The 224,367-nt window shown below is 69.4% G+C and carries 218 protein-coding genes, 1 tRNA gene and 4 pseudogenes (1 of these 223 only partly in view); 111 read left to right on the top strand and 112 right to left on the bottom strand.

All coding sequences use genetic code 11. The features are described 5' to 3' along the window. The 6 genes from WYO_RS15355 to WYO_RS15330 form a co-directional block, all read left to right on the top strand. Positions 1-3,079: the 3' portion of an efflux RND transporter permease subunit gene (locus WYO_RS15355; RefSeq protein ID WP_007564026.1), read on the top strand. 116 nt of this gene lie to the left of the window's left edge; only the last 3,079 of its 3,195 coding nucleotides appear in the window; the start codon falls outside the window, past its left edge; the stop codon is at positions 3,077-3,079. 147 nt (positions 3,080-3,226) lie between these two features. After that, a complete protein-coding gene (locus WYO_RS15350) occupies positions 3,227-4,222 on the top strand; it encodes an NAD(P)/FAD-dependent oxidoreductase (RefSeq protein WP_007564025.1) in 996 nt (331 codons plus the stop codon). Between the two features lie 1,008 nt (positions 4,223-5,230). After that, positions 5,231-5,575: a copper-binding protein gene (locus tag WYO_RS15340; protein WP_244424180.1), complete on the top strand. Its 345-nt coding sequence runs from the start codon at positions 5,231-5,233 to the stop codon at positions 5,573-5,575. A 24-nt stretch (positions 5,576-5,599) separates the two neighbouring features. Then, complete coding sequence (locus tag WYO_RS15335; protein ID WP_007564021.1) at positions 5,600-6,037, top strand: DUF411 domain-containing protein; 438 nt, start codon at positions 5,600-5,602, stop codon at positions 6,035-6,037. 47 nt (positions 6,038-6,084) lie between these two features. Next, a complete protein-coding gene (locus WYO_RS30935; protein ID WP_007564020.1) occupies positions 6,085-6,354 on the top strand; it encodes a hypothetical protein in 270 nt (89 codons plus the stop codon). A 417-nt stretch (positions 6,355-6,771) separates the two neighbouring features. Continuing rightward, positions 6,772-6,954: a hypothetical protein gene (locus WYO_RS15330; protein WP_128755009.1), complete on the top strand. Its 183-nt coding sequence runs from the start codon at positions 6,772-6,774 to the stop codon at positions 6,952-6,954. Between the two features lie 647 nt (positions 6,955-7,601). On the opposite strand, the gene tnpA is transcribed toward WYO_RS15330, so the two are convergent. After that, complete coding sequence (gene tnpA / locus WYO_RS15320; protein ID WP_007564017.1) at positions 7,602-8,033, bottom strand: IS200/IS605 family transposase; 432 nt, start codon at positions 8,031-8,033, stop codon at positions 7,602-7,604. A 438-nt stretch (positions 8,034-8,471) separates the two neighbouring features. Further along, a complete protein-coding gene (gene flgC, locus WYO_RS29935) occupies positions 8,472-8,882 on the bottom strand; it encodes a flagellar basal body rod protein FlgC (RefSeq protein WP_081496985.1) in 411 nt (136 codons plus the stop codon). Positions 8,883-9,566: 684 nt separating this feature from the next. Here flgC and WYO_RS15315 point away from each other — a divergent pair. After that, a complete protein-coding gene (locus WYO_RS15315; protein WP_007564015.1) occupies positions 9,567-9,788 on the top strand; it encodes a hypothetical protein in 222 nt (73 codons plus the stop codon). A gap of 161 nt (positions 9,789-9,949) precedes the next feature. Here the strand turns inward: WYO_RS15315 and WYO_RS15310 are convergent, their stop codons facing one another. After that, positions 9,950-12,019, bottom strand: a complete 2,070-nt coding sequence (locus tag WYO_RS15310) for a carbohydrate porin (protein ID WP_047170833.1) — start codon at positions 12,017-12,019, stop codon at positions 9,950-9,952. Between the two features lie 252 nt (positions 12,020-12,271). Here WYO_RS15310 and WYO_RS32185 point away from each other — a divergent pair. The 3 genes and pseudogenes from WYO_RS32185 to WYO_RS30930 form a co-directional block, all read left to right on the top strand. After that, positions 12,272-12,664, top strand: a pseudogene (locus WYO_RS32185) (IS701 family transposase); the annotation flags it as partial. A 204-nt stretch (positions 12,665-12,868) separates the two neighbouring features. Beyond that, positions 12,869-14,110 (top strand): hypothetical protein, encoded by a 1,242-nt coding sequence (locus WYO_RS15305; RefSeq protein ID WP_007564013.1) that lies wholly within the window; start codon positions 12,869-12,871, stop codon positions 14,108-14,110. Positions 14,111-14,314: 204 nt separating this feature from the next. Further along, positions 14,315-14,845 (top strand): hypothetical protein, encoded by a 531-nt coding sequence (locus WYO_RS30930; protein WP_128755008.1) that lies wholly within the window; start codon positions 14,315-14,317, stop codon positions 14,843-14,845. A gap of 289 nt (positions 14,846-15,134) precedes the next feature. Here the strand turns inward: WYO_RS30930 and WYO_RS15300 are convergent, their stop codons facing one another. Next, positions 15,135-16,610 carry an efflux transporter outer membrane subunit gene (locus tag WYO_RS15300; protein ID WP_039903043.1) on the bottom strand — a complete coding sequence of 492 codons (1,476 nt, stop codon included), beginning with the start codon at positions 16,608-16,610 and terminating at the stop codon, positions 15,135-15,137. A gap of 157 nt (positions 16,611-16,767) precedes the next feature. Next, complete coding sequence (locus WYO_RS15295; RefSeq protein ID WP_007564009.1) at positions 16,768-16,995, bottom strand: hypothetical protein; 228 nt, start codon at positions 16,993-16,995, stop codon at positions 16,768-16,770. 211 nt (positions 16,996-17,206) lie between these two features. On the opposite strand from WYO_RS15295, the gene WYO_RS29930 reads away from it, so the two are divergent. Further along, the gene (locus tag WYO_RS29930) at positions 17,207-17,494 is read left to right on the top strand and encodes a hypothetical protein (RefSeq protein ID WP_007564007.1); all 288 of its coding nucleotides are present in this window, start codon (positions 17,207-17,209) and stop codon (positions 17,492-17,494) included. Between the two features lie 346 nt (positions 17,495-17,840). Here the strand turns inward: WYO_RS29930 and WYO_RS32180 are convergent, their stop codons facing one another. After that, a complete protein-coding gene (locus WYO_RS32180) occupies positions 17,841-18,125 on the bottom strand; it encodes a hypothetical protein (protein WP_007564005.1) in 285 nt (94 codons plus the stop codon). A gap of 552 nt (positions 18,126-18,677) precedes the next feature. Here WYO_RS32180 and WYO_RS15285 point away from each other — a divergent pair. The 11 genes from WYO_RS15285 to WYO_RS30925 all read left to right on the top strand — a co-directional run bounded on the left by WYO_RS15285 (position 18,678) and on the right by WYO_RS30925 (position 31,422). Then, positions 18,678-20,156, top strand: a complete 1,479-nt coding sequence (locus WYO_RS15285) for a calcium-binding protein (RefSeq protein ID WP_007564003.1) — start codon at positions 18,678-18,680, stop codon at positions 20,154-20,156. 134 nt (positions 20,157-20,290) lie between these two features. Continuing rightward, positions 20,291-22,138: a type I secretion system permease/ATPase gene (locus tag WYO_RS15280; RefSeq protein WP_007564001.1), complete on the top strand. Its 1,848-nt coding sequence runs from the start codon at positions 20,291-20,293 to the stop codon at positions 22,136-22,138. After that, positions 22,135-23,448, top strand: a complete 1,314-nt coding sequence (locus tag WYO_RS15275) for an HlyD family type I secretion periplasmic adaptor subunit (protein ID WP_007563999.1) — start codon at positions 22,135-22,137, stop codon at positions 23,446-23,448. Before WYO_RS15280 ends, WYO_RS15275 begins: the two co-directional genes overlap by 4 nt. A gap of 190 nt (positions 23,449-23,638) precedes the next feature. After that, positions 23,639-23,983 (top strand): NADH-quinone oxidoreductase subunit A, encoded by a 345-nt coding sequence (locus WYO_RS15270; RefSeq protein ID WP_007563997.1) that lies wholly within the window; start codon positions 23,639-23,641, stop codon positions 23,981-23,983. 17 nt (positions 23,984-24,000) lie between these two features. Further along, positions 24,001-24,879, top strand: a complete 879-nt coding sequence (locus tag WYO_RS15265; RefSeq protein ID WP_007563994.1) for a complex I subunit 1 family protein — start codon at positions 24,001-24,003, stop codon at positions 24,877-24,879. Beyond that, entirely contained in the window at positions 24,876-25,871 is a 996-nt protein-coding gene (locus WYO_RS15260; protein WP_007563992.1) for an NADH-quinone oxidoreductase subunit J, read from the top strand. The genes WYO_RS15265 and WYO_RS15260 overlap by 4 nt, the downstream gene beginning before the upstream one ends. Then, on the top strand, positions 25,868-26,179 hold the full coding sequence (gene nuoK, locus WYO_RS15255) for an NADH-quinone oxidoreductase subunit NuoK (protein WP_007563990.1): 312 nt from the start codon (positions 25,868-25,870) through the stop codon (positions 26,177-26,179). Before WYO_RS15260 ends, nuoK begins: the two co-directional genes overlap by 4 nt. Further along, positions 26,176-28,023: a proton-conducting transporter membrane subunit gene (locus WYO_RS15250; RefSeq protein WP_007563988.1), complete on the top strand. Its 1,848-nt coding sequence runs from the start codon at positions 26,176-26,178 to the stop codon at positions 28,021-28,023. Before nuoK ends, WYO_RS15250 begins: the two co-directional genes overlap by 4 nt. Positions 28,024-28,036: 13 nt before the next feature. Continuing rightward, positions 28,037-29,515, top strand: a complete 1,479-nt coding sequence (locus WYO_RS15245; protein ID WP_007563986.1) for an NADH-quinone oxidoreductase subunit M — start codon at positions 28,037-28,039, stop codon at positions 29,513-29,515. A 53-nt stretch (positions 29,516-29,568) separates the two neighbouring features. Continuing rightward, the gene (locus tag WYO_RS15240; protein ID WP_244424179.1) at positions 29,569-30,966 is read left to right on the top strand and encodes an NADH-quinone oxidoreductase subunit N; all 1,398 of its coding nucleotides are present in this window, start codon (positions 29,569-29,571) and stop codon (positions 30,964-30,966) included. 114 nt (positions 30,967-31,080) lie between these two features. Next, complete coding sequence (locus tag WYO_RS30925; RefSeq protein WP_007563982.1) at positions 31,081-31,422, top strand: hypothetical protein; 342 nt, start codon at positions 31,081-31,083, stop codon at positions 31,420-31,422. A 178-nt stretch (positions 31,423-31,600) separates the two neighbouring features. Here WYO_RS30925 and WYO_RS32175 read toward each other — a convergent pair. Next, positions 31,601-31,752: pseudogene (locus WYO_RS32175) on the bottom strand (IS3 family transposase); the annotation flags it as partial. 190 nt (positions 31,753-31,942) lie between these two features. Between WYO_RS32175 and WYO_RS15235 the strand changes: the two are divergent. The 10 genes from WYO_RS15235 (at position 31,943) to WYO_RS15190 (ending at position 40,840) form a co-directional block, all read left to right on the top strand. Next, complete coding sequence (locus tag WYO_RS15235) at positions 31,943-32,320, top strand: hypothetical protein (protein WP_128755007.1); 378 nt, start codon at positions 31,943-31,945, stop codon at positions 32,318-32,320. A 176-nt stretch (positions 32,321-32,496) separates the two neighbouring features. Then, positions 32,497-32,928 carry a hypothetical protein gene (locus WYO_RS29920; protein ID WP_007563981.1) on the top strand — a complete coding sequence of 144 codons (432 nt, stop codon included), beginning with the start codon at positions 32,497-32,499 and terminating at the stop codon, positions 32,926-32,928. Beyond that, entirely contained in the window at positions 32,928-34,529 is a 1,602-nt protein-coding gene (locus WYO_RS15225; protein WP_047170831.1) for a TolC family protein, read from the top strand. The genes WYO_RS29920 and WYO_RS15225 overlap by 1 nt, the downstream gene beginning before the upstream one ends. 49 nt (positions 34,530-34,578) lie before the next feature. Next, on the top strand, positions 34,579-35,997 hold the full coding sequence (locus tag WYO_RS15220) for a copper oxidase (RefSeq protein WP_007563977.1): 1,419 nt from the start codon (positions 34,579-34,581) through the stop codon (positions 35,995-35,997). Between the two features lie 163 nt (positions 35,998-36,160). Beyond that, positions 36,161-36,451, top strand: a complete 291-nt coding sequence (locus WYO_RS15215) for a copper-binding protein (protein WP_007563975.1) — start codon at positions 36,161-36,163, stop codon at positions 36,449-36,451. Between the two features lie 75 nt (positions 36,452-36,526). After that, complete coding sequence (locus WYO_RS15210; RefSeq protein ID WP_007563973.1) at positions 36,527-37,237, top strand: copper-binding protein; 711 nt, start codon at positions 36,527-36,529, stop codon at positions 37,235-37,237. Further along, positions 37,237-37,947, top strand: a complete 711-nt coding sequence (locus tag WYO_RS15205; protein ID WP_007563971.1) for a transglycosylase SLT domain-containing protein — start codon at positions 37,237-37,239, stop codon at positions 37,945-37,947. The genes WYO_RS15210 and WYO_RS15205 overlap by 1 nt, the downstream gene beginning before the upstream one ends. Positions 37,948-38,068: 121 nt before the next feature. Then, a complete protein-coding gene (locus tag WYO_RS15200) occupies positions 38,069-38,866 on the top strand; it encodes a GNAT family protein (RefSeq protein ID WP_007563967.1) in 798 nt (265 codons plus the stop codon). A gap of 66 nt (positions 38,867-38,932) precedes the next feature. Next, positions 38,933-40,237 (top strand): hypothetical protein, encoded by a 1,305-nt coding sequence (locus WYO_RS15195; RefSeq protein ID WP_007563965.1) that lies wholly within the window; start codon positions 38,933-38,935, stop codon positions 40,235-40,237. A 201-nt stretch (positions 40,238-40,438) separates the two neighbouring features. Further along, entirely contained in the window at positions 40,439-40,840 is a 402-nt protein-coding gene (locus WYO_RS15190) for a MerR family DNA-binding transcriptional regulator (protein ID WP_328505086.1), read from the top strand. Between the two features lie 129 nt (positions 40,841-40,969). Here the strand turns inward: WYO_RS15190 and WYO_RS29915 are convergent, their stop codons facing one another. Together WYO_RS29915 and WYO_RS15185 are read right to left on the bottom strand one after the other, a co-directional pair. After that, positions 40,970-41,194: a GDCCVxC domain-containing (seleno)protein gene (locus WYO_RS29915; protein WP_007563961.1), complete on the bottom strand. Its 225-nt coding sequence runs from the start codon at positions 41,192-41,194 to the stop codon at positions 40,970-40,972. Continuing rightward, positions 41,194-41,616, bottom strand: a complete 423-nt coding sequence (locus WYO_RS15185; protein WP_007563959.1) for a hypothetical protein — start codon at positions 41,614-41,616, stop codon at positions 41,194-41,196. Before WYO_RS15185 ends, WYO_RS29915 begins: the two co-directional genes overlap by 1 nt. A gap of 117 nt (positions 41,617-41,733) precedes the next feature. Here WYO_RS15185 and WYO_RS15180 point away from each other — a divergent pair, with 117 nt between their 5' ends. Continuing rightward, positions 41,734-42,111, top strand: a complete 378-nt coding sequence (locus WYO_RS15180; RefSeq protein WP_306423998.1) for a helix-turn-helix domain-containing protein — start codon at positions 41,734-41,736, stop codon at positions 42,109-42,111. A 145-nt stretch (positions 42,112-42,256) separates the two neighbouring features. Here the strand turns inward: WYO_RS15180 and WYO_RS15175 are convergent, their stop codons facing one another. After that, a complete protein-coding gene (locus WYO_RS15175; protein WP_007563954.1) occupies positions 42,257-42,802 on the bottom strand; it encodes a helix-turn-helix domain-containing protein in 546 nt (181 codons plus the stop codon). Positions 42,803-42,980: 178 nt separating this feature from the next. On the opposite strand from WYO_RS15175, the pseudogene WYO_RS15170 reads away from it, so the two are divergent. From WYO_RS15170 to WYO_RS15145, 6 genes and pseudogenes are all read left to right on the top strand, one after another. Beyond that, positions 42,981-43,625, top strand: a pseudogene (locus WYO_RS15170) (cation transporter); the annotation flags it as partial. A 47-nt stretch (positions 43,626-43,672) separates the two neighbouring features. Beyond that, the gene (locus tag WYO_RS15165; RefSeq protein ID WP_007563951.1) at positions 43,673-44,659 is read left to right on the top strand and encodes a cation diffusion facilitator family transporter; all 987 of its coding nucleotides are present in this window, start codon (positions 43,673-43,675) and stop codon (positions 44,657-44,659) included. 7 nt (positions 44,660-44,666) lie between these two features. Further along, complete coding sequence (locus tag WYO_RS15160; RefSeq protein ID WP_007563950.1) at positions 44,667-45,353, top strand: hypothetical protein; 687 nt, start codon at positions 44,667-44,669, stop codon at positions 45,351-45,353. 12 nt (positions 45,354-45,365) lie between these two features. Continuing rightward, on the top strand, positions 45,366-46,112 hold the full coding sequence (locus WYO_RS15155) for a response regulator transcription factor (RefSeq protein ID WP_007563949.1): 747 nt from the start codon (positions 45,366-45,368) through the stop codon (positions 46,110-46,112). After that, positions 46,109-47,443, top strand: coding sequence for an ATP-binding protein (locus WYO_RS15150; protein ID WP_007563947.1), 1,335 nt, complete (start codon positions 46,109-46,111; stop codon positions 47,441-47,443). The genes WYO_RS15155 and WYO_RS15150 overlap by 4 nt, the downstream gene beginning before the upstream one ends. 99 nt (positions 47,444-47,542) lie before the next feature. Next, positions 47,543-47,806 carry a hypothetical protein gene (locus WYO_RS15145; RefSeq protein WP_007563945.1) on the top strand — a complete coding sequence of 88 codons (264 nt, stop codon included), beginning with the start codon at positions 47,543-47,545 and terminating at the stop codon, positions 47,804-47,806. Between the two features lie 213 nt (positions 47,807-48,019). On the opposite strand, the gene WYO_RS15140 is transcribed toward WYO_RS15145, so the two are convergent. Beyond that, positions 48,020-48,259 (bottom strand): hypothetical protein, encoded by a 240-nt coding sequence (locus WYO_RS15140; protein ID WP_007563942.1) that lies wholly within the window; start codon positions 48,257-48,259, stop codon positions 48,020-48,022. A gap of 172 nt (positions 48,260-48,431) precedes the next feature. Beyond that, entirely contained in the window at positions 48,432-48,668 is a 237-nt protein-coding gene (locus WYO_RS15135) for a hypothetical protein (protein ID WP_007563940.1), read from the bottom strand. A 230-nt stretch (positions 48,669-48,898) separates the two neighbouring features. Between WYO_RS15135 and WYO_RS15130 the strand changes: the two genes are divergently transcribed. The 14 genes from WYO_RS15130 to WYO_RS15070 all read left to right on the top strand — a co-directional run bounded on the left by WYO_RS15130 (position 48,899) and on the right by WYO_RS15070 (position 62,399). Then, positions 48,899-49,270: a hypothetical protein gene (locus WYO_RS15130; protein ID WP_039902985.1), complete on the top strand. Its 372-nt coding sequence runs from the start codon at positions 48,899-48,901 to the stop codon at positions 49,268-49,270. Positions 49,271-49,390: 120 nt separating this feature from the next. Then, positions 49,391-50,743, top strand: coding sequence for an efflux RND transporter periplasmic adaptor subunit (locus WYO_RS15125; protein WP_007563937.1), 1,353 nt, complete (start codon positions 49,391-49,393; stop codon positions 50,741-50,743). A gap of 11 nt (positions 50,744-50,754) precedes the next feature. Further along, the gene (locus WYO_RS15120; RefSeq protein ID WP_007563935.1) at positions 50,755-54,003 is read left to right on the top strand and encodes a CusA/CzcA family heavy metal efflux RND transporter; all 3,249 of its coding nucleotides are present in this window, start codon (positions 50,755-50,757) and stop codon (positions 54,001-54,003) included. A gap of 5 nt (positions 54,004-54,008) precedes the next feature. After that, complete coding sequence (locus WYO_RS15115) at positions 54,009-54,566, top strand: hypothetical protein (protein ID WP_007563933.1); 558 nt, start codon at positions 54,009-54,011, stop codon at positions 54,564-54,566. Positions 54,567-54,606: 40 nt separating this feature from the next. Beyond that, positions 54,607-55,548: a cation diffusion facilitator family transporter gene (locus WYO_RS15110; RefSeq protein ID WP_007563931.1), complete on the top strand. Its 942-nt coding sequence runs from the start codon at positions 54,607-54,609 to the stop codon at positions 55,546-55,548. 225 nt (positions 55,549-55,773) lie between these two features. Continuing rightward, positions 55,774-56,052, top strand: a complete 279-nt coding sequence (locus tag WYO_RS30920; protein WP_007563929.1) for a hypothetical protein — start codon at positions 55,774-55,776, stop codon at positions 56,050-56,052. 184 nt (positions 56,053-56,236) lie between these two features. Continuing rightward, positions 56,237-56,845 carry a permease of the major facilitator superfamily gene (locus WYO_RS15105; RefSeq protein ID WP_007563927.1) on the top strand — a complete coding sequence of 203 codons (609 nt, stop codon included), beginning with the start codon at positions 56,237-56,239 and terminating at the stop codon, positions 56,843-56,845. 131 nt (positions 56,846-56,976) lie between these two features. Beyond that, the gene (locus tag WYO_RS15100; RefSeq protein WP_007563925.1) at positions 56,977-57,414 is read left to right on the top strand and encodes an EamA family transporter; all 438 of its coding nucleotides are present in this window, start codon (positions 56,977-56,979) and stop codon (positions 57,412-57,414) included. A 67-nt stretch (positions 57,415-57,481) separates the two neighbouring features. Then, complete coding sequence (locus WYO_RS15095; RefSeq protein WP_007563923.1) at positions 57,482-58,141, top strand: response regulator transcription factor; 660 nt, start codon at positions 57,482-57,484, stop codon at positions 58,139-58,141. 35 nt (positions 58,142-58,176) lie between these two features. Continuing rightward, a complete protein-coding gene (locus tag WYO_RS15090) occupies positions 58,177-59,433 on the top strand; it encodes an ATP-binding protein (RefSeq protein ID WP_244424176.1) in 1,257 nt (418 codons plus the stop codon). Between the two features lie 92 nt (positions 59,434-59,525). Beyond that, the gene (locus WYO_RS15085) at positions 59,526-60,302 is read left to right on the top strand and encodes a membrane protein (protein ID WP_007563919.1); all 777 of its coding nucleotides are present in this window, start codon (positions 59,526-59,528) and stop codon (positions 60,300-60,302) included. A 68-nt stretch (positions 60,303-60,370) separates the two neighbouring features. Continuing rightward, positions 60,371-60,778 carry a hypothetical protein gene (locus WYO_RS15080; RefSeq protein WP_007563917.1) on the top strand — a complete coding sequence of 136 codons (408 nt, stop codon included), beginning with the start codon at positions 60,371-60,373 and terminating at the stop codon, positions 60,776-60,778. Between the two features lie 29 nt (positions 60,779-60,807). Next, the gene (locus WYO_RS15075) at positions 60,808-61,647 is read left to right on the top strand and encodes a hypothetical protein (protein WP_007563915.1); all 840 of its coding nucleotides are present in this window, start codon (positions 60,808-60,810) and stop codon (positions 61,645-61,647) included. Then, the gene (locus tag WYO_RS15070) at positions 61,620-62,399 is read left to right on the top strand and encodes a hypothetical protein (RefSeq protein WP_007563913.1); all 780 of its coding nucleotides are present in this window, start codon (positions 61,620-61,622) and stop codon (positions 62,397-62,399) included. Before WYO_RS15075 ends, WYO_RS15070 begins: the two co-directional genes overlap by 28 nt. 117 nt (positions 62,400-62,516) lie before the next feature. Here WYO_RS15070 and WYO_RS15065 read toward each other — a convergent pair whose 3' ends face one another. Next, positions 62,517-62,726, bottom strand: a complete 210-nt coding sequence (locus tag WYO_RS15065; RefSeq protein ID WP_007563911.1) for a hypothetical protein — start codon at positions 62,724-62,726, stop codon at positions 62,517-62,519. A 126-nt stretch (positions 62,727-62,852) separates the two neighbouring features. Here WYO_RS15065 and WYO_RS15060 point away from each other — a divergent pair, with 126 nt between their 5' ends. Beyond that, positions 62,853-63,083: a hypothetical protein gene (locus WYO_RS15060; protein WP_128755006.1), complete on the top strand. Its 231-nt coding sequence runs from the start codon at positions 62,853-62,855 to the stop codon at positions 63,081-63,083. A gap of 492 nt (positions 63,084-63,575) precedes the next feature. On the opposite strand, the gene gyrB is transcribed toward WYO_RS15060, so the two are convergent. The 5 genes from gyrB to WYO_RS15035 all read right to left on the bottom strand — a co-directional run bounded on the left by gyrB (position 63,576) and on the right by WYO_RS15035 (position 70,018). Continuing rightward, positions 63,576-66,020, bottom strand: coding sequence for a DNA topoisomerase (ATP-hydrolyzing) subunit B (gene gyrB / locus WYO_RS15055; protein WP_007563907.1), 2,445 nt, complete (start codon positions 66,018-66,020; stop codon positions 63,576-63,578). Positions 66,021-66,199: 179 nt separating this feature from the next. Next, positions 66,200-67,162 carry an aldo/keto reductase gene (locus tag WYO_RS15050; RefSeq protein WP_007563905.1) on the bottom strand — a complete coding sequence of 321 codons (963 nt, stop codon included), beginning with the start codon at positions 67,160-67,162 and terminating at the stop codon, positions 66,200-66,202. 4 nt (positions 67,163-67,166) lie between these two features. Continuing rightward, positions 67,167-67,811 (bottom strand): MBL fold metallo-hydrolase, encoded by a 645-nt coding sequence (locus WYO_RS15045; RefSeq protein ID WP_007563903.1) that lies wholly within the window; start codon positions 67,809-67,811, stop codon positions 67,167-67,169. Positions 67,812-67,898: 87 nt separating this feature from the next. Continuing rightward, complete coding sequence (locus tag WYO_RS15040; protein ID WP_007563901.1) at positions 67,899-68,288, bottom strand: hypothetical protein; 390 nt, start codon at positions 68,286-68,288, stop codon at positions 67,899-67,901. 62 nt (positions 68,289-68,350) lie between these two features. Next, entirely contained in the window at positions 68,351-70,018 is a 1,668-nt protein-coding gene (locus WYO_RS15035) for an alpha-amylase family protein (protein WP_007563899.1), read from the bottom strand. A gap of 158 nt (positions 70,019-70,176) precedes the next feature. Between WYO_RS15035 and WYO_RS15030 the strand changes: the two genes are divergently transcribed. After that, the gene (locus WYO_RS15030; protein ID WP_007563896.1) at positions 70,177-73,206 is read left to right on the top strand and encodes a transglycosylase domain-containing protein; all 3,030 of its coding nucleotides are present in this window, start codon (positions 70,177-70,179) and stop codon (positions 73,204-73,206) included. A gap of 26 nt (positions 73,207-73,232) precedes the next feature. Then, positions 73,233-74,279 (top strand): hypothetical protein, encoded by a 1,047-nt coding sequence (locus WYO_RS15025; protein WP_039902981.1) that lies wholly within the window; start codon positions 73,233-73,235, stop codon positions 74,277-74,279. A gap of 52 nt (positions 74,280-74,331) precedes the next feature. On the opposite strand, the gene WYO_RS15020 is transcribed toward WYO_RS15025, so the two are convergent. After that, entirely contained in the window at positions 74,332-74,547 is a 216-nt protein-coding gene (locus WYO_RS15020; RefSeq protein ID WP_007563892.1) for a hypothetical protein, read from the bottom strand. Positions 74,548-74,816: 269 nt separating this feature from the next. On the opposite strand from WYO_RS15020, the gene WYO_RS15015 reads away from it, so the two are divergent. Further along, a complete protein-coding gene (locus WYO_RS15015; protein WP_007563890.1) occupies positions 74,817-75,065 on the top strand; it encodes a hypothetical protein in 249 nt (82 codons plus the stop codon). A 323-nt stretch (positions 75,066-75,388) separates the two neighbouring features. Further along, positions 75,389-76,039: a hypothetical protein gene (locus WYO_RS15010; RefSeq protein WP_007563888.1), complete on the top strand. Its 651-nt coding sequence runs from the start codon at positions 75,389-75,391 to the stop codon at positions 76,037-76,039. A gap of 18 nt (positions 76,040-76,057) precedes the next feature. Here the strand turns inward: WYO_RS15010 and WYO_RS15005 are convergent, their stop codons facing one another. Further along, positions 76,058-76,636 carry a polysaccharide biosynthesis/export family protein gene (locus WYO_RS15005; RefSeq protein ID WP_039903030.1) on the bottom strand — a complete coding sequence of 193 codons (579 nt, stop codon included), beginning with the start codon at positions 76,634-76,636 and terminating at the stop codon, positions 76,058-76,060. 187 nt (positions 76,637-76,823) lie between these two features. Here WYO_RS15005 and WYO_RS15000 point away from each other — a divergent pair, with 187 nt between their 5' ends. Then, complete coding sequence (locus WYO_RS15000) at positions 76,824-79,055, top strand: GumC family protein (protein WP_007563884.1); 2,232 nt, start codon at positions 76,824-76,826, stop codon at positions 79,053-79,055. Positions 79,056-79,057: 2 nt separating this feature from the next. On the opposite strand, the gene WYO_RS14995 is transcribed toward WYO_RS15000, so the two are convergent. After that, complete coding sequence (locus WYO_RS14995; RefSeq protein ID WP_244424175.1) at positions 79,058-80,212, bottom strand: GNAT family N-acetyltransferase; 1,155 nt, start codon at positions 80,210-80,212, stop codon at positions 79,058-79,060. A gap of 272 nt (positions 80,213-80,484) precedes the next feature. On the opposite strand from WYO_RS14995, the gene WYO_RS14990 reads away from it, so the two are divergent. Further along, positions 80,485-81,546 carry a polysaccharide deacetylase family protein gene (locus WYO_RS14990; RefSeq protein ID WP_007563880.1) on the top strand — a complete coding sequence of 354 codons (1,062 nt, stop codon included), beginning with the start codon at positions 80,485-80,487 and terminating at the stop codon, positions 81,544-81,546. 46 nt (positions 81,547-81,592) lie between these two features. Here WYO_RS14990 and WYO_RS14985 read toward each other — a convergent pair whose 3' ends face one another. Then, positions 81,593-81,928, bottom strand: coding sequence for a hypothetical protein (locus tag WYO_RS14985; protein ID WP_007563878.1), 336 nt, complete (start codon positions 81,926-81,928; stop codon positions 81,593-81,595). A gap of 82 nt (positions 81,929-82,010) precedes the next feature. After that, positions 82,011-82,217, bottom strand: a complete 207-nt coding sequence (locus WYO_RS14980; RefSeq protein ID WP_007563876.1) for a DUF2842 domain-containing protein — start codon at positions 82,215-82,217, stop codon at positions 82,011-82,013. 177 nt (positions 82,218-82,394) lie between these two features. On the opposite strand from WYO_RS14980, the gene WYO_RS14975 reads away from it, so the two are divergent. The 4 genes from WYO_RS14975 to WYO_RS14960 all read left to right on the top strand — a co-directional run bounded on the left by WYO_RS14975 (position 82,395) and on the right by WYO_RS14960 (position 87,365). After that, positions 82,395-83,492, top strand: a complete 1,098-nt coding sequence (locus WYO_RS14975) for a COX15/CtaA family protein (RefSeq protein ID WP_007563874.1) — start codon at positions 82,395-82,397, stop codon at positions 83,490-83,492. Between the two features lie 147 nt (positions 83,493-83,639). After that, positions 83,640-84,323, top strand: a complete 684-nt coding sequence (locus WYO_RS14970; RefSeq protein WP_039903029.1) for a hemolysin III family protein — start codon at positions 83,640-83,642, stop codon at positions 84,321-84,323. Positions 84,324-84,452: 129 nt separating this feature from the next. Continuing rightward, on the top strand, positions 84,453-85,670 hold the full coding sequence (locus WYO_RS14965; protein WP_007563870.1) for a glycosyltransferase family 4 protein: 1,218 nt from the start codon (positions 84,453-84,455) through the stop codon (positions 85,668-85,670). Positions 85,671-85,841: 171 nt separating this feature from the next. After that, positions 85,842-87,365: an undecaprenyl-phosphate glucose phosphotransferase gene (locus WYO_RS14960; RefSeq protein ID WP_007563868.1), complete on the top strand. Its 1,524-nt coding sequence runs from the start codon at positions 85,842-85,844 to the stop codon at positions 87,363-87,365. Between the two features lie 120 nt (positions 87,366-87,485). Here WYO_RS14960 and WYO_RS14955 read toward each other — a convergent pair whose 3' ends face one another. From WYO_RS14955 to WYO_RS14915, 9 genes are all read right to left on the bottom strand, one after another. Further along, positions 87,486-87,839, bottom strand: a complete 354-nt coding sequence (locus tag WYO_RS14955) for a hypothetical protein (protein WP_007563866.1) — start codon at positions 87,837-87,839, stop codon at positions 87,486-87,488. Between the two features lie 225 nt (positions 87,840-88,064). Then, positions 88,065-90,638 carry a TonB-dependent receptor gene (locus tag WYO_RS14950; RefSeq protein ID WP_007563864.1) on the bottom strand — a complete coding sequence of 858 codons (2,574 nt, stop codon included), beginning with the start codon at positions 90,636-90,638 and terminating at the stop codon, positions 88,065-88,067. Between the two features lie 256 nt (positions 90,639-90,894). Next, positions 90,895-91,533 carry a hypothetical protein gene (locus tag WYO_RS14945; RefSeq protein WP_007563862.1) on the bottom strand — a complete coding sequence of 213 codons (639 nt, stop codon included), beginning with the start codon at positions 91,531-91,533 and terminating at the stop codon, positions 90,895-90,897. 37 nt (positions 91,534-91,570) lie between these two features. Next, the gene (locus WYO_RS14940; RefSeq protein WP_007563860.1) at positions 91,571-92,455 is read right to left on the bottom strand and encodes an ABC transporter permease; all 885 of its coding nucleotides are present in this window, start codon (positions 92,453-92,455) and stop codon (positions 91,571-91,573) included. 151 nt (positions 92,456-92,606) lie between these two features. Then, positions 92,607-93,347: an ABC transporter ATP-binding protein gene (locus WYO_RS14935; RefSeq protein ID WP_007563858.1), complete on the bottom strand. Its 741-nt coding sequence runs from the start codon at positions 93,345-93,347 to the stop codon at positions 92,607-92,609. After that, entirely contained in the window at positions 93,344-93,652 is a 309-nt protein-coding gene (locus tag WYO_RS14930; RefSeq protein ID WP_007563856.1) for a hypothetical protein, read from the bottom strand. Before WYO_RS14930 ends, WYO_RS14935 begins: the two co-directional genes overlap by 4 nt. Next, positions 93,652-94,086 (bottom strand): hypothetical protein, encoded by a 435-nt coding sequence (locus tag WYO_RS14925; protein WP_007563854.1) that lies wholly within the window; start codon positions 94,084-94,086, stop codon positions 93,652-93,654. Before WYO_RS14925 ends, WYO_RS14930 begins: the two co-directional genes overlap by 1 nt. 104 nt (positions 94,087-94,190) lie before the next feature. Then, positions 94,191-95,174 (bottom strand): YVTN family beta-propeller repeat protein, encoded by a 984-nt coding sequence (locus WYO_RS14920; protein WP_007563852.1) that lies wholly within the window; start codon positions 95,172-95,174, stop codon positions 94,191-94,193. 125 nt (positions 95,175-95,299) lie between these two features. After that, positions 95,300-96,547 carry an ABC transporter substrate-binding protein gene (locus WYO_RS14915; RefSeq protein ID WP_047170837.1) on the bottom strand — a complete coding sequence of 416 codons (1,248 nt, stop codon included), beginning with the start codon at positions 96,545-96,547 and terminating at the stop codon, positions 95,300-95,302. A gap of 183 nt (positions 96,548-96,730) precedes the next feature. Between WYO_RS14915 and WYO_RS14910 the strand changes: the two genes are divergently transcribed. The 7 genes from WYO_RS14910 (at position 96,731) to WYO_RS14880 (ending at position 102,286) form a co-directional block, all read left to right on the top strand. Further along, positions 96,731-97,237 (top strand): DUF3280 domain-containing protein, encoded by a 507-nt coding sequence (locus WYO_RS14910; protein WP_007563847.1) that lies wholly within the window; start codon positions 96,731-96,733, stop codon positions 97,235-97,237. Positions 97,238-97,265: 28 nt separating this feature from the next. Beyond that, entirely contained in the window at positions 97,266-97,967 is a 702-nt protein-coding gene (locus WYO_RS14905; RefSeq protein ID WP_007563845.1) for a (5-formylfuran-3-yl)methyl phosphate synthase, read from the top strand. After that, positions 97,964-98,533, top strand: a complete 570-nt coding sequence (locus WYO_RS14900) for a uridylate kinase (RefSeq protein WP_007563843.1) — start codon at positions 97,964-97,966, stop codon at positions 98,531-98,533. The genes WYO_RS14905 and WYO_RS14900 overlap by 4 nt, the downstream gene beginning before the upstream one ends. Further along, entirely contained in the window at positions 98,530-100,089 is a 1,560-nt protein-coding gene (locus WYO_RS14895; protein ID WP_007563841.1) for a DUF6513 domain-containing protein, read from the top strand. Before WYO_RS14900 ends, WYO_RS14895 begins: the two co-directional genes overlap by 4 nt. 3 nt (positions 100,090-100,092) lie before the next feature. Further along, the gene (locus WYO_RS14890) at positions 100,093-100,683 is read left to right on the top strand and encodes a DUF447 domain-containing protein (RefSeq protein ID WP_007563839.1); all 591 of its coding nucleotides are present in this window, start codon (positions 100,093-100,095) and stop codon (positions 100,681-100,683) included. A 116-nt stretch (positions 100,684-100,799) separates the two neighbouring features. Further along, positions 100,800-101,333 (top strand): SRPBCC family protein, encoded by a 534-nt coding sequence (locus tag WYO_RS14885; protein ID WP_007563837.1) that lies wholly within the window; start codon positions 100,800-100,802, stop codon positions 101,331-101,333. A 53-nt stretch (positions 101,334-101,386) separates the two neighbouring features. Beyond that, the gene (locus WYO_RS14880; RefSeq protein ID WP_193375350.1) at positions 101,387-102,286 is read left to right on the top strand and encodes a YncE family protein; all 900 of its coding nucleotides are present in this window, start codon (positions 101,387-101,389) and stop codon (positions 102,284-102,286) included. A 26-nt stretch (positions 102,287-102,312) separates the two neighbouring features. On the opposite strand, the gene WYO_RS14875 is transcribed toward WYO_RS14880, so the two are convergent. Continuing rightward, positions 102,313-103,509 (bottom strand): hypothetical protein, encoded by a 1,197-nt coding sequence (locus WYO_RS14875; protein ID WP_007563833.1) that lies wholly within the window; start codon positions 103,507-103,509, stop codon positions 102,313-102,315. A gap of 462 nt (positions 103,510-103,971) precedes the next feature. Here WYO_RS14875 and WYO_RS14870 point away from each other — a divergent pair, with 462 nt between their 5' ends. Next, positions 103,972-104,226 carry a hypothetical protein gene (locus WYO_RS14870; RefSeq protein ID WP_007563831.1) on the top strand — a complete coding sequence of 85 codons (255 nt, stop codon included), beginning with the start codon at positions 103,972-103,974 and terminating at the stop codon, positions 104,224-104,226. 44 nt (positions 104,227-104,270) lie between these two features. Here WYO_RS14870 and WYO_RS14865 read toward each other — a convergent pair whose 3' ends face one another. The 8 genes from WYO_RS14865 to WYO_RS14830 all read right to left on the bottom strand — a co-directional run bounded on the left by WYO_RS14865 (position 104,271) and on the right by WYO_RS14830 (position 109,443). Continuing rightward, entirely contained in the window at positions 104,271-104,471 is a 201-nt protein-coding gene (locus WYO_RS14865) for a hypothetical protein (RefSeq protein ID WP_007563829.1), read from the bottom strand. 74 nt (positions 104,472-104,545) lie between these two features. Then, positions 104,546-105,718, bottom strand: coding sequence for a hypothetical protein (locus WYO_RS14860; RefSeq protein WP_007563827.1), 1,173 nt, complete (start codon positions 105,716-105,718; stop codon positions 104,546-104,548). A gap of 89 nt (positions 105,719-105,807) precedes the next feature. Next, positions 105,808-106,008: a hypothetical protein gene (locus WYO_RS14855; protein WP_007563825.1), complete on the bottom strand. Its 201-nt coding sequence runs from the start codon at positions 106,006-106,008 to the stop codon at positions 105,808-105,810. 79 nt (positions 106,009-106,087) lie between these two features. After that, entirely contained in the window at positions 106,088-106,543 is a 456-nt protein-coding gene (locus tag WYO_RS14850) for a response regulator (RefSeq protein WP_007563823.1), read from the bottom strand. Between the two features lie 191 nt (positions 106,544-106,734). Further along, on the bottom strand, positions 106,735-107,607 hold the full coding sequence (locus tag WYO_RS14845) for a dienelactone hydrolase family protein (protein ID WP_007563821.1): 873 nt from the start codon (positions 107,605-107,607) through the stop codon (positions 106,735-106,737). A gap of 71 nt (positions 107,608-107,678) precedes the next feature. Continuing rightward, on the bottom strand, positions 107,679-108,083 hold the full coding sequence (locus tag WYO_RS14840; protein WP_007563818.1) for a hypothetical protein: 405 nt from the start codon (positions 108,081-108,083) through the stop codon (positions 107,679-107,681). A gap of 119 nt (positions 108,084-108,202) precedes the next feature. Then, positions 108,203-108,697: a DUF192 domain-containing protein gene (locus WYO_RS31575; RefSeq protein ID WP_007563817.1), complete on the bottom strand. Its 495-nt coding sequence runs from the start codon at positions 108,695-108,697 to the stop codon at positions 108,203-108,205. 140 nt (positions 108,698-108,837) lie between these two features. Then, the gene (locus WYO_RS14830) at positions 108,838-109,443 is read right to left on the bottom strand and encodes a cold-shock protein (protein ID WP_007563815.1); all 606 of its coding nucleotides are present in this window, start codon (positions 109,441-109,443) and stop codon (positions 108,838-108,840) included. A 351-nt stretch (positions 109,444-109,794) separates the two neighbouring features. Here WYO_RS14830 and WYO_RS14825 point away from each other — a divergent pair, with 351 nt between their 5' ends. Then, a complete protein-coding gene (locus WYO_RS14825) occupies positions 109,795-110,805 on the top strand; it encodes a heparan-alpha-glucosaminide N-acetyltransferase (protein ID WP_007563814.1) in 1,011 nt (336 codons plus the stop codon). 342 nt (positions 110,806-111,147) lie between these two features. Here the strand turns inward: WYO_RS14825 and efp are convergent, their stop codons facing one another. Further along, positions 111,148-111,714 (bottom strand): elongation factor P, encoded by a 567-nt coding sequence (gene efp, locus WYO_RS14820; protein WP_007563812.1) that lies wholly within the window; start codon positions 111,712-111,714, stop codon positions 111,148-111,150. A 279-nt stretch (positions 111,715-111,993) separates the two neighbouring features. Here efp and epmA point away from each other — a divergent pair, with 279 nt between their 5' ends. The 5 genes from epmA to WYO_RS14795 all read left to right on the top strand — a co-directional run bounded on the left by epmA (position 111,994) and on the right by WYO_RS14795 (position 116,342). Continuing rightward, positions 111,994-113,049 (top strand): EF-P lysine aminoacylase EpmA, encoded by a 1,056-nt coding sequence (epmA, locus tag WYO_RS14815; RefSeq protein WP_007563810.1) that lies wholly within the window; start codon positions 111,994-111,996, stop codon positions 113,047-113,049. Further along, on the top strand, positions 113,046-114,089 hold the full coding sequence (locus tag WYO_RS14810) for a lysine-2,3-aminomutase-like protein (protein ID WP_007563809.1): 1,044 nt from the start codon (positions 113,046-113,048) through the stop codon (positions 114,087-114,089). Before epmA ends, WYO_RS14810 begins: the two co-directional genes overlap by 4 nt. 18 nt (positions 114,090-114,107) lie before the next feature. Then, positions 114,108-114,719, top strand: a complete 612-nt coding sequence (locus tag WYO_RS14805) for a glutathione S-transferase family protein (protein WP_039902976.1) — start codon at positions 114,108-114,110, stop codon at positions 114,717-114,719. Between the two features lie 138 nt (positions 114,720-114,857). Beyond that, positions 114,858-115,505 (top strand): dimethylmenaquinone methyltransferase, encoded by a 648-nt coding sequence (locus WYO_RS14800; RefSeq protein ID WP_007563804.1) that lies wholly within the window; start codon positions 114,858-114,860, stop codon positions 115,503-115,505. 9 nt (positions 115,506-115,514) lie between these two features. Further along, positions 115,515-116,342: a YdcF family protein gene (locus tag WYO_RS14795; protein WP_007563802.1), complete on the top strand. Its 828-nt coding sequence runs from the start codon at positions 115,515-115,517 to the stop codon at positions 116,340-116,342. On the opposite strand, the gene WYO_RS14790 is transcribed toward WYO_RS14795, so the two are convergent. From WYO_RS14790 to WYO_RS14750, 10 genes are all read right to left on the bottom strand, one after another. After that, the gene (locus WYO_RS14790; RefSeq protein WP_007563800.1) at positions 116,279-116,587 is read right to left on the bottom strand and encodes a DUF3253 domain-containing protein; all 309 of its coding nucleotides are present in this window, start codon (positions 116,585-116,587) and stop codon (positions 116,279-116,281) included. The two genes, WYO_RS14795 and WYO_RS14790, sit on opposite strands and share 64 nt — an antisense overlap. Then, a complete protein-coding gene (locus WYO_RS14785) occupies positions 116,584-117,345 on the bottom strand; it encodes a DUF599 family protein (protein ID WP_007563798.1) in 762 nt (253 codons plus the stop codon). Before WYO_RS14785 ends, WYO_RS14790 begins: the two co-directional genes overlap by 4 nt. 94 nt (positions 117,346-117,439) lie before the next feature. Further along, on the bottom strand, positions 117,440-117,724 hold the full coding sequence (locus tag WYO_RS14780) for an acylphosphatase (protein ID WP_007563796.1): 285 nt from the start codon (positions 117,722-117,724) through the stop codon (positions 117,440-117,442). 51 nt (positions 117,725-117,775) lie between these two features. After that, a complete protein-coding gene (locus WYO_RS14775; protein WP_007563794.1) occupies positions 117,776-118,624 on the bottom strand; it encodes a formate/nitrite transporter family protein in 849 nt (282 codons plus the stop codon). A gap of 144 nt (positions 118,625-118,768) precedes the next feature. Next, positions 118,769-119,200 (bottom strand): gamma-glutamylcyclotransferase family protein, encoded by a 432-nt coding sequence (locus WYO_RS14770; protein WP_007563792.1) that lies wholly within the window; start codon positions 119,198-119,200, stop codon positions 118,769-118,771. A 30-nt stretch (positions 119,201-119,230) separates the two neighbouring features. After that, on the bottom strand, positions 119,231-119,353 hold the full coding sequence (locus WYO_RS32390; RefSeq protein WP_007563790.1) for a hypothetical protein: 123 nt from the start codon (positions 119,351-119,353) through the stop codon (positions 119,231-119,233). Continuing rightward, positions 119,350-119,580 carry a hypothetical protein gene (locus WYO_RS14765; RefSeq protein ID WP_007563788.1) on the bottom strand — a complete coding sequence of 77 codons (231 nt, stop codon included), beginning with the start codon at positions 119,578-119,580 and terminating at the stop codon, positions 119,350-119,352. Before WYO_RS14765 ends, WYO_RS32390 begins: the two co-directional genes overlap by 4 nt. Before the next feature lie 18 nt (positions 119,581-119,598). Continuing rightward, complete coding sequence (locus WYO_RS14760; protein WP_007563786.1) at positions 119,599-121,602, bottom strand: acetyl/propionyl/methylcrotonyl-CoA carboxylase subunit alpha; 2,004 nt, start codon at positions 121,600-121,602, stop codon at positions 119,599-119,601. Positions 121,603-121,702: 100 nt separating this feature from the next. Then, the gene (locus tag WYO_RS14755; RefSeq protein WP_007563785.1) at positions 121,703-122,143 is read right to left on the bottom strand and encodes a hypothetical protein; all 441 of its coding nucleotides are present in this window, start codon (positions 122,141-122,143) and stop codon (positions 121,703-121,705) included. Positions 122,144-122,305: 162 nt separating this feature from the next. Then, positions 122,306-122,884 carry a L,D-transpeptidase gene (locus WYO_RS14750; RefSeq protein ID WP_007563783.1) on the bottom strand — a complete coding sequence of 193 codons (579 nt, stop codon included), beginning with the start codon at positions 122,882-122,884 and terminating at the stop codon, positions 122,306-122,308. 183 nt (positions 122,885-123,067) lie between these two features. Here WYO_RS14750 and WYO_RS14745 point away from each other — a divergent pair, with 183 nt between their 5' ends. Both WYO_RS14745 and WYO_RS14740 read left to right on the top strand, forming a co-directional pair. Beyond that, positions 123,068-123,997 (top strand): histone deacetylase family protein, encoded by a 930-nt coding sequence (locus tag WYO_RS14745; RefSeq protein ID WP_007563781.1) that lies wholly within the window; start codon positions 123,068-123,070, stop codon positions 123,995-123,997. A gap of 160 nt (positions 123,998-124,157) precedes the next feature. Continuing rightward, the gene (locus tag WYO_RS14740; RefSeq protein ID WP_007563779.1) at positions 124,158-124,775 is read left to right on the top strand and encodes a LysE family translocator; all 618 of its coding nucleotides are present in this window, start codon (positions 124,158-124,160) and stop codon (positions 124,773-124,775) included. A gap of 4 nt (positions 124,776-124,779) precedes the next feature. On the opposite strand, the gene ribB is transcribed toward WYO_RS14740, so the two are convergent. From ribB to WYO_RS14710, 7 genes are all read right to left on the bottom strand, one after another. Further along, complete coding sequence (gene ribB / locus WYO_RS14735; RefSeq protein ID WP_007563776.1) at positions 124,780-125,856, bottom strand: 3,4-dihydroxy-2-butanone-4-phosphate synthase; 1,077 nt, start codon at positions 125,854-125,856, stop codon at positions 124,780-124,782. A 153-nt stretch (positions 125,857-126,009) separates the two neighbouring features. After that, positions 126,010-127,107, bottom strand: coding sequence for a chorismate synthase (gene aroC / locus WYO_RS14730; protein ID WP_007563774.1), 1,098 nt, complete (start codon positions 127,105-127,107; stop codon positions 126,010-126,012). Between the two features lie 59 nt (positions 127,108-127,166). Then, positions 127,167-127,469 (bottom strand): addiction module antidote protein, encoded by a 303-nt coding sequence (locus WYO_RS14725; protein ID WP_007563772.1) that lies wholly within the window; start codon positions 127,467-127,469, stop codon positions 127,167-127,169. Further along, positions 127,466-127,756, bottom strand: coding sequence for a type II toxin-antitoxin system RelE/ParE family toxin (locus WYO_RS29910; protein ID WP_081496983.1), 291 nt, complete (start codon positions 127,754-127,756; stop codon positions 127,466-127,468). Before WYO_RS29910 ends, WYO_RS14725 begins: the two co-directional genes overlap by 4 nt. Before the next feature lie 30 nt (positions 127,757-127,786). Next, on the bottom strand, positions 127,787-128,407 hold the full coding sequence (locus tag WYO_RS14720) for a DUF3578 domain-containing protein (protein WP_007563770.1): 621 nt from the start codon (positions 128,405-128,407) through the stop codon (positions 127,787-127,789). A gap of 2 nt (positions 128,408-128,409) precedes the next feature. After that, positions 128,410-129,501 (bottom strand): catalase family protein, encoded by a 1,092-nt coding sequence (locus WYO_RS14715; protein ID WP_007563768.1) that lies wholly within the window; start codon positions 129,499-129,501, stop codon positions 128,410-128,412. Between the two features lie 68 nt (positions 129,502-129,569). Next, positions 129,570-130,709, bottom strand: coding sequence for an anhydro-N-acetylmuramic acid kinase (locus WYO_RS14710; RefSeq protein WP_081496982.1), 1,140 nt, complete (start codon positions 130,707-130,709; stop codon positions 129,570-129,572). A 124-nt stretch (positions 130,710-130,833) separates the two neighbouring features. Here WYO_RS14710 and tyrS point away from each other — a divergent pair, with 124 nt between their 5' ends. Beyond that, entirely contained in the window at positions 130,834-132,105 is a 1,272-nt protein-coding gene (gene tyrS, locus WYO_RS14705; protein ID WP_007563764.1) for a tyrosine--tRNA ligase, read from the top strand. Positions 132,106-132,240: 135 nt separating this feature from the next. Here the strand turns inward: tyrS and tatC are convergent, their stop codons facing one another. The 6 genes from tatC to argS all read right to left on the bottom strand — a co-directional run bounded on the left by tatC (position 132,241) and on the right by argS (position 138,523). Beyond that, on the bottom strand, positions 132,241-133,041 hold the full coding sequence (gene tatC, locus WYO_RS14700) for a twin-arginine translocase subunit TatC (protein ID WP_007563762.1): 801 nt from the start codon (positions 133,039-133,041) through the stop codon (positions 132,241-132,243). Then, positions 133,038-133,631, bottom strand: a complete 594-nt coding sequence (gene tatB / locus WYO_RS14695; RefSeq protein WP_007563760.1) for a Sec-independent protein translocase protein TatB — start codon at positions 133,629-133,631, stop codon at positions 133,038-133,040. Before tatB ends, tatC begins: the two co-directional genes overlap by 4 nt. A gap of 88 nt (positions 133,632-133,719) precedes the next feature. After that, positions 133,720-133,989 (bottom strand): twin-arginine translocase TatA/TatE family subunit, encoded by a 270-nt coding sequence (locus WYO_RS14690; RefSeq protein WP_007563758.1) that lies wholly within the window; start codon positions 133,987-133,989, stop codon positions 133,720-133,722. A 158-nt stretch (positions 133,990-134,147) separates the two neighbouring features. Further along, positions 134,148-135,155 carry a beta-N-acetylhexosaminidase gene (gene nagZ, locus WYO_RS14685; protein ID WP_007563756.1) on the bottom strand — a complete coding sequence of 336 codons (1,008 nt, stop codon included), beginning with the start codon at positions 135,153-135,155 and terminating at the stop codon, positions 134,148-134,150. A gap of 208 nt (positions 135,156-135,363) precedes the next feature. Next, entirely contained in the window at positions 135,364-136,722 is a 1,359-nt protein-coding gene (locus WYO_RS14680; protein WP_007563753.1) for an SPOR domain-containing protein, read from the bottom strand. A 49-nt stretch (positions 136,723-136,771) separates the two neighbouring features. Beyond that, the gene (gene argS, locus WYO_RS14675) at positions 136,772-138,523 is read right to left on the bottom strand and encodes an arginine--tRNA ligase (protein ID WP_007563751.1); all 1,752 of its coding nucleotides are present in this window, start codon (positions 138,521-138,523) and stop codon (positions 136,772-136,774) included. Positions 138,524-138,813: 290 nt separating this feature from the next. Between argS and WYO_RS14670 the strand changes: the two genes are divergently transcribed. Beyond that, positions 138,814-139,230 carry a hypothetical protein gene (locus WYO_RS14670; protein WP_007563749.1) on the top strand — a complete coding sequence of 139 codons (417 nt, stop codon included), beginning with the start codon at positions 138,814-138,816 and terminating at the stop codon, positions 139,228-139,230. Positions 139,231-139,254: 24 nt separating this feature from the next. Here WYO_RS14670 and WYO_RS14665 read toward each other — a convergent pair whose 3' ends face one another. Continuing rightward, positions 139,255-140,502 carry a deoxyguanosinetriphosphate triphosphohydrolase gene (locus WYO_RS14665; protein WP_007563747.1) on the bottom strand — a complete coding sequence of 416 codons (1,248 nt, stop codon included), beginning with the start codon at positions 140,500-140,502 and terminating at the stop codon, positions 139,255-139,257. Positions 140,503-140,657: 155 nt separating this feature from the next. Here WYO_RS14665 and WYO_RS14660 point away from each other — a divergent pair, with 155 nt between their 5' ends. Both WYO_RS14660 and WYO_RS14655 read left to right on the top strand, forming a co-directional pair. Beyond that, positions 140,658-140,984, top strand: a complete 327-nt coding sequence (locus WYO_RS14660) for an iron-sulfur cluster assembly accessory protein (protein ID WP_007563746.1) — start codon at positions 140,658-140,660, stop codon at positions 140,982-140,984. 154 nt (positions 140,985-141,138) lie between these two features. Then, positions 141,139-143,091, top strand: a complete 1,953-nt coding sequence (locus WYO_RS14655; protein WP_007563744.1) for a hypothetical protein — start codon at positions 141,139-141,141, stop codon at positions 143,089-143,091. Between the two features lie 33 nt (positions 143,092-143,124). Here WYO_RS14655 and WYO_RS14650 read toward each other — a convergent pair whose 3' ends face one another. From WYO_RS14650 to WYO_RS14640, 3 genes are read right to left on the bottom strand one after another with little or no spacing between them, the layout of a single operon-like run. Continuing rightward, a complete protein-coding gene (locus WYO_RS14650) occupies positions 143,125-143,859 on the bottom strand; it encodes an ABC transporter ATP-binding protein (protein ID WP_007563742.1) in 735 nt (244 codons plus the stop codon). After that, a complete protein-coding gene (locus tag WYO_RS14645; RefSeq protein WP_007563740.1) occupies positions 143,840-144,577 on the bottom strand; it encodes an ABC transporter permease subunit in 738 nt (245 codons plus the stop codon). Before WYO_RS14645 ends, WYO_RS14650 begins: the two co-directional genes overlap by 20 nt. 51 nt (positions 144,578-144,628) lie before the next feature. After that, positions 144,629-145,612 carry an ABC transporter substrate-binding protein gene (locus tag WYO_RS14640; RefSeq protein ID WP_007563738.1) on the bottom strand — a complete coding sequence of 328 codons (984 nt, stop codon included), beginning with the start codon at positions 145,610-145,612 and terminating at the stop codon, positions 144,629-144,631. A 196-nt stretch (positions 145,613-145,808) separates the two neighbouring features. On the opposite strand from WYO_RS14640, the gene WYO_RS14635 reads away from it, so the two are divergent. Further along, positions 145,809-146,186: a 4a-hydroxytetrahydrobiopterin dehydratase gene (locus tag WYO_RS14635; protein WP_007563735.1), complete on the top strand. Its 378-nt coding sequence runs from the start codon at positions 145,809-145,811 to the stop codon at positions 146,184-146,186. 14 nt (positions 146,187-146,200) lie between these two features. On the opposite strand, the gene WYO_RS14630 is transcribed toward WYO_RS14635, so the two are convergent. The 4 genes from WYO_RS14630 to WYO_RS14615 all read right to left on the bottom strand — a co-directional run bounded on the left by WYO_RS14630 (position 146,201) and on the right by WYO_RS14615 (position 151,864). Then, a complete protein-coding gene (locus tag WYO_RS14630) occupies positions 146,201-146,422 on the bottom strand; it encodes a hypothetical protein (protein ID WP_007563733.1) in 222 nt (73 codons plus the stop codon). Between the two features lie 168 nt (positions 146,423-146,590). Next, positions 146,591-149,656: an efflux RND transporter permease subunit gene (locus tag WYO_RS14625; RefSeq protein ID WP_007563731.1), complete on the bottom strand. Its 3,066-nt coding sequence runs from the start codon at positions 149,654-149,656 to the stop codon at positions 146,591-146,593. Between the two features lie 22 nt (positions 149,657-149,678). Continuing rightward, positions 149,679-150,776: an efflux RND transporter periplasmic adaptor subunit gene (locus WYO_RS14620; RefSeq protein WP_007563729.1), complete on the bottom strand. Its 1,098-nt coding sequence runs from the start codon at positions 150,774-150,776 to the stop codon at positions 149,679-149,681. Further along, positions 150,773-151,864, bottom strand: a complete 1,092-nt coding sequence (locus WYO_RS14615) for an efflux RND transporter periplasmic adaptor subunit (protein WP_007563727.1) — start codon at positions 151,862-151,864, stop codon at positions 150,773-150,775. The genes WYO_RS14620 and WYO_RS14615 overlap by 4 nt, the downstream gene beginning before the upstream one ends. Before the next feature lie 104 nt (positions 151,865-151,968). Here WYO_RS14615 and WYO_RS14610 point away from each other — a divergent pair, with 104 nt between their 5' ends. Further along, on the top strand, positions 151,969-152,532 hold the full coding sequence (locus WYO_RS14610; RefSeq protein ID WP_007563725.1) for a TetR/AcrR family transcriptional regulator: 564 nt from the start codon (positions 151,969-151,971) through the stop codon (positions 152,530-152,532). Between the two features lie 310 nt (positions 152,533-152,842). Next, entirely contained in the window at positions 152,843-153,544 is a 702-nt protein-coding gene (locus WYO_RS14605; protein WP_039902973.1) for a hypothetical protein, read from the top strand. 103 nt (positions 153,545-153,647) lie between these two features. Here the strand turns inward: WYO_RS14605 and WYO_RS14600 are convergent, their stop codons facing one another. Then, on the bottom strand, positions 153,648-153,932 hold the full coding sequence (locus WYO_RS14600; protein ID WP_007563721.1) for a hypothetical protein: 285 nt from the start codon (positions 153,930-153,932) through the stop codon (positions 153,648-153,650). A gap of 452 nt (positions 153,933-154,384) precedes the next feature. Between WYO_RS14600 and frc the strand changes: the two genes are divergently transcribed. The 3 genes from frc (at position 154,385) to WYO_RS14585 (ending at position 157,945) form a co-directional block, all read left to right on the top strand. Then, positions 154,385-155,662, top strand: a complete 1,278-nt coding sequence (gene frc, locus WYO_RS14595) for a formyl-CoA transferase (RefSeq protein WP_007563720.1) — start codon at positions 154,385-154,387, stop codon at positions 155,660-155,662. A gap of 120 nt (positions 155,663-155,782) precedes the next feature. Beyond that, complete coding sequence (locus tag WYO_RS14590) at positions 155,783-156,715, top strand: methionyl-tRNA formyltransferase (RefSeq protein WP_007563717.1); 933 nt, start codon at positions 155,783-155,785, stop codon at positions 156,713-156,715. Positions 156,716-157,006: 291 nt separating this feature from the next. Next, on the top strand, positions 157,007-157,945 hold the full coding sequence (locus WYO_RS14585) for an IS110 family transposase (RefSeq protein WP_007563715.1): 939 nt from the start codon (positions 157,007-157,009) through the stop codon (positions 157,943-157,945). A 245-nt stretch (positions 157,946-158,190) separates the two neighbouring features. Here WYO_RS14585 and WYO_RS14580 read toward each other — a convergent pair whose 3' ends face one another. After that, positions 158,191-158,847 (bottom strand): class II aldolase/adducin family protein, encoded by a 657-nt coding sequence (locus WYO_RS14580; RefSeq protein ID WP_007563713.1) that lies wholly within the window; start codon positions 158,845-158,847, stop codon positions 158,191-158,193. Positions 158,848-158,941: 94 nt separating this feature from the next. Further along, positions 158,942-160,219 (bottom strand): oxalate/formate MFS antiporter, encoded by a 1,278-nt coding sequence (gene oxlT / locus WYO_RS14575; protein WP_007563711.1) that lies wholly within the window; start codon positions 160,217-160,219, stop codon positions 158,942-158,944. Between the two features lie 485 nt (positions 160,220-160,704). Between oxlT and WYO_RS14570 the strand changes: the two genes are divergently transcribed. The 4 genes from WYO_RS14570 (at position 160,705) to WYO_RS14560 (ending at position 163,656) form a co-directional block, all read left to right on the top strand. Beyond that, positions 160,705-161,397, top strand: a complete 693-nt coding sequence (locus WYO_RS14570; RefSeq protein ID WP_007563709.1) for a GntR family transcriptional regulator — start codon at positions 160,705-160,707, stop codon at positions 161,395-161,397. Between the two features lie 307 nt (positions 161,398-161,704). Then, positions 161,705-161,857, top strand: coding sequence for a hypothetical protein (locus tag WYO_RS31570; protein ID WP_007563707.1), 153 nt, complete (start codon positions 161,705-161,707; stop codon positions 161,855-161,857). Positions 161,858-161,971: 114 nt separating this feature from the next. Further along, positions 161,972-163,045: an HD domain-containing protein gene (locus WYO_RS14565; RefSeq protein WP_007563705.1), complete on the top strand. Its 1,074-nt coding sequence runs from the start codon at positions 161,972-161,974 to the stop codon at positions 163,043-163,045. A gap of 116 nt (positions 163,046-163,161) precedes the next feature. Next, the gene (locus tag WYO_RS14560; RefSeq protein ID WP_007563703.1) at positions 163,162-163,656 is read left to right on the top strand and encodes a CAP domain-containing protein; all 495 of its coding nucleotides are present in this window, start codon (positions 163,162-163,164) and stop codon (positions 163,654-163,656) included. A gap of 6 nt (positions 163,657-163,662) precedes the next feature. Here the strand turns inward: WYO_RS14560 and recJ are convergent, their stop codons facing one another. From recJ to WYO_RS14515, 9 genes are all read right to left on the bottom strand, one after another. Then, positions 163,663-165,387, bottom strand: coding sequence for a single-stranded-DNA-specific exonuclease RecJ (gene recJ / locus WYO_RS14555; protein WP_244424184.1), 1,725 nt, complete (start codon positions 165,385-165,387; stop codon positions 163,663-163,665). A 235-nt stretch (positions 165,388-165,622) separates the two neighbouring features. After that, positions 165,623-167,020 (bottom strand): NAD(P)(+) transhydrogenase (Re/Si-specific) subunit beta, encoded by a 1,398-nt coding sequence (locus WYO_RS14550; RefSeq protein WP_007563699.1) that lies wholly within the window; start codon positions 167,018-167,020, stop codon positions 165,623-165,625. A 4-nt stretch (positions 167,021-167,024) separates the two neighbouring features. Further along, entirely contained in the window at positions 167,025-167,480 is a 456-nt protein-coding gene (locus tag WYO_RS14545) for an NAD(P) transhydrogenase subunit alpha (RefSeq protein WP_007563697.1), read from the bottom strand. Between the two features lie 24 nt (positions 167,481-167,504). Next, a complete protein-coding gene (locus tag WYO_RS14540; RefSeq protein ID WP_007563695.1) occupies positions 167,505-168,734 on the bottom strand; it encodes a Re/Si-specific NAD(P)(+) transhydrogenase subunit alpha in 1,230 nt (409 codons plus the stop codon). Between the two features lie 240 nt (positions 168,735-168,974). After that, positions 168,975-169,268, bottom strand: a complete 294-nt coding sequence (locus WYO_RS14535) for an aa3-type cytochrome c oxidase subunit IV (RefSeq protein WP_007563693.1) — start codon at positions 169,266-169,268, stop codon at positions 168,975-168,977. A gap of 123 nt (positions 169,269-169,391) precedes the next feature. Continuing rightward, entirely contained in the window at positions 169,392-170,753 is a 1,362-nt protein-coding gene (locus WYO_RS14530) for an AarF/ABC1/UbiB kinase family protein (RefSeq protein WP_007563691.1), read from the bottom strand. 85 nt (positions 170,754-170,838) lie between these two features. Continuing rightward, positions 170,839-171,246 carry a type II toxin-antitoxin system death-on-curing family toxin gene (locus WYO_RS14525; RefSeq protein WP_007563689.1) on the bottom strand — a complete coding sequence of 136 codons (408 nt, stop codon included), beginning with the start codon at positions 171,244-171,246 and terminating at the stop codon, positions 170,839-170,841. Beyond that, positions 171,243-171,467, bottom strand: a complete 225-nt coding sequence (locus WYO_RS14520) for an AbrB/MazE/SpoVT family DNA-binding domain-containing protein (protein ID WP_039902970.1) — start codon at positions 171,465-171,467, stop codon at positions 171,243-171,245. Before WYO_RS14520 ends, WYO_RS14525 begins: the two co-directional genes overlap by 4 nt. A gap of 60 nt (positions 171,468-171,527) precedes the next feature. Continuing rightward, complete coding sequence (locus WYO_RS14515; RefSeq protein WP_007563683.1) at positions 171,528-173,399, bottom strand: M3 family oligoendopeptidase; 1,872 nt, start codon at positions 173,397-173,399, stop codon at positions 171,528-171,530. 247 nt (positions 173,400-173,646) lie between these two features. On the opposite strand from WYO_RS14515, the gene WYO_RS14510 reads away from it, so the two are divergent. The 3 genes from WYO_RS14510 to WYO_RS14500 all read left to right on the top strand — a co-directional run bounded on the left by WYO_RS14510 (position 173,647) and on the right by WYO_RS14500 (position 179,094). Then, entirely contained in the window at positions 173,647-175,131 is a 1,485-nt protein-coding gene (locus WYO_RS14510) for a sigma-54 dependent transcriptional regulator (RefSeq protein ID WP_007563681.1), read from the top strand. 241 nt (positions 175,132-175,372) lie between these two features. Further along, the gene (locus tag WYO_RS14505) at positions 175,373-177,406 is read left to right on the top strand and encodes a L,D-transpeptidase family protein (protein ID WP_007563678.1); all 2,034 of its coding nucleotides are present in this window, start codon (positions 175,373-175,375) and stop codon (positions 177,404-177,406) included. 194 nt (positions 177,407-177,600) lie between these two features. Continuing rightward, entirely contained in the window at positions 177,601-179,094 is a 1,494-nt protein-coding gene (locus tag WYO_RS14500; protein WP_007563676.1) for a DUF882 domain-containing protein, read from the top strand. 27 nt (positions 179,095-179,121) lie between these two features. On the opposite strand, the gene WYO_RS14495 is transcribed toward WYO_RS14500, so the two are convergent. From WYO_RS14495 to WYO_RS14430, 15 genes are all read right to left on the bottom strand, one after another. Beyond that, positions 179,122-179,373 (bottom strand): hypothetical protein, encoded by a 252-nt coding sequence (locus tag WYO_RS14495; protein WP_007563674.1) that lies wholly within the window; start codon positions 179,371-179,373, stop codon positions 179,122-179,124. A 203-nt stretch (positions 179,374-179,576) separates the two neighbouring features. Further along, positions 179,577-182,267: a pyruvate, phosphate dikinase gene (gene ppdK, locus WYO_RS14490; protein WP_007563672.1), complete on the bottom strand. Its 2,691-nt coding sequence runs from the start codon at positions 182,265-182,267 to the stop codon at positions 179,577-179,579. 157 nt (positions 182,268-182,424) lie between these two features. Continuing rightward, on the bottom strand, positions 182,425-182,577 hold the full coding sequence (locus WYO_RS29905; RefSeq protein ID WP_007563670.1) for a DUF3096 domain-containing protein: 153 nt from the start codon (positions 182,575-182,577) through the stop codon (positions 182,425-182,427). A gap of 116 nt (positions 182,578-182,693) precedes the next feature. Further along, positions 182,694-183,815: a photosynthetic reaction center cytochrome PufC gene (gene pufC / locus WYO_RS14485; RefSeq protein ID WP_007563668.1), complete on the bottom strand. Its 1,122-nt coding sequence runs from the start codon at positions 183,813-183,815 to the stop codon at positions 182,694-182,696. 10 nt (positions 183,816-183,825) lie between these two features. After that, positions 183,826-184,806: a photosynthetic reaction center subunit M gene (pufM, locus tag WYO_RS14480; RefSeq protein WP_007563666.1), complete on the bottom strand. Its 981-nt coding sequence runs from the start codon at positions 184,804-184,806 to the stop codon at positions 183,826-183,828. A gap of 95 nt (positions 184,807-184,901) precedes the next feature. Then, on the bottom strand, positions 184,902-185,726 hold the full coding sequence (gene pufL, locus WYO_RS14475) for a photosynthetic reaction center subunit L (RefSeq protein WP_007563664.1): 825 nt from the start codon (positions 185,724-185,726) through the stop codon (positions 184,902-184,904). A gap of 83 nt (positions 185,727-185,809) precedes the next feature. Then, positions 185,810-185,998, bottom strand: a complete 189-nt coding sequence (pufA, locus tag WYO_RS14470) for a light-harvesting antenna LH1, alpha subunit (RefSeq protein ID WP_007563662.1) — start codon at positions 185,996-185,998, stop codon at positions 185,810-185,812. Positions 185,999-186,008: 10 nt separating this feature from the next. Then, positions 186,009-186,245 carry a light-harvesting antenna LH1, beta subunit gene (gene pufB, locus WYO_RS14465; protein ID WP_007563660.1) on the bottom strand — a complete coding sequence of 79 codons (237 nt, stop codon included), beginning with the start codon at positions 186,243-186,245 and terminating at the stop codon, positions 186,009-186,011. Between the two features lie 125 nt (positions 186,246-186,370). Further along, a complete protein-coding gene (locus WYO_RS14460) occupies positions 186,371-186,592 on the bottom strand; it encodes a hypothetical protein (protein ID WP_007563658.1) in 222 nt (73 codons plus the stop codon). Positions 186,593-186,627: 35 nt separating this feature from the next. Beyond that, positions 186,628-188,094, bottom strand: a complete 1,467-nt coding sequence (gene bchZ / locus WYO_RS14455) for a chlorophyllide a reductase subunit Z (protein WP_007563656.1) — start codon at positions 188,092-188,094, stop codon at positions 186,628-186,630. After that, positions 188,094-189,623 (bottom strand): chlorophyllide a reductase subunit Y, encoded by a 1,530-nt coding sequence (bchY, locus tag WYO_RS14450; RefSeq protein WP_007563654.1) that lies wholly within the window; start codon positions 189,621-189,623, stop codon positions 188,094-188,096. Before bchY ends, bchZ begins: the two co-directional genes overlap by 1 nt. Positions 189,624-189,626: 3 nt before the next feature. Next, positions 189,627-190,631 (bottom strand): chlorophyllide a reductase iron protein subunit X, encoded by a 1,005-nt coding sequence (locus WYO_RS14445; RefSeq protein ID WP_007563652.1) that lies wholly within the window; start codon positions 190,629-190,631, stop codon positions 189,627-189,629. Then, positions 190,628-191,566, bottom strand: coding sequence for a chlorophyll synthesis pathway protein BchC (bchC, locus tag WYO_RS14440; RefSeq protein WP_007563649.1), 939 nt, complete (start codon positions 191,564-191,566; stop codon positions 190,628-190,630). The genes WYO_RS14445 and bchC overlap by 4 nt, the downstream gene beginning before the upstream one ends. A gap of 99 nt (positions 191,567-191,665) precedes the next feature. Next, positions 191,666-192,784, bottom strand: coding sequence for a methyltransferase (locus tag WYO_RS14435; RefSeq protein WP_007563648.1), 1,119 nt, complete (start codon positions 192,782-192,784; stop codon positions 191,666-191,668). Between the two features lie 32 nt (positions 192,785-192,816). Then, positions 192,817-193,686, bottom strand: a complete 870-nt coding sequence (locus WYO_RS14430) for a polyprenyl synthetase family protein (RefSeq protein ID WP_007563646.1) — start codon at positions 193,684-193,686, stop codon at positions 192,817-192,819. 82 nt (positions 193,687-193,768) lie between these two features. On the opposite strand from WYO_RS14430, the gene crtD reads away from it, so the two are divergent. Further along, positions 193,769-195,331, top strand: coding sequence for a 1-hydroxycarotenoid 3,4-desaturase CrtD (crtD, locus tag WYO_RS14425; protein ID WP_007563644.1), 1,563 nt, complete (start codon positions 193,769-193,771; stop codon positions 195,329-195,331). Beyond that, positions 195,328-196,188, top strand: coding sequence for a carotenoid 1,2-hydratase (locus WYO_RS14420; RefSeq protein ID WP_007563641.1), 861 nt, complete (start codon positions 195,328-195,330; stop codon positions 196,186-196,188). Before crtD ends, WYO_RS14420 begins: the two co-directional genes overlap by 4 nt. A gap of 194 nt (positions 196,189-196,382) precedes the next feature. Here the strand turns inward: WYO_RS14420 and WYO_RS14415 are convergent, their stop codons facing one another. From WYO_RS14415 to WYO_RS14400, 4 genes are all read right to left on the bottom strand, one after another. Next, positions 196,383-196,895, bottom strand: coding sequence for a GNAT family N-acetyltransferase (locus WYO_RS14415; RefSeq protein ID WP_007563639.1), 513 nt, complete (start codon positions 196,893-196,895; stop codon positions 196,383-196,385). Then, a complete protein-coding gene (locus tag WYO_RS14410; protein WP_007563636.1) occupies positions 196,892-197,539 on the bottom strand; it encodes a DUF2268 domain-containing putative Zn-dependent protease in 648 nt (215 codons plus the stop codon). Before WYO_RS14410 ends, WYO_RS14415 begins: the two co-directional genes overlap by 4 nt. 41 nt (positions 197,540-197,580) lie before the next feature. Next, the gene (locus tag WYO_RS14405) at positions 197,581-198,321 is read right to left on the bottom strand and encodes a hypothetical protein (RefSeq protein WP_007563634.1); all 741 of its coding nucleotides are present in this window, start codon (positions 198,319-198,321) and stop codon (positions 197,581-197,583) included. Positions 198,322-198,780: 459 nt separating this feature from the next. Beyond that, complete coding sequence (locus WYO_RS14400) at positions 198,781-200,046, bottom strand: glycosyltransferase family 87 protein (RefSeq protein ID WP_007563632.1); 1,266 nt, start codon at positions 200,044-200,046, stop codon at positions 198,781-198,783. A gap of 137 nt (positions 200,047-200,183) precedes the next feature. On the opposite strand from WYO_RS14400, the gene WYO_RS14395 reads away from it, so the two are divergent. The 8 genes from WYO_RS14395 to WYO_RS14360 all read left to right on the top strand — a co-directional run bounded on the left by WYO_RS14395 (position 200,184) and on the right by WYO_RS14360 (position 211,681). Further along, a complete protein-coding gene (locus WYO_RS14395; RefSeq protein WP_007563630.1) occupies positions 200,184-201,428 on the top strand; it encodes a glycosyltransferase in 1,245 nt (414 codons plus the stop codon). An 11-nt stretch (positions 201,429-201,439) separates the two neighbouring features. Next, positions 201,440-202,720 carry a glycosyltransferase gene (locus tag WYO_RS14390; RefSeq protein WP_039903016.1) on the top strand — a complete coding sequence of 427 codons (1,281 nt, stop codon included), beginning with the start codon at positions 201,440-201,442 and terminating at the stop codon, positions 202,718-202,720. Next, the gene (locus WYO_RS14385; protein ID WP_007563627.1) at positions 202,708-204,681 is read left to right on the top strand and encodes a glycosyltransferase; all 1,974 of its coding nucleotides are present in this window, start codon (positions 202,708-202,710) and stop codon (positions 204,679-204,681) included. The genes WYO_RS14390 and WYO_RS14385 overlap by 13 nt, the downstream gene beginning before the upstream one ends. Then, complete coding sequence (locus WYO_RS14380) at positions 204,678-206,519, top strand: ABC transporter ATP-binding protein (RefSeq protein ID WP_007563625.1); 1,842 nt, start codon at positions 204,678-204,680, stop codon at positions 206,517-206,519. Before WYO_RS14385 ends, WYO_RS14380 begins: the two co-directional genes overlap by 4 nt. Continuing rightward, positions 206,519-207,397, top strand: coding sequence for a hypothetical protein (locus WYO_RS14375; protein ID WP_007563623.1), 879 nt, complete (start codon positions 206,519-206,521; stop codon positions 207,395-207,397). The genes WYO_RS14380 and WYO_RS14375 overlap by 1 nt, the downstream gene beginning before the upstream one ends. 215 nt (positions 207,398-207,612) lie before the next feature. Then, the gene (locus tag WYO_RS14370) at positions 207,613-209,514 is read left to right on the top strand and encodes an ABC transporter substrate-binding protein (protein ID WP_047170828.1); all 1,902 of its coding nucleotides are present in this window, start codon (positions 207,613-207,615) and stop codon (positions 209,512-209,514) included. After that, positions 209,511-210,527 (top strand): ABC transporter permease, encoded by a 1,017-nt coding sequence (locus WYO_RS14365; protein WP_007563620.1) that lies wholly within the window; start codon positions 209,511-209,513, stop codon positions 210,525-210,527. Before WYO_RS14370 ends, WYO_RS14365 begins: the two co-directional genes overlap by 4 nt. Before the next feature lie 11 nt (positions 210,528-210,538). Then, positions 210,539-211,681 (top strand): ABC transporter permease, encoded by a 1,143-nt coding sequence (locus WYO_RS14360; protein ID WP_007563618.1) that lies wholly within the window; start codon positions 210,539-210,541, stop codon positions 211,679-211,681. Positions 211,682-212,399: 718 nt separating this feature from the next. Here WYO_RS14360 and WYO_RS14355 read toward each other — a convergent pair. Next, complete coding sequence (locus WYO_RS14355; RefSeq protein WP_081496980.1) at positions 212,400-214,616, bottom strand: HWE histidine kinase domain-containing protein; 2,217 nt, start codon at positions 214,614-214,616, stop codon at positions 212,400-212,402. 55 nt (positions 214,617-214,671) lie between these two features. Beyond that, positions 214,672-214,992, bottom strand: coding sequence for a SelT/SelW/SelH family protein (locus WYO_RS14350; RefSeq protein ID WP_230364874.1), 321 nt, complete (start codon positions 214,990-214,992; stop codon positions 214,672-214,674). 181 nt (positions 214,993-215,173) lie between these two features. Between WYO_RS14350 and WYO_RS14345 the strand changes: the two genes are divergently transcribed. Continuing rightward, a tRNA-Val gene (locus tag WYO_RS14345) sits at positions 215,174-215,248 on the top strand. Positions 215,249-215,407: 159 nt separating this feature from the next. Continuing rightward, the gene (locus WYO_RS14340; protein WP_007563612.1) at positions 215,408-216,940 is read left to right on the top strand and encodes an acyl-CoA carboxylase subunit beta; all 1,533 of its coding nucleotides are present in this window, start codon (positions 215,408-215,410) and stop codon (positions 216,938-216,940) included. A gap of 120 nt (positions 216,941-217,060) precedes the next feature. On the opposite strand, the gene WYO_RS14335 is transcribed toward WYO_RS14340, so the two are convergent. Together WYO_RS14335 and WYO_RS14330 are read right to left on the bottom strand one after the other, a co-directional pair. After that, positions 217,061-217,522: a hypothetical protein gene (locus tag WYO_RS14335; protein WP_007563609.1), complete on the bottom strand. Its 462-nt coding sequence runs from the start codon at positions 217,520-217,522 to the stop codon at positions 217,061-217,063. Positions 217,523-217,568: 46 nt separating this feature from the next. Beyond that, positions 217,569-218,483, bottom strand: coding sequence for a metallophosphoesterase (locus WYO_RS14330; RefSeq protein WP_007563607.1), 915 nt, complete (start codon positions 218,481-218,483; stop codon positions 217,569-217,571). A gap of 183 nt (positions 218,484-218,666) precedes the next feature. On the opposite strand from WYO_RS14330, the gene hemC reads away from it, so the two are divergent. Continuing rightward, complete coding sequence (gene hemC / locus WYO_RS14325) at positions 218,667-219,590, top strand: hydroxymethylbilane synthase (protein ID WP_007563605.1); 924 nt, start codon at positions 218,667-218,669, stop codon at positions 219,588-219,590. Between the two features lie 10 nt (positions 219,591-219,600). After that, on the top strand, positions 219,601-220,482 hold the full coding sequence (locus tag WYO_RS14320) for a PhzF family phenazine biosynthesis isomerase (RefSeq protein ID WP_007563603.1): 882 nt from the start codon (positions 219,601-219,603) through the stop codon (positions 220,480-220,482). A 41-nt stretch (positions 220,483-220,523) separates the two neighbouring features. On the opposite strand, the gene WYO_RS32385 is transcribed toward WYO_RS14320, so the two are convergent. The 4 genes and pseudogenes from WYO_RS32385 to WYO_RS29035 all read right to left on the bottom strand — a co-directional run. Next, on the bottom strand, positions 220,524-220,658 hold the full coding sequence (locus WYO_RS32385; RefSeq protein ID WP_007563601.1) for a hypothetical protein: 135 nt from the start codon (positions 220,656-220,658) through the stop codon (positions 220,524-220,526). A gap of 9 nt (positions 220,659-220,667) precedes the next feature. Then, positions 220,668-221,738 carry a phytoene/squalene synthase family protein gene (locus tag WYO_RS14315; protein ID WP_007563599.1) on the bottom strand — a complete coding sequence of 357 codons (1,071 nt, stop codon included), beginning with the start codon at positions 221,736-221,738 and terminating at the stop codon, positions 220,668-220,670. Beyond that, a complete protein-coding gene (locus WYO_RS14310) occupies positions 221,719-223,242 on the bottom strand; it encodes a phytoene desaturase (RefSeq protein ID WP_007563596.1) in 1,524 nt (507 codons plus the stop codon). Before WYO_RS14310 ends, WYO_RS14315 begins: the two co-directional genes overlap by 20 nt. Before the next feature lie 74 nt (positions 223,243-223,316). Then, positions 223,317-224,367, bottom strand: a pseudogene (locus WYO_RS29035) (hypothetical protein); the annotation flags it as partial.

Genomic DNA, 224,367 nt, shown 5'->3' with positions numbered 1-224,367 from the left:
CCCCGATCTCTCGGACGTGCAGACCATCGTCTACACCGAGTACCCGGGTCAGGCACCGCAGGTAGTCGAGGACCAAGTCACCTACCCGCTGACTACTGCGATGCTGACGGTGCCGAAGTCGAAGGTGGTGCGCGGCTTCTCGTTCTTCGGGGTCTCGTTCGTCTACGTCATCTTCGAGGACGGGACCGACCCGTACTGGGCCCGCTCGCGCGTGCTCGAATACCTCAACGCGGCCGGAAGCAAGTTGCCCTCCGGTGTGACCCCGACGCTCGGACCCGATGCGACCGGCGTGGGCTGGGTCTACCAGTACGCCATCGTGGCCAAGCAGCGGACACTCGCCGAATTGCGCTCGCTCCAGGACTGGATCGTGCGCTTCGGGGCCTCGCGCGCCGAGGGTGTGTCCGAGATCGCGAGCGTCGGCGGCTTCGTCAAGCAGTACAACGTGGTCGTCGACCCGAACCGGCTGCGCGCGCAGGGCATCTCGCTCGGTAAGCTTCGAGAGGCGATCCGGTCGAGCAACGCCGACGTCGGCGGCCGCACCGTCGAGCTCTCGGAGTTCGAGTTTATGGTTCGTGGCCGCGGCTACCTGAAGAGCGTCGCCGACATCGAGAACATCGTCCTGAAGACCGACGCCGGCACTCCCTTGCGGATCCGCGACGTCGCCCGGGTCGAACTCGGGCCTGACGAGCGGCGCGGCATCACCGAGATGAACGGCGAGGGCGAGGTCGCGGGCGGCATCGTCCTCCAGCGCTTCGGCGCGAATGCCCTGAACGTCATCGAGGGCGTGAAGGCGAAGCTCGCGGAGGTCGCGAAAAGCCTGCCTGCGGGTACCGAGATCGTGCCGGTCTACGACCGCTCGCAGCTCATCGACGCGGCCATCGATACCTTGAAGCACACGCTGGTCGAGGAGAGCATCATCGTGGCGCTCGTCTGCGTGGTGTTCCTGCTGCACCTGCGCAGCGCGCTGGTGGCCATCCTGATGCTGCCGGTCGGGATCCTGATGGCGCTCGGCGCCATGCGGCTGCTCGGCATCGGCGCCAACATCATGTCGCTCGGCGGCATCGCCATCGCGGTCGGCGCCATGATCGACGCCGCCATCGTGATGATCGAGAATGCGCACAAGCACCTGGAGCGGGCGCCCCCGGGTAAGCCCAGGGTCGAGATCCTGGTCGAAGCCGCAGCGGAGGTCGGCCCGTCGCTGTTCTTCAGCTTGCTCGTGATCACGGTCTCGTTCCTGCCGATCTTCACCCTGGAGAACCAGGAGGGCCGGCTGTTCGGGCCACTCGCCTTCACCAAGACCTTCTCCATGGCAGCCGCGGCACTGCTGTCGGTGACGCTGGTGCCCGCCTTGATGGCGCTGTTCGTGCGCGGGCGCATCGTCCCCGAGCATCGCAATCCGCTCAACCGCCTCCTGATCTGGGTCTATCGCCCGGTGATCAAGGGTGTGCTCCGGGCCAAGGTCCTGACCATCGTGTTGGCCGTGGTGGTCCTCGGCCTGACGATCTGGCCAGCACGCCAGCTCGGATCGGAATTCATGCCGGACCTGAACGAGGGCACGCTGATGTACATGCCCACGACCCTGCCGGGCATCTCGGTGACCCAGGCCGGCGAGCTCCTCGCCACTCAGGACCGGATCATCAAGTCCTTCCCGGAGGTCGCGTCGGTCTACGGCAAGGCCGGACGCGCAAGTACCGCGACCGACCCGGCGCCGATGGAGATGTTCGAGACGATCATCCGGTTGAAGCCGCAGAATGAATGGCGTCCCGGCATGACGCTCGCGAGCCTCAAGGCCGAGATGGACAAGGCGCTGCAGTTCCCAGGTGTGTCGAATGCCTGGACGCAGCCGATCCGCGCCCGCATCGACATGCTGTCGACCGGCATCCGCACACCGGTCGGCATCAAGGTCTACGGCACCGACCTCACCGAGATGGAGAAGATTGCCCGCCAGGTGGAGGCGGTGGTGCGCAACGTGCCGGGCACATCGAGCGCCTACGCGGAGCGGGTCATCGGCGGCTACTTCCTCGACATCACGCCGGACCGCGAGGCACTCGGGCGCTACGGCCTTATGGTCGGGGACGTGCAGGACGTCATCGCGACCGCGCTCGGCGGCCAGAGCGTGACCAACACGGTCGAGGGCCGCGAGCGCTACACCGTCAACGTGCGCTACCCGCGCGCCTTCCGGTCGGATCCGCAATCCATCGCACGGGAGGTGCAAGTGCCGCTGCCAGGCGGTGGAACCGTGCCGCTCGGCGAGGTGGCCAAAGTGCAGCTCACCCGCGGCCCGACCTCGATCCGGACCGAGAACGGCCAGCTCGCGGTCTACATCTTCGTCGACCTGACCGGCCGCGATCTCGGTGGCTACGTGGCCGAGGCGCGTGCGGCGGTCGACAAGGAGGTCCAGCTGCCGCAGGGCATGAGCATCCAGTGGAGCGGGCAGTTCGAGTACCTGGAGCGGGCCGAGGCGCGGCTGAAGATCGTGGTGCCGGTCACCCTGCTGATCATCTTCCTGCTGCTCTACCTGAACTTCCGCCGGCTCACCGAGACGTTCATCGTCATGCTCTCGCTGCCGTTCTCGCTGGTCGGCGGGGTCTGGCTGATGTGGTGGATGGGCTTCAACATGTCGGTGGCGGTGGCCGTCGGCTTCATCGCGCTTGCGGGCGTTGCGGCCGAGACCGGGGTGATCATGCTGATCTACCTCGACCACGCCTGGGACGAGGTGCGGGCGGAGGTCGCCGCCGCGGGCCGGGTGCCGACACGCGCGGACCTGTACCGGGCGATCATGGTCGGCGCGGTCGAGCGCGTGCGCCCGAAGATGATGACCGTGGTCGCGATCATGGCCGGCCTGGTGCCGATCCTCTGGAGCACCGGCGCGGGCTCGGAGGTCATGCAGCGCATCGCCGTCCCGATGATCGGCGGGATGGTCTCCTCGACCGTGCTGACCCTCGTGGTGATCCCGGCCATCTACGGCCTGGTCAAGGCGCGGGGGCTTCCGCACCGAAGCCCACCGCGCACCGGCGCTCCGACGCCCGGCAAGGCTCTGGTTCGCGTGCAGCCGCGCCTGGTCAATCCCGCCGAGTGAGTGCCCGCCGAGTGAGTGCCCGCCGAGTGAGTGCCCGCCGAGTGAGTGCCCGCCAGGTGAGTGCCCGCCAGGTGAGTGCGGGGCGGCGTCGCCGCCCCGGCCAGCGGGACAAGTCGTCATCGCACGCGACGAGAGGAAGCCGGAACCATGCCGGACAACGTCTTGGATTGCCTTGTCATCGGCGGCGGACCGGCTGGACTGACCGCCGCGATCTACCTGGCCCGCTTCCGCCGGCGCTTCCAGGTGGTCGATGCCGGGGCAAGCCGTGCGGCCCTGATACCGACCTCGCACAACCACGCGGGCTTTCCCGAAGGCATTCACGGCAGGACGCTTCTGAGCCGGATGACGGAGCAGGCGCGCAAGTACGGAGCCCACATCGTCCACGACCGCGTCACCGACCTGGAGCGCCGGGCGGACGGTGTCTTCATCGCGCGTATCGGCCCGGATCGGATCGCCGCGCACACGGTCCTGCTGGCGACCGGGGTCGTCGACCGCGAGCCGGACCTGCCCGACGTGCCGGACGCGATCCAACGCGGGTTGGTGCGCCATTGCGGGATCTGCGACGGCTACGAGGTCCTGGGTAAGCGGGTCGCGGTGATCGGGCACGGCAGTAGCGGGCTGCACGAGGCGCAGTTCCTGCGGACCTACACCGCCGACATCACGTTGCTGTCTCTCGGTTGTCCGCTGACCCTCTCGCAGGATGAGCGCCGCGCGGCGGCAGAGGCCGGCATCGCGGTCGTGGAGGAGGCGGTGGAGCGCGTGGTGGTGGAGGGCGACCAGGTCCGCGCGCTGGCGATGCGGGATGGGGAGTGCCGCTCGTTCGAGGCGCTGTACTCGGCCCTGGGCAGTGATGCGCGCTCGATGCTCGTGCACGACCTGGGCACCCGGCTCGACGACAAGGGCTGCGTGGTGACGGACGAGCACCAGCGGAGCTCGACCGAGGGCCTGTTCGCGGCCGGCGACGTGGTGCGCAGCCTCGACCAGATCAGCGTCGCGATGGGGCAGGCCGCCATCGCCGCGACGGCAATCCACAATCTGCTGCGCGGGGTGCCCTCGCCGAAGGAGGCTCCGGACGACACGCTGTCGTTCTCACCCCAGAACCTGTGCACCTGCTGTTCGTCGCCCGACGCGGGACGGCGCTGAGCCGCTACACCGGCGACGTCGCGATGCGAGTAGTCGGGCGCGAAGTCTCTCGGCGTCCGCGACCCCGCCGCGGTCCCTCGGTTAGCGCTCGCTCTCGACCCCGGAGCTTGTTCTCGCATGCTGAACGCTTTCCAGGTGGCGGGCCTTGCCACCCATGCGCTGGTCCTCCTGATCGGGCTCGGTGCCATTCTCGGCCTCGTGCCCTTGGCTCGCGGCCGTCGCGCCGGGTTCGGGCTGGTGCTCATGGCCACGGCCATGACCATCGTGGTCCTGGAACCGCACCTCCGGTTGGGGGGCGGTCGGGGTCGGCGCCTACGTGGTTGGCTTCCTGGGCGGGCTGTGGCTGCTACTCGGCCCTGGATCACCGGGTCCCGGCGGGCCGGCAGCACCCCGCGGATGAGCGGTCGAAGGCGTTCGGCGCGGCGGGCCCTGCCGCTCTCTCCGAAAGGCATTCTCACTGTAACCGTTTGCCGGCCACCCCGAACTTATACAAGACGCACCAAGCGCCAAGCACATCCAGGGAAGATCTTGTTATGAAACGCAGCTTTTCTGCGCTGCTCCTCGGAGTTCTCCTGACTTCGACTGGGGCGAGCTACGCCTCTGCGGGTTGGATGGACAACGTCCCGGCCCGCTTCCTCCCGGGCCATGCCCGTTCGGGCGCGACCCAGAACCTGTCCCGGACATCGGAACCGACCGACGGCGTCCTGGTGACCGGCTCGGTCGACAGGGCACCCGCCCGCTCCGGGTACTCCCCTCGGTCAGGTTGGCCCGGCAAGCCGTAAGGCGACGTCGGCGCCACGCCGAGACTTGTATGCTGTGGTAGCCAGCAGCGAATTGTAACCATTTCCGCGCCGGGCCCGAAGTTTGATGTGAAGGCGCTGCAGCGCGCGCCCTTCGCCTGCAAGGAGCATCCGGGCTCTCGCCACGACGGCGCCAAGGCGCCCCGGCCAGCCGAATTAGAAAGAAGGACCACCGATGTCTGATCTTGGCCAGTCGAGCCGAAAAGGCATGCTCGCTGCAACCATCGTCGCGCTGCTGCTCGCGGGTGGCGTGCAGGCGCAGGCCGCGCCGATGGGCGACATGCCCGGTATGAGCGATAAGGCTGGCCCGGAGAGCGGAAAGCAGCAGACGGCCAGCGCCACCGGGACCGTCGCGGCCGTGAACGCGGGCCAGCACAAGGTGACCTTCGACCACGAGCCGATCCCGGCGATCAACTGGCCCGCCATGCACATGGAGTTCCCGGCGGCTGCCTCGGTCGATCTCTCGAAGGTCAAGCCGGGCGAGAAGGTCAAGTTCACGCTGAGCGGGAGCAAAGGTTCCTACACCGTTCAGTCGATCACCCCGGCCCAGTAGGGCAGACGGGCCGGAGGGCACGCCATGATGCATCGCCGTACGCTCCTCGGCGTTCTCCTTACGGTGACCGCGCCGTCCATAGCCGCGGCGCAAGGCGTCCAGACCGCCATTCTCTACAAGAACCCCCAGTGCCAGTGCTGCGACGCCTACGCGAAGGTGCTCCAGCGCAACGGGATTGCGGTCACCGTCAAAGAGACGCCCGCGCTTGCGGCACTCAAGCGCGAGCACGGCGTGCCCGAGCCGCTCCAGGGCTGCCATACGCTGCTCATCGACGGCTACGTCGTCGAGGGGCACGTACCAGTCACAGCGGTCAAGCGGCTGCTGGCCGAGCGGCCCGCCATCAAGGGCATATCGCTGCCGGGCATGCCGGCGGGCTCGCCGGGCATGGACGGGGAGAAGACGGGGCCGTTCACAATCTACGAAATCGGCGACGGCGCCCCGAAGGTCTTCGCGCGCGAGTAGCGCGAAGGCAGGACTATTCTGAAACCTACGTTTGACAGGAGAACCTCATGTCCAAAATCTCGCAGCTCGCACCCGCCGCTCTCGGCCTTGCTCTGTTTGCCGGCATCGCCGCTGCCTCAGCTGAACCTGCCACGAACCCCGCACCGTCGGACAAGGGGACGATGGGCGGCATGATGCAGGGTCAGGGTGATGGCATGATGCCGATGATGCAGGAGATGTCGAAGATGATGGGGAACTGCAACAAGATGATGCAGACCATGATGGACCGGCAGAACCAGGGCGGGTCCGGCCAGCAGAACCCGGACAAGCGCGGCTGAGTCGGGGACGCGCGCTGGCCCTCTGGCCACGAGGGCTGCGCGCGAGCCGGACTTCCCGCGCCCGTGGCCGGGCCGTCGGTGGGCAAGTTTAGGCCGCAGATGAGGTTTCCACCGGGCTTGTGAGGTCGGGCCGCGCTAACCGTATTGGGTTCTGCCAAGTGATCCCCACTCTCTTGCCCCGGCCGGTTTCATCCCCGCCGGTCGGGGACTTTTTCCACGAACAGGAGGCAAGCGCCTGGCTCTCGCGGGTCCGACGGATCCGGGAGGACCGGGTTTGCAAACGAGGAACTCACAATGCCTGAACAGGATTGGAGCAAGCCCCCGGACGTCACGACCGGGCCGACCACCGCTCCCGAGCCTCCGGCTGCCCAAACCCGCGCTCGCGGTGGAATGGGTTACGGCATGGGTCGCGGCTCCATGGCACTGATCGTGGCGGTGCTGATCGGTGTGGCGCTCGGGGCCGTTGTCTTCGGCGGAGAAGTAGGAGGTGTCGCCCAGGTCGGCGGCTGGACGTTCCTGCTGTTCCTGCTGCCGTGCCTACTGATGTTCGGGGCTATGATGATGATGGGCAACAGCTCCGGCGCGGACCGCAAGCGCTAGGCTGCACTGCGGGATGGACGTCCTTGAACGCCCGGGGTGGTGTTGGCCGGCTCTGCCGTGTCTGGGAGGATCGGACGGTGAGCGATCGGGAGCGAAGGAGTATCGGCCTGCGTCGGATCGCCGGCCTGAGCGTTTTGGGTTTGGGCATCCTCGCCGGCGGCCCTGTGCGGGCGCTCGAATGCCCGCTCCCGCACCCCACCGGGACCCCAACTGCGATCGACCAGACGGCTGGAGACATTCGGACTTACGCAGAGCTGCTGGCGGCGCAGGGCACCGGGGCGGTCCCGGAGATCGTCACGTAGCTGAGACAGGCTCATCCCGGTGCAAGCGCCGCCGAGATCGTGAATTTCCTCGTGACCGCCTACTGTCCCGTCGTGAATGGGAACCCATCCCTCGGGGAAGGACAGAAGAGGGCACGCCTCACAGCTTTCTCCTCGCGCCTCATGCAAGAGTTTGGTTGCGGGTGATCAGCGGTAGCCGCGGTCGGGCGGAACTGGGACCGAGGAGGTCATCGCTTATGTTGAAGGACCCCGGCGCGAGCACGCGACCCGACGCCGACGTCCATGAGCGGGTCAAGGATCCTGTTTGCGGGATGATGGTCGACCCGAGCACGACACCGCATCGGCGCGATCTCGGCGAGGCGACATTCAGCGCCAGAGGTTCAACTGCTCCAAGCGCTGATCCTCCTGTTCCTGCTGTTTGATGTAGGCACGGATCACGGCCTCGTCGCGGCCGACCGTCGAGACGAAGTAGCCCCTGGCCCAGAAGTGCTGGCCGACGAAGGTCCGCCTGCGCTCGCCATACACCCGTGCAAGATGGATGGCGCTCTTGCCTTTGATGTATCCGATCACTTGGGAGACGGCGTACTTGGGAGGGATGGCGATCATCATGTGCACGTGATCGGCGAGGAGATGCCCCTCCTCGATCCGGCTCTCCTTCTGCTGCGCCAGGGTGCGAAACACCTCGCCGAGATGTGGACGCAGCGTCCCGTAGAGTGCCTTTCTACGCCCCTTCGGGATGAAAACGACGTGGTATTTGCATGCCCCCTTGGTGTGGCTTAAGCTCTCGAACTTGTCCATCGTTGAAGATCTTCCCGTGTGCTTGGCGGCTCACGGAGAGATTTTCTTCGATGGACACTGCCGAAAACGTCAAACGCCTACTGCCTCCCCGGCAAAGCCGGGGGAACTCCCGATGGGATCAGCTAAGGCTGTGGGTCTCATGGCGAGATCCCCACGACGGTCAAAGCTTATGCTCATTCTCGTAAGTTCGGGAACGCACCATAAGTGGTTACAAGGGCACCGTCCGGGAGTTGTCGCAAAGTCGGTGTCCAGGTTGCGTCCGCTGGGAGAGGGCGTGCCTGCGCCGTCGCCGGTCAGCGATGCTGGGCCGAGGCTGAGCGCTCCGTCGCGTACCCCCTGTCCGCAAGGGGACGCCCTTGCAGACATGAAAATGTTGTGACCACGGCCTGCCTGTAATTTCGACGCTGAACGCTTAACGGCACAGCCGTTGCATTGAGATTATTTGAGTAAATCGGCTGTGGCCTTTTGAACGGCATCTAGAGAGGACATGGCACTCAAATTTGACTGGTATGCGCGAATGGCCGTTTGGAGATCAGCGATTTCCGTCGCCATATTAACGTTCGGCAGCTTGATGTTGCCACGCGCATCCGCTGCCACGTTGCTGGGATCGTACTGGATGCGGAACTCGCTGGTGTCGCGCACGATACGCACGACCGGCATCTCAGGACCTGTCGAACTGATCGGTTCGAACACGGCGATTTTTCGGCGATAGGGATCTGCTCCGCTTACGCTTGCGGTTGAATTGGCATTGGCAATGTTTTCGCTGATGGCACGGATACGTGCTTGTTGAAGACGACGTCCTGCAGCTAAAATCTCGGACCCAGATAGGGGCACTTCTACCTTAGTCATGGGAGCCTGACAGACGCGCTTCAGAAATCCTTTAAAGAAACCGTTAACGCGAGATGGTTAACAGAAAATTAATATTCCAGAAGCCATTTACGGATTAGAACCGATCAATCGTTTGTAAAAATTATACGAAAAATAGCCAGACATAAACGTAAGAATGCCATTCATCCGCTCCAGACCAATAAATCTGAGATGACGACACCCCAGAGTGTGAACTGACGTAAGATCTCGAATGCCAATTTGAGCGCGGCAGGGAAGCCAGGCTGGTGTTCGAAGGAGAGGCACGCGCTTCAAGATTGTGGTGCGGTTACCGGCAGCGTGCCCAGCGACGTGGAAGATCTCGAGAACCTGCCAGTGCCGCTGCCAGAAATTCAGGCTGTCCCGGCGAAGGCGAGCATGGCTGGCAGCGCGACGACCATCAGGCCCTTTGTGGCCGTCCCCAGCAACGAACGACTTGTGGTGGTGATGTGGATATGCTCATGACGTTATAGGTCCTCCATGTCCGGTTCGGCTGCGCCGCGCGCCTGCATAGGCCGATATGCGCTAGACATCTCGATTGGCGATCAAGCAACGCCGATGTTCAAACGGATCTTACGATCTGGGATTGCATTCACGGGCGCGGTATGCCTGCTGATAGCGGGATATGGTGGATCTTCTGCAGCAGTGGATTGTGCAGGGGTACTTCGAATGCACGGCCTACTGCGCTGGAGCGCCAGGCAGTGCGCATTCACGCAATACAACCCGGAAATCGTTGAAGATGCCAAGCGCTGCTTCGAGCAGCTCGGCTCGTCCATCGCCGTCCCGCTGATGTATGCGGGACGCGAACAGTTCGAGCGCATGGCCGTCTCACAGGGACGAGAGGCGACCTGTACAGAGATCGCTCGGAAGTTCCCAACGGTCGTGCGGTAGTATGCTGACCGGTGCGGCACAGTCGCGCGCTACGGAAAAGCGTCCTCGCGACTTCTCTCCTAATAGATCTTTACCGATCTATCATTCAGATGGAGTGCTCAATCAGCGGGCTGGGCATGCCATGCACTGACGAGGCGTAAAGATCGCGATTGCACCTTTACTTAAAAGTCCGCGTGAAGCCGTGATGCGAAGAAGTGAGCTGGGCCGCGGTCGCGGTTATAGCCCGGGTTGTTCACGAACTGGTAGTCGAAGGTCAGGGTCACAAACTTGGTGAGGTTCAGGGCGTAGTAGCTCTCGATGGCTCGCTCCCTGCCGTAGCGCAGCGTCCCATCACCGATCAGCAGTCCGTAATAGCCGGCCGCGAAGGCGGCCCGGTGCGAGGGCGAGAGGCCGTTCATCGCAGCCCCAATCCCGATCGTGTCGTCCGGCCGGTCCCAGGCCTTGCCCTTCAGCGACAGGCCGCCAGAGAAACTCTGGTCGATGTCGGTGAAGGAGATGTTCTCCGTCCGCCCGTCGTTCAGGCTGGCGCGGGCGAACAGCCCAAGCTCCGGGGTGAGCGCCTGCTCCAGGTTGATGTAGCCGCCGGTCTTGCGGCGGGGGCGCCGCGTCGCCGCGACCGCGTCGTTGATGTCGTCGAACACGCCGAGCTGCGTCAGCGTCACCACCTCCCGGTTGTTGGCTGAGTTGGCAACGTTTGAGAACAGCCCAATGCGCAGCTTGCCCGGCTGGTCCAGCCACGGGAGCACGTAGCGCTGCTCGAACTCCGCGTTCAGTCCGGCGCGCCGGAACACCCGCGGGTCGAGGACGTCGCTCGACGGCTCCTTGGGGACCTGCGTGTAGGCGGCGCGGATCGCGAATTCCGGCCGGTTGTACTCGGCGTAGACGCCCTGGGTGAAGCCGGGCAGGTTCGCCGGGAAGTCCCAGGCCGAGGCGCCCCAGAGCGACCAGTTGAAGAAGTCGACCCGCGGATCGTGCGCGTAGACGTTGCCGTCGAAGAAGTCGCCGAGCGCGAACTTGCCGGCGACCACCGTGATCCGCTCGGCATCGTAACGCGTCGCCACCTGGTTGGGCCCGTCCGGCACCTCCACGGTCTCGCCGCCCAGCCCGAACGTCTGCTTCACGTAGTAGCGGTTGGAGCGCAGTCTCGGGAACGGGGCACCGGCCTTCTGCGCCTCGCCGTTGACGAAGCCAGCCACCCCGTGTGTGCCCGACAAGCCGAAGCCCTGGCTGAACTCGGGATTGTAGTACAGCTCAGTCCCTTCCGTGACCTGGAGGCCGAGGAAGGCCGTGGCTGTGGTGGTCTGCCGGGCTTGGTGCGGAACGAGGCTGTTGTCGCCGACATAAGGCGAGCGGAAGCTCGGCACGCCCTGGGCGATCAGCGTCGTCTGGCCGTGCAGCGAGAACCGGCCGGTGTCGCCGTTGCCGGGATCGTGCGGGGCCGTCGCGTCCGGATCGGGCGGCACCTTCAGCCCATCTGGAAACCACATCAGCCGGGCAAACATCTGGTTCGACGTGAAGCTCGCCCGGGTCGTGATCGGGCCGAGACCGGGCACGTTGCCCAGCGTGAGGGCGCGACTGCCGCCGAGGTCGACGTAGCGGTAGTCGATGCCGAGCGCGAGGGTGTCGGTGATGGCGTACTGCACGCCCGCGCCGAGGGTGAAGCCGACATAGCCGAGCTCTCGCCGCGCCGTGGTCTGGCCGCCCGTGTCGAGATCCGGATAGGAAGCGAGAAAGCGCGCGTTCGCCCCCGTGAGCCCGACGGCGCCATAGATCAGGTAGCGGTCGAAGCTGTAGCCGATCCGCGCGCGCAGCGTCCCGTACAGGTCCGCCTTGGCGCGCACGATGTTGAAGACCGGGTCCACATCCCCGTAGCCGAAACCCGCGATCGTCGAAGGGACAGGTCGCTTCAGGTTCGCCGCGTCGAGGCTGGCCTCGACGCCGTAGACCCACGGGCCGGTCTGCCAGTTCCAGCCGCCGAACAGACCGCCCACCGCCGTGGTGGCGTTCCGCCCCTGGTCGCTCCGGCCGGTGGCATCGCCGCTCTTGAAAGCCGGGACGGAGCGGCCGCCGATTGTCGTTGGGCCGAAGTTATACGCCCCGTAGGATCCGCCCGCGCTGCCCTCCAGGCCGATGTAGCCGCCCGACCAATCGGTGTAGGCAGGAATGTCCGCCGCAGGATGCGGCGCGGTCAGGTCGGCCGCTGCGACAGGAATGCATGGGCTGACGAGCATCGCAAAGCCGCAAAACATTGTCTTGGAACGCAGCCTGCTTGTGAAGGCGGATTTGGCTGTCATCAGTACGCTGTTCGAGGCGCGGCTCACACAGGACCTGACACCGCTTACGGAGCGATCACGGCGCCAACAATGTTTTAGCTCAATTTGTGGACGAGAAAATCTGAGGTGTGCTCAAAGCGACACGATGGCGGAGCAGATTATAAGTGTTATATTTATATTGCTCAAATATTTGATAGCGCTGTGTTTTTCCTGGCTGATCCGAGCGAGCAGACCTTCTACTTCAGCCATGCTCCCGAGGGGACATCGCCGCCCGACTTCGTGCGGATCGCCGGCACGCGCTGGGCGATCGAGAGCTACTTTGAGCAGGCAAGGACGAGGTCGGGCTCGACCAGTACGAAGTGCGCTCCTACGTCGGCTGGCACCGACACGTCACTCTGGCGATGGTCGCTCACGCCTATCTCGCCAACCTGCGCAAGGCGGCTCTTCGGGGGGAGATGTCACGACGGATCTAACCGCCGACCTGCCGCCGCTAACCGTACCCGATATCCGCCACCTGCTCGCCGCCTTCGTTGGCCTGCCGCCGCTCGAAAACGCAGGAAAAGTAAAATATACAACATTATAATCGTACCTTCTAAAAATTAGCCTTTTATTACCCGAAACAATGTCGATATCCCATTATAAGCTTTAGCAGAGCTCATGCTATTTTGACGCCGCGTAGGCTCGGCGAGCGCATCAAAAATCATGTCAAATCGGACCGCTCATACTGCTCCCAAAACCCGGGCAACTCTGAGGATAGGCGGACCTTTCGCCCGTGCATCGCTGAGGCTTGTCGGCTCGCGGTTCGCGGTGATCCTGTCGGGTGAGCTCGTCCAGAGCTTGTTCCACTTCGTGCTGAACATTCTGCTCGCACGAGAACTCAGTGCGCGTGACTACGGGCTGTTCGCGATCGTGTTTACGGTAGGCGCCGTGGGCATCACCTACATCCGCGCCCTCGTGGCGGTCCCGGCCACACTCCATCTCACCCGCAGCCGCGGCCGCCCGGCCGCCCGGGGCTACGACGTGATGTTCGGCTCGGGTGCCGCCCTGGTCTCGGCGCTGATGGCGCTGGTCGTCGGCCTCGCCCTCGTGCCGGTGATCGGCCTCGGCGCTCTGGCCGGGGGTGCCTTCGTCGGCCTCTACGCCTTCCGCAGCTACCTGCGGGTCATCCTGGTCGCGCGTGGGCAGCCGCGGATCGCAGGCTTGAGCGACCTCGTCTACGCCAGCTGTGGTATGGTTTTCCTTGGGTTAGGCATGTGGGGAGAAGGGGCGGCGCTCCTCGATCAAGCCTTCTTCGTCATCGCCCTCGCTCACGCGGTTGCCATCGCGGCGTCTTATGGCGCCCTGCGCGAGCGTCTGCGGTTCTCGCTGCACGCCCGGGCGCGGGCACGCTATCTCGTGATCTGGCGCGCGCTCGCGTGGTCGCTCGCGGGCATCACCAGCCTCACCGTGCAAGGGCAGGGCCTTACTCTGCTCCTGGCCTTCGTGATCGGCCCTGGTGCCTATGCGCCGATCGCGGCGACGCTGGTGCTCTACGCACCCTTGCGCATCGCGACGGTCGCGCTGACCAACATGCTTCTCCCCGACATCAGCAGCCTTCTGGCAAAGGGGCAGGTCAGGGAGGCGCACCGCATCGTGGTGCGTTCGGCCGCGGCCATCGGTGGCGCCTGTCTCGTCTATGGAGCGATGATGCTGGTGGCACTACCGGAGATCGAGGCCCTGCTGTTCAAGGACCGGTTCGACGGTGAGCCGATGAATTGGATCGGCATCGGTGTCTGGAGCATCGTCACGCTCGCGCTGCTGTATACGATCCCACGCGCGTTCCTTGAAGCCTCCGCCGCCTTCCGCACGATCACCGAGATCGCGGTAGCAAGCGCCGTGCTCGGCTTCGTCATCATGATCCCCACGCTGACGTTCCTGCCTGCATCCTTTGCGCTCGTGGGCCTCGGAGCTTCCGAGGCTATGACCCTGCTGTTCTCGGTCCGGGCGTTTCTCATTCCTGCATCTGCGTCAGGCAAAACCATCGCCAGGGCATCGAATCTCCTGGAATAGACTGATCGGGAGCAGCCATAGCTGGTCATGAACGAGCCGGTGGCTAGCGAACAGATTTGGCGCCCTGGCATCCCCCCGAAGCTATCAGCGAAGCCGAACGGCGGTATGCCGGGTTACCGCTCTGCCTCCCCGCGCCGCAACGACTTCTAGCGGATGGCGTAGAAATACGGGTCTCCAGCCATTGGGGCGGCATATGGTGCAGCGATGCGCGCGGTGATCCGAACCTTCAGGATGAGAGGGGTCCTGCTCGCCCTGGCTGCCGTTCCCATGCCGGCATGGGCTGAGCCAGCCAACACACTGCCGGAGCTGTGGCGGGCACTTGGGGCCTGCACGCGCGTGAAGAACGTGCCGGCCGCAGCATTGGGCTCGGAAGTGACGGTACTGTTCAGCTTGAAGCGGGACGGCAGCCTTCAGGGGCAACCGCGGATCACGCATTCACACTTGATTGGCGGGCCGGACGAGCAGCAAGCGTTCGTCTCCGCGGCCCTATCGGGGATCGCGACCTGTTTTCCAGTGCCGGTCACATCGGGGCTGGGCGGCGCTATCGCTGGCCGACTGTTCCGGCTGCGTATCCTCAGTTGGCGGCCAGAGCGCGCGATCCAAACGACCGCGCCTTACAAGAACCCGCTCCCGTTATACGTCTTGAAGGCATCGTCCGCCGTGCTGCTGCTACAACTTATACCAACGGCGGTCGGATCTGACTCCTTTTTAAATGCCGGGCTGGTTTTGGAGTGACTCTCTGCGTCCTACTGAGTGGCGGGAGCGGTGCGATGACACTTGCGATCACACGGCTAGACCTTACGGCCGAGGATCTTCGGCGTGCGGCGGGATCGAGCCGGAATGTTGCCCAAGCCCGTCGCTGTCTGGCGATTGCCTCCGTTCTAGATGGCTGCACGCGCACGGCAGCCGTCGAGAGCGCCGGGATGCAGCGACAAACCCTGCAGGACTGGGGGCACCGCTACAAGGTAGTATCGTGCTCGTGGTGGAGGCTTGGCGCAGGCGCTCGGATACAATACAACACAGGTCACTCGTCCGGGTGCAAGACCGGTCCGTTGTCGACCGGCAGGCGAGCCGCCACGAGCTCGCCTTGTGCGGGCAGGCTGCGCCCATCCCAGCCGCCTCCCAGTGCCCGGATCAGCGCAACGGCCGTGGTGAAGCGGCTCGCCTGGATCTGCAGCGCGGCCACCCGATTGCTGAGCTCGATTGCCTGTGCTGTGACTACGGTGGTGTAGTTCTGCGTGCCCGCTCGATACTCGTTGAGCGCGATCTCCACCGCACGTATGGCAGACGCCACCGCCGCCTGCTGCGCCACCTGCTGCAGCGCCAGGATGCGCACACCCGACAGAGCGTCCTCGACCTCGCGGAACGCTGTCAGCACCGTCTGCCGGTACGTCGCGACGGCCGCCTCGTAGGCCGCCCGCGCCGCCTGCAGGGCTGCCGAGCGGGCGCCCCCATCGAACAGCACCTCCGTGGCGGCCCCGGTCACCGACCAGAACTGGTTCTCGGCTGCAAATAGCGCAGCGGTCGGATCGCCCGAGAGACCGCCGGACGCCGACAGGCGCACGCTCGGGTAGAAGGCTGCTACGGCCACGCCGATCTGTGCGCTCTGTGCCTGGACCAGCCGCTCGGCTTGCGCGATGTCCGGGCGCCGCTCCAGCAGGGCTGAGGGCACGCTCGCGGGCACGGCGGGCGGGCGGGCGGCGAGCTGCCCGCGCAGGAGCGTGATCTCCGACGGCGGCCGGCCGCTCAGGATCGCGATGGCATGCGCGAAGGTCGCTCGCCGTAGCTCGACCGCGATCGCGGAGGCTTGGGTCGTCTGGAGCTGGGTCTGCGCCGTGATCACGTCCGAGCGCGCGGCCACACCGGCGGCGTACTGGTTCTGGGCAATGGCGAGGCTACGCTTGTAACCCGCGACGGTGTCGTCCAGAAGCCGCCGGAGTGAATCCTGGTAGCGCAGCTGGACATAGTTCGTGGCCAGCTCCGCCTGGATCGTGAGGCGCACAAGTGCCAGGCTGGCGGCACTGGCCTGAGCGGAGGCCGTGCTACTCTCGATCTGGCGCCGGATGCGGCCGAACAGGTCGAGCTCCCAGCTGGCCGAGCCCTGCAGGGTGAGGGTCGTGCGTGCCTCGCTCCCGCTGCCCGACTGCCGAATGCTGGGTGCGGCCAGCACGGTCGGGAACAACTGGGCATGCGCCTGCTGGACCACGGCTCGGGCCTGCTCGTAGCGGGAGAGGGCCTGGCGCAGGGTCTGATTGTCGACATCGATGGCGCGGATCAGGCCGTCGAGCACGGGATCGCGGAAGACCGACCACCAATCTTCACGTGGGGCAGCCTCGCTCGGCGTGGCTTCCCGCCAGCCTGGCACCGGGGAACTGGCAGCCGCCTTGAAGGCCAACGGGGTCTCGGCTGAGGGGCGCGCGTAGTCTGGTCCGACGAGGCAGGCCGAGGTCAGGCCAGCCAGCGTCAGCACGCCGACGAGCCGCAAACCCAGTGCGCACATCATCGGCGTGGCTGCCAGGTGGCGGCTGGCGGATCTTGGAGGGTTCCGGTGCCCCGTGTGGACCAACCGAACAACCGGACAATCTCGGCTACGACGTCCGGCGCCTGCCCCCACATCAGCCTCGCGGTCCTTGAGCACGAACCACGCGCTGTTCCCCTCAATGGCGGTGCGCCACACCACGGTTGGCGCGGATCCAATGAGGCGAGAGGATGTCGCCCTCCTCCGTCACGATCCAGGGCCGCGCCTCCGGATCGTGCAGTGCGTCCACAGCCGCGCTGAGCGCCTCGCGCAGAGTTGCGAACTCGCGACCCTGTCTCGTCTGCACCGCCTCCGCGCCCGGCCAGATCGTCAGCTCGGCGCGTTTGTCGAGATCCTCAGAGGTCATGCAGGGTTTCCTGTCTTCTGCCGCGCAGGGTTAACGCGGGGCGATGGCGTTCGTGGGGCGGGCGTGTTGTGGCCCTGTATCCAGCTTGCACCCGTCCTCGGAGGCGCCCGGCCGATCACGCTTTCCGTTCAGGTACGGTTCAACGGCCTGCGCCAAGGCTGAGGTCACGGCGGCACGCGGCTCGTGCCTCTGCACTCAGAAGAGAATGCACATGAGGCACGCGCCCCGCTTCAAGACGGCCCTGACCGCCGGTCTGCTCGCGCTCGGCACCGGCTTCGTGGTGATGTCGGATCCGGCAGCGGCTCAAGAGCACGGCTACGGTCATGCCCGCAGTCATAGCGGGTTCTACGGACGCCACGGCGGCTACGGCCGGCACGGCTATGCTGGCCGCCACGGCGGGTCATATGGCCGCTATGGCTATGGACGCGGACATGGGTACGGTCGAGGCCACGGGCGCTCCTTCGGCGGCCATGGCGGATATGGAAGCCACGGCTACTGACACTGGCCCTGGACTGCCTGCTGCCGCGAGCGTGCTACTTGCCCAGGCCGAGGTCAAAGCCTTCCGCTTGATCCAAACCAAACGGTCTCCGGAAAACCCGAAGCGGTTCAAGACGATGACTCTTTCACCCCAGGCCGCCTGACCGATGGCCATTTCAATTCCACCTAGAAAGTCCACCTCATTGATGGGTACGATCTCGTCCACGGCTGGACGGGGAACCCAGTTCAGGTCCAGCGCCTCAGGCGCGTACCGCATAAGCCCCACCGGCCTGCCCTTACCCTGCGGACCCGTAGGTCATCGAAGATGAGAGCGCCCCGCCGACCGTGAGGCTGCGGAGCGCATCGGGCTACTTGCCGCTGGGTGCTGCACCGCTGCCGGTCGCTCCGTTGCCCATGCTGCTGCCGGCCGGAGCGCCGGGCGTGCTCACGCGGGGACCGCCGCTGGTACCAGGAGCCATACCTGTGCCCATCGAGCCAGTTTGCTCCATGGACTTCTCGGAATTGCTCTTCACACTGCCGGGATTATTCATGTTCCCCTCAGCACTGCCGCCGCCGGCCGGGGTCTGGGCGAGAGCCGATCCCGAGAGTGCGAGCGCGCACAGAGTGGCGAGGGTGAGTGGCCGAATTGGCATGGGAGTGTTCCTCCGGGTTGCTCGTTCTGATCTAGCCTGGGCCAACGCCAGAGCGATGGAAATCGTTCAGCTTCTATGTTGATTTGCGCTATCTCGGATAAGTCACCTGATCAGCACCAATCCCGATCAAAAGGCGATGTTGGAGCTGCCGTCGCCAAAGAGGGGTCCCGCCGCCTTCAGCTGGTTCGCCTCGCATGAGGCATTTTGGTCAGGAACGCCGTGTTCTGCCGGATACGAGCGGATCCGCGAGCCCGGCGCTCGAACGACATCCCAGCTGCCCAAAGCGTCGAGCACCGCCCCCTGCGGAAACGCCTCATATGAGTCGAGCTCAGGGCCCAGTCCAAATCTTTGGACGGATCCCGTCGAACTGGATCCCACGTCAAAACAGCAATAGTCGCTCGAAGTCGTCTCCAGGAACATTCCAAAAAGCGTCCGGTTACTCGGGCGTGTACCCGCGAAGGGTATGTACCCGGTTGGGGTATGCGCTGGGCTGACCCTTGCCGGAACCGAACCTCAGTCGCCGAGAGCCCCGGCAGCGCAAAGGAGACGCTGATGACACATCAATCGACCACTCAGAGCGCCGCGCAGGATCAGGCCAGCCAGCTGAGCCTGGGAGACGACCAGCTTTTCATAGGCAGCCACGGCCAGGATGCCTTCCCGGGTACAGGGCAGATGGACATCGCCTTCGGTCGCGATGGGAACGATTATCTCGCCGGCCAGGGACAGAACGACGACCTGCTCGGCGGGAATGGCCGCGACGTTCTGACCGGCGGCGCCGGTATGGACCACCTCGACGGCGGCAACGGAGCCGATGTCCTGATCGGCAACGGCGGTGACGATGAACTCCGAGGGGCGCAAGGCAACGACTACCTCAACGAGGGTGTCGGGCACGGTGATCTGGAGGGCGGCCCCGGCAACGATATCCTGACCGGTGGACCGGGCGGCGACGCCTTCGACATCTCGCCTGGCAGCGGCAACGACGTCATCACCGACTTCTCCGCCGGACCGGGCATCCTGGACCATATTGCGGTCCAGGGGCTCACCCCCGAAGATCTGACGTTCCAGGATACGAAGTTGGGCGCGTTGATCAGCTGGGACGTGGCCGCCGGTGCCGGCTCGGTCCTGCTGGAGGGTGTCCAGAAAGCGGATCTCGCTCAGGACGACTTCATGTTCACGGACGACCGCCAGGTCATCCAGCCGACCGATCCCAACGCCACGCATGTGTCGACGGAGATCAGCAACATCACCACCGAACCGGGTGACGTGACGCCCCCGACCTCGGGTGCTGACACCGGTTCGGGCGAGGCGATCCGCTTCGACGAGTTCAACGTGCGTGCCGGTACCGAGCAAGCCGACACGTTCCAGGGGACGGACGCGCGCGACTACTACGTGGGAGGAGGCGGCAACGACAAACTGTTCGGGGCGGCCGGCGACGACGACCTGCGCGGCGGCAACGGCAACGACGTGCTCGTCGGCGGAGCCGGTCAGGACCACCTCATGGGCGAGGCCGGGAACGACAAGCTCTATGGCGGGCCTGACAACGACAATCTCATGGGCGGGGCTGGCCAGGACCAGCTCTATGCCGGGGCCGGGCACGACATGCTCGACGGCGGACAAGGCAACGACATCCTCAACGGCGGGGATGGTGCCGATGCCTACATCGTGAGGCCCGGCAGCGGAAATGACATCGTCACGGCCGGCTTCGACGCGGGCCCCGGGGCGTTCGACCATATCGCCTTCGAAGGCGGGATCACGCCCAACGACGTCACGATCGCCGATCAGACCTCGACGCACGGCGACGACCACTCTGGTACGCTGGTCAGCTGGGAGACGTCCCAGGGTGACGGCTCGCTCTTCCTGGAAGGCGTGACGAAGAGCCAGATGGCCCAGGACGATTTCATGTTCGGGGCCGATACCGCACGGGAAGCGCAGTTCACGAACGACCCGACGATCACGTCTGAGGGCTCCGAGTACATCTTCCGAGGGGCCGAAACCTCTGCGGCCGGCGACCCGAACCACACCTACGCCTGAGCGGGCCCGGAACCCGCGGCCAGGCCGCGGATCCCTGCGGGCGGCCTCCGGACCGCCCGCCAGCCGTCGATCCTCCGTCTCTGGGCCTCGCCTTCCAGCGCAGGCCCAGGACCTTTCGCCGTGGGCCCGATATTATGAGCGCTGTCGAGAACTCGTTCGGCCGGACTACCGGAGCCGGGATCGGTGACGGGCGGGTGTCCCTGTTCCGGGGCGCCGGAGCCGCGTTCCTCGGTGTCGGGCTGCTGAGCGCGCTGGTGAACGTTCTCTATCTCACCGGCTCGTTGTTCATGCTGGAAGTCTACGACAGGGTGTTGCCGAGCCACAGCGTCCCCACGCTCTTCGGGCTCGGCGCCATCGTCGTGCTTCTCTATGCGTTCCAAGGCCTGTTCGACGTGCTGCGCAACCGCCTCCTCGTCCGGATCGGCGCGTCCGTGGACCGCGCTCTCGGCCGACGCACCTACGACGGCGTGGTGCAGGCTCCGCTCGTGGCCCCGCGCCAGAACGATGGTCTGCAGCCGCTGCGCGACCTCGATCAGGTTCGCGCATTCCTGTCGAGCCCGGGACCGGCCGCCCTGTTCGATCTGCCCTGGATCCCGCTGTATCTCCTGCTCTGCTTCGCCTTCCATCTCTGGATCGGTACCGCCGTCTTGGCCGGTGCACTGCTCCTCGTCGCCGTCACGCTCGCCACCGACCTGCTGACGCGCGCCCCGTCGCGCGCCGCGGCCGCGGCCGCGAGTCAACGAAACGCCCTCGCGGAGGCCGGCCGGAGAAACGCCGAGGTTCTGCGGGCCATGGGCATGGCGCCGCGCACCGCGGAGACCTGGGCGCAGGCAAGCGAGGACCAACTCGTCGCTCAGCGCCGCGTCTCCGATATCGCGGGTGGTCTCGGCGCCGTGACAAAGGTCGTGCGCCTGACCCTCCAGTCCCTGGTGCTCGGGATCGGCGCCTACCTCGTCATACAAGGCGAGGCCACCGGCGGCATCATGATCGCGAGTTCGGTTCTCGTCGGCCGGGCGCTCGCTCCCGTGGAGCTGGCAGTCGCGCATTGGAAGGGCTTGGTGGCCGCGCGCCAAGGCTGGGGGCGGCTCAAGAGGTTTCTCGCGCCCTTCCAGCGGCGAGCCGTCGGGGTCGCCCTGCCGCCGCCGCGTTCGGACATCCGCGCGATGGCTGTGACGGCCGCCGCCCCTGGCATGGACCGGGCGCTGGTGCGGGACGTCACGTTCTCGCTGCGCGCGGGCGATGGTCTGGGCGTCGTCGGCGCGAGCGGCTCAGGCAAATCCTCGCTGGTGCGTGTGTTGGTCGGGATCTGGCCCTCTCGACACGGCTGCATCCGCCTCGACGGCGCGACGCTCGATCAGTGGACCCCGGAGATCCTGGGACGCCACATCGGCTACCTGCCCCAGGACGTCGAACTCTTCGCCGGCACGGTGGCACAGAACATCGCGCGCTTCGACCCGGAGGCAGCCTCCGAGGCCATCGTCGCCGCGGCGCGCGCCGCCGGCGTGCACGAGCTCGTGTGCTCGCTGCCCGAGGGCTACGATACACCGATCGGGGAGGGTGGGACCTTCCTGTCCGGCGGGCAGCGCCAGCGGGTCGCGCTCGCGCGCGCGCTTTACGGTGATCCGTTTCTCGTCGTTCTCGACGAGCCCAACTCGAACCTCGACGCCGAAGGCGAGGAGGCGCTGACCCGCGCAATCAGGGGCGTTCGCGCCCGCGGCGGCATCGTGGTCATCGTCGCCCACCGACCGAGCGCCCTGGCGGGCATCGACCACGTGCTGCTCATGGCCGAGGGACAGGCTCGCGCCTTCGGCCCGAAGGACGAGGTCCTGTCCGCACTGAAGCGGCCGCCCGCCCGCGGGCCGTCCAAGCAGCCCAGGCTGCCGCGGGTCGGCGCCAACGAGCTCGCAGTCGGCGAACGCCCCGTGGCGCTGCGCGTGGTGGCGGATGCGGATCCGATGCGGGAAGAGGAGGCGACCGCGTGAGCGCGCATCCACCTTGGGACATCCGCCGTTCGGTCCGGCGTCATCTGGTTCTGAGCCTCGCAGCCGCCGCACTGCTGACCGTGGGGCTCGGAGGCTGGGCGGCAACCACCGAGCTCGCCGGTGCGGTCGTGGCGCCCGGCGCGCTCATGGTCGACTCCTTCGTCAAGAAGGTGCAGCATCCGACGGGGGGCGTGGTCGGCGAGCTGCGCGTTCGCGACGGCGATCTCGTTCATGCGGGTCAAGTCGTCATGCGGATGGACGAGACCGTGACCCGCGCCAATCTTGCCGCCGTCGACAAGAACCTGGTCGAGCTGACCGCCCGCCAGGGCCGCCTGGAGGCGGAGCGCGACGGAGCGCAACGCATCGCATTCAGCGCCTCTCTGCGCAGTCGTGTCCAGGTCGATCCGGAGGCCGGGAAGGTCATGGCCGGCGAGACGCGTCTGTTCGAGCTGCGCCTCGACGCGCGGGCCGGCCAGAAGGCCCAGCTGAAGGAGCGGACCGGGCAGCTCCGGGAGGAGATCCAGGGCCTGACCGGCCAGATGACCGGCAAAAGACGCGAGATCGAGCTGATCAACCGCGAGCTCGAAGGCGTGCGCGATCTCTGGCGAAAGAACCTGATCCCGATCCAGCGCGTGACGTCCCTGGAACGCGACGCCGCCCGCCTGGAGGGCGAGTATGGGCAACTCGTCGCCTCCGTCGCGCAGACCAAAGGCAAGATTTCCGAGACCGAGCTGCAGGTGATCCAGGTCGACCAGGATCTGCGCAGCGAAGTCGCCAAGGAGTTGAGCGAGGTTCAGGGCAAGATCGCCGAGCTCGTCGAGAAGCGTGTGGCCGCCGAGGACCAGCTCAAGCGCGTCGACGTTCGCGCCCCGCAGGACGGCATGGTCCACCAGCTCGCCGTCCATACCATCGGCGGCGTGGTCGGCCCGGGCGAACCGATCATGCTGATCGTTCCGCGGGGCGACACCCTCGTGATCGAGGCGAAGGTCGCGCCGAAGGACATCGATCAGGTGCAGCTCGGTCAGCGGGCGATGCTGCGCCTGACTGCGTTCAACCAGCGGACCACCCCGGAGGTCGGAGGTGAGGTCAGCCTCGTTGCGGCGGACCAAATCACGGACGAGAAGACGGGCACGAGCTACTTCAAGGTCCACGTCACCCCGAAGCCGGAGGAGCTCGCGCGGCTCAAAGGCATCAAACTCGTGCCTGGGATGCCGGCGGAAATCTTCATCCACACTGGAGAGCGATCCGTTCTGTCCTACTTGGTGAAGCCCCTGAACGATCAGATCATGCACGCCTTCCGGGAAGATTGACGCGTATGCCCAGAGCCGAGTTGTTCAATGCCGCGAAGTCGGCCTCTCCCGGGCCGCCCCTATCCAGCACAATATCGAATTCTCGGATAGAAGCTGTGCATCTGTCAGTCGGTGGTGTCGTTCCGTCCATGCGAGCGCGCCTGTGGCAAGGGATGAGCAGACCTGCCATCGCCGGCGCAGAGAGCGTGTGATGGAGCGGAGCTCGGCACCGAGTCTGGTCCTGGGCGATTACGGCTTCGTGGCGCTCGTGCTGCTTATGGTCACGGGTCTCGCCTTGCTGACCCTTGCCGCCTATGCGCGGGCGCCCCGGCGAGCCATCGGTGCCCCCGCGGCCTGGGCGCAGTTCCGCTTCGGCTACGCGGTCTACGCGCTGATCTTCCTCGCCTTCGATATGGAGATGATCTTCATGTACCCGTGGGCGGTCGTGTTCGCTGACATCGGCGTGAGCGCTTTTCTCGACATGCTGGTCTTCATCGCTCTCCTGTCGGCGGGTATCGCCTACGCCTGGGGCATGGGCGGCCTGCGGTGGGAGTGATCGGGAGTGCCGCTGCGGTGGTCGCCGCCTTGCTCGTGGGCGCCGGCCTGACCTGGGCAGTCGAGCGCCTTTTCTCCCGCCCGGACTGGGAGGCCGGCCCGGCGCGCGGCGCCGAGCTCCGCGGCGGCCTCGACCTGCCCAACGCCGACCGCTGGCTGCTGCCGGCCGGGCCTGTGGTGGCGCTCGCCGGGGTTGCCCTCGCCATGGTTGTCGTGCCGCTCGGGCCCGGGCTGATCGGGCAAGACCTCGGCATCGGCCTGTTCTACGTCATCGTGGTTGTCGACTTCGTCGTGCTCGGCGTGGCGCTCGCCGGCTGGGGTGCGAACACGCCAGACGCGGTCGAGGCCTGCTATCGCATCATCGCTCAGCTCGTCGCCTATGTCGTGCCGCTCGGGCTGGCCTATGTCGGGGTCGTCATGATGGCCCGCTCACTCTCGACCGTCGCCGTCGTCGAGGCCCAGCGGGGCATCTGGTTTGTCGTTCTGCAGCCCGTAGGCTTTCTGCTCTACATCGTTACGGGGCTGATGCAGTCCTACCGCGCGCCGTTCTTGGAGCCGTTCGCTGACGCCATCGACGGCGGCGTTCTCGGTGCAGCCGGCGGATGGACTGCGCTTCTGTGGCGTATCGCGCTCGCCGGCGTGCTCCTCGTCATCGCGGCGGTCGGGGCGGTGCTCTATCTCGGTGGGCCGTCCGGACCGTGGTTTCCTGCTTGGGTGTGGATGCTGGCTAAGACTTACGCCCTGATGGCGCTGATGCTTGGCCTCGGGCGCTGTTTTCGCCCGCTCTCGACGGCGGAGATGCTGGCGCTCTCGTGGAAGGTCCTGATCCCAGTGGGCCTGGTCAACGTGCTTCTCGTCGGCGGGCTGATCCTCCTCGGCGTGGGACCGCGGGCATGAGCGCAATCTTTGAGGCCACTGCCTTCGCGGTCTGTGCCTTCATCGCTGTCGCGGGCGCGCTCGGCATGACGACGACCATGAGCATGTTCCGCTCGGGCATCTTCCTGATGGCCTCGTTCATCGGCGTCGCCGGCCTGTTCATCCTCCTGTCGGCCGACCTGATTGGGCTGCTCCAGGTGATGATGTATATCGGCGGCTTTCTCGTCATGATCCTATTCATGGTGCTGGTCATGCACGACCCCGGCGGGGCGATGATGGCCGGCATGGACATGGCCCCGCTGGAGCGCTGGTCCAGCTTGGGGCTCGTCCCGCGCCAGCCCCCGGATGCCGGTCAGGACGGTCACGGGCACGGCGACGCCGGCAGCCAAGCCAACGCCCCGGGACACGAGGGCCCATCCATGCCGCACGGGCCCCAGCAAGGCGGCGAGGCGCACGGTGAGCAGACCCACACGTACGTCGGAGCGGCCAACGCCATGCCGCATGAGGCCCATGGCGGGCACGGCGGGCACGCGGCCCGTCAGAACGGGCAGGCAGCCCACGACCACGAGCAGGGGGGCGGTCACGGCGATATGGACATGGGTGGAATGGACATGTCGATGGTGACGCCGGTTCGCCCGCTCGCGGCCTGGCTCGCCCTCGCGGTCGGGGTCGTGCTCGTCGGCATGCTCATCCTGCGGCCGGCCTGGCCGGTGTCCGACGCCGTGCCGGACCCGGACTCGGCACGCCGGGTCGGACACCTCCTCATGGAAAAGTACATGGTCGCCTTCGAGGGCGCCGGGTTCCTGATCCTGATCGGCATCTTCGGCGCGGTGCTGCTCGCCCGACCCTCGGTCTACCCGGACGACGCCTCGCGCGCCGCCAGGGTCGCGGTCGACGTCAAGCCGGAACCGATCCGGGACGACCACCTCGCGCCCCTCGCAGGGCCGGACCGGTCGGCCGAGCACGCGAGCCGGCACGAGGTCCACCGCCACAACAGGGGGGATGCCGCATGACCGTACCGCTGATTGCCTATCTCGTCGTCGGCGCGCTCCTGTTCGCCATCGGCCTCTACACCGTGGTCGCCCAGCGCTCGGCGGTCATGATCCTGATGGGTGTCGAGGTGCTCCTCAACGCCATCGGCCTGAACGTCATCGCGTTCTGGCGGTTTACCGCGCCGGGCGACTACTCCGCGCAGATCCTCGCTATCCTGATCGTCACGGTGGGCGCCGTCGAGATGGCCATCGGACTCGCCCTCGTCATGCTGCTCTACCGGCAGCGCCGGACGGCCGAGGTCGACGCCTACGCCGACCTCAAGCGATGATCCCACTCCTCGCCATTCCCCTCCTTCCACTCGTGGCGGCCGCGGCCGCCCTCAGTCTCGGCCGGCGCCTGCCCTGGGGCGGCGGTGAACTCATCCTCGGCGCCGTCGCCCTATCCCTGGCTGGCCTCGCACTGATGCCGTCCGGTGCCGCGGCATCAACAACCTGGTTCGAGAGTGGCGGGTACCGGCTGACCGTCGGGCTCGCCGCGACGCCGCTCACGTATTTCGTCGCGGTGGTGGTCGCGGGCGTCGCGTTCTGCGTCGGCCTCTACAGCCTCGGCTACATGGCGGGGAGGGACGACCGGCCCCGCTTCTTCGCCGAACTCGGCCTGTTCGTCGGCGCCATGCTGACGCTTGTGCTGTCGAGCTCCCTCGTGCTCCTGTTCGCGGCTTGGGAGATGGTCGGGCTGGCCTCCTTCCTCCTGATCGGTTTCGAGCATACCGAGCCTGCCGCCGGGGCCGCCGCCAAGGCGTTCCTGATGACCCGGATCGGCGACGTTGGCCTTCTGCTCGGCTGGCTTCTGGCACTCGCCGCCGTAGGAACCACCGATATCGACGCCCTTGTCGGCGCCGTCGAGAGCGGCCGGATCGCCTCAGGCGCAGTCACCCTGATGGCGCTCCTCATGCTGGCCGGCGCGGTGGGCAAGAGCGCACAGCTGCCGCTCTCCGCCTGGCTCCCCGACGCGATGGTCGGGCCCACCCCGGTCTCGGCCCTGCTGCATTCCGCTACGATGGTGGCCGCCGGCGTGTTTCTCGTGCTGCGCCTCGACCCGGTCTTCGCGGCGGCGCCGCTCGCGCGCGACGCCCTGTTCTGGGTCGGGGCGGCGACGGCGCTCGTTGCCGGCCTGATCGCCACCGCCGAGGCGGACCTGAAGCGGGTGCTCGCTTGGTCCACCTGCTCGCAGCTCGGCGAGATGATGATCGCCCTCGGCCTCGGTGGCCCGCGCGCGGCCACCTTCCACCTCGCGGCGCACGCGGCCTTCAAGTCGACCCTGTTCCTCGCCGCGGGCGTCGTGCAGGAACGGATGGGCACGCGCGCCTTCGACCGACTCGGCGGTCTCGCCCGCACGCTGCCCGTCGCCGGAGCGGCCTTCCTCGTCGCGGCCCTGGCGCTGGCCGGCATGCCGCCCCTGTCCGGGTTCTGGAGCGAGGAGGCAATCCTCGCGGTCGCGTCGGGGCACGGCCCGGGAACGGGCGCTCTGGTCGTGCTGCTCGTCTTTCTCGGCGGGGCCTACATCGGGCGCGCGGGGGCCGCGACCTTCCTCGGTCGGCGCCGCAGCACGGCCGGTCCCTCTAAGCCCGGGTGGGCGATGGGAACCGGCATGGGGGTGCTCGCGCTCGCCGCTGCCGGCGTCGGCTGGCTGCTGGTCGGCCGGTTCGGTGCCGCTCTGCCCTTCACCGCTGAACCCGGGACGGAGGTCGCGTGGCGCAACCTCGGCATCGCCGCCGGAGTTTTTGGTCTCGGCCTAGGAGTGGCCAAGGGATGGGGCGGGGCGCCCGCACTCGGCACCTTCCCGACAAGGCTCGCCTCCGGGCTGGCAGCCGCCACCGAAGCCCCGGCACGCTGGACCATGCGGCTCGCCCAGACGATCCCGACGGTCGAGGTTGCGCTCGATGCGGGAGCCCGCGCCGTTGCCCAGGGATCCTGGGGAATTGCCGAGCGAGTCGAGCGCATCGAGGCACGCGGCTTCGGGCGCGGCGGCGACCTCCTCGCCGCCGGGCTCGCTGCCGGGGGCGAGCGGCTCCGCACCCTCCAGGCTGGCCGCCTCTACCTCTACACGCTCGGCCTGTTCACCTGGATTGCGGCGGCGCTCGCCGCCGGCGCCCTGATGCTCTGGCCCTGAGGAAAACGGCCCGATGCTGACCCTAACGATCTTCCTGCCGCTGCTCACGGGTCTCGCCGTGCTGGCGCTGCCACGCCACCGGCCGGACCTCGTCCGCTACATCGCGCTCGCGGGCTCCGTGCTGACCCTGGGGGCGGCGCTGATCCTCTGGGCCGGCTTCGATCTGGGCGCTGGCGGTCTGCAATGGCGGATGACACTCCCGTGGATCCCATCGGTCGGAGCGAGCTACGACGTCGGCGTCGGCGGTCTCTCCCTGGCGCTGATCCTGCTCACCGCCATTCTGCTCACGGTGGTGATGGCCTACGTGCTGGGTGAGCACGACCGGGCGCATGGCCACGCCTTCCTCTTCCTCCTGCTCGCGACCGGACTGATCGGCCTGTTCGCGGCGCAGGACCTGCTGCTGTTCTACCTGTTTTTCGAGGTCGGCCTCGTGCCGATGTACTTTATCGTCGGCATCTGGGGCGGGGAAGGGAGGCGCTACGCGGCGCTCAAGTTCTTCCTCTACACACGCGCTGGAAGCCTCACCATGCTGCTCGGCTTCCTCGCCCTCTACCTCGCCATGGAGCCGCACAGCTTCTCACTGCCAGCCATCGTCCAAGCGAGGCCGCTCGACCGGGCGCCACTCGCTGGCGGTCTCGTCTTCCTCGCGCTCCTCGTCGGCTTCGGGGTCAAGCTCCCGATCGTGCCACTGCACAACTGGCTGCCCGATGCCCACGTCGAGGCGCCGACCGAGGGTAGTGTCGTACTGGCCGGCCTTCAGCTCAAGATGGGCGGCTACGGCATGCTCGCCGTGCTGCTGCCGACTCTGCCGGAGACCGTCGCCCGGTTCGGTTGGGGTCTGGTCGCCTTGGCCCTGGCGTCGCTCCTCTACGGTGCGCTGGCGGCGCTGGCACAGTCCGACATGAAGCGGCTCGTCGCGTACACGTCTGTCAACCACATGGGCTTCGTCACGCTCGGCGTCGCAGTGGCGGCGCTGGCCGAGAACGAGGGGGTGCGCCGGCTGGCACTCAACGGTGCCGCCGTGCAGATGGTCAGTCACGGCTTCCTGACCGGCGGCATGTTCCTGATGGTTGGCATGCTCCAGCATCGCACCGGCACGCGTGATCTCGACCGGTTTGGCGGCCTGATCAGCGCAATGCCGGCCTTCAGCGGTCTGTTCGGCCTACTCGCCTTCGGCTCTCTCGGACTTCCGGGTCTGTCCGGCTTCATCGCCGAATTCCAGGCCATCGGCGCCGCCCTGCAGCTCTCCGCCTGGGTCGCCGCCCTCGCCGTGCTCGCTCTCGTCGTGACGACGGCGGTCTACCTCCGGCTGATGACCGGGCTGCTGATGGGGCGGGCGCCACCGAACGCACCGGCGCTTGCACCTTTGACGGCGAGAGAGGCCGGGGTGGTAGGCGCGCTCGCGGCCCTGTCGCTCGGCGTCGGGATCCTGCCCGCCGTCCTCGTCGCGCTGCTCGACGGCACCACCGCCGCGTTGGCGCACTTTCCATGACCGGTGGGCAGACGATGGGTGGCTGCATGGATCTCGGCGCTGTCGCGCCCGAGATGGCCCTGGCCGGGACCGCCCTTGCCCTGGTCCCGGTAGCCGGCTGGGTCCGGGGTCGGTGGCGCCGCCTGCCGGCCGCCATCGCGCTTCTCGCCCTCCTCGTCGCGATGGGCCTGACCGCGCCGATGTTGACGGCCCCGCCGCGAGAGGCCTTTTGCAGCACTTACGCGGTCGACCCTTTCCGGGGCTTCTACCAGCTGGTCATCGAGGTCGGCGCTCTGCTGAGCCTGCTGTCGCTCGCACCCTACTTCCGCGCGCACGAGCAGGAGCCGCAATACCCGGTCGCGCTCCTCATGGCGACCGTCGGCGGCATGGGGCTCACGGCGGCCACGGACCTCGGTCTGATCGTCCTGTTTCTACAGATGGTGAGCTTCCCATCCTACCTGCTCGTCCTGCTCGTGCGGAGCGACAAGCCGGCCCAAGAGGCGACGCTCAAGTATTTCCTCTACGGCGCCGCCGCGCTGGCGGTGATGGCCTACGGCCTCACTTTCCTGTTCGGCCTCACAGGAAGCCTGAACCTACGCGCCATCGGGGTGGCACTGGCCGGCGCTGACCGGGCCTGGGTCGCGCTGGCCTTCGGCTTGGTCATCGTCGGCTACGGCTTCGAGATGACGCTCGTGCCCTTCCACGTCTGGGCTCCCGACGTGTTCCAGGGGGGGACCGCCCCGGTCTCCGGCTTCGTCTCAGTCGTGCCGAAGGTGGCCGCCTTCGCTGGCCTCCTCCGTTTCCTACTGGAGGCGATGCCGAACGGCCTCGCGGCCTGGCCGACCGTGCTCGCGCTGATGTCCGCCGCCACGATGACCTTCGGTAACCTGGTGGCGCTCCGACAAACAAACCTCAAGCGCCTGCTGGCCTATTCGAGCATCGCCCAGGCCGGCTACATGCTGATGGCGGTGGCGGTTGCCGGGCAGGTCCCCGAGGCCCTGCCGGCCATCGGCTACTATCTCGTGGCTTATCTCCTGATGAACCTCGCAGCGTTCGCAGTGGTCGCCCAAGTCGAGCGCATGTTCGGTAGCGACAGCCTCACGGTCGTGCGCGGCTTCGGGCGGCGTGCACCCTGGTCGGCGGCGGCCTTCACGCTTGCGCTTCTCTCGCTGGCCGGCGTTCCGCCGTTGGCGGGCTTTGCCGGTAAGGTCTTTCTTCTCTTGGCCACCATCGATGGTGGCTTGATCTGGCTCGCCGTGCTGGCGGCAGCCAACATGGCGTTAGCGCTCTACTACTATGTCGCTGTCATCGCGGAGATGTATTTCCGTCGGCCCGAGCATTCTGAGCCGGCAGCCTCCGGCGCCGGCTATATTTGGCCGATCGGCTTGTGCACAGCGGGAACATTAGCCTCCGGCATCATACCAGGTTTGGTGGACAAACTAGCGCATTTCGGCTCAATCCTGCTTCGATAGCCGGGTAAGAAATACACCGTGGTTGCGCACTCTGCGTGCGGCGACGGCTTCGTCGATTGGGGAACGACATACGGTTGGAGTACGGATATCCGACAAACAGTTCAGGGAACGCTCATGGCCATCCTGAAGGTCTATTTTGATATCTTGATGGACGACACGGTTCTGTCCCAATCAGTTCAGAGCCGATTTATCGAGGAACTGCGCCGCGGCCGCAGGGGACACCAGATCAAGTTCGAAGACACTTTATGCTATTTGAGTACGCCGGAAGATATCCATGCGCTCGCAAACCGGCTGATCGGCGCAGACATCCTGAGACTTGACAGAGACGGATTGGTGATAATTTCCGAACGTTCCAGGAAAATGTGCGTGTGGGGCGTTTGCGATATGGCAGTAATTCAGTCCTATTCAACATACGAACGCGTAAATATTCTTAATCCTTCTTTCGTTGAAGGCTAAGTTGGCTCGGCCGTTGCCGGCGCTCGGCCGGTCCGGCCGCAGGCTGAGCCAGCACGCTCGGATGGGGGGCGCGTACCCGCCGGTCAGCAGCACGTCTGGATGGTTAAGCAGACCCCTTGGGAGGACGCGCGCGTAGCGCCTCGGTCGGTGAGGCCCCGGCAAGGAGCCTACGCGGCGAGGCCGCGGGAGACCGCGCTGGGCGCACAGCGGCGGGCGACGGGAAGCCGAGCCGCTCGACGGGCGGGGTGGCGTTGTCGATCTCCCGGAAGGCCAGGAGCGCGTGGCGCAAGGCTCCAGCCTGTCGAAACTCTCCACCCAGAGCAGGTTCTTCCAGGATTACAGTTACCGGAAAAGCCCGCATGGTTCGGTCTGACGCCGATGCCGCTGCCTGACAAATGTTTGTGGCAAGAAGCCAACACCGCGGCCGTTTTACCGTGCGGCGCCCGTCAATGGCTTGTTAATGGGTGTGGCACGTGGAACCGTGACGGGCGTCAAAGGGATGCGTCCGATCTTGCGGCCGTTGCACACCATCGTTGTCCTCCTGCTGGCTGCCGCAGCCCTGCTGCTGGCGGTCGAGCCGGGCGCCGTCGCCGGCTCCCGGGCCCTGGCTTCCGGGATCGGACACGCGCGGCCCGTGATGACGCCTCTGGCCATGGCCGAGATCGGCACGGCGCAGACCGATGCCGTGCCCTGCAGCCATGCCCGGGCCGGCCGCGGATCTGATCATAGACCGCACCTGCCCTGCTGCAGTGTGCCTGCCCCGCACACGCTGTCCTCTGAGCAGGAAGCGGTCCTGGTGCGGGACGCCCAGCGGGTCGATCCTGTCCGGTCCGCAGCCGATCCAGAAGTGCCAGCAGCGCACCTGCGCGGGATTGAGCGGCCGCCAAAACAGGGGTGAGCTGGCACTGTCTCTGACGCGACCCTCGGCTCTGTCGAGGACCGAGGCCTCCGGCTTTTCCGCGCTCAGAGCGCCTGCCCCCTATTGCTGCGCGCCCCTCAGGCTTCCGATCGGCCCGCGGCAGACGATCCAGGCTCCCGGACGGGCGATCCACCAGATGGATCGAGGACAAACCCATGCGAACCTTTCATCTCTGTATGCTGATCGGGGCGACCTCGCTCGCGGCCTGCAGCCCGCCCGCCTACCTGCTGCGGCCCGCCGATCCGAACCTGCAGGTGCGAGCGCCGCGCTACACCAATGTCGTGGCGGGCGTGAAGCGCTTCGATGTCGTCGATCCGAAGGACTGGCGCGAACTCAACCGCGCGGTCGCACCGAAGCCGGGTGAAGGCGGCATGGGGGGAATGCCCGGCATGGGGGGAATGCCCGGCATGGACCCGTCCAAGATGCCGGGCATGAACGGCAAGTCGAACGGCAAGTCGGGCCAGGGCGACATGAAGGATATGCCCGGCATGGGCAGATCCCAGGGCGGCGGCGGAAAGGATGACTCCGCCATGCCCGGGATGAACATGCCCGGCATGGGCGGCAAGCGCGACACGGGGGGGCGGTGATGACGGCCTGTTGTAACCTTTTCGCCCGGACCGCCGAACAAGCTCATGTGAGGCCCTCGACGACAGGGCTGCCTCGCCGAGGCTCCGTGGCGCAGGCTCCGGGGCTCAGGCACGACTTACGGATATTGACCACTCTGGCCAGCGTTGGACTCCTGCTCGGCGGTTGCGCCAGCTTCTCGCCGGACGGTGGCCTGTCCGTGGCCCGGAACTACGCCTCGCTCGAACTCAAGAAGGACATCGTCAAGGTCAGCGACGAGGTCGCCGCCCTCTCGGCCGAGGCCCGCGCCGAGCAACTGCTGCGTCGACCCCTGACGCCCGACAGCGCGGTCCAGATCGCCCTCCTGAAGAACCGGGGCCTGCAGGCGGCGTTCAGCGACCTCGGCGTGTCCGAGGCGCAGTTCGTCCAGGCCACGCTGCCGCCCGCCCCGCGGTTCACGCTCACGCAGTACGGGACAGGCTTCAACACCGACATCGAGCGCTCCGTGGTCGTCAGCCTGCTGGAACTGGCGACGCTGCCGGTGCGCGCCGAGATCGCCCGCGAGCGCTTCCGGGCCGACCAGTACCGCGCGGCCGAGCAGGTGCTGCGCCTCGCCGGTGAGGCGCGGCGCCAGTTCTACCGGACCGTGTCGGCCAACCAATCGACAGCCTACCTGGAGCAGGCCTCGGCCAGCGCCGAGTCGGCCTCGACGCTGGCCACGCAGCTGGGCGAGACGGGGGCGCTGAACAAGCTGGAGCAGGCGCGCGAGCACGCCTTCTACAGCGAGCTCGGGGCACAGCTCGCCAAGGCGCGGGTGCTGCAGCGGGTCGAGCGCGAGCGGCTGATCCGTCTGCTCGGGCTCTGGGGGCGCGAGATCGACTTCAAGCTCCCGAACGGCCTGCCGGCGCTGCCCGGCCGCTTGGTCGCCGGTGCGCAGATCGAGGCGGAGGCGATCAAGAAGCGCACCGACGTGCAGGCGGCCCGCTTCGAGCTGCAGTCGCTCATCGGACAGTTCGGTCTGAACCAGGCCAGCGGCTTCGTCAGCCTCTTCGATGTGGGCTTCACCAACCAGTACACACGGTCGCGGACGTCCGCGGGCGGGGGCGGGGGCGAGGGTGGTCTCGGCCCGAAGGTCGATAAGAGCAGCCTGAACGGGTTTTCGGCGGACCTAACGATCCCCATCTACGACTTCGGCACGACGGCGATCCGGGGCGCCAAGGAGGCCTATCTGGGGGCGGCCCACCGCTTGGCCGAGCGCGCCGTCAACGCTCGCTCGGAGGTGCGCGAGGCGTATCAGCGCTACCGCGGGCAGTACGACATCACCAGGCACTACCAGGGCAGCGTCCTGCCCCTGCGCAAGACGATCCAGGACCAGGCGCTGCTCCAGTACAGCGGCATGCTCATCGACGTGACGACGCTGATCGTCGATGCCCGGGCTCGGATCCTGAGCAACATCCAGGCGATCGAGGCGCAGCGCGACTTCTGGATCGCGGCGACCGACCTCAAGGCCGCGGTTGTGGGCGGGGGCTTCTCGGGCGGCAACTTCGGTGGCGAGAGTGCGGGTGTCGATGCGGTCGCGGGCGGGGGCGGTGCGACCTTGGCGGCAGCGACCCCTGGAGGCTGACAGCGCGACCGGCGCGATCCGGTCGGGACATGAGACGAGGACAGCGACGATGACCGATCTATCGCGCAGAGGCATCCTGGGAGCCGGCGGGCTGATCCTCGCCGGCACCTCCATGATCAGCGGACGCGTGCAGGCCGCGGGCCTGCCGGAGGCCCCGATCATGGACAAGGCGACCATGCAGCCGCCGCTCTATCCGACGAGCGGCCCGGACTACCAGCCGGTGGTCACGCTCAACGGCTGGACGCTGCCCTGGCGCATGCGCGGGGACTGGAAGGAGTTCCACCTCGTCGCCGAGCCGGTCGTGCGCGAGATGGCGCCCGGCATGAACGCGCGGCTCTGGGGATACAACGGCCAGTCGCCGGGACCGACCATCGAGGCGGTCGAGGGCGACAAGGTCCGCATCTTCGTCACCAACCGCCTGCCGGAGGCGACCGCCGTGCACTGGCACGGGCAGACGCTGCCCAACGGCATGGACGGGGTCGCCGGCCTGACCCAACCCGGCATCCCGCCGGGCAAGACGTTCGTCTACGAGTTCATCCTCCGGCGCTCCGGCACCTTCATGTACCACCCGCACTCGGACGAGATGGTCCAGATGGCGATGGGCATGATGGGCTTCTTCGTCGTGCATCCGCGCGACCCCGCCGAGCGGCGGGTCGACCGCGACTTCGTCTGGCTGCTGAACGCCTACGACATCGAGGCCGGGTCCTATGTGCCCAAGGTCAACACGATGCTCAACATGAACATGTGGTGCTTCAACAGCCGGGTGTGGCCGGGCATCGATCCGATGGTCGCGCGCCAGGGCGACAAGGTCCGGATGCGCTTCGGCAACCTGACCATGACCAACCACCCGATCCACGTCCACGGCGTCGACTTCAAGGTCACCGGCACGGACGGCGGCTGGATCAACGAAAACTATCAGTTGCCGGAGGTGTCGGTCGACGTCGCGGTCGGGCAGATGCGGGCCATCGAGTTCAACGCCGACAACCCGGGCGACTGGGCGATCCACTGCCACAAGTCGCACCACACCATGAACGCCATGGGCCACAACGTGCGGACCTACATCGGCGTGAACCTGAAGAGCACGGCCAAGCAGATCCAGAAGATCGCCCCAGGTTACATGCCGATGGGTTCGACGGGCGGTGGCATGATGTCCGAGATGGAGATGCCGCTGCCCGAGAACACGCTGCCCATGATGACCGGCGCGGGCCCGTTCGGGTCGGTCGAGATGGGCGGGATGTTCACGGTCCTGAAGGTCCGTCCGGGACTGGCGGCCGGCGATTACCGCGACCCCGGTTGGTACAGGCATCCGGAAGGCACCCTCGCATACGAGTGGACCGGCGAGCCGATGCCGGAGCCGGCCCGCGCCCCGGACACCCCGAAGGCCCGGCGCGCCCGGCAGACCGACCTGCGGGTCGTCGATCCGCGGACGCGCCGCACGGCCTCGAACGCGGGCGGCCACGAGCACTAGGCGGACGCCCACAACGCGCCAGACGGCCTGCCGGAATCGCCACGAGCGAGGCAGGCGAACCCGTTCGGAACGGGAGCGATCCCGTCCGAAGTCCGCCGCGCCGGTCGCCGATCCCCTCAACGGCGCCGGCGTGGCGGTTCAATCGACCTGAGGAGAAGAAACCATGAGAAGCAAGTTCCCGCTCGCCGTCCTTTCGGCGGCCTTCCTGGCGATCGCGGCGCCTGCATGGGCGCAGTCCGTGAAGGGGACGGTGACGAAGGTAGACCCGGCCGCGGGCAAGGTCACGCTCGACCACGCGGCGATCCCGAAGCTCGACATGGATGCGATGACGATGGCGTACCCCGTCAAGGATCCCGCGATGCTCAAGGATCTGAAGGCCGGCGACAAGGTCGATTTCGACGTCGCGGAGGCCGGCGGCGCGTACACCGTCACGAAGATCCAGAAGACGAAGTAGCGCCCTGGAGGGAAGCCCCGTGCGGCTTCCGCCCGGTCCCGCGCGAGGGCTTCGGAGCCCTGAGATGGAGCAACCATGCGACGCCTGATCCTGTCCACCGCGCTCGCGGCCGCGCTCGTCGGCCCGATCCCGCAGCACGCCGGCGCGCAGCCCGCCAAGGGCGCGCCCGCAGCCCTGGAGCGGGCGCGCGAAACGATGTCGAACCGTTTCCGGGACACGAAGCTGACCGGCGACCCGGACCGGGACTTCGCGGAGCTGCTGATCGCCAGCTACGAGGAGACGTTGTTCCTGGCCAAGACGCAGCTCGACTACGGCGGAGACCGGCAGCTGCGCGAGCTCGCGCAGAAGATCCAGGACGAGCAGCAGGCCAAGATCGACGCCCTGAAGCAGTGGCAGGTCCGCAGCCGCGAGGCCGGCTACCGGCCGCAGCCGAACCAGACGCCGTCGGGCGAGGGACCGTTGGACCGTCGAGCGAAGGGCGACCCGGCCCAGGGTCAGCCGGAAACGCCCCCCGCGGAGAAGGCGGCCCCGCAGCCGGCTCCGCAGGCGACGCCGTCGAACGCCCCGCTCGTCGCCGGAACCGTCAAGAAGGTCGACGACGCCGCGGGCAAGGTGACCCTCGACCACGAGACCATCCCGAACATCGGGATGGACGCGATGACGATGGCCTACAAGGTCCAGGACCCGGCCATGCTCAAGGGCCTGAGGCCCGGCGAGCGGGTGCGGTTCTCGGCCGACCGCGTGAACGGTTCGATCGCCGTCACCCGCATCCAGAAAGCCAAGTAGTGGGATACGGCCGGAACGTCCCACGCCCGGCGGCACCTCGCGCCCTGGGCGTCCTCCTCGGCCTCGCCGCCGTTGCCGGCGCCGGGGCGGCCGCGGCGGAGGGCACCACGGGACCATCCGCGACGGCCACGGCCCCCGGGAACGCCAAGGCCCGCGGTCGCACCGCCTATGGCGAACTCCTCATGCGGGAGGCGACGGCACGCGGGGTCCCGCCCGCGCTCGCCGAGGCGGTCGCGTTCGTCGAGAGCGGCTACGACGCCGGGGCGGTCGGAACGGTCGGCGAACTCGGGTTGATGCAGGTCCGGCCGGCCACGGCGGCGATGCTCGGTCATCGCGGGCCGGCCGCGGAACTTCTCGACCCTGCCACGAACATCCGCTTCGGCGTCGCCTACCTCGCACGGGCCTGGAGCCTCGCGGGCGGCGATGTCTGCCGTGCCCTGGCCAAGTATCGTGCCGGCCACGGCGAGGAGCGCATGACGCCGCACTCCGTCGATTACTGCCGGCGCGCCCACGACCGGCTGGCCGCCATGGGGTCGCCGCTCGCGGCGGTCGCGGCGACGGCCGGTCCCGGCATCCCGCGGACATCCGCATCGAAAACCCGCGCGGCGCCGACGGCCGTCATGTTCCTCGCGAACCGGTTCTGGGCCGCGCACGTCGCGCGCGTCCGGGCCGTCGAGATCCGGACCGCCCGGATCATGGAGGGCGGCTGATGCGGCCCGAATGGGCGGCGCTCCCGCCGCTCCCCTGGGTGCGCCGGAAGGCGCCGGTCACCCGTGCGCGTCGACGCATGGCCGCCCTGGTGCGCCGGCGGCGAATGGAGGGAGGCTCGGCATGACGTTCAAGCCTTACCCGCACGCGCGCGGCGACGGCTCCCTCGGCGATGGCTTGGCGATGCTGCGCGCCAGGGTGGCCCGGCGCATCGCCCTGGGCCCCTACTCCAGGCGGGTCTCGATAGGTTTTGGGCGGAACCTGTCGGTCGCCATCGAACCGCCGGTCGCCAAAATCCCGGTGCGATTGCGCGACTTCCGGCCGGACGACCTCGCGGCCCTCTTCCCCTCCGGCGGCGACGAGGCGGCGAAACGCGAACGCGATGACGTCGAGTGGCGATTGCGTGCCGCCGCGCACGGCGTCCTGCCGAGCCGCTGCTACGTGCTCGAAGAGGTCAGGTCGGGCCGCCCGTGCCACGTCCAGTGGCTCACCGACCCGGGTTACGGCGACGCGGTCCGTCGGTCCGGGGCCCTGCCGGTTCTGGCAGCCGACGAGGCCATGCTGGAGAACGCCTTCACGCCGAAGGGCTTCCGCGGCCTGGGCGTCATGGCCGCCGCCGTGTACCTGATCGCCGAACGCGCCCGGTCACTGGGCAAGGGACACTTGGTGGCCTTCGTCGACGCCGACAACGCCGCCTCCCTCAAGGCGGTCGAACGGGCGGGCTTCAGACCCTGTTCGATCCGCACGAGACGCCAGTTCGCCTTCGGGACGTTCCGAACCGTCCGATTCGAACCGCGGGCGGGGGCCGTGGGTCGCGGCGCGCGCGCCACGCCGCGGGACGAGGGCTACGGCGCTCACCCAGGGGACGGCATCCAGTCGGAGGTGGACGCACGAGAGGCGGAGCCGCCGGATGCCGACTGAGCCCATCAATCACGCCGGGCCGCGAAGCGCGCCCTCCCCTCCCGGACATTCGGACCGATCCGCCCCGTGACGGCAATCGAAGCCATCCACGCACTCGCCCACAGGCTCACGGGCCTCGACTACCCACACGGCCACTGGTGGATCGTCGCCGATGCCCTCCTCGTCTTCGTCGTGGCGCCTGTGTGGACCGCGTGGCTCGTCGGCCGCGCCGCGCTGCGCCGCCGTCGGCGGACGGCGGATGCTGTCGCCGCGGCGGGAGCCACCGATGCCCTGCGGGACGCCCCGTCCCGTGGCCGTCGGCATCGCGGCTTCGCGCTCCGGCCGGGACGGCGCCTGGAGGCATACGTCCTGGGTGCCACGGCGGGCATCCAGGTCCGCTTGGTCTTCCTGTCTCTCGCCACGCTGCCGGCCGCATGGCTGACCCTTGAGATACCCAAGCACATCGTCAACCACACGCTCGACGACGCGCGGGGCGACGGGCATCCCGGCATGACGTTCCTGGGACTCCCCCTCGGCCGCACGGAACTCCTGTTCGCCCTGTGCGCCGGCTACCTCGCCGTCCTCACCGTGAACGGCCTCCTGAAGTACGCGGCGAACCGGGTCCGCGGACGCGTCAACGAGCGGGTCGTGCGACGCCTGCGCCTGGCCGTCCTGCGGCGCGTGCGGACGGAGCGCTCGGTCGAACGCCGCACGACGCTCTCCGCCGTGGCGGTCCAGGAAGTCGAGCCCATCGGCTACTTCGGCGGCAGCCTCGTCGCGGTCCCCATCGTGCAGGGGGGCGTGCTGGTCACGAGCGTCGCCTTCCTCCTGCTCCAGGACGTCGCCCTTGCCTTCGCCGCGCTGATCATGCTGCCGGTGCAGCTTACGGTCCTGCCGCGCCTCCAAAGGCGTCTGAACGCGAAGGTCCGGCAGCGCGTCCTCGCCACGCGGACGCTGGGCGCCCTCGTCACCACGCCCGAGGTCGCCGGGCGTCCGGGCCTCGCCCCTTCCGCGGCGGAGCGCGATGCATCCGCCTCGTCGTTGCGGCGCCACATGGCGCACGTCGAGGAGCTTGAGCGGCTCCGCGTCGCCATCAACGACATGAAGGGCGGCATCAAGAGCCTGTACAATTACACGTCCAACCTCACGCCGTTCTTCTTCTTCCTGATCGGCGGCTATCTCGTCGTGCAAGGCCGCCTCACGCTCGGCGCCCTGGTGGCGGCGCTCGCGGCCTACAAGGAGATCGCGCCCGCCCTCAGGGAGCTGTTCGATTTCGCCCAGGATTGGTCGGACGCGGCGGCGCGCTTCGCCGAGGTCACGCGGGCCGTCGACCTTCCGGCTGCCGTTCAGCCAGGCATCACGAGGTCGGTTTCGGCACGGGAGGCGGCCTAGCCGACGGGCGCCCAACCTGTGCCGTTCCCCGACCGCGGCCTCCCCCCGCTCCGCCTCCCGGGGCCCGCACCATACGAGGTCCTGGCGCGGCCGCCCCCGGTAGCGAAGGCGACCGCGGCCCTCGGGGCTCCACCGTCGGTGCTTCCGGCCACGGCGACGTCGCGTGCCCTAAGGCCGTCCGGCGCGGCTCGGCCGGCGGCGATGCGAGCACGCTCCGGATCACGCCGGCGTTCGAGCCGAGCGAAGCGGTCGCGGGGCCGGGTCGGTCGCGGCGTCCAGACTCATCCGGGTGCGCCGACGTGCCTCGACGGAACTAGGAGTGGGGCGATGAGGATCGGGGAGGTGGCACGCGCCTGCGGGATCTCGCCCAAGATGATCCGCTACTACGTGCGGACGGGCCTGATCCCGACACCGACCCGGTCGGTGTCGGGCCTTCGGGTTTACGCCGAGGACGAGGTGCGCAGGCTGCGGTTCGTGCACGCGCGGCATCCGTCGATAGTCGCGCCGCCGCTGGCTGCCATGGGGCGCGCGTGCGCCACGTTCACAATCCTACGATTCTGGGCAGGTTTCTGGCTGCTGCGCCGGCAGTGTTTTTGTCCTTAGCGCGCCAGACTGGGACGCTTTGCATCAGGCGACCCGCACGGCGTTCGGATGGGTTTGCGCAAGCCGACCTCGGTTTTGGCGCAGCGCCGCTCACCGGGTGGGCGTGATGGAGCTAAACAGTATGGCTGCTCAGCCCTTGCAGCAGCTCGCCGGTTCATTTCGTTCCTGAGCTTCCTGGATCGGCGGGCACGGGACATCGCCGTACGAGCAGAATACACAGCAATCGCCCTTCTTCGGGCGGAGCAGAGTGCCGCAGCCAGGGCATTCGTAGAAGAACTGGCAGGCGTCGGTCGGCATCGTTTCCGAAGCCCGGTGCCCACAATGCGGACAGGTCAGGATCGAGATCAGCTTCATCAGGCTGTCCGTAGCATCTTGATCAGGGCGGGCTCAAAGTAGCTCCCGGCCGCAGCGGCGGCGATGAACAGCGTGGCGAGGCTGAGAAGCACCAGGGGGGCGGATGACCGACGCGGAGCTGGGCATGATCCATCCGGCCCGCAAGCAGCCCGTCGCCGCCGCGCGTAGAAGAACCAGCCGGCGATGACCGCCAGGACGCTGACGAGCATCAGCGGCGTGCGAAGAGAGGCGAGCACGCCGAGGACCGTGAAGACCCCAGCACCGATCCCGAGGCCGCCCAAGACTATGGGCAGCACGCAGCACGACGAGGCCGCCAGGGCACCGAGCCCCGTGATGGCGCCGAGCGCAGCGATGCTGCCAACGCTGACCGCGGCCGGTTCGTGGACGGGTCGTTCGGCAGGCGGTGTCTGATCGAGGGTCATGTCTCGTATCCATCGTGATCCTCGGCTACCCTGCATCCTGTAGCCACTACAGGATCAAGGGCGATCTTCATGGGTACGGCTAAGGGGGCGCGAAGCGGGGCCCTGACCATCGGTCAATTGTCGCTGCGGACCGGCGTCAACATCGAGAACATCCGGTACTTCGAGAAGGTCGGCCTACTCCCTTCGCCCCCGCGCACCGAGGGTGGCCATCGGTCCTACGGCGTCGAGCACGAGCGCACCCTGGCCTTCATCCGTCGCGGACGCGAACTTGGCTTCACGCCGAACGAGGTTCGGGCGCTGCTCGAACTGCGTCGGCCTGGTAAGGCAACCTGCCGCGAGGGACAGGGGATCGCGAGGCACCACCTTGACCGGGTGCGTGCGAAGATCGCGGACCTGTCAAGGCTCGAACGTCTCCTGGCCGAAACCATCGAGCAGTGCCCCGGTGGGGCGGCTCCTGGATGCCCGGTGCTCGATATGATCGACCCCGCCGAGTGAGCTTCGGAGCACCCATCCGACGCCTGCATCCTCGGTAGACCCAGAGGCCCCCACCGTCGGTCCGCTCCGGCCGCGAACCAGAGCGGTTACAGGAAGCGGTCCTGGCATTCGGTTGCTTCAAACCTCGAATGTTCGGAAGTCCCAATCACGGCTGAGCCCGGCCCTCCCGAAATATCATGTCGTCTTCCTGATCGAATGTCGACGACGATGCGCTCCGGGGCCGGGCTCCCTGCTTCGCTTCCGGCCTTGTGGGACGCCGGCTCCGGGTAGCGCGGTGGCCCTCATCCTCGCAGCAGGCATGGTCCGAGAGGACCTCGATGACACGGCACTCGCCGACCCGGCCTTGGCCGCACGCGTCGGTCATGCGGGCGAGCTCGCCCTTCAGGGCCATGAGCCGCTCGATGCGGCGCTCGACCTCGGCCATGTGACGCCGGGCGATCTTGTCGACCTCGGCGCAGGAGCGGTCGGGCTGGGCGGCCAGCGCCAGTAACTCACGGATGGCGTCCACCTCGAAGCCGAGCTCGCGCGCGTGGCGGATGAAGGCCAGGCGCTCGATGTCAGCCCGCCCATAGCGGCGGCGGCCGCCTTCCGTCCGCGGCGGCGGCGGCATCAAGTCGGCCGTCTCGTAGTAGCGGATGGTCGTGGCGAGCACGCCGGTACGCCGCGACAGCTCGCCTATCGACAGCTCCATTTTTCCGCTTGCTCCTCTAGTCGCTGGAGGAAGTAGGCAGTCGTCCACGACTTGGAAAGGAGGCGTCATGGCCAAGGAGTGCTGCGGCTCGACCGTTGGCTGTCAGGCATCGAGGGCGGAACGTGCGCATCCGGCGGCGCCGCCGCAGCTCGTCGCGGGGGGCGATTGCGGCACGGGGGATGCCTGCGGCTGCTCTGGGGGCGTGCCCGTCTTCGACGGGGTCGACCCGCGCTACAAGCGCGTGCTGTGGACGGTCATCGCCGTCAACGGCGCCATGTTCCTGACCGAGATGGCCGCCGGGCACCTTGCCGGCTCGCAGGCGCTCCAGGCCGACGCCCTCGACTTCCTGGGCGACACGGTCACCTACGGCCTGAGCCTCGCGGTCATCGGAGCGTCCCTCAGGGCTCGGGCCACGGCGGCGCTCGCCAAGGGGCTGTCCCTCAGCGTGATGGCAGTCTGGGTCTTTGGCTCGACTGCCTACCACGTCCTGGTGCTCGGGGTGCCCAAGGCCGAGGTCATGGGCGTCATCGGGCTGATGGCCCTGGCAGCCAACCTCGGCTCGGTACTGCTGCTGCGCCCCTACAAGGACGGCGACGCCAACGTGCGCTCGGTCTGGCTGTGCTCGCGCAACGACGCCATCGGCAACGTCGTGGTGATGGTGGCTGCGCTCGGTGTCTGGGGTTCCGCGTCGGCCTGGCCCGACCTCGCCGTCGCGGCGGTGATGGCCGGCATCTTCCTGACCTCGTCGGTGCAGATCCTGCGGCAGGCCGGGGCGGAGTATCGCGAAGGCGCCGTCACGACGCGAACCGCGGCGTCCGGATAAGGCGCGCACCGATCCGCGTACAGACCAAGACGGATACAGGGACGACCATGACATCACACGACGCACGCGCAGGACATGATCACGGATCGCATGACCACGACGGCGAGGCGGGTCACGACCATGCCGGGCATTCCCATGGGCCAGGGCACAGCCATGCCCCCGCAAGCTTCGGGACGGCATTCGCCATCGGCATCGCGCTCAACGTCGGCTTCGTGGCCGTCGAGGCGACCTACGGGGTCCTGGCGAACTCGGTGGCCCTGCTCGCCGATGCCGGCCACAACCTCTCGGACGTGCTCGGCCTCATCGTGGCCTGGATCGCGACGGTGCTGGCCAGGCGGGCCCCGAGCGCGCGGTTTACCTATGGGATGAAGGCCTCGTCGATCCTGGCGGCCCTTTTCAACGCCGTGTTCCTGCTGGTCGCCGTCGGCGCCATCGCGTGGGAGGCGATCCAGAGGTTCGGTGAGCCCGTCCCGGTCGCAGGCAAGACCGTGATGGTCGTGGCCGCAATCGGCATCCTGGTGAACGGCATCACCGCGTGGCTGTTCGCCTCCGGGGCCAAGGGCGACATCAACATCCGCGGGGCGTTCCTGCACATGGCGGCCGACGCCGCCGTCTCGGCCGGGGTGGTCATCGCCGGCCTCGTCATCCTCTACACCGGATGGACGTGGCTCGATCCGGTGGTGAGCCTCGCCATCGTGGCCGTCATCGTCTGGAGCACGTGGGGGCTCCTGCGAGACAGTCTTACGCTGTCCCTCGCCGCCGTCCCGCCGGGCATCGACCCGGTCGCCGTACGCCGCCACCTCGAAGGGCTGCCCGGCGTCGCGGCCCTGCACGACCTGCACATCTGGGCGATGAGCACCACGGACACCTGCCTCACGGCGCACCTCCTCATGCCCGGCGGCCGTCCCGACGACGCCTTCCTGATGGCGGCGGCCACCGGCATCAGGGAGCGGTTCGGCATCGGCCACACGACCCTCCAGGTGGAGACGAGCGAGGCCACCGCCTGCGCCCTGGCTCCGGACCACGTGGTCTGAGCGCGGCATGCAAGCCTGGTCCTATACCCTGATCCCCGCCGCGGCCGCCGTCGTCGGCGCGGCGGTGGCGGTCAACCTGCGGCCGGGCCCCGTCCTGGTCAGCGCCATCCAGCACTTCGCCGCGGGCGTCGTCTTCGCGGCGGCCGCGGGCGAGATCCTGCCCGACGTCAAGCATGCCGGATCGCCCTGGGCCATGCTGGTCGGGGGCGCGCTCGGCGTCGCCGCGATGCTCCTCGTCCGTATCCTGGAGAAGCGGGTGAAGGGGCCGGCCGGGCTGATGTCGGTCACCGGCATCGACATCCTGGTGGACGGCCTCGTCCTCGGCATCGCCTTCGCGGCCGGGGCGAAGGCCGGCATCCTGCTCACCGTCGCGCTGACCATCGAGGTGCTGTTCCTGGGACTAACCGTGGCGAACGAACTCGGCGAGGGCGGCGCGTCGAAGGGCAAGGTGGTCGGCCTGACGGCCGCCCTCGTGCTGCTGCTCCCGCTCGGAGCCCTGCTCGGCGGGCCCGTCGGCTCGCTGCCCGCCGCCGTCCAGGCCGGCTTCCTCTCCTTCGGCCTGATCGCCTTGCTGTACCTCGTGACCGAGGAACTCCTCATCGAGGCGCACGAGACCGAGGACCGCCCCTGGGTGACGGCGATGTTCTTCGCGGGCTTCCTGCTGCTGCTCCTGCTCGACGGGATGATCGGCTAGGCTGTATCCGGAATGCTTGCCGCGGGCGAAACCAGGTCCCTCCCGGACGAGGCCCACATCCTGCTCGTCGAGGACGACGACGGCATGCGCGTGCTCGTCGGCCGCATCCTGCGGGAGAGCGGCTTCCGGGTCACGGGCTGCCGCGGCGGCGCCGAGATGTGGTCGCTCCTGCCCGACACGCCGGTTGACCTCGTCCTCCTCGACGTCATGCTGCCGGGCGCGTCCGGGTTCGACCTGCTCAGGGCCCTGCGGGCGAAGGGCACCGTCCCGGTCATCATGCTGAGCGCCCGCAACGAGGAGGCGGACCGGGTGCTCGGCCTGGAACTGGGCGCCGACGACTACGTCGCCAAGCCGTTCGGGCGCCCAGAACTCCTCGCCCGGATCCGGGCGGTGCTCCGCCGGTCGGCGCTCGCGCCGGTGCCGAGCGCGGCGTCGCGGCCGGAATCCCTCGCCTTCGCCGGCTGGCGGCTCGACCTGCGCAGCCGCGCCCTGACCGATCCCGAAGGCGCCGCCGTCGACCTGTCGGGCGCCGAGCACGACCTGCTGCTGGTGTTCCTGGAACACCCGGGCCGGGTGCTCGGCCGCGAGCAGATCCTGGAGATGGGCCGCGGGCGCCTCTCCGCGCCGTCGGACCGCAGCGTCGACACCCTGGTCAGCCGGCTGCGGCGCAAGCTCGAACCGCCCGCGGGGACGGCCGCCGTCATCAAGACGGTGCGGGGCACCGGCTACATGCTGGCCGCCAAGGTCGAGCGGGCATGAGGGGCGTCCTCGGCCTCGCCCGCAGCCTGGAGGGGCGCACCGTCGTCGTCCTGCTCCTGGCCGTGCTCCTCGTCCATGGCGGCGCGCTGGCGATCTACCGCCTCTCGGCGGCGGCCGCCGCCGACGAGGCCTTCGCCACCGAGGTCGCCCGCCAACTCGTCATCGCGCGCGAGGCCGTGTCGCGGCGCCCGCCGGAGGAGCGGGCTGACGAGGCCGAGGCCCTCTCGTCGAACCATTTCGAGATCGGCTGGGACGCCCCAGCGCCGGCTCGCCCCCCGGGGGCGACCGATCCCGCGCTCCGGGACCTGCGCGACCGCCTCCTCGCCCTCGAACCGGTCCTCGGGGCGGGGCTCGCCCTGAACCTGGAGGCGCCGGACGAGCCGCTCCACCGGCAGGACCTGCGCGGGATCATCCCGCTTCCGGACGGGAGCGCGCTGACCTTCCGGTCCGCGCACGCCCCGAGCCTCGTCCCCGTCGCGCCCTGGGCCTCGCTCGCCACCGCCATGGCCATCCTCGTCGGGGTGGCCGCGGTCGTCCTGATGCATCGGATCGCCGGCCCCTTGCGGGAGCTGACCCGGGCCACCGGACGGATCGGCCACGGCGCCCCCGTCCGGGTTCCCGAGATTGGTCCCGACGAGACCCGAGGGATCGGCCGTGCCCTCAACGCGATGCAGGAGCGCATCCACCGGCTGGTCGGCGAGCGGACGCAGGCGCTCGCCGCCGTGTCCCACGACCTGCGAACGCCCATCACCCGGCTCCGCCTGCGCCTCGACCACGTCGAGGACCCGGCCGGGCGCCGCGCCATGGCCTCCGACCTCGACGACATGCAGGCGATGGTCGACGCGACGCTGGCCTACCTGGGGGGCGACGCCGACCCGGAGCCGCGGCAGGTCACCAACGTCGCGAGCATTTTGATGGGGGTCGCCGACGCCTCCGCGGATGCCGGCCGGGCGGTCGCATACGGAGGACCCGGCCGGGCCCTGGCGACGGTGCGCCCAGTCGCCTTCCGGCGGGCGCTGGAGAACCTCGTGGACAACGGCGTGCGCTACGGCGCGCGGGTGCGCATCGCCCTGGCGGCCGAAGAGACAGCGCTGGTCTTGCGCATCGACGACGACGGGCCCGGCATCCCGGCATGCGACGTCGCCTGCGCCTTCGAGCCCTTCACCCGCCTGGAGGGGTCGCGCAACCGAAACACCGGCGGGACCGGACTCGGCCTGACCATCGCGCGGCGGGCCGTGGAAGCGGAGGGAGGCACGCTCATCCTGACCACGAGGCCGGAGGGCGGATTGCGGGCCGAGATCCGCGTGCCCCGGGCTGGGCGCGGCGGCTGACACACTTCGTCACGAACGCGGCGTCCCGGAGACAAACGGCTTGGCTATCTCGGACTTCGAAGCGGCCGACGCGGTCGGCGCCGAACAGGAGACCGACAGATGAAGCGCACGCTCGCCGCCGTCCTCGCCGCCGGGATGCTGGCCGCGGCCACGGGGTCCGCCTTCGCCGTGGACAGCCACGGCAATGCCTCGAACCCCGAGCGCGCCGTCCCGAACACCGGTGGCGTGTCGGGCGGCCCGGCCCATCGCGACGACCCGCGCGTCAGCGAGGCCCGTGAGAAGCGGCCCGACGGCAAGCCGGCGCATTCGGACAACGACGGGCATGCCCACGGGCACAGCCACGACAAGCCCGGCAAGAAGTGAGCTCGCCGGGCAGGCCGCGGGGGCGGGAGGCGCGGACATGCGGATGCTGCCCCTGCTCGTCGTCTTCGCGCTCCTGGCCGCGGTGATCGGCTACGCGCTCGCCGAGCCTGCTCGGCACGTCGTTCACGATGCGCCGACCCCTCGCGCGTCGTGATGCGCCCGCACCGGCGCGAGCCGGTGCGGGCGACCTCTTCTCGACGCCAGGCGGCGACCTCAGTCGTCGAAGTCGTGATGGTGATGGTGCCGCTCGAACCGGCCCGGCCCGTAATCCTCGCGGCGCGGGTGATGGTGCCGGACCACGACGTCGTCATGGTTGCCGTGGCGGTAGACATCGACATGGTCGTGCGGCCGCCGCTCGCCGTAGCCGTAGCCGCGCTCGTAATACTGGGCCGAGGCCGCGGCCGGCGCGAGGAGGATGGCCGCCGCCATCAAGCCTGCTAGGTGCCGTCGCATCGCTGTCTCCTCCGGGGATTCCTATTGCGGCGGTTTGCGCGGCGGCCGTTGAACAGGTTCTGAGACCGTCGTTCAGGAAGCCGTCACCCCAGGTTCGCCGACGTCCTCGAAATGCGAGGGGCCGGGCCGGACGTCGCTGCCCCCGGCCCGGCCCCGTCGCGATGTCAGCCGCTCAGTGGCGGTGCTCTTCCACGACGGTCTTCTCGTGATGGTCGTCATGATGTTCGTGCACGACCGGCCGGTCGCGATGGTTCTCCTCGACGGTGGTGTGCGTATGGTCGACATCGCGGCGGTGGCCGTCGCCGTGAACCCCGACTCCGCCGGGGCCGACGTCCACGTGCTGGGCGAGCGCACCGACCGGCGCGAGGGCCAGGGCGGCCGCGGCGGCGGCGGCGAACATGATCTTCATCCAAGGATCTCCATGTTTCGCGGTCGGCCGGGAATGCGGCCCCCCGCGAAACCGTTCCCGGATTTTCCTCGCCCGGTATTCGTCTCGGCCGAGCGAGAAACGGCTTGGCCGCTTTCGCGTCGTGACCGCGGCTGACCTTGCATGGCGGCCACAAAATCTGTTCAGACCGGGTTCAAGAGGCCAGGACGATGCCTTGTCCGATCCGGGATAAATCGCGCATAAGGCCGGAGATGGGTTCAGGACGCGGGCATAGCCGCAGGTGGGCGGCACGGGGATGGTGGGCGTTCGCCGCACGCCTGCTCGCGCTCGCCCTCGCCCTGTCCCTCGTCGCGCCCGCCGCCGGCCTCGCCGCCGACGTCGCGTACCACGATGGCGGCGGCAGGCACGTCACGGAGATCGCGAGCATTGAGGCCGCGCCCGACACCGGCGCGACCGACCCCGGCATGGCCTGCCACCTCCATTGTGGCTGCCACCAGGCGGCACCCGCCGTGGCGGACTTCTCGGAGCCGGTCTTCGGGGTCGCCCGGCTGGCCTATGCGCATTTGAGCCAGACGGTTTCCTCCGTCTCGCCGGACCGCCTGCCGAGGCCCCCCCGCGCCTGAGGTGACGCCGCAGAGGCGCGTCCCGAACCCGGAGCCCGCGCTCCGGGCCACTCCTCACGCCACAGAAGCGGGACTGCCGCGTCCGTCCGAACGGCGCCCGATCCCGGCCGAGCAGGTCTCATGCGCATCCTCATCACCGCGGTCCTCGTGGCCGCCGGCATCGTCGTCGGCGCCGCCGTCCCCGCCATATCCGCGTTCGTCCGCGGCCTCCTGACATCGGCCGGGCTGCCGCCGGCCATCCTCACCTTCGCCGCCGGCCCGCCCCCTGGCGGGAAGGCGCCGAAGGACGAGGCCGACCATGCCGAAGGCGACGGCCACGACCACGGCAAGGCCGCCGCGCCGAAGGCCGAGGGAGCCCACGCTCACGGCGAGCACGAGCATTCCGAGGCGGAGGGCGAGGAAGGCCACGTCAAGATGACGGCCGAGCAGGTCGAGGGGCAGGACATCGGCGTCGCCAAGGCCGAGGGCGGGACGCTCTCGCGACACGTCCTGGTGCCCGGCACCATCACGCCCGATACCGACCGGATCGCCCGCGTCCCCGCCCGCGTCGTCGGCACGGTGTCCGAGATGCGCAAGCGCCTGGGCGACGACGTCAGGAAGGGCGAGGTGGTCGCCCTCCTCGACAGCCGGGAAGTCGCCGACGCCAAGAGCGAGTACCTCACCGCGATGGTCCAGTCCGACCTCCAGAAGATCAACTTCGAGCGCCAGCAGAAACTCTTGGCGTCGGCGGCGGCATCCCAGGCGGCGTTCGACAACGCCAAGGCCGTGTTCCAGGAGAACCAGCTGCGCGTCGACCTCGCCCGCCAGAAGCTCTCGGCGCTGGGCCTGAACGCCGCCGAGGTCGCCGCCGCGCAGAAACGCGACGAGGCGACGCCGAACGCCTCGACGCTGCGCCAGTACGAGCTGCGGGCGCCCATCGCCGGCCGCATCGTGGAGCGCAAGGTCGATGTCGGCACGGCGGTGGGCAAGGAGGGCGACCCTGCCGACGTCTACACCGTCGCCGACCTCTCGACCGTCTGGATCGAGCTCGCGGTCCCCACCTCCGACCTCGCCGAGGTCCGGGAGGGCGCGCGGGTCACCGTGAACCGCGGCGGCCGCAGCGAGCAGGGCAAGGTGGTGTTCGTCAGCCCGCTGCTGAACGCCGACACCCGGTCCGCCCGGGTCGTGGTCTCGCTGCCCAACAAGGACATGGCCTGGAGGCCCGGCACCTACGTCACCGCCGAGGTCGAGACCGCGACGGACCAAGTGCCGGTGCGGGTCGCCAAGTCGGCGCTCCAGACCGTCGAGGGCAAGCGCGTCGTCTTCGTGCGCACGGACGAGGGCTTCGAAAAGCGCGAGGTCGAGCTCGGGCGCTCCGACGACGACGGCTTCGAGGTCGTCTCGGGCCTCAAGCCCGGCGAGACCATCGCGGTGGCCAACACCTTCCTCCTCAAGGCCGAGCTCGGGAAGAGCGAAGCCGACCACGACCATTGAGGAAGCCCGACATGATCAGCCGCATCCTCGACTTCTCCGTGCACCAGCGCTGGCTGGTTCTGCTCCTGTCGCTGCTGGCCGCCGGCTTCGGCGGCTACTCGGTCACCAAGCTGCCGATAGACGCGGTGCCCGACATCACCAACAACCAGGTGCAGATCAACACGACGGCGCCGTCGCTCTCGCCCGTCGACATCGAGAAGCAGGTCACCTACCCGGTCGAGACCGCGCTCGCGGGCATCAAGGGGCTCGAATACACCCGCTCGCTCTCGCGCAACGGCTTCTCGCAGGTCACCGCGGTCTTCGCGGAGAAGCTCGACATCTACTTCGCCCGCCAGCAGGTCGCCGAGCGCCTCGCGCAGGTGAGGCGGGACCTGCCGCCCGGCACCGAGCCCAGCATGGGGCCGATCTCGACCGGGCTGGGCGAGATCTACATGTGGTCGATCCATTACGCGAAGCCCGGCGAGCGCACGGTCTCGAAGGCGGGCAAGCCCGGCTGGCAGCCCGATGGCAGCTACCTGACCCCCGAGGGCCAGCGCCTGAAGACCGAGCTGGAGCAGACCGCCTACCTGCGCACCGTCCAGGACTGGATCATCCGCCCCCTAGTCAAGACCGTGTCCGGCGTGGCCGGGGTCGACGGCATCGGCGGCTTCGAGAAGCAGTACCACGTCCAGCCCGACCCGACGCGGCTCGCGTCCCTCGACCTGTCCTTCTCGGACGTCGCCCGGGCGCTGGAGGCCAACAACGCCAACCAGGGCGCCCGCTACCTGGAGGACAACGGCGAGGGCTACGTCGTGCGCGCCGCCGGCCGCCTGGAGAGCATGGACGAGATCGGCGACGTGGTCGTCGCCACCCGGGGCGGCGTGCCGGTGCGGATCAAGGACATCGCCGAGGTCCGCATCGGGCGCGACCTGCGCACGGGCTCGGGCAGCGAGGACGGCCAGGAGGTCGTCGTCGGCACCGCCCTGATGCTGATCGGCGAGAACAGCCGCACGGTGGCTGCCGCGGTCGACGCGCGCATGGAACAGATCCGCAAGAGCCTGCCGCCCGGCGTCGAGGTCCAGACCGTCCTCGACCGGACCCGGCTCGTCGAGGCGACCGTGAAGACGGTGGTGAAGAACCTGTCCGAGGGCGCGGCTCTCGTCATCGTCATCCTGTTCCTGCTGCTCGGCAACATCCGGGCCGCCATCATCACGGCCCTGGTCATCCCGGTCGCCATGCTGATGACCATGACCGGCATGGTCGAGGCGAAGATCTCGGCCAACTTGATGAGCCTCGGCGCCCTCGATTTCGGGCTGATCGTCGACGGGGCGGTGATCATCACCGAGAACGCCCTGCGCCACCTCGCAGAGAAGCAGCAGGAGCTGGGCAGGGGGCTCGACACCGAGGAGCGCCTCCAGACGGTCCGCGCCTCAGCCGAGGAGATGATCAAGCCGTCGCTCTACGGGCAGGCGATCATCATCTTGGTCTACGTCCCGCTCCTGACCTTCACGGGGGTCGAGGGCAAGATGTTCGAGCCGATGGCGCTGACCGTGATCATCGCGCTCGTGGCGGCCTTCGTGCTGTCGCTGACCTTCGTGCCGGCGCTCATCGCCATCGTCATCACCGGCAAGGTCACGGAGAAGGACAACCTCATCATCCGGGCGCTCAAGGCCGCTTACCGCCCGGTGCTCGGCGCGGCGGTCCGGGCGCCGTTCGTCTTCGTCGGCGCGGCGCTCCTGCTGCTCGTCGGGGCGGGCATCCTGTTCACCCGCCTCGGGACCGAGTTCATCCCGCAGCTCGACGAGAAGAGCATCGCCCTCAACGCCACCCGAATCCCATCGACCTCCCTCACCCAGTCGCAGGCGATGCAGCTCAAGGTCGAGAAGGTGGTCTCGAAATTCCCGCAGGTGGCCTACGTCTTCTCGAAGACCGGCACCGCCGAGGTCGCCTCCGACCCGATGCCGCCGAACTCCTCAGACACCTTCGTCATCCTGAAACCCCAGGAGGAGTGGCCCGAGCCGAGCCTGTCCAAGGCCGAGTTGCAGGAGCAGATCGAGAAGGCGGTCGGGGCGCTCGCCGGCAACGTCTACGAGTTCTCCCAGCCGATCCAGCTGCGCTTCAACGAGCTGCTCGCCGGCACCCGGGGCGACCTCGCCGTGAAGGTGTTCGGCGACGAGTTCGAGCCGATGCTGAAGGCGGCCAACCAGGTCGCGGCGGTCCTGAAGGGCATCGACGGCGCCGAGGACGTCAAGGTCGAGCAGACGGCGGGCCTGCCGTTCCTGGAGATCAAGATCAACAAGGCCGAGGCGGCGCGCTACGGCCTGAGCACCGGGGCGATCCAGGAGGTCATCGGCGCGGCCATCGGGGGACGGGACGCCGGCGTCGTGTTCGAGGGCGACCGTCGCTTCCCCATCGTCGTGCGCCTGACCGACAAGGTCCGCGAGGACCGGGAGGCCCTGGAGAACATCCCGGTGCCGCTGCCGGCGGGCCCGAACGGCCGGGCGAGCTCGGTCCTGCTCAAGCAGGTGGCGAGCTTTTCGGTCACCGAGGGACCGAACCAGATCTCGCGCGAGAACGGCAAGCGGCGGGTCGTGGTCACGGCCAACGTGCGCGGGCGGGACATCGGCTCGCTCGTCGCGGAGGCGCAGGCGAAGGTTGGAAGCCAGGTGCAGCTGCCGCCAGGTTCCTACCTCACCTGGGGCGGGCAGTTCGAGAACCTCGCCTCGGCCAAGCGGCGGCTGATGGTGGTGGTACCGGTCTGCTTCTTCCTGATCTTCCTGTTGCTGTACTCGGCCCTGGGCTCGCCGCGGGACGCGCTGCTGGTGTTCAGCGCGGTGCCGCTTGCCCTCACCGGGGGCATCTTCGCGCTTTGGCTGCGCGGCATGCCGGTCTCGGTACCGGCGGCGGTCGGGTTCATCGCGCTCTCGGGCGTTGCGGTCCTCAACGGCCTCGTCATGCTGACCTTCATCAAGCAGCTCGTGGCGGAGGGCCGGCCGAAGCGCGAGGCCATCCTGGAGGGCGCCATGACCCGGTTGCGGCCGGTGGCGATGACGGCGCTGGTCGCCTCGCTCGGCTTCGTGCCCATGGCCATCGCCACCGAGACCGGCGCCGAGATCCAGCGGCCGCTCGCCACCGTGGTCATCGGTGGCCTGATCAGCGCCACCCTGCTGACCCTGATCGTGCTGCCGGCCCTGTACGCCCGGTTCGGCAAGGTTGTCGTCCCGAAGGTCGCGGAGCGGCCGCGGGAGCCGGGGCCACGACACCTCAAGGCGGCGGAGTAGACGAGATGCGACGCGTCCCAACCTGGTTGGCGGCTCCTTTCGCCTTCCTCGCGCTGACGGGTGCGGCTCCGGGCGCGGACGGAGGCGTCGGCGAGGCTCCGTTCGGCCTCGCGTGGGGGCCCGTCGCCGACGTGCCGCGCCCGCTCAAGGCCGACCGCGAGGCCAACCTGACCGCGCTGTACTACCCGCGTGGCTGGCGGCCGGCCGTCGGGTCGGCAACGGCCGAGGTCGTGCTGGTGGTCTGCCGCGAGGAGGGTCTGCAGGAGGTCGTCTGGGTGGGGCTCCCCCTGGCGGGCGAGGAACTCGCGCGCGTGCGCCGCGCCATCCACGACGAAGGGGTGCGCCGCTACGGCGAGCCGACACCGGGGCCATCGGCCGATTCCGAGCTCTGGCCCGGCGGTCGGGCTCTCCTGGCCAGCCGCGAGGCTCCGGACGGGCGGCACGAGCTCGTCATGGCGGCGTTCGGTCCCGGCTACGCGGCCTGCTCGGCCGCCCACCTCGCCGCGACCGGACACCCCGCCGGCGCGCACGTGGCCGAGCTCATCGGCTCCTCCGGCCCCTGAGGCGGCCGGTCCGGGACGGCAACGAAAGACTGGGAGCGACATGGGACACGGACACGCGCACGGCGGCGGCCACGGGCATTCGCACGGCGGCGGCATACCCGCGGGCTCGGCGGCGGGCAGGAACAAGGGGCGCCTAGCCTGGGCGCTCGCCCTGACGCTGACCTACATGGCCGCGGAGGTCGTCGGCGGCCTGCTCACCGGCAGCCTCGCGCTGCTGGCCGATGCCGCCCACATGGTCACGGATGCCGGCGGCCTCGCGCTGTCGCTGCTCGCCATCCACTACGCGGCCAAGGCGCCGTCGCCGGGCAAGAGCTTCGGCTACATGCGCTTCGAGATCCTGGCGGCCCTCGCCAACGCCGTCGTGCTGCTCGGGGTGACGGCCTACATCCTGTACGAGGCCTACCGGCGCTTCTTCGAGCCGACCGAGATCCTCGGCTGGCCGATGATGCTGGTCGCGTTCGTCGGCCTCGGGGTGAACCTCGCCAGCATGAGGCTCCTCGCGGGCGGATCGTCGGAAAGCCTCAACGTCAAGGGCGCCTACTTCGAGGTCTTCTCCGACATGCTGGGTTCGGTCGGCGTCATCGCTGCGGCCCTCGTGGTGATGGCGACGGGCTGGCGATGGGTCGATCCGCTGGTCGGCGCCGGCATCGGCCTGTTCATCGTGCCGCGCACCTGGCGCCTGTTGAGCGAGGCGCTTCACATCCTGCTGGAGGGAACGCCTCTGGGTGTCGATCTTGCCGCGCTACGAACGGAGATCGAGGCGATGCCTGGCGTGCGGCGCGCCTACGACCTTCATGCCTGGACGCTGACCTCCGGCTTCGACGCGATGAGCGGCCACGTGGTCATGGACGACGTCGCCGCCGGACCCGACCTCATCCGCGCGGTCCGGCGTCTGGTGAAGGAGCGACACGGCATCGAGCACGTCACCGTCCAGGTCGAGGACGAGGCGCTTTCGGCCGAGGCCGCGCGCCTGCCCGTGTGACGGCGAGCATCCGGCATGAGTAAGAAATCGGCGCGGCTGCAGACCGAGTGGGCGCCAAATCCTCGGCGCAAGCGACGGGTCAGGCCATACGTCCGCAAAGCCGCGGATCGAATGATGATAGCGATCTGTATCGGATTGCCTCTGGCCGTATTGTTTCTCCAATACTTCAAGCACCTCAGGAAGTGATGCCTGAGTAATGATGCTTGACTATGCAAGGTGTTTTCAATGAATGATCTACAAACGCACCATTTTGCCGTGACGACAACGGCGATGCTTGCGGTTGTGAGAACATCGACCATCGCCATGATGACCCTTCTCATGCAAAAACTTTCAGCACCTGAACGGGAAGAGGTTTTCGCAGAGATCGCGGCGACAATCGGTGAGTTGCCCCCGGATTATTCCCAGGCAGGCCCCGTGGGGACCAAGTTCTACGAAGAGGTGGTGGCCGAGGCGCCGGCGCTCGCGAAGGCATTCGTCCAAGATTTGCGTAGATCTCTTGGTTGAAATCCGATGAGACCATTTATCAGTTATCGAGTGTTGGTGACGGAGAGCAGAGGTCCCGCGGACCTGACGCGCCTGTCGCCTTTTCTGTGCTCGGTGCCCGGCCCGTCACTGAGGCTTAGGCGTCTCCGTATCGAGTGCCAACTGGGCATGGCGGATCTTCCTGGCGACACCGCGCCTGCGCGGGTTGCTCGCCCTGAATTTCGCCGTCGCGGCGGCCGGCGCCATGGTCATCGTCAATACCGTGGTAATCGTCCAGGCCCTGCTCGGACGCCCCCAGCACGACGTCGCCCTTGCCCTTGGACCCTTCGGCGCGGGCTCGATGGCCGCCGCCCTGGTCCTACCGCGGGTCCTGGACCGCCTGTCCGACAGGGGTGTGATGCTGCCGTCCGCGGCCTTCCTCGGAGTCGTCCTCGTCGGGGTCGCTGCCCTGACCTGGTGCGGGGCCATCGGCTGGCCCGTACTGCTCGGGACCTGGCTCGTCCTTGGGATCGGCTACTCCGCCGCCCAGTTCGCGCTCTCGCACGCGTCGTGGCTCCTCACTTACCCGCTGGCGGGCTGCCTCGGCGCTGCCGTCGGGATGCCCGCGACCCTGGCGGCACTCGGCGCCCTGACCGTCGCGGGCGTCGCGGCGGCGGCCATGCTTTGGCCTGCATCCGACCCGGACGTCGTCGCACATGCCCACGCGGACCTCGACCCGTCCCACCCCCACGTGCGGGGGATCGGTCAGGGCCGGCACGAGCATGCTTTCGTCATCGACGACCTGCATCGGCAATGGCCGTCCAGGGCGAATTAGGAACCACACGGCGAGCGTTGGAACGGCGACGCTCAGGGGGGGGCGTCGGGTGCCGGACATCCCTCATCCGATGGTCTGTCGGGGGCCGTGAGGATTGCGTCGCGGCAGGTCCGCATCGAGGGGAACACGGCATGAGGACGTTGCTCGGATCCTGGCAGCTGTGGGCGCTGCTTTCTGCCGCCTTCGCGGCGTTGACCGCGATCTTCGCCAAGGTCGGCATCGAGAACGTCAATTCCGACTTCGCCACCTTCATCCGCACGGTCGTCATACTCTGCGCCCTCGGCGCCATCCTGGTCGGCACGGGCCAGTGGGTACCGGTCGGGTCGGTCTCGGCCAGGACCTACGTGTTCCTGGTGCTCTCGGGCCTCGCCACCGGCGGCTCATGGATCTGCTACTTCCGCGCCCTCAAGCTCGGCGAGGCCAGCCGCGTGGCCCCGGTCGACAAGCTCAGCGTCGTGCTGGTGGCCGTCTTCGGGGTCGTCTTCCTCGGCGAACGTCTATCTCCACCGAATTGGCTCGGCGTCGCCCTCATCGCCGCCGGGGCCGTGCTCGTCGCCTATCGAGGATGAAGCCGGCGGGAAGGGATGCGTCGCGGCGCAGTCCAGGGCGAGGGCTCGAAACCGGACGGACCGACCGATGCGCGTGCTGTTGATCGAGGACGACCGGATGATCGGCGAAGGGCTGTCGAACGGCCTCTCGGCCGAGGGCTATTCCGTCGATTGGGTCCGCGACGGCGGCGAGGCCGAGACGGCCCTGCTCAACGGCAGCCACGCGCTCGCGCTGCTCGACCTCGGCCTGCCGGGCGGGGACGGACTTCGGGTGCTTCGATCCGCCCGGGCGGCCGGGATCGACACGTCGGTGCTCATCATCACGGCGCGGGACGGCCTCGAAAGCCGCGTCGCAGGCCTCGACCTCGGGGCGGACGATTACCTGGTCAAGCCGTTCGAGATGCGCGAGCTGCTCGCCAGGATGCGGGCCATCCTGCGCCGTCGGGCCGGGCGGGCGAGCGCGCGGCTCGTGGCCGCCGAGACCGAACTCGACACGGAAAGCCACGTCCTGTCCCACGCCGGGACCGTCGCGGTCCTGTCGGCGCGCGAATACGCCCTCATGCACGCCCTGATGGAGCGACCGGGGCGCATCCTCTCTCGTGCGCAGATCGAGGAACGCATCTACGGGTGGGGCGAGGAGGTCGAGAGCAACGCGGTGGACGCCCTGATCCTCACGGTCCGTCGAAAGGTCGGCAAGGGCGTGATCCTGAATGTCCGCGGCGCGGGCTGGATGGTACCCAAGCCATGAGGGCCGCCTCCCTGCGCCGCACGACGCTCGTCTGGATGACCGCCCTGCTCGCCGGAATCGGCTTGGCCGCGATGGTCGCGGCCTATGCCCTCGCGCGGATCGAGGCGGCCGATTTCCTCGACGGGCAGTTGCGGCAAGTCGCCCTCAACGCCGGTCCCGGGCTAACGGACGCGGACGCGCCGCCCGCCGCCGACCAGGACCCGGAGGACCAACTCGCCGTCACCATCTGGAAGGACGGGCAGGTCCTGCGCGACGACCGCGGCGTCGACGTCCGCCACCCCGGCCGCACGGGATATGCGAACGTCGTCATGGGCGGCGAGCTCTGGCGCACATACACGACCGCCAACGGCACAACGACGGTCCGGGTCGCCCAGCGCGACGTCGTGAGGGCGGAGTTCGCACGCAATGCGGCGCTCGGTGCCGTGGCCCCCCTGCTGCTCCTCGTCCCGCTGTCGTGGATCGTCGTCGGCTGGGCGATGAACCGGGCGCTCGGGCGGCTCGACGGCTTGGTGCATGACCTCGCCGGGCGCGGCGCCGCCGCCCAAGGCCCCTTGCCGACGCGCGGCGTGCCGACGGAGGTGGCGCCCCTCGTCGAGGCCATGAACGGGCTCATCCTTCGCCTGCAGGCCGCTCTGGCCGCCCAGAAGCGGTTCGTCGCCGACGCGGCGCACGAACTGCGTACGCCGCTCGCCGCGATGCAGATCCAACTCGACTCCCTCGGCGGGCCTGCCGGTGGCGGGAGCGACGCGCGGCGTACGGCGCTGGCGGACGGCCTCCGGAGGGCGAACCGGCTGGTGGATCAACTGCTCCGTCTCGCCCGGCTCGACGACGGTGCCGAGGCGCGTCCTGCATCCGTCGACCTCGGCCAGCTCCTGCTCGACTGCGTCGCCGACCACGTCGTGCTCGCCGAGCGCAAGGACATCGACCTGGGCGTGCATATCGAGACACCCGCGACGCTTCACGCGTCGGAGGACGAGGTCCGCGTCCTGTTCGCCAACCTCGTCGACAACGCCCTGCGCTACACGCCGTCCGGAGGCCAGGTCGACGTCCGTCTGCTGAACCGGGACGGTGCGTGCGTCGTCACGGTTCGGGACACCGGCTGCGGGCTGCCGCCGGGAAGCGAGGGCCGCCTGTTCGACCGCTTCTTCCGGGCCGCGCCACCGGAAGTCGAAGGCACAGGGCTCGGGCTCGCCATCGCCCGCCGCATCGCGGAGCGCAACGACCTCGGCCTGACGGTCGAAAACCGACGTGACGGGCAGGGGACCCTCGCAACCGTCAGACTGCCGGCCTGAGGCCGAGCCTGCGGCTCCTTTGGACGAAGCTCATTCTGCCCTCATTCTGGCTCGCTATCACCGTGCCCGACCATGACGGACGGGAGACGGGGATGAGCGAGATCCAGCGCCAGGTCTTGAACAAGGTACCGGAGGTCTCCGCGGCCTTCTGGGTCATCAAGATCCTGTCCACGACCGTCGGCGAGACCGGCGCGGACTACCTCGCGGTGAACGTCGGCCTGGGTGCCGCCGTCACCGCCACCGTCACGGCCGGCCTCCTCGCGGCCGTCCTCGCCCTGCAGGTGCGCGAGCGGCGCTACGTGCCCTGGACCTATTGGTCGACCGTCGTCCTCGTCAGCGTGGTCGGCACGCAGGTCACCGACATCCTGACCGACAAGCTCGGCGTGAGCCTCTTCGTCAGCACCGGCGTGTTCGCGACCGCCCTCGCCGCCGTGTTCGCCCTCTGGTACGCGACCGAGCGGACGCTCTCGATCCACGCCATCGTGACCCGACGCCGCGAGGCGTTCTACTGGCTCGCCATCCTCCTGACCTTCGCGCTCGGCACGGCCGCGGGCGACCTGGCCACGGAGGCGCTGGGGCTCGGCTTCAATCTCGGCGTCGTCATCTTCGGCACGATCCTGGCCGCCCTCGCCCTCGCCTGGCGCCTCGGCGCGAACCCGGTGACGACCTTCTGGCTCGCCTACATCGTCACGCGCCCCCTCGGCGCATCGCTGGGCGATCTGCTGTCGCAGGCACGGGAATACGGCGGCCTCGGCTTCGGCACGGCCTCCACCAGCCTCGCCTTCTTCGCCGTCATCGTCGCCCTGGTGACGTCCCTGAGCCTCGTCTCCGGACGCCCTGGCGAGCCGGCCGGACAGCGGCGGGCCTGACCGTCCGCCGCCTCCCGCATCCCCATCCTCCAGTCCTTCCAACGCCGCACGACACGGAGCGAACGACCATGCGAAACATCCTCCTCGCCGCCATCGCCGCGACGGTCATCGGTGCCACGGCCGCCCCCCTGGGCCTGCTGGCGATGCAGGACGCCGCTGTCGGAGCGACGCCCAAGGCGATGGCGGCCTCGAAGCTTGGCGACCTCTCCAAGTTCCGGTCCATCGTCGTCGACGTGAAGGCGATGACCGACCGGGGCGACCTCGCCGCCGCCAAGACGCACATTAAGGACCTGGAATTGTCCTGGGACGCGTCCGAGGCCGGCCTGAAGCCGCGAGCCGCCGCCGACTGGCACGTCGTGGACAAGGCCATCGACCGCGCCCTCGACGCGCTGCGGGCGTCGAACCCCGATCCGGCCGCCTGCCGTCGCGCGGTCGACGACCTGCTCGCCATCATCGACCAGACCCACACCGCCTGAGCCGGCACTCGCTTTCCCACGGCAGCCCGATGCAACCGACCGAGCGACCCGGACACGTCGAACCCGCCAAGGTGCCTGAAGCCACCGCCGGGTTCTGGGCCATCAAGATCGTGGCCACGACCCTGGGCGAGGTCGGCGGCAACGCCGTCACGTTGACGCTCGGCCTCGGCTATCTCGCCGGCACGGCGATCTTCGGGGCCGCCCTGGCGGTGCTGCTCGCCGCACAGGTCCGGGCGGACCGCTTCCAGCCGCTCCTGTACTGGGCCGTGGTCACCGCGACGACGCTCGCAGGCACGACCCTCGCCGACTTCTGCGACCGGTCCCTCGGCATCGGCTACGCGGGCGGGTCCCTGGTGCTGCTCGGATCGGTCGTCGCGACCCTGATCCTGTGGAAGCGCACGCTCGGCACGGTCGCCGTGGAGACGGTGCGGTCCCCGCGGGCCGAAGGTTTCTATTGGGCCACGGTCATGTTCTCCCAGACGCTCGGCACCGCGTTGGGCGACTGGATGGCCGACAGCAGCGGGCTCGGGTACAACGGGAGCGCGCTCCTCATCCTCGTCGCGCTGGCCGTGGTCACGGCCCTCCATCTGCGTACGCGCGTTTCCAGGCCGATGCTGTTCTGGACGGCGTTCGTCCTGACGCGGCCGCTCGGCGCCACCCTCGCCAACTCGCTCGACAAGCCGGTCGCTTCCGGCGGCCTGGGCATCGACGACATCACGATCTCCGGCGTCCTCGCGATCGTCATGGTCGGGCTCGTCCTCCTCATCCCGCAGCGTGCCGGTCGCCGGGCGGCCTGCGCCGACGCGCCGTCAGGTTTCCCCTCGAAGAAGGAGCAGGTCCGATGGACGACCGTTACGAACGCGCCCTGAGCAAGGTACCCGAGGTCACGCTGGGCTTCTGGATCGTCAAGATCCTGGCCACCACGCTCGGGGAGACCGGCGGCGACACCGTCACCATGACCCTCGATTGGGGCTATCTCGCCGGCACCGCCCTGTTCGCCGTGCTGCTGGTCGGGCTCGTGGTCGCCCAGATCATGTCGAAGCGGTTCCACCCGGTCCTGTACTGGTCCACGATCGTCGCCTCGACCACCTTCGGTACGACGATGGCGGACTTCGCCGACCGCTCGCTCGGCATCGGATACACCGGCGGATCGACCCTGCTCCTCGCCTGCCTCGCGGCCGTGCTCGGGCTCTGGTATGCGACCGAGGGCACCGTGTCGGTGGACACGGTTTCGACCCCGCGGGTCGAGGCGTTCTATTGGGGGGCGATCACCTTCTCGCAGACGTTGGGCACCGCGCTCGGCGACTGGCTCGCGGACACCGGCGGCCTCGGCTACGAGGGTGGCGCCCTCGTCTTCGCGGCGGCGCTCGCGGTCGTCATCGCCCTGTACTACCGGACCTCCGTTTCACGGGTCACGCTCTTCTGGGCGGCGTTCATCCTGACCCGCCCGCTCGGGGCCACGGTGGGCGATTTCCTCGACAAGCCGGTCGCCGACGGCGGGCTGAACCTGAGCCGGCCGCTCGCCTCCGCCGTGATCGGGGCCTTCATCGTCGCGCTCATCGTCCTCCTCCCGCAAAGGGCCGGTCGGCATCCGACAGAGGGAGCGCAGGCGTCGCGGTGACCCGGACGTTCCCGTGCGAGCGCCGAACGGCCACCGTGCCTTGCCCGCAGCTTCCGGATCGCCACGTCCAAGCGTATGAGGAGGGGGAACCTCTAGGGCCATAGCATGCCCGCTGCGTTACGCGACGACTTCATCGGGCTGGATGAGTACGAACGCCTTTGCGAAGCGGCGGAGGAAGGGGAGCGGCTGGAGTACATCGACGGGCAGGTAATCCGCATGCTGGTCGGCGGCTCCATCGCCCACGATGCCTTGACCCGGCCCCTCGATGACCTGACGGTACGACCGCGGCGGGAAATGGCTCGAATACCAGACGCTGCCGGACCTCATGCATTTCGTCCTTGTCGCGCAGGACCAGCGCCGGGTTGATTTCTTTCACCGTCAGGGAGACGGATGGCACTACGAAGTCCAACAAGGACCAACGCCGTCCTCCGGCTAGCGGCCATCGGGGTCGAGTTGAGGCTCGACGATCTCTACTCGTCCATCCCGATGCTCGCCCTGGAGGACGGCGACCTTGCTACCCAAGCCACGTTCGCCCCCGCTCAGGTATCGGGCATCGCGGGGATGAAGGGTCTTCCACGCTCGCCGGACATCTACGCCAAGGTTACGGAGATGGACGCCGGCGAGTGTGAGGCGGCCGTAGCTGCCATCGTCGGCTTGGTCGGTACGCCCGCGATGGTGGACTGAGAGTCCGTACTGCCGGAGCGGTTGCAGGACCGGCTGGATGCTGTTCTGAGCGCCAGCACTTACAATGAGGCAGTCCTTTCAGGAGCCGGGCGGCTTAATCATAACCGAAGGGGGGCGGCCCCATGAGGGCTTGGGCCTCCTCCGACGCCCGGTCGACGTTGCGAGGGTGTTTGCCCGCTCTGGCACCCGCCGCGACGACCAACGCCGGATGGAACCCCGTCTTCCTTACCCACTCCGAACCTAAGCGGTCCGTACCCCGACGGCTTCGGCGGCCATGGCGCTCAGCAGGTAACCATCCCCGAAGCGTTGGATCTCGGTCACCAAAGGGCACTGACGAAAGCTCGATGTTGACAGCGGAGAGCATCTCTGAATCAATGCTCTACCGGCCTGAAAACCGGCCGATATGCCGGCGAGGTCAGGCTTCTCAGTAAATCGGTCCACATAACTCGCTTCCCGGGATATGTTTTACTGAGAAATTACACGTAGCGGGCGCTACACGTCCAGGTTGGCGACGCTCAGCGCGTTGTCCTGGATGAACTCGCGCCGCGGCTCGACCACGTCGCCCATCAGCTTGACGAACAGGTCGTCGGCGTCGGTCGTGTCCTTAACCTTCACCTGCAGCAGCGAGCGCACCTCGCGGTCCAGCGTCGTCTCCCAGAGCTGCTGGGCGGTCATCTCGCCCAGGCCCTTGTAGCGCTGAAGCTGGAGACCCTTGCGGCCGAAGGCCATCACCGCCTCGAACAGGGCGACGGGCCCGTGCAGCACGGTCTCGTCGGTCTTACGCATCAGCGTGGCGGGCTCGCCGTAGATCTCGCGAAACGCATCGGCGCGCTCGGACAAGCGCCGGGCCTCCTGGGACGAGATCAGGCTGGCATCCAGGGTGGCGACCTGCTTCACGCCGCGGAGCGTCCGGGTGAGGCGATAGCCGCCCTCGTGGGATTCGCCCTGCCAGCCCTGCTCGATCTCGTCGGCGATCAGGTCGAGGCGGCGCGCGGTCATGTCGGCCAGCACCTCGGCCTCGCCGGGCCGCGTGGCCGCCTCGGCGTCGAACGCACCGGCCAGCACCGCCTGCTCGACCACGGAGCGGTCGTATCGGGTGTGCAGGCCCTGGAGCACGTTGCGGAAGCCGCGCGCCTCCTCGACCAGGCTCTTCAGCTGCGGGCCGGTGAACTCGGCGCCGGTCGAGAGCCGCAGGATCGCCCCGTCGGTGCCCTGGTCGATCAGGTAATCCTCGAGGGCGCGCTCGTCCTTGAGGTAGATCGCCTTACGCCCGCGCTCGGCTTTGTAGAGCGGCGGCTGGGCGATGTAGAGGTGGCCGCGGTCGATCAGCTCCGGCATCTGGCGGAAGAAGAACGTCAGCAGCAGGGTGCGGATGTGCGAGCCGTCCACGTCGGCATCAGTCATGATGATGATGCGGTGGTAGCGCAGCTTCTCGGGGTTGAAGCCCTCGCGGTCCGTGGACGAGCGGCCGATCCCAGCGCCCAAAGCCGTGATCAGCGTGCCGATCTCCACCGAGGACAGCATCCGGTCGGCGCGCACGCGCTCGACGTTGAGGATCTTGCCGCGCAGCGGCAGCACCGCCTGGAACGCCCGGTCGCGGCCCTGCTTGGCCGAGCCGCCGGCCGAGTCGCCCTCGACCAGCAGGATCTCGCATTTCGACGGGTCGCGCTCCTGGCAGTCGGCGAGCTTGCCGGGCAGCGAGGCGATGTCCAGCGCCCCCTTGCGGGTTACGGTCTCGCGGGCCTTGCGGGCGGCCTCGCGGGCGGAGGCCGCCAGCACGACCTTGCCCATCACCGAGCGGGCCTGCTGCGGATTCTCCTCGAGCCAGGTGGACAGGCCCTCGTTGAGGACGTTCTCCACGGCGGGACGGACCTCGGACGAGACCAGCTTGTCCTTGGTCTGCGAAGAGAATTTCGGATCCGGCACCTGCACCGAGATGACCGCGGTCAGGCCCTCGCGGCAATCCTCGCCGGTGAGCGAGACCTTCTCGCGCTTCGAGACGCCCGACGAATCGGCGTAGCCGGTGATCTGCCGCGTGAGCGCCGCCCGAAAGCCCGCCATATGCGTGCCGCCGTCGCGCTGCGGGATGTTGTTGGTGAACGGCAGGACCGTCTCGTTGAACGAGTCGTTCCACCAGAACGCGACCTCGACCCGGATGCCCTCACGCTCGGCGCGGACCACCACGGGGCTGGACATGCCCTCGATCGGCTTGCGCGAGCGGTCGAGGTAGCGGACGAAGGCCTCGATGCCGCCCTCGTAGTACAGCTCCTCGCGCTTGTGCTCGGCATGGCGCGCGTCGGTCAGCACGATGCGCACGCCGGAATTGAGGAAGGCGAGCTCGCGCAGCCGCTTCTCCAGCGTGCCGTAATCGAACTCGATCATCGTGAAGGTGTCGGTGGAGGGCAGGAAGGTCACCTCCGTGCCGCGCCGTCCGTTGCCGGGGCCCACGACCTTGAGCGGCGACACGGCATCGCCGTGGCGAAACTCCATGGCGTGCTCCATCTCGTTGCGCCAGATCCGGAGCTTCAGCCAGGACGAGAGCGCATTGACCACGGAGACGCCGACGCCGTGCAGGCCGCCGGAGACCTTGTAGGAATTCTGGTCGAACTTACCGCCCGCATGCAGCTGGGTCATGATGACCTCGGCCGCCGAGACGCCCTCCTCCTTGTGGATGTCGGTCGGGATGCCGCGGCCGTTATCGGACACGGTGACCGAGCCGTCGGCGTTGAGCTGGACGGTGACGAGATCGGCATGGCCGGCCAGCGCCTCGTCGATGGCGTTGTCCACCACCTCGTAGACCATGTGGTGGAGGCCCGAGCCGTCGTCGGTGTCGCCGATATACATGCCGGGGCGCTTGCGGACGGCGTCGAGGCCCTTCAGCACGCGGATCGATTCCGCGCCGTACTCGGCGGGCTCGTTCGGGGGGATGTCGGCCATGAAATTCCTCGGGCAGGCGGACCAGTTCGCGACGGAGGGACTCGCGCCGTCGGGCGCCCACGCCTGCGCTCTCGCTTGGTCCGCCTGATATAGGGGTTCCGCGTTGAGATTGCACGATTTTACGGGCTCGCGCCGGACCCGTGCACCCGCTTTTCTGAGGCCCGGCGCTTAACGCCGCGTTAGCCCTGGATTCCGCCCGCGCTGGCCGCGTCCAAACGGGCGATCGCGTCCGCCGACAGGGTCAGCGCGGCGGCCCCGAGCAGGTCGTCGAGCTGCGCCACCGAGGTCGCGCTGGCGATCGGTGCGGTGATGCCCGGCTGGGCGATGATCCAGGCGAGCGCCACCTGGGCCTGGGTCGCGCCGTGGTCCCGGGCGACCGAATCGAGGACGTCGAGCAGCGCCAGGCCGCGCGGGGTGAGGTACTTCGCGACCCGGTTCTCCCGGGCCCGTCCGGCCGCATCCTGCGTGGAGCGGTACTTGCCGGTGAGGAAGCCCGCGGCCAGGGAGAAATAGCCGATCACGCCGATCTCTTCCGCCCGGCACAGGGGGGCGAGCTCGGCCTCGAAGCCGCGCTCGGCGAGGCTGTAATCCGGCTGAAGGCATTCGTAGCGGGGCAGGCCCGAGGCGGCCGAGACTTTCAGCGCTTCGGCGAGCCGCTGGGCGTCGTAGTTCGAGGCGCCGATCGCCCGGACCTTGCCGGCGGCGATCAGGCGCTCATAGGCCCGCAGCGTCTCCTCCAGCGGCACCTCCGCATCGTCGACATGCGACTGGTAGAGGTCGATCCGGTCGGTCTGGAGCCGCCGCAGGGACGCCTCGCAGGCCGCCTCGATATGCCGGGCCGAGAGCCCCTTGCCGGCCTCGCCCATATCCATGCCGACCTTGGTGGCCAGCACGATCCTGTCCCGCGCGCCCGGTCGCGCCGCGAACCACTTTCCGATCACCGTCTCGGATTCGCCGCCCTGATGGCCGGGCGCCCAGCGCGAATAGACGTCGGCGGTGTCGACGAAGTCGAAGCCGCGCTCCACGAACCGGTCGAGGATCGCGAACGAGGTGGCCTCGTCGGCGGTCCAGCCGAAGACGTTGCCGCCGAGGCAGAAGGGCGCGACCCGGAGGTCGGAGCGGCCGATGCGGCGCTTGTCCATGTTGTCAGCCCTGAAGGAATGGGTTGGAGACGCGCTCTTCGCCGAGCGTCCCGGTCGGCCCGTGGCCGGGGATGAAGGCGATGTCGTCGCCGAGCGGCAGGACCTTCTCCTTGATCGCCCGGATCAGCTGCTCGTGGTTCCCGCCCGGCAGGTCGGTGCGGCCGACCGAGCCCTTGAACACGACGTCGCCGACCAGGGCGAAGCGCGCGTCCCGGCTCACGAACACGACGCTGCCCGGCGAGTGGCCCGGGCAATGGAGGATGTCGAAGCCGAGCTCGCCCACCGTGACGGCGTCGCCGTCGTCGAGCCAGCGATCGGGGGTCACGGCCCTGCCCTCGCCGATCCCGTAATTGGCCGCCGTCTCCGGCAGGGAATCGAGCAGGAACTTGTCGGCGAGGTGCGGCCCCTCGATCGGCACGCCGAGGCGCTCGCGCAGCTCGTCGGCACCGGCGGCGTGGTCGACATGGCCGTGGGTCAGCAGGATCTTCTCCACCCGCACGCCCTGCTCCCGGATGGCGGCCTCGATCCGGTCGAGGTCGCCCCCGGGATCGACGACCGCGCCGACCTTGGTGGCGTCGTCCCAGATCAGCGTGCAGTTCTGCTGGAAGGGCGTGACCGGGATGATCCCGGCGCGGGGCGTTCCTGGCATGGGGTTCCGCGAGTTGGCTGCGCCGCCGCCGGCGCTCTCGGTCCGGTTCTAGCGCAGAAGCGTCCGGGCGGCACCATCGCGGCGCGGTCAGGCCGATCCATCTTTCGGGCGGCGCAGGCTGTCGTGGAGTGCCAGCATCTCGGCCATGCCGAGGGATCGGCTGCTCCAGCGGGTCTCGGCGGTGTTCACTTTGGTGAACCGGTCGTGGGACCGCCCGCCATAGGCGCCGAAGATCGCGAAACCGGCCTCGGTCGCGCCGTCCTCCGCGGGCGTCGCGGACGCGTCCGGCCGGTCGATCCGGTAGGAGGGCGCGGTCGCCTTGCCGGTGACGCCGATTCGCACCCAGGCATCGCCATAATGCTTCTGGCACATCCGCATCGTCACCAGCACCTGCCGGAGATAGCCCTCGGCATCCTCGAGGTTGGGCAGGACGTCCGCGATCGTCGCGTCCGACGGGTAATGCTTCGACCGAACCATGTGCAACCTCGCTCCCGGGCGAGCCTTACCGCGCCGGCCGGGCCAGGGCGAGGCGCCGCCCGTCAGCCCGGCGTCCGCTTCAGGAGGGCGTCGAGCCCGCCGACCCGGAACCAGTGGTAGCCGTAGCCCTCGAGGAACAGGCAGTGCTTGCCGTCGGGGCCGACCTCGCTGCGCGACCCGGTCAGCACGTCGATCAGGATGTCGTGCTCCGGCTCGGCCGCGCCGGATTCGAGCGCGACCTCGACCGGTTCGGATGCGAGGTTGTGCACGCACAGGACGGCGTTGCCGCGCCACGTGTAGCGCAGCGCCAGGATTGAGTTCAGCCCGGTCGGGACCGCGGTCACGTCGCCCCAGCCGATCTCCGGCGCTTCCTTGCGCTGGCGGATCAGGCTCTGCATCCAGTTCAGCAGCGAGCCCGGGTCGTGCCGCTGGTCGGCGACGTTCACATGGGCGTAGCCGTAGGGGCCGTGATCGATCGGCGGCAGCACCGTGCGCTCCGCCTTGGTGAAGCCGCCCTGGTGCTCGGCGGTCCATTGCATCGGCGTGCGGGCGCAGTCGCGCTCCTTCAGGGCGAGGTCGTCGCCCATGCCGATCTCGTCGCCGTAGCGCAGCACCGGCGTCCCCGGCAGGGTGAACATCAGCGAGTAGGCGAGCCGGATCCGGCGCGGGTCGCCGGCCAGCATCGGGGCGAAGCGGCGGCGGATGCCCCGGTCGTAGAGCTGCATCCGCTTCTCGGGGCCGAACTCCGCGAACACCGCCTCGCGCTGCTTCTCGGTGAGCCGGCCGAGGTCCAACTCGTCGTGGTTGCGCAGGAAGATGCCCCACTGGCACGAGAGCGGGCGCGGCTTGGTCCGCTCGATTGCTTTCACCAGGGGTCGCGCATCGTGCGCGGCCAGGGCGTAGAAGGTCGATTGGTTGACCTGGAAGTTGAACATCATGTGCATGCGGTCGGCGTCGTCGCCGAAATAGTCGAGATCCTGCTTCGGCAGGATGTTGGCCTCGGCCAGGATGATCGCGTCGCCCTTGCGCCATTGCAGGAACTCGCGAAAATCGCGCAGCATGTCGAATTGCTCGCGCGGCTTGCCGCCGACATCGGCACCCTTCTCGGCGATGACGAACGGCACCGCATCCATGCGGAAGCCCGAGACGCCGAGCTCGATCCAGAAGCCCATGATCTTCAGGATCTCGGCCAGCACCTCGGGATTGGCGGTGTTGAGATCGGGCTGGAAGTCGAAGAAGCGGTGGAAGTACCAGGCGCCGGCCTTCTCGTCGTAGGTCCAGGTGGTTTCCTGCACGCCCGGGAAGACCATGCCCTCATCGGTTGTGGCCGGGCGCTCCTTCGACCAGACGTACCAGTCGCGGTAGGGCGAGTTCGGGTCCGAGCGGGCCGACTGGAACCAGCGGTGCTTGTCGGAGGTGTGGTTGACGACGAGGTCGATCAGCACCCGCAGGCCCCGCTGCTTGGCCGCGTGCGCGAAGGCGACGAAATCGCCGAGCGAGCCGTAATCGGGGTCGACCCCGTAATAGTCCGAGATGTCGTAGCCGCCGTCGCGCTTGGGCGAGGGCTGGAACGGCATCAGCCAGATCGCGGTGGCGCCCAATCCCTGGATGTAGTCGAGCCGCCGTTCCAGCCCGGCGAAGTCGCCGATGCCGTCGCCGTTGGCATCCATGAAGGTGCCGACCGACAGGCAGTAGATGACCGCGTTCTTGTACCAGAGATCGGTGATCATGCCGGTCCTCGTCTTTGCCGCGCACGACGAACGTCAAGCCTCACGAAAGCGTTGCCGTGGGCTGTCTCAAATCAGCCGCGTTGTGGAGCGCCTATCCACCAGCCCCGGCGTAGCGCTATCCCGGCCGGGCCCTGACTCGCCCCTCGAATCCGGACCGCATGAACGCCATCCTGATCAAGCTGTTCGCGACGGCCCTGACCCTGAGCCAGGTCACCACGCGGCCGGACGCGGTGCGGACCCAGTTCGATCCGTTCACCGACCAGGCCGAGGTCGTGCGCCTGCTGCGCGACGGCTGCGCCCACATGCGCAAGGCGTTCGACATCGAGGACATCAATCTCGATGAATTGATCACCACCGCCATGGAGGATCCGTCGAGCGTGGCCGGGCCGGCCGCGCCGAAGATCCTGCACGGGCTGAACCTCGACGAGCTGAACACGAGCTACAAGCAGTTCTGCAAGGGCGAGAACCCGGCGATCTCGCCGTTCAACGCCCGAGAGGTCATCGAATTCTACGACAACGCTACCAAGGACTTGCCCACCGCCGAGGCGCTCCGGGACAAGGCCCTGCCGGGCATGACCCGGATCCTCGACGGCACCGGCAAGCCCTTCGCCGAGACCTTCGAGCCGAACGGCCGCCGCCTCGTCGTGCCGATCACCGCGGTGCCGAACCTGGTGCAGAAGGCGTTCATCGCGGCGGAAGACAAGCGCTTCGAGAGCCACCACGGCATCGACGAGCGCGGGGTGATCCGCGCCTTCATCGGCAACCTCGCCTCGCCCGGCCGCCCGGCCGGCGGCTCGACCATCACCCAGCAGGTGGTGAAGAACCTCTCGGTGGGCGACGACGTCACCTACGAGCGCAAGATCCGCGAGATGATCGTGGCGTCCCGCCTGGAGCGGATCCTGACGAAGCCGCAGATCCTCGGGCTCTACCTCAATGGCATCTATCTCGGTCGCGGCGCCTACGGCATCGAGATGGCGGCGCAGAGCTATTTCGGTAAATCGGTCGGGCAGCTGACCCTGCCGGAGGCGGCCCTGCTCGCCGGCATGCCCAAGGGGCCGAACTTCTACAGCCCTGACAAGTACCCGGAGCGGGCGCGCGAGCGGCGCGCCTACGTGCTCGCCCGCCTCAAGGAAGAGGGCACGATCACGGAAGCCGAGATGAACGCGGCGGTGAACGCCGATCTCGGGCTGAAGCCGGTCGACGCGACACGGCGCGATTCCGGATTCTACGTCGTCGATTACCTGAACCGCGAGGCGCGCACCTTCGCGGGGGTGGATTCGCTGACCGCCGGGTCGTTCACCGTGCGCTCGACCATCAATGCCGGGCTCCAACGCGCCGTCGAGTCGGCCTTGCAGGACGGGCTGGCCAATTACGAGCGGTCCACCGGACGCCAGAGCTATACCGGCCCCGAGCTCAACCTCGCCGACAGCATCCGCCGGATCCAGGCGGCGACGCCCGCCCCGGAAGGTGCGGTCCAGGCCGCCCCCGGGGTGACCGGCGCCCGGGTGGAGCCCGCCAAACCCGAGGTGAAACCGGGCGCGAAGGCGCCCCGGCCGAAGGTCGCGGCCGCTCCGCAGGCCAAGCCCGTCTGGCTGCGGGCCCTCGAGAGCTCCCGGCCGACCCTGTACGACGTGCACTGGCCGGTCGCGGTGGTGCTGGAGGCCGGCCGCGGGCCCGTGAAGGTCGGTCTCGCCGACGGCCGTACCGCCATCCTCGACCCGGGCATCGCCCGCAACCGTCTGCAGCTCTACGACGTGGTGCGGGTGAAGCTGACGGAGGGCCGCGGGGCGGCCCGGGCGCAGCTGCGGGTCCGACCCAACGTTCAGGGCGCGGCCCTCGTGCTGGAGAACCAGACCGGCCGCATCCTGGCGATGGCCGGCGGCTTCTCCTATCCGATGAGCCAGCTCAACCGGGTCACGCAGGCGGTGCGCCAGCCCGGCTCGACTCTGAAGCCGCTGACCTATCTCGCCGCGCTCAATGCCGGGCTCCAGCCCAACACCCTGGTCCTCGATTCCCCCGTCACGCTGCCGCCGATCGGCGGCGCCGGGGATTCCTGGTCGCCGAAGAATTACGAGGGCGGCGGCTCCGGCCCGACGACCCTGCGGCGTGGCCTGGAATTCTCGAAGAACCTCGTGACCGCCCGGCTGCTCCAGGGCGGTATCGCCTCGAAGGCGCCGGCCAGCCTGAAGCGGGTCTGCGACATCGCCCTCGAGGCGCAGATCTACGCCGAGTGCGAGCCCTATTATCCGTTCGTGCTCGGCGCGCAGCCGGTGCGGATGCTGGATCTCGCCGGCTTCTACGCGGCGGTGGCCAACGAGGGCGCCCGCCCGGCATCCTACGCGCTCGAATCGGTCGAGCGGGACGGCAAGGCGCTCTACACCCACGCCCCGCGCGAGCCGGTGCGGATCGGCTCGGCCGACCGGGTCGCGTTCTATCAGCTGAAGACCATGCTGCAGGGCGTGACCCAGCACGGGACCGCAGCGGCGCTCTCCAAGGTCTCGGCCTATGTCGCGGGCAAGACCGGCACCTCCGAGAACGAGAACGACGCCTGGTTCGCGGGCTTCACGAACGAGATCACCGTCGTGGTCTGGGTCGGCTACGACAACGCCGACGGCAGCCGCAAGACGCTGGGCCGCGGCCAGACCGGCGGCCATGTCTCGGTGCCGATCGCGTCGAACATCCTGCAGGCCGCCTGGGCGAACGGCGTCCCGAAGACGCCGCTGCGGGGCCCCTCCCCCGAGGCCCGTCCCTTCATCGCAGACCTGCCGATCGACCCACATAGCGGCCAGCGGGTCGCGGGCGGCGGTTTCCTCGAGCATTTCCGCACGAGCGGCGACGGCAAGATGGCCGACACCCAGTTCCGCCTGGTGCCGCGCGAGACCCTCTACGCCATGCGGCCCGATGCCGAGGACGGTGACCTCAGCGGCGCCGAGGACGGGGCCAGCGTCGCCGGCGATTACTACGGCACCATGACCGGCGAGCGCCCGGCGCCTGATCCCCTCGACCCGTTCGGCGAGCGCCAGTCGCCGCGCAGCCGCCGTGCGCAGGGCGATCTGGATTCCTACGGCCAGGACGCCTACAGGCCCTGGCCCGGCCAGACCGCCCGCTCGCCCTTCGGGGACGAGGAGGTGCGCCGGCCGCGCCGCCGCGACCCGGATTACCTGTTCGGCGAAGACCCGGGCTACTGACCGCCCCTCGATCGATGAGATACCCGTTGCGCAAGCCGTTCCCTGCCGCCTTCGCCCTCGCCCTGACGGCCGCCCACCCGGTCTGCGCGCAGACGCCCGCCGCCAGCCCGGCGCCGGGTTCGGAGCGGATCAAGGAGGTGCCCTCGGTCACCGCCCTCGATCCGGCGACGCTCAAGCCGGGGCAGATCCTGTTCACGGATCACCGCGACAACCCCACGGCGCCCGAGAACGGGCTGATCCCGTATCTCGACTGGCTGAAGGCCCGCCCGGCCGAGGCCGCGGTGCTGGCGCCTTTCCCCGGCTACAAGGAGCCGGACTACACCGTGACGGTGAACGGCGTGACCAAGCCGCGGCACGAGACCCTGAAGGTCTACGTGGCCGAGGGGCGGTTCGTGGTTGCGCGGCCGGCCGAGGCGATCGACCTCCAGGCCTTCGCCAATCTCGGCTTCGTCCAGAAGATGGACCCGGCGATCAAGCACAAGGCGATCACGGCCGGCGAGGTGACGCCGAACAAGGATCCGGCCGCCGCCTTCGCCAAGCGCCCGGACCGGCCCTGGTGCGAGGGCGCAGGCGCCTGCATCGAATCGCGCTACGATCTCGAAGGCAAACTGCCGCTCGGCGTGAAGCTCGCCAACAAGCTCGAGGAGGGCTCGGCCAAGAAGATCGCCGAATACGTCTCGTTCCAGAGCGAGCTGCGCGTGCTCGGCCCCGACCAGGGCGCGCCGCTGAAGGCCCTGACCAAGATCGACACGCCGGTGACCGGCGGGCTGGAGCAGACGATCTTCTGGGTCAACCAGATCCTGCGCTTCGGCAAGTTCCTGGCCGTGTTCCAGCCGATGCCGAACGATCCGACGAAGACGGTGGTGACCACCTACATGGCGCTGGCGATCAAGGCTGATGTCCTGGACCGCAAGGCCGAATATGCCCGGGTGCCGGTGCTGAAGAACCTGCTTCCCGCCCAGGTGCTGATGGGCAATTCGAGCTTCAACACCGGCAACTCGATCAGCGCCGGCCTGCCGGTCTACGCCCGCAACCGGATCACCACCTTCGCCGACGCGATGGCGAAGCGCTGATCGTCGCGAGCGCCGCGTCCCGGATCCCGGGCGCGGCTTTCCGGGCCGGGGATCAGAACCCGCGATTGCCGATCGAAGGCAGGGTCGGCTGCGTGTAGGCCCGGTTCACGTCGCGCCGGGTCTGGGTGCCGTTCGTGTCGTTCGAGGCCCGGTAATTGTCGAGCCGGAAGCTCTCGGCGAGGCCGCTGCGCCCGTCCGGGCTGTCGGTGTTGCAGGCGCAGAGCCCGCCCACCGCCAGGAACGAGACCGCGAGAAGGGTAAAGCGCATGATTGATCCTGGGCGATCCCGAGCCGGGCGAGGGATTGCTATCCGCCGCCGAATCGCAGTTTGAAAGGCCGGTGAGGGCATGGTCAGGGCGGCGACAAGTCCGTCAAGACCGGCGGCGAGGCGTAAACCGATTCTGCCGCCTCCGATGCGCGGCGGCCACGGAAAATCTACCTTTCCACGCGTTAGCGGCGGATAGGGCCCGCCAATTGGCGGAAGTACGGCCCCTCCCCCTGGCGAATCCGGGTCCTTTCGGGCCAGAACCGTCGGCGATGAGCAACGTCCTGCCCTTCCGGCCGCGCCCGACCGTCACCCGCCTCGCCCGCTGCGAGGTGGTGACCGTGGCCGGCGACCTCCTCGCCCTGCTCGAGCAGCTCGAGGATGTGAGTGCCCGCGCCGCGGCGATGGGCCGTCCCACGCTCGAGGTGGAGCGCACGGTTCAGCACCTCCTCGACGCGGTCAGCGCCGTGGAGCGCGCCCTCGACTGCATCGGCGAGGGCGAGCAGATGGCGCCGGCCTGAGCGGCACCATCGTGCCGTAGCGCTGCCAGGGCCTTCGGTGCGGCGGCAGCTTGGCGACGCGCGGTATCGGGCCTGGTCCCGACCGGTCCGTGTGTTCCGGACAGTGTGGAATCTCCCTGCGTACCGGTTGTGGTCGTCGGACGACAGGCGCGCCGGCCGAACCGGTTTTGCACAATAGATCCGGTGGTGATTCGGTCTTAAATGATACGCGCAGCGTGGTTCTTCGATCTACGCTTACAAACCTCCAATATTCCGGAACCCTCTCGGGCAGCTTGCGGTTGAAGGTCCGGCGGTCGAGATCGGCGCCGGTGCCGGAGGATGTTATGAGGTTTCGTACGGGCAGCACGTTGGCCGTCATCGCCGCCGCCGGGCTTCTCGCCGGAACCGTGATCCAGGCCCAGGCGGCCGAGGTCGGGTTTCTCGAGATGCTGTTCGGCGCCCGGCCGGCGCCCGCGCCCCAGCAGGCTCCGCAGGCGCAGGCGCCCCAGCCGGCGCAGGACCGCGCCGTGTACCGGCGCGCGACGCCCCGCCTCGGCAGCGCCCGCCACCGTCTGCAGACGCGCTACGCGGCGCTCCCGGTCCGGATCCGCGTCAAGGAGGTCAAGGAGCTGGAGGTCAGTCCCCGTCAGACCGCGATCGACATGAAGGGCGGCGCGGCCGCGGCGCTGCTGAAGGACGAGACCCTGCTGCCCGGGGACATCGTCGTGCTCAACACCGGCGCCAAGGTCTTCACTGGAAACCCCGACAAGCGCCACGCCCTGCGGGATTTCGAGTCCGTGCAGACGTCGCGCTTCGTCAGCAAGGGCACCCGCAAGCAACTGGCCGGCCTGTTCACGCCGGTCGGCGCGACGCCCGCGAGCGAGGCACGCCGGGTCGTGGCGCGCGGACCGCAATCGACGCCGCCGATCGCCACCCCGATCCCGCCGCAGCAGACCGCTATGCGGGTGATCAACGTCTGGAAGACCGGGCAGTAATCGGTTGCGGGCTTCGGCTCAGAAGAAGCGCTCCTTGACCACGATCGTGTCGCCCGGCCGGACCGAATAGGTCATCGGCACGATGCCCGACACGAGCCCGCTGCCGGTATCGCGGGTGAGAACGGCATAGTCTCGGGCCGCCCGCGGCCCGAACCCGGCGGCGATCGCCACCGCCGTCTCCACCGTCATGCCGTTGACGAACGGGTACTGGCCCGAGGTCGTGACCTCGCCGAGGATATAGAACGGCCGATAGGTATCCACCTCGACGGTCACGTGCGGCTCGCGCACGAAGCCGGCGGCGAGCTTGGCCTCGATCGCCCGGGCCGCCTGACCGGTGGTTTGGTCGCCGACCTGGACGGTGCCGATCAGCGGCATCGCGATCTTGCCGGCGCCATCGACCGCGTAAATGTTCGACAGGTTGTCCTGCCCGAACACGATCACCCGCAGCTTGTCGCCCGCCGAGAGCGGATAGCGCGCGCCGATCGATCCGGTGCCGGTGGCATCGAGCTGGTCGGTGCGGAAGCTCGGACGCAGGCAGCCGCCGAGCGCCAGAGTCGAGCCAAGAGCGAGGAGCAGAGCGCGCCGGTTCATCACCATCGCCGTCATGGGTGCCAAGTCGGCGTGGTGTAGGCTGTTAAGGTTAACGAACCTTGATCATTTCGATGACCAGTCCCAGCGGGCCGGTGCGCAAGCTTTCTTAACGTCCGAGCAACCTTAACGACCTCTAATAGCGCCCGGATGGCATCGCGTGCCGTCCCGTCGGCCTTCGCGTTCAGAGCGTCTCATGTCCCGTATCAGCCTGCGCTCGCCCCACGCCGTACCTGCCACGCGGTCCAGCGCCCGGGACGGCGTCGGCCTGGCGCAGGTCCCGCAGATCCTGCGCCGGTCGATCGGCTGGATCGTCGGCCCGACCCTGGTTGTCGCGCTGGGCGCGGGCATCTTCGTCAACGTGGTGAGCCCGCGCTACACCGGCGAGGCCAAGCTGATCCTGGAGAGCCGCGATCCGGCCTTCGCCCGCACCGCCCAGGAGCGCACCGACCAGCTCGCGCCGATCGACGAGCAGGCGGTGGCGAGCCAGGTCCAGGTGGTGATGTCGCGCGACCTCGCCCGCGAGGCGATCCGGCGGCTCAAGCTGGTCGGCAATCCGGAATTCGACCCGGGCTCCAGCAGCATCGGCCCAGTCCAGCGCGTGATGATGATGCTCGGCATCGGCGCCAACCCCCTCGACCGCCCGGCCGAGGACCGCGTGCTCGATTCCTATTTCGAGCACCTGCTGGTCTATCCGGCCGGCAAGTCGCGGATCCTGACGATCGAGTTCCGCGCCAAGGACCCGAAGCTCGCCGCCGAGGGCGCCAACACCATCGCGCAGCTCTACATTTCCTCCCTCGAGGCCGACAAGGTCGATACCGCGCGCTACGCCTCCTCCTGGCTGGGCGGCAATATCGACGGTTTGCGCAAGCGCGTCGCAGAAGCCGAAGCGAAGGTCGAGGCGTTCCGCGCCAAGAACGGCTTGGTCGGCAGCGGCGGCGCCACCGGCCAGCCGCTCACCACCCAGCAGCTCGGCGAGCTGTCGAGCCAGCTCTCCCAGGCCCGGATCCTGAAGGCCGACCTCGCCGGCCGGGTGAAGGCGATCAAGGACCTGATCAAGGACGGCCGCGCCTTCGAGATCACCGAGGTCGCCAACAACGAGATGATCCGCCGGATCGTCGACAACCGGATCGCCGTCCGGGCCCAGCTCGCGCTGGAATCGCGCACGCTGCTGCCGGCCCATCCGCGGATCAAAGAGCTGCATGCCCAGCTCGAAGACCTCGACGCCCAGATCAAGACCTCGGCCGAGCGCGTCGTGCGCACCCTGGAGAACGACGCGAAGATCGCCGGCTCCCGGGTCGAGAGCCTGCAGGCCGCTGTCGACGGCCAGCAGGACGTGGTGGTGAAGGGCAATGCCAGCGAGATCCAGCTCCGGGCCCTGGAGCGGGAGGCCAAGGCGCAGCGCGAGCAGCTCGAATCCTACCTGTCCCGCTATCGTGAGGCCGCCGCCCGCGACGGCGAGAGCGCCACGCCCGCCGATGCCCGCATCGTCTCGCGCGCCGTGACCCCGGAACTGCCCTCCTTCCCGAAGAAGCTGCCGATCGTTGGCTTCGCGACCCTGGTGACGCTGATGCTGGCGGTCGGCGGGGTGCTCGCCAGCGCCCTCCTGGCGGAAGGGAGCCGCAGCGAGCGGGACTCGGACACCGCCTTCGACACCTCGGACCGGCGGACCCGCCTCGAGCCGGAGCTCGCGCGCCCGGGCTTCGCCTTCCCGGAGGCGATGCCCCCGGCCCATTGGTCCGAGACCGCCGAGGGCGCCGAGCCGGCCGGGCCCACCGCGCCACCCGCCCCTGCACGCCCGCCCGCCGAGGCCTACGATCTGGCGCCGCTGATCGCCCGGATCTCCGCGGTGGTGCGCGAGCCCGGTGACCGCTCTGGACGCAGCGTCCTGGTGATGGAGACGGAAGCGTCGCACGGCGACCAAGCGCTCCACGATGCGCTGGTGCGCGCGCTCGGCCGCAAGTCCAGTCTGGTCACGGTCGATCTGAACGATGCGCGCGGTCGCGCCGACGAGCGCGGCTTCACCGATCTGATCGCCGGCGATGCGGCCTTCCTGGATGTCATTCAGCCCGCGCGCGATAGCGGCCTCCACCGGATCGGCGCCGGCCGGGCCCCATCCGAGGTGCTGTTCGACGGGCCGGATGCGCTGAGCCTGACCTTCGAGGCCATGGCCGAGGCCTATGATTGGGTCGTCTGCCGGCTTCACGCCGCGCCGGGCGCCGTCGACCTGCTGGAACTCGTCGCCGGCTACATGGACAGCGTCATCATCGCGTCGAACGCCGCCGCCGAGGATCCGGCCCTGGCCGATCTCTACGCGATCGCCGAGGATGCCGGCGCCGGCCAGATCCTGGTCGCGCAGGATCGCTCAGCCGAGCACGGCGCCGCGGCCGATCTGGCCGGTCCAGAGCTCCGGCTCAACGCCGCCTGAGATCACGACCGGCGCGTCAGCTTCCGCAGGCGCGCCGCGACCGCGTAAAGCCGCGGATCGCGTTTGATCCGGCGCTTCGTCCGGGTGACCGCCATCCTGGCGACGCCATAGGCTCGGCCGCGAAGGCTCACCGGCACGATCGTCTCGACCAGCCCGATCGTCTCGTCGCAGATGCTCGCCTTGTAGCGGGCCTCGCCGACGCCGAGATCGAAGCCCCGGCGGCCCCTTGCGGTCTGGTCGCCGACAAGATGCTGCAGCAGCAGGTCGCCCGGGCTGAACCGGGCGATCTCCGGGTCCGGATCGAACGCCGTCATCATGCCGCTGAAGCGGTGCTCGCTCACCGCGCCCCCGAAGGTCGCGAGCACACGCCCGCTCTCGGCCAGGCACAGGGCGTAAATCTCCATCGCGGGATCGGCTCCGGAGGCAGCCGCGGCGAGGAATTGTCGGATCGGCTCGGGCGCGTAGGGGTCGGCGACGCCCATCCCGGCGAACCGCAAAGCCTTGTGGGCGAAGAACGCCGCCAGATACCGGGCCGCCTCCTCGGGGGTCTCGGCACGACGATACGCGAGGGCGCCCTTGGCCTCGACCAGGCGCTTCTCCTTCGAGCGCAGCTTCTTGCGCGCATCGGCGCTGAACACACGACGCACGGTCGCGTCGGCATCGGGGCCGAGCATCAGCCCATAGGCATCGCTGGCCTCCGGCTCACCGGTCTCCGCGAACGGATTGGCCGCGCCGTCCCACATCCGGGGCTGATGCTGCAGCGCGTAGACGTCGATGCCGGCCGGGCGCCCGGCGCGGATCAGCGCCGCCGTGATCTCGCCCGGGGCGATTGCGGCGGCATCGCGGGTGGCGAAGAGCGGCAGGTGGTAGTTCGCATGCGTGTCCCCGACGACCCGGGCCACGGTCTGGCCGAAGCGTTGCGTGAGCACGAGCGGGAGCAGGATCCTGGCGCGGCCTTCCGCGTCCCGCAGGACCAGGATGCGCGCCGCCGCCGCTGTGCCTGTCGCCCGCAGGTAGGCCGAGACCCAGTCGAACCGCTGGTAGGGCGTGTGCAGGCTCGCCGGACTGGATTCGAGCCGCCGCCACAGGGCTTCCACGGCGGCGAGATCCGAAAAGACCTCCGCGGTCAGCGTTCCGGACGCGCGTGCACCGATCATGTCCGTTCCCGCCACCTGGACGCCGGTCGCCATACCCGGATCTCTCCGCCGAACCGGGCCGAGCCCGGAGCCAAGCGCCGACCTTGCCGGAGGCGCGCTGAATGAGCGGTGACTCGCGGAGCAGAGTATCCCGACCCAACACTGCAAATCGTGGCTTTGGCTAATACAATCTTCCGGCGGAACTTCTGATCGGGCGGCGATTGTGGGTTTCTTTACCCCGGCCGGTGATCGCTGTACCCGCCCGGGCCGAGCGGCCCGATCGGGTCCGAGTCATGATCTCGTCGCGTGCCAAGCATCGGGTCTTCGCGTCCGGCTTCCGCGCGATCCAGGCGCTCGGCGCCGACCGCTGGCTCGCGCCCGCCTCCCGCGGGCTCGGCGTGATCCTCACCTTCCACCATGTCAGCCCGGACCCCGTCCCGGCCTTCGCGCCGAACCGGCTGCTGCGCATCACGCCGGACTTCCTCGACCGGACCCTGCGCGAGCTCGACGCCCGCGGCTTCGAGGTGATCGGGCTCGACGCGGTGCCGGAGCGGCTTGCCGCGCCGGATTACGGGCCGCCCTTCGCGGTCCTGACCTTCGACGACGGCTATCGCGACAATGTCGAGCATGCCCGCCCCGTCCTCGCGCGCCACGGCGTGCCCTGGACCCTGTTCGTCACGAGCGGCTACGCCGACCAAAGCGGCCGCCTGTGGTGGATCGAGCTGGAGCGGGCGATCGCGCGGCTCGACCGGGTGCGGATCGCCATCGGGGCACGGAGCCTCGACCTCCCGGCCCGCAGCCCGCAGGAGAAGGCGTTGGCCTTCGAGGTGCTCTACCGCGACCTGCGCCGCGGCACCGAGGCCGACATGCTGGACCACATCGCGGATCTGTGCCGGCAAGCCGGCCTCGCGCCGGGCGCCGTGGCGTCCGAGCTGTGCCTGTCCTGGGCCGAGCTGCGCGATCTGGCCCGGGACCCGGCAGTCACCATCGGCGCCCACACGGTCAGCCACCCGATGCTCGCCAAGCACGATGCGGCGACGGCTGCGCGCGAGATCGTCGAGGGCCGCGCCCGGATCGCGGCCGAACTCGGCCGGGAGATCCGGCATCTCTCTTATCCGGTGGGCGATCCGACCTCGGCCGGCCCGCGGGAATTCGCGCTGGCGCAGGCGCAGGGCTTCGCGACCGCCGTCACGACCCGGCCAGGGCACCTCTTCGCCGAGCATGCCGGCCACCTGCACGCCCTGCCGCGCGTCTCGATCAACGGCTGCCATCAATCGCGGGCGGCACTCGCAGGGCTGCTGTCCGGCGTGCCGTTCCTGGCCTGGAACCGGGGGCGCCGGCTCAACGTCGCCTGACGATCGCTATCGAGGTCGTACGGCGCGTCAGTGGCTGCGTTGCGATTCAACGCCGACGGCGGTGCCGATAGCTCGTGGAAAACGAAGCGTATTGCCGTCCGCCGCGGCGCGAGCGGTAGCGGCCCTTTCGGCTGGGCGTGTTCTCGACGGCGTCCTCGGCCTGGGGCAGCGCCTCGGCCAGGGCCGGGGCGGCGGCCGCGTCGGCCGAGGCGTAACCGCCCGCCACGTTCCGGGCAGCCGGTCCGAACATCGCCAGGCACTGGTTGTAGGCCAGATCGTTCTTCAGGCGCTCGCACTCGCCGATCGAGCGCGGCGTGCCCTGCGCGAGGGCGGGAAACGGCGCGACCAGCACGACGAGTGCGGCCAGATGCTTGAGACGCATGGGCAAGCGATACACGAAAGGGGATCTCGAAATCGGGTCGGACGCTTCTGGCGGCCGAGTGCGGCGAAATCGAGGGGTCGGGTCAGCTGTCCGGCCGTTCCATCCAGCGGATCAGCGGCATCAGCGGGAAGATCCAGGCGATGCCGAGGATCGAGTAGAGCACGGCCTGAATGGCCGCCGGCGTCTCGGCGATGCGGCTGTCGGCCAGCGCCATCGCCAGCGGTCCGTAGAGGCAGACAAAGGCCAGCATCGCGACCGTGCCGATCAACGTGCGGGTGCGGCGGCGCATCACTTCTACAGCCTCGTCTCTCCCTGACGGGAGACGGCTACCGCTCGCGGGCCCGGTTGGCAACGCGCGCAGCGCCGCGGGCTGCGGCGCCGCCGACGTTGCCCGCATCCCGCGCTTCCCCTAACGCGTCGCGAGGGCCGGGACATCCCGGCAACCGCGGAAGGGATGCGCGTGGTGATGAGAGTCTCGGGCGACCATCGATCGAGCACCGTGCGGGCCTGGCTCTACCTGGTGGCCGCCCTCGTGGTCGCCATGGTGGCGGTCGGCGGCGCCACGCGCCTGACCGGGTCCGGCCTGTCGATCACCGAATGGCGTCCCGTCACCGGGATCGTCCCGCCCCTGTCGGAGGCGGACTGGGCCGCCGAGTTCGCCAAGTACAAGGACACGCCGCAATACAACATTCTCAACCAGGGGATGGGGCTGTCGTCGTTCAAGGTCCTGTACGGTTGGGAATGGGGCCATCGCCTGCTCGGGCGGCTGATCGGCCTGGTCTTCTTCCTGCCGCTGGTCGTCTTCTGGTGGCGCGGCATGATCAGCCGTCGCCTCGGGCTCGGCTTGCTCGGCCTCGGGATCCTGGGCGGGTTCCAGGGCGCGATCGGCTGGATCATGGTCGCCTCGGGCCTCCAGCCCGGCATGACCGCGGTTGCGCCGCTGAAGCTGGCGCTCCACCTCACCATGGCGAGCCTGATCCTGGCCGGCCTGGTCTGGCTCGCGGCCGGTCAGCGCGACGACACCATTGATCCGGCGCCCGACCGCATCCGCGTCGTCGCATTGCTGCTGCCGGCTTTGGTGCTCGTGCAGATCTTCCTGGGCGGCCTGGTTGCCGGGTCGCATGCCGGCCTCGTCTACAACACCTGGCCGAGCATGGATGGCGCCCTGATCCCGCCGATGGACAGCCTGTTCGCGATCCAACCCTGGATCGAGAACTTCGTCGACAACCACGCCCTGGTCCAGTTCGACCACCGGGTGACCGCCTATCTGATCGTGATCGTCGCCATCCTGCACGCGATCGACGCCCGGGTGAGCGGACCGGCCGGCGCGGCCGGGCGCGCCGCCGGTGTGGCGGTGCTGGCCCTGGCCCAGGCCGGGCTCGGCATCGCGACCCTGCTCCTGGCCGTCCCGCTCTGGGCGGCGCTGGCGCATCAGATCCTCGCCATGGCGGTGCTGACCATGGCGGTGGTCCATGCCCGGCTGAGCCGCGGCACCGGCCTCGCCCGGCCGGCCGCGCGGGAGCCGGCGCTCGGTTTCGAGGGATTAGCCGGCCGCGGGGCGTGAGGTTGGCTGTGGCGATGTAGCCGCGGGCAACAACACTTTTACCACGCGGCACTAGAACCTTGGGATAAACTCCGCATCAGCACTTTGCATAGGGAACGGTTGAGCGCTTTTAAGCTTTAGGATGCAGGCGTAGCAGGAGGCTTCATGATGTCTCTCGCGGAGGATGGTCGCCCGCTGACCCTGACGTGGCATTACACGCCGCGCGAGATCGTGGCGGACGGTGTGATCCACGGCCTCGGTGTCGTCCTCGGCCTCTCCGGTGCGGTGGCGCTGGTGGCCACGGCCCTGACGGCCCATCTGGGCTTCGGCGAGCGGGCCGCCGTCGTGCTCTACGCCACCGCTCTGGTGCTGATGCTCGGCGTCTCTGCCGTGTACAACCTCTATCCGGTCAGCCCGCGGAAATGGCTGTTGCGCCGGGCCGACCACGCGCTGATCTACCTGATGATCGCCGGCACCTACACGCCGCTCGTGGCGCTGGTCGGCTCCGGGACGCGCGCCTACCTGCTGCTGGCGGTGATCTGGCTGGTCGCCCTGGTCGGGATCGCGATCAAGCTGTTCATGCCCGGCCGGTACGATCGCCTGTCCATCGGCCTCTACCTGATGCTCGGCTGGAGCGGCCTGCTCGCCTACGAATCGGTGATCGCCGCCCTGCAGCCGACCGCCCTGTGGCTGCTGGCGATCGGCGGGATGCTTTATTCGGTGGGCGTGCTGTTCCACGTCTGGCGGACGCTGCCGTTCCAGAACGCGATCTGGCACGGCTTCGTGCTTGCCGCGACGGCCTGCCATTACGGCACGATCTGGGCCAGCTTGAACGGCCTCGCGCTGACGTGAATTGATACACGGCAGTAAAACTCCGCTTACCTTCCTTCTGAAAAGGCCGGTCGAGCGGAGTTCCGTTTAAGTTTACTGCGACGGTCGCTGCACCACACTCCTGGGACTGTTATTCCTGGGAGCGATACCGTGGCTGCGAAGCCGACCGAGACCCGACCAGCCCAGCGCCACCGCATCCTGCACGTGTTCCGCGCGCCGGTCGGCGGGCTGTTCCGCCACGTGCTGGACCTCGCCCGCCTCCAGGCCGCAGCGGGGCACGCGGTCGGCATCGTGTGCGACGCGACCACGGGCGGCGAGCGCGGTGCACGCGCCTTGGCCGACCTGGCGCCGTCGCTGGATCTCGGCCTTCTCCGGATCCCGATGCGGCGCAACCCGCACCTGTCGGACTGGACCTGCCTGCGCGCGGTCGCGCGCCGGGCCGGCGCCGTCGGCGCCACCGTGCTCCACGGCCATGGCGCCAAGGGCGGCGCCTATGCGCGGCTCGCGCCGGCCTCGGCGATCCGCGCCTACACGCCCCATGGCGGCAGCTACAATTATCGGCCGGGCAGCGCGCTGCACCGGACCTACATGTCCGCCGAGGCCGTGCTGGCCCGCCGCACCGACGCATTCCTGTTCGAGAGCGCTTACGTCGCTGAGCGGCACCGGGCCTTCGTGGGCGGCCCGGAGCACGTGACACGCATCGTCCATAACGGTATCGCCGACGCGGAGTTCGCCCCGGTGCCCCTGGCCGCCGATGCCGCCGACCTGCTCTATGTTGGAGAGCTGCGCGAGGCAAAGGGCCTGCCCTACCTGCTCGACGCTCTGGTCCGGCTGCGCCAGGAGGGCCGGCCGCTGCGGCTGCTGATGGTCGGCTCGGGTCCCGATGCCGAGAGCCTGCGCGCCATGGTCGAGCGGCTCGGCCTGTCCGACGCGGCGTCCTTCGAGCCGCCGCAGGCGATCCGCTCGGTCCTGGCCCGGGGCCGCATCCTGGTCGTGCCGTCGCTCGCCGAATCCCTGCCCTACGTGGTGCTGGAGGCCGCGGCCGCTGCCCAGCCCCTGGTCGCCACCCGGGTCGGCGGCATTCCGGAAATCTTCGGCGCCATGGCCGGCGATCTCGTCCCGTCCCGCGACGCGGACGCGCTCGCCGGCGCGATCCGCCGGGTGCTCGACGAAGCCCCGGACGTGCTGGCCGCCCGCGTCCGCGCGCTCAGCGAATCCATCCATGAGCGCTTCTCCCTGGAGCGGATGGGGGCCGACGTCATCTCGGGCTACGCCGCGGCGTTCCAGGCCCGCGAGACCCGCCTCAGAGTCGGATCGGGCGAGGCCATGCAGGAACGGGCCGCCGCGATGCGAGCCACGCGAACGTGATCCCGAAAGCGAGCCCGCGTCTCGGGACGTAGACCCGGGCGAGCTCGCCTTGACAGTTTTCTATACGGGCCCGTGCCAGGGTCTAGGCTCAGTAACTCATCTGTTTCCGATGATCGGAAAGCGGTGAGACTCCTACAGACCCGGGGGATTTGCCTCGGGAGGAACCGATCGATGAGCGCGTTCGACATCCGCGACCTTCTCGAGGCCACCGGCCCGCTCGACGGCCAGGCCGCCGTGGCGCGCCTTGGCGGTTCGGTTCCGCCCGCGGACCTGCAGACGCACGCGCCGACGGCGATCTCGCCGGTGGTCGTGGCCGGGCTGGTGCGGGCCGCCGAACTCGCCCTGATCTTCGGTCTGGGCGCATTGCTGCACCTGCTGATGCTGCGTGGCCGGGTGCCGTTCGGGCTGACCTATGCCGGCGTGATCGCGCTGGTCGCCGGCCTCACCGTGGCGCTGGTCCAGGCCGCCGGCGGTTACCGGATCTCGTCCTTCCGAGGCTTTCCCAAGGCGGCGATCCGGTTGGTCGCGGCGTGGTCGATGACCTTCCTGATGGTCGCCGCCATCTTGGTGCTGGCCAAGGTCGCCGATCATTATTCGCGCCTGTGGCTCGCGGCCTTCTACGGAACCGGGCTCGCCGCCCTCCTGGCCGGCCGCTTCGCGCTCGCCCGGGTGATCGAGGGCCAGACCCGGGCCGGCCGGTTCGACCGCAGGACCGCGATCGTCGGCGGCGGCAAGCCGGCCGAAGAGCTGATCGCCGCCCTCGAGAAGCAGAGCGACAGCGGCATCCGCATCGTCGGCGTGTTCGACGACCGCAACGCCGACCGGTCCTCGGACATGGTCGCCGGCTATCCGAAGCTGGGCACGGTCGACGATCTCGTCACCTATGCCCGTCACGCTCGGCTCGACCTGATCGTGTTCACGATCCCGATCACCGCCGAGGCGCGAATCCTCCAGATGCTCGCGAAGCTCTGGGTGCTGCCGATCGACATCCGCCTGTCGGCCCACGCCGCCAAGCTGCGGCTCCGCCCGCGGAGCTACTCGTATCTCGGCTCGGTGCCGGTGCTGGACGTGTTCGACCGGCCGATCGCCGATTGGGATGTGGTGCTGAAGGCTTTGTTCGACCGCAGCGTCGGCCTGATGATGCTGCTGGCCCTGTCGCCACTCATGATCGCGGTGGCTCTGGCGGTGCGGCTGACATCGCGCGGGCCGGTGCTGTTCCGGCAGAAGCGCCACGGCTTCAACAACGAGCTGATCGAGGTCTTCAAGTTCCGGTCGATGTATGTCGACCAGTGCGACGCCGGCGCCGACAGGATGGTCACCCGCGGCGACCCTCGGGTCACCCCGGTCGGGCGCTTCATCCGCAAGACCTCGCTGGACGAGCTGCCGCAACTCTTCAACGTGCTGAAGGGCAACCTGTCGCTGGTCGGGCCCCGGCCGCACGCGCTGCAGGCCAAGGCGGCCAACACGCTCTACGATCAGGTGGTCGACGGCTATTTCGCCCGTCACAAGGTCAAGCCGGGCATCACCGGCTGGGCGCAGGTCAATGGCTGGCGCGGCGAGACCGACACGTCGGAGAAGCTGCAGCGGCGCGTCGAGCACGACCTCTTTTACATCGAGAACTGGTCGGTGCTGCTCGACCTGCAGATCCTGATCACGACACCGTTCGCGCTGTTCAGGACCGAGAACGCGTATTGAACGCCGGTCTTATGCCCGTACGCCGAAACTCTCACCTCAGTGCGAGATGGGAGGTCGGAAAGCAGGGCGGTCTCGGCTGACGTTCAGCCAAGACCGCTGCCAGCTAGACTCTGAGACGGACTACGGCAGGGCGCCGGCCTTCTCCTTGGCCTGCATGATGGTGTTGCGGCAGGCCTCGGCATTGCCGGCCTTGTCCTCTTCCGCGGCCTTGGCAACCAGGCGCTTGGCCTCGTCGACGCCCGAGGCGGTCGGCTTCACGGCGGCGTCGCTCTTGGTCAGGGCCGGCGGGGTCGCGAGCGCCTTGTCGGAATGCGACGAGGTCGTGCCGCCGGGCGGGGTCGTGCCGGTCACCGAGGCGGCGCCCGCGCTGTCGAGGCGCTTCTGCAGCGTGGACACCTCGTCGGCGCAGGGGGTCGCCCAGGCCGGGGTGGCGGCTGCGAGAGCCAGGGCGGCGACGGCGAATCTCATCATCATCGGGGCGTTTCTCCACGTCGTTCAGGGCGCGCCCGGCCGCGACCCGCGGGGATCGCCGGGGGCCGGCCGGAGCGTCGATCGCTCCCGGAAGAGACGCGGGGGGCGAAGGCGCGTTCCTGAGACGTGAGGCCGCACGGCGTTCGGTCTCGGGGGCCCAGAAACGCGCAGGGCGCCCCGCCCGGTCCGAAGACCGCGCGGAGCGCCCTGCCCTGACGGAATGGTGCGTCAGTACTTACGGATGATCGGCTCGGCCGACATCGGCACCGGGTCGGCCCCGAAGGCGTAGCGGATGCCGGCATAGACCGAGAACGGCTGCGACAGGGTCGTGGTCCGCGGATCGCTGATCCGCAGGTTGCCGGCCACCGCGCCCGGCTCGGCGAAGGTGCCGAACGTGGCGTAGCGGTTGTTGGTCAGGTTGGTGATGAGGCCGAAGACCTCGAGGTTCTTGGTGACCTGATACTTCGTCTGGAAGTTCATGACGTAGTAGGGCGGCAGCTTGCGGTTCAGGTTCGACTCGTCACCGCGGAAGTAGGACGACGAGAAGGCCTGGAGGTAGAGGCCGAACTGCCAGTCGGGGGTGATGAAGTAATCGAACCCGGCCTTGAACTGGTGCGTGGGCACCAGCGGCACGACGTTACCCTTGCGGACCTCGATCGCCCCATCATCCGAGAGCGGGTTGTTGGGCGAGGAGAGCGTGCCGTTGAACTGGAAGGTGGCGTCGATCAGCGCGTAGTTGGCGTAGACCCGCAGGTAATCGGCCGTGTACTCGCTGCCGACCTCGATGCCCTGGCGCTGGGTCGAGGGCACGTTGACGAAGTAGGCGCGGGCAGTGTTGCCCGGGGTGGCGAGCGACAGGATGTCGTTCGACAGGTCGGTGCGGAAGGCGCCGATCTTGTAGCTGATCACGCCGCCATCATAGGTGTTCGGCAGCGCGCCCCGGAAGCCGACCTCGTAGGTCCGCCCGGTCACCTGCTTGAGCGGCGGATCGGCCACCAGCGAGTTCGGCAGGAGGCACGGCCGGTCCGGGTTCGAGCAGGCCAGCTCCAGCGGCGTCGGCGCGCGGTTCGATTCCGAGTAGCTGCCGTAGAGGTTGAGCGCGTCGGTGAAGCGGTAGGTTAGGCCGGCGACCGGGTTGATCTTGTTATAGTAATGCGTGCCGGTCACGTCCGGCGAGAAGCCGGTGAGATCCTCGCTCTGGATGCGGGCGAAGTTGAGCCGTGCGCCCGCCGTCAGCGACAGCCGGTCGGTCACGTCGAGGGTGTCGAGCGTGTAGAGGCCCATATACAGGTTCGAGCCGTTGACCGAGCTCGGGGCGATCCCGAGCGCCCCGGCGGTCCGGAGCTGGGTCGTGCCCAGGCCCGGGATGTTGCCGTAGAACGGGTTGCTCGGATCGGTGGTGATCGACAGGTTCGGGTTGATCACGCCCAGGGTGCTGGACGACTTGAACGAGTAGTTCGCGGCATCGATGCTGCCGCCGACCACGAAGGAATTCGGCAGGCCGAACACCCGGTCGCGGTTGGCCGCCTGGATCGATCCGCCGAAGCCCGTGGCCTCCGTGTTGGTCACGTCGAGCGTGCCGTACGGGATGCCGGACCGGAACGGGATGCGCTGGTTCTGCTGGCCCAGCATCAGGAACTGGTTGCGGAAGGCGAGCTGCGTCTGGCCGGCGGCCGGGCTGAAGCCGTCATCCTCGAAGCAGAGATTGCCGCGGAAGCTGGAGCGGGTGCTGCAATTCTCGAAGTTGCCGTCGTTGCCGTCGACATAGGTCTGGCTGAAGCGGCGGAAATAGGCGTTGCCAGCGAGATCCCAGGTCGGCGACACGTCGACCCGGCCGGTGAGCTGGAGGGTGCCGACCTCGGTGGTCGTGGTCTGCGGGTAGGTGAAGATCGCCCGCGGGTCGCGGTGGGTGAAGTCCACCGGCGTCGCGGCGGCGGCACCGAAGAAGCTGCGGGCGGCGAGCCCGATCAGGTGGAACTCCGAATCCTGCGAGCGGTAGCCGATATCGCCGTAGAGCCGGCCGATCGTGCTCGGGCTCTCGTAGCGCCAGCCGCGGTCGTTCAGGCCGTCGCCGGTGAAGTAGACGCTCCACGGGCCGGAGACCTTGCCGTACTCGACGTAGCCGGCGGTGCGCGCGTCCGAGCCGCCCCAGGCCGAGATCTCGGTGCCCTGCCAGGTAAAGCCGTTCTTCATCTGGATGTTGACTGCGCCGCCGAGCGCGTTGAGGCCGAAGACCGGGTTGCCAGTCACCACGTCGATCCGCTGGATCGCCTGCGGGGGGATCAGGTCGAAATTGACCGTGTCGCCGAACGCCTCGTTGATGCGCACGCCGTTCTGGTAGACGGCCAGGCCCTGCGGCACGCCCTGGACCGGCGAGACGGTGAAGCCGCGATAGGTGACGTCGGGGCGGTTCGAATTGCCCTGCGAATCCGACAGGTTGAGGCCGGGCGTGCGGCGGGCGAGCGTCGCCACGACGTTGTCGGTGCCGCGATCGACCGTGATGTCGCTGGCCGTGACGGTCTCGACTGTGCTGGGGATCTTGTAGAGCGGCTGCTCGCTGCCGCGCAGGCGGACCGGGCCGATCGGCGGCGGCGCCGAGCCGGCGGGCTCCAGGCCGCCCGGGCCGTTCAGGTTCTGGACGCGGCTCGAATTGCCGCCGCCCGACCCCACCGGCGTGGTCGAGACGACACTGATCTCACCCAGCGTCACGGCATTCTGCGCCTGCGCGGCGCAGGGCAGCATCGCCCCGCCCAGAACCGACGCCGACGCGACCAGGCTGCTCCGAAGCGCCCTCAGTGACATCCCAATCCCCTTGCCGTGAACCCGCGCTCGTTTCAGCCGAGCTTGAGGTCACTCTTGGCGGGCAAAGGAAAAGGACACAATTGATCGGACACCACGCGCGGCCGGTTTCAGCAACCTTTCGGAAATACCGATATCGAACGCCGGTGCACGTGATTTAACGGCAACAGTTTCGGTAACGATTTCAGAGGCTTAGGGAAGTTTCGGCAAGCATTATGGGATGAATCGGCAATCCGCGCATGCCGGTCCGGCGCCGCCCTCAGAGCCGCGCCTGAATCATCCGGGCGATCTCCCCGAGCCGTTGCTCGAGCAGCTGCGGCACCTCGCAGACATAGGTCAGCGACTGGCTGCGCTCCTGGAAGATGCGGCGGTCCCAGGCGAACTTGGTCTCCAGCTCCGACTGGTCCTTGGGCAGCTCGGTGGCGTCGGTGGCGCTCGGCGCGTCCTTGGTCTGGCTGATCTTGTCCGCTTCGTCGCGGATCCGCTCGGCCATCCGGCGCTGGCCCTGGGCGTAGCGGGCGATCCCGCCCATGACCTTATCGCGCTCGCCGTTGATGACCTCAAACACGCCGGCATAGACATGGGTCAGCGACTTGGCCTTCGCGTCCTTGTCGGCCCCGAGCTTCGCCACGAAGGCATCGAGCAGCGGGCCGACCTCGGACAATTCGGTGCGGCGGGACGCGATCTTCTGGGCGAGCACCGCCGCATCGTTGTCGCTGCCCCAGTCGCCGGCCGCGGCGATATCGGGCCCGGTCCAGAACTGGCCGGGGCTCAGGGTCGCGACCTTCCGCTGGACGCAGGGCCAGTCCGGGTCCTGCCGCGGCTGGGCGAGGACGGGCCCGGCCGTCAGCGCGAGGCCGAGGGCGGAGGCGAGAAGGCGGGCGGGAATACGGGTCATCGAAGGGTTTCCGGAATCATCACGCGATCATTGGGTGCTAGGTGTTATCGCCGGCCGGCCCGCCGCGGCGGGCCATGATGCCGCGACCGGGATCGTAGGCGACGACCGCCATCCCGAAGAACGCGAGGGCCACGCCCACGACGACCGCGCAGGCGACCGGCTCGAACTGGACGTAGAGGGCGAAGCGCACGAGCTGGACCGCGTGGCTGAACGGGTTCAACTCGCAGATCCAGTAGAGCGTTTCCGAGGATTCCCGGATCCGCCACAGCGGGTAGAGCGCAGAGGAGGCGAAGAACATCGGGAAGATCACGAAGTTCATCACGCTGGCGAAGTTCTCGAGCTGACGCACCAGGGACGACAGGAACAGGCCGATCGCGCCCAGCATCAGCCCCGAGGCCAGGAAGGCCGGGAGCGCCGCCAGGTATCCGAGCGGCGGAATGTCGGTCTCCCAGAAATACGCCACCGCCAGGAACGCGTAGGCCTGCACGATCGACACCGAGACACCGGCGATCAGCTTGGCGAGCAGCAGGAGCCAGCGCGGATAGGGTGAGGTCAGCAGCACCTTCATGGAGCCGACCTCGCGGTCGTAGACCATCGAGAGCGAGGATTGCATGCCGTTGAACAGCTGGATCATCACGGCCAGCCCCGGCACCACGTAGACCTCGTAGAGCACGTAGGTCTGGTAGGGCGGCTCGATCGAGACCCCGAGTGTGTTGCGGAACCCCGCCGCGAAGATGAACAGCCAGACCAGCGGCCGGACCAGGGCCGAGAAGAACCGCTCCTTCTGATTGAAGAAGCGCAGCAATTCCCGCCGGACGATGCCGCCGAGGCAGATCAGGTAGCCGACCGCATCGAGCCGGCCCATCCGGGCGGTTTTCTGAGACGGGGTTGCCGGGACGGCCGTGGCGAGGGGGGGCGTCATGTGAGCTGACCCATGCGCAGGCAGGCGCCTTTGATCTCGTAGCGAGGGCTACGGCCGGAAACACGCGCCTGCCCCTCCCCCCTCTGCGGGGGCCGGCCCACCCTCCCCCGCAGCGGGGGGAGGGAGAGCGCGCGTAACGTCCGGTCGCCCGTCACGCCGCCGCCCTCCCCGGCTCGGCGACGAGGCGGCGGAAGGCGTCGGCGAGGTTCTCGCCCGGCGCGCCGATATCCCCGGCCCGGCCCCGGGCGACGATGCGTCCCCGGTGCAGCACCACGGCGTCGTCCTCCGGCGCGATCTCCTCGAAGATGTGGGTCGCCCAAAGGACGGACAGGCCCTCCTCGCGCACTAGAGCGCGGACGATCGCGACGATGTCGGCCCGGGATTCGAGATCGAGGCCGACGGTCGGCTCGTCGAGCAGCAACAGGTCCGGCCGGTGAATCAGCGAGCGTGCGATCTCGATCCGGCGCGACTGGCCGCCCGACAGCGTGCGGACCTTGTCGTGGCGCCGGTCGGCGAGGCCGACGCGGTCGAGCAACTCCCCCACCCGCAGCGTCCCGGCCTTGCGGGCGATGCCGTGGAGGCTCGCGTGATAGAGCAGGTTCTGCTCGACGGTGAGGTCGGTATCGAGGGTCCGGGCCTGGAACACCACGCCGAGCCGGGCCAGGGCGCGGGAGGGCTCGCGGTCGAGCCCGTGGCCGAAGATCGAGACCCGGCCGCTCTGGTTGTTGTAGAGCCGGGTGATCACCGAGAACAGCGTCGTCTTGCCGGCGCCGTTGGGCCCGAGCAGGGCCGCAAACCGGCCGCGCTCGACGGTGAGCGACACGTCGTCCAGCGCCGCCCGCGCGCCGAAGCGGTGGCCGACATGCTCGACCTGCAGCGCCGGCTCACTCATCGGCCGAGCGCCCTGCGGGCATCCGCGACCGCGTCGAGGCACTCGTCGAACTCGCCCTCCTTCTGCTCGCGCTCGGCGACCCGGAGGGCTTTTTTCAGTTTTGGCAGAGCAGCCTCGGACGGGTTCGCCGCGAGCGCATCGCGGATCATCGTGATGCCTTCCGCGCAGGAGGCAGCGTCGTCCGCCGCGAAGGCGGGCGTGGTTAGAAAGATGCTGAGGAATGCGAGCGCGAACCCCCTCCCCCCGCTGAGGGGGGAGGGAGATGCAGCGGCAGCCTCACGCCGAAATCTCAATTCGGCGCCCATCACTTCACCGTCAACGTGCCGGTCATGCCCTTCGCCTCCAGGCCGCGGGCCTCCCACTTGTAGGCGCCCGGCTTGATCGCGACGAACTCGACGGCGATCTCGCCGGGATCGTCGAACTCCAGGTGATCGGGGGCGCCGCCGCCGTGGATCTCCTTGTGCTCGATGACGATCTGGTTGAGCCAGATGTAGCGGAAGAACTCGGGCGCGTAGAACTTGTATTCCTGACGGCCCTTGGCGACGATCCGCAGCCGGTAGGCCTTGCCGGATTCGAGGGTGATGTCTTTGTTCTCGACCGCGAAATCGTTGCCCTGATCGTCGCCGAGGACGAGGTCGGGCAGGTTCTCCCGCTTCTTGGTCAGGTCGAGGGCCGCGGCGGGACCGGCCGCGAACAGGCCGGCCAGGGCGAGGGCTGCGATCCGAAGCGTTCGCGTCATGTCGTTCCTATCCCTGTGCCACCGTTCATGCGGCGATGCTTTGTGTCATGGGCCTTCGATCGGGGTTACCCGCCCCGATCTGCCTCCTGTCCTCGCGGGACAAATCAGTTCGGGGAGATGGCCACGCCCCAGGGCAGCAGGCCGACCGGGATGCTTTTCACCACCTTCTCGGCAGCTACGTCGATCACCGAGACGTCGTTGGAGGTGCCGTTGGTGGTGAACAGCATCTTCTGGTCCGGCGTGAAGGCGAGCTGCCAGACGCGCTGGCCCACCGGCAGGTACTTCTCGACCGCGTAGGACTTGGCGTCGATGACCGCGACCCGGTTGGCCGGGCCGAGCGCCACGAACGCCTTGGTACCGTCCTTGGTGATGCGGATGCCGACCGGCTGGATCGCCTCGTCGTTCACGCTCGGGATCTTGAAGGTGATCTTCTTGATCACCCGGCGTTGCGCCACGTCGATCACGCTGACCGTACCGCCGACCTCGGCCGAGACCCACAGGAACTTGCCGTCGGCGGTGAACTCGGCAAAGCGCGGCCGGGCATCGACCAGCACGTTGTCGATCACCTGGAACGTCTTGGTGTCGATGAAGTGCGCCATGTTGGTGGTCTCAGAGGTGTTGACCAGGATCTTCCCGTCCGGCGACAGGCCCATCCCCTCCGGCTCGACCCCGACCGGCACCTCGGCCAGGACCTTGTTCTTCTCGATGTCGATGATCGTGACCTGGCTGTCGTCCTCGTTGGCGACGTAGAGCGGGTTGCCGGAGGCATCGAGGATGAACTGCTCGGGGTCGGGGCCGGAGCGCAGCGAGCGCACGACCTTGCCGGTGCTGGTATCGAGCACGTCGATCCGGTCGTCGTCGCTGGCGCAGACGAAGACCTCCTTGCCGTCCTTCGACACGGTGACGCCGCGCGGCCGGCGCCCGACCTTCCAGGTCGCGGTCACGGCCATCGTATTCGTGTCGATGACGCTAACGGAATTGCCCTTCTCGTTGGTCACGTAGGCGGTGAAGGCGACGGCCGGCCCGCTGAGGGCGAACCACGCTCCGAGGGCGACCACACTCAGACCTGCCTCGACGCGGCGGCGCATACGCATTCCTTCCCTTGTGACGTCCCGGCGTCCTCGAAGGACGTTCTCGGAGGTGGATTGTAGAGCATCGCCCGCGCGTTGCGAGGGCGCGGACCCCTCGCCAACGCCGCAGGCGCCCGAGGGCCTCATTTGAACTTGCAGGTGGTCTCGGGCAGGTCGACCCCCAGCGTGTCGAGCGGGGTACGCTGGTGCAGGAAGCCCTGCTCGGGCGCGACCGAGACCAGGGCCTTCGGCTGGACCACGATCACCGGCTGGCGCAGCTGGTGATCCCAGGGCCGGAAGGTCAGCGACACGCCCTTATAGGCCGGCAGGTTGAACGCCGGGTCGACCAGGTACGGGGCCAGAACCGCCGGATCGTTGGTCTTCTTGGCGGTGACGGCGTCGCCGACGGTGCGGACCGCGGCCCAGACCTGGTAATCGAGCGGGCGCATCAACCGGGAGGCGAGCCGCCGGAAGCGGTTCTGGGCCTGCGCGGCGCCCCAGGTCTCGAGGACGGGCGACCAGCTCGTGGAGGTGAGCGCCTGCGTGCCGCCGACGGGGCGGGGATCGACGGTGCGGTAGGAGACGTAGTCGCCCCAGTCGCCCTCCTCGTCGGCCACGATCGCCATGTCGTAGTCGAGGCCCCGGGTGAAGACCATCGCCTCGGCCCGGGTCGGCGTATCGCCGCGCGCCTTGGCGAGCGGCCCGAAGGTCCAGGGCTTCTCCGCGGTGATCTTGAGGCCGAACTTGCGGGCGGAGTTTCGTACCGCCTCGGCATAGGCCTTGTCGGCGTCGGTCGGGCCGACGATCAGAAAGATCTTCCGCCAGCGCATCACCGTCAGGTACTGCGCGACGGCATCCGTCAGCATCGCCCGGGACGGCAGGATGTGGAACACGTTGGCCCGGCAATCGGCGCCGCGCAGGCGGTCGTCCGGGGCGCCGGCATTGAGCACCACCGCGCCGGTCTCCTTGACCGCGTCGGCCACCGCCAGCACCGCGTCGGCCGGCAGGGCGAGCACGAGGTAGTTCACGCCCTTGGCGATGAGCTCCTTGGCGGCCGCCACGGCGTCGGGCTTCTCGTCGCTGAGCGCGATCTCGTCCAGCGCGAAGGTCTGCTTGGTGAAGCGGCCGGTGGTGTTGTTGTCGGCGATGCCCATCTTGGCGCCGGCCAGCCCCTCGTCCTCCGGGGCGGCCTCGGCATCGTAGGAGGACGGCGCCGGCTGCGGCCGGTAGATCAGCCCGATATGCGTGTCGATCGGCGGCGGCGCGGGCTGCTGCGCCAGGGCCACGAGCGGCGCCAGCAGCGCACCCGCCACGAGGGCGGCGCGAAGCCCGGCCCGGGACCGGGCGGGCAGAGTGTGGCGCTGGACCGGGGCGTGTGCAGGATCGTGCATGTGCGCGGCCTCTAGCAGCTTCCGATCCGGCCGCTCAACCACGGCTTCTTGGCGAATGATCACGTTCGCGTCGTGGGCCAAGCACGCGACGATGTACATTGCCAATTTGTCCCTTCGCCCGAGCTATAGGGACGCGAATGCGCCGGATGACACGGCATCGATCATCGTGAGGGAGCCCCGAGGATGCGCCACCTGTTCGCCTGCGCGGTGACCGCCTGCCTCCTCGCCGGCCCCGCCGTCGCCGCCGAGAAGGCTGCGATCTTCCCCGTCGAGCTGTTCGATCCCGGCGCCACCTACGGCACGCGGGCCCGGCCGGTGGACACGAAGAAGCTGGCGCTGGTGACCGACGAGCTGCGCAACGCTCTGCACAACCAGGCCGGCCTGGAGATCGTCGATACCGCCCCGAAGGCCGATGTGGTCGCCAAGGAAGGCCCGCTCTACAAGTGCAACGGCTGCGCGGCCGACATCGCCAAGAGCCTGGGTGCGGATCTCGTCGTGACCGGCTATGTGGAGAAGGGATCCGGTCAGATCTTCAACCTGAACGTCACCATCGCCGAGGCCGAGACCGGCAAGATGGTGCGCGGCGGCCAGGTGACGATCCGGGCCGATACCGACGACACCTGGGCGCATGCCATGCGCTGGGTGGTGAAAAACCGCCTGCTCGCCGAGCCGCTGCCCGGCAAGTCGTGATTGCGTGCCGCACATCTTCGAGAGATCCGTGTCCGCGTTCCCCGTTCCGCCAGCCCCCCTGCCCAGCCTCCTCGTCAGCGTCCGCGACCCGGCCGAAGCCGAGGCGGCCCAGCTCGCCGGGGCCGACCTGATCGACGCCAAGGATCCGGAGCGCGGGGCGCTCGGCGCCCTCGACGTGGACGTGGTGACGGAGATCGTCGCCCGGATTGCCGGCGCGGCCGTGACCAGCGCGGTGGCCGACCCGACGCCCGACGCCGTCACCGCGATGGCCGCGACCGGGATCGACTGGGTGAAAACCGGTCTCGACGCCCGGGACCGGCGCGACAAGGCCGCGATGGCCGCCCTGACGGCGGCCGCGCCCGGCCGCCTGATCGCGGTCCTGTTCGCCGAGGACGGCCCGGCGGCCGATCTGGTCCCGGCCCTCGCCCAGGCCGGCTTCGCGGGCGCGATGATCGACACCGCCGGCAAGTCCGGCGCCCGGCTCACCGATCTCGCCGAGCCGGAGGCGCTGGCGGCGTTCACGGCGGCCTGCCGGACCCACGGGCTGATGAGCGGGCTGGCCGGCTCCCTGCGGATCACCGACATCCTGGTCCTGAGCACCCACCGCCCGGATTATTTTGGCTTCCGCGGCGGCCTGTGCCGCGACTTCGACCGGCGCAATGGCATCGATCCCCTGCGGGTCGCCGAGGCCGTGCGCGCCCTGCGGCCGAACCAACGGGACGCTGCGTGACGACGGTCCTCAAGATCGGCGGCAGCCTGGAGGCGGATCCGGCGCGGCTGCGCGCGCTGCTGGCGGAAGCGGCCGACGGCGCCCACGGGCGCTGCGTCGTCGTTCCGGGCGGCGGGACCTTCGCTGATGCCGTGCGGGCGGATCAGATCCGCGACGGCTTCGACGATGCGGAGGCCCACCGTCGCGCCCTCGACGCGATGGGCCGCATGGCCAGGTTTCTTTGTGAGCAGGAGCCGCGGCTGATCCGTAGCATCGAACCCTGGACCGACGATGCCGCGGCCTGCATCTGGGACCCGGCGAGCCTGCGCGCCGGCCATCCCGATATCCCCGAGAGCTGGGACGTCACCTCCGACAGCCTCGCGCTCTGGCTCGCAACGCGCCTGCGTGCCCGCCTTTGCGTGCTGGTGAAGTCCGCCGATGCCGCACCGGAGGAAACCCCGGACGCGCTGGCCCGCCGCGGGCTGGTGGATGCCGCCGTCCCGGCTTTCGCGATGCGCTACGGCGGCCCGTTCGCGATCTGGGGGCCGACCCGCCGGGTCACTCTGCAGCAGCGGGTAGCCGCGTGAGCACCCCCGAGCACATCGTCTTCGTCACCGGACGCCTCGCCCGGGCGCGGCTGGAGAAGGTCGCGGCCGGTTTGCCGGCGACGATCCACTGGAGCATCGCGGATGCCGGCGTGAAGGTCGCCGCGCTGATGACCGAAGAGATCATCCGCCGCCGGGTCGAGATCCCCGAGGGCGCGACCCGGATCGTCCTGCCGGGCCGCTGCCGGGCCGATACCGCCCGGCTGGCCGAGCATTTCCACCTGCCGGTGGAGCGCGGCCCGGACGAGGTGGTCGATCTGCCGGCCTGGCTCGGCCTCGCCGGCCGCAAGGTCGATCTGTCGAAGCACGACCTGCGGATCTTCTCCGAAATCGTCGACGCCTCGAAGATGACGCCCGACGAGATCCTGGCCAAGGGCCTCGACCTCGCCCGCCGCGGCGCCGACGTGATCGACCTCGGCGGCCTGCCGGATACGACCTTCCCCCATCTCGAGGAATCCGTCGCGGCCCTGAAGGGCGCGGGCCTCAAGGTCAGCGTCGATTCCTTCAACCAGGACGAGCTGGCCCGGGGCGCCCGCGCCGGGGCCGACTACCTGCTCAGCCTGAACGTCGACACCCTCGATCTCGCCTTCGAGACCGATGCGGTGCCGATCCTGGTGCCCCTGCGCCCCGACGACCTGCCGTCCCTCGACCGGGCGATCGAGCGGATGCTGAAGGCCGGGCGTCCGTTCCTGGCGGATCCGATCCTGGAGCCGATCCACCACGGCTTCGTGGATTCGATCAGCCGCTACCGGGACACCCGCGCCCGCTGGCCCGACATCCAGATGATGATGGGCACCGGCAACCTCACGGAGCTGACCGAGGCGGATTCCCTCGGCGTGACCGCCCTTCTGGTGGGAATGTGCTCAGAACTGTCGATCGGCAACGTGCTGATCGTGCAGGTCTCGAACCACACCCGCCGCACCGTCGAGGAGCACGACGCCGCCCGCCGGGTGATGTACGCAGCCAAGGCCGATTCCGCCCTGCCCAAGGGCTACGGACGGGCGCTGCTGGCCCTTCACGACAAGCGCCCCTTCGTGCAGACCGCCGCGGAGGTCGCCCAGGCCGCCGCCGAGGTCCGCGACCCGAATTACCGGATCGCCGTCGCCGAGGATGGGATCCACGTCTACAACCGCGACGTCCACAGGGTCGGCACCGACGCGATGGCCTTCTTCCCCGACCTCGACGTGAAGAGCGACGGCGCCCACGCCTTCTATCTCGGGGCCGAGCTCGCCAAGGCCGAGACCGCCTGGCGGCTCGGCAAGCGCTACGTGCAGGACGAACCCCTCAACTGGGGCTGCGCGGCCGATTCCGATGTCGAGGATTCGACCGCCTTCAAGAAGGCCGGGCATACCCGCCATTCCGGCCCCGACGCGCCGCCGCCCGGCACCCGCGACGCCCGGCTGGTGAAGCCCGAGGCGGATGCCGACGCCCCCGAGACGATCACGGAATCCGAGGCCCGGGACGAGGTGGCGCCCGAGACGCCCCGGCCCGCGACCAAGTTGGTCTGCGGCCGGCTGGTGCCGGCGGACGAGGCCTGAGCCATGCCGCTGATCCTGGAGACCATCGTCACCACGCTCGCGCCCTCCGGCGAGCTGCACCTCGTGCCGTTCGGGCTGATCGGTGAGGCGGACGGCTACGTGCTGGCGCCGTTTCGGCCGTCGCCCACCATCGCTAATCTCGAGGCCAACCCGTGCTTCGCGGCCTCGAGCCCGCGCGACATCCGGGTGATCGCCGGGGCGGTGACCGGGCGGCGCGACTGGCCGACCGTGGCCTGCACGGCCATTCCCGGCCGGCGGCTTGCCGACAGCTTCGGCCATGCCGAGTTCGCGGTTGCCTCGGTGGAGGAGCACGAGACGAGGCCGCGCTTCCGCGGCCGCATGGTCCATTCCGCCGCCCACGCGCCGTTCATCGGCTACAACCGCGCCCAGGCCGCGGTGCTGGAGGCGGCGATCCTCTCGACCCGGCTCCACATGCTTGAGCCGGACAAGGTGTTGACGGAGATGGCCTACCTCGCCATCGCCATCGCCAAGACCGCGGGCCCGCGCGAGCGCGAGGCCTGGGGCTGGATCGAGGACAAGGTCGCGGAGGCTCTCGGCCCCGAGGCGCGGGTTCTCGATCGGGACGCACGCTAGACCCGTATCCGGGCGTTCGGATGCGGGCCTGACACTCACTTGTGACACGCTCTGAGGCGCCAAACCGGTATTCCTCTGACCGGAATGCGCCCTGGAGGCGGGAGGAGCAGGACACGATGAAGACAATGACCCTGGCCCTGGCGGCCACGGCTGCCCTGGTGGCGGCGACCGCGCAGGCCCATGGCCCGACCCGGCGCAAGATTACCGAGTCGATCGAGATCAACGCGCCGGCCGACAAGGTCTGGGCCGTCGTCGGCGACGTCAAGAACGCCGACTGGATGGAGAACGTCACCAAGACCGAGGTCAGCGGCGACGTGCCGACCAAGTTCAAGCGCACCCTGACGCTGAAGAACGGCAACCAGATCCAGGAGACCAGCAACAAGTACAAGCCGGACGAGAAGCTGTTCTCGTACTACATCGAGAAGGTCGACGTGAAGGACCTGCCGGCCAACGACTATTCGGCCACGATCACGGTCGAGCCGACGGGCGACGCCAAGTCCAAGGTCGAGTGGAAGGCCGCCTTCTACCGCGGCTACATGAACAACGATCCGCCGCCCGAGCTGAACGACGAGGCCTCCGAGAAGGGCGTCGGCGCCTGGATCAAGGCGAGCCTCGCCAACCTGAAGGCCAAGGTCGAGAAGGGCTCGTGAGCCTGAACAGGCGCGGCGCGGCGCTCGCCGCCGCCCTCGCCCTCGTCGCGACGCTGGCCCGCGCCGAACCGGCGCGGGAGGCAATCGTGACGGCCCAGCTCGGCGGCGCGGTCGAGATCGTCGACCTCGCCGCCGGCAAGGTGGTGCGCAGCATCGCGCTCGACGGGGCCCCGGCCGGGATCGCCCTGTCGCCGGACCGCAGGCGCGCCTACGTCACCCGGCCCGAGGGCCACGGCCTCGCGGTGCTCGATCTGGAAGCCGGCCGTGTCGTGGCCGAGGTGCCCCTGCCCGGCGGCCCGCTCGGCGTTGCCGCCGATCCGAAGGGAGGCACGGTCTACGTGGCGGATTGGTACGGCCACCGCCTGTTCGTGCTGACCGAGCGCGACGGTGCGCTGGTGCCGGACGGCGAGATCGCGGTGGGCGCCTCGCCCTCCGGCATCGCGGTCTCGCCCGATGGGGCGACGCTCTACGTCGCGAACCGCGAGGCGGATACGGTCTCAGTGGTGGACGCCAAGGCCCGTAAGGAAACCAGGACGATCCCCGTCGGCCAGCACCCGTTCGGTATCACGCTCGATGCCGCGGCCGGGCGTGCCTACACGGCCAACGTCACGAGCGACGACGTCTCGGTGATCGACCTCGGGGCGGGGCGCGAAATCACCCGGATCCCCACCGGCCGGCGGCCCTACGTGATTGCGCTGACGCAAGGCCGCGGCTTCGTCACCGACCAATATGCCGGCAGCGTCACGGCCTTCGACCTCGCTACGCTCAAGCCGCTCGCCGACATCGATGTGGGCGACCATCCCGAGGGCATCGCGGCTGATGCGGACGGCCGGCTCTACGTCGCCAATTGGGGCGACAACACGCTGAGCGTCCTCGACGCCCGCACTCTGAAGGTCGTGACGACCATACCGACCGGCAACGGCCCGCGGGCCTTCGGCGATTTCCTGCGGTAGCGCTCGGGGTTTCGGCGAGGGCGGCGCTATTTCGCAACCCAGCGCTCGTCGGCCCAGACCTCCCCGTGCAGCTCCGCCGCCAACGCGTTGCCGATGGCCTGCTGCGCCGCCTCCGTGTTGAGATCGGAGGCGGTGCTGTCGTCCTCGCCTTCCGTATCGGCGCGGCCCGAGAGGAGGACCGGCTTCGGATCGGCGTCGACGAGCTTCGCATCGAGCGGTCGCAGCCGGATGTAGTATTTCGATGTGTCGCGGACGTCCTGCCAGACGAAGGCACGCAGCGTGATGGCCTCCTGGATCCCGACAGCGGCAAAGTCGGGCAGCGTCCTCCGGAACGCCACGCGGACCTCGCCCCGGCTGGGATCCTTCTCCGACGACACCGTCGACAGGCCCGGAATCGCCTTCTGCGCCGCCTTGCTCAGGATTGACGCGAAATCGGCCTCGTTCGGCTTCGCCTTGAGCCGGATCAGCAGCGCATGATCCAGCACCGTCCCGAACTCCGCGTTGGTGACGCCCGGGACGGCCCGGACCTTGTCTAACAGGGCGGCGGAGCGGCTCGGATCGACCTCGATCGAGGCCGTCGCGCGTCCCGATCTCAATGTGCTGCATTGGGGGATGAGGCCGACCGGATCGAGCCGTCCGCCCTCGGCGCGAACCGTCCGGATCAGATCGGTGAGGTTGGCGATCTTGACCGTCGCGAGGACCTTGCTCGGATCGGTGACGGAAGCACCATCGTCCGGATCCTCCTCCCCGGTCCCATCCGGTTGGGCAATCGACGCCGTGGGGTCCTCGTTGAGCGCGACGAGATCGGATTGCGCGATCCGGATCGTATGCCCGGGCAGAGTCAGGGTGCCCTCGACGCCGAGAGAGTCCTTCTGCCCGGTTCGCTTCAACGCCACCGCGACCTGACGGCCGCCGGTGCTGACCCCCGAGCCCGATAGGGTCGAACCTTGCACCTGCAGCGGAATCGCCAGCCGGTCGAGCCTGAGGGACAGGCCGTCGTACGGAAAACAGACATCGAGACCCGATGCCGTGATTTGGTTGCCGCTCTGGGTGAGTTTCAGAACCCCGTCGATCTGGACCGAGGGGACACCGTCGATGGAGCCTTCCGAGAACGGCAGGAATTTCGAGACGGGCCGCGGCGCCGAAGGCTTCTTGCCGTCGCTCTGGGCGGCGACCGTCCCGCATGCCAGCGAAAGAAGAAGTACGGCCCCGATGCGTCTCATGCGATGCCCCTCAAGCTTATCGCTCCCATATTCCAACTCGGATGGCGCGGCAACTCGATTTTATACTGTCTCAACTTCTCAACAGGCGCGGACAAAAGCGATTTAAGGCTGCACCATTATGACATATCGGACAGCAAGCGGGATTTGCTGCCAGTAACGGCTGACGATAGCACCGCCTCATCCCGAGTTTTCAATCCCGGCTCTGCTGCGGCGCACCGGATTGACCGCGCGTCTCGGAAGGCAGGCACCGCGCACACAACGAAAAAACCCGCGCCGGCGAACCGGGCGGGCTGAAGGTGGATCGGATCGGGCGATCCCAATGCGCGGATCGTATCGCGACGGCACCGGCTGTCACCTCACAAGGGCGAGATGTCGTGCCGGGGGGATCGGCAAGGCCGCACCCCCGAGCAGTCGTCATGGCGATTTCGGGAACCGCAGAACCGTCGGGCCGCTTGCTCCGCCATGCCCGAGACGAAGCCCCCGAAGAAGAAACCAGCGGCCAAGCCGAAGCCGGTCGAGAAGGCGCCCGCCAAGGTCGGCAAGGCCACGCAGCTGGCCGTGATCCAGGACCGCTACCGCCGAGCCCTGATCACCGCCCTCGATCACCCGCATCGCGCGCAGGGCGACCGGATCCGCGCGGCCCTCGCTGCCCTGCTGGCCGAGAAAGCCGCGCTCGGCGTGAAGGACGGCGAAGAGGCCGCCGAGGCGTCGGAATAGCGCCCGCAAGCGCGACACGGGGCTCGCTGGAGCGAGGCGCGCGGTCAGTCCAGCTGGCGATGCGGCGCCCGGCGATAGGCCACCCGGGCGGCGACCAGGGCGCCGCCGATCTGAAGGAAGCCGGATTCGCCGAGATCCGGGGGCGCACCATGCGCCTGAATCAGCAACCGCGTCAGCGCGTTCAGCGCGAGCAGGGTCAGGCAGAAGGCCGCTGCGGCGAGCAGGCTGGCGACGAACTCGGGCATGGCATCATCCCCCGTGTCGAACACGGGCAGCGTAGCAAGCCCTGCGCCAGGGGGAAGCCCGCCCGGGGCGCCGATCAGCGCTTGCGGGTATTCGCCGCCGGGGTCCCAGCCTGGGCGGCGGGCGCCACCAGCCGGGGCGTCTCGACCGAGAGCCGCTTCACCGGCCAGCCGTCGCTCCAGCGCTCCATGTCAGCGAGCCGCGGGTTGTTCTTCATCGCATTCGCGTCCGACCCCGCGAAGGCGGCGGCCGCCGCGATGTCGAACGTCTTCCAGAAGCCGAGATAGTCCAGTGCGTCGACGCGGGCGATGTTGATCTGGGAGACCAGGGTCTGCTGCTCGCCGGTGAGCGCCATGTCGGCCGACCAGCGGAACGGCGGCGGCTTGGGGGCGTCCTTGGCCGCGTCCTTCGGCTCCGGTCCCGGCTTGATCGCGCCGCCGTCATAGGCCGCGTCGGTGCCGGCGGGCGCCGCGAGGGTGGCGGTGAGCGCCGGGAAGCCGTGGTCGTCCGAGAGCGCGCGGACGAACAGCTTGCGCTCGATCGGGACGGCGCTCGCCTCGCGCAGCAGGCGCTTGGCCGCGAGGTCGGCCGCGCGCGTGTCCTTGTCGCCGACCATGGTGATGAGCAGCGTCGCCGGGTCGATGCTGGACAGCTCGCTGAGCGTGATGCCCCGCGATTTCGGGCCGCTGGCGATGCCGCCCGGCGCGGCCGCGAAGATCAGCTTCGGGACCGGCAGCCCCTGCTGCTTGGCGCCTGCGGCCATGTCGAAGGCGATCGGCGCGCCGGCGAGATGACCGATCAGCGCGACCCGGGAGAGATCGGGCTTGGCGTCCGGATCGGATGCGAGGTCGGCGAGCGCGGCCTTGACCAGGGTGTCGGCGATGCCGGGGGCGTCGGCCGGGCGGGTCCGGTTCACCTCCTGGAAGCGGGGATAGAGCACCAGCCAGCCCTGGCGGGTCAGGTGGTCGATCCAGCCGCCGTAGCTCTGCGGATTGACCACGCCCCAGCCGTGCAGGAACACCGCCACGGGCCGGCCGGCCTCGGGCGCGGCGCCGGCGGCGTGGAACGCGAAGGTGGTCGCGGTCCCGCGCCCGAGCAGGCGCTTCACGATCGTCGCCTTGCGGTCGCCGACGCCGCCGGGGCCCTCGGCCGGCTGCGCCGGCGGTGTGGCGGCCTGCGCGCCGGTGATCCCGGCCAGCGCCAGGATCAGGCCGGCAGCGAGCGAACCGCGAAGAACGTTGAGACGCATGAGGGGCTCGGCTGAGAGACGCGATGCGCCGGCAGGTCAGGGCCCGCTGAATAGCAGATTCCCTCGCCTTGGCGACTCGCCCGGGTCGCTCAGCCGGCGAAGGTCGGCTGCGCCACGTGTCCGTCGAGCCGCATCGCCAGAGCCAGGATCTCGGCCGGCACGTCGTCGGTCGCGGACTCGTAGTGGATGCGCAGCTCATCGGTCACGCTATCGACGACGCGGATCGCGTTCCGGTCGTCCGAGAGGTTCCGTCGCAGAGAATCGGCGTGGTTGGCGGCCACGATGCGCATGATCGTCTTCGGGGTTGTTGGCGTTGCAGGGATTCGGGCGTCGCGCGCCCTTGAGATGCCGTACAACCCGGAGTTGGCCTCAGGTTTCCAGGCCCGGCGTAATTAATTTACCACCCGGCCCGATCACCGCAGGACCCGTCGTCCCCGAGGGGCGACCCGCCGCCTGCTCGACCCAGGCCAGGATGTCCTCGGCACGCCACGGCTTCGGGATGAAGGTCGCCGACATGCGCAGGTCGCTCGGCTGGTCGCCGGCATCCCCGGATGTGAGCAGCACCCGGACCCGCGGCCAGGTCACGCCGATGATCCGCGCCAGCTCGAAGCCGCCGATCGGGCCGGGCGTCCGCACGTCGGAGAACACGACGCTGACTTCGTCGGCCCGGTCGTTGAGGATGGCGAGCGCCCGGTCGGCGGTCTCGGCCTCGATCACCGTGAAGCCGGTATCCTCCAGGAGCGTGGCCGCGAGGAAGCGCTCGTCGGGTTGGTCCTCCACGACGAGGATCACGGGCTTCTGTCCGGGCTGTACCGAATCGCTCATGGGCCGGGACACTCTACAGGGGCTGAACGGCGGTCGCGACGATCGGTTCAATGCCCCGGTCGTGACGATCGGCCGGACCCGCGCGGGCACAGATCCACCCGCGACCCTTGCATATTCGACAAGTTGTGGCCGTGTCCCGGGAAGCACAGCCACCCGAGAACATCCTGACAAGACCGGCGAGAGCCCCTGAATCAGCCGACGCCGTGGGCTTTCAGGAAGGCGAGCGCGCGGTTCCAGCCATCCTCGGCCGGCTCCTTGCGGTAGCTCGGCCGGTAATCCGCGTGGAAACCGTGCGGCGCATCCGGATAGATCACCAGTTCGACGGTCTTGCCGGCTTGCTTCGCCTTGTCGCGGGCTTCCTCCACCGAGGCCGGCGGAATGCCGGTATCGGCGCCGCCATAGAGCGCGAGCAGCGGGGCGTGGATCTCGGCCGCGACATCCCCGGCTGTGCGCGGCTGGATGTCGGTCCGCTCGCCCCCGATCGGGCCATACCAGGCCACCGCCGCCTTCAGGTCGCGACGATGCGCCGCGTAGAGCCAGGCAGCGCGGCCGCCCCGGCACCAGCCCATGACGCCGAGCCGGGCGGGATCGCCCTTGGCCGCGGAGGCCGCCCAGGCCGCGGTGGCGTCGAGATCGCCGATCCACTGCGCGTCTGGCGTCTTTGAGATGACGTCCCGGATGATGATCTTGGGATCGGTCATGGTCGAGAGATCGCCCTGGCGGGCGTAGAGTTCGGGGGCGACCGCGCAGTAGCCGGCCTTGGCCAGGCGTCGGCAGATGTCCTTGATGTAGTCGTGGACCCCGAAGATCTCCTCGACCACCAGCACGATCGGGAACGGGCCGGCGCCCTCGGGGACCGCCCGGTAGGCCGGCATCGGGCCGTCGGCAGCGGGGATCTTCACCTCCCCGGCCTCGATCCCGGTGGCATCGGTGTGGATCACCTGCGCCTCGACGCGGGTCGTGGCGACGGTCAGGCCGCTGATCAGGCTTGTCATCACGAAGCCGCGTCGCGACAGCGGTGACGTGATCAGGCCGTCCAGACCGGCATTATCAGCATTCGCCATGATCATCTCTCCCGCATTCTCGCGAAGAGGGCTATCCGGCGAAGACGGCCGCGGTCAAATGACCGGACGGATCAGGCGCCCGCCGCGGCCAGTGCGCGCGCCGGAGCCCGGGCGGCGACCCGGACCGTCTCCGGAGCGGTGCGGGGCTTCAGCACGTCGGCCAGGGTGACGAACGTGTCCGGCGCCGGCGCCTCGACGGCCCGGATGCCGTAGCCCAGCGCGAAGGAGCGGGTGAGGCCGGCATCGCGGGCGATGCCGAACTGCGCCAGCGCGTTCAGGAACGCCTCGCGAAACAGGCTGGGCCGGCACCAGCTCTTCTCCGCCATCTGGAGCGGCCATTCCCACAGGCCCTCGGCCCGGCGCGCAGCCACGGCATCCCGGCCGATGAAATAGCCCGTCCCCCGGTGCTCGAGCCCGTCGGCGCTCACCGACCAATCGTCATTGCCGAACAGCTCGGCATCGGCCACATCGCTCATCGGGTCCTCCGCGCTGTGCCGGCATTCCGAAGCACCGGAACAATGCCGGAACATTGGCGCGGAACATCGCAGCGGTCAAGGCGATTGTTCCCGCTGCGTTCGCGAAAGGGCCCGTCGACTCAGCGCCCCTTGAACAAAGGGTGCTCGACCCGGTCGCCCGCCTGGATGCCCAGCTTGGCCGCGGTGCCGGCATTGAGCTCCAGAACGGCCGAGACCGGGCCGCCCGACGCGATGATCGCCGTCGACAGCGGCTCGGTATCGGCCGCGATCCGGCTCACGGTGCCGTCCTTGCGGATGAACAGCATGTCGAGCGGCAGGTAGGTGTTCTTCATCCACATCGTCACGGGCTCGCTGCGCTCGAAATCGAACAGCATGCCGTGATCGGGCGCCATGTGGCGGCGGAACATCAATCCCCGGGAGCGCCCGGCATCGTCGCGCATCACCTCGACGTCGAACCGCTTCGGACCGGCCTTGGTGACGATGGTGAGCGGCTCGGTCTTGGCGGCGCTCTCGCGTGCCGCCTCCTGGGCGATTGCGGGACCGAGGGGCGCGGACGCGGTCAGGACCAGGCAGGCGATCGTGGCCGCCTGCGCGACACGGGTCAGGATTCTCACGGGCACTGGCCTCTCGGGAAACGCGATTGCGGACGGGGACGTCCGCCGCGGGTGCAGATAGCGCATCGCGCCCGGAGCGGGGGACCGGCTTTTGCGAAAAAGACGAGGCCACCCGATCGGCGCGGGTTCGCGGCGCGCCGTCAGTGCGAGGTCGGCAGCGCGTCGTCGATCAGGCGGATCTCGGCGGCCATCACGCCCTTGGAGCCGTCCCCGTAGCGCACCAGCACCGCGTCGCCGGGCTTCAATTCGGCGATGCCGTAACGGCGCAGGGTCTCCATGTGCACGAAGATGTCGGGCGTGCCGTCGCCACGGGTGAGGAAGCCGAATCCGCGCAGCCGGTTGAACCACTTCACCACCGCGGTCTCGAGGCCGCTGGTCGGCGTCACCGAGACATGGGTGCGCGGCATCGGCATCTCGGAGGGATGCAGGGCCGCCGACTGGTCGAGCGAGAGAACCCGGAACGCCTGCCAGCCCCGCGGCCGCTCCACCGCCTCTACGACGATGCGGGCGCCCTCGCTCGCCGCCTGGAAGCCGTCACGCCGCAGACAGGTGACGTGCAGCAGGATGTCGGGGGCGCCGTCATCGGGCACGATGAAGCCGAAGCCCTTCGACACGTCGAACCACTTGATGCGGCCGGAGACCTCGACGAGGTCGAGCGCCTCGTCGTCGCCCGGTGCCCCGTCGGCGGTCCGGGCATCCTCGATCCGACTGGGGTTCTGCGGCCCGGAAGCGCGTTCGTCAGACATGGCCGAGCAACCTACACCGAATCACGCCGCGCGCTCTCGCAGCAAGATTAACGAAGTCCTGATTCCCGGAAAGCCCATATGACCGGCATCGGAGCCATCCCGAGTTGCAATCTTGCCCGGGGGAGGCAGGCTCGCAACAGTCGATCGGTCGCAGGGGGAGCGGGGTTACGGCGTTTTCGCGCCGCTGGAGCCGTTTGGATTTCCTCAGCCACGCCGTCCAGTCAGGTTTTCGCGACCGGCCCGGACGCCCCTTCACGTTTTCGAGAGCGCTCGGCAATGCCGCCCGGCGCCGCCGTGGCGCCGGAGCCCCCCGGTGGCGTCCCGGGCGCCGGCGTGGTTTGAGCCCTCGCCATGGTGCCAGCTGATCTTCGCTCCGAACCGTCACACGCCGCCCCGAACGCCGCGGGGGGCCGATACCCGATCATCGACGCGGTGCGGGGGGGCGCCCTGCTCGCGATGGCGAGCTACCATTCGCTGTGGGACGTCGGATATCTCCGGCTGACCGCCGAGAACTACGCCCTGACGCCGACCGGGCATCGCGCGGCCGAGGCGATCGCCGGCACGTTCCTGACGCTGGTGGGCATCGGGCTGGTGCTGATGAACGGGCGCGGCATCCGCCTGCGCCCGACCCTGATGCGGCTCGCCCGGATCGGCGGGGCGGCCCTGCTCGTCACGATCGGGACCTGGTTCGCCTTCCCGGATTCCTACGTGTTCTTCGGGATCCTGCACTGCATCGCGGTGTCGAGCGTGCTGGGCCTGCCGTTCCTGTTCCTGCCGGTTCCGGTGACGGCCCTGGCTGCGGCCGCGATCTTCGCCGCCCCCGTCCTGGTGCATGCGCCGGTGCTCGACGCGCCGGTCCTGTACTTCCTCGGGCTCGGTGCCGGGACGCCGCGGACCAACGACTACGTGCCGCTGTTCCCGTGGTTCGGCTTCGTCGTGACGGGGATCTTAGTCGGGCGGCTCGGCCTGCCCTGGCTGGCGCGCTCGCGCCTGGGCGCCTGGGCGCCGCGCTCGGCGTTGGGCCGCGTCGCAGCCTTCGCGGGACGCCACAGCCTCGTCGTCTATCTCGTCCACCAGCCGGTGCTACTGGCGCTGTTCACCGGCCTCGTCGCCCTGACCGGACCGAACCCCCGCGCGGGGGTGCGGGCCTTCCGCGCCGATTACGTCACGATCTGCACCCGAACCGGCGGCGAGCCGCCGCTCTGCCGGATCGCGGCCCGCTGCACCTCGGACGCGCTGATCCAAGAGGATCTTTTCCGGGAGGATGGACGGCCCTTCAGCCCGCAGGAGCGGCTGCGGGCGCAGGCCGTGTCCCAGGGCTGCTACGGGGCGATCGAGGCGGCGTCTCGAGCGCCGCGGTGAAGGAGGGGTTTGCGTCGCCTTCCTTCATCCACGCCCTCATCCTGACTTGCGAGGGCAGCGTGCCGCGAAGGAGGTCTTCAGGCCGCTCGCGATGCTTGGAGGCGTCCTTCGAGGCCTCCGCGTCGCTCCGGCAGCTGAGAGGCTGTGAGTAGTCCAATCCGTCGAGGATGGAGCGTGACAGGCCCCCTCTCCCGTGCGGGAGAGGGGACCCGCGCTTCGTCCTAGCCATCCAGGCCCGCCTGTCGATCGAAAGCCTCACAGACCGTCAGGCTGAGAGCGCGGGTGGGATGGAGTTTCCCGCCCGCGCGACTGTCGTCCCGCGGCGAGAAACCCCCAAAAAAATCAGTCCTTGGCGCGCTCGACGTAGGCGCCGTCGGCCGTCATCACGACGACGCGGGTGCCGGCGGCGATGTGCGGCGGGACGGTGGTGCGCACGCCGTTCGAGAGCGTGGCCGGCTTGTAGGACGAGGAGGCGGTCTGGCCTTTGAGCACCGGCTCGGTCTCGGCGACCTCCAGCGTCACCCGCTGGGGCAGCTCGATGGTCAGCGGCACGCCGTTATGGCTCGACAGCATCACGGCCATGCCCTCCTGGAGATAGGGGGCGGCGTCGCCGACCACGTCGGCCGGCACGGCGACCTGCTCGTAGCTCTCGGGATTCATGAAGTGGAACCCTTCGCCGTCGCTGTACAGGAAGGTGTGCTCGCGATCCTCCACGAAGGCCCGCTCGACCTGCTCGGTGGTGCGGTAGCGCTCGGACACCTTCACGCCGTCCGTGATGCGGCGCATGTCGAGCTGGGTCACCGGGGTGCCCTTGCCGGGGTGGATGTTCTCGGCGAACAGGATCACGTAGAGCTTGCCGTCCTTCTCGACGACGTTGCCCTTACGGAGCGTTGAGGCGATCACCTTCACGGAATTAGGTCCTGCATTGACAAGGCGGGTCGGCACGCGCCAAGCGCGTGCACGGGATCTAGGCCCCGGCACTATCGCATCTGCGGCGCCGTTGCCAGCGGGCGGGCCTCAACCGAAGCGCGTGGGCTCGATGCGCGCCCCTCCCAATCCGGGGAACCCGAGGCCCGTGTTGAGGCCTGGACATCGAGAGGCCCGATCGGGGGCCTGTCAGGATCGTGCGATGACGACTCCGAGGATTGCCTTGCCCGGCCGAGACCGCCCCCGCCCGGGGATCGGGCTTTGACCGGCGCGCCCTCGCCCTGGTGGACGCCCGATCGCCACGCCGACCGGCGGCCGCGGCTGCTCCTGCGCAACCGCATCCTGGCCGCCTTCCGGGCCTGGTTCGCCGCGCGCGACTTCGTCGAGGCCGAGACCGCTTGCCTGCAGGTCTCCCCGGGCAACGAGGCGCATCTCTCGGCCTTCGCCACCGCGGCGATCGGCGCGAGCGGGGCGCGGACACCGCTCTACCTGCACACCTCGCCGGAATTCGCCTGCAAGAAGCTCCTGGCGGCCGGTGAGACGCGGCTGCTCAGCGTCGCCCGGGTGTTTCGCAACCGCGAGCGCGGCCCGCTGCACCATCCGGAATTCACCATGCTGGAATGGTACCGCGCCGGGGTACCCTATACCGACCTGATGGCCGATTGCGCCGATCTGCTCGCGCTGGCCGCCGAGACCGCCGGCACCCGCCGCTTCCGCTATCGCGACCGGGAGGCCGACCCGTTCGCCGAGCCGGAGCGCCTGACCCTCGCCGAGGCCTTCACGCGCTTTGCCGGCATCGACCTGTTGGCCACGATCTCGCCCACCGGGGAGACCGACCGCGACGGGCTCGCCGCCGCGGTGTCGGAGGCCGGCCTCCGGGTCGCGCCGGATGACACCTGGGCCGATCTGTTTTCCCGGGTGCTGGTGGCGCGGGTCGAGCCGCATCTCGGCATCGGGCGCCCGACCATCCTGTGCGAGTACCCGATCAGCGAGGCCGCCCTCGCCCGGCCCGCCCCGGACGATCCGCGTGTGGCCGAACGGTTCGAGCTCTATGCGTGCGGGGTCGAGCTCGCCAATGCTTTCGGCGAATTGACCGATCCCGCTTCCCTTCGCCGGCGCTTCGCCGGGGAGATGGCGGAGAAGCTGCGCGTCTACGGAGAGACGTACCCGATCGACGAGGATTTCTTCGCCGCGCTGGCGGTGATGCCCGACGCCTCCGGGATCGCCCTCGGCTTCGACCGCCTCGCCATGCTGGCCTGCGGAGCGAACCGGATCGACGACGTCCTCTGGACCCCGGTCGCGGAGACCCTGCCGTGAACCGCACCCTGCGCAACGCCGCCGACCTCGCCGCCGCCGGCCTGCTCTCCGGCCCGGAGGCGGACGCCCTGCACGATGTGCTGTCGCGCTACGCCGTCTCGGTCACGCCGGACATGGCCGAGCTGATCGACCTGGACGATCCGGCCGATCCGATCGCCCGCCAATTCGTACCGCAGGGTGCGGAGACCGTGGTCGCCCCGGAGGAACGGGCCGACCCGATCGGCGATGCGGCGCACGCGCCGGTGGTGGGCATCGTCCACCGCTACCCCGACCGGGTGCTGCTGAAGCCGCTGCATATCTGCCCGGTCTATTGCCGGTTCTGCTTTCGGCGGGAGATGGTCGGGCCGGACGGCCTCGGCTCGCTGACCGAGGCCGAGCTCGACGGCGCGCTGGCCTACATTGCGCAGGATCCGCGGATCTGGGAGGTGGTGCTCACCGGCGGCGACCCGTTCGCGCTCTCGGCCCGGCGCCTCGGTGCCATCGCCGAGCGCCTGTCGGCGATCGAGCACGTCCGGGTGATGCGGATCCATACCCGCGTGCCGGTGGTGAAGCCCGATCTCGTCGACGCTGATCTGGTGACGGCGCTCAAGCGCTTCGGCCGGGCGGTGTTCGTCGCCCTGCACGCCAATCACCCTCGGGAATTCGCGCCGGCGGCCCGCGCCGCCTGCGCCCGGCTGGTGGATGCCGGCATCCCGATGGTCAGCCAATCGGTCCTGCTGCGCGGCATCAACGACGACTCCGCGACCCTCGAGGCGCTGATGCGGGCCTTCGTCGAGAATCGGATCAAGCCCTATTATCTCCATCACGGCGACCTCGCCCCGGGGACCGGCCATCTGCGCACGAGCCTGACCGAGGGGCAGGCGCTCATGCGCGCCCTGCGCGGGCGCCTCTCCGGGCTCGCGCAGCCGACCTACGTGCTCGACATCCCCGGCGGCCACGGCAAAGTGCCGGTCGGGCCGGGCTACCTGCGCGACGCGGACGGCGAGACGCGGGTGACCGATCCCAACGGGTATGAGCACGCCTACCCGCCGAAGGCGTAGCGGAGACGGTTCGTGACGATGCGTAAACTCTGGGGCCGGCTCACCTCGGTCAACGTGCAGAAGGCAGTCTGGGCGCTGGACGAGGCCGGCCTCGCCTATGAGCGGATCGATGCCGGCGGTGCGCACGGCGTCGTCCACGATCCCGCCTATCGCGCCAAGAACCCGAACGGGCTGGTCCCGACCCTGGAGGAGGACGGGTTCGTCCTCTGGGAATCGAACGCCATCCTCCGCTACGTCGCGGCGATGGCCCCGTCTCTGGCACCGCCTGCCGATCCGCGGATGCGCGCCCATATCGAGCAATGGCTCGATTGGCAGGCCACCTCCTTCACGCCCGCGATGCGGGACGCGTTCTGGCAACTTTATCGGTCGGCCAATCCGGACCGCGCCGTGATCGACGCTTCGGTGAAGCGCACGGAGGCGTTTGCCGCCATTCTGGACGCGCATCTGACGGGTCGGGACTACGCAGTCGGCGATGGTTTCAGCATCGCCGACATCGCCCTCGGCTGCGCGGCGCATCGCTGGCTGAACCTGCCGGCCGAGCGGATCGAGCGGCCGGCCCTGCGCCGCTGGTACGACCGGCTCGCGGCCCGGCCCGGGGCGGCGCGGGCTTTGGGCGAGCCGATCTCCTGAGATCGCGAACTTATCCCCGGACGCTGGCGCGCATCTTTCGGGACGAAGCGGCAAGCGCGGCCTTGCCGGCGGGCCCGGGCGATCCACCTTGAGCCAACTCGCCGATCCGTCCGGCGCCCGCCTTCCCCGGAGCTTCTGATGGCGATCGATCCGACCCTGCGCGACGCGCTCTCCGCCGTGACGCCGGCCAGCCTGGCCCGGGCCTTGTCACGCGCGGGCGTGAAGGCGTTCAGCCCGCGCGGTCTGACCGGCCACGGCGAAAGCGCCATCGGCCCGGCCTACACGATGCGGATGATCCCGGCCCGCAACGACGCGGCCGGCGACCTCGCTGCCGCCATCGATGCGGTCCCGGAAGGCGCCATCCTGGTGATCGACGCCGCCCGCTCCGGCCTCGCCCTCCCCTTCGGCGCGATCGTGGCGGCGCGGCTCGCGCAGCGCGGAGTCGCCGGCCTCGTCACCGACGGCGCCCTTCCGGAGGCGGTCGGTCTGCCGGTCTGGTCGGCGCCGGAGGCCGGGAGCGAGACGCTGGCCCTGGTCGGCACCCAGGAACGGGTCTCCTGCGGGGGCGCCGCGATCCATCCCGGCGACATCGTGGTCTGCGGATCCGGCGGGATCGTCGCGCTGCCGGCCGAGCTCGCCGAGCGCATCGCCCTCGAAGCCGTCGAGCAGCAGCGCCTGGATCTCTGGATCCAGCGCGAGGTCGAGAGGGGCGAGAGCCTCGCCAGCCTGCTGCCGCCGGACGCCGCCGCCCTGGCCCGGTTCGAGGCCGAGACCAAGCCGGCCTGAGGCGGCCCGGTGTTCTTCCCGCTCTCGAAGGTGGTCTATTTTCTGATCACCCCGTCGAACCTGTTCATCTTCTCGGCACTTGCCGGGCTCGTCATCCTGGCTGCGACGCGCCTGCGCCGAACCGGCCTCGCGCTCGCCGCGCTCGGGCTGCTGGGACTGGCCATCGGCGGCTTGACCCCCGTATCGGAGATCGCCCTCCTGCCGCTGGAGGAGCGGTTTCCGCCCTACCCGGAGGATGGGCCGGCTCCCGCGGGCATCATCGTGCTCGGCGGCGGCATCGAGGCCGGGCTGTCCGAGGCGCGCGATCAGGTGCTCGGCAACGATGCCGGCGAGCGGCCGGTCTACCTCGCCCACCTGGCGCGCCGTTTTCCGCAGGCCCGGCTCGTCTTCTCCGGCGGAAGCGGCTTCGTCGGCGGCGGCATTGCGGAGGCCGACATCATCAGCCGCCATGCCGACGTCCTCGGCCTGCCGCGCACCCGGCTGATCCTCGAGAACCGGTCGCGCAATACCCAGGAGAACGCCGCGTTTACCGCCGCTCTGGTCCAGCCGAAGCCGGGCGAGCGCTGGCTGCTGATCACCTCGGCCTGGCACATGCCCCGAGCGATCGGCTGCTTCCGGGAGGCCGGCTTCACAGTGGACGCCTTCCCGGTCGATTACCGAACTCGCGGCTGGGGCGACGCCGCCCGGTTCCACGGATTCGCCTCGGACGGGCTCCTCCAGCTCGATCTCGCGGTGAAGGAGTGGATCGGCCTCGTGGTCTACCGGCTCGCCGGCTACACGCCGGATTGGCTGCCCGGGCCCGAACCGGTCGCTTCGCCCGGCAGCGCCAGCCGGTAGATGCCCCGGAAATCGTCCGGATCGACCGGCTTGCCCTTGCGCAGGATCGCGACCCGGCCGGCATGGGCGAGACGCACCGCGACCCGGCGTACCGGCTGCATCAATGGTCCCCATCCGTCCGGGTGCGGGCCACCCAAGGCGCGGGCGACCTCCGACGGGCAGATGGTCTTGCCGGCGCCGCGCTCGGCCACCAACCCGAGGAGGATTTCCTCGATCGCCGCTTCGTCTGCCTTGGTCGTATTCATGTCCGTGCCTCCTCGGCGGGGGCCAGGAGCGGTCCCTCGTGCGGCCCTTCACCGGCCTCCAGCAGCGCCTTGCGGATCTCCGAGGCGAACTGTCGACGCCACATGATGACGACCACCGCACTTGTCGAGGCGATCAGCACATACGGGCTCACGAACCAGCCCAGATAGGCGAGCGCGAAGAAGAAGGCGCGCTGGCCGCGGGCGAAATGCCGGCCGGCGCTGACATTCATCGCCGCGAGCCGGCGGACCGCCCGCATCACCTCGGTGTCGCTGACGCCCGAGCCCTTCGGCGGCACGGCGCCCAGCAGGATCGCCGCATAATTGAACAGCCGGTAGGCCCAGGCGAATTTGAAGAAGGCGTAGACGAACACCACCGCGAGGCCGGCGACCTTCAGCTCCCAGGTCGTGCGGTTCGCCACCGTCCCGAACGGAAGGGTCGCGAACAGGTTGAGCACATCGTCCCCGGAGCGCGACAGGGTCAGCACCGAGCCCAGTGCGATCAGCGAGGTCGAGGCGAAGAAGGCGGTGCCGTTCTGGAGGGAGGCGTTGATCTGCGTGTCGACGACCCGGTTCTCGCGCCCGATGATCTGCCGGGCCCAGTTCGACCGGTGCACATTCATGATCTGGCTGAGCGAGATCATGCGCCCGCGCAGGCGGCCGACCGACAGGCCGTACGCGACCCAGGCGACAATGAAATAGGCCAGCGCCCCGAGATCGAGGGGCGAGAAGGCGGCACTGCCTGCGGTCAGGTCTGTCATGGTCTCGGAGCGCCGGAAATCGGAACCGGTAGCGGCCCGAGGCCATACCAGTCCCGTTCGCCCCGCAGAACCCGTCCTGCCTCTCGCGACGGCCTCAGCCGCGCAGGATCTCGAACCGGCCTGCCTCCGGAGCCTCGCCGCCCTCGCGCAGGCTGACGTCGGTCACCCGGGCCGCCGGCGGCCCGGACCGGCACAGGGCCACCATGTGGTCGACGGCCTCCGGCGGACCGCTGAACAGCGCCTCGACAGAGCCGTCGTCCCGGTTGCGGACGTAGCCGGACAGGCCCCGGGTGCGCGCTTCGGCCTGGGTCCAGGCCCGGTAGGAAACGCCCTGGACCCGCCCCTTGACGATCACGGAGACGGTACGCGTCGCGCTCATCGGATCGGCACCGTCCCCAAAGGCCCGTGCGGAAGCACGGGCCGCTCAATCTCACTCGGCCGCCATCGGACGACGGACGCCGGCACCGATCGGGGCCGAGCGCGTCTCACCCGTGCGGACATGGGTCGAGTAGAGCATCAGCCCGGTGAAGGCGAGACCGCCGACGATGTTGCCGAGCAGCGTCGGGATCTCGTTCCACAGCAGGTAATCCATGACGGTCAGGTGGCCGCCCATGAGGATCGCCGACGGGAACAGGAACATGTTCACGACCGAATGCTCGAAGGTCATGAAGAAGAACACCGTGATCGGCATCCACATCGCGATCACCTTGCCGGGGACCGAGGTGGACAGCATCGCGCCGATGACGCCGGTGGAGACCATCCAGTTGCACATCATGGCGCGCACGAAGAGGGTCAGCATGCCGGCCGCGCCGTACTTCTCGTAGCCGAGGGTGCGCGCCTCGCCGATTCCGGCGATCGCCTTGCCGACGGCGTTCGGCTCGGTGGCGAAGCCGAAGGTGAACACGATCGCCATCATCAGGGCGGTGGTGAGGGCACCGGCGAAGTTCCCGAAGAACACGAGCGTCCAGTTGCGGGCGATGCCGGCCACGGTGACGCCCGGGCGCTTGTCGATCAGGGCAAGGGGCGTGAGCACGCAGACGCCGGTGAAGAGGTCGTAGCCCAGCAGGTACAGCATCGAGAAGCCGACCGGGAACAGCAGCGCCCCGACGAGGGGCTGGCCGGTGGTCTGATTGATGGTCACGGCGAAGGCGGCGGCAAGCGCCAGGATCGCGCCGGCCATGTAGGCCCGGATGAACGTGTCTTTGGTGGCCATGAAGACCTTCGACTCGCCGGCATCGACGGCCTTCTTCACGAAATCGGCGGGCGCCAGATAGGACATGCGAACCTCTCCCTCGCACGCGGCCGCCGATCGCCGTTGACCGAATGGCACGCTGCGCAAACATCACAGCTGGCCGAGGCGCATGATGGTGTCGCCGCCCCGGTCGATCGCGAGCAAGCAGGTTGCGTACCAATTGCCGGATGGTCAGGCGGGCGGGCCGCGCATCCAGGTCCTGAGTTCGCGAATATAGGCGGGCGGCAGCTGCGCGGCATGCGCCGCCGCGACCACGGATTCGAGGTAGCCCGGGCGCGGCCGGCCGGGCGCGGTGGAGCGGCCGAGATAGATCATCGCACGCTTGACCCCGCCGGCCGTCGTCACCGGCAATGTCGCCTTGGTGTAGAGGCCGCCGGCCACGCCCTCGTAGCGATCGAGGGCCGGAATATCGTCGCGCGCCAGCTCCCACAGGACACCGTGAACCGTGCGGGCGGGATCGCGCACCACGGAGGCATAGCCCTCGCGCATGATGATGAAACGGTGCGCCGGCAGCCGCCCGACGCCGATCAGCCGCGAGACCGGGCAGCGCAGGGCCATCGCGGCGGCATCCATGTTCGCGCCGTAGGCGAAGTAGAGGGGCATGCCGTCGTGGTCAGCGGTCGACCGGCCGGGTCACGTCCCGGATGTGCGTTCGTCCCGCTGCACAGCCCATTCGTTCGCACGCATCGCCGCGTAGGCCACAGCGAGGGTGACGGCCGGAATCACGAACGTCACAAAAATTTCGCCCGAACTCATGGCTTGATGCTCCGCAGCACGCGCCTGCCGATCGGATGTATGCCGATGCCCGCGGAAAGCCAGATCGCCGCGAAGAAGGCAGTGGTCGGACGCAAGGACGGCGCGCTCGCGACTCCAAAACTCATGGCCGTGATCGGCGTTACGAACCCGATCACCACGAAAGCCACCGCGATGTTGTTCAGCGCGGTGGCCAGAAGCTTCGTCTGCTCGTTGTGGACCTCACTCACGACGGCCGCCTGCTACGATCAGGCGAATTCCAGGATCACCGCGTCCACCGCGAGGCTGTCTCCTTCCTTGGCGTGGATCTTCGCCACCGTCGCGTCACGCTCGGCGCGAAGCATGTTCTCCATCTTCATCGCCTCGACCACCGCGATGGGCTCGCCGTTCTTCACTTCCTGGCCTTCGGTGACCAGGATCTGCTTCACGAGACCCGGCATCGGGCAGAGCACCTGCTTGCCGGAGCCGGCCTGCTCCTTCACGGGCATCAGCGCGGCGAGCTCGGCCTCCCGGCGGGTGTAGACCCGGGCCTCGGCCGCCGCGCCCGCATGCTGCAGGAACACGCCGTTCAGCAGGCCGCGCACCTGGATGGCGACGCGTTCGGAGCCGATCGTGCCGATCCAGACCGGCTCGCCCGGGCGCCACGCGCTCGCCACCGAGAGCGACGTGCCGTCGTCCCGGGTTACGATCAGGTCCTCGCCCTCCGGCTCGATGGTCACCGGGTAGGATTGGCCGGCCAGGATCACGACCCGGTCCCGCTCGAACGCGAACAGGCCGGGGGCGCGCATCTGGCCGGAGATCCCGCGCTTGCGCTGGTTGAGCTTGTGGTCGATCGCCGCCGCGGCGGCCATCATGCGGATCGCCACCGCGCCCGCGGGCTCGGGCGCGACGAAGCCGTTCGGGAATTCCTCGGCGATGAAGCCGGTGGAGAGATTGCCCTCCTGCCAGCGCGGATGGGCCATCAGCGCCGACAGGAACGGGATGTTGTGGCGGATGCCGTCGATCGCGAAGGCGTCCAGCGCGTCGCCCTGCGCGGCGATCGCCTCGGCGCGGGTCGGGGCCCAGGTCACCAGCTTGGCGATCATCGGATCGTAGTGGATCGCGATCTCGCCGCCCTCCTCCACGCCGGTATCGTTGCGCACGATCGCGGCGCCCTGCCGCCCCTCCTCCGGCGGCCGGTAGGTGGTCAGGCGGCCGATCGAGGGCAGGAAGTTGCGGGTCGGATCCTCGGCGTAGACGCGGCTCTCCACGGCCCAGCCGTCGAGCTTCACCTGCTCCTGCGTCAGCGGCAGCGTCTCGCCGGCCGCGACCCGGATCATCAGCTCGACGAGGTCGAGGCCGGTGATCATCTCGGTGACCGGATGCTCGACCTGAAGCCGGGTGTTCATCTCCAGGAAGTAGAAGGACTTGTCCTGGCCGGCGACGAACTCGACCGTGCCGGCGGAATCGTAGTTCACCGCCTTGGCGAGGGCGACGGCCTGCTCGCCCATCTTGCGGCGGGTCTCGGGATCGAGCAGCGGCGACGGCGCCTCCTCGATCACCTTCTGATTGCGGCGCTGGATCGAGCACTCGCGCTCGCCGAGGTAGATCACGTTGCCGTGCTTATCGCCGATCACCTGGATCTCGATATGCCGCGGGTCGGTGATGAACTTCTCCACGAAGACCCGGTCGTCGCCGAAGGACGAGGAGGCCTCCGACTTGGCCCGGGCGAAGCCCTCGGCGACCTCGCCCGACGAATGGGCGATGCGCATGCCCTTGCCGCCGCCGCCGGCCGAGGCCTTGATCATCACCGGGTAGCCGATCCCGTCGGCGATCTCGACGGCGTGCTCGGGGCTCTCGATCACGCCGAGGAAGCCCGGGACGGTGGAGACGTTGGCGGCCGCGGCGGCCTTCTTGGATTCGATCTTGTCGCCCATGGCGGCGATGGCGCCGGGATTGGGCCCGATGAACACGATGCCGGCTGCTTCGAGCGCCTTCGGGAAGGCCTCGCGCTCGGACAGGAAGCCGTAGCCGGGATGGACCGCCTGGGCGCCGGTCTGCCGGCAGGCCTCGACGATCTTCTCGATGACCAGATAGGACTGCGCCGCGGCAGCGGGGCCGATATGGACCGCCTCGTCGGCCATGGCGACGTGCACCGCGTCGCGGTCGGCATCCGAATAGACCGCGACCGTCCTGATGCCCATCTTCCGGGCGGTCTTGATGACCCGGCAGGCGATTTCGCCCCGGTTGGCGATCAGGATCTTATCGAACATCGCTGGCGCATCGCTCTCGAGATCGCCGGATTGCACACCGGCTTGACTGTCCCGATAGATCAGATGTGCCGCGGACGGAAGCTGCGCCTTGGTCGTAGTCTCAGGCGGCCAGGGCGAAGGTGACGCGCGGAGCCTGGGTCGCCTCGCGGGTCCAGCGGTTGGCGTCGAGGGCGAAGGCCATCAGGGCCTCGGCGCTGCCCTGCGCCTCGCGGACGATCTCCATGGCGATCCGGGCGCCGACCGGGGTCGGGCCGTCGCGGCCGCTGAGCGAGCTGGCGAGCCAGGCGGCGACGTCGCGGTCGATATAGCCGGTCGGGCGCAGGCCCCACACGGCGAAGTCGACCACCGACGCGACCAGGAAGTCGGCGAAAGCGTCGGAGCCGATCACCGCGCGCTCCAGGGCGATCAGCATGTCCGCCTCGTCGCGGCTCATGATCCCCTCCGGCAGCACCTCGCGCTTGAGGACCAGGAGGTCCTCGTCGCTGATCGCGCCAGTCGAAACGGCATGGTTGCAGAACTGTTGAACGGAGATCATGGTCATGGCTGCCTGCTCCTCCGACCTTTGCTGCGGTCGGTGCTTGTCCCGGTGTGATTTGAACTTACGGGACGGCTCCCCTGCCGGAAGTTAACGGCAAGATCTGAACGGAAGTTCAGGTAAACACGGACCGAGCAAGCAGGCTTATTGGGACGTTGATCAGTTGCGTTACCGGACGATGACCGTGGCCCCGACGGGCACGCGGTCGAACAGGTCCACCACGTCGATGTTGCGCATGCGGATGCACCCGGAGGAGACCGCCTGGCCGATCTTCTCCGGCTCGTTGGTGCCGTGGATCCGGTAGAGCGTGTCCCGGCCGTGATCGGCCAGGTAGAGGGCCCGGGCGCCGAGCGGATTCATCGGGCCGCCCTGCATGGCGTGGACGTGCGGCCAGCGCTTGATCATCTCGGCCGGCGGGTTCCAGGCCGGCCATTCGGCCTTCCGGTCGATCGTGGCTGTGCCCGTCCAGCCAAAGGCCTCATCGCCCACGGAAACGCCGTACCGGATCGCCTTGCCGTCCGGCAGCACGAGGTAGAGCTGGCGCTCCTTGGTCTCGACCACGATCGTGCCCGGGGGCTGCCCGGTCGGATCGCTCACCTGGTATCGGGCGAAGTGCGGATCGAACTCGGCCTCGGGCACCAGCGCCATGAACGCGGCATCGCGGGCCGAGACCTTCGGGTCGGGGACGGCCTTGAAGGTGCAGCCCGCGAGCCATGCGGCGCAGGCGATGACGGGGATGATGCGCATGCGCCGGTCCTCGGACGTCTTCCGCGCGCCCGGACATGCGACCCGTTCGGGACTGGTCCCGTGGAAGATTTGAGCAACTATAACGAGGCCTGGCACCCCGCCGTAGTCCGCGCGTTCCGCCCGTGGCACATTGCCGGCTCCTGTTGCAGGTCCGCGACAGGACCGCACCCGGGAGCGATCGTCGTGACCACCCTCTACGTGAGCCATCCGGCGAGTTTCGACCACGAGGTGCCGGAGGGCCATCCGGAGCGCCCGGCGCGGATGCGGGCCATCGAGCGTGCCCTGGAAGACGAGCGCTTCGCCGGCCTGGTGCGGGTGGCCGCGCCGCGGGCGGAGATCGAGGTCGCGACCCTGACCCATCCCCGTGAATACGTCGACGCACTGGTCGCCGCCGTGCCGGAGCACGGGATGGTCGGGATCGACGCCGACACGATCCTGTCCGCCGGCAGCTTGGAGGCGACGCTGCGGGCGATCGGGGGCGCCAACCACGCCCTCGACGCGGTCATGGCGGGCGAATGCCGCAACGCGTTCGTGGCGATGCGCCCGCCCGGCCACCATGCCGAACGGACCCGGTCCATGGGCTTCTGCCTGTTCAACCACGCCGCGATCGCCGCCCGCTACGCCCAGCAGAAACACGGTGCCGAGCGCGTGGCTTTGGTCGATTGGGACGTCCACCACGGCAACGGCAGCCAGGACATCTTCTGGGACGATGCGAGCGTGCTCTACGCCTCGACACATCAGATGCCGCTGTTCCCGGGCAGCGGCGCCGCCTCGGAGCGCGGCGAGAAGGACACGATCGTCAACGTGCCGCTGCGGCCCAACGACGACGGCGAGGTGTTCCGCGAGGCGTTCGAGGCCGGCATCCTGGCGCGGCTGGAGACGTTCCGGCCCGACGTCATCGTGATCTCGGCGGGTTTCGACGCCCACCGCCTCGATCCGCTGGCGAACCTCCGTCTGGAAGCGGAGGATTTCGGCTGGGCGACCCGCAAGCTGATGGACTTGGCCGAGCGTTGCGCCGGCGGCCGGATCGTCTCGGTGCTGGAGGGCGGCTACAGCCTGGAGGGGCTGGCGAAATCCGTGTCCGCCCATGTGGACGCGCTGATGGGACGGTGAGCGAGGCGATCGGTTTCGGCTTGCGGGCACCGCGACGCCCGGCATGATCGACCGATTGCGAATCGATTGGACTCCGGCCGCCGGTGAAACGCTGCGCCTCGCCCCCGTGGATGCGTCTCTCTGTGACGGTCGCGCCTTCGGTCTGGTCCGGGGGCGGTCTATGACGCTCGCCGGCTTTATCGCCTACGCGCTGGCCCTCTGCGTTGCCGCCGCCGTGCCCGGCCCGGGTGTCGTCGCCCTGGTGGCACGGGCGCTCAGTTCGGGCTTCCGGGCCGCCATGGCCTTCTCGGCGGGGCTGATCCTCGGCGATCTGACCTTCCTGTCCGCGGCCGTCTTCGGGCTGGCCCTGATCGCGGAGACGTTGGGCGAGGTCTTCGTCGTCGTCCGGCTCTGCGCCGGCCTGTATCTCGCCTACCTGGCGGTGCGCCTCTGGCGCGCGGCCGGACAGACGGACCGGATCGAGGGCGGCCCCGCGGACCGCCCCCTATCCAGCTTCATCGCGGGGATCACCATCACCCTGGCCAACCCCAAGACGATCGTCTTCTACCTCGCCATCGTGCCCACGATCGTCGACCTGCGGACGGTCACGGCGGGCGATTTCGGTATCCTGGTCGGACTGACGGCGCTGGTGCTCGCGGGGGTGATGACGCCCTACGCCGCCCTGGCGGCGCGGGCCCGGGAGTCCTTGCGGAAACCCGTGTTCCGCGCCCGGCTGAACCGGAGCGCCGCCGCCATCATGGCCGGCGCGGCGATCTGGACCGTCGCGCGCCGCGCCTGACGGGTCAGCCCTCCAGGGGCACGTCGCCCAGAAGCTCGATGCCGAAGCCGGAGAGGCCGACATAGGAGCGGGCCGAGGTCGCGAGGTTGCGGATCGAGACGACGCCGAGGTCGCGCAGGATCTGGGCGCCCAGGCCAACCTCGCGCCACTGGCGGGCGCGCAGAGCCTCGGTCCCCTCCTCCAGGGCGCTCTTCAGCGGAACGCCCGCGGTCCCGTCCCGGAGATACACCAGCACCCCGCGCCCCTCGGATGCGAAGCGCTTGAGAACGGCGTCGATCTGCTTGCCGCCGCCGATCACGTCGGCCGCGACGTTGGAGCGATGGAGGCGCACCAGCACGTCCCGGCCATCGCCGATCTCACCCATCACGAAGGCGAATTGCTGGATCGCCTCGAACGGGGTCGAGAAGGCGTAGGCCGTGACATCCCCGTGGCTGGACTGGACGGTGAAGTGCCCGACCCGCTCCACCAGCCGGTCCCGGGCCTGCCGATAGGCAATCAGATCGGCCACCGAGACGCGCTTCAGCCCGTGCTTCTCGGAAAACGCCTCGATCTGCGGCCCCTTCATCACGGTGCCGTCGTCGTTGGCGAGCTCGCAGATCACGCCGACCGGCGGCAGCTCGGCGAGCTTGCACAGATCGACCGCGGCCTCGGTATGGCCCGAGCGCATCAGCACGCCGCCGTTGCGGGCGATCAGCGGGAAGACGTGGCCGGGGCGGACGAAATCGCCCGCGCCCATATTTCCGTTGGCCAGCGCCCGCACGGTGTTGCAGCGCTGCTCCGCCGAGATGCCGGTGGTCAGCCCGTGCTTGACGTCGACCGTGACCGTGAAGGCGGTGCCGAGCGGCGCGTCGTTCGAGGCCACCATCGGGTCGAGATGCAGCCGCCGCGCCTCGTCCTGGGTGATCGGCGCGCAGACGATGCCGCAGGTGTTGCGGATGATGAACGCCATCTTCTCCGGCGTGCAGAGCGACGCCGCGACGACGAGATCGCCCTCGTTCTCACGATCGTCATCGTCGGTGACGACCACGATCTCGCCGCGGGCGAAGGCCGAGATGGCCTCTGTGACGGTGCAATGGGGCACGGATCGCTCTCTCGTCTCGCATCCCCCACCCCGCGGGGGAGGAAGGGGGCGGCTCGCTCAGCGCCGGACGGAGAATGGTCCGGTATGAGCGAGCCTGTGAAAATTTCTGGTCTCGGAGTTGGGCCGACCGCGATCGGCTCCCGCTCCGGCGGGTCAGGCCACGCCCACCTGCCCGCGATGGCGTAGATAGTGATCGGCCAGCACGCAGGCCATCATGGCTTCCGCAACCGGCACGGCACGGATGCCGACGCAAGGATCGTGGCGGCCCTTGGTGATCAGGTCGACCTCGGCACCGTCGCGGGTGACGGAGCGGCGCGGGGTCAGGATCGACGAGGTCGGCTTCACGGCGAAGCGCACCACCACCGGCTCGCCGTTGGAGATGCCGCCGAGGATGCCGCCGGCATGGTTCGCCAGGAAGCGCGGGCGCCCGTCATTGCCGGCCCGCATCTCGTCGGCATTGTCCTCGCCGCGCAAAGCCGCGGCCGCGAATCCGTCGCCGATCTCCACGCCCTTCACGGCATTGATCGACATCATCGCGGCGGCGAGATCCGCATCGAGCTTGCCGTAGATCGGAGCGCCGAGGCCCGGCGGCACGCCCTCGGCCACCACCTCGATGACGGCGCCGACGGAGGAGCCGTCCTTGCGGATCTCATCGAGATAGCGCTCGTAGAGCGCGGCCGCCTCCGGGTCGGGGCAGAAGAACGGGTTGTTGCCGGTCTCGGCCCAGTCCCAGCGGGCCCGGTCGATGGCGTGCGGTCCCATCTGGACGAGCGCGGCACGAATGGTGACGCCCGGGATCACCTTGCGCGCCACCGCGCCGGCGGCGACCCGCGCCGCGGTCTCCCGGGCGGAGGACCGGCCGCCGCCGCGATAATCGCGGATCCCGTACTTGGCGTCGTAGGTGTAGTCGGCGTGGCCCGGCCGATAGCTGTCGCGGATCTCGGAGTAATCCTTCGAGCGCTGGTCGGTGTTCTCGATCATCAGCGCGATCGGGGTGCCGGTGGTGAACTGGCGGCCGCCGGTGCGGTCGTCGGAAAACACCCCCGACAGGATCTTCACCTGATCCGGCTCGCGCCGCTGGGTGGTGAAGCGCGACTGGCCCGGCTTGCGCCGGTCGAGCTCCGCCTGGATCTCCTCGGCCTCCAGCGCCAGCCCGGGCGGACAGCCGTCGACCACGCAGCCGAGCGCGACCCCATGGCTCTCGCCGAAGGTCGTGACGCGGAAGAGATGGCCGAACGTGTTGTGAGACATGACCCGGCCCGTCTAGCGCGGGAGCGCCGGAGGCACAAACCGTCTTCCTCCGTCAGATCCTATGCCGGCTCCGAGCCGGCGATCGGCTGCACGCTGAGCCGCAGTCCGATCGCTTTCAGGACTCCGATCAAGGTGTCGAGTTGCGGATTTCCCTTGTCGGATAGTGCGCGATACAGGCTCTCGCGTGATCGTCCTGTCTCGGCCGCGATCTGCGCCATGCCGCGCGCGCGGGCCACGTCACCGATGGCCGCCGCAATGAGGGCGGGATCGCCATCCTCGAGCACGGCCTCGATATACAGGGCGATGCGTTCGGGCGTATCGAGGTGTTCAGCAACATCCCAGGACCGAGTTTCGACGGTCATCGCTGTTTCTCCTGGCGGTTGAGCGACTGCGCCTCGCGGATGTCTCGATCTTGCGTGCGTTTATCGCCGCCACACAGGAGCAACACGATCTCGCTTCCGCGTTGCGCGAAATAAACGCGGTAGCCCGGTCCGTAATCGATCCGAAGTTCGCTGACCCCTTCACCGACGGGCTTCACGTCCCCCGCGTTACCCAGGGCAAGGCGCTTGATGCGAACGTCGATACGAGCCCGCGCACGCTCGTCGCGCAATCCAGCAAACCATGCTTCGTAGATCGTGGTCTGACGTATGGTGAGCGTGGTGCGCCGGTAGCTTTAAAGCTACATAATCGCCTCCGCATGTCCTGTCGAGACAGTCAGCCCACCCCGCGCCTTCAGCGCCCGGTAAGCCGCCACCCCGACGGAAAGGTCGGCGCGCAGGCGGCGCTCATCGCCGAGAGCATCCAGATCGTAGGTCAGGCCAAGGATATGCGCCGCCTCGTAGCCCTCCGGCAATTCGCCTGCGCTCCCGAGGGTGATGGACTTGTTCGGGAGGCGCCCTGCGAAATCGGACAGACGCGACCGCAACGCATCCCCGCTGCTGCGCAGATAAGCTTCGGCGTTCGGCCCGTGCGCGCGGATCGCCGCGACCGTTCCCTGGGCCAGCGACAAATGGACGACCTCGCGATCGGCCGGAAACAGGTAGACGAGGTAATAGCCGCGGGTCGCACTCGTGGTGACAGCGGGGTCGAACACGGCAAGCCAGGGCACCGCCGCCCAATGGCTGCCGCGGCCGGGGCTGCCCTTCACCAGGAACGAGCCCTCTACGGATTCCAGGGCAGCGCGCAGCTCGTCCGGCGCGCCGCGCCGGATCACGGCCGCCAGGGGATGCCCGGCCGGCGGATCGAGCCGGGCGAGCGGGTATTCCTCGACGATCCGGCGCAGGGCGTGGCCGAGGCTCACCCTTAGGCCGGGACCTGCTCGATGGCGGTCGGCTCCGTCTCGGGCGTCTGGTTGCGGCCGTGACGGAAGCTGGAAAGGGCCTGGTAGGTCTTGAGCCGCGCCCGCATCAGCGAGCCGAGCGGGCGGTGCGCCGCCAGGCTGTGGGCGGGCCGGAAGGACAGGACGTCGTCGGCGTAGCGGGTCCGGGCCTCGGACTGGGAATTCTGCGCCGGCAAGACGAGGCGGGCGACGGTGCGATAGGGGCTCGCCGCCTCGTCCCAGCGCTTCGACGCATCCTCGACCGGCATGTCGTCGAGATTGGTGCAGAGCTGCACGCGAATCTCGAATATCGCCGCGTCGCCGGTGAAGTACGCGGCCACCGCGTGCCGGAACGCGTCGGGATCCTCGCCAAGATGCAGATCCTCGCCGGCCAGCGCGACCTGTTTCGCGCCGGTCGGAAAGGCGGCGATCTTGGCGATGTGGTCGCCGTAGCGGAGCGCAGCCTGCGAATAATACGGCTCGGCCAGCGGGTGCAGCGGCGCGTGGCCGAAGAAGTCGAGGAGCGGCGAGCTCTCGCCGGTCACGGCCTTGACGATCGTATCGGCCGCGCGTGCCGTCCTTGAGACAGCGGCCTTGAGCGCCTCGGGCGCCTTCGTGCCGGCCTCCAGCTGCTTCATGCTGCCCAGGAAGCCCTTGGCGTCCGGGTTCGGGAAGACCGGCCCGGTTGCGAGCACGAAATCCTGGGTCTGCGCGCCGTGGCCCTGCAGCTTCTCGCCCGCGACGCCCAAGACTTTGATCGCCATGCCGCGGTGGGTGGAGACGTTGTCCTTCAGGCGTTCACCCGGCCCCTGCGCGAAGCGCACGATCACCGGATAGGTCCCACCCCTGGCGAACAGGCCCTGCTTCAGCTCGCGCGGGAGGTCGTCCGGCACCTGAAGCTCGCCCGTCACCACGCCGCTGATTTTCGCGTGCGACGCGCGCACCGCGTGGCCGTAGCGCTTGGCCGTGGTCTCGCTCTCGCGGGTCATCGACGCGATGATCGCGTCGATCGTCTCGGCTTCATCCGGGGCCGGCGTCTCGACGCCGTCGTGGTAGCGCAGGTAGGTCTCGGCCAAGGTATCAATTCCGATCGCGATCCGAACGGAGCCAACCGACGGGCCGTCCGCCGGTTGCCGACCGGGGATCAGGCATTCGGTCGCGCCAGCACGCCGCCGGTCATCGGCTCGCGCACGCCCGTGGTGGACGGGAAGGTGATCGGCAGGCCCCGGAGCGAGCGCACCGCCAGATACGCGAAGGCCTGCGCCTCCAGATAGGCCGAGGACCAGCCGATGGCGTCCGCGGTCGTGATCTCGGACCGCAGATGGTAGTTCAGCAGCCGCACCAGTTCGCCGTTGCGCGCGCCGCCGCCGGCCACGATCCAGCGGGTCGGGATCTCGGGCGCGTGGTCCAGGGCCCGGGCGACGGCGCGGGCCGTGAAGGCCGTGAGCGTCGCGGCACCGTCCTCCGTCGAGAGCTGGCCGGCGAGCTTGTGCGAGAACCAGTTCCGGTCGAGGGATTTCGGCGGCCGGCGGAAGAAGAACGGATGCGTCAGCAGCCAGGCGAGCAGGGGCTCGTCCGGGCGGCCGCGGGCGGCGGTACGCCCGCCATCGTCGAGGTTCTTGCCCTCGCGCTCCTGCATCCACTCGTCGATGAGCGCGTTGCCGGGGCCCGTATCGAACGCGATCACGCCGCCCTTCGAGTCGATCAGCGTGGCGTTGGCGACGCCGCCGATATTCAGGATGCCGAACGGGCCGTCAAAGCCCGAGGCCTCGGCCAGGGCCTTGTGGAACACCGGCACCAGCGGCGCGCCCTGGCCCCCGGCCTCGATATCGGCCCGCCGCAGATCCGAGACCACCGGGATGCCGAGCCGGCTCGCCAAGGCCTGCCCGTCGCCGATCTGGATCGAGATGCGCTGGTCCGGCCGATGGATCACGGTCTGGCCGTGGAAACCGATCACGTCGATGGCGTCGGCGCTCAGGCCGTTCTCGGCGAGGAAGCGCTCCACGGCCTCGGCATGGGCCTGGGTGACGAACGCTTCGGCCTCGGGCAAGCGCCCGGGGCGGTCACCCGGATGAAGCACCGACTCGGCATCCTTCGTGGCGACCCGCAGAAGCCCCTTCTCCTCGTCCGAATAGCCGCGATAGCCGGTCGGCCCGAGCGGCTCGAGGAAATTGTTCTGGCCCTTGACCACGTGGACCCGCTCGCCGTCGGTCTCGATCAGCGCGATGTCGACGCCGTCCAGCGAGGTGCCGCTCATCAGCCCGATCGCGCGCATCATCGCCATTCCGCCTGACCCCGTGCCTTTCGGCCAACGCCCTGCTAAGAGCGCGCCGTATCCTGAACCCCAGCGCGAGCTAGCACGCAGAGCCTCGGCCTGTCGCGCCGGCTCGCGATCCGAGACCGCAGCCATGACCGCCGAGAGCTTCGCGCCGAAATCCGACTTCCTGCGGATCCTGACCGAGCGCGGCTACATCCACCAGACCTCGGACCTCGCGGGGATCGACGCCGCGGCCTCCGAAGGGCGGCTGACGACCTATGTCGGCTACGATTGCACCGCGCCCTCGCTCCATGTCGGGCACCTGCTCTCGATCATGATGCTGCACTGGCTGCAGGCGACCGGGGGCAAGCCGATCGCCCTGATGGGTGGCGGCACCACGCGGGTCGGCGACCCGTCCGGCCGCGACGAGACCCGCAAGATCCTCACGGTCGAGCAGATCGACGCCAACAAGGCTGAGATCCGCAAGACCTTCGACCGGTTCCTGCGCTTCGGCGAAGGCGCCGGCGACGCCGTGATGGTCGACAATGCCGAGTGGCTGACCAAGCTCAACTACATCGAGATGCTGCGCGACATCGGCCGCCATTTCTCGGTGAACCGCATGCTGTCGATGGACAGCGTGCGCCTGCGCCTGGAGCGCGACCAGGAACTCTCGTTCCTGGAATTCAACTACATGATCCTGCAATCCTACGACTACGTCGAGCTGAACCGCCGCTACGGCTGCATCCTGCAGATGGGCGGCTCGGACCAGTGGGGCAACATCGTCAACGGCATCGATCTGGGCCGGCGCATGGGCACGCCCCAGCTCTACGCCCTGACCTGCCCGCTGCTGACCACGTCCTCCGGCGCCAAGATGGGCAAGACCGCGGCCGGCGCCGTCTGGCTTAACCCGGACATGCTCAAGCCGTACGATTACTGGCAGTTCTGGCGGAACACCGAGGATGCGGACGTGGCCCGCTTCCTCAAGCTGTTCACGCTCCTGCCGATGGACGAGATCGCCCGGCTCGCGGCGCTCGCAGGCTCCGAGATCAACGCGGCCAAGATGGTGCTCGCCACCGAGGCCACGGCGCTGATGCACGGCCGCGAGGTGGCCGAGGCCGCCGCCGAGACCGCGCGGAAGACCTTCGTGGAAGGGACGCTGGCCGCGGACCTACCGACCGTCACCGTTCCCGCCGCGACACTCGAAGCCGGGCTCGGCGTGCTCACCGCATTCGGCCCCGAGATCGCCAAGCTCGTGCCCTCGACCAGCGAGGCACGCCGCCAGATCAAGGGCGGGGGTCTCCGGGTCAACGATGCGGCCGTGACGGACGAGAAGGCGATGCTGACGCCCGCGGACCTGACCCAGGACGGGGTGATCAAGCTGTCCTTCGGCAAGAAGCGGCACGTGCTGCTGCGGACGGCGTAGCGCCCGACCGGGTTCCCAAAGGGCCTCCGGCCCTTTGGCGGGGTTCGGGGCGCGCAGCCCCGATCCACCAGGGCTCCACCCTGGATCCGCAAAAGGTCCGGGACCTTTTGAAACCCGACCTCGTCGGTCCGGTCCTTACGGATCCAACCCTTCCGCCGCCCGTCGGGCCGCGCGCAGCTTCTCCACCCGCGCCACAGAGAACACCGAGGCCTCGTAGAGGATCAGCATCGGCAGGGCGAGCGAGAGCTGGGAGATGACGTCCGGCGGCGTCAGCACGGCGGCCACGACGAAGACCAGCACGATCGCGTAGCGCCGCTTCTCGCGCAGGAAGGCCGCGTCAATGATGCCGATCTGGCCGAGAAGGGTCAGGATCACCGGCAGCTGGAACGCTATGCCGAAGGCGAAGATCAGCGTCATGATCAGCGAGAGGTACTCGTCGACCTTGGGCAGCAGCTTGATGGTCGGCTCGCCGGCCACGCCGACCTGCTGCAGCGACACCGAGAACTTGATCAGCAGCGGCATCGCCAGGAAGAACACCACCAGGGCGCCCAGCACGAAGAAGATCGGCGTCGCAACCAGGTAGGGCAGGAAGGCCTTGCGCTCGTTGCGGTAGAGGCCCGGCGCCACGAAGGCGTAGATCTGCGTCGCGATCACCGGGAAGGCCAGGAACGCGGCGCCGAAGACGCTGAGCTTGATGTTGGTGAAGACCTGCTCGAGGAAATGCGTCGCGATCAGCTCGGCATTCTGCGCGCCCACGATCGAGACGTAGGGATAGACCAGGATGTTGTAGATATCGCGCGAGAAGAAGAAGCAGCAGAAAAACATCGCCACGAAGGCGATCAGCGACTTGATCAGCCGCGACCGCAATTCGATCAGGTGTTCGAGCAGCGGCGCCCGGGACGCTTCGATCTCGGCCTCGTCGGCGTCGCTGATCATCGGGCTGTGGCGCCGTTCTTCGGGTCCATGGGGGTGTCGTGCGCGGTCTTGGGCTCCGGCGGCGGCCCGTAGGGATCGTCGACCGAGCCGGGGATCGGGAGCGGCGCGTCGGGCGGGGCGGCGTGCTCGAGCGGATCGGCATGCGCCGCGTGATCGGTCGCGACGGGCGACGGCTCGGGGCCTGTCGGCGCAGTCGCGTCCTGCTCGGCCTTGAGCTGCGCCGTGGCATCGGCCAGCGAGCGCGTATCCGCGGCCGGCTTCTCGGGACCCAGCGGCTCGGTGCCCTGCCGCGCGGCGACCCGGCCCTCGACCGCACCCTTCAGCTCGTCCCGGATCGTCTGGACCGGGTTGAAGCCGGAGCCCGCGGACCGGACGGTGTTGCGGATGCCGTCGACCTCTTTGCGGACCTCGTCGAGCTCGGCCTCGCGGATCGCCTCGTTGAACTGCATCTGAAACTCGCCGGCCATCCGGCGCAGCTTCGTCGTGATCTGCCCGACGGTGCGCAGCGCCTTCGGGAGATCCTTCGGCCCGATGACGATGAGGGCGACGCCGCCGATCAGCATCACCTCGCCCCAACTCATGTCCAGCATGTCGTCGACGGTCCTGCTGCCCTGGGAGCCGGACCTGAGTCCGAACCCCCGTCAGGCTCTACACCACAGCGCGCGCCCTGACAGGCTCTCAGACCGGCTTGCGCTCGCCGCCCGGCAGATGGCTCGCCGGGACCGCGGTGCCGGGGCTCGTCTCGGCGGTGTGCGGGATGGTGCGGACCGGCTCGCTCGGCGCGACCGGCTGGCTCGCCGGCGGCGCCTCGTCCTCGGCCATGCCCTTCTTGAACGCCTTGATGCCCTTGGCGACGTCGCCCATCAGGTCCGAGACCTTGCCGCGGCCGAACAGCAGCATGACGATGACGGCAACGATGACCCAGTGCCAGATACTCATGCTGCCCATGGCAACCTCCTGCGTGCGTCCACCTGCCTGCGCCCACCTGTGGGAGCGTGACGCTACGACCGGTTGAAGATTTCCGGGCGAACCTAGGGATCGCACCGCCCGAACACAAGCAGAGGCGGCTTCAGGGACGGTGGATGCCCGCGGTGGAAGGCCGCGGGTCAGGCCGCACTGGCCATCGCCGCCGCGAACCGGGCCCGAGCCTCGGGCAGATCCAACGCGTCGCCCGCCCTGTCGAGGCGTGCGAGCGCGGCGGCGGCCCGCCGGGCAGCCTCACCGGTCAGGAACGGCGCGGCTTCGGCGACGGCCCGCATCTCGTCCATGGCGCCGTTGCAATGAAGCCCGACATCGACGCCCGCCGCGAAGGCGGCCTGTGTCCGGTCGCGGAACGTGCCGGTGAGCGCGTGCATCGACAGGTCGTCGGTCATCAGCAGCCCGTCGAAGCCGATGGCGCCGCGGATCACATCGCGGATGACGCGCGCCGACTGGGTGGCCGGACGATCGGGGTCGATGGCCGTGAAGACCACGTGGGCGCTCATCGCCATCGGCAGGTCGGCGAGCATCTGGAACGGCCGGAAATCCTGCGCTGCGAGCGCTTCGAGCGTCGCCTCGACGACCGGCAGCCCGTGATGGCTGTCGCAAGCGGCGCGACCGTGGCCGGGGACGTGCTTCATCACCGGCAGGACGCCACCGGCCATCAGGCCCTCGGCCACGGCGCGGCCGATCTCGGCCACCGAATCGGGATTCGAACCGTAGGCCCGGTCGCCGATGATGTCGTGCGATCCCGGTGCCGGCACGTCGAGCACGGGCGCGCAATCGACGTTGATGCCGACCTCCGCGAGGTCGTGCGCCATCAGCCGGGCGCCGAGCCGGGCGATCGCGGTGGCGCTGCCGTTCAGGCGCCCGTAGCGCCCGCCCGCCGGATAGGACGGCCAGTGCGGCGGCCCCATGCGCTGGACCCGGCCGCCCTCCTGATCGATCAGGATCGGCGCCGTGTCCGAGCTCAGGCAGTCCCGCAGCGCGGCCGTGAGGGCGCGCACCTCGTCGGGCGTGCCGATGTTGCGCTTGAACAGGATGAAGCCCCACGGCCGCACGTCGCGGAAGAAGGCGGCCTCCTCGGCGGAGAGCGTCTTGCCGGCGCAGCCGAGGATCAGGGCACGGGCGGTCATGCGGGCTTCTCGATGGCCGCGCGGGTGCGGCGGAGGAAACGGCGACTCGATGCCGGCAGAGTCGGGCGGGAACAGGGAGCCGGCAAGGCGAAACCGCGTGCCCGCCCCGTTCGGCGTGTCGACGGGGGCCGGGTGTTGCGGGGCGGACTCGCGTTCAAGGCGGATCCGGCCTCCCCCTGCTTCAGGACGAGACCGGATGATCGATGGCTCAGTTCTTCGCCACGAAGCACTGACCGCCCTCGCCCTGCAGGGCGCTGCACAGGCTGGCCGCCTCGTTCTTGGCCAGCGGCCCGACGCGGACGCGGTAGATCGTCTTGCCGTTAACCTCGGCCTGGCGGATCAGCTCGGGCTTGCCGGCGAGCTGGCTGTACTTCGCCTGCATCTGCTTGAGGGCAGCCTTCGCCTCGGCGGCGCTGCCGCGCACCCCGAGCTGGACCGAGAACCCGCCGACCGAGCCGGTCTTGACGGTGTCGTCCACGGCCTCCGGCGCGTCCGCAGCCGGGGCGGCCAGGGAGGCGACCCGCTGGGCGGCCTTCGGCGGCGGCTTCACGGCGACGGGCTTCGGCGGGGCGGCTTCGGCCGGGGTGGGCGGCGGCGGCGCCTGGACCGGCTCCGGCGTGGGCGCCGGCAGGGACGCGGCCGCCTGACGGCCGGGCTTCGGCTTCGCCTGCTGCGGCGGCTCGTCGGTGGGCAGGACCATGGTCGGGATCGGGGCCGGCGCGCCCTCGGCCTGCGCCTCGCGCTGGACCGGTGCGGGCGGGGCTTCCGGCTTCACCGCCACGGTGCGAACCCGGCGCGGTTCGCCGAACGCCTCGAACGGGCCGTTGCCCGGCGTCGTGCCGCTCTGCGCACCGCCGGCCGGCCCGGTGCCCTGCGCCGCGCGGGCCGCCTCGGCCACGTCGATCGGCTGCTCCTCGCGGTTCACGATCTTGATCTGGCCTTCCTTGGCCTTGCCCTTGGTGTCGTAGATCTGCCGGTTCTGGTCCGGGATCTCGACGCCGTCGGCGACCTTCGGGGCGACCTTAAGGGGCGTGGAATCGGCCTGGACGACGGGGACGCCGCCGCCGCTGCTCGACCCGTGAAGACCCTTGTAGGTGAGCGCGCCGGTCACGGCGACGGCGACGATCGCGATGCCGGCGCCGACCGAGGCCAGGCGGCGGCGCGGGTTCACCCGGCGCAGCGATCGGCCATCAGCGTAATCCGGGCCGGCGGCTTCCTGGGTGCCCGCGGCTTCCGCGCCGTAGGGCACCGGCTCCTCGTGCGTGTCGCGCTCCACCGAGGCGAGATACTGGTCGAAGGCGTCGGCGGGCGTGGATTTCGGCGGCTCGGGCGCGAAGCTCGGCTCGACCCGATGGTCCCAGCTGGGCTCCGGCTGCGCGGTGGCCGCGCCGCGCATCTCGTCACGCGCCGCGAGCAGCGCCCGGAAGGGGTCATCCTGACCCACGATCCGCGCGAGCTCGGCCAGGGGGTCGGGCTTGCTGCCGCCCTGCGTGCCGCGACCCTGCTCGTGACGCAGATCGCGCGCGAGGGCGTCCAAATCGACCTGAGCGCGCGAAGCGTTCGTCATGGCAGCATCCTCACATCAGGGCCGGTCACCGGCCCGATGCATATCGAGCCTATCGCATCTCGTCCGGCGCGGTCACACCGAGAACCGCGAGGCCGGCCGCGAGGGTACTCCGAAGAGCCTCGACGAGCGCCAGCCGCGCCCAGGACGACTTTCGGTCGGTTGCATTAACAAACCGTAATTGCGGCAAGTCTTTGCCCTTGTTCCAGAAACTATGAAGTGCCGAGGCGAGTTCATAGAGGTGGAACGCGATTCGGTGCGGCTCGTGCGCCAGCGCCGCGGATTCGAGGACCCGCGGGTATTGGGCGATCAGGCGCATCATCTCGATCTCGCCCGGATCGGTCAGGACGTCGAACGCCGCCTCGCGCAGGAGGGCTTCGGCGGAGAGGTCCGCGTCCGGGAAGGCCTCGCGGGCCTGCCGCTGTACCGAGCGGACCCGGGCATGGGCGTACTGGACGTAGAAGACCGGGTTGTCCTTCGACTGCTCGACCACCTTGGCGAGGTCGAAATCGAGCGTCGCGTCGTTCTTCCGATAGAGCATCATGAACCGGATCGCGTCGCGGCCGACCTCGTCGATCACGTCACGCAGGGTCACGAACTCGCCGGCCCGCTTGGACATCTTCACGGGCTCGCCCGCGCGCAACAGCCGCACCAGCTGGCAGAGCTTCACGTCGAGCGTCGCATTGCCGTCGCTGACCGCCTTCACGGCCGCCTGCATCCGCTTGACGTAGCCGCCATGATCGGCGCCGAGCACGTCGATCAGCTCGGTGGCGCCCGCGAGGTACTTCGCTCGGTGATAGGCGATGTCCGAGGCGAAGTAGGTGTAGGAGCCGTCCGACTTGAGCAGCGGTCGATCCGTGTCGTCGCCGAAATCCTTGGTGCGGAACAGCGTCTGCTCGCGGTCCTCCCAATCCTCGGGGACCTGGCCCTTGGGCGGCGGCAGGCGGCCTTCGTAGACAAGCCCCCGCTCGCGCAGCTCCTGAAGCAGCGCCTTCACGGCGCCGCTCTGCAGGAGCGTCCGCTCCGAGAAGAACACGTCGTGGCGGATGCCGATCGCCGCGAGATCGGCCCGGATCATGTCCATCATCATGCCGAGCGCAACTTCGCGCACCACCGGCAGCCAATCGGCCTCCGACTGGTCGAGAAGCGCCCGGCCATGGGCCTCGGCGAGCTTGGTGCCCACCAGCTTGAGGTAATCGCCCGGATAGAGCCCCTCGGCGATGGCGTATGGCTCGCCCAGAGCCTCGCGGTAGCGCTGGTAGGCGGAGCGGGCCAGCACGTCGACCTGGGCGCCCGCATCGTTGATGTAATATTCGCGCGTCACCTGGCGGCCGGCCGCCACCAGAAGGTTGCACAGGGCATCGCCGAACACGGCGCCGCGGCCATGGCCGACATGCATCGGCCCGGTCGGATTGGCCGAGACGTACTCGACGTTGATCGGACCGCCCTGCAGCCGGGCGCGGCCGAACGTCTCCGGGTCGGAGAGCGCGCTGCGGACCACATCGTGGAAGATTTCAGGCGCGAGGCGCAGGTTGATGAAGCCGGGACCGGCGACGCTCGCCTCCAGGATGCGGGGATCCGTGCGCAGCTCCGCCGCCAGCGCCTCGCCCAGGGCCTTCGGGTTGGCGCGCGCCTCCTTGGCGAGGACCAGAGCGGCATTGGTGGCGAGATCGCCATGCGTGGTGTCGCGCGGCGGCTCGACGACGACGCGTCCGAGGTCGAGGCCCTCCGGCAGCTGGCCGGCGCGGGTCAGCGCCTCCACGGCCTCGCGCACACGCGCCTCGAACAGGGCGAAGATGTTCATCGGTCTCGATCTCGCTCGCGCGGGTTTGCTTCCGCTCGGCCATCCCGGCCTGCGCCCGCTCGGAGCCGTCTAGCAAGGGGGCGGGAGGGTGTCACGGCGGCGGCGATTCCCGGCGCCCCCGCGCCGCAAGCCGCCGTTAACCGCGCCGCCGAAACGACCGGGCATTCGGGCAGGCGAGCGCAGTTTATCCCCACGCGACGACTACCGAAGCGCCGCTACGCATCTTGTCTTGGCCCGCGTGTATCTATGTGATCGACCGGATCGCAAAATTCTCGAGTCCGGAGATCTTGATGAAGACCTTGATGATGGTGGGCGCGGCCCTGGGGGCGCTGGTCCTGACGCTGCCGGCCGCCGAGGCCCGCGGCTTCCGGGGCGGCGGGTATCACGGCGGGTATGGCGGCCATTACGGCGGCTTCGCCGGGCGGGGCGTCTACGGCCGCGGCTACGGCTACGGCTACGGTCGCGGTTACGGCTATCGCGGCGGCTACGGGCGCGGCCTGGGCTACGGCCTGGCCGGCGCGGGTATCGGCCTCGGCCTCGGGCTCGCGGCCGGCAGCCTGTATGGCGGTTACGGCTATGGCGGCGGCTACGGCTACCCCGCAGCTTACGGCGGCTACGATTACGCCTATCCGGCCGCCTATGGCGGGTATGGTGGATACGGCTCGGGCGGCTGTTACGGCAGCTTCACCTGCGGCTGCGGCTGCTGATCGCGGACCGCCCCTCTCCGGCTCTCACGGGTCGGTGAGGGGCAGGCCCCGGCTCGGCAATTCCCAGTACAGGTCGGGGGTCGTCGCGTAGAGCTTGCGATGCGCCAGCACCGCGTAGGTGTCGGTCATGCCGGCGATGTAGTCTGCGACCCGCCGGGCGATCCGGCTCTCCGTCGCGTCGGCGAGCCCGGCACTCCATTCGTCCGGCATCCGGGACGGTGCGGCGGTGAAGGCCGTGAACAGGTCGTTGACGATGGCGTCGGCCTTCTTGCGCACGGCCACGACGCCCGGGTGCCGGTACATCCGCGCCCAGAGGAAGCGCATGATCTCGGCATCCGCCTCCGCGATCGGTCGCGAGAACACGATGACCGGCTCGGCAGCGTTCCGGATATCCGCGACGCTGCGCGGCGCGAGCGCATCGATCCGGCGGCCGCCCTCGCGGATCACGTCCTCCACGAACCGGGTGATCACCCGACGGGCCAGCTCGTGGATCACCCGGGACGGTTCGAGGCCCGGATGCAGCCGGTCGATCTCGTCGAGCAGATCGGCCAGGAACGGGACCGCGCGTAGCTCCGGAATCTCGAACAGGCCGGCCCGCAGGCCGTCATCGAGGTCGTGCGCCGCGTAGGCGATGTCGTCGGCCAGCGAGGCGGCCTGAGCCTCGGGACCCGCCTGGCTCCACAGGTCGAGCGGGTTCAGGGCATCGTATTCGAGGATCGCGGCCGGGATGCCGCGCTCGGCATAGCGCGGGGTCGGCTGCCCGTCCCGGTCGAGCAGGGGGCCGTTGTGCTTGACCAGCCCTTCCAGCGTCTCCCAGGCCAGGTTCAATCCATCGAACCCGGCATAGCGCCGCTCCAGGCGGGTCACGATGCGCAGAGCCTGCGCGTTGTGATCGAACCCGCCATGGGCCGCCATGCAGGAATCCAGCGCGTCTTCGCCGGTATGGCCGAAGCAGGTGTGGCCGAGGTCGTGGCTCAGCGCCAAGGCCTCCGCCAGATCTTCGTCGAGCCCCAGCGCGCGGGCGAGCGCCCGGGCGATCTGGCTGACCTCCAGGGTGTGGGTCAGCCGGGTCCGGTAATGGTCGCCCTCGTGATGCACGAAGACCTGGGTCTTGTGCTTCAGGCGGCGGAACGCCGTCGAATGGATGATCCGGTCCCGGTCGCGCTGGAAATCGCTGCGCGTCGGCGACGATGCCTCGGCGATCAGCCGACCGCGCGTGCGCGCCGGATCCGTGGCGTAGGCCGCCCGCCAGCGCTCACCGTTCGGCCGCACGGCGTCCGCTCTCGATCTCGCGCAGCCTGATCATGACCCCTCCCCGCCCGGCGCGTTGCGGCGCGGGCCTCGAGCCCATATCTTGTGGGCCGAGGCGGGCTCGGCAACGGCCGGGCGGCGCCATCCACCGGACACTTGCGTGGCCAGAGCTTAAGATGGCTGAGATCACCCTGACCCCCCGCGCCGCCAAGCGCATCAACGAGATCATGGGCGCGGAGCCCCCGGGCTCGTCGCTGCGCATCAGCGTGAACGGCGGCGGCTGCTCCGGATTCTCCTACGCCTTCGACATCACCCGGTCCCGGGAGGCCCAGGACGTGGCGATCGAGCGCGACGGCGCCACCGTGATCGTCGATCCGGTCTCGCTGGAATACATGTCCGGCTCGACCATCGACTTCGTGAACGACCTGATCGGCCAGTCCTTCAAGATCGAGAATCCGCTGGCGACCGCCTCCTGCGGCTGCGGCACGTCGTTCTCGCTCTGACCCGGGCGCGACGGCCCGCCGCCTCGGCGGGCCGTTGCCCGTGTACGACACTGGAGCCGGCTCACGGCTCGTGCAGCCCATGCGCGATTGCCTCGACCGGTAAAACGCGGCACCCATGCGGCTAGCCAGCCTGAGCCGTGATCCGGACCCTCCCATGATCCATCCGAAGGTCCGATCCCGCCTGCGATCGGCTTTGGCCGCGAGCTGCGCCATCCTGTGCCTCGCCGGCGCGGCGGCGCCCGCGCCGCTGGCGGCCCAGGAAGGCGCTGCGGCGGTCCAGGATGTCACGATCACGGATGTCATGCTGCCGCTCGGCGGCACGCTGCTGCGGGCGCCGAAGCTGACGGCCAGCGGCACGCGCCTGTCCAAGGATGAGCTCGCGGCGATCCTGAAGTCGGATTCCTCCGAGCCCTGGGAGGCCCGGCTGGCCCGGCTCGATGCCGGGAGCCTGACCATCCCGGTTCTGAGCTCCGAGCATGCCGGCCCCGGCGACGACCGCCAGACCGTGACCTACCGGGACGTGGTCGCCCGCGACGTGAAAGCCGGCCGCGTCGGCGAGCTCACCGCCGCCGGCGCCACGGTCAGCGCCGTCACCGGCCCGAACCGCGGCTACGGCACCTATGGCCGGGTCCGGGCGACCGATCTCGACCTGGCGGCGCTCAACCGGCTCTACACCGTGCCGGGCGACGGCAAGGGACCGGTGCAGAAGGTCTACGGCACGATCCAGGTCTCGGACGTGACCTATTCCGACGCGCGCGGCACGACCGTGAAGATCGCGCACCTGAACGGGCGCGACCTCGGCGGCCGGCAGATCCCGGACGGCTGGAATGGCGCGTTCGAGATCGTGGCCGCGGGCTTCCAGGGGCCCAACGACCGGCGGACCTTCGCGGCCTCCGCCGCCGACCTCATCGAGGCGACGGCCCTGGGCAGCCTCGACATGCAGGGTCTGAGCGTCAGCAACACCGACCCGCAGGGCCCGGTGCTGTTCGAGATCGAGCGCGCCACCTATGCCGCCGGGCCGGAATCCGGCACGGTCCTGGAGAACATGACCGTGTCGCGCGGCAGCCTGCGCGCGCATCTCGGACGTCTAGCCCTCTCGAACGTCTCGCTCGCACCGACGGTCGAGGCCCTGCGCAAGGTCGCCGCCGGATCCGAGAACCGGCCCGGGTTCAGCGACGCCGAGATGCGCAGCCTGACGCCGGCGCTGGGCGGGATGACGCTGACCGACCTGAGCATCGACCTGCCGCTGGACCCGGAGCAGCCCAAGGCGGCCCCGCAGGATCCGCGGCCGGCGACCCGCGGCCCCGCGCCGGGCAGGCCGGGCTCGGCCAAGCCCTCAGAGGGCAAGGTCGCGGAACCGAAGCCCGCGGAAGCCAAGGCGCCCGACGCGAAGCCCGGCGACCCGCTCGCGGTCACCATCACGCCGCCGCCCACCCGTCGCATCGCCCTGCGCGAGGCGGCCCTGTCCTTCGGCCCGCCGCAGGACGGCGTCCCGACCGCGAGCCGGCTGACCCTCACGGGCCTGAGCCTCCCGGCCGACCTGGTTGCCGGCGCCCCGATCATCGGTGCGCTGCCGGCCTACGGGTATCGCGAGCTCGACCTCGATGTCGTGGCCGACGCGGCGCTCGACGGGAAGGCCCGCGACCTGTCGCTGCGCGACGTCACCGTCACCGGCCGCGAGATCGGGACTGTCCGGCTGACCGGCACCCTGGGCGGCATCGGGCCCGAATTGTTCAACGGGACCCTGCCAGCCGCCACGATGCTGATGTTCTCCGGCAGCGCCAAGAGCCTCGACCTCACGATCGAGAATGCCGGGCTGTTCGAGCGTTTCCTGACGGCGCAATCCAAGGATTTGAGCCTCAAGCCCGATGAATTGCGCAAGGAATACGTCACCGCCAGCCTGCTCGGCGTCCCGGTGATCCTCGGCAATACCGCGGCCGCGAAGGGCATCGGCGCCGCGATGGGGCAGTTCGTGATGAAGCCGGGCAAGCTCGTGCTCCACGCGAAGTCGAAGGAGCCGGCCGGCATCGGCTTCATCGATATCGGCGCGGCCCGCTCGCCGGCGGCCTTGCTCGACCGCATGGACGTGGAGGCCAAGGCGAACTGAGCCCGGCCTAACCCTCTCGCGCGGCGGCGCCGTCTATTCCGCGATGATGCCGGGATGACGGGCGGCCAGGGCGGCCCGCGTCGCCTCGGCCCAGGCGCGGTCGCGCCGCCCGCGGGGACGGTCGAGCGGCACATCGGCCATCAGGGTGGCCGGTCGCTTGGACACCAGCAGCAGCCGGTCGGCGATGCCGATCGCCTCGGCGACGTTGTGGGTCACCATCAGGACGCTCATGCCGGCGGACTCGACCGTGTCGACCACCAGGCCGCGCAGCTCGGCGGCGGCATTGTCGTCCAGGGAGACGAAGGGCTCGTCGAGCACCAGCACCCGCGGCGCATCGGCGAGCGCGCGGGCGAGCGCCACCCGCCGCTGCATCCCGAGCGACAGCGCCTTCGGGTAGCTGCCGCGCCAGGGCGTGAGGCCGAGCTGGGCGAACAGGCCGTCGAGATCGCGTCCGCGCCGCGCCCGCGGCAGACCCAGCCGGACATTGTGCTCGACGCTGCGCCAGGGCAGCAGCCGGGGCTCCTGGAACACCATGCCGGCCTGATCGGCCCCGGAAACGCGGCCCTCGAAATCCGTATCGAGGCCGAGCAGGATGCGCAGGGTCGTGGTCTTGCCGGCACCGGACGGGCCGATCAGGCAGACGATCTCGCCGGCGCCGACGCCGAAGCTGAGATCGCGGACCGCCTCGACCGGCTCGGCGCCCTTGGACCGATACCGCTTGGCGGCGATCGCGACCTGGAGAACGGGTTCAGCGCCAGCGGCGGACATGGGCTTCGAGCCGCTGCAGGAGGAGGACGTCGATGCCGATCATCACGGTCATGAACACGAGGCTGTAGCCGATGATGGCGGCGACATCGGTGCTCTGGACGAAGTAGTAGTTGATCGCGAAGCCGACGCCGTCGGGACGGCCGAGCAGCTCGACCACCAGCACGATCTTCCAGGCGAGCGACAGGCCCGAGCGGGCCGCCGTGACAACGTAGGGCTGGAGCTGCGGCACCAGCACGTCCATCGCCCAGGTGCGCCGGTCGAACCGATAGGCGCGGGCCATCTCGTCGAGGCCCGGATCGAGGTTGCGCGCGCCCTCGCGCACGATCACCGCGACGTTCGGCAGCTTGTTGAGCACCACCGCCAGGATGGCGGCCGTCTCGGTCAGCCCGACCCAGACATAGGCCAGCACGGTTATCACCAGGGCCGGGGTGTTGAGCAGGACGAGGAGCGGCGTGTCGAGGGTCAGGTCGGCGGCCTTTGAGCGCCCGAGGGCGACGCCCAGCAGGATCCCCAGCACCATCGCCACCGCGAAGGAGATCGCCACCCGCAGCAGGGTGACCCCGACATTGTGCGCGAGGTCGCCGCGCTCGGCCTCCTCGAGGATGAAGCGCAGCACCGCCATCGGGGCAGGCAACAGCCGCGAGCCGGCCTCCAGCGCAGCGAACTGCCAGGCGGCGACGAGCACGGCGAGCGACGCGATGCGGGTCAGCGCGCCCATGCGGTCCCGGCGATCGCGATCCCGGATGCGGGGACCAGCCTGACGGGCCGCTCAGCCATTGCGGCCGGCGTCGTAGTAGAGATCCGGCGGCAGCCCGGCGCCCTTGCCGACCAGGCGCGGACCGCCGAGGCGCGACATGACGGCGTAGAGCTTCTCGGCATCGGTGCGCTCGGCCGCCACCGGGCGGCGCGGGATGCCGGAGAGGAAATCGCGCTTGAGCGCCTCGAAGGTGGCGTCGTTCTCCGCCGCCATCAGCGGGCGCACGACCTCCCAGGTCGTGGGATCGGCCGCCAGCATCTCCTTGGCGGCGCGCGACGCCCGGGCGAATCCGGCCACCGCCTCGGGCTTCTCCTTCACGGTCGTGTCCTGGAACAGGTAGCCGATCAGGGAGACGTCGCCGGCGACGCCGAGCGCGTGCATGATGTCCTCGGCGCCGACCAGCCGGCGGAAGCCCTTGGCTTCGAGCCGCGCGCAATAGGTCCAGTAGGTCAGGGCCGCGTCCAGGGCACCCTGTTCCAGCTTCAGGGTGATCAGCGGCGGGGCGCCGTAGGCGATCTCGGCGGCGTGCTCGAGATCGATCCCGGCGGCGTCCTTGGCCTGCGCCCGCAGCAGAAGCCAGTTCTTGTCGAGCGGCCCGCCGGCGACGCCAAAGCGCTTGCCGTCGAGGTCCTTCAGGCTCTTGATCGGGCTGTCGGCCGGCACCATCACGGCGCCCTCCGAGGTCGAGTACGGGATGAAGCGCACCGCCTGGCCGTCATTGCCGAGGCGAGCGGCCCACAGGAGGTCGCCGATGATCGTGTCGACCTGCCCGCCAATGAAGCTGATCCGCGCCGCGTCGTTGCCGGCGAGCTTGACCGCGTCGAGCTGGAAGCCGTTGGCGGTATCGAGGCCGCGGGCCTTGATCACCGCCGCCTCCCAGGTGGAGGTGCCGAACGGCAGGCTCCCGAGGCGGATCACCGGCACGTCCGCCCGCGCCGCCCGCAGGCCGAGGCCGCCGAGCAGGCCGCCGGCGAGCATTGCGCGCCGTGACAGCATCACGCCTTCTCCCATCGTATTGCGCGGTCTTGAGAGATCGCAGACTTGGGCGTGGACTTGTCCTGCCGCCATTGGAAAAAGGTCATAGGGCCCGCACGGCACGCCGTCCACCGCGGCGAATTCCCTTGTGCGCTTGCGCGGCGCCGGTGCCGCGGGCACCCTCGCCTTCCGACACGGAACGAGAAGGACGAGGCGGATGAGCGAGCGGCGCGAGGGCGTTCTGGACGAGGCGACCGTGGAGGCCCGGCTGAAGGCCGAGCTGCCGCATTGGCGGCTGGAGGACGGCTGGATCCGGCGGACCTACAAGACGGCGGGCTGGAAGGGCACGCTCATGGTCATCAACACCGTGGGCCACCTCGCCGAGGCCGCCTGGCACCACCCCGACCTGACGGCCTCCTATGCCTGGGTTGAGGTGCGGCTGATGAACCATGCGGCCAAGGGAATCACCGAGAAGGACTTCGCGCTCGCCAAGAAGATCGAGGAGGTCGTGTCCTGGCAGCCGGCTCTCGAAGGACAGGGACTGGAGGGAACCCCGTCCGACCCGCGCTTCGCCTACATCAAGTACGACAAGTAGCCGGGCGAGCCCGGTCACTGCGGCTCCTTCACCCGGCGGCACGCGGTCTTGAGGTAGGCGGACTTGCCGATCTCCTCGCGCCGCTCGGTGCGGGCGATGATCTCCTGCCAGCCCGTGGCGCAGCCGAGCTCGTTGGCGACCCGGACCTTGCGCACTTCCAGCGCCTCGGCATCGGTGCAGGCCTCCTGGGCGAGACCGTTGGCGCAGACCAGGACGACGGCGATGAAGGCGTTCATGCGGGCGGGATTCCTCGGTTCTAGTCCCGCTTACGTGCGGGGACGGTCCGGAGTTTCCGCCAGCATCCTGCGAAACGAATCACGGTCGGCCCGCCTTGAGGGGGCGGAGAGGCGGGCCGACCGATCACCGCAGCGTGGGGCCACGCTGCGATCGGTGTCGCCGGTCGCTCAGGCGGCTTGCGCCGGAGCCCGGTCACGGCTCTCCGGTCGGATCCGGTAGCAGCCGACATAGAGGGCGGGCAGGAACAGCAGCGTCAGGAAGGTCGCCGCCAGGATGCCGCCGATCATCGCGAAGGCCATGGGCCCCCAGAACACCTCACGGGCGATCGGGATCAGGCCCAGGCTCGCCGCCGCGGCCGTCAGCAGGATCGGCCGCATCCGGTGGTGCGTGGCCTCGTAGACGGCATCCCAGGGCGCCATGCCCTCGGCCCGGAACTCCTCGATCTGGCTCACCAGGATCACGGCGTTGCGGATGATGATGCCGATCAGGGCCAGGATGCCCAGGATCGCCACGAAGCCCATCGGCTTGTCGAACAGCAGCAACGCCGGCACGACGCCGATCAGGCCGAGGGGCGCCACCGTGAAGACCAGCAGCATCCGGCCGACGCTCTGGAGCTGGACCATCAGCAGCAGCGCCATGGTCAGCAGCATCACCGGGACGACCGCCGCGATCGGGCCCTGGCCCTTGGCCGATTCCTCGACGGCGCCGCCGGTCTCCAGGCTGTAGCCCTCGGGCAGCGCCTTCGCGAAGGCGTCGATCCCGGGCTGCAACCCGGTGACGATGGTGGCGGGCTGCGTGGTGTCGCGGATCGTCGCCCGCACCGTCACGGTCGCCAGCCGGTTGCGGCGCCAGACGATCGGCTGCTCGAGGTCGTAGCCGATCCGCGCGAAGGAGAGCAGCGGCACGACGGAGCCGTTGGCGAGGCCGACCTGCAGGGATTGCAGGGTGTCGAGCGAGGAGCGCTCGGCGGCCCGCGCCCGGCCGACCACGTTCACGAGGTAGATCGAATCGCGCACCTGCGTGATCGCCTGGCCGCCCTCGATGCCGTTGAGGATGCCGGCGATGTCCTGGCTGGTCACGCCGAGCTGGCGCGCCTTGTCCTGGAGAATCTCGACCCGCAGCACCTTGCCGGGCTCGTTCCAGTCGAAGGTCGGCACGTCGAGGCGGCGGTCGGCGGCGACGACGTTCCCGAGGTCGAGGGAGAGGCGGCGCACCGTCTCCATATCCGGCCCGCTGAGCCGGTACTGGACCGGGCGCCCGACCGGCGGGCCGAGGCTGAGCGGCTGGACGAGCAAGTCGGTGCCGACGAAGTCGCGCCGCCCGATCGCCTGGAGCCGCGCCATCACTTGGTCGCGGGTCTCCAGGGATTTCGTGACGACGACGATCTGCCCGTAGAACGCGTTGGAGAGCTGCTGATCGAGGGGCAGGTAGAAGCGCACCGCGCCCTGGCCGACATAGGACGACCAGCTCGTCACGTCCGGATCGTCCTTCAGCTTGGCCTCGAACCGGTCCATCTGCGCCTTGGTCTCGGCGATGGTGGCGTTCTGCGGCAGGGTCAGGTCGACCAGCAATTCGGAGCGGTCGGAGGACGGGAAGAATTGCTGCTGGACATGGCCCATCCCGACGATCGCCACCGCCATCAGCCCCAGGCAGAGCACGACCGTGGTCCAGCGCCAGGCCATCGCGAGCCGGAGCATGGCCAGGAACAGCCGGGTCAGGAAGCCGCGCTTCTCCGCATGGTGCTTCACGGTCTTCGGCAGCAGGGCGACGCCGATGAGCGGGGCGAACAGCACGGCCACCACCCAGGAGACCAGAAGCGAGGCCGCCAGCACGACGAACAGGGAGTAGGTGTACTCGCCCGCCCCCGAGCCGTTGAAGCCGATCGGCAGGAAGCCCGCCACCGTCACCAGGGTCCCGGTCAGCATCGGGAAGGCCGTGGAGGTGTAGGCGAAGGTCGCGGCCTTGCGCAGGGTGTCGCCCCGCTCCAGCCGGGCAACCATCATCTCGACCGTGATCATGGCGTCGTCGACCAGCAGGCCCAGCGCGATGATCAGCGCGCCGAGCGAGATGCGCTGCAGCGTCACGTCCATCATCTGCATGACGACGAAGACGATCGCGAGCACGAGCGGGATCGACACCGAGACCACCAGCCCGGCCCGTACGCCGAGGCTGACGAAGCTGACCGCCAGCACGATCACCACGGCCTCGACCAGCGCCTCGGTGAAGCCGCCGACGGCGTGCTCCACCTGCTTGGGCTGGTCGGAGACCAGGTGGACGCCGACGCCCACCGGCAGCGTCGCCTCGATCCGGCGCATCTCGCCCTTCAGGGCTTCGCCGAAATGCAGAAGGTTGGCGCCCGGCCGCATGGCGATGGCAAGACCGATCGCCGGCTTGCCGTCGACCCGGAACATCGGCGCCGGCGGATCCTCGTAGCCGCGGCTGATCTCGGCGATGTCGGCGAGCCGGAAGAAGCGGTCGTTGACCCGCAGGTTCACGTCCTGGAGCGAGGCCTCCGAGGTGAAGGAGCCGGTAACCCGCAGCGACACGCGCTCCGGTCCGGCCTGAACCACACCGGAGGCCGAGACCGCGTTCTGGGCCTGGAGCGCCTTGATCAGGGCCTGGAAATCGATGCCGTAGCCGGCGAGCTTGCGGGTCGAGAAGTCGAGATAGATCGTCTCGGCCTGGGTCCCGATCAGCTGGGTCTTGCCGATATCGGGCACCCGCAGGACCTCGGTGCGGATGCTCTCGACGTAGTCGCGCAGCTGCCGGTAGGTCAGGCCGTCGGCCGTGAAGGCGTAGATGTTGCCGTAGACATCGCCGAACTCGTCGTTGAAGAACGGCCCCTGCACGCCGTCTGGGAACTGGCCCTTGATGTCGCCGAGCCGCTTGCGGACCTGATAGAAGGCGGGCTGAACCTCGGACTTCTTCAGCGTGTCGCGGAACTGCACGAAGACCGTGGACGAGCCCGGCGTGGTGTAGCTGCGGACGTAATCGAGCGCGTTGAGCTGCTGCAACTCCTTCTCGACCCGGTCGGTGACCTGATCGAGCGTGTCCTTGATCGTCGCGCCCGGCCAGGTCGTCTGCACGACCATGGTCTTGATCGTGAACGGCGGATCCTCCTCGCGGCCGAGGCGGCTATAGGCCATCACGCCCGCGACGAGCGAGACCGCCATCAGGAACCAGACGAACGAGCGATGCCCGAGCGCCCAGTCGGAGAGGTTGAAATCCTTCACGGGAAACTCTCGTTCGGCCGGCTCAACGGGCATCGTCGGTCAGGCGCACGGCCTGGCCCTCGCGCAGGGCATGGACCCCCGCGACGACGACCCGCTCGCCCGGCTCGATGCCGTCACGGATGGCGACACGCCCGCCCTCGGCCGTCTCCGGGGCGGAGGCGACAGTCACGTCGCGGCGCGTCACCGACTTGCCGTCCGGCGTGACGATCCAGACCGAACGGCGCTCACCCTCCACGAGCAAAGCGGATTCGGGCAGGAGGAAGCGGCGGGGGACCTTGCGGGTGAGCGACACGTCGATGGTCGCACCGAGCCGGAAAGCGGGGCCCGGATTGTCCAGGGTGATCCGGATGCGCCGGGAGCGCGTCCCGGTCTCGGCGAGGGGCGCGATCTCGCGGACGCGGCCCCGGGCGGTCAATTCCGGCGCGCTCTGGAGCGAGACCGTGAACACGCCGTCGGCCGGCAGCGCGCCGACATATTGCTCCGGCACGTCCACGACGGCCTCGCGGATCTCCGGACGGGCGACGGTGACGACGCCCTGTCCGGCGCTCAGCACCTGCCCGACTTCGGCCAGGCGTTGGGTGACGACGCCGTCGAACTCGGCCTTGAGCTCGGTGTAGCCCATCTGATCCCGGGCCTTCTGGAGGCTCGCGGCGGCCTGATCGACGCGCGCCCGGGCGGTGTCGCGCTTGGCGACCGCCTGATCGAGGGTCGCCTGCGAGACGTTGTTGCCCGACATCAGGCGGCGGCTGCGGGCCTCGGCGGCCTCCGCGTTCTCGGCCTGCGCGCGCGCGTCGGCGAAATCGGCCTCGGCCCGCGTCAGGTCGAACCGCGTGACCACGGTGTCGAGGGCGGCAAGGCGCTGGCCCTTCTTGACGATGTCGCCGACGGTCACGTCCCGCGCCACCATGCGGCCGGGAATCTGAAACCCGAGCTGGGACTGGTAGCGCGGCTCGACCGTGCCGGCGAAGGGCCCGAACGTGATCGTGTCGCCAGGCACAGCGACCTGCGTGAGCACCGGCCGCACCGGCGCCACGGCATCCTTGGGCTCGTCGTCGTGGCCGCCACAGCCGCCAAGGATTGCCGCGCAGGCGGCCAGGATCAGAACCGCGCGCGTCTTCATGGGTTGCTCTCGACGAGGGCGGCCGCAACCTCCTGCCCGGGACGCAGAAATTGAATGCCCGCGATGACGACGCGCTCGCCCGGCTCGACGCCGCCCTTGAGGGCGATGACATCCGGCCCGTACCGGTCGATGTCCACGGGGCGGACCGCGACCGTCCGACGGCCGGTGTCGTAGATCCAGACCGCCGGGTGCCCGTCGTAGCGATACAGCGCCGACCAGGGCAGGATCACCGCGTCGTGGGGGGCGAAGCGACCATGCCCGATGACCACGGCACCCAACCCCATGGCGGGCGGGGTGTTCTCCAGACCGATCTTCACCCGCACCGTTCCGCTCGACGCGTCCACGGTCGGCGAGATCTCGCGCACGGTCCCGCGGACTGTGATCGCCGGATTCGCCTGCAGCGAGACCGTGATGGTCTTGTCCCCCGGCGGTCGCGCGGTCAGCGACTCGTAGACGTTGAACACCGCGTCCCGCGGTCCGTCCTGGGCGATGACCAGGACGGTCTGGCCGGACTGGACCACCTGGCCGACCTCGAAGCTGCGGCTCGTCACGATCCCCGCGACGCCGGCGCGCAGCTCCGTGTAGGAAAACTGCTCCTGGGCGGTCCCGAGGGCGGCCTTGGCGGAATCGACCGCGGCCTGCGTGGTCCGGACTTCCTGCTCGGCATTGTCGTAGCTCGGCCGCGTGGTGTAGCCGCCGGCCAGGAGCTGCTTCTGTCGCTCGTAAGCCATCTTGGCCTGGGTCAGCAGCGCTTCGGCCGACACCAGGGCGGCTTTGGCGTTGTCGAGATTGGCCCGCTGGGTGAGCGGCTCCAGCACGGCCAGCACCTGATCGGCCTCGACATGGTCGCCGACCTCGACGCGCCGCTCGGCGACCTTGCCGTTCGTCCGGAACGAGACGTTGACCTGGGCCTGAGCCTGGATGTCACCGGTCAGGACGACCTCGGACGCGACGGAGGTACGGCGCGCCTCGACGATTCGGACCCGGGCCAGGGACGAGTCGGGCTCGTCCGCCGGTTCGGCGGCCTGCGCCGCGGACGCGAAGGTGATCGTCGCGAGCAGCAGGGCTGTGTATCGAAGAGCGATCATGAGAATCTTGCCGTCAGCCGTCGCGGCAAAATCGGGCCACCGGCATGACGTCCTCCTACTTCATCGCTTACATACCGTCCAGTCGGTTTTTAATTTGGTGACCCATGCGCGTCAAACGACAGCGGCTGGCTGAACGGCCGGAGATCATCCTGGAGGCGGCCGACGCGGTGCTGCGCAAGGGCGGCGCGCGGGCGCTGACGATCGACGCCGTCGCGGCCGAGGCCGGGTTGAGCAAGGGCGGGGTGCTGCATCACTTCGCCTCGAAGGATGCGCTGATCCTGGCGCTCGTCGCCCGCAAGCTTGCCGCGATGCGCGCGGATATCGCCGCCTGCGAGGCGGCCATCCAGCCCGGACCGGCGCAGCTTCCGCTGGCCATGGTCGAGCATGTCCGGAAGCACTATTGCGACGAGGACGAATCCTCGCGTGCCCTGCTCCTCGCCTCGATCGAGTATCCCGAGGCCCTGAACGATTACCGTGCCTTCGTGACGGGCCAGCTCGAGCGGCTCGCCGGGATGAACAGCGCCTGCCCGGGTGAGGGTTCGGTCCTGTTCTTCGCGATTCTGGGCGTGATCATGGGCCGGACCCTCGGCTTCCACCAATTGGACAAAGCTGAGTTGGAGCCGATGTTCGAGGCGCTGGAGCGGATCGCTCGGAAGTCTGAAGGATAAGTCCGAACCACCGAAAGTCGCGTCGGCTCTCAAGACCCGATGGACCTTCCGCACCGGCAGCGGGATCGGCGAAGATGTCGTGATGGCTCGACAGCGACCGGTGCGTAAAGCGTGCGACGGCGTCTTTACAGGATGGCCGGAACGACCGCGCACGGTAAGAGTCGTGCGTGTCGGATCGTCAGGCCATCGGACGAATGCATGGGCGTGACGATTGCCCCCGCCTCGATACCGGATCGTCATGCGCCCATGGCTCCTCCGGCTGGACAAGCGCGTTGATTGCCGTCCCGTTACTCGCCGCCAGCGTAGCGTCATGAATGAACACGTCGCGACTTCGCCTGCCGACGACCTGCGCCGTGCGGTGGCTCGGTCGCTCTACGAACATGACGGATCCGGGATCGCCGACCGTCCGGCCTGGGATGGTCCGGCCCTGGACAGGGATCATCCGGGATTGCGCGAACGCTATCTCCGGCGTGCCGACGCCCTGGCGGACGGGCCCCTCGCGGGGCTGATCGCCGCCGCGGACGATCGCGCGGCGCGCGACGAGGAACTGCGTGTCCTGCGGCGTCAGCGCATGGCGCCGGAGCGCGAGCGCGAGTTGCTCGAGGCCAACAACCGCCTCCTGGCACGCACCCATGCGGCGGAGGCCGCTCAGGAGGCTGCCGAGGCGGCTCTCGCCGTCGCGCAGCGGGAACGGGACGTCGCCCGGGAGGCCGAGGCGTTCTGGCAGCATTTCGCCTTCGACGCCGACGAATTGGCGACCCGGCGGCTGATCGAGCAGACCGATGCCCGCGCCGAGGCCGAACGCACCGCGATCCGCGAGCGGTGCCGGCGGGAGCGGGCCGAGAGTGCGCTTCGGCTGTTCGCGGACCGGGCCGAGGTGATGCCGAAGGAGGGCTGGGCGTCGGAATTGACGAAGGCCAATCGCGACATTCCGCTCTGGTGGTTCCACGCCGCCCGGGTCGCGCTGGAAGCGATAGAGCCGCCGGCCAAGGCCGAACCGGACCGTTCCTGAAATCAGCTCGCGATCGGCCGGCCCTCGAACACATGGCGGGACGCGCCCGCCCCCTTCAGGCCGCCCGCGCTTCTGGCGCGGCGCAACCGCCGAAAAACCGGATTTACGCCGCGGCCGGCCGCGCCGCATCCGCGGGCGGCTCCCGGAACAGTGCCGTGCAGCCCGAGCCGCGATGCATGCTGAGAATCGAGGCCCGGTCGATCTCGGGATGCGCCTTCAGGACCTTCTGCACGCAGCACAGCACGCGGTCGTACTGCGCGGCGTCGAAGTTCGGTTCCAGCGGGCTCACGGCGATGTAGGTCTCGACCACGAGCACGCGCTCCGCCCGGTCGCGATCGACATCGACGGCGATCCAGGAGGACTTGATCAGGCTAGTGCTGGCGAGCATGGGCGTTCCTCGTTCAGCGTTGTTGCGCGGTCTTCCGCGTCGCGGAGTACCGATTTTGGCGGAATGATGGACTGCCTTGAGACGTATGCCAAGGGGGCGGGACCCGGTTCCCCCTGTGCTCTGGCCCAGCCGCGTTGAGCCACAAAACTCTTGGGTCTAAGCTGATGCGTTGACCACAACCTTCGCGAGAGTTTCTTTGTACTCGCTTCCCGCTAATGGCATGTGGTATACAAACGTGAAGGCCCGCCTGAACGGGCCAAAGTGACGGGACCGCGATTCGACGGGGCCGCGTATCGGGAGGGAGTGTCGGCATGGTCCGTCCGCAAACACCAGACGCGCGTCCTCGGCCGAAGCGCAGCGCAGCCCCCCGGGCGGCGCGGCGCCCGTGAGACCGACCTGAACCGCCTCCCGACCCTGAATCCCGAAACCCGACCCGAGATCCGAGACCGACCATGAGCAAGGCCCTTGAAGGCGTCCGCATCCTGGACTTCACCCACGTTCAGTCCGGCCCGACCTGCACCCAGCTCCTGGCCTGGTTCGGAGCGGACGTGATCAAGGTCGAGCGGCCCGGGGTCGGCGACGCCACCCGCCAGCAGCTCCAGGACATTCCGGATGTGGACAGCCTCTATTTCACGATGCTGAACCACAACAAGCGCTCGCTGACGCTCGATTCGAAGAACCCGAAGGGCAAGGAGGTGCTCTGGCGCCTGATCGAGGAATGCGATGTCCTCGTCGAGAACTTCGCCCCCGGGGCGCTGGCCCGGATGGGTCTGACCTGGGAGAAGATCCACGCCAAGAACCCGCGCATGATCCTGGCTTCGGTCAAGGGGTTCGGGCCCGGCCGCTACGAGGAGTGCAAGGTCTACGAGAACGTCGCGCAATGCGCCGGCGGCTCGGCCTCCACCACCGGATTCCGGGACGGCATCCCGATGGTGACCGGCGCCCAGATCGGTGATTCCGGCACCGGCCTGCACCTGGCGCTCGGCATCGTGACGGCGCTCTACCACCGCACGCAGACCGGGCTCGGCCAGAAGGTCGACTGCGCGATGCAGGACGGCGTGCTCAACCTCTGCCGCGTGAAGCTGCGCGACCAGCAGCGCCTCGAGCACGGTCCGCTGAAGGAATACAGCCAGTTCGGCGAAGGGATCCCCTTCGGGGAGGCCGTGCCGCGCGCCGGCAACGATTCCGGCGGCGGACAGCCGGGCCGGATCCTGCGCTGCAAGGGCTGGGAGCAGGACCCGAACGCCTACATCTACGTGATCACGCAGGCCGCGGTTTGGGAGCCGATCTGCGACATCATCGGCGAGCCGGACTGGAAGACCGACCCGAACTACGCCTCCCCGAAGGCGCGGCTGCCGCATCTCAACGAGATCTTCACCCGCATCGAAGCCTGGACGATGAAGATGTCCAAGTTCGAGGCCATGGACATCCTCAACGGGCACGACATCCCGTGCGGCCCGATCCTGTCCATGAAGGAGATCGCCGCGGACGAGGCCCTGCGGGCGACCGGCACGATCGTCGAGGTCGATCACCCGACCCGCGGCCGCTACCTCTCGGTGGGCAACCCCATCAAGCTGTCGGCGAGCCCGACCGAGGTCGCGCGCTCGCCCCTGCTGGGCGAGCATAACGACGAGATCCTGCGCGACGTGCTCAAGTACTCGGCCGAGGAGGTCGAGGAGATCGCCGGGTCCGGCGCGATCGGTGCCGTTCAGAAGATCGCCGCCGAGTGAGGCCGACGGGCGATCCCGGGCCGCGCGTCCGGGATCGCCGCAACCGATCTGCACCACCACGCCGTCCAACCAGAACGAATCCGTCCCCGCTTCGGGGCCGGACGACGCCAGGGATTTCCCATGCGCATCGCCGTCATCGGTCAGCAGGATTTCGGCAAGGCCGTCCTGGACGCGTTCCTGACGCGCGGGGATACCGTGGCGGGGGTGTTCTGCGCGCCCGAGAAGGCCGGCGCCAAGCCGGACGTCCTGAAGACCGCCGCCCTTGAGAAGGGCCTCCCGGTCTTCCAGTTCCCGAGCCTGAAGAGCCCCGAGGCCGAGGCGGCGATGCGTGACCTGAATGCCGATCTCGGCATCATGGCCTACGTGCTGCAATTCGCCCCGCAGAGCTTCGTCACCATCCCGAAGCACGGGACGATCCAGTACCATCCGAGCCTGCTGCCGCGCTATCGCGGCCCGTCCTCGATCAACTGGCCAATCGCCAAGGGCGACCTGCAGACCGGGCTGACGATCTTCCGCCCCACGGACGGTCTCGATGAGGGCCCGGTGATCCTGCAGAAGACCTGCGAGATCGGCGCCGACGCGACGCTGGGTGACATCTACTTCGGCAACCTGTTCCCGATGGGTGTCGAGGCGATGCTGGAGGCGGCCGATCTGGTCGTCGCCGGCGAGCATATCGAGATCGACCAGGACGAGGACGCGGCGAGCTACGAGGGCTGGTTCCGGGCCGCGGAAGCCCAGATCCGCTGGTCGGCCCATGCCGACCAGATCTACAACCTGATCCGCGCGGCGAACCCGGCCCCCGGGGCCTGGACCACGCTCGACGGCAAGAAGCTCCAGATCTTCGACGCGCGCCTGCACCCGGTGCGCCGCCTCGGTGACGTGAAGGGCAAGCCCGGCGAGGTCATCGCCGTCGACGCGGACGGGTTCAGCGTCTGCGCGCAGGGCGGCCGGATCGAGATCCGCAAGGTCAAGCCGGAGGACGGCAAGAAGATCGCGGCCGCCGAGTTCGCGGCCTCCGGCGGCATCGCGCTCGGGCAGGTCCTCGGCCGCTGAGCGGGGCGGATTCGCGTTTTCCATGCCCATAAGGGCTCCGGGCTACACAGGTTTGAAGCACAGGCGCTGTTGTAGGCCGCGCCGCCCCCCCTTGTATCTGGCGGTCGGCCCTTTGGGATGGTGAGATGAGGGCTGCGCGAGGGTCGGTGGCCGCCGACCCTCGCGCGCGGTCTCTGACGCCCGTCCCCCCTCAGGCCACAACCGTGGGAGAGCTTTGGGACCGGAGGCCGCCTCGTCACGCACGACCGGACAGTCGCTGGACAGCCCGTCGCATGGACAAGGCAGGTTACCGTGACAGACATCATCTGTGGAGTGGATGTCGGCGCCGCCACGCTGGATGCCCGCATTGGCCGCCACGGTCCGTGGCGACAGGTCGCCAACACCCCGGACGGCCATGCCGAACTCGCGACGTTCTGCCGGGAGCATGGGGTCGGCTTGGTGGTCATGGAGGCCACCGGCGGGTACGAGCGGGCGGTGTTTGGCGCGCTCTGGGCCGAGGGCCTCCCGGCCGCGATCGTCAACCCGCGGGCCGTGCGCCGGTTTGCCGACGGCATGGGCGTCCTGGAGAAGACGGATCGGATCGATTGCGGGATGATCGCCTGGTACGCGCAGACCAAGGCAGTCCGCCCCACCCCGCTGGCCGCGCCGACCCAGGCCCGGCTCACCGCCCTGGTGGTGCGCCTGCGCCAGCTCACGGCGCTGAAGGTCGCCCAGGCCAACCAGGCCCGCCTGGTCACCGAGCCGGCGGTGCTCGCCTCGTTCACCGCCGTCCTGGCGGCGGCCGCCGGGCAGATCCGGGCGCTGGAAGCCCACATCGCCCAGGCCATCGCCGACGATCCGGTCTGGGCGGCCCTGGACCGGACCTTCCACACGATCAAGGGCGTGGCCGACCGCACGGTGGCCCATCTCATGGCCGAGATGCCCGAGATCGGCACCCTGTCCAACAAGGCCGTGGCCAAGCTCGCCGGGCTGGCGCCCATCGCCAACGACAGCGGCCGGCGCGCCGGCAAGCGCCCGGTGCGCGGCGGCCGCGCGGGCGTGCGCGGCGTCCTGTTCGTCGTCGCCGAGATCGTGCGCCGGTACGAGCCTGACTTCGCCGACCTCCACCATCGGTTGAGCCAGGCCGGAAAGCCCAAAAAGCTCATCCGCGTCGCGCTCGCCCGCAAGCTGCTCGTGCGCCTCAACGCAAAGGCCCGCGATATCCGACGCGACCTCGCAATCGCCCCTTGACCCGACAGACAGTCGCTCTCCCGAGCGGGAGAGGGTTGGGGTGAGGGATGCGACCTCTCCGGAAAACCCTGGTCCCTCACCGTGTCCCTCTCCCGCACGGGACAGGGGACCCGCGCTTTCTGCGCCCACGGGTTGATCACGGTTCCGTTCGAAACCTGTGTAGCCCGTAGCCATGAGGGGGAGGAGAGCGCGTCACGCCTTGAATGGGCCGGGGCGTGAACGTTGCAGATTGTCTGGGCGGCGGTTCAGCCTTTGTCGGCGGCGTTGAGCCCGTAGCCGCGGAAGCGCTCCACGGTGCTGTTGATCTCATGGTCGGACAGGATGTTCGGGGCGCCGACCTGGAGCGCCACGGCGTATTGCCAGCACAAAGTCTCGAGCTCGACGGCGAGCCACAGCGCCTTTTCCAGGCTCTCCCCGGCGGCGATCATGCCGTGATTGGCGAGCAGGCAGACGTTCCGGTCCTTCAGCGCCACCAGAGCGAGTTCGGATAGCTCGGCCGTACCGTAGGGCGCGTAGGGCGCGCAGCGCACGTTCGGGCCGCCGAAGGCCGCGACCATGTAATGCACCGCCGGGATCTCCCGCCCGCACAGGGCGAAGGCGGTACTATGGATCGGGTGGGCGTGGACGACGGCGCCCATCTCGGGTCGCGCCGCCAGGATGTCCCGGTGGAAGCGCCATTCCGAGGACGGCTTGAGCCCTGCCGGGTGGGTCCCGTCGAAGGCCAGGGGCACGATGTCCTCCGGGCGCATGCGCGCCGTGGGCAGCCCCGAGGGCGTGATCAGGAGGCCGTCGCGGAACCGCACCGAGACGTTGCCCGAGGTCCCGCGGTTCAACCCCTGCGCGTCGAGATCCCGCGCCGCCGCCACCACGCTCGCGCGTGCGTTCCGCTCGTCCGTATCCATGCCCGATCCTCGGATGAACCCGGTACCGGGTACGCGCGAAGGCCCGGCGCCGTAAAGCCGGCGCCGGGCCTCCTGTCGATCGCTCGGATGCGCCTTACTGGGCGAGCACCGGCGCGAGGTTCGTCTGCGGCGCCTTGGTGTAGGCCGCCCGCATCGGCTTGAGCACGAACAGGGCCAGGAACGCCGCCAGGATGTTGAGCCCGGCCGCCACCAGGAACACCGTGTGCCAGCTGCCGGTCATGGTGGTGAGCACACTGGTATAGGGCACGATGAGCGCCGCGGTCCCCTTGGCCGTGTAGAGCAGGCCGGCATTGGTCGCCGCGTATTTCGAGCCGAACGTGTCGCCGCAGGTCGCCGGGAACAGCGAGTAGATCTCACCCCAGGCGAAGAACACCAGGCCGGTGAGCAGCACGAAGGCGATCGGGTTCTCGCCGAACTGGCTCAGCGCGTAGATGCCCAGGCCTTCGATGGCGAAGGAGATGAACATCGTGTTCTCGCGGCCGATATGGTCCGAGACCCAGCCGAAGAACGGCCGCGTCACGCCGTTGAGCACCCGGTCCAGCGTCGCCGCGAAGGTGAGCGCCGGCAGCGTGATCCCGAGCAGCGAGACCGGGACGTCGGCGATCTTGAAGTCCTTGGCGATCGGCCCGAGCTGCGCGGTCGCCATCAGGCCGCCGGCGGCCATCATGACGAACATGGCGTACATCACCCAGAAGATCGGGGTGCGCACCATCTCGCCCGGCTTGAAGTCGCGCTTGGACTGGCTGACCCGGGCGACATCCGGGACCTGGCCCTTGACCGGCGAGCGCAGGAACAGGGCGATCAGCATCACGATCAGGCCCTGGCCGATGCCGAAGTAGAAGAACGCGGCCTCGTAGCCCTGAGACTTGATCATCGCCTGGATCGGCACGACCGTGAGCGCCGAGCCGGCGCCGAAGCCCATCGCGGTGATGCCGGCCGCGAGACCGCGCCGATCCGGGAACCACTTGAGGGAGTTGCCGACGCAAGTGCCGTAGACCGCGCCCGCACCGGTGCCGCCGATGGCCGCGGCCACGTACAACATCGTGAGCGACTCCGCGTAGGAGTTCATCACCCAGGCGATGCCGCAGAGCAGGCCGCCGAACAGGGTGACGATCCGCGGGCCGTACTTATCGACGAACCAGCCCTCGATCGGCACCAGCCAGGTCTCGGTGACCACGAACAGCGTGAAGGCGACCTGGATCGCGGCGCGGTCCCAGCCGTGCCGCTCCTGCATTGGGTTCACGAAGAACGTCCAGCCGTACTGCATGTTGGCGATCATGCACATGCAGACGACGCCGAATGTCAGCTGGAGCCATCGGCCCCGCCCAACCGGTTTGGTGGTCTCGGACATACGCTTCCCTCCAGATTGGATTTATTATTTTCTCTCGAACGCCGGCTGTGTTTATGGCCCGGCGGAGCCGCCCTTGGCAGTACAAAGCGCGCGACGTGCTTTGAAAAATTCTTGTCTGGCGGACAAATGAAGTCTCGGCGGTTCCGCCCTTCACCGCCGAAAGGTCTCTCTTGCGCCCCGCTGGTCTACGGTATGCCAGCAGAATGGTGCTGAGGTCCGGCGAGTCTGTCAATCGATCCTGCACAAAAATACACGAATACGCCGCAGGATTACCGCGGCTTGTCAGACGTGGGCCGAATTTTCGGCATTACCGTTCCGGAAAGGGCCGATCATGGCCGGCGTGTCCGGGAACCTGCCGACGAGCGCTCTGTGGAGTCGCCGCGCATTTGGCTAGGATCGGGAAAAGGTTTGGGCTAGTTCGTTTTATGAGCGCACGACAGACAACACGTGCGAGAAATTATGGGCATGGGCCGACTGGACGAGGCATGTCGAACTCTGAACCGTTGAGCGTTAAACCGATCGTCGCCAGCTCGAGTTTACGGACCCTGGCTTATGAAGCGCTCAAGACTGCTATTACCAACATGGACATCTACGGGCGGCCCGATGAGGTCCGGCTCGACGAGCGGAAACTGTCGCAGGATCTCGGGGTCAGCCGCACGCCCGTGCGCGAGGCGCTCACCGTGTTGGAGCAGGAAGGGTTCGTCCGGTCGGAAGCGCGGCGCGGCGTCTTCGTCATCAAGAAGAACAAGCGCGAGATCGTCGGCATGATCCACGCCTGGACGGCGCTGGAGAGCATGGCGGCCCGCCTCGCCTGCACCCGCGCCACCGACGCGCAGCTGCGCGCCCTGCGCGAGTCGTTCCCCGAATTCTATGAAGGGCAGCCGGCCGAGCACATCGACGAGTATTCGGACGCCAATATCCGTTTCCATCAGCGGATCATCGCGCTGGGCCATTGCGAGCCGATCGCCGAGCTCACCAGCAACCTGCTGATGCATGTGCGGGGGATCCGCAGCACCGCGCTCCGCCAGGGCGATCGGGCCGAGCGGTCGATCCGCGAGCACGTGGCGATCATCGCGGCCCTGGAAGCGCGGGACGCCGACAAGGCCGAGCGGCTGGTGCGCGAACACGGCCTCGGCCTGGCTCAGCACGTGGACACCTACGGCGACTACTTGGACTGAGCGCCACGCCCGGCCGGAGCCTCCGTCGAACCCCGGATGCACCGCCGGCGACACCGATACGGCGCCTGCACGGCCGCGCTTGCAGCGCACCATAGGCCCGCCAAATCACTGATCGTTTGGTGCTGGCATCAAGCGGGTTTCGGGCCAGGGTCGGGCACCGAGGCCGGGCTTTCGCCCATGGTTCCCGTCGCTTATGCGTCCGAAACATGAGTGGCATTCGGCATCTGGTATACCAGTTTGCGGTGCGAGATGGCATCTCTGGCATCGCAACATCGCGTGGCCATTCGGGCCGCACCGGAGCCTCACCATGATCGCCAGCTTCCTCGTCGTGTTCGTCGCCCTCGCCGCCTGCCAGGCCCTGCTGGCCGTCAAGCTGGCCGACGTCCTGAGCCCGGCCTCCGATGCCGGCAAGGTCGCCACGCAGCAGACCCGTCAGGACGGCGCCGTCAGCCTCGCCTGAAGACTGCTATTCCGGCGTCTATACGCTGGCAAACTGCGTAGGGTTAACGCTTTCCTCAAAGGTTCCCGCTAAGGTCAACGGATCGTTGACCATGCGGGCGAGGGAGCAACCGCGTTGGCCCTCGGCACCTCTTCGCGGACCACGAATGGTCCGTTCGTCCTGCTGATCTCGGATCGCCCCACGGAACGGGCCGCCCTGGAACGGGCCATCGCTCTGGTGATGGATTGCCGGGCCGTCCCGGCAAATGCGGCGCTTCCACAGGGCCGGCCCCATCTCATCGTCCTGGATCTGCATCCGGCCCAAGCCGCGGCTCTCGAGCCGGCGCTGACCCATCGCGGGCTTCCGGTCCCGCGTCTCGTGCTCGTCCGCGGCGAGCCCGCCAAACCGGCCCCGCACCTGCGCCAGCTGCCCGCCGCGGCCCCGCGCCAGGTGGTGCTGGCCAACGTCTTCGCAATGATCGAGGCGGTCACCCGCTCGGCGGAGACGCGCCGGCAGAAACTCGTCGGGCAGGTCTCGGACGCCACCGCGATCGTGTCCGAGCTGTTCGACAGCGCGGCCCTCGGCGCCGGTTTGCAGCGCGCCGATATCGAGCGCGGAACCGATCTGGTGCTCGCCGCCGTCTCAGAAGCCGGGATCACGGCGTGGCTCGCCGAAGTCTGGCGCCACGATGTCGGGGTCTACCAGCACACGCTCGGGGTCGCCGGCCATGCCGCGAGTTTCGGTGCGCAGATCGGGCTGGGCCGGGTCGATCTCGGACGGGTGGTCCGCGCCGCCCTCCTCCACGATATCGGCAAGTGCCGCATCCCGAGCGAGATCCTGAACAAGCCCGGCCATCTCGATCCCGAGGAGTTGCGGCTCATGCAGCGCCATCCCGTCATCGGGGCCGACCTCCTTCGGGCGCAGGGCACGTTCGAGGACGAGGTCATCGACGTCGTCCTGCATCATCACGAGCGTCTCGACGGGACCGGATACCCGGATCGGCTCTCTGGCCGGACGATCTCCGATCTCGTGCGGATCGTGGCGATCTGCGACGTGTTCTCGGCTCTGACCGAGCGCCGCGCCTACCGGAAGCCCGCGAGCCCCGCCGAGGCCCTGGCGATCATGACTGACGGGGTGGGCCATCTCGACCCCGACCTCCTGCGGGTCTTCGCGCCGGTGATGCTCGGGGGCGACGCCCTGGCGGCGTGAGTGCCGTGGCCGCGGCGCCACGGTCCGGCGTCGCGGCACCGGAGCCACCACCGGCGCCGCGGTTTCGCCGCAACCGAGCCGGAGGGAGACCCATCCCCTCCGGAATCCCTGTCCCCGTGTCGAAAATCCTTCCCGCCTTCGCCGCCGCCCTGTCGCTATCGCTCGCCGGTTGCAGCGGCCTGTCCTTCACGCCCGAACCGACCGTGGAGAACGCGACCCATACCGCGATCCTCGACGAGGTCGCCGCCGCGGCTGCGATCTCGGCCTACCGGGTCCAGCACGGGCTGAGCCCGGTCATCGTCGACACCGGCCTGGTGAAGGCCGCCGCCTTCCAGGCCGGCAACAATGCCCGGCACGGACAGCTCAGCCACGATGTCGGCGGCAGCTTCACGTCACGCATGGCCTCGGCAGGCCTGGCGCGGTCCTACGCCGCCGAGAACCTCAGCGCCGGCTCCGAGACCTTCGAGCAGGTGCTTGCCCGCTGGAAGGCCAGCCCCGAGCACAACAAGAACATGCTGCTTCCGCAGATCCGGCGGATCGGCATCGCCCGCGTCGATGCCCCGAACACCCGCTACAAACGGTTCTGGGCGCTGGTGATGGCCGGCGGCTGAGCGGTCTCAGCCCTCGGCCGGCGCCAGATCGATGATCCGCAGCTGCGCCCGCTCGGCACCCCGCCAGCGGTCGCAGGACAGCGTGCCGGCCACATGCATCTCCTGGCCGATCCCTTTCAGCAGCGCCTGCCCGAGCGGCCGTTCGGCCGCCCGAAAGCAGATCGCGCCGACGGCCTGACCGTCGCGGCTCCGCAGCCGGGCGCGGACATGGCTCGACCCGACCACCGCGGCATCGACCAGCCGGTGCCGGCCCAGCGCGAAGACCGGCTCCGGCGCCCCCTGCCCGAACGGGCCGGCCCGCTGCAGCAGCCGGACGGTCTCGGCGGTGGCGCCGCCGGCGCTGAGGCCGCCGTCGATCATCAGGGCGTCGGCCGCACGCGAGACCGCGACGCTGGCGCCGAGCAAAGCGGCGAGATGCGTCTCGAAACGCGGGATGTCGTCCGCCCGCAGGGTGACGCCCGCCGCCATGGCGTGGCCGCCGCCCTTGCTGGCGAGCCCGGCCTCGACGCAGGCACGGACGGCCAGGCCGAGATCGGCGCCGGGGATCGAGCGTCCCGAGCCGGTGGCGGTGCCATCGGGCCGGATCGCGAAAGCGAAGGCCGGCCGGTTGAAACGCTCCTTGAGCCGCGCCGCGATCAGCCCGACGATGCCGGGATGCCATTCGGCATTGCCGGTCACCAGCACGGCCCGGGCGGGGTCGAGGGTCAGGGCGCGGTCCATCTCGGCCTCGGCCTCGGACACGGCATGGGCCTCGATCGCCTGGCGCTCGCGGTTGAGACGGTCGAGATCGGCCGCGATCCGGGTCGCCTCGACCGGATCCGCCGTGGTGAGCAGGCGCGCGCCGAGGGCCGAATCGCCGATCCGGCCTCCGGCGTTGATCCGCGGCCCGAGCACGAAGCCCAGATGCCACGCCTCGGGGGGCTCACTGAGCGAGGCGGCGTCGAGCAGGGCGGCCAGACCGGTGCGCCCGCGGTGGCGCATCACCGTCAGGCCCTGGGTCACGAAGGCGCGGTTCAGGCCGATCAACGGCACCACGTCGGCCACCGTCGCCAGGGCGACGAGGTCGAGGGCGTCGGTCAGGGGCGGCTCCGGGCGATCCGGCCCGAAAAAGCCCTCCCGGCGCAGGGCGCGGTTGAGGGCGGCCAGCGTGAGGAACACGACGCCCGCGGCGCAGAGATGGCCGAGCCCCGACAGGTCGTCGAGCCGATTGGGATTCACCACGGCCCGGGCCGGGGGTAGGAGCTCGGCGGCCGCGTGGTGATCCAGGACGATCACGTCGAGGCCCAGCTTCTCGGCCTCTTCCAGCGGTCCGTGGCCGCTGGTGCCGCAGTCGACGCAGACCAGCAGGGTCGCGCCCTCGGCCGCCAAAGCAGTGATCGCCGCGATGTTGGGGCCGTAGCCCTCGGTGATCCGATCCGGGATGTGGATCGGGGCCCGGAGGCCGAGCTGACGGAGATAGCCGGCGAGCATCGCGGCGCTGGCCGCGCCGTCGACGTCGTAATCGCCGAACACCGCGACCACCTCGCCGCGGCGGATCGCACGGACCAGTCGGCGCACCGCCGCATCCATGTCGAGCAGCGTGTCCGGATCCGGCATCAGATCGCGCAGGCGCGGCGCCAGATGGCGGGCCGCCTCGTCCGGCGCCACCTGCCGGCCGGCCAGCACGCGCGCCAGCAATTCCGGCAGGCCATGCGCCTGGACCATCTTGGCGATGTGATTCTGCACCGCCATGCCGGCGCAGCGCTCCTGCCAGCGCCGGCCGGTCACGGAGGCGGCGACACCGAGGAATGGCGGCGGATCGGCGAGCAACGAGGCGGCGGCGGCGGACACGGGCGGCACTCTACACCGGGTCGGCGTCAGAATCGCGGGCGCCACGGCAACAACGACGGCGCTCGACGCGGGGCCGGCAAAACAAAAGGGCGGGCATCGCTGCCCGCCCCCTGCCCCATCCGATTTTCGGCTGGTCTCAGAACGCCTTGAGGATGTTGTCGACAACCTTCTTGGCATCGCCGAACAGCATCATGGTGTTGTCGCGGAAGAACACCTCGTTCTCAACACCGGCATAGCCCGAGCCCATGCCGCGCTTGATGAACAGCACGGTCTTGGCCCGCTCCACGTCGAGGATCGGCATGCCGTAGATCGGCGAGGCCTTGTCGGTCTTGGCGGCCGGGTTGGTGACGTCGTTGGCGCCGATCACGAAGGCCACGTCGGCCTGCGGGAACTCGCCGTTGATGTCCTCCAGCTCGAACACCTCGTCGTAGGGCACGTTCGCTTCGGCGAGCAGGACGTTCATGTGGCCCGGCATGCGGCCCGCCACCGGATGAATGGCGTATTTCACGTCGACACCCTCCTTCTTCAGGAGGTCGGCCATCTCGCGCAGGCTGTGTTGCGCCTGCGCCACCGCCATGCCGTAGCCCGGGACGATGATCACGCGCTCGGCGTTCTTCATGATGTAGGCCGCGTCGTCGGCCGAGCCCTGCTTGACCGGGCGCGTCTCGACCTGGCCCGGGCCGGCCGCGGCGGCGTCGCCACCGAACCCGCCCAGGATCACCGATACGAACGACCGGTTCATCGCGTGGCACATGATGTAGGACAGGATCGCGCCCGAGGAGCCGACCAGGGCGCCGGTGATGATCAGCGCGAGGTTGCCCAGGGTGAAGCCGATGCCGGCCGCGGCCCAACCCGAATACGAGTTCAGCATCGACACGACGACGGGCATGTCGGCGCCGCCGATCGGGATGATCAGCAGGCCGCCCAGCGCGAAGGACAGCAGCACGATCAGCCAGAAGATCGCCTTGCTCTCGTTGCCGATGAACAGGACGAGCAGCAGAACCAGGGCGACCGCGAGGCCGATATTGATGAGGTGCCGCTGCGGCAGCATGATCGGCTTGCCGGACATCCGCCCGTCGAGCTTGGCGAAGGCGATGACCGAACCGGTGAAGGTGATCGCGCCGATGGCCGCGCCGAGCGCCATCTCGAACAGCGACTGCTTGTGGATGTGGCCGTTCTCGAGGATGCCCACCGCCTGCGGGGCGTAGAGCGTCGCCGCGGCGCCGGCCACGGCCGCCAGGCCGACCAGCGAGTGGAAGGCGGCCACGAGCTGCGGCATCGCCGTCATCGGCACGCGCTTAGCGATGACCGCACCGGCGCCGCCGCCGATCCCGATGCCGAGGATCACCAGGATCCAGGCGCCGAACCCGGCGGGCGGATGGCCGACCAGGGTGGTGAGCACGGCCAGAGCCATGCCGATCATGCCGTAAAGGTTGCCCTGGCGCGACGTGGTCGGGTGCGACAGCCCCCGCAGCGCCATGATGAACAGGACGCCGGCGACGATGTAGAGAAGGGCGGAGACGTTCTGGGACATCGTCTCAGGCCTTCTTCTTGTACATGCCGAGCATGCGCTGGGTGACGAGGAAGCCCCCGAAGATGTTCACGCTGGCGAGCACGATGCCGAGGAAGCCGAAGGCGCGGGCCCAGCCGGTGCCCTTCTCCAGCAGCGGAACGCCGGCCGCCAGGAGCGCGCCCACGATGATCACCGACGAGATCGCGTTGGTCACCGACATCAGCGGGGTATGCAGGGCCGGGGTGACCGACCAGACCACGTAGTAGCCGACGAAAATCGCCAGGACAAAGATCGCCAGCTGGAAGACGAACGGGTCGACGGCGCCGCCGGTGGCAGCGCTCAGCCCGTGGCCCATGCCGGCGGCGATCGCCTGGGCCTGGTCGGCGGCGTTGCGTGCGACCTCGGCCGCGGCACGCGCGGCATCGGCCAGCACGCGGGTCTGATCAGCCGCCTGATCGGGAGGGACGACGACGTTTGCCATTCTGCTTCTCCTCTCGACCGATCTTCAGTGCGCGCCCGACGGGGCCGGGGCGGCCTCGGCCTTGCCGGTCTCCGACTTCGCCAGGCCGACCGCTGCGGCCTCCGAGGCTGGGCCATCGGTCTTCGCCTGGAAGGAGGCGTGAACCACGGAGCCGTCGCGGGTCAGGTTGGTCGCCTTGACCAACTCGTCGTCCCAGCTGATCGCCAGCGCCTTAGTCTCCTTGTCGATCAGCGTCTCGACGAAGGCGTAGAGGTTGCGCGCGTAGAGGCTCGAAGCCGTGGCGGCCAGGCGCCCCGGGACGTTGGTGTGGCCGACGATCTTCACGCCGCGATCGGTCACCACGACCTCGCCCGGCTTGGCGCCGGCGACGTTGCCGCCGCGCTCGACCGCGAGATCGACCAGGACCGAGCCCGGCTTCATCGAGGCGACCATCTCCTCGGAGACGAGCTTGGGCGCCGGGCGGCCGGGGATCAGCGCCGTCGTGATGACGATGTCCTGCTTGGCGATGTGGCCCTTCACCAGCTCGGCCTGCTTGGCCTGATAGCCGGCGGACATCTCCTTGGCGTAGCCGCCCGCGGTCTCGGCCTGCTTAAACTCGTCATCCTCGACGGCGACGAACTTCGCGCCGAGCGATTCGACCTGTTCCTTGGTGGCGGGGCGCACGTCCGTGGCGGTCACGACCGCGCCGAGGCGCCGGGCGGTGGCGATGGCCTGGAGGCCGGCGACGCCGACGCCCATGATGAAGACGCGGGCGGCCGGCACGGTGCCGGCGGCGGTCATCATCATCGGCATGGCCCGTCCGTACTCGGCGGCACCGTCGACGACGGCTCGATAGCCGGCCAGGTTCGCCTGCGAGGACAGCACGTCCATCACCTGGGCGCGGGTGATGCGCGGCATCAGCTCCATGGCGAAACCCGAAACCCCGGCCTCGGCCATGGCCTTCAGCGCGGCCTCGTTGCCGTAGGGATCCATGATCGCGATCACGGTGGCGCCGCGCTTGAGCAGCGACAGCTCCTCGCCCGCCGGGCGGCGGACCTTGAGGACGAGATCGGCATCGCGCGCCGCATCGGCGGCGCTGCCGGCGATCTCGGCCCCGGCCGCTTCGTACTCGCTATCGAGGATCCCGGCCTTCAGCCCGGCGCCCGCCTGCACGGTGATGTCGGCGCCCAGCGCCTTGAACTTCTTGACGGTCTCCGGAACCGCAGCGACCCGCGATTCCGCAGAGTCCGTCTCGGACAGCACAGCAATGCGCATGCGAGGCTTCCCCTGAATAAGCTTGGCCTCTCGAATGCGCGAACCGGCACGGCTTTTCGAGACGCGAATGAAGGTTGCGCTGATGGAACCAGAGCGAATGTAACCCGTGGCATGTCGCTTGGACTGCCACGCTTCAATGCGTCATCGGACCGCTCGAGCCCCGGGCGCCGCATCGCGCCCTGAAAGCCGGCAACCGCCTTTCAGGAGGAGGGCCCGGGGCGAGCGGCCGGTCCCGCGGCCTCAGGCGAAGGCGAGATAGAGGAAGAGCAGGATCCCGACCACGAGGGGGCCGCGCCAGCCGATGGCCGGGGCCAGGGCGCCGACGGCGCCGGCCGCACCCGATACGATCACGCTGAGAATCGCGAGCAGCCAGGCTTCGCGGATACCGCCCACGGCCAGCGCCAGGACCCAGCAAATGACGACGCCCGTGCCGATCTCGACGAAGCGAACGAAGCCGCGGTAGGTCTGCTCGTGGGTGTTGGCGTCCATCGCCGGGCTGTAGGTGTGCCCGGCCACCGTCTCACTGTCGGCCATCGTGCGCTCGTTTCCCTTGGATGCGACTTCTTGTGGTCACCCCGGGATGTAGCTCAAGCGTTTTCCTGCCGCAATCGGACGCACGCAAGTTGATCGCCCTCTCGGTGGACTTCCGGGGGGCGATTACGCCGGTTTCGGCAATCCGGCCTGGGCCAGGATCTGGCTTTGCCGCTCGCCGAGAGTCTCCAGCGAAAAGTGCTCGATTTCGGCCTCGAACAGGCGGTGGTAGTTCAGCTCCGAGCGCAGGTGCAGGAACACGGCGCCGAGGCCGACGGCGGCGCGATCCATGAACACGAATTCCTGCGGCACGGTCACCGGGCCGCGCTCCTTGAGCGCCTGGTGCACCTGGAACGCCTGGCGCCGGCCATATTCACCGGGCTTGACCCCGTCCGCCACGGTGCGGGTGCGATCCTCCAGGAGCGGCCCGTAGATGAAGCGCGCCCAGATGTTCAGGATCTCGATCTTCTCCTTGTCGAGATTCTTGAAGCCCCAGACCTCGTAGGCATGGACGATTCGGGCCGCGTCTTCCTCCAGCAGGCCGCGATACAGGTCGACCACGCCGCCGACGAAGCGCGGATGGAAGATCCGCACGCAGCCGTAATCCAGCAGGTTGATGCCGGCCGCCTCGCCGCCCTCCGAGAAGACGGTGTAGTTGCCGAGATGCGGGTCGCCGTGGATGACGGCGGCGCGGCTGAACGGGTGCCACCACGCCTTGAACATCGCCTGCGCGATGCGGTTGCGCACCTCCACCGGCTCCTCGGCGAAGCCCAGGATCTTGTCGCCGTCGAGCCAGCCGAGGGTCAGCAGGCGCTTGGTCGACAGATCGGGAAAGACCCGCGGCACCCGCACCGCATCGATATCCTTGAGCACCTCGCCGTAGAGGCTCGCATGCTTGGCCTCGCGCTCGTAATCCAGCTCCTCGCGCACCCGCGCGCCGATCTCCTTGGCGATCTCACGGGTGTCGAGCCAGCTGTTCATCCGGCGATGAAGCGCGAAGGCGATCTCCAGCTGCTTGAGGTCGGCCTCCACGGCCGATTGCATGTCCGGGTACTGGAGCTTGCACGCCAGCCGCTCGCCCTCCTTGGTGGAGGCGCGATGGACCTGGCCGAGCGAGGCCGCGGCGGCGGGTTTCAGGTCGAAGCTGCCGAACCGGCCCTGCCAGCCCAGTCCCAACTCGGATTGCATCCGCCGCTTGACGAAGGCCGCGCCCATGGGCGGCGCATCGGCCTGCAGCTTCTGGAGCTCGGCGGCATATTCAGGCGGCAGCAGGTCCGGGATCGTGGCGAGCAGCTGCGCCACCTTCATGATCGGCCCTTTCAGCCCGCCGAGCGCCTGCGCCAGGGCGGCGGCGCTGGTCGTGCCCTCCTTGCCGAACAGCCGGGACATGGCCATGCGGGCGGCGACGCCGCCGACATTGGCGCCCACGCTGGCGTAGCGCCCCGCGCGCGCGGAGAAGCGATTGGCTTCGCGATCGGTCTCGGCCATTGTCCAGGATCTTCCTCGATGCTGGTCCGGACATAAGCGTCTGCGGTCGGCGTACCAGACCGCCGGGTCGCTGCGCCGCGGCGGCTCAGCCGGCGGGCCAGTTGTCCCGGACCCACCGGGTCAGGCCGGATTCGTCGATCTCGCCGGCGGCGAGGCCACCTATCATCACAACGGCTTCAGCCTCGTCGACCAAGAAATCGATATCGTTGAGCCCGAGAAACGTCACGAGCGCCAAGAGCGCAGCCCGTTTGTTACCGTCGATGAACGGATGGTTTTTGGCGATGCCGAAGGCATAGGCAGCCGCGAGTTCGGCAAGGTCAATATGAGCGCTGTCCTCGGCAGAGGCCGCGCGATTGACGAATCGGCCCAGCGCTGATTCGAGGGCGCCTTCGTCGGGTAGGCTGGCCGGGCCGCCGAATTGCTTCCACTGCAGCGCATGAATCGCCGTCACGAGATCGCTCGTGAGCCAGACGATCCGACGATCGGCTGTCATTTGGCGAGTTCCGACAGGGCGTTACGATAGGTCTTCATCGCCTTCTCGGCGACCTTCATCCCCTTCTCGAAGGTCGGGTCGTAGGGCGACAACCGCACGGACCCATCGGCATTCTCGGTGACGTAGAGCCAATCGCCTTGCGCGAGATTGAGCTTCGCCAGGAAATCCTTCGGTAGGATCAGACCGGTCGAATTGCCGACGCGTTTGACCTCGAGCTTCATGGTCGCCTCCGTGATGTTATACTTTGTGTATAACATCACGGAGGCCAGCTCGGAAGTCGGTCAGCCCTGGCCTTCCATCCCCTCCAGCTCGACGATCATCCCCTCGATCATCCCGAGGCCGATCTGCCAGAAGCCCGGGTCCTTCGCGTCGAGCCCGAACGGGGCGAGCAACTCCCCGTAGGGCTTCGAGCCGCCCGCCGCGAGCAGGGCGAAGTAGCGATCGACGAAGCCCGGCTCCGCCTGCGCGTAGACACCGTAGAGCGAGTTCACCAGGCAATCGCCGAACGCATAGGCGTAGACGTAGAACGGCGAGTGGATGAAGTGCGGGATATAGGCCCAGAACGGCTCGTAACCCGCATCCAGCGTGATGGCCGGCCCCAGGGATTCGGCCTGGACCGAGAGCCACAGGGCGTTGATCTGGTCGCTGGTCAACTCACCCTTGGCGCGGGCCAGGTGGACCTTCCGTTCGAACGAGTAGAACGCGATCTGGCGCACCACCGTGTTGATCATGTCCTCGACTTTGGCGGCGAGCATGGCCCGGCGCTGGGTCGTGTCCGTGGTCGCCGCGAGCAGCTTGCGGAAGGTCAGCATCTCGCCGAACACGCTGGCGGTCTCGGCCAGGGTCAGAGGCGTCGGCGCCATCAGGGCGCCGTTCGGTCCGGCCAGCACCTGGTGGACGCCGTGGCCCAGCTCGTGGGCGAGCGTCATCACGTCCCGCGGCTTGCCCTGGTAATTGACCAGCACGTAGGGATGGACCGACGGCACGGTCGGGTGCGCGAAGGCGCCCGGCGCCTTGCCGGGCCGGGTCGGCGCGTCGATCCAGCTCTCGTCGAAGAAGCGCTTCGCGATGCCGGCCATCTTCGGCGAGAAGGCATCGTAGGCCGACAGGACCGTATCGCGCGCCTCGGTCCAGGGAATGGTGCGCTGCTCGACCTTCGGCAGCGGCGCGTTCCTATCCCAGTAGGGCAGCGCGTCCTGCCCGAACCATTTCGCCTTCAGCCGGTAATAGCGGTGCGAGAGCCGCGGATAGGCCTCCCGCACGGCATCGACCAGGGCCGCCACCACCTCCGGCTCGACCCGGTTGGCGAGATGGCGCGCGTCGGCGACATCCTTGAAGCCGCGCCAGCGGTCCGAGATTTCCTTGTCCTTGGCCAGGGTGTTGGTGATCAGCGTGAACACGCGCAGATTGCTGCGTAGAACCTCGCTGATCGCCCCGGCCGCCTCCTTGCGGACGGCGCCGTCCGGGTCCTGCAGCTTGTTCAGGGTCGGCTCGAGGGGCATCTGCTCGCCCTGGACCGTGAAGCGTAAGCCCGCGATCGTCTCGTTGAACAGCCGGTCCCAGGCCGCGTTCGCGGTGACGGATTTTTCGAGGAACAGCTTCTCGGTGCGGTCGTCGAGCTGATGGGGCTTCTCGCGGCGCAGGTCCTCGATCCAGGGCGCGTAATGGGCAAGCGGTCCCTGGGCCATCGCCGCATCCATCACGGCGTCGTCGATCCGGTTCAGCTCGAGGGCGAAGAACAGCAGGTCGGCCGAGGCGTCGGTCAGGCGCTCGCGGGTGTCGCCGTAGAACTTGGCCCGGGCCTCGTCCGTGGTGTCCCCGGAATAGACCAGACCGGCGAACGACATCAGCTTGCCGAGCAGATCCTCGATCCCCTCATAGGCGCGGACCGCCTCGGCGAGACGCTCCGACGCGTCCGGCGCGGCGGCCAGCGCGGCGATGCGGCCGGCATAGGTCTCGGAGAAGCGCCGGCATTCCTCCTCGGCCCGGGTCATGTCGGCGGCAAATTCCGGCGCCTCGATGCCGGGATAGAGGTCGGACAGATCCCATTCCGGAAGATGGCCGAGGTCGACGGCCTTGGCTGCGGCGCGTGCGGCGCTCACGCCCTCCGGCAGACGGACGTTCACCGGCGAAGCGGTGGTGCTCGGCATCATGTCTCGCGATCCTTTTGGGGGGTGTCAGACCCGTACCCTGATATCGAGCGCGCGGCCACGCGTTCAACGTGGCCGGTCGCCCGGACGCATCCGGCGCGGTGACGAGACGGCGCAAACGTCGTTAAGCGCCACTTTACGTCTCTGGGTCACCCTACGGTTCGAAACGAAACACTCGCCGACTCAGGCGGTGCGGCGCGGGCCGGTCCCGGGCCGTATCCGGGCCTGACGCGCCGTTCAGGGAGCCGCCATGTCCACCACAATCCTCATCGTGGACGACGATCCGGTTCAGCGTCGCCTCGCCGAGGCGGCGGTGCGCCGGTTCGGCTTCAACGCGCGGGTTGTGGAGACCGGGGCGGAGGCCCTGACGGTGCTGAAGACCGAGGGCGCGGACGTGGTGCTTCTCGATCTCGTGATGCCGGGGCTCGACGGGCTCGGGGTGCTGGCCGAGATGCGCAGCGGCGGCCTCGACACCCCGGTGATCGTCCAGACCTCGAACGGCTCGATCGACGCCGTGGTCACCGCCATGCGGGCGGGAGCCGTCGATTTCGTGGTCAAGCCGGCCGGCGCCGAGCGCCTGCAGGTCTCGATCAAGAACGCGCTGCGGGTCGACGTGCTGGAGGAGGAGGTGCGCCGCATGCGCCGCCGCGCCTCCGGGGCGCTGACCTTCAAGGACCTGACCTCCAAGAGCCCGGACATGGAGCGGGTCATCCGCCTCGCCGAGCGGGCGGCCAAATCCAACATCCCGGTGCTGATCGAGGGCGAGTCCGGCGTCGGCAAGGAGGTGCTGGCGCGCGCGATCCAGGGCTCGGGCGACCGGCGCGGCAAGCCGTTCGTCACGGTCAATTGCGGGGCGATCCCTGAGAACCTCGTCGAGTCGACCCTGTTCGGCCACGAGAAGGGGGCGTTCACCGGCGCCACCGAGAAACACGCGGGCAAGTTCGTCGAGGCCTCGGGCGGCACCCTGTTCCTCGACGAGATCGGCGAGCTGCCCCTCGACGCCCAGGTGAAGCTGCTGCGCGCGCTCCAGGAGGGCGAGGTCGATCCGGTCGGCGGCAAGCGCTCGGTCCGGGTCGATATCCGGCTGATCTCGGCCACGAACCGCTCGCTCCTCGACCTCGTGAAGGAAGGCAAGTTCCGCGAGGACCTATATTATCGTCTCAACGTCTTCCCCATGACCCTGCCGCCCCTGCGCGCCCGCCGGGAGGACATCCCGGATCTGGTGCGCTCCTTCTGCGCCCGGTTCTCCGCCGAGGAAGGCAAGCGGGTGCGGGCGATCGCCCCGGAGGCGATGGCCCTGCTGACGCGCTATCCCTGGCCGGGCAATGTCCGCCAGCTGGAGAACGCGCTGTTCCGCGCCGTCGTGCTCGCCGATTGCGACGAGCTGACCGTGGCCGAGTTTCCGCAGATCGCCGCCCAGGTCGAAGGCTTCGATGTCCGCATTCCGGCGGCGCCCACCCAACCGCAGATGCCGGCCTACGCACCGGAGCCGGTGCGCGAGATCGTCCGCGTCGAGGTTCGCGATCCCCACGCCATGTCGCTGGTCACCGAGGAGACCGGCGAGATGAAGACCATGGATGTGCTGGAAGCGGAGATCATCCGCTTCGCGCTGCAATTCTACCGGCAACGCATGTCGGAGGTGTCGCGCCGCCTCGGAATCGGCCGATCCACCCTCTACCGCAAGCTGAAGGACCTCGGTCTGGAGGGCGACGAGAAGACCGAGGACGCCGCCTGAGCGGCCGGGTGTGCTAGCGCACCGTGCCGTTCGGGACGCGATGGCGTTCGGAACACCTGTGCGGATCTGCGGATCTCGCGGACACGACCAATCCATTACGCTTCGTGTGGCATTTCCATGAGATGTCACATCATCAGAACTGAATTTTACCTGACGAAGACTGCAGTTGCTCAACGCCACGCTTGAGCGGATAATCACAATCTGAGCGTGCGGCTCTGCCGCCGCGTCCCGGGAGATCACGATGCGCGTCCCGCGCTCCAGCCTCGTCGCGCTGGCCGCCCTTATGACCGGAACGCTGGCCTCGGCAGGCGCGCTCAGCGCCGAAACGGCGGCGCTCGATCCGGCGACCCTCGGCACCCCGGCGAGCCCGCCCGAGCCGGCGCCTGTACCGGCCTCGCAGCCGGCTCCGCACCCGGAGCCGGCCGGGGCCGATCCGGTCTCGACCGCGCTGCCCGACTACAAGCCCGAGGCGCCGAAGGCCGAGCCGGCCCCGGCCCCGGTGGCGACGACACCGGTCGTTCCCACCGATCCCCTGGCCGCGGCCGTCTTGGCGCGGTTCGGCGAATCCGCGCCGCTGCTGCTGCGGCTCACCGGCAAGGACCGCGACGGGATCCGGGCCTTCTATGAGGCCCGCGCCTACAAGCCGCTCTGGATCGCCGACGGGGCTTGGACGGAAGCCGCCAAATCGGTTTCGGCGCGCCTGGCCGCCGCCGGCGAGGATGGGCTCGACGCCCGGGCCTATGCGGTCCCGAACCTCGCCGAGAAACCCGACGAGAAGGCGGTGGCCGATGCCGATCTCCGCTTCTCGGCGGCGGCCCTGGTCTACGCCCGGGACGCCCGCGGCGGCCGGATCAACCTCGCGTCGATCTCCCGTCTCATCACCCCGCAGCTCGACCTGCCGACCGCCGACGCGGTTCTGAGCAAGCTCTCCGATGCCGGCGCGAAGGCGGGCGACGCCTTGCAGGGCTACAACCCGGCCACGGCCGGCTATCTGGCCCTCAAGGCGCGGCTCGCGAGCTTGCGCGGGCCGGCGCCTGCCGCCGCCGTGAAGCCCCTGCGCCTGCCCCCGGGTCCCGCGCTGCGGGTGGGCATGCGCGATCCGCGCGTGCCGCTGCTGCGCGCGCATTTCGGCCTCGAGACGCGCCCGGCCGGCACCTTCGACCGCCCGCCGGGCGAGCCGGAGGAATACGATTCCGTCGTCTCCGACGCGATCGCCAAGTTCCAGCGCGGCCGCGGTCTGCCCGGAAACGGCGTGCTCAACGTCCAGACCGTCCTGGCCCTCGCCGATGCCGGCCGCCCGGCGCGGGCGAGCGGCAGCGAGGCCGAGCTGATCGTCAACATGGAACGCTGGCGCTGGCTGCCGGGAGACCTCGGATCGGACTACATCCTGGTCAACGTCCCGGAATACCGCCTGCGCGCCTATCGCGGCGGCAGCCTGCGCGACGAGGCCCGGGTGATCGTCGGCAAGCCGGAATCGCGCACGCCGCTCTTCTCGGGGCTGATGGAATACGCGGTGGTCAACCCGTCCTGGTACGTGCCGCCCTCCATCCTCAAGACCATGGCGCCGAAGCTCGCGGGCTACGGCGGCAAGACCTGGGGCGGCTACGAGGTGGTGCGTCGCGGCGGCCATGTCTCTCTGCGCCAGCCGCCGGGGGAGCGCAACGCGCTCGGCTTCATCAAGTTCATGTTCCCGAACCAGCACGCGGTGTACCTGCACGATACGCCGAACCGCTCGCTGTTCTCGGCGGCCAAGCGGGACTTCAGCCATGGCTGCGTCCGCGTCGACGATCCGTTCCGTCTGGCCGACGCGGTCCTGCCGGACTGGTCCGAGGCGCGCCTGAAGAAGCTGATCGGCAAGGGCGAGCGCACGATCCGGCTGCCGGCCAAGCTGCCGGTGCACCTCGCTTATTTCACCGCCTACGTGGACGATGGCGGCACGTTCCGCACCCTGCCGGACCTCTACGGCTACGACGCCCCGATGCGCGCCGCGCTCGGCCTGCCCGGCGGTGGCGGACCGGCGATCGCCAAGCTCCCGGAGGAGAAGGCACGCCGCAAGCCCGAGGCCGCGCCGGTGGCCCAGGCTCGTCCGGCGCCCCGCCGCGAGGCCGCACGTCCCCGCCGCTACGCCGAGCCGGAGCCGAGCGCGCGCTACGACGATTACGACTCGCCGGGTCGTCACGTCCGCCGGGCGGCCCGCGCCGACAGCGCGCCGGAATACGGCGAGCCCGGCCTGTGGACGCCCGCGCCGGCGCCGGTCTCGCGGGGCTGGTGGTAGGTTCACTCCAAGCCTCCGCCCTCAACTCTCGGGTGCGCAGGCGCACAGCCGGGCACGATTTTGCCACGGTCCAGCCTTAGCCGTTTCCCTCGCACATTCGGCGAAGGGACATGGCTTCGGCCCCGCGGGCCGACCGCCTCGACCGCATATCCGCCGCATGCCCTTCGCGGGTTCGGGAGAGGATCAGGACCATCGTGCCGAGCCTGCGCAGAACCGCCCGACACCTCGTCCTCGCCCTGTGCGGCGCGACGCTCGGCCTGATCGCCGGCGCGGCCGAGACCGAAAACGCGGTGGCCAACGGCGATACCCGCTCGCTCACGATCTTCCACACGCACACCAAGGAGAGCGCGACCATCACGTTCAAGCGCGATGGTCGCTACGACCGTGCGGCGCTCGAGCAGCTGAACTGGCTGCTGCGCGATTGGCGGGTGAACGAGCCGATCAAGATGGATCCGCGCCTGTTCGACACGGTCTGGGAAGCCTACCGGCAGGTCGGCGCGACCCAGCCGATCCACGTGGTCTCGGCCTATCGCTCGCCCGGCACCAACGCGATGCTGCGGCGGCGGTCGCGGATGGTCGCCGAGTTCAGCCAGCACATGCTCGGCAAGGCGATGGACTTCTATCTGCCTGAGGTCTCGATCGACCGGATCCGCGAGGTCGGGCTCCAGATGCAGCGCGGCGGCGTGGGCTGGTACCCGCATGCCGGCACGCCCTTCGTCCATCTCGACGTCGGCTCGGTGCGGATGTGGCCGCGCATGACCCACGACCAGCTCGCCCGCCTGTTCCCGGACGGAAAGACGGTCCACCTGGCGAGCGACAACCGCCCCTTCCCTCGCTACGAAGAGGCGAAGGCCGAGATCCTGGCCCGGGGCGGCACCGTGGCCGGCCTCACCACCCAGATGGCGAGCGGCGAGGAGGAGGACGGGCCCGGCCTGTTCGGGTTCCTGGCGAGCCTGTTCGGCGGCGGCTCCTCGGCGCCCGAGCCGGCCGCGGCACCGCCGCCAGCGCCGGTGGCGAAGCGCGGCCGGCAGGCCCCCGTGGTCGCCGTGGCGAGCGCCGATCCGCAGGATCCGGTCGGCACCCGCGCCGCCCTGGCCTACGCGGCGCCGACCGCCGACGACACGCTGCGCAACACCCTCGCCCGCCCCGATCAGGCCAATGCCGGAGCGAGCCAGCCGGTCGACGCGCGCGCCCTGCTCACCGTCGAGAAGCCCGCCGCGGACGAGGTCGCGTCCGCCGTCCTGGCGCCCCTGCCGCCCCGTCGGCCCTCCGATTTCAGCGCGGTCGCGGCCGCCGCCATCACCATGCCGCTGCCGCCGCCGCGTCCGGTCCAGTTCGCCGCGCTCGATGGCGGGATGGCCAACCTGGCCGCGCCGGGCGCAGGCCGCGCGCTCATCCGCGACGTGCCTGCCGAGCCGGCGCCGCGGCGGCCACTGGTGGCGGCCGACGCCGACGCGAAAGCGCAATTGCGCTCGCTGTTCGAGGCCGCCTCCGCCGGCCCTGTGGCGGCTCCGGCCGGCCGGGGCGTGCCGGTACGGGTCGCGGCCACCCGCATCCGCGAAGCGGCCCCGGACGCGGTCGTGGCGGCGAAGCCCGGACCGGTCGCGACCCGGTTCAGCGCGAAGAGCCCCGGCGACGAGCTCACCGCTGCGCGCTTCACCGGCTCGGCGACGCGCGGGACGCGCTGAAGCGTCGACGGTGGGACGGGGCGGCGCTTACCGAAGCGGCTTGGACAGGTTGATCGCCAGGGCGGAGACCAGGGTCGCGGCGTAGCCGTCATCCTGCGTGTCGGCGATGCGCTCGGCCTCGCCACCGCTATTGGCCGCCACCGACATCATCAGCATCACGGCGGTCACCATCGCGCCGAGGCCCGCGACCGTCGCGAGATAGGCCCGCACGGCGGCGCGCGGAACGGGGGCCGCGTTGGCGGTGCCGGCATAGAGCGGAGCGGAGCTGCGTGGAATCATGGCCGGTGATTCTGGCGCCTGACGCTGGGCCCGGGACGGAGCGATGGGCACCGCACGCCGCCTGTCGGCTCGATCAATAAACGTGCAGCTGTGGACCGAGTTCAACCGTCGACAGCAATTATCAACGGCCTTTCGTCTGGGCTTGGTTGATCGCCGGTATCGGGGGCGGGAAACCGCCCCCGATACCCGTGCATCCGGTCGGCTCAGCCTTCCTTGCCGAGCACCTTGCCGAGCGCGGCCTGGGCCGCGGCGAGGCGGGCGATCGGCACGCGGTAGGGCGAGCAGGAGACGTAATCGAGCCCGACCTCCTGGCAGAACCCGATCGAGGCCGGGTCGCCGCCATGCTCACCGCAGATGCCGAGCTTGATGTCCGGACGCGTGGCGCGGCCGCGCTCGACGCCGATGCGGACCAGCTCACCCACGCCCTCCTGATCGATGGTGATGAACGGGTCGGCCGCCAGGATGCCCTTCTGGGTGTAGGGACCCAGGAAGGTCGCCGCGTCGTCACGGGAGATGCCGAGCGCCGTCTGTGTGAGGTCGTTGGTGCCGAACGAGAAGAACTCGGCGGTCTGCGCGATCTCGCCGGCCTTCAGCGCCGCCCGCGGCAGCTCGATCATGGTGCCGACCTGGTAATTCAGGGTGGCGCCCTTCTCCTCGGACACCGCCTTGGCCATGGCGTCGATCCGCGCCTTCACGATGTCGAACTCGGTGCGGGTGAAGACCAGCGGCACCATCACCTCGGGGGTGACCGGGCTGCCGGTATCGGCGGCGGCCTGGACGGCGGCCTCGAAGATCGCCCGGGCCTGCATCTCGGCGATCTCCGGGAAGGCGATCGCCAGGCGGCAGCCGCGGAAGCCGAGCATCGGGTTGTGCTCGGACAATTCCCGCATCCGGTGGCGGATCTTGTCCTCCGAGACGCCGGTGGCCTTCACGACCTCGGCCACCTCGGCATCGGTGTGCGGCAGGAACTCGTGCAGCGGCGGATCGAGCAGGCGGATCGTCACCGGAAGGCCGGACATGATCGTGAACAGCTCGACGAAGTCCTGCCGCTGATAGGGCAGGATCTTCGCCAGCGCCGCGCGGCGGCCCTCGGCGTCGTCGGCCAGGATCATCTCGCGGACCGCGATGATGCGGTCACCCTCGAAGAACATGTGCTCGGTGCGGCACAGGCCGATGCCCTCGGCGCCGAAATTCCGCGCGGTGCGGGCGTCGGTCGGGGTGTCGGCGTTGGCCCGCACCTTCATGCCGCGGAACTGGTCGGCCCATTCCATCAGCGTCGCGAAGTCGCCCGACAGCTCGGGCTCGAGCATCTTCACCTCGCCCTGAATCACCTGGCCCGTCGAGCCGTCGATGGTGATCCGGTCGCCCGCCTTCAGGGTGGCGTCGCCGACCTTAAGGGTCTGCGCCTTGTAGTCGATCCGGATCGAGCCGACGCCGGAGACGCAGGGCTTGCCCATGCCGCGGGCGACCACGGCCGCGTGGCTGGTCATGCCGCCGCGGGTGGTCAGGATGCCCTCGGCGGCGTGCATGCCGTGGATGTCTTCGGGCGAGGTCTCGATCCGCACCAGGATGCACTTGCGCTCGGCCTTGCGCAGCGCCTCGGCATCCTCGGAGTTGAACACGATCTCGCCGGTCGCCGCCCCCGGGGAGGCCGGGAGTCCGGAGGCGATGACCTTGCGGTCTGCCTTCGGGTCGATCGTCGGGTGCAGGAGCTGGTCGAGAGCCGAGGGCTCGACCCGGCCGATCGCCTCCTCGCGGGAGATCAGCCCCTCGCCGGCCAGATCCACGGCGATGCGCAGGGCCGCCTTGGCCGTGCGCTTGCCGTTGCGGGTCTGGAGCATCCAGAGCTTACCCTTCTCGATGGTGAACTCCATGTCCTGCATGTCGCGGTAATGCGCTTCCAGGATCCCGTAGATCCGGGTCAGCTCCGCGTAGCTCTCGGGCATGGCCTTCTCCATGGAAGGCTTGTCGCTCTCGGCCTCGATCCGGGCCTTTTCCGTGATGTTCTGCGGCGTGCGGATACCCGCCACCACGTCCTCGCCCTGGGCGTTGATCAGGAACTCGCCGTAGAGCGCCTTCTCGCCGGTGGAGGGGTTGCGGGTGAAGGCGACGCCGGTCGCCGACGTGTCGCCCATATTGCCGAACACCATGGCCTGGACGTTGACGGCCGTGCCCCAGCTTTCCGGGATGCTGTTCAACTCGCGGTACTTTTTGGCCCGCGGGATCATCCAGGAATTGAACACGGCGCTGATCGCGCCCCAGAGCTGGTCTTCGGCCCCTTGCGGGAAGTCCGAGCCGTGCTCGTCGCGGACGATCTTCTTGTAGGTCTGGATCAGGGTCTTCCAATCCTCGGCCCCGAGCTCGGTGTCGAGGTCGTAGCCCTTGCCTTCCTTGTAGTGCTCCAGCGCCTCCTCGAAGGCGTGGTGCTCAACGCCCAGCACCACGTTCGAGTACATGGTGATGAAGCGGCGGTAGGAATCGTAGGCGAAGCGCTCGTCGTCGGCCTCCTTGGCCAGCGCCAGAACCGTCTGGTCGTTGAGGCCGAGGTTCAGCACCGTATCCATCATGCCCGGCATCGACGCCCGGGCGCCCGAGCGGACCGAGACCAGCAGCGGATTCGACGCGTCGCCGAACTTGCGGCCAGTGAGGTTGCCGATCTGGGTCAGCGCGGCGGCGACCTGGTCCTTCAGCTCCGGCGGGTAGGCCTTGCCGTGATCGTAATAGTAGGTGCAGACCTCGGTGGTGATGGTGAAGCCGGGCGGCACCGGAAGGCCGAGGTTGCACATCTCGGCCAGGTTGGCCCCCTTGCCGCCGAGGAGGTCGCGCATCTGCGACTTGCCCTCCGCTTTGCCGTCGCCGAAGGCATAGACCCACTTCGCGCTGCCGGTCGCCATATCGAACCCGTCCGTATCTGATGCCCGGCACAGGCCGAGCTGATGGGCGCGGGTTGGACCATCCCGCAACGCAACGCAAGATGAACGCATTGCGGGCTTGTGCGCACGCGGCTGACGCGCAGCGCAGTCTGTCAGGATTCGCGCCGGTGAAACGACTTTAGGTAAGGCCGCGCAGCAGCCCGAGACCGATCACGCCGACCACGATCAGGTAGATCGCCACGATGTAGTTGAGCAGACGGGGCGCGATCAGGATCAGGATCCCGGCCAGGATCGCGATGAGCGGCTGCAGGTTCGAGATGGTGATGGTCACGGGCGCCTCCAGGGCCGAGCTCGGCCGTTGACGGTCGACGCCCGTATCGTATCGCGGTTCCCTGTAGCTGGCGCATGACGAAGCGCCGGATCACTCCGGCGCTTCGCAGAATCACCTTACGGCTTCGATGGCTTCGACGGCTTGAGGGCCGGCATGGTGGTGCCGGGGATCGGATCCTTCGCCTCGCCGGTGGGCAGGCTCGCCTCGATGGTCGGGTTTGCGAGCTCCGGATAGGGGCCGATCACGTTCGCGCCGTTGAGCGGCTTGTTCGCGCCGTTGTGGCAGGTGGCGCAGTTGATTTTCGGCACGTCGCCCATCGCCCCGAGCCGGTTGCGCGGGAAGGTCGAGGTGAGCGGCTCCATGAAGTCCTGGTTCAGGTCCCGCACCATGCGGATGCCGTACCAGGCATGGACCCGGTTGGGCGTGCTGGTATCCCATTGCGCCACCGACCGGGTGTTGTGGCAGAAGGTGCAGTTCACCCCGAGCGATTGCGACATGCTGATCATGATCGCGAAGGTCTTCTCCGCATCCTGGATCGGCTTGCCCTTGGTCTCGGGCAGCACCGTGGTCGCGTTGACCCGCACCGCGTCCTCCGGCGTGTCCTTGTGCTGGTAGAAGGCCTGGTAGACGTCGTAGGGCAGCGAGGTGTTGCCGACCTCCGCGGACGCCACGTTCTGGCTGTTGTTGCGCGGGATGAACCGGCCCTCACCCTGGATGGGCCGGTCGAACCAGATGTTGGCCGGCACCGGATTGCCCCGGTGGCAGGTGTAGCAGGTCACGCCCGCCTCGTGGACGTGGTTCTCCTTCCAGGACGCGTTGATCGTCTGGGTCATCTGCAGCATCCGCCGGGCGACCCGCTTCTGGTACAGCTCGTCGGAGGCCATGTTCTCGGTGCTGTGGCAGTAGGTGCAGCCCTGCTGGGGCGCCACCCACTCGGTGATCGACACCATCAGCCGGTTGAACTGCTCGGCCGAGAGGTCTCCCAGAACCTGCACGTTCTCGTAGACCGCCGAGGCCTTCTCGCCGCCGGCCTCGGCCGGGTCGGCGGGGGCCGGGGCAACGTTGGCCGCCGCCAGCGCCGCGTTGCCGGACCGGGTCCGGATCAGGTCCATGCCGGTGCCGCGGAAGCCGGTCTGCTTGGCCGCCATGGGGGGATGGGTCCAGCCCGCGCCCCCGAACATCGCGATGGTGAGGAACAGGGCGAGCGCCCCGCCGACCACCGCCAGAATCGTCTTCATGACGGCCTCCTCACGGCTTCATGCCGGGTGCGAGATGGGCGGGGTCGACGATCGGGCCGTAGACCTGCGGATAGGACGGGGCGACGCCGTGCTTGACCGCCCAGAGGTACCAGTTGTCGACCACGGTGCCGGTGAGCAGGATGCCGATGCCGCCGGTCAGCGTCGTGAGCACCGCGAACCACCAGGCCCAGCGGTGGATGGATTCCATCGTGGCGTTGAAGCCCATGGTCCAGCGCCAGAACAGGGCGGCGCGCTCGGTGGCGGTGCCGCGGTCGACGATCTGGTCGATCTCGCGGTCGGCGCCGTAGCGCGAGCAGGCCAGGATGGTGCCCCCGTGCATCGCGAACAGCAGCGTCGATCCGTACAGGAACGTGATCGAGAGCATGTGGAACGGGTTGTAGAACAGGTTGCCGTAGCGGAGGGAGAACGCCGCGGTCCAATCGAGATGCGGGAAGATGCCGAACGGCACGGCCTCCGACCACGAGCCCATCATCAGCGGCCGGATGAAGCCGAGGACGAGGTAGAGCCAGATCGCCGACGCGAAGGCCCATGGCACGTGGGTGCCCAGCCCGAGCGCCCGGGCCCGGCGGTAGAGGTGGACCCACCAGAGCAGGATCGAGGCCGTCAGGAAGAAGCCGGCGATCAGCCACCAACCGCCCTCGTTGAGCGGCGGCAGGACCTTTAGCCCGTATTTCGGCAGGGGCGGCTCCAGGGCGAGCCAGGGCAATTGCCGGGCGAACTGCACCGGATCCCAGTTCACCGAGGCCCACATATTCAGCCCGATGATCTCGAAGGCAATCAGGCCGCAGACCATCGACAGGGCGGCGACGTAGCCGATGTAGATCGGGCCGACTTGGCTGTTGCCCAGCAGGCCGAACAGGTAGCTGTTGAACGGCCGGCCGACCCGGTCGTTCGAGCTCACCGGGATGCCGTGCTCCGGCTCCAGCGGGCGAACCTGAACCTGGGTGAAGATGTTCTGGTAATAGGCCATCGCCCGCCCTCCCCGCGGCGTGCCGCACGCGTCGTGCGGCGCCGGCTTGGATCATTGGTGTCGCTTCGCCCGATTCTCGGCGGGCGACGGGTGTCTCAGCGCCAGACCGGCAGGTTCAGCCACCAGCCCCACCATTGCGGCCAGCCCTGCGTCCAGAACGGCCCGCTGATCACGATGCAGACGGCGCTCCAGAAGCCCGCCGACAGGGCTAGGAACAGGCCGAGCCGGTGGATGCCGAGCGTGCCGATCGAGTAGCCGATCGTGTCGCGGAAGAAAGTGTCCTCGTGCTCGGGGGTCTTCACCGTCTCGCCCGGCTTCGGGTTGGTCGCCGAGAGGATCAGGCCGCCGTGCATCGCCAGCGCCAGAGTCGTCGTAAAGAAGAACGTCACGGCCAGCATGTGCGCCGGATTGTAGTGGAAGTGGAGGTATTGGTATCCGGTGTTCGACACCCAATCGAGGTGGCTGAGGATGCCGTACGGGAACCCGTAACCCCAGGCGCCCATCAGGAACGGCCGGATCACCACCAGGGTGAAATAGGCGAAGATCGCCACCCCGAAGGCGAAGGGCACATGGTAGCCGATGCCGAGCTTCCGGCAGATCTCGACCTCGCGCATCATCCACGACAGGAACGAGCCGAGCGCGCACATCGTGATGATCTGCCAGAGGCCGCCCTCCTTGAGCGGCGCGAGCTTCAGCCCGTAGGTGATGTCGGGGGGCGCGATATTGATCTGCCAGATGTTCCAGGTCGGCCCGATCGCGGCCCCGTAGATCACCAGCGCGGTGCCGAGCACGGTGAAGAACAGCCCGGTGACGCCGAAGAATCCGACGAAGAACGGTCCGACCCAGAAGTCGAACAGGTCGCCGCCGAGCAGCGTGCCGCCGCGGATCCTGTACTTTCGCTCGAAGCTCAGCATCGCCATGGCGGACACTCCTCAGCCCGGCCGGAACGGTTTGTGGTTTTGGGACCGCGGCCGTCGCGTGCCGCGGTCCCGGCCAGCCTGGATCAGGCGGGCATGCTCGGCAGCGCGAGCGTGATGTTGCTCGCGGCCTTGTTCTGCCGCGGACCTTCCAGCCAGTTGAACCGGTCGGTCGAGAGCAGGATGAAGTGGATCAGCAGCGCCAGGATGAAGAGGAAGGTGAACAGAGCCACCAGGGTGCGCCGCGGATCGAACAGTAACCAGACCTTGTGCATCCGATCCTCCTCAGCCGATCAGCGTGACGATGGCGCGGGCCGCATCGCCGACGCCCTCGAGGGAGGCGTAGCCCTGCGGTCCGGGAAGCCACGGACGCCACAGCCAGACGAGGATGTGGGCGACCACGGCGATCGCCGTGAAGATCAGGAAGCTCGTCAGGAAGATCGCGTGGAACTCCTTGGCTTCCGGTTCCGTCAGCCCGGACAGGCTGCTCGGTCTTTCTGTTGCAACGGGTCCACCGGCCATCGTTCAGACCTCCGTGTGTTGGCCGCGCCCCCGAAGGAAGCGCGACGGGTTCTGCCGTGGCGCGCGCGGCGGTCACGGCTTGACTTCCCCCGCGTCACCGGACGGAAGCGTCTCGATCAGGGCGTTCAGCCCATGAAGGCGAAGGGGATCGCCTGGACCGCCATGGCCCGGGCCTCGCCGAACACCGAGCGGCGCGGCGGCGCGAGGCCGGAGCGGGACGCATCCCGGGCCGGCTTGAACCGGGCGAAGGCGGCGGCGGCCAGGAAGCACGGGTAGGTCGCAGCCAGGATCAGCCGGAACTGAAGGGCTTCCTGGTGCAGGCGGGCGGTCGGGACCATCGTGCGCATCGGCAGGTCTCCTCTGGGGGGAACGGAAAGGCGGCTCATGCGGGGATCCCCCCGGCGAGATCGGCGCGGGCGCGGGCCACATGGGCGGTGGCCACGGCGGCGGCTTCGGCTGAGCGAGCGGCGCGCTCGGCGGCGTCGCGCAGGCGCTTGGCGGCGGAGATCCGGGCCAGCACCGGCTGCGCCTCGACCAGGTCGTCGAGGGCCGCGCGCGCGGCCTCGTCCCAGGGCAGCTCGCGGTGGTGGCGCGCCGGGGTCGCTTCGACCGCGTCCATGTCGCGGGCGAGCGGCAGGATGTGGAAGAGCGTGTCGAACAGGGCGTTGCAGACTTCCTGAACCAGGTAGGTCGCGCCCGCGAACCCCATGAACGGCGTGCCGGTGTGGCGCCGGATGATCGCACCGGGGAACGAGGCCGGGATGTAGGTCGCCCGCGCCCCGCACTCGGCGAGGTACATCCGCTCGTTGAACGAGCCGAACAGGACCAGCGGCGGCTTCTCGGCGACGGCCCTGCGGACGGCGTCGTTGTCGGGCTTTTGCCCGGCCGACCGGCTGAACGCGAAGGTGCAGGGCAGGCCCATCTCGTCTTCGAGGAAGTGCCGGACGCCCCGGGCGTAGGTCTCGGTCGCGACGATCCCGAAGCTGGCGGTCCCGAAGAAATCCTGCGTGACCGAGCGCCAGAGGTCCCAGACCGGCTTGATCGTGGTGTGGCGCTCGCGCTCGATGAACGGCTCCGGGTCGAGGCCCAGGATCTCGCCGAGGGAGCGCAGGAACTTCGTGGTCGAGAGGACGCCGATCGGCGCCTGCAGGTAGGGCCGCTCCAGCGCCTCGCAGAGCAGGCGCCCGAACTCCCGGTAGAGGCAGATATTGGCGTCGGCGTTGACGAGCTTGGGCACGTCCGCCAAGTGCGAGCCCAGCGGGAAGGTCAGGTTAACCTCGGCGCCGATCCCCTCGACCAGCCGCCGGATTTCGGCGAGGTCCGAGGGCATGTTGAAGGTGCCGTAGGCCGGCCCGATGATGTTCACCCGCGGCTTCTCGCCGGGCTTCTTCTCGGGCCGGGCCGGAATGCCCGTCTTGGCGAACTTTCGCGCCCCGTATTCCTGCCAGAGCCAGCGCATCGCGCGGTCGGCCGCCTGCCACTGATCCTCGTCGATGGTGCGCGGCAGGAAGCGCTGCAGGCCGGTGCCCTCGGGCGTCACGCCGCCGCCGATCATCTCGGCGATCGAGCCGGTCACCACCACGCTGGGCAGGCCCGGATCGAGGGTGGCATGGGCGCGCTTCATTGCGCCCTCGGTGCCGTGGCGGCCGAGTTCCTCCTCGGCCAGCCCGGTGACGACGATCGGCAGCTCGTGCGGCGGCAACGCGTCGGTGTAGTGCAGCACCGAGGTGACCGGCAGGTTCTCGCAGCCGACCGGACCGTCGATGACAACCTGCAGCCCCTTGATCGCCGTGAAGACGTAGACCGCGCCCCAGTAGCCCCCGGCCCTGTCGTGATCGAGGATCAGCATCACGCCATCTCCCCGATCGGCTTCTTCGGGCCCTCGATCTTCGGGCCCTGCCGCCGCTGCGGCGTGTCCTGCCAGACGCCGGCGGCGTGGCCGGTGCCGACACCTTCGAAGAAGTCGCGCATCGCGTCGAAGCGGGGCTTGTTGGCCAGCGCGCCGTTGATCACCCGCGCCAGGGAGCCGGCGCCGACCGAGCCCATAAGCGGGCGCGCCGAGATCAGGTTGGTGAAGTAGAGGGCGGGCGTGCCGCGCTCCTTGGCCCGCTGCACCACCGGCGTGGTGCCGATAGTGAGGTCGGGCTTCAGAGAATCCAGCGCGTAGAGGTCGTCCTCCAGCGAGGCGCGGTACTGCACCTGCGTCCCGCGGGCCTCGAGCCAGTCGCGGTCCGCCTCGGACCACGGCGTGCGCGGGCAGGCGGTGCCGACATAGGGCACCTCGGCGCCGCTCTCGACCAGCAGGCGGGCCACCAGCAATTCCGAACCCTCGTAGCCCGAGAGCGTGATCCGGCCCTTGATCGGCATGGCGGCGAGCGCGCCCTGAATACCCGGCAGCAACCGGTTCTTGGCCGCCTCGACGGTCGCCCGGGCGACGCCGCAGGCCTCGCCGATCCGGTCGAGCCAATCCGCTGTGCCGTCGACGCCCACCGGGGCGGAGCCCACCACGGGACGGCCCGCCGCCTCGAACTCACGGATCGACGCCGTGTAGAACGGGTGGATCGCCGCCACCGCGGCGCAATCCAGGGCGGCGTAGAGCTCGCGCCATTCGCGGGTCGGCACAACCGGCCCGGCAGCGAGGCCCAACGGCTCCAGCAGCGCACCGATCACCACCGGGTCGGCCGGGAAGATCTCGCCGAGCAGCGCCACGCTCGGCCGTTCCGACCGGCCGCCGCGCGGGGTCGCGACCGGGCCCTGCTCGGCCTCGGTGCGGGCGACCTTGAGCATCGCCCCGGCCAGCACGTCCTTGGCCTCGGCATGGGTCGGCACGCCGAAGCCGGGAACATCGATGCCGATCACCCGGACGCCGTCGATCTCCTTCGGCAACAGGCGGAGCGGGACGCCCGAAGCGGTCGGTACGCAGAGGTTGATGACGACGACGGCGTCGTAATCCTCCGGCTTCGCGGTGGCGTGGACCGCCTCGCGGATGTCCTCGAACAGCTTGCCGGTGACCAGCGTCTCCGAGTTGAACGGCACGTAGCCGACGCTGCGCCTTGCGCCGTAGAAATGCGAGGTGAAGGTCAGGCCGTAGACACAGCAGGCGCTGCCCGAGAGGATCGTGGCGGTCCGGCGCATGCGCAGGCCAACCCGCAGCGAGCCGAAGGCCGGGCACATGCTCTGCGGCTGGTCGTGCGGGCCCTGCGGGTAGTCGCTGCGCAGCTGCGCCAGGGTCTCCGACATGCCGGCCGCCTCGGCGGCCGCCCGCATCGCGTCCTTGCCGGCGTGACAGCCGTGCCCGTCGCCCTTGGTGGCGGCGAGGTCGACGGGCGTGGCCGCCTGGCGGGCGCGCAGATCGGCGATGTCGAGGGAGACGGCCATGCCCTAGACCTCGTCGTAGACGACTTCGAGGGACGGCTTGGCCACGTGGGCGACGCCGCACATGTCCTCGTGAGTCGCCGGGACCAGGACCACGTCGCGGCCGGTCACGTCGCTGGAGAACAGGCCGAGCAGCCCGTCCTGCGTCAGCGGCGTCGGCCGGTGCGGGGCCGCCTCGGCGACGTTGGCCGCCAGGTCCGAGAACAGGCTGCCCCAGCGGCTCTCTGGCCGGCCGATGATCTCGTAATTGGCGCTCTTGCGGCGGATGTCGTCGTCGGCCGGGATCGAGGCCAGGACCGGGATACCGGCGGCGTCCGCGAAGGCCTGCGCCTCCCCGGTGCCGTCATCCTTGTTGATCACCAGGCCGCCGACGCCGACATTGCCGCCGAGCTTGCGGAAATACTCCACCGCCGAGCAGACGTTGTTGGCGACGTAGAGCGATTGCAGGTCGTTCGAGCCGACGACGATGACCTTCTGGCACATGTCCCGGGCGATCGGCAGGCCGAAGCCGCCGCAGACCACGTCGCCCAGGAAATCGAGCAGGACGAAGTCGAAGCCCCATTCGTGGAAGCCGAGCTTCTCCAGCAGCTCGAAGCCGTGAATGATGCCTCGCCCGCCGCAGCCGCGCCCGACCTCGGGCCCGCCGAGCTCCATGGCGTAGACGCCGTCGCGCTTGAAGCAGACATCGCCGATCGCCACCGGCTCGCCGGCGAGCTTCTTGCGGGTCGAGGTCTCGATGATGGTCGGGCAGGCCTTGCCGCCAAACAGCAGCGAGGTCGTGTCGCTCTTCGGGTCGCAGCCGATCAGCAGGACCTTCTTGCCCTGCTGGGCCATCATGTAGCTGAGATTGGCCAGCGTAAACGACTTGCCGATGCCGCCCTTGCCGTAGATCGCGATGATCTGCGTCTCTTTCTTCACCGGGGCGGTCGGGACCGCATCCGGCTCGATCGCCGCCTCCGCGCGGAGCTGGGTGGCCTGGTCGAGGGCGGCCTTGCTGAGCTGAACGTTCACGCAGCGTCCCTCCAATCGAGAATCATCTTCAGGCAGGCGGGATCGGCGAAGGCGGTGCGGTAGGCGTCCTGGGCTTGCGCCGCCGGGACGCGATGAGTGATCAGCCCGTCGAGGGAGAGCCGGCCGCCCTCGATCAGAGCCGTGACGGCGGCGAGATCGTCGGGGCGGAACTCGGCCGAGATCCGGATTCGCGCCTCGCGCATGAAGGCGGGCGGGAAGGCGAAGGACAGGGGCGCCTCGTAGAAGCCGGCGAGCACGATCTCGCCGCCGGGCGCCAGGCGGGCGATCAGGCCGTCGAGACCGGAGGCGTCGCCGCTGACATCGGTGATGACCGCATAGTCGCGCCGGGCATCCTCCTCGGGCGCCAGGACCATGTAGCCGGGGCTACCCTCCCGCCGGGCGGGGTCCCGCTCCCAGACGGTCGGCTCGGCGCCGGCCGCCACGGTGAGACGCGCGAGGAGCCGCCCGAGCACCCCGTGCCCGACGATGAGCGGCGTCGCCCCGGGACGAAGGCCTCCGAGCGCCCGGTAGGCAGTCGCGGCGAGCGCGATCAGGCAGGCGCGGTCGCCGAGCGCGGCATCCACGGGCACGAGGCGGGCCGCCGGGGCGACGAGGTGCGAGGCGGCACCGCCGAACAGGCCGCGGACGGCGCCGAAGCAGCGCGCGCCGGGGACGAAGACAGTGTGGCCGACCCGAACCGCAGCATCGGCGCCGGCCTCGATCACCGTACCGACGGACTCGTAGCCGGGGACCAACGGGTAGCCCATTCCGGGAAAGGGCGGCATGCGGCCGGACCAGAGGAGGCGCTCGGTGCCGGTGCTGATCCCGCTCCAGGCAATCGCCACGACGGCGTCGTCGGCGGCGGGCGGCGTCAAGGGCAGGCGGTTGAGCGCCAAGCTTTCCGGACGTTCGAGGATGACGGCAAGAGCGTCCATGACTGGAATGTTCCGCCCTGTGTCTCGCGACTCTCGCCGCTCTGGGGCCGCCTTGTGTCATCCTAGATAGACACAAACCTGCGTCAAGTTATTCTTACACTAGCCGGCGTCTTTCTGCGCGACGATCAGGCGGGTCAGAAGCGGTCTGCGCGTCGGCCGCTCCTTGGATGCGGCGAAACCGGCCTGGCGCAGCATCCCGTGCAGCTCCTCGGCGCGACGCGGCCGGCCCGATCCCATGGCCAGGAGGTAGAATCCGAAATACGCATCGCCGACCGGCTCGGCGCCGGGCGTGCCGGCCATCGGCTCGGCGAGGATCAGCGTGCCGCCGGGGGGCAGTGCCGCGTGCGCAGCCGCGAGGAGGGCCTGGGCCGGGGCGTCGTCGTGATCGTGCAGGATGCGGATCAGCGTGATCGTGTCGGCGCCTGTGGGCAGGCCATCGTGGAAGCTTCCGCCGCGGCAGGCGATCCGCTCGGCCAGCCCGATCTGCGCGAGTCGCTCGGCGGCGCGGTCCGCGACCGCCGGGAGATCGAAGAGCGTGAGGCCCAACGCGCCGTGACGGGCCGCGACGGCCTGCAGGAACGCGCCCTCGCCGCCGCCGACATCCATGAGGTGCCGGCTGCGGGACAGGTCGCAGGCATCGAGCACGTCATCGGCGATCAGCGCCTGCGAGGCGCCCATCAGGCCGCCATAGGGGGCGACCGACGCCGCATCGCCGATCGCGCCGGACGCATAGGGCCAGTAGCCCGCGAGCCGGGTCGGTCCCGCCGCGCCGCGCAGCAGCGCGACCGGATCGGCGAGATCGGCATAGAGCAGCGCGTGGTGCTCGACCATCGCGGCGATCCCGGGATTGCCGGTGAGCGCGGCGCCGAGATCGGCGAGGCCGAAGCGGTCGCCGGGCAGCGCGCGGACGAGATCCAGCGAAGCCGCGGCGCGCAGCAGGCAGCGCGCGTTCTCGAGCGGGAGATCGAGCCGGCGCGCCAGCACCTCGAGGGGCAACGGCCCCTCGGTGAGGATCCGGAACAGGTCGAGCCGGACGCAGGCCGTCAGCACCTGGGCGTAGACGAAGCCGGCGCAGAGATCGAACAAAGCCCGCGTGTTCTTCCAGGCGATGCCCCGGGTCAGCGGGAAACCCGCCGCCCAGCGCTGGAAGCGCGGGCTCGCCACGAGGCGGTTGCGCCAGCCGAGCCAGCGGTCGCGCAGCGAGGCCGGCGCGGCCAAGGTCGCGCCGGAGCGGGGAACCGAGCCGGCGGTCAGACCGCCACCGCGCGCAGGCTCGCCGGCAGGAACAGCCGCGCCTGCGCCTCGATCTCGGCCTTGAGCTGCGCCAAGCCCGGGCAGGCCGGGATCGCCGCCACCGCGTCGCGGGTGAGCCGGGCCAGGCGGTCGAGGGCGCCGTCGGTGCCGAGCAGGGCGGCGGCGTTGGGGCGCCCGAGAGTTGCGTCGCGGCCGGCGGGCTTGCCGATCTCCTCCTGGCGGCAGGCGACGTCACGCAGGTCGTCGGCGACCTGATAGGCCTCGCCCAGGCACTCACCGAGGCGGCGCCAGGGCTCCGGATCGGATCCGGCGGCGGCGGCCCCCAACACGGTCGCGGCCGCGAACAGGGCGCCGGTCTTGGCCTGCTGGTAGTCGCTGAGGCTGATATGGGCCTCCGATTCCCAGGCCTGCCCGGCCGCGATGCCGCTGGGCGAGCCGGCGGCCCGGCCGAGGAGGCCGACGAGCCGGCCCAGCCTGACCGGATAGGGTCCGGCGGCGCGGGCCAGGGTCTCGAAGGCCAGGACGATCAGGGCATCGCCGGCGAGCACCGCGATCGGCTCGCCGTAGGCGACGTGGACCGTCGGCTTCTGGCGGCGCAGGGGGGCGTCGTCGAAGCAGGGCAGGTCGTCGTGGACCAGGGACGCGCAGTGCAGCAGCTCGATCGCGGCGGCGGCGGCCTCGGAGGAGGCCGGATCGTCGTCGCCGCAGGCCCGGGCGACCGACAGGCAGAGGCGGGGCCGGATACGGTGCCCGCCGGGGAAGACGGCGTAGCGCAGGGCTTCGGCCAGCAGGGGCGGCGCGCCCGGCGCCTCGGCATAGGCCACGGCGCGGTCCAGCGCCTGTTCGATCCGCCGGCCCGACTCCATGACGCGCCTCCCGTGTTATCATCGGTTGTCAGCGACAAGTGTCATTTCTTATTGACACTTGTCGGGCCGCAGATCAATCCCGATGGTGCGGTTGGAGGCGGGGTTCAGCGTGGCGCAGGAACGCGTCGTCGTGATCGGGGCCGGGATCGGCGGTCTGGCCGCCGCCTTACGGTTGGCCCATGCCGGGCTGGACGTAACGGTGGTTGAGCGAGCCGCGCGGCCGGGCGGCAAGATGGCGAGCGTCCGGGTGGGCGATTCCCGCGTCGAAACCGGTCCGACCGTATTCACGATGCGCTGGGTCTTCGAGGAATTGTTCGCCGAATCCGGCGCTGCCTTCGAGGAGCAAGCGACGCTAGCGCCCGCCGGACTCCTGGCCCGCCACGCCTGGACGCGCGACGAGCGTCTCGACCTGTCCGCCGATCTCGACACCTCGGCGGCCGCGATCGCGGCCTTTGCCGGTCCCCGGGAGGCCGAGGGGTACCGCCGGTTCTGCGCCCGCTCCGCCGAGGTCTACCGGACCCTGGAGGGGCCGTTCATCCGCGAGGGTCGCACCAGTCCCACCGGGCTGGCCCAGCGAGTCGGGATCTCGGGGCTGGGCGATTTGTGGCGGATCCAGCCCTTCGCCACCCTGTGGTCGGCGTTGGGTACGTTCTTCCGCGATCCCCGGTTGCTGCAGCTGTTCGGACGTTACGCCACCTATTGCGGCGCCTCGCCGTTCACCGCGCCGGCGACCCTGATGCTGGTGGCCCATGTCGAGCAGGCCGGAATCTGGACGGTGGCGGGCGGCATGAGCGCCCTCGCCAAGGCGGTGGCCGACCTGGCGGCGCAGCGCGGGGCGACGTTCCGCTACGGCGCCCATGTGGACCGGATCGTCACCGCGGGCGGTCGGGTCTCCGGCGTGATCCTGGCGGATGGCGAGACGATCCCCGCCAACTGCGTCGTCTGCAACGCCGATGCATCGGCTTTGGGCGCCGGTCTGTTCGGCCAGGAAGCGGCGCCGATGGGCGAGCGCCTGACGCCGGCCGAGCGCTCGCTCTCCGCGCTGACCCTCGCGGCCGTCGCGGAGCCCGACGGCTTTCCGCTGGCCCACCACAACGTGTTCTTCTCGGGCGATTACCGGGCCGAGTTCGACACGATCCTGCGCCGGCGCCGCCTGCCCGACGACCCCACGGTCTACATCTGCGCCCAGGACCGGACCGAGTCCGGTGCGGAGCCTACCGGGCCGGAGCGCCTGCTCCTGCTCGTCAACGCCCCGGCCGACTGCCGGGACCGCCCGCCGACGCCCTCGGAGATCGAGACATGCGCGACGAATCTGAGCCGCCGCCTGGAAGCCTGCGGTCTGACCTTGGCCATGGCCTCGCCCCCGGCCCTGACCGATCCGGCGGGGTTCGAGAGCCGGTTTCCCGGGAGCGCGGGGGCGCTTTACGGGAGGGCGCCGCAGGGCTGGGCCTCGACCTTCAAGCGCGCGGGGGCCCGGACCGCCCTGCCGGGGCTGTACCTGGCGGGGGGCTCGATCCATCCCGGCCCGGGCGTGCCGATGGCGGCGCAATCGGGCCGGCTGGCGGCGGTGGCGATCCTGCAGGACCGCGATTCGACGGCCCGGTCGCGCAGAACGGCTACGCGTGGTGGTACGTCGATGCGGTGAGCGACGACGGCCGCCAGGGGCTGACGATCATCGCCTTCATCGGCAGCGTGTTCTCGCCCTATTACGGCTGGAGCGCCGACAAGGACCCGTTCGCGCATTGCGCGATGAACGTCGTGCTCTACGGCGACCGGACACGCTTCGCCATGACCGAGCGCGGCGCCGCCAGCCTGTCCCAAAGCCGGCATTCCATCGCCATCGGTCCGAGTGCCATGGCGTGGGACGGCACGACGCTGACGATCCAGATCGACGAGCGCGGCGCCCCCCTCCCCCGGCGGGTGCGCGGCACGGTGCGGCTCACCCCGCGCGGCTTCACCTCCGGGCCGTTCCAGCTCGACCCGAACGGCCGGCACCGCTGGTGGCCGATGGCGCCGTCCTCCCGCGTCGAAGTCGAGCTCGACCAGCCGAACCTGCGCTGGACCGGCAGCGGCTATTTCGACACCAATGACGGCGACGAGCCCCTGGCCTCGGCCTTCATCCGCTGGACCTGGTGCCGGGCCGACCTGCCGGACGGCGCTGCGATCCTGTACGACGTGCGCCACCGCGACGGCGGCGGCCAGAACCTGTCGCTGCGCTTCTGTCACGACGGCAACCGCCGGGAGATCCGCCCACCGCTGGCCGCCCCCCTGCCGTCCACGTCGTTCTGGCGCATGCCCCGGGAGACCCGCAGCGACGACGGCCGCGCCCGGGTGCTCACCACCTTCGAGGACACGCCGTTCTATTCCCGCTCCCTGCTCGCCTCGTCGCTCTGCGGCGAGCCGGTGCGGGCGGTGCATGAGAGCCTGTCGCTCGATCGCTTCCGCAACCCGCTGGTGCAGCTGATGCTGCCGTTCCGCATGCCGCGGCCCTATGCGGGGTGAGGTTTTGGGTTTGGAACAGCGTGTCGCCGTCCCCGCGTTGTCCGGGTTCGTCGTCGATCAGACGCAGCCCATCTGCTTCGAACCCCCCACCCTTCACCTCATCCTCAGGTGCCGCGGCGACGCGAAGGCCTCGGGATGAGGGCGTGGGTTGGACTCTGCGTTGAATTTCCGAGCAAGTTCGAAAATACAGCGGCTTACGATACTAACATCAGGCGCATCAAAAATTCATCGTAGTACCGGTCCGCGACTTTCATCGCTCGCTCTTCCAGTCCATATTCTTCAAAGCCGGCACGCCTGTAGAGACTAACTGCCTGGTCGTTAGACGTTCCGACCGCCAAGGTCAGTTCCTCCACCACACCGCCGGCGTGCTCGATCACCCGGGCCACAAGCGCCGACCCGAGGCCCAAGCCGCCAACTTCGGGCCGGACATACATGCCCCAGAGCACACCCTTGTGCCGGCTTTTGAGCCCCTCCGGAATGAACAGCCCGGCGATGCCATCGAGAGCGGGCAAGTTATTTTGGCGCGCGCCGAAGACGATGCCGCTCTCCAAGCGGCGCCGCGAATCGTCGAGCGTTTGACGCACCTCCTCCTCGTAAGACGCACCGAAGGATTCGGGATGCCTGCGCAGACCGTCCAGCCGAAGCTCACGAAATTCGGTAGCGTCTGCACCGCTCAGGCGCAGCACGGCGAAAGGCGCGCCGGTCATGCCGCCAACGTGCGCCCCCGCGCCGCCGCCAGCACCGTGTCGGCCGGGACGTTCACCCAGATGTCCCCATCGGGCGCCGGACCCGCCGCGAGCCAATCCCCGACGATCCGGTATCCGAGCGTGTAGCCGAGCCAGCGCGGGTAGCGCCCGCCTGTCCCGTAGAACCACGCGGCATGATCGTAATCCGTCGCCGCCAGCGCAGCGGCATCGGGACGGTTGGCCGCCAGCACGGCGTCGGAGACGGCGCATTCCCACGGTTCGGGCGGCGTGCCGAATAGGTGGCTGGCGAACCGGCCGGCCAGGCCCTCGCTGACCAGGGTTTCGCCGAGCGTCGTGCCGTAACCCGGCCCGGTCATGCGCAGGCAGTGATGCACCTCGTGCACCATCGTCCGGCGAATATCTCCCGTGCGCAGGGACGTCGCGAAGTTGGCATTGTCGGGATCCAGGGTCAGCCAGACGAGGGTCGGACGATGGGCCTGGGCCGTCGTGCCGAGCTCCGGGATGACCGCGTCGGCATTGCGATCCACCACGATGTCCAGGGCCGGCGGGGGCAGGACGCGGGCGATGGCGATCTCCGCCGCAATCGTCTCGCGTGAGGGCCGCAGATCGCCCGAGGCCTCAAGCCAATGCACCTGCCAGGACATCGCCACACACCGCTCGGCGTCGTCGCCTCATCCCAATCCCGTCACAAGTGACCCAGGACCTTCGCCTGCGGCTCGTGGAGGCTCTTCCACAGGGAGACGCCCTTCGACCAGGACGGCATGTCCTCCACGCGGATCGATGCGCCATCCTGGGCGTAGCGCTTCGCCTTCTCGGCCTCGCCGTAGGCTTTGACGAAGTGGTTGACGACGGGATTGTCGGTCTCGACGCTCACGGCCGCCCGCCCCTGGTGCCGCTCCTTGGCGAGGCCCTGATACTGGACCTGCGCGGCAGCGCGTTTCTGTGCCCAATCCAGGGAGGCTTTCTCCTCCGGGCCGGCGCCGTCCAGCACGGTGATCGTCGCCTTGGCCGCCCCCGCCGCATCGGTGCCGCGCGGGTTGGCGGCCCGGGACGCGCGCGCCTCGATCGACGCCACCTCGGCCTTGGCCGCCTTGACCTCGGTCGCCGAGAACAGGCCACCGTGATTGGTGGTGATGGCGTAGAGCGCCCGGCGGTCCAGCGTCTGGATCCGGATGGCGCCGTGCCATTCCTGGTCGGAGGTGCCGGCATCGGCGACCTTTCCGAGCTTCTGGTAGCCGGCATCCAGGAACTTCCGGGTGTCGACCGCCACCTGGGAGAACGACTTCTTGTCCGCATCCGCGGTGGCGGCCGACCCCGTGGATGTCGCCCGGCCGGACCGATCCGAGATCGACGCGGCCGCCGATTTCGTCGCCTCCGCGTGGGAATGATAGGATCTGCCGACGTATTTCACGAATCCTGAGAACATGCCGATTCCCCATCGATGATGTTTGGACTAAAAATATGCCGGCGCCGAGATTATTTTGCAATCGTATTCAACCAGTAATCTAAGATAAAATTTTCGATTGAAACGGATGTACGCCGATCTGGCCGCGTAAACTTGCTGACATCCGTCCATGACGTGGCGTCGGTGTCAAGCAAAGCGCCCCTCAGGGCTTCACCGTGCTTGCTACGGGCGAAACAGGTCGGACCCTTCATCGCTCCCGGTCGCGGGGGGCCAACGCTTTGTCTGGAAGCGAAGGCAAGACCGATACGGGCACGCCCTGGTATCCCTGGATCCGCGCAGCGGCGCCCGGGACCCAGAGCCGCCGACGCGACTGGCTCGTCCACCGACGGCGTTTCCGGATTGCCGCCTCTGGCGGCCTCTTCGGGTCCGGGCTCAGCTGCGGCGCTCCGGAATGGCGGGGGCGTTCTGTGAGGCTCAGCCTCAGGCCAGGGCCGATGGCCGCCGGCGAGAAAACCTCAGGGGTTGGATCCGGTCGGCGATGCAGGCCAGTGTGGCGAGGCCCAGCATCAGCCCGAACGGGAAACCCGTGAGGCCGGCGCCCTCGCGCAGGAGTGCGAACAGGGGCGTCGCCAGCAGCAGCGCGCGCTCGTGGCGGCGCAGGCCGCCGGCGCTTTGGGCCGTAAGCACCAGCAGCAGCGTCGCCGGGACGAGCGGGACGAGATCGTAGACCGGCAGGTAGGGCGAGAGCAGCGGCGCGGCGGTCAGCAGGGCTGCGGCGCGCAGGGCGGGCGCGGCGGGCCGCGTCCAGGCGCGGATGGCGACGGCGAGGGCCAGGGCGGCGACGAGGGCCTGAAGCGCCCAGGCCGCAGCGATCAGGCCGCCGAGCAGGCGCACGGCCCCGAAGGCGCTGGCATTGAGTTCGAGCCCGGCCGCGGCGTTCTCCAGGATGATCCGGTTGGTCTCGCCCAATGTGCCGAGGAAGCCGAGCCAGGGCGCGGTGCCGAATAGGGCCAGCGAGGCCCCGCACAGGCCAAGCACGGTCGCGAGGCAGGAGGCCAGGCAGGCTCTCCGGCCGGTGATCAGCAGGAGGAGCGGCGCCAGGGCGGCGAAATGCGGCTTGTAGGCGAGCAGGCCGAAGCACAGGCCGGCGAGCCAGGGCCGGCGCTCGACCAGGAGCGCCCCGAACGTCAGGAGCGCGGCGGTGAAGAGGCCGTTCTGGCCGTAGGTCAGGTTGCAGAACACCAGCGGATGGGCGAGCGCGATCCAGGCCGCGTCGCCCCGGCCGGCGGCGAAGCGCATCGCCCCGGCGAAGACCGCGAGCGACAGGGCGGTCCAGAGCCAGAAGGCCGGCTGCGGCTCCAGGCTCGCGAAGGCGGCGGCCGGCATCAGGAAGACCGGCGGGTAGTGCCAGGCGAAGCGGCAATCCGGCCCGAAGGCGGCCTTGAGGTTCGCGAGATGGACGGGGAGATCGTAGGGCTCGCCGCCGCGCCCTTCGAGCGCCGCCCGGCCAGCCACCCAGATCTGGCTGAAATCGTTGCCGAGCATGTCGCCGTACCAGTTCCGGCGCGGCTCCGGGCCGGTGCCGAACACCACCGCGACGACGGCGAGGGTCAGCGGCACCAGCACCCAGGCGGCCAGCTTGGCGAAGGCGAACAGGCGGGCATCGCTGCCGGCGAGGTCCTTCAGATCCGCCCAGAGCGCGGCGGGGCGGGAGGCCGGCGCTTCGATCGTGATGGGCGCGGACATGGCGGCTTTCGGCGATGCGGTGCCGTTTCAGCCTAGGCGAGGCCGGTTCCGGCGCCGTTAACGTGGGGTTTGCCCAACGGCGCGGCTTGTGCGAGAGGGGCGCGGCTGCGACATTCGCGCCGTCAACGGGGGCGGCGATGACGATGCGAGCGGACGAGGCCTCCCCCGCGCCCCGTATCCTGATCTACAGCCACGACACGTTCGGGCTCGGCCATCTGCGCCGCTCGCGGGCGATCGCCAACGCGATCGTGGCCTGCAACCGCGGCGCGCGGGCGATGATCATCTCCGGTTCGCCGGTGATCGACCGCTACGCATTCGCGCCCGGGGTCTACACTGTGCGGTTGCCGCCGGTGACCAAGTTCGCCGACGGCAATTATGCCAGCCTCGACGGCACCACGCCGCTGGCCCGCACGGTGGAGCGCCGGGCCGCGATCATCGCCCGGACCGATGCCAGCTTCGCCCCCGACCTGATCCTGGTCGACAAGGAGCCGGCGGGCTTCCACGGCGAGCTGATGCCGGTGCTCGAATCCGCCTCGGCCCGGGGCACGCGCCTGGTGCTCGGCCTGCGCGACGTGCTCGACGATGCCGACCGGCTCGTGCCCGAATGGGAGCGCAAGGGCGCGGCCGAGACCATGGCGCGGTTCTACGACGAGATCTGGGTCTACGGCCTCAGCCGCATCCACGAGCCGCTCGCGGCCCTGCCGATGGAGCCCGAGATGGCGGCGCGGATCGCCGGGCGGCTGATCTACACCGGCTATCTCCGCCGGGAGGTGCCGGAGATGTGCGCCGGCCGCGAGGAGCCGGCCATCGCCCGGGGGCCGTTCGTGCTGGTCACGCCCGGCGGCGGTGGCGACGGCGCCGCCCTGATCGACTGGGTGATCGCCGCCTACGAGACCGATCCGGGCATTCCCCTGCCCTCCCTGATCGCCTTCGGGCCGTTCCTCGACGGGGCAACCCGGGACCGCTTCGCCGCGCGGATCGACCGGCTCGGCGGCAGGATCGCGGCGATCACCTTCGACAGCCAGATCGAGTTCCTGATGCGCAAGGCGGCCGGGGTCGTGGCAATGGGCGGCTACAACACCTTCTGCGAGATCCTGTCCTTCGACCTGCGGGCGATCCTGGTGCCGCGCACCGAGCCGCGCCGGGAGCAGGCGATCCGGGCCCTGGCGGCCGAGCAGCTGGGCCTCGCCCGGGTCCTGCTGGAGGCCGACGGGCGCGCGCCCGAGCGCATGGCGGCGGCGCTCCGCGCCCTGCCGGACCAGAGCGAGCCGTCCCGGGTGCTGGTGCCGGGCCTCCTCGACGGGCTCGACGCGGTCGGCCGCCGGGTGCGGGCGCTGTCCGCCGCGGGGACGATGGGCGCCCGCGCCCGGGCCTTCTCGTGACGGACATGCCCGTGACGGGCAAGTGGATCGCGGTGGTGCTGAAGGGCTACCCGCGCCTGTCCGAGACCTTCATCGCCCAGGAGCTGCTGGCGCTCGAGCGGTGCGGCCTGCCCCTGGAGATCTGGTCCCTGCGCCGGCCCACCGACCGCGCCCGACACCCGATGCACGCGGCGATCCGGGCGCCGGCCGCCTATCTGCCCGAATACCTGCACGAGGCGCCGCTGCGGGTGCTGCGCGGCCTCGCCGCCGCCCTGACGCGGCCGCGCCTGCCGGCGCTGCTCGCCCTGTTCGCCCGCGACCTCTGGCGCGATCCCACGGCCTCGCGCCTGCGCCGGCTGGGCCAGGCGCTGGTCCTCGCGCGCGAGCTGCCGGCCGAGGTCGCCCATATCCACGTGCATTTCCTGCACACGCCGGCCAGCGTCGCCCGCTACGCCGCGCTGCTGACCCGGCGGCGCTGGAGTTTCTCCGCCCACGCCAAGGACATCTGGACCACGCCCGCCTGGGAGCTCACCGAGAAGCTGCGCGACGCGGCCTGGGGGGTGACCTGCACCCGCGACGGGCTCGCCCGGCTCGAATCCCTGGCGCCGGGCCGGACGCGGCTCGCCTATCACGGCCTCGACCTCGCCCGTTTCCCGGCTCCGCCCCCGCCGCGCGAGCCCCGGGACGGGACCGATCCGAACGCGCCGCTGCGGCTCGTCTGCGTCGGCCGGCTGGTCGCCAAGAAGGGCCATGACGACCTGATCGACGCCCTCGCCGCCCTGCCCCCGGGCCTGCACTGGCGCCTCGAGCTGATCGGCGGCGGCGAGCTGCGCGGTGCCCTCGAAGCCCGGATCCGCGAGCGGGGCCTGTCTGAGCGCGTAGCGTTCCGGGGCGCCCTGGCGCAGCCAGCCGTGATCGTGGCGATGCGCGCGTCCGACCTGTTCGTGCTGCCGACCAAGCCCGCCCCGGGGGGCGACCGCGACGGGCTGCCCAACGTGCTGATGGAGGCCGCGAGCCAGGCCCTGCCGATCCTGGCCACCGCCTTCGCGGGCACGCCGGAATTCATCACCGACGGCACCCACGGCATCCTCGTCGCCCCGGGCGACCCGGCCGCGCTCGCGGCTGCGCTGGCCCGCCTCGCCGCCGATCCGGCCCTGCGCCTGCGCCTCGGCGCGGCGGCGCGGGTGCGGCTGGTCGAGGATTTTTCCGAAGCCGCCGCCGTCGCGCTGATCGCGGAGGCCTTGCGCGCCTCGGCCGGCCTTCCCCTGCCGGCCCTGGTCACGGAACCGGAGCTGGCCGCGTGCGCGTCCTGATCGCGGTCACGCATCTCCTTGGAGCCGGCCATCTCACCCGCGCCGCCGCCCTGGCACGAGCTTTCGCGGCCGCGGGCCACGAGGCTCTGCTGGCCTCGGGCGGAAGGCCGGCCCCGATGGTGCGGGCGGAGGGCCTGCGCTGGGTGCAGCTGCCGCCGCTCCACGTCGCCGGCACCGATTTCGCGCGGCCGCTGGGACCGGATGGCGGCCCCGCCGATGCGGCCCTGTTCGCGCAGCGCCGCGCCCTGCTTCTGGACGCCCTGGCGGATTTCGCCCCCGACGCCGTGATCACCGAGCTGTTCCCGTTCGGCCGCCGGGCGCTGGCCACCGAGTTCCTGGCCCTCGTCGAGGCGGCGCAGGCACGCGGGCCACGCCCGCTGGTCCTGGCCTCCGTGCGCGACATCCTGGTCGCGTCCGCCAAGCCGGAGCGGATCGCGCAGGCGCATGCGCGGGTGGCGCAGCTCTACGATGCCGTGCTCGTCCACGGCGACCCGGCCCTGGTGCCGCTGGACGCCTCCTGGCCCCTCGATGCCGGAACCGCGCAAAAGCTCCGCTACACCGGCTATGTCGACGAGGGCATGGCGGCCGTTCCTGAGACGGCGCGAAGCGGCGTGCTGGTCGCGGCCGGGTCCGGGCCGGCGGGGCTCGGGCTGCTGCGGGCCGCAGCGGAGGCGGCCCGGCTCCAGCCGGCGCTCGGCTGGCGGATCCTGGCAGGGCACGGCGTGCCCGAGGCTGACCTGGCCGCCATCGGCCACGACCTGCCGGACGGCACGATCGAGCGGGCCCGCCCCGATTACCGCGCCCTGCTCGCCGGCGCGGCCCTGTCAGTGAGCCAATGCGGCTACAACACCGCCATCGATCTCCTGGCGAGCGCGACTCCGGCCGTGCTCGTGCCGTTCGAGGCCGGCGGCGAGACCGAGCAGCGGCTGCGCGCGGAGTGCCTCGCCGGACGCGGCCTCGCCCGGGTGCTTCCGGAGGCGGAGCTGACCGCGGCATCACTCCTGCAAGCGGTGGACGCCCAGCTCCAGGCCGCGCCGCCGGCGCCGCACGGGATCGATCTGGGCGGGGCAGCGCGGACGGTCGCGATCGTCGAGGATCTTTCCTTGCAGAGCCGCATGCCGCCGGATCGGGCGCGGGTGCCCTCTCCGGTGCGGGAGCGTGCGCATCCCGCTTTCACCCTCCTTCGCAACGCCCTCGACGAAGCCGGCACCCGCTTCCAGCGCGTGCGGTTCTGGTGGCGGGACGACGATGCCGTCGCGGCGTCCCCTGCCCTCGACCGGCTGATCGGTCTCGCCGAGGCCCATCGCGTGCCGATCCTGCTCGCGGCGATCCCGGCCGGGATCGAGCCGTCCCTCGGCGCCCGCCTGGCGTCCGCAAAACCCGTGCGCGTCGCCGTCCACGGCCTGGCCCACCACAACCACGCCCCGCCGGGCGAGAAACAGGCGGAGTTCGGCCCGCATCGCCCGCTCGACGCGCTGCGCGACGATGCCGCCGCGGGCCTGCGGATCGCCCGGGAGCGCCTGCCCGGATCAGCGCTGCTGCCGGTCTTCGTGCCGCCCTGGAACCGGCTCGCCCCGGATCTCGCCGCCGCCCTGCCGGGCCTCGGCTATCGCGGCCTGTCGTCGGTGCCCGGACCGGCGATCCCCGGCCTCGCGCGCGCCGACGCGACCCTCGACCCGATCGACTGGCGCGGCACCCGGTCGCTCCGCGATCCCGAGGTGCTGCTCCGGGACGTCGCCGCCGGCCTCGCGTCCGACCCCGCGCGCCCGATCGGGCTGCTGACCCACCACCGCGTCCACGACGACGCGATCTGGTCCTTCGTCGCCGATCTGCTGTCGATCCTCGTCGCCCATCCGGCCGTGACGCTTGTCGATCCGCAAACTCTATTTTCCGCTGCCGCAGTGGACTCCGGCGCGGCGGCATCTACTCTTCCGGGCTCATCCGCTGTGAGGAATGGTTGAGTTCCCTCCTGTCCATCCGCGACCTCGCGGTCGCGTTCCGCACGGAGACCGGACCGTTCGAGGCTTTGCACGGGTTGTCGCTCGACGTGATGCGCGGGCGGACCCTGGCGCTGGTCGGCGAATCCGGCTCGGGCAAGTCGGTCACCGCCCAGGCGATCATGGGCATCCTGCCGAAATCCGCGGCGATCACCCGCGGGCAGATCCTGTTCCGCGACGGCCCTGCCGAGACCGACATCGCCCGGCTGGACACCGAGGGCGCGGCCATGCGGGCGATCCGCGGCCAGCGGATCGCGATGATCTTCCAGGAGCCGATGACCTGCCTGTCGCCGCTCCACACGGTCGGCGACCAGATCGGCGAGGCCCTGCGGATCCATACCGGCGCCGACAGGAAGGAAGCCGATGCGCGCACCCAGGAGGCCCTGGCCCGGGTCGGGTTCCCCGATCCGAAGCGCGCCCTGAAGACCTACCCGTTCGAGCTGTCCGGCGGCCTGCGCCAGCGCGCCATGATCGCCATGGCGCTGATCCTGAAGCCGGCCCTGCTGGTCGCCGACGAGCCGACCACGGCGCTCGACGTGACCACCCAGGCGCAGATCCTCGCCCTGCTGGCCCGGCTCCAGGACGAGACCGGCATGGCGATCCTGCTGATCACCCACGATCTGGGCGTCGTCGCCAACATCGCCCACGACGTCGCCGTGCTCTACCGGGGCCGGCTGGTCGAGGCCGGGCCCCGCGATACGGTGATGCGCGCGCCGGGCCACGCCTATCTTCGGGCGCTGCTGCACGCGGTGCCGCGGTTCGACATGGCGCCGGGCGAGCGCCTGACGCCGATCCGCCCGGCCCGGGCCGAGATCCCGCCGGTCCAGCCCCAGGCGAAGCCCGCCGGGCCGCTGCTGCGGGTCGAGGGCGTCAGCAAGAGCTACACGCTCCGGTCCGGCCGCTTCTGGCAGAAGCCGCGGATCGTCCAGGCCGTCTCCGACGTGTCCCTGAGCCTCGCGGCCGGGGAAACGCTCGGCCTCGTCGGGGAATCGGGCTCGGGCAAGACCACGGTCTCGAAGATGGTGATGCGGGCGCTGGAGCCCGATTCCGGCCGGATCCTGTTCGACGACGGCAGCGGCCCGCGGGACGTCCACGGGCTCTCGGGCGACGCCCTGTTCGCCTACCGGCGCACCGTGCAGTTCGTGTTCCAGGACCCTTACGCGTCGCTCGATCCGCGCATGACCGTGCGCCAGATCCTGTCCGAGCCCATGGAGATCCACGGCCTGCCGGCGGCCGAGCGGCGCGCCCGCTGCCGGGAGCTGATGGCGATGGTCGGGCTCGAGGCCAGCGGGCTGGGGCGCTACCCGCACGCCTTCTCGGGCGGCCAGCGCCAGCGGATCGGGATCGCCCGGGCCCTGGCGCCGCGGCCGCGGCTGCTGGTGCTGGACGAGCCGGTCTCGGCTCTGGACGTCTCGGTGCAGGCGCAGATCCTGAACCTGCTCAAGGATTTGCAAGCGGCCCTCGGCCTGTCCTACCTGATCGTCTCCCACAACCTGGCAGTGATCGACTACATGGCGGATACGATCAGCGTGATGTGCCGGGGCCGGATCGTCGAGGAGGCGCCCCGCGCCGCCCTGTTCCGCCGCCCGGTCCATCCCTACACGCGCGCCCTGCTCGCCGCCGTGCCGGATCCGAGCCTCGACCATCCGCTCGATTTCGCCGCGATCACCGGCGACCAGAACGATCCGACCCGCTGGGCGGCACCCTACCGGCTCGGTCCCGACGAGGCCGGCGTCATGCGGGCGATCGAGCCGGGCCACCGGGTCCGGTTCTCCGCCGCCCAGGACGCGGAGGCCGCCTGATGCAGCCGCGCCCCCCCCCCGTGATGCTGGAACGCCTGCGCCGCAAGGTGCTGTCGCCCCTGTTCGACCGCCTCGGCTACGACCTCGTGCCGGCCGCGCCCGACTGGAGCCACCGCCCGACCTCGCCGCGGGAGGTCGCCACCCTGCTGGAATCCGCCGCCGCGATCCTGGAGCGGGATTTCGCCGCGTCCGGCATCGTGCCGGATAACGATCTCCTCGACAGCGTCCGGGCCTTCTGGGATTTGATCCCCACCGCCCCGGTCCGGCAGCGACGGGGCGGCAGCGGCTTCAACGGCGCGCTGCAGCTCTACGTGGCGATGCGGGCGCTGAAGCCGGATTTCGTGATCGAATCCGGTGTGTTCCGCGGGCTCACCACCTGGGTGATCCGCATGGCGCGGCCCGCAGCACAAATCTTCTGCCACGATCCGGACCTGTCCGGCCTGCACTACCGCGACCCCCAGGCCCGCTACAGCACCGCCGACTGGTCCACGGCCGACTGGTCCGGGATCGACCCGGCCCGAACCGTGGCGTTCTTCGACGACCACGTCGCGCAGGGGGGCCGGGTCGTGGAGGCCCATGCCCGCGGCCTGACCCGGCTGCTGTTCGACGACGACGCCGCCGGCCATCGGATCCACGCCCATGGCGGCCCGGCGCATCCGACCATCGCGATGATCACCGGCCCCGCGCACAGCCCGGAGCCGATCCGCTGGACCCGCAACGGCCGTCACTTCGAGCAGCCGGGCGACGACGCGCTGGTGCGGCAGGCCGCCGGGCTGATCGCCCGCGCCCACGCCTTCGACGATCTCCACCGGGCCACCGGGTATTCGCCGGCGCGGCTGACCTATGTGGCGCTGCATCCGATGGGGGGCGGGTCGTGAGCGAATTCGAGACCCGCGGCGACTTGCCTTTGTTTCTGAGGCCGGGATCGCCCGAAAACCTCGACGAACGAGGCGCGGGTCCCCTCTCCCGTGCGGGAGAGGGACAGGGTGAGGGGTACGACTTTTCCGGAAGACCCTGGTCCCTCACCCCAACCCTCTCCCGCACGGGAGAGGGAGCCCGTCGCGGTCAGCTTCACCCGAATTGCGATCCCGATGTGGGGCGGGAAACCGGCATCTCCCGCCGCGCCCTGATCGCCGGCCTCGGCGCCGCCGCGCTGCTCTCCCGCCCGCGCCATGCCCGCGCCGACACGCCGCCCGCGGACGCCGCCGCCCCGCCCGAAAAACCCTTCGTGATCGACCTCGCCGCCCGGGGCCGCCGCACCGGCACCGCCGGCGGGACAATCCGGACGCTGATCGCGAAGGCCCGGGATGTCCGCTACCTCTCGGTCTACGGCTACACGCGGCTGGTCGGCTACGATGCCGACCTGCAATTGCGGCCGGACCTGCTCGAGCGGGTCGATGTCGAGGGCGGGCGCTTCACCTTCACGCTGCGCCAGGGCCACCGCTGGTCGGACGGGCACCCGTTCACGAGCGAGGATTTCCGCTACTACTGGGAGGACGTCGCCAACGAGAAGGCGCTGAGCCCCGAGGGGCCGCCGGCCTTCTTCCTGGTGGATGGCAAGCCCCCCCAGGTCGAGTTCCTCGACCCAATGACGATCCGCTACAGCTGGAACCGGCCGAACCCGATGTTCCTGCCGGCGCTGGCCGCGCCGCGCGATCCGCTGATCTACCGGCCGGCGCATTACCTGAAGACCGTCCACGCCCGCTATCTCGGCAAGGAGGCGGCGGACGCCAAGGCCAAGGCGCTGAAGCTGCGCGGCTGGGCGGCGCTGCACAACCGGCTCGACGACAATTACGAGTTGAACAACCCGGATTGCCCGACCCTGCAGGGCTGGGTGCCGCGCACCCGCTCGCCGGCGACGCGGTTCCGGTTCGAGCGCAACCGCAGCTACCACCGGGTCGACACCGCCGGCACGCAGCTGCCCTATGTCGATACGATCGTGATGGATGTCGCCTCGCAGGGCCTGCTGGTCGCCAAGACCAATGCCGGCGAGGCCGACCTGATGTTCCGCGGCCTGTCGATGCCCGACATCCCGAGCCTCAAGGAGGGTGAGAAGGCCCACCAGTACCGCACCAACCTGTGGCCCGTGGCCCGCGGCTCCGAGATCGCCCTCTACCCGAACCTGACCACGCAGGATTCCGGTTGGCGGGCGCTGAACCGGGACGTGCGCTACCGCCACGCCCTGTCGCTCGCCATCGACCGGCGCACGCTCAACAACACGCTGCTCTTCGGCCTGGGCACCGAGGGCAACGACACGATCGTGTCCGACAGCCCGCTCTACGCGCCGGAGCTGCGCACGCTCAATGCCGGCTACGATCCGGCCAGGGCCTCGCATCTGCTGGACGAGATCGGCCTGACCGGCCGCGACGGCTCCGGCATCCGCCTGATGCGCGACGGTCGCGCCATGGAGCTGGTGGTCGACAGCGACGGCGAGGCCGAGATGGTGCTCGACGCCCTGCTCCTGATCACCGAGTTCTGGCGCGAGATCGGCATCCGCCTGGTGACCAAGCCGCAGGAGCGGACCAACCTGCACCGCCGCTCGGTGGGTGGCATGACCGTGATGGTCGCCGCGCAAGGCCTCGACCTCGCGGTGCCGACCGCGATCATGCCGCCGACCGAGCTGAGCCCCGCCCAGCCCGAGCACTACGCCTGGCCGCTCTGGAGCGCCAACGTCGAGAGCCGGGGCAAGTCCGGCGAACGCTGCGACATCCCGGAGGTCCAGCGCCTGCTCGACCTCGACCGTCAATGGCGCGACACCGACGATGCGGAGAAACAGGCCGCGATCTGGCGCGAGATGCTGATGAACCATGCGCAGAACACCTGGGTGATCGGCACGGTGGCGGGCGCGCTCCAGCCGGTGGTCGGAGCCGACCGCCTCGTCAACCTCCCCAAGCGCGCCCTGTATTCCTGGGATCCCACGGCGTTGATCGGCGTGCAGCGCCTCGACGAGGTGTTCTGGGACAAGGCCGCCGACACGCGCGCGGAGGTCCGGTGATCGTTCAGATCCTCCGGCGCGTCGTCACCATGGCGCTGACGCTGCTCGTCATCTCGGCCTTGGTGTTCTTCATCATTAAGCTGCCGCCGGGCGACTACCTGACCAACCGGATCATGGAGCTGCGCGCCAGCGGCGAGGCGGGCTCGGTGGCGAAGGCCGAGCTGCTCATCCGCCAATACGGCCTCGACCGGCCGGTCTGGCAGCAATACCTGATGTGGATCGGCCTGATGCCCGGCCCGGTCGGGTTCTCGGGGCTTCTCCAGGGCGATTGGGGCTGGTCCTTCGAGTACGACAAGCCGGTGGCCGACGTGGTCGGCGACGCCCTGTGGCTGACCCTGCTGATCAACCTCACGGCCGTGGTCTTCGTCCACGTGGTGGCGATCCCGGCGGCGATCTATTCGGCGACGCACCGGCACACGTTCGGGGACGCGGTGGTGACCCTGCTGGGCTATGTCGGCCTTGCCGTGCCCGGCTTCCTGCTGGCGCTGATCCTGCTGTTCTACGCCAACCGCTGGTTCGGCCTGTCGATCGGGGGCCTCTACGATTCGGCGCTCACCAACCAGCCCTGGGACTGGACCAAGATCCGCTCGCTGCTGGCGCATCTCGTGGTGCCGACCGTGGTGATCGGGCTCGGCGGCACCGCCGCCATGATCCGTCGGATGCGGGCGAACCTCCTCGACGAGCTGGCCAAGCCCTACACGGTCACTGCCCGGGCCAAGGGCCTGCCGCCGATGCGGGCACTGCTGAAGTACCCGTTCCGGATGTCGTTGAACCCGTTCGTGGCCGATATCGGCAACCTGCTGCCGCACCTCGTCTCGGGCTCGGTTCTGGTCTCGCTCGTGCTCAGCCTGCCGACGGTCGGCCCGCTGCTGCTCGAGGCCCTGCGCAGCCAGGATCAGTTCATGGCCGGGTTCATCCTGATGTTCGTCGCGGGCCTCACGCTAGTCGGCATGCTGATCTCCGACCTGATCCTGGTCTGGCTCGATCCGCGCATCCGCATGGGCGCCCGGTGACGGGACCGATCATGCCAGAGACGGCCCGCGGCCACTTCGTCGATCCGGCGCCGTTCGAGCCGCAGGCGCTCGGCGAGAACCCCGCCGGCAGCGCCTCGGCGTGGCGGCTCATCGTTCGGAAATTCCTGCGCCACCGGATCGCCGTGGCCTCGGCGCTGATCCTGCTCGCGCTCTACGCCACGGTGCCGTTCGTCGAGATGCTCGCACCCTACGGGCAGGCGCGGCGCAACGGCGACTTCCTGCACGCACCGCCCCAGGGCGTGCACCTGTTCCACGATGGGCGCTTCCTCGGGCCTTTCGTCTATCCCTACCGGGCGCAGCTCGACCTCGACACGTTCCGGCGCGACTACGTGGTCGATGCCGGCAAGCCGCAGCCCCTGCGCTTCCTCTGCCGCGGCGACGGCTATGTCTGGCTCGGCCTGATCCCCACCGACCTGCACCTCGTCTGCCCGCCGAAGGACGGCACCCTGTTCCTGCTCGGCACCGACCGGCTCGGGCGCGACCTGTTCTCCCGGATGATCTACGGGGCGCGGGTCTCCCTCACCATCGGTCTGGTCGGCGTGGCGATCTCATTCACGCTGGGCATGCTGTTCGGCGGGATCGCCGGCTATTTCGGCGGGATCGTCGATGCCGGCGTCCAGCGCCTGATCGAGGTGGTGCGCTCCCTGCCCGAGCTGCCGCTCTGGCTCGCGCTGTCGGCGGCCCTGCCGCCGAACTGGAGCCCGCTGCTGGTCTTCCTCGGCATCACCGTGATCCTCGGCCTGCTCGACTGGCCGGGCCTCGCCCGGGCGGTGCGCGGCAAGCTGCTGGCCCTGCGGGAGGAGGATTTCGTCCAGGCGGCCGAGCTGATGGGCGCCTCGCCGGCTCGGGTGATCGGCCGCCACCTGATCCCGAACTTCATGAGCCACCTGATCGCCTCGGCGACCCTGTCGATCCCGACGATGATCCTGGGCGAGACCGCCCTCTCCTTCCTGGGCCTGGGCCTACGCCCACCGGTGACGAGCTGGGGCGTGCTGCTCAACGAGGCGCAGAACCTGGCGGCGGTGCAGCTCTATCCCTGGCTGCTGCTGCCGGTCCTGCCGGTGCTGGTGACGGTGCTCGCCTTCAATTTCATGGGCGACGGCCTGCGGGACGCGGCGGATCCGTATCACTAGCGGGCGGTATCGGGTTTGGAACGCCGATCCCATCCACGCCCTCCTCCTGACGGGCCCGGTGATTGAAAATCCCTGGGCCGCGAATCGTCCTCCCGGTTATTCCGGACCGGCAGGTCATCGCCCGTACAACGGTTGCCGCAGAGAAAGACTGAACCCGACAAACATACGATCCGTCAGATCCCATTCATGTTGCGGAGCCTTAAATCAATTCGAACGGCTGGGCATATCCGAGACGGCCGAGCAGCATCTTAAGAACCTTTTGCCGTTCGACATTCCCAGTGATTTCAGATTGATGAAGATTATTATAGAACGGGGGATTATTTTATGCGAGCTTTAATCTTTGCGGCTCTTGCGGCCGTGTCGGGAACAGTTCCAGCGCTGGCATATGATTCTGACAGAGAGCGTGAGTTGAATGTCTTGAAAGACATTGCGTCGAGCCAGCGGGAGCAGGTTGCGTTGGCGCGCGAGCAAGCACAGCGCGATCGCGAACGGGCGTGGCGCGATGGCAATGCCCGTGTGAATGCCAGTCAAGCGGCGCAAAGCTCCCCCTGCGGCGATCGGCACTGATCGCCCCCCCTCCGCGCATCCTGCTTCGGTTCGGTACGCCGCCTATGCGCAGCCGGAGGATGTCTTCCCATCGCGGCGCGCCGGATCAGGACGGGCTTCCCTCCGAAGCGAGCGAAGGGATTCGCGCCGCGCCGGCGGCGTGGTCGCGGGCCTACCCAGCCAGCGGCAGCGGCGCGATCCGGGCCGGCGCCGCGGCGCTCTTGCGCTCCAGCAGGCCCGGCGGCGGGACGGGCGCATCGATCGTGCAGATCACGCCGGTCTCCTCGTAGGTCAGGGTCACCTCGCCGGCCAGCTCGCGGGCGAGGCTGCGCTCGATCAGGCGTGAGCCGAAGCCCGTGCGGGTCGGCTTCTTGACCGGCGGGCCGCCGCGCTCGGCCCAGCGTAGGTACAAGCGGATCTCGGCTTCGCGCCGCACGGTCCAGGAGATCTCCACCGTCCCGCCCTCGATCGACAGGGCGCCGTATTTCACCGCGTTGGTGCCGAGCTCATGCAGCGCCATGGCGATCGACAGAGCGAGCCGCGGCGGGAGTCGCAGGGCCGGGCCGACGACCGAGAAGCGCGATTCGTGGCCGTCGCCGGATTCGAGCGGCCGGATCGCGTCCGCCACCACGGCCGACAGCTCCGCCCCCTCCCAGCTCTCCCGGGTGAGCACGTCGTGGACCCGGGCGAGTGCCAGGAGCCGCGCCTCGAACGCCGCCCGGGCGGCGTCGGCCTCCGGGCCTTCGAGGTTGCGCAGGGACTGGCCGGCGATCGACTGGACCGTGGCCAGGGTGTTCTTCACCCGGTGGTTCAGCTCGTGGATCAGGAGCAGCAGGTGCTCCTCGGCGAACTTCGCGTCGGTGATGTCGATGTTGCAGCCGGTATAGCCGAGGAAGTTCTGATCATCGTCGAGGCGCGGCACGCCCTCGCAGCGGAGCCAGCGCACGGCCCCGCCCCGGTCGATCACCCGGACCTCGGTGCGGAACGGCGCCCGTGCCTCGAACGCCTCGGCGAAGGCCGCGCGGAAGCTCTCGAGGTCGTCCGCATGGACGATCCGCTCCCAGCCCTCGTTGGTGAGATCCGCCGCCGGGATCCCGAACATGTGCTCGAAATGGAGGTTGGCGAAGCTGACGCCGCCGCTCTCGTCGGTCATCCAGATCAGTGCCGGCGCGGAATCGGCCATGTGCCGGAACCGGGCCTCGCTCTCGCTGAGCGCCGTGAGCCCGCGCCGGGTGTCGGCGAGCGCCCGGTCGCGCTCCGCCTCGCGGGTGCGCAGCCGCAGCGACGCGTCCGACAGCACCGCCCCGAGCCGCTGGATCTCGTGGACCGGCGACGGCACCCGGGGGATCGCCTCGCCCCGCGACAGCGCCGGCCCGGAGGCCGCCAGCAGCCGCAGCGGGCGCGAGACCCGGGACCAGAGGTTCACCGCCAGCACCGACGAGGTGGCGAGCACCAGCAGGCCGAAACCCGCGAAGGCCCAGACCCACCGTCGCACCCGGGCGTCGACCAGCGCCTGCGGGATGCTGGTGGCGACCATCCAGCCGGTCAGCCGCGAGCGCGCCTCGATCACCACCACCGGCTTGTGCTGGCGGTCCTGTCCCTCCCAGACCCCCGGCGTCGCCGTCTGGACCTGGCGCAGGCTCGCCAGCCGGGGCTTGCCGACCACGGAATCCGGGTCCGGCAAGCGGGCGAGGACGATCCCGTTCCGGTCCGAGATGCCGGTGGTCCAGCCGGGCACCACCTCCCGGGACAGGATGCCCTGGAGCCGCGACAGCGGCACGGTGAAGCTCAGGATGTAGGCGACCTCGCCCTCGACCATCACGGGCACGCCGACCGCGTAGGTCGCCTCGGCCGGGGTCGGGCCCGGGATGTAGCCGCTGACCATGGCGCGCTGGGCACCCTTGGACAGGTCGGTGTCGAACGGCAGCGGCATCATCGGCATCGGCGCGCCGCGGGGCACGCCGGTATTGACCACCTCCTGCCCGTTCGGCCGCCGCAGCAGCACGTCGAGGTCGATCGACTCGCGCACCAGGCGGGCCTGCGCGTCGAACGCCTCGAAATCGCCCTGGCGGATCCGCGGCGAGGTCGCCAGCGTCTGCAGCACCGAGACCAGGCCGGCGGTGTCGCGATCCAGAGACAGGCCGATGCCGCGGACATTCTCGCGGGCATCCTGCTCGAAGCGGGCGCGCTCGGCCGAGGCGTAGCGCATCAGCAGGATGCCGGTGAACAGCAGGCCCGGCCCGATCAGGGCGATCACCAGGGCGATCAGGTAGACCTGGGTCGAGAAGCCGTTGCGGCCGAACCGGTAGAGCCGGCGTGCCAGCCATGATCGGCGTGCGGGTTGGATCGCCGGGACGTTCACACCCTCGGCCTCCTGCTCCGGGCTCAAGCGGCGCCCGTCCCCGGCACGCGGTGCCCCGCGGGCTCCTCGCCGTTCCCTCGCTTCATGACCGGTCGATATGGCCGAGATCGCGCTCCGGGTCGAGGTGGTCGCGCACCCTCTGCTTGAGGGCCTTCACATCCGGAAACCCGCCGTCGCGGACCCGCTCCCACAGCAGCACGCCCGCGATCTCGATGCGGAACGCGCCGCCGGTGGCGGGCACGAGGGCGACTTCGCCGAGGTCGTCGCGGAAGGTCGAGAGCAGCTCCTGCGCCATCCAGGCGGAGCGCAGCAGCCAGTTGCACTGGGTGCAGTAGGTGATCGCGACGCGCGGCCGTGCCGTGCGCGCCGCGCCCTCCCCCGTCACGTCGCTGTCGGGCCGCACGGCCGCGTGCTCCTCGTGCATGCGGCCACAGCGCATTGCGGCGTGGTTCTTGTCAACCTTGCAAGCAGTGCTTGACGTTTCGGGTCGGCACGCCCTAGAAGGCCCGGCATCCGGTCGCCGCCTGCTCCAGGCGTCGCCGACCGCGTTGGTTCCGCCCCCGGGTCTCGACCCTTGGCGGCACGGACGGTTAGCACAGCGGTAGTGCGTTCCCTTCACACGGGAAAGGTCGCAGGTTCGATCCCTGCACCGTCCACCATTCTCCTCCCTCCCCCCGAAGGTCCGACGCGCGAGACATTTGCGTCGGTTTGCCACCCGAAACGCCCGTGCTAAGGCCGCGTGATCGGTGAACGCACAAGCTTCGACCCGGCATCAACCGGGCTAGGGCGGCACGAGCAGGGTAAGGGCGGGAACAGCCATGAAGGACATCCTCGACAAGCTCGCGGAGCGACGGGCCCAGGCGCGCCTGGGCGGCGGCGAGAAGCGCGTCGAGGCCCAGCACAAGCGCGGCAAGCTCACGGCGCGCGAGCGGATCGAACTCCTCCTCGACCACGGGTCGTTCGAGGAATTCGACATGTTCGTGCAGCACCGCTCCACCGATTTCGGCATGGAGAAGCAGAAGATCCCCGGCGACGGCGTGGTCACCGGCTGGGGCACGATTAACGGCCGCACGGTCTTCCTGTTCTCGAAGGACTTCACGGTGTTCGGCGGCTCCCTGTCGGAGGCCCACGCTCAGAAGATCGTGAAGGTCCAGGACATGGCGCTGAAGATGCGCGCCCCGATCATCGGCATCTTCGATGCCGGCGGCGCGCGCATCCAGGAGGGCGTCGCGGCGCTCGGCGGCTACGGCGAGGTCTTCCGCCGGAACGTGATGGCCTCGGGCGTGATCCCGCAGATCTCGGTGATCATGGGCCCCTGCGCGGGCGGCGACGTCTACTCGCCGGCCATGACCGACTTCATCTTCATGGTCCGGGACACGAGCTACATGTTCGTGACCGGCCCGGACGTGGTGAAGACCGTGACCAACGAGGTCGTGACCGCGGAGGAGCTCGGCGGCGCTAAGGTCCACACCACGAAATCCTCCATCGCCGACGGCTCGTTCGAGAACGACGTCGAGGCGATCCTCCAGATCCGTCGCCTGCTCGACTTCCTCCCGGCCAACAACATCGAGGGCGTGCCCGAGATCGAGAGCTTCGACGATGTCGACCGGCTCGACATGTCGCTCGACACCCTGATCCCCGACAACCCGAACAAGCCCTACGACATGGGCGAGCTGATCCGCCGGGTGGTCGACGAGGGCGATTTCTTCGAGATCCAGGCGGCCTATGCCCGCAACATCATGACCGGGTTCGGCCGGATCGAGGGCCGCACCGTCGGGTTCGTCGCCAACCAGCCGATGGTGCTGGCCGGCGTCCTCGATTCGGACGCCTCCCGCAAGGCCGCGCGGTTCGTGCGCTTCTGCGACGCCTTCGCGATCCCGATCGTCACCTTCGTGGACGTGCCGGGCTTCCTGCCGGGCACCGCGCAGGAATATGGCGGCCTGATCAAGCACGGCGCCAAGCTGCTCTTTGCCTATTCGCAGGCGACGGTGCCGCTGGTGACGATCATCACCCGTAAGGCCTTCGGCGGCGCCTACGACGTGATGGCCTCGAAGCATGTCGGCGCCGACCTCAACTACGCCTGGCCCACCGCCCAGATTGCCGTGATGGGCGCCAAGGGCGCGGTGGAGATCATCTTCCGCAGCGAGCTCGGCGACCCGGAGAAGATCGCGGCGCGGACCGGCGAGTACGAGGACCGGTTCCTGTCCCCCTTCGTGGCGGCCGAGCGCGGCTACATCGACGAGGTGATCATGCCGCACTCGACCCGCCGCCGGATCGCCCGGGCGCTCGGCATGCTCCGCACCAAGGAGATGGAGCAGCCCTGGAAGAAGCACGACAACATCCCGCTCTGAGGCGGGGATACGGGCGGACCTCAACGGGTCCGCGCGTGTCTCGACCGTGCGCGCGCCCCCTCCCGTGCACGAGAGGGCGCGCGTCGCGTCTGAGCCAGCCTTTGGGAAACCTGTCGCGCCTCAGCTCCGGTCGCTGTGCTCGATCACCGCGCAGAGGGTCAGCGGCCCCTTGTCGGGCGAGACCATCGCCGAGCAGGTGATCCGGGCGCCGCCGAGATCGACGTTGCTGTGCCGCAGCCGGACGGCCGCGGCCTGGGCCTTGCGCGCCGCCTCCGTGATGGTCGCCGCATCGATGCCGGTCACGGCGTGCCCGGCCCGGCCGAAGGTCTCATAGTAGACGTCCGGCGGGCTGGCGCCGCGATACTGGGCCCCCACCGAGGACAGGTCCGGCGCGCCGCAGGCGAGGCTCAGGGTCATGTCGGGGCCGACGGTGAAGTTCGCGTAATCGCTGCGCCGCTCGGTCGCCTTGGCGGCCGTCTCCGCGGTGACCTTGTCGATCAACGTGTCGCAGGATTGCGCCCAGGCGGAATGTGATCCGGCGCTGAGGACGACCAGGGCGAGGACGGGGAGGAGTGCACGCATCCCGGCGAGGTAGCGCCGGGCGACGCGAAAACGAGCGGCGCGGCGTTCAGGCGCGGGGCGGCTCGGAGGAAGTGCCCAATTCCAACAGAACGATCTCTGGCGGCACGCCGAACCGGACCGGGATCCGGCTCATGCCGAAGCCTCCGGACACGATCAGGTGTCGCCCATCCTGGATGACGTGGCCGTAGGCGTAATCGTGGCCGCGGACCCGCCGGATCGCGGGCGAGTGCCCGAACAGGCGGACTTGCCCGCCATGGGTATGGCCGGCGAGCGTCAGGGAGACCCGGTCGGGCACGTCGGCGAAGATGTCGGGCTCGTGGGCCATGAGGATCACCGGCGCCTCGTCGGTGATCGTGCCGAGGGTCGCGGGCAGGTCGTCGAGCCCCTGGTCCCAGCTGTTGAAATAGGGCTGCTGGTCGGCGAGCCCGGCGAGCCAGAAGGGCCGCCCGTCCTTCACCAGCCGCACCGCCTCGTTCTCCATCACCGGGATGCCCCGGGCCTCCAGCAGGTGCTTGACCGCCGGCGAGCCCCGGCGGGAGCGCTGGACGGCATGGTCGTCCCACCAATCGTGATTGCCCAGGATCGCGTGGGTGCCGAGCGGCGCCTTCAGGCCCTCGACCATCCGGGCGAACTGCTCGAGGGGCAGCTTGCGCCAGGCGATCTTGCCGGCCGGGTAATCGCCGAGCATCAGCACGAGGTCGGGCTTCAAGGCGTTGGTGGCGTCGATGATCTCGGCCACCCGGTCGAACGGCATGTACGGTTCGCAGATGTGGAAATCGGCGAGCACCGCCACGCGCAGCCGCAGGGCCGGGTCCCAGCGCGGCAGCGTCGGCGCGTAATGCGTCACCACCAGCCGGTGCAGCGGCTCGACATCGACCGCGTAGACCCCCGTCGCCGCCACGAGGCCGGCGCCGGCCCCGAGTCCGGTGAGGAACTGCCGTCGGCTCGGCACGATCAGCATGGGGCGTCCAGAAGCTCTCGAAGTGACCTGCACGCCGCTAAGCGCGCAGTCCGGCGAAACCGGGGCGGCATCAGCCTGACACGCGGACGCTTCAGCGAGTCTGAATCCCGCACCCGGCGATGGCCTGCGGCCGCGGGCGGGCTATAACGCTCGGACAACGCCGCAAGAAACGTCCGGACCCCCATGTTGAACCGCCCCCTGCGCATCGGCACCCGCGGCAGCCCGATGGCGCTCGCCCAGACCGGGATGGTGCGCGACAAGATCGTGGCGGCCAATCCGGGGCTCGAGACCGAGCTGGTGGTGGTGACCACGGTGGCCGACAAGATCCTCGATCGCCCGCTCTCGGAGATCGGCGGCAAGGGCCTGTTCACCAAGGAACTCGAGCAGGCGTTGTTTTCCGACGAGGTCGATGTCGCGGTCCATTCCATGAAGGACGTGGAGACCTGGCTGCCGGACGGGTTGGCCATCGCCTGCATCCTGGAGCGCGACGACCCGCGCGACGCCTTCCTGTCGCCGCACGCGGACGGGCTCGCGGGCCTGCCGGAAGGTGCCCGGGTCGGGACCTCGTCTCTCCGGCGCGGGGCGCAGGTGCTGATGCACCGGCCGGACCTGAAGGTCGTGCCCCTGCGCGGCAACGCCAACACGCGGATGCGCAAGCTCGAATCCGGCGAATGCGACGCGACCCTGCTGGCGCTCGCCGGGCTGCAGCGCCTTGGCCTGCAGGACATGGCCCGCAGCATCCTGTCGGTGGACGAGATGCTGCCCGCGGTGGCGCAGGGCGCACTCGGGATCGAGTGCCGGGCCGACGACGCCGCGATCCGCGACCTGCTGGCGCCGATCGCCTGCGCCCGCACCACCACTGCGATCGCTGCGGAACGCGCGCTGCTCGCCGAACTCGACGGCTCCTGCCGGACGCCGATCGCAGCCCTGGCGCAGATCGACGGCGACCAGCTCAAGCTCGACGGGCTGCTGTTCCTGCCCGACGGCAGCCGGCACTGGGCCGTCTCCCGGCAGGGCCCGGCGGCGGAGGCCGAGCGCATCGGCCGCGAGGCCGGCGCCGTGCTGAAGGAGGCGGCCGGAGAGACCTACACGCGCCATCTGCAGTGAGGAGCGGCTGATGCCGGCGGTGACCCTGGTCGACGTGTTCACGCATGACGGACGGGGCGGGAATCCCTGCCCGGTGATCGCGGATGCGCGGGATCTCGATGCCGACGCCATGCGGGCGGTGGCCGGGCGCTACGGCCACGAATCCGGCTTCGCGCTCCCGGCGGAGGATGCCGCGCACGATCTGCGCTTGCGCTTCTTCGTACCGAACCACGAGATGGAGATGTGTGCGCACGCGACGATCGGCGCGCTCTGGGTGCTGGCCCGGGAGGGCCGCTTATCGGGCGAGACCGTGCGGATCGCCACCGGCAGCGGCTCGGTTACCGGCTTCGTCGCGCCGCGCGCGGACGGCCAGTGGACGGTGGAGATTACCCAGCCGGCGGGGCGGGTGACCCCGCTCGCGCCCGAGCCGGAAGCGGCGGTGCTGGCGGCGTTTGGCCTGAACCGGAACGCCCTCGCCGACCGGCCGATCCACAACGCCGTGACATCCCGGGTGAAGACCCTGGTGCCGATGCGCGATCAAACCGCGCTGAACGCCCTGGCACCGGACCAAGCCGCGGTGGAGGCCGCGTGCACGCGGATCGGATCCACCGGCCTCTACCCCTACGCAGTGCTCGACCGCGATGCCCGAACGTTCGAGGCGCGGCAATTCCCTCGTTCCTCCGGCTACCCCGAGGATGCCGCAACCGGCATCGCGGCGGCCGCCCTGGCTTTCGGGCTGCTGCAGGATGGGCTGATTGCACCGGACGACCGGCCGATCCGGATCTTCCAGGGCCGAGCCATGGGCCGCCTGTCCGAGATCCGGGTGCGCCTGGGCTTCGCGGACGGCCGCGCTATTGGGTGCCTGCTCGCCGGCGACGTGGCGCTTGCTGAGGTGCATCAGGCCCAGGCCTGAATGCGTGGGCCAATCGCGACCGTCTCGCTATCGCGACGAGATCACTCCCGATCGTCACCCTGAGCGCGATCCCGGCGGATGCTGCGTCGGACGGCGATGAGCTGCCAGAGGCCGATCCCGAGGGCCAGGGCGAAGACCAGCCCGATATCGAAAGCCGCGAACAGGCCGTCGCTCACGTGCCGGCCTCAGGACGGTGCGGAGCGGCCGAAGGCCTCGCGCTCGCGCATCCGCTCGATCAGGTCCAGCACGTGCACCACCCGGCCGCCCACGTCCCACCAGGGCCGGAGCGCCGTCCGCCTGCGGTCGGGAACCGGCACATGCGCCATCACCGCGTCGATCAGGAACGCCACTTCCGGCAGGGGCGGTGCCGCGAGGCCCGGCGTCGCAGCACCGGAGCGCAGGGCGCGGGCGATCAGGGCGAGCTTGCGGGTGGTCCGGACCCGGGCGCGGTTCGAGACGGAATCGTGGTCCTGCCGGGCCACGACCCGGCCGATCTCGGCATAGATCAGCGCCGCCGCGCGGATCGCCGGGCGGCAGGGCGCCGGCAGCGCCGCGATGCCGGCCTCCGCTCGCCGGTAGAGCCCATCCGCCTCGGCAAGCAGCCGGGCGACGACGCCCGCCAGCGCCGGGCTCGGCCGCGGATCGGCGAGGAATGCGTCGGGGTCGAGCCCGGCCGCGACCATCCAGTCGAGGGGCAGGTAGAGCCGGCCCATCCTTGCATCCTCGCCGACATCGCGGGCGATGTTGGTGAGCTGCATGGCGGCGCCGAGATCGCAGGCGCGGGCGAGCGCATCCGGGGCGCGCGCGCCCATGATCAGCGCCATCATGGCCCCGACCGAGCCCGCGACCCGGGCGGCGTAGCCGTGCAGCGCGGCCAGGTCCGCGTAGCGCCGCCCCTCCGCGTCCCAGGCGAACCCCTCGATCAGGGCGCAGGGCAGCGCTTCCGGGATCGCATATTGGCCGACGATCTCCGAGAAGGCCCGGTCGGCCGGCGTATCGGCGGGTGCGCCCGCATAGGCCAGTGCGACTCGGCGGCCGAGGCGCGCGACCGCGTCGCGTCGGTCGGAGGCGTTGGGCGCCTCGTCGACGAGATCGTCGGAGAGGCGGCAGAAGGCGTAGAGCCCGTAGGCCGCCTCGCGCACCTCGCCGGGCAGCAGCTTCCCGGCAGCGAAGAAACTCTTCGAGCCGGCGCGGATCGCAACCCGACAGGCGGTGCGATCCGCGGCTCTGGCGAATTCAGGCGGAAACGCGGGCATCCGGAACCACCAGATCGAGGATTCGGGCGGAGGAGAGCACGCCGGGCAGACCGGCCCCGGGATGCGTGCCGGCCCCGACGAGGTACAGGTTGCGCACGTCGCTCGACCGGTTGTGCGGCCGGAACCACGCGGATTGGGTCAGCACCGGCTCGAGGCCGAAGCCCGACCCGCGATAGCTCTGGAAATCGTCCTGGAATTCCCGGGGCGTCGTCACCTTCGAGGTGACGATGGCGTCCGACAGGCCGGGGAGGACGCTCGATTCGAGCATCTCGGCGATCCGGCGCCGGTACGGCTCGGCGAGGGCGCGCCAATCCTGGCCGCCGGCCAGGTTCGGCACCGGGGCCAGCACGTAGAAGGCGTCGCAGCCGGGCGGCGCCAAGCTCGGATCCGTGGCGGTGGGCCGGTGCAGGTAGAGGCTCGCATCCTCGGCCAGGACCTTACGGTCGAAGATATCGGCGAGCAGCCCGCGATAGCGCGGCCCGAGCAGGATCATGTGGTGGGCGACATCCGGGTAGCGCCGCTTCGTGCCGAAATACCAGACGAACAAGCCCATGGAGGAGCGCGCCCGCCGGAGCCGCCCGGGGCTCCAGCGCCGGGGCTTCGACAGCAGCCGCGCATGGGTCACCGCCGAATCGGCGTTCGAGACCACGAGGTCGGCCGCGATCGTCTCGCCGCCCGCGAGCTCGACCCCGGTCGCGGTCCCGTCCTCGACCCGAATGCAAGCGACGTCGACGCCGAGCCGGACCCGTCCGTTCTGGCTGCGGATCAGCCGGACCAGCCCGTCCACCAGTTTCCCGGTCCCGCCCATGGCGAAATGGACGCCCCAGCGCCGCTCCAGATCCGCGATCAGGCAGTAGATCGCGCTCGCCCGGAACGGGTTGCCGCCGATCAGGAGCGGGTGGAAGCTGAATACGGTGCGCAGCCGCTCGTCGCGGATGAAGCGCGCCACCACGGCATGGACCGAGCGGTGGCCGGACAGGCGCAACAGGTCCGGGGCGATCTTCAGCATCGAGCCGACGCTGCCGAACGGGACGTGGCCGAGCTGCTCGAAGCCGATCCGGCAGACCGCGCGGCTATGCGCCATGAACCGGTCGTAGCCGGCGACGTCGTCAGGGGCGAAGCGCGCCACCTCGGCGCGCATCCGTTCGGGATCGCCGCTATACTCGAAGGTTGCGCCGTCGGCGAAGCGGATCCGGTAGAAGGGATCGATCGGGACCAGCGTGACGTCGTCGGACAGGCGGCGGCCGGCGAGCTGCCACAGCTCCTCGAAGAGCTGCGGCGCCGTCACGATGGTCGGGCCGGCGTCAAAAGTGAAGCCGTCCTGGCGGTGCACCCGGGCCCGGCCGCCCGGCTGCTCGAGGCGTTCCAGTACGGTGACCCGGTAGCCCCGGGCCCCGAGCCGCACGGCAGCGGCCAAGCCGCCGAAGCCGGAGCCGACGACGACCGCGTGGGGCCGCCGATCCGTCTCCTGCCGTTCCGACGGCTCGACCGCGAGTGTCAACATAACTTGACACTATGCCGGGGATTTCTCCGTAAGCAAGGGCGAAACGTCGATCTGCCCCCGCCGATGTCTCGGTCTCAGAACTCGCCGGCCAGACCGGCCCGGACACCGACATTGCTCTCGCCGGCATAGGCGACACCGGCGGTCACGGCGATCGGGACACAGCAGGTCGGCAGCCGGTGCGCGACGGCGACACCGCCGGCCCATTCCCCGCGATAGGTTGCGCCGTTGGTCGCCCAGGTGGTCTTGCCGGGGGCTGACGGCATCGGCGCGGTCGCCATCGCGATCGCCATGGCCACACCCTGACGGGCTTCCTTGCGGGTCTGAACTGCGTAGCGCTGCATCGTGTCGGTCTTGGCCTCCAAGTTGTTCACCTGGGACTGGACCGAATCGATCCGGTTGCCGAGGCCCGCGATGGTGGAGGGACCATAGGCCGAGGCGGCGAGATTGCCGGCGGCGTCGGTGGTAACGAAGTTGGTCGCGCCGCTTTGGGCCGCGGCGCTCGCCTGTGATGCGACGCCCGCCAGGGTGTAGGTGTTGGCGGCATTGCCGATCGCCACCTGGTTGGCCTGGGTCGTCTTGACGTTGGCGCCGATGGCGATGGTGTTCGCCTGATTGGCCGCCGCGCCATTGCCGAGCGCCACGCTGTTGTTGCCGGCGGCCGAGGCCGCCGCACCGATCGCCGTGGATCCCGTGCCCGTGGCGCCGGCGACGAAGCCGAGCGCCGTGCTGCCGGCCCCCGACGCCGCCGAGGCCGTACCGACCGCCGTGCCGCCGAGCCCCTGGGCGCTCGCCGCGTAGCCGACGGCGACGCTGCCGGTATTGACCGCGGCCGCCCCGGTGCCGACGGCAGTCGAAGCCGTCCCGGCCGCGCTCGATCCGAAGCCCACCGCGAGGGCGTCGGCGCCCACGGCGCTCGGTGCGGCCTGACCGCTGGTGTTGTTGGCAGCGACACCCGTGGCGCTGGAGAGCTGGGAAAGACGAAGATCGGCGACGATGGTCTGGCCCTGGGACTGCGTGACGTTGCCGGTGACGATGTAGATGCCCGGACCGGAACCACCGACGATCGAAGTGCCGCCCGTACCACCGGTCCCACCGCCCGTAGCGCTACCGCCGCCGCCGGTGCCG

The organism is Methylobacterium sp. GXF4, assembly GCF_000272495.1.
Taxonomy (GTDB): Bacteria; Pseudomonadota; Alphaproteobacteria; order Rhizobiales; family Beijerinckiaceae; genus Methylobacterium; species Methylobacterium brachiatum.
Note: the sequence above shows the minus strand (reverse complement) of the source record. Positions and strands in the feature narration are given on the sequence as shown.

Excerpts from the sequence above, each read along its gene's own strand:
- WYO_RS15350 (WP_007564025.1), top strand. The coding sequence starts at position 3,227 with ATGCCGGACAACGTCTTGGATTGCCTTGTCATCGGCGGCGGACCGGCT.
- WYO_RS15340 (WP_244424180.1), top strand. The coding sequence starts at position 5,231 with ATGCTCGCTGCAACCATCGTCGCGCTGCTGCTCGCGGGTGGCGTGCAG.
- WYO_RS15335 (WP_007564021.1), top strand. The coding sequence starts at position 5,600 with ATGATGCATCGCCGTACGCTCCTCGGCGTTCTCCTTACGGTGACCGCG.
- WYO_RS30935 (WP_007564020.1), top strand. The coding sequence starts at position 6,085 with ATGTCCAAAATCTCGCAGCTCGCACCCGCCGCTCTCGGCCTTGCTCTG.
- WYO_RS15330 (WP_128755009.1), top strand. The coding sequence starts at position 6,772 with ATGGCACTGATCGTGGCGGTGCTGATCGGTGTGGCGCTCGGGGCCGTT.
- tnpA (WP_007564017.1), bottom strand. The coding sequence starts at position 8,033 with ATGGACAAGTTCGAGAGCTTAAGCCACACCAAGGGGGCATGCAAATAC.
- flgC (WP_081496985.1), bottom strand. The coding sequence starts at position 8,882 with ATGACTAAGGTAGAAGTGCCCCTATCTGGGTCCGAGATTTTAGCTGCA.
- WYO_RS15315 (WP_007564015.1), top strand. The coding sequence starts at position 9,567 with ATGCACGGCCTACTGCGCTGGAGCGCCAGGCAGTGCGCATTCACGCAA.
- WYO_RS15310 (WP_047170833.1), bottom strand. The coding sequence starts at position 12,019 with ATGCTCGTCAGCCCATGCATTCCTGTCGCAGCGGCCGACCTGACCGCG.
- WYO_RS30930 (WP_128755008.1), top strand. The coding sequence starts at position 14,315 with ATGCGCGCGGTGATCCGAACCTTCAGGATGAGAGGGGTCCTGCTCGCC.
- WYO_RS15300 (WP_039903043.1), bottom strand. The coding sequence starts at position 16,610 with ATGTGCGCACTGGGTTTGCGGCTCGTCGGCGTGCTGACGCTGGCTGGC.
- WYO_RS15295 (WP_007564009.1), bottom strand. The coding sequence starts at position 16,995 with ATGACCTCTGAGGATCTCGACAAACGCGCCGAGCTGACGATCTGGCCG.
- WYO_RS29930 (WP_007564007.1), top strand. The coding sequence starts at position 17,207 with ATGAGGCACGCGCCCCGCTTCAAGACGGCCCTGACCGCCGGTCTGCTC.
- WYO_RS32180 (WP_007564005.1), bottom strand. The coding sequence starts at position 18,125 with ATGCCAATTCGGCCACTCACCCTCGCCACTCTGTGCGCGCTCGCACTC.
- WYO_RS15285 (WP_007564003.1), top strand. The coding sequence starts at position 18,678 with ATGACACATCAATCGACCACTCAGAGCGCCGCGCAGGATCAGGCCAGC.
- WYO_RS15280 (WP_007564001.1), top strand. The coding sequence starts at position 20,291 with ATGAGCGCTGTCGAGAACTCGTTCGGCCGGACTACCGGAGCCGGGATC.
- WYO_RS15270 (WP_007563997.1), top strand. The coding sequence starts at position 23,639 with ATGGAGCGGAGCTCGGCACCGAGTCTGGTCCTGGGCGATTACGGCTTC.
- WYO_RS15260 (WP_007563992.1), top strand. The coding sequence starts at position 24,876 with ATGAGCGCAATCTTTGAGGCCACTGCCTTCGCGGTCTGTGCCTTCATC.
- nuoK (WP_007563990.1), top strand. The coding sequence starts at position 25,868 with ATGACCGTACCGCTGATTGCCTATCTCGTCGTCGGCGCGCTCCTGTTC.
- WYO_RS15250 (WP_007563988.1), top strand. The coding sequence starts at position 26,176 with ATGATCCCACTCCTCGCCATTCCCCTCCTTCCACTCGTGGCGGCCGCG.
- WYO_RS15245 (WP_007563986.1), top strand. The coding sequence starts at position 28,037 with ATGCTGACCCTAACGATCTTCCTGCCGCTGCTCACGGGTCTCGCCGTG.
- WYO_RS15240 (WP_244424179.1), top strand. The coding sequence starts at position 29,569 with ATGGCCCTGGCCGGGACCGCCCTTGCCCTGGTCCCGGTAGCCGGCTGG.
- WYO_RS30925 (WP_007563982.1), top strand. The coding sequence starts at position 31,081 with ATGGCCATCCTGAAGGTCTATTTTGATATCTTGATGGACGACACGGTT.
- WYO_RS29920 (WP_007563981.1), top strand. The coding sequence starts at position 32,497 with ATGCGAACCTTTCATCTCTGTATGCTGATCGGGGCGACCTCGCTCGCG.
- WYO_RS15225 (WP_047170831.1), top strand. The coding sequence starts at position 32,928 with ATGACGGCCTGTTGTAACCTTTTCGCCCGGACCGCCGAACAAGCTCAT.
- WYO_RS15220 (WP_007563977.1), top strand. The coding sequence starts at position 34,579 with ATGACCGATCTATCGCGCAGAGGCATCCTGGGAGCCGGCGGGCTGATC.
- WYO_RS15215 (WP_007563975.1), top strand. The coding sequence starts at position 36,161 with ATGAGAAGCAAGTTCCCGCTCGCCGTCCTTTCGGCGGCCTTCCTGGCG.
- WYO_RS15210 (WP_007563973.1), top strand. The coding sequence starts at position 36,527 with ATGCGACGCCTGATCCTGTCCACCGCGCTCGCGGCCGCGCTCGTCGGC.
- WYO_RS15200 (WP_007563967.1), top strand. The coding sequence starts at position 38,069 with ATGACGTTCAAGCCTTACCCGCACGCGCGCGGCGACGGCTCCCTCGGC.
- WYO_RS15190 (WP_328505086.1), top strand. The coding sequence starts at position 40,439 with ATGCGAGCACGCTCCGGATCACGCCGGCGTTCGAGCCGAGCGAAGCGG.
- WYO_RS29915 (WP_007563961.1), bottom strand. The coding sequence starts at position 41,194 with ATGAAGCTGATCTCGATCCTGACCTGTCCGCATTGTGGGCACCGGGCT.
- WYO_RS15185 (WP_007563959.1), bottom strand. The coding sequence starts at position 41,616 with ATGACCCTCGATCAGACACCGCCTGCCGAACGACCCGTCCACGAACCG.
- WYO_RS15175 (WP_007563954.1), bottom strand. The coding sequence starts at position 42,802 with ATGGAGCTGTCGATAGGCGAGCTGTCGCGGCGTACCGGCGTGCTCGCC.
- WYO_RS15165 (WP_007563951.1), top strand. The coding sequence starts at position 43,673 with ATGACATCACACGACGCACGCGCAGGACATGATCACGGATCGCATGAC.
- WYO_RS15160 (WP_007563950.1), top strand. The coding sequence starts at position 44,667 with ATGCAAGCCTGGTCCTATACCCTGATCCCCGCCGCGGCCGCCGTCGTC.
- WYO_RS15155 (WP_007563949.1), top strand. The coding sequence starts at position 45,366 with ATGCTTGCCGCGGGCGAAACCAGGTCCCTCCCGGACGAGGCCCACATC.
- WYO_RS15150 (WP_007563947.1), top strand. The coding sequence starts at position 46,109 with ATGAGGGGCGTCCTCGGCCTCGCCCGCAGCCTGGAGGGGCGCACCGTC.
- WYO_RS15145 (WP_007563945.1), top strand. The coding sequence starts at position 47,543 with ATGAAGCGCACGCTCGCCGCCGTCCTCGCCGCCGGGATGCTGGCCGCG.
- WYO_RS15140 (WP_007563942.1), bottom strand. The coding sequence starts at position 48,259 with ATGCGACGGCACCTAGCAGGCTTGATGGCGGCGGCCATCCTCCTCGCG.
- WYO_RS15135 (WP_007563940.1), bottom strand. The coding sequence starts at position 48,668 with ATGAAGATCATGTTCGCCGCCGCCGCCGCGGCCGCCCTGGCCCTCGCG.
- WYO_RS15130 (WP_039902985.1), top strand. The coding sequence starts at position 48,899 with ATGGGTTCAGGACGCGGGCATAGCCGCAGGTGGGCGGCACGGGGATGG.
- WYO_RS15125 (WP_007563937.1), top strand. The coding sequence starts at position 49,391 with ATGCGCATCCTCATCACCGCGGTCCTCGTGGCCGCCGGCATCGTCGTC.
- WYO_RS15120 (WP_007563935.1), top strand. The coding sequence starts at position 50,755 with ATGATCAGCCGCATCCTCGACTTCTCCGTGCACCAGCGCTGGCTGGTT.
- WYO_RS15115 (WP_007563933.1), top strand. The coding sequence starts at position 54,009 with ATGCGACGCGTCCCAACCTGGTTGGCGGCTCCTTTCGCCTTCCTCGCG.
- WYO_RS15110 (WP_007563931.1), top strand. The coding sequence starts at position 54,607 with ATGGGACACGGACACGCGCACGGCGGCGGCCACGGGCATTCGCACGGC.
- WYO_RS30920 (WP_007563929.1), top strand. The coding sequence starts at position 55,774 with ATGAATGATCTACAAACGCACCATTTTGCCGTGACGACAACGGCGATG.
- WYO_RS15100 (WP_007563925.1), top strand. The coding sequence starts at position 56,977 with ATGAGGACGTTGCTCGGATCCTGGCAGCTGTGGGCGCTGCTTTCTGCC.
- WYO_RS15095 (WP_007563923.1), top strand. The coding sequence starts at position 57,482 with ATGCGCGTGCTGTTGATCGAGGACGACCGGATGATCGGCGAAGGGCTG.
- WYO_RS15090 (WP_244424176.1), top strand. The coding sequence starts at position 58,177 with ATGACCGCCCTGCTCGCCGGAATCGGCTTGGCCGCGATGGTCGCGGCC.
- WYO_RS15085 (WP_007563919.1), top strand. The coding sequence starts at position 59,526 with ATGAGCGAGATCCAGCGCCAGGTCTTGAACAAGGTACCGGAGGTCTCC.
- WYO_RS15080 (WP_007563917.1), top strand. The coding sequence starts at position 60,371 with ATGCGAAACATCCTCCTCGCCGCCATCGCCGCGACGGTCATCGGTGCC.
- WYO_RS15075 (WP_007563915.1), top strand. The coding sequence starts at position 60,808 with ATGCAACCGACCGAGCGACCCGGACACGTCGAACCCGCCAAGGTGCCT.
- WYO_RS15070 (WP_007563913.1), top strand. The coding sequence starts at position 61,620 with ATGGACGACCGTTACGAACGCGCCCTGAGCAAGGTACCCGAGGTCACG.
- WYO_RS15065 (WP_007563911.1), bottom strand. The coding sequence starts at position 62,726 with ATGAGGTCCGGCAGCGTCTGGTATTCGAGCCATTTCCCGCCGCGGTCG.
- gyrB (WP_007563907.1), bottom strand. The coding sequence starts at position 66,020 with ATGGCCGACATCCCCCCGAACGAGCCCGCCGAGTACGGCGCGGAATCG.
- WYO_RS15050 (WP_007563905.1), bottom strand. The coding sequence starts at position 67,162 with ATGGACAAGCGCCGCATCGGCCGCTCCGACCTCCGGGTCGCGCCCTTC.
- WYO_RS15045 (WP_007563903.1), bottom strand. The coding sequence starts at position 67,811 with ATGCCAGGAACGCCCCGCGCCGGGATCATCCCGGTCACGCCCTTCCAG.
- WYO_RS15040 (WP_007563901.1), bottom strand. The coding sequence starts at position 68,288 with ATGGTTCGGTCGAAGCATTACCCGTCGGACGCGACGATCGCGGACGTC.
- WYO_RS15035 (WP_007563899.1), bottom strand. The coding sequence starts at position 70,018 with ATGATCACCGATCTCTGGTACAAGAACGCGGTCATCTACTGCCTGTCG.
- WYO_RS15030 (WP_007563896.1), top strand. The coding sequence starts at position 70,177 with ATGAACGCCATCCTGATCAAGCTGTTCGCGACGGCCCTGACCCTGAGC.
- WYO_RS15020 (WP_007563892.1), bottom strand. The coding sequence starts at position 74,547 with ATGCGCTTTACCCTTCTCGCGGTCTCGTTCCTGGCGGTGGGCGGGCTC.
- WYO_RS15015 (WP_007563890.1), top strand. The coding sequence starts at position 74,817 with ATGAGCAACGTCCTGCCCTTCCGGCCGCGCCCGACCGTCACCCGCCTC.
- WYO_RS15010 (WP_007563888.1), top strand. The coding sequence starts at position 75,389 with ATGAGGTTTCGTACGGGCAGCACGTTGGCCGTCATCGCCGCCGCCGGG.
- WYO_RS15005 (WP_039903030.1), bottom strand. The coding sequence starts at position 76,636 with ATGGTGATGAACCGGCGCGCTCTGCTCCTCGCTCTTGGCTCGACTCTG.
- WYO_RS15000 (WP_007563884.1), top strand. The coding sequence starts at position 76,824 with ATGTCCCGTATCAGCCTGCGCTCGCCCCACGCCGTACCTGCCACGCGG.
- WYO_RS14995 (WP_244424175.1), bottom strand. The coding sequence starts at position 80,212 with ATGATCGGTGCACGCGCGTCCGGAACGCTGACCGCGGAGGTCTTTTCG.
- WYO_RS14990 (WP_007563880.1), top strand. The coding sequence starts at position 80,485 with ATGATCTCGTCGCGTGCCAAGCATCGGGTCTTCGCGTCCGGCTTCCGC.
- WYO_RS14985 (WP_007563878.1), bottom strand. The coding sequence starts at position 81,928 with ATGCGTCTCAAGCATCTGGCCGCACTCGTCGTGCTGGTCGCGCCGTTT.
- WYO_RS14980 (WP_007563876.1), bottom strand. The coding sequence starts at position 82,217 with ATGCGCCGCCGCACCCGCACGTTGATCGGCACGGTCGCGATGCTGGCC.
- WYO_RS14975 (WP_007563874.1), top strand. The coding sequence starts at position 82,395 with ATGAGAGTCTCGGGCGACCATCGATCGAGCACCGTGCGGGCCTGGCTC.
- WYO_RS14970 (WP_039903029.1), top strand. The coding sequence starts at position 83,640 with ATGTCTCTCGCGGAGGATGGTCGCCCGCTGACCCTGACGTGGCATTAC.
- WYO_RS14960 (WP_007563868.1), top strand. The coding sequence starts at position 85,842 with ATGAGCGCGTTCGACATCCGCGACCTTCTCGAGGCCACCGGCCCGCTC.
- WYO_RS14955 (WP_007563866.1), bottom strand. The coding sequence starts at position 87,839 with ATGATGATGAGATTCGCCGTCGCCGCCCTGGCTCTCGCAGCCGCCACC.
- WYO_RS14950 (WP_007563864.1), bottom strand. The coding sequence starts at position 90,638 with ATGTCACTGAGGGCGCTTCGGAGCAGCCTGGTCGCGTCGGCGTCGGTT.
- WYO_RS14945 (WP_007563862.1), bottom strand. The coding sequence starts at position 91,533 with ATGACCCGTATTCCCGCCCGCCTTCTCGCCTCCGCCCTCGGCCTCGCG.
- WYO_RS14940 (WP_007563860.1), bottom strand. The coding sequence starts at position 92,455 with ATGACGCCCCCCCTCGCCACGGCCGTCCCGGCAACCCCGTCTCAGAAA.
- WYO_RS14935 (WP_007563858.1), bottom strand. The coding sequence starts at position 93,347 with ATGAGTGAGCCGGCGCTGCAGGTCGAGCATGTCGGCCACCGCTTCGGC.
- WYO_RS14930 (WP_007563856.1), bottom strand. The coding sequence starts at position 93,652 with ATGGGCGCCGAATTGAGATTTCGGCGTGAGGCTGCCGCTGCATCTCCC.
- WYO_RS14925 (WP_007563854.1), bottom strand. The coding sequence starts at position 94,086 with ATGACGCGAACGCTTCGGATCGCAGCCCTCGCCCTGGCCGGCCTGTTC.
- WYO_RS14920 (WP_007563852.1), bottom strand. The coding sequence starts at position 95,174 with ATGCGCCGCCGCGTCGAGGCAGGTCTGAGTGTGGTCGCCCTCGGAGCG.
- WYO_RS14915 (WP_047170837.1), bottom strand. The coding sequence starts at position 96,547 with ATGCACGATCCTGCACACGCCCCGGTCCAGCGCCACACTCTGCCCGCC.
- WYO_RS14910 (WP_007563847.1), top strand. The coding sequence starts at position 96,731 with ATGCGCCACCTGTTCGCCTGCGCGGTGACCGCCTGCCTCCTCGCCGGC.
- WYO_RS14890 (WP_007563839.1), top strand. The coding sequence starts at position 100,093 with ATGCCGCTGATCCTGGAGACCATCGTCACCACGCTCGCGCCCTCCGGC.
- WYO_RS14885 (WP_007563837.1), top strand. The coding sequence starts at position 100,800 with ATGAAGACAATGACCCTGGCCCTGGCGGCCACGGCTGCCCTGGTGGCG.
- WYO_RS14875 (WP_007563833.1), bottom strand. The coding sequence starts at position 103,509 with ATGAGACGCATCGGGGCCGTACTTCTTCTTTCGCTGGCATGCGGGACG.
- WYO_RS14870 (WP_007563831.1), top strand. The coding sequence starts at position 103,972 with ATGCCCGAGACGAAGCCCCCGAAGAAGAAACCAGCGGCCAAGCCGAAG.
- WYO_RS14865 (WP_007563829.1), bottom strand. The coding sequence starts at position 104,471 with ATGCCCGAGTTCGTCGCCAGCCTGCTCGCCGCAGCGGCCTTCTGCCTG.
- WYO_RS14860 (WP_007563827.1), bottom strand. The coding sequence starts at position 105,718 with ATGCGTCTCAACGTTCTTCGCGGTTCGCTCGCTGCCGGCCTGATCCTG.
- WYO_RS14855 (WP_007563825.1), bottom strand. The coding sequence starts at position 106,008 with ATGCGCATCGTGGCCGCCAACCACGCCGATTCTCTGCGACGGAACCTC.
- WYO_RS14850 (WP_007563823.1), bottom strand. The coding sequence starts at position 106,543 with ATGAGCGATTCGGTACAGCCCGGACAGAAGCCCGTGATCCTCGTCGTG.
- WYO_RS14845 (WP_007563821.1), bottom strand. The coding sequence starts at position 107,607 with ATGGCGAATGCTGATAATGCCGGTCTGGACGGCCTGATCACGTCACCG.
- WYO_RS14840 (WP_007563818.1), bottom strand. The coding sequence starts at position 108,083 with ATGAGCGATGTGGCCGATGCCGAGCTGTTCGGCAATGACGATTGGTCG.
- WYO_RS14830 (WP_007563815.1), bottom strand. The coding sequence starts at position 109,443 with ATGTCTGACGAACGCGCTTCCGGGCCGCAGAACCCCAGTCGGATCGAG.
- WYO_RS14825 (WP_007563814.1), top strand. The coding sequence starts at position 109,795 with ATGGTGCCAGCTGATCTTCGCTCCGAACCGTCACACGCCGCCCCGAAC.
- WYO_RS14805 (WP_039902976.1), top strand. The coding sequence starts at position 114,108 with ATGCGTAAACTCTGGGGCCGGCTCACCTCGGTCAACGTGCAGAAGGCA.
- WYO_RS14800 (WP_007563804.1), top strand. The coding sequence starts at position 114,858 with ATGGCGATCGATCCGACCCTGCGCGACGCGCTCTCCGCCGTGACGCCG.
- WYO_RS14790 (WP_007563800.1), bottom strand. The coding sequence starts at position 116,587 with ATGAATACGACCAAGGCAGACGAAGCGGCGATCGAGGAAATCCTCCTC.
- WYO_RS14785 (WP_007563798.1), bottom strand. The coding sequence starts at position 117,345 with ATGACAGACCTGACCGCAGGCAGTGCCGCCTTCTCGCCCCTCGATCTC.
- WYO_RS14780 (WP_007563796.1), bottom strand. The coding sequence starts at position 117,724 with ATGAGCGCGACGCGTACCGTCTCCGTGATCGTCAAGGGGCGGGTCCAG.
- WYO_RS14775 (WP_007563794.1), bottom strand. The coding sequence starts at position 118,624 with ATGTCCTATCTGGCGCCCGCCGATTTCGTGAAGAAGGCCGTCGATGCC.
- WYO_RS14770 (WP_007563792.1), bottom strand. The coding sequence starts at position 119,200 with ATGCCCCTCTACTTCGCCTACGGCGCGAACATGGATGCCGCCGCGATG.
- WYO_RS32390 (WP_007563790.1), bottom strand. The coding sequence starts at position 119,353 with ATGAGTTCGGGCGAAATTTTTGTGACGTTCGTGATTCCGGCCGTCACC.
- WYO_RS14760 (WP_007563786.1), bottom strand. The coding sequence starts at position 121,602 with ATGTTCGATAAGATCCTGATCGCCAACCGGGGCGAAATCGCCTGCCGG.
- WYO_RS14755 (WP_007563785.1), bottom strand. The coding sequence starts at position 122,143 with ATGACCATGATCTCCGTTCAACAGTTCTGCAACCATGCCGTTTCGACT.
- WYO_RS14750 (WP_007563783.1), bottom strand. The coding sequence starts at position 122,884 with ATGCGCATCATCCCCGTCATCGCCTGCGCCGCATGGCTCGCGGGCTGC.
- WYO_RS14740 (WP_007563779.1), top strand. The coding sequence starts at position 124,158 with ATGACGCTCGCCGGCTTTATCGCCTACGCGCTGGCCCTCTGCGTTGCC.
- aroC (WP_007563774.1), bottom strand. The coding sequence starts at position 127,107 with ATGTCTCACAACACGTTCGGCCATCTCTTCCGCGTCACGACCTTCGGC.
- WYO_RS14725 (WP_007563772.1), bottom strand. The coding sequence starts at position 127,469 with ATGACCGTCGAAACTCGGTCCTGGGATGTTGCTGAACACCTCGATACG.
- WYO_RS14710 (WP_081496982.1), bottom strand. The coding sequence starts at position 130,709 with ATGGCGATGATGCGCGCGATCGGGCTGATGAGCGGCACCTCGCTGGAC.
- tyrS (WP_007563764.1), top strand. The coding sequence starts at position 130,834 with ATGACCGCCGAGAGCTTCGCGCCGAAATCCGACTTCCTGCGGATCCTG.
- tatC (WP_007563762.1), bottom strand. The coding sequence starts at position 133,041 with ATGATCAGCGACGCCGACGAGGCCGAGATCGAAGCGTCCCGGGCGCCG.
- tatB (WP_007563760.1), bottom strand. The coding sequence starts at position 133,631 with ATGCTGGACATGAGTTGGGGCGAGGTGATGCTGATCGGCGGCGTCGCC.
- WYO_RS14690 (WP_007563758.1), bottom strand. The coding sequence starts at position 133,989 with ATGGGCAGCATGAGTATCTGGCACTGGGTCATCGTTGCCGTCATCGTC.
- nagZ (WP_007563756.1), bottom strand. The coding sequence starts at position 135,155 with ATGACCGCCCGTGCCCTGATCCTCGGCTGCGCCGGCAAGACGCTCTCC.
- WYO_RS14680 (WP_007563753.1), bottom strand. The coding sequence starts at position 136,722 with ATGACGAACGCTTCGCGCGCTCAGGTCGATTTGGACGCCCTCGCGCGC.
- argS (WP_007563751.1), bottom strand. The coding sequence starts at position 138,523 with ATGAACATCTTCGCCCTGTTCGAGGCGCGTGTGCGCGAGGCCGTGGAG.
- WYO_RS14670 (WP_007563749.1), top strand. The coding sequence starts at position 138,814 with ATGAAGACCTTGATGATGGTGGGCGCGGCCCTGGGGGCGCTGGTCCTG.
- WYO_RS14660 (WP_007563746.1), top strand. The coding sequence starts at position 140,658 with ATGGCTGAGATCACCCTGACCCCCCGCGCCGCCAAGCGCATCAACGAG.
- WYO_RS14655 (WP_007563744.1), top strand. The coding sequence starts at position 141,139 with ATGATCCATCCGAAGGTCCGATCCCGCCTGCGATCGGCTTTGGCCGCG.
- WYO_RS14650 (WP_007563742.1), bottom strand. The coding sequence starts at position 143,859 with ATGTCCGCCGCTGGCGCTGAACCCGTTCTCCAGGTCGCGATCGCCGCC.
- WYO_RS14645 (WP_007563740.1), bottom strand. The coding sequence starts at position 144,577 with ATGGGCGCGCTGACCCGCATCGCGTCGCTCGCCGTGCTCGTCGCCGCC.
- WYO_RS14640 (WP_007563738.1), bottom strand. The coding sequence starts at position 145,612 with ATGCTGTCACGGCGCGCAATGCTCGCCGGCGGCCTGCTCGGCGGCCTC.
- WYO_RS14635 (WP_007563735.1), top strand. The coding sequence starts at position 145,809 with ATGAGCGAGCGGCGCGAGGGCGTTCTGGACGAGGCGACCGTGGAGGCC.
- WYO_RS14630 (WP_007563733.1), bottom strand. The coding sequence starts at position 146,422 with ATGAACGCCTTCATCGCCGTCGTCCTGGTCTGCGCCAACGGTCTCGCC.
- WYO_RS14620 (WP_007563729.1), bottom strand. The coding sequence starts at position 150,776 with ATGAAGACGCGCGCGGTTCTGATCCTGGCCGCCTGCGCGGCAATCCTT.
- WYO_RS14615 (WP_007563727.1), bottom strand. The coding sequence starts at position 151,864 with ATGATCGCTCTTCGATACACAGCCCTGCTGCTCGCGACGATCACCTTC.
- WYO_RS14610 (WP_007563725.1), top strand. The coding sequence starts at position 151,969 with ATGCGCGTCAAACGACAGCGGCTGGCTGAACGGCCGGAGATCATCCTG.
- WYO_RS14605 (WP_039902973.1), top strand. The coding sequence starts at position 152,843 with ATGAATGAACACGTCGCGACTTCGCCTGCCGACGACCTGCGCCGTGCG.
- WYO_RS14600 (WP_007563721.1), bottom strand. The coding sequence starts at position 153,932 with ATGCTCGCCAGCACTAGCCTGATCAAGTCCTCCTGGATCGCCGTCGAT.
- frc (WP_007563720.1), top strand. The coding sequence starts at position 154,385 with ATGAGCAAGGCCCTTGAAGGCGTCCGCATCCTGGACTTCACCCACGTT.
- WYO_RS14590 (WP_007563717.1), top strand. The coding sequence starts at position 155,783 with ATGCGCATCGCCGTCATCGGTCAGCAGGATTTCGGCAAGGCCGTCCTG.
- WYO_RS14580 (WP_007563713.1), bottom strand. The coding sequence starts at position 158,847 with ATGGATACGGACGAGCGGAACGCACGCGCGAGCGTGGTGGCGGCGGCG.
- oxlT (WP_007563711.1), bottom strand. The coding sequence starts at position 160,219 with ATGTCCGAGACCACCAAACCGGTTGGGCGGGGCCGATGGCTCCAGCTG.
- WYO_RS14570 (WP_007563709.1), top strand. The coding sequence starts at position 160,705 with ATGTCGAACTCTGAACCGTTGAGCGTTAAACCGATCGTCGCCAGCTCG.
- WYO_RS31570 (WP_007563707.1), top strand. The coding sequence starts at position 161,705 with ATGATCGCCAGCTTCCTCGTCGTGTTCGTCGCCCTCGCCGCCTGCCAG.
- recJ (WP_244424184.1), bottom strand. The coding sequence starts at position 165,387 with ATGGCGGTGCAGAATCACATCGCCAAGATGGTCCAGGCGCATGGCCTG.
- WYO_RS14550 (WP_007563699.1), bottom strand. The coding sequence starts at position 167,020 with ATGTCCCAGAACGTCTCCGCCCTTCTCTACATCGTCGCCGGCGTCCTG.
- WYO_RS14545 (WP_007563697.1), bottom strand. The coding sequence starts at position 167,480 with ATGGCAAACGTCGTCGTCCCTCCCGATCAGGCGGCTGATCAGACCCGC.
- WYO_RS14540 (WP_007563695.1), bottom strand. The coding sequence starts at position 168,734 with ATGCGCATTGCTGTGCTGTCCGAGACGGACTCTGCGGAATCGCGGGTC.
- WYO_RS14535 (WP_007563693.1), bottom strand. The coding sequence starts at position 169,268 with ATGGCCGACAGTGAGACGGTGGCCGGGCACACCTACAGCCCGGCGATG.
- WYO_RS14530 (WP_007563691.1), bottom strand. The coding sequence starts at position 170,753 with ATGGCCGAGACCGATCGCGAAGCCAATCGCTTCTCCGCGCGCGCGGGG.
- WYO_RS14525 (WP_007563689.1), bottom strand. The coding sequence starts at position 171,246 with ATGACAGCCGATCGTCGGATCGTCTGGCTCACGAGCGATCTCGTGACG.
- WYO_RS14520 (WP_039902970.1), bottom strand. The coding sequence starts at position 171,467 with ATGAAGCTCGAGGTCAAACGCGTCGGCAATTCGACCGGTCTGATCCTA.
- WYO_RS14515 (WP_007563683.1), bottom strand. The coding sequence starts at position 173,399 with ATGATGCCGAGCACCACCGCTTCGCCGGTGAACGTCCGTCTGCCGGAG.
- WYO_RS14510 (WP_007563681.1), top strand. The coding sequence starts at position 173,647 with ATGTCCACCACAATCCTCATCGTGGACGACGATCCGGTTCAGCGTCGC.
- WYO_RS14505 (WP_007563678.1), top strand. The coding sequence starts at position 175,373 with ATGCGCGTCCCGCGCTCCAGCCTCGTCGCGCTGGCCGCCCTTATGACC.
- WYO_RS14495 (WP_007563674.1), bottom strand. The coding sequence starts at position 179,373 with ATGATTCCACGCAGCTCCGCTCCGCTCTATGCCGGCACCGCCAACGCG.
- ppdK (WP_007563672.1), bottom strand. The coding sequence starts at position 182,267 with ATGGCGACCGGCAGCGCGAAGTGGGTCTATGCCTTCGGCGACGGCAAA.
- pufC (WP_007563668.1), bottom strand. The coding sequence starts at position 183,815 with ATGAAGACGATTCTGGCGGTGGTCGGCGGGGCGCTCGCCCTGTTCCTC.
- pufM (WP_007563666.1), bottom strand. The coding sequence starts at position 184,806 with ATGGCCTATTACCAGAACATCTTCACCCAGGTTCAGGTTCGCCCGCTG.
- pufL (WP_007563664.1), bottom strand. The coding sequence starts at position 185,726 with ATGGCGATGCTGAGCTTCGAGCGAAAGTACAGGATCCGCGGCGGCACG.
- pufA (WP_007563662.1), bottom strand. The coding sequence starts at position 185,998 with ATGCACAAGGTCTGGTTACTGTTCGATCCGCGGCGCACCCTGGTGGCT.
- pufB (WP_007563660.1), bottom strand. The coding sequence starts at position 186,245 with ATGGCCGGTGGACCCGTTGCAACAGAAAGACCGAGCAGCCTGTCCGGG.
- WYO_RS14460 (WP_007563658.1), bottom strand. The coding sequence starts at position 186,592 with ATGCGCACGATGGTCCCGACCGCCCGCCTGCACCAGGAAGCCCTTCAG.
- bchZ (WP_007563656.1), bottom strand. The coding sequence starts at position 188,094 with ATGCTGATCCTCGATCACGACAGGGCCGGGGGCTACTGGGGCGCGGTC.
- bchY (WP_007563654.1), bottom strand. The coding sequence starts at position 189,623 with ATGGCCGTCTCCCTCGACATCGCCGATCTGCGCGCCCGCCAGGCGGCC.
- bchC (WP_007563649.1), bottom strand. The coding sequence starts at position 191,566 with ATGGACGCTCTTGCCGTCATCCTCGAACGTCCGGAAAGCTTGGCGCTC.
- WYO_RS14430 (WP_007563646.1), bottom strand. The coding sequence starts at position 193,686 with ATGGAGTCGGGCCGGCGGATCGAACAGGCGCTGGACCGCGCCGTGGCC.
- crtD (WP_007563644.1), top strand. The coding sequence starts at position 193,769 with ATGGTGCGGTTGGAGGCGGGGTTCAGCGTGGCGCAGGAACGCGTCGTC.
- WYO_RS14415 (WP_007563639.1), bottom strand. The coding sequence starts at position 196,895 with ATGACCGGCGCGCCTTTCGCCGTGCTGCGCCTGAGCGGTGCAGACGCT.
- WYO_RS14410 (WP_007563636.1), bottom strand. The coding sequence starts at position 197,539 with ATGTCCTGGCAGGTGCATTGGCTTGAGGCCTCGGGCGATCTGCGGCCC.
- WYO_RS14405 (WP_007563634.1), bottom strand. The coding sequence starts at position 198,321 with ATGTTCTCAGGATTCGTGAAATACGTCGGCAGATCCTATCATTCCCAC.
- WYO_RS14400 (WP_007563632.1), bottom strand. The coding sequence starts at position 200,046 with ATGTCCGCGCCCATCACGATCGAAGCGCCGGCCTCCCGCCCCGCCGCG.
- WYO_RS14395 (WP_007563630.1), top strand. The coding sequence starts at position 200,184 with ATGACGATGCGAGCGGACGAGGCCTCCCCCGCGCCCCGTATCCTGATC.
- WYO_RS14375 (WP_007563623.1), top strand. The coding sequence starts at position 206,519 with ATGCAGCCGCGCCCCCCCCCCGTGATGCTGGAACGCCTGCGCCGCAAG.
- WYO_RS14360 (WP_007563618.1), top strand. The coding sequence starts at position 210,539 with ATGCCAGAGACGGCCCGCGGCCACTTCGTCGATCCGGCGCCGTTCGAG.
- WYO_RS14340 (WP_007563612.1), top strand. The coding sequence starts at position 215,408 with ATGAAGGACATCCTCGACAAGCTCGCGGAGCGACGGGCCCAGGCGCGC.
- WYO_RS14335 (WP_007563609.1), bottom strand. The coding sequence starts at position 217,522 with ATGCGTGCACTCCTCCCCGTCCTCGCCCTGGTCGTCCTCAGCGCCGGA.
- WYO_RS14330 (WP_007563607.1), bottom strand. The coding sequence starts at position 218,483 with ATGCTGATCGTGCCGAGCCGACGGCAGTTCCTCACCGGACTCGGGGCC.
- hemC (WP_007563605.1), top strand. The coding sequence starts at position 218,667 with ATGTTGAACCGCCCCCTGCGCATCGGCACCCGCGGCAGCCCGATGGCG.
- WYO_RS14320 (WP_007563603.1), top strand. The coding sequence starts at position 219,601 with ATGCCGGCGGTGACCCTGGTCGACGTGTTCACGCATGACGGACGGGGC.
- WYO_RS14315 (WP_007563599.1), bottom strand. The coding sequence starts at position 221,738 with ATGCCCGCGTTTCCGCCTGAATTCGCCAGAGCCGCGGATCGCACCGCC.
- WYO_RS14310 (WP_007563596.1), bottom strand. The coding sequence starts at position 223,242 with ATGTTGACACTCGCGGTCGAGCCGTCGGAACGGCAGGAGACGGATCGG.